The sequence below is a fragment of the Sorangium sp. So ce381 genome, from assembly GCF_051473845.1.
GTDB lineage: Bacteria > Myxococcota_A > Polyangia > Polyangiales > Polyangiaceae > Sorangium > Sorangium atrum.
Window position 1 is genome coordinate 2,187,670 of sequence record NZ_CP150336.1, and the last position, 230,686, is coordinate 2,418,355.

Here is a 230,686-nt window from a genome sequence, read left to right on the forward strand (position 1 = left end):
AGCTGGGGCTCGAACCCGACGAGGCCGAGAGCCGCCGGTACACGATGGAGGCCGAGCACGCCATTCACCACCGGCAGGTTCCTGCTTGCGACAGAACATTCTTCTATGCGAGCCGGCCCTCCTGAAAAAGCGGGCACGTCGTTCCGGAGATCTCCGCGGTACCGATGGCGGTCATGGCGTCGCTGCCGCGGTGGCAGTGTCGGTGCGTGCCTCTACGCCTGGCAGCAGAACGTCGACGGCTCGGCCGGCAACAGCTCGCCGGTGGGCTCGCCGCCGCTCGGGGCGCAGCCGCCGGGATCGACGTCGACGACCTCCGCCGACTTGCTGCCGAGGCCGATGCCGGGCGGCGTGACCCCGCAGAACGGCGCCCTGGAGCTGACGAGGGTCGACGCGACCTGCTCCGCGCACGCCCCGTCGCTGTAGACCGAGGCCATGATGGTGCACGACGCGCCCTCCGGCTCCCCGCAGCCGCACTCGGAGCAGCCGCGCGTGTCGTCGGCGCCGCCGTAGAAGACGTGCCTGTCCAGGTACGGCGCCTCGCACGTCACGTCGCCCTCGTGGAAGATGCACGTCAGGAAGCTGCCGGGGGGCGGGACTCCGGGCTGGTCCGGCGAGGGCATGCAGGTGCTCCGGTCGCCGGGGCACTCGGTGTAGGCGCCGGGCAGGCAGGCGAGCGCCCGGGTCTGCCAGGGATCGAGGCGAGCCGGCGGCGGCGGCTCGTCCACCCTGGGCGTGCATGCGGCGGCGGCGGTGACCAGCACGACCGGCGCGTCGATCGAGATCGACTGCACGCACGGCCGCCCGCCGCAGTCCTGGCCCGCGGGGATCGCGGTCGAGGCGGTGCAGGCGCCGTCCCAGCCGTCGGGCGCTGCGAAGGCGGTCGCAACGCTGTCGGGGGCGTCGTCAGCACACGTCGTCGCCGTGTGCGCCGACCAGCCCAGCGGGAGCTGGCACGAGGCTGCGGCCGCGTCAGGCGGGTCGCACAGGCAGGCCGCGCAGGCGAGCGGCGCGGGCGCCAGGTCGGCAAACCCCTCGTAGCCGACATTGGGCGCGGCTGCGGGGCAGTCCGGCGCCTGGTCCCGCGGGCCGTACCAGAGGAGCGCCGGGCCGAACCAGCCGAGCGGGGCGGGTGGGATGCAGTCGCCGGCGCAGGCGGTCTCGCCGCCGCCGCTGCCGCCGGCCCCGCCTTCACCGCCTTCACCGCCGGCGCCGTCTTCACCTCCGGCCCCGCCGCCACCTTCCTCGGGCCAGGGGCAGCCTGGGTTGCCGTATTCCTGGGGCTGACAAGGACCGATGACGGTCGGATCTCCGGAGCAGGCTGGCAGCAAGAGGATTCCGACGACAATGGACAGGGCGATTCGCATGTCGAGCAGAGTACTTAGAGAGGCCTTGCGCTGACAACGGGCAGCTCTCGCGAGACAGTCGATCACGTCGAGCATTGTGGATTCCCTTTGATAATTCCCATGTCTCTTTGACTTTCGGCGAGAAGGACACGATGTGGCTCCGCCAGTTCAGAATGCTGCACTGATCCCGAACCCGAGCGCCGTTGCGAGCGGAGGTGACGACCATGTGATGGCTCCAGGGACGTTGCGTGGATCGCTTTGGCGCCGGAGCACCGCGTCCACCACGACCACCGTGGCCTCGACGTATCCGTGCGCGGACCACCGGTCCGAGAGGGGCCAGGCGCCGCCGATCCGTGCCCCGCAACCGAGTAGCGCACCGTTGCGCAAGGTCAGGTCCCACGGGTTCCGAGCGGCGAAGCGGACGACGCCGGCAGTTGCGACCCCGCAGCCGAACAGGTGATGGCCGTGAAGGCAGCCCACACCAGCTGCCGTGAAGGCCCTCGTGCTGATGGTCATGTCTTTCACCTCCTGCGCGAGAGACGCCAGCACACGCCCCTCCGCCGTGAGCGACCAGTTGGTCCGGCGAACGCCGAAGGACAGCGTCGTGCCAGCTGCGGCCCCCGGCGTGATCCCCAGGCCAAGCGTCGCCCCGAGCCCCGCCTCTAGCCGCAGGCGCTCTGCCGGCATTGACGTTGCTTTCAGCAGCGGTGGCGCCTTCGGCTGCTCGGCCCGGCGCAACGGCTCCGGCGCGGCCCGGCGCGCCTGCGGCGGTGAGGCTTCGGGCGGTGCTGAGGGCTCGGGCGGCAGTGAGGCCTCGAAGGGCGGTGGCGCCCGCTCCGGCATGTTCAGGATCTGCGCCACGATCGCGAGGGCCGCGCCGGAGAGCAGCGCCTCGCAGCCGTTCCGGGTGCCGAACCCCTCGGCCCAGATGGTATCGCCCGCGCTCTCGCTCTCGCGCAGGGCCATCGAGGCCGTGAGCTCCGGCCCTGCCTGCGCAATGGTGACCGTGAGCACCCGCGGCGCGTCGTCCTGGAAGGGGTCGGCGCCGAGCCCGCGCGCCACCTCCGCGCGAAGGAACGCCTCGTCGGCGCAGGCTTCGGCGCCGGGGCCCCGCACGACCTCGAGCCGCATCGCAGCCGGTCGCAGCTCCGGCGCGGCGCGGGCTGCCGCGACGCAGAGCAGGACCGTGGTGGCCATGGCCGCCGCCACGGCGACGCGCGCCGGGCGCCCGGCGCCCCGGGTCGATCCGGCAGCGCACCGGGCGTGGCGCGCGCCGAGCCCGTGTCTGGGCCTGGTGCAGCTCATCGCGACGGCGCTCCTCCCGGCGCCCTCTGCTCGGGAGGAGCGAGGCGTGCCCGGCCGACGGTGCGGAGCCGCTCCCGCACGCCTGTCAGCCGGCCTGCGGGGAATCGCGGAGTCGGACGCCAGCGGGAACAGGAGCCAGCAGGCGCGCAGCGCCTGTCGCTGCTCCGGGCAGAGCCGCGCGACGGCGGCGCGGTAGTCCTCGCGGGCGAGGCGCAGCCGGTTGCAGGCGGTGTTGTAGTTGATGCCGAGCATGCGCGCGATCTCCACGACCGGCACGTCGAACGCCTCGTGCAGGACGAGGAGGATCCGCCGCTCGGGCGCGATCGTGCCGAGCACCGCGATCGCGAGCTCCAGCCGCTCTCGGTCCGCGACGCGCTGCTCGCTGCTCGGCGCGGGATCGACGGCCTGCTCGTGCGGCGCGGGGTGCAAGCCCGTCGGCACCTCGCGGCGGCGGTAAGCGCGGTCCAGGTAGCGGCTGACCTTCCGCCAGGCGATCCCGAACACCCACCGGGCTTCCGCGCTGCCTTGCTGGCGCCTGCCATCCCGCGGCGGCGAATCGCCGGCGGGGTCGGCCTCCTCCAGCGGCGCCGAGGTGGAGGCGGGGAAGGCGGGATCGAACCGATCCAGGCTCTCGTACGCCGCGAGCAAGATCTCCTGGAACAGGTCGTCGATATCGGGCTCGGAGACCCCCAGGAGCCGGAGCACGCTGGGGAGGGTGTCCACTGCGGCAGCGTGAACGGAATTCCATGTCGCGTTGCGGGAGGTGTCGTCGGCGGGCGAAAGGAGGGTGCTCATATCCAGAATTGCGGCGGGATTTCCGGTTCCGTTTGAGAAAATGCACGGCTCGGTGCGTGGCGTGGGGCGGCGGCGCGCCCGGCCGTCGCGCTTGCGGCCGAATGCGGCCGGAGGCGACCCGCTGAGCGCCCTCCGGGACACGGGAAGCAGCGTGGCCGGGCAGCTGCGCATGCCCCGGCAACCGGGGATGGTTGCGGCCGGAAAGCCGACCAGGCTTCCGGCAACCGGATCCGGTTACGGGCAGGCAGCTGGGCACCCTCGAGAAACCGGATCCGGTTACGGGCAGGCAGCTGGGCAGCCCCGGGAAACCGGATCCGGTTACGGGCAGGCAGCTGAGCAGCCCTCGGGAAACCGGATCCGGTTACGGGCAGGCAGCTGGGCAGCCCTGGGAAACCGGAGCCGGTTACAGGCGGGCAGCTGAGCAGCCCTCGGGGAACCGGATCCGGTTATGGGCAGGCAGCCGAGCAGCCCTCGCGCAACCGGACTGCCCGAGCCTGTAACTTTCCACCATCCAGGTCTCGTACACCGCCCGTCCCGCGGGACGCCAGGCGCGCGAGACGACGATAGGGCAGCCCCCCTTCGACTCGCAGGCATGGATGCCCTTGAGCAAGATTACGACGTTGATGGGCACGCGCTCTGAAAATCATCCGGCTGATGAATTGACACGAAAGCGGGCATGATTACCCCTGCCGGAACGTCCGGCGTGCGCTGGGCGTTCACATCACATCCAGCGTGGGGGGTAGGGGGCATGGCATATCCATTCTTTCGCCGCTCCGCGACGGACATCAACGAGAGGTAATCCCCTCATGGCCAGACCGTTCTCGAACAAGAAAAAGGCAGCTCCCAAGAAGCCCGCGACCCCGCTCCAGGCGGCGAAGGCGTTCGACAACGCCCTCCGCGAGATCGAGGCGCTGAGCGCGGATCGGCTCATCACCATCAACCTCGATATCCCGCGCGTCGTCTCCCAGGTGCTTGGCGTGCTGCCCGGCCTCCTCGCGCTGCGACCCGCCGTCGCCGAGCACCTCCACAAGCATGATGTCGCGCTGCTCGACAGGCTCGAGACCTACGCGCTCGCCGCGTGGTACGCGCACCTCCTGTGGCTGTCCAGCGAAGGCGCGGAGAACGCGCTGAAGCCGCTCCTCGAAGAGGCCGTCCCGCTCCGCGAGAACCTGCTGAGCGACGCCGAGGCGCTGGCCCGCCGCGGCCTGCTCGACGCGGAGACGGTCGCGGAGATCCGCGCAGGGCAGGGGCACATCGATACGGCCAACGATCTCGTGGCGCTCTCGGCGCTGTTCAGCGGGAGCTGGCCGGAGATCGCCGGAAAGACGGCGGCGACCGAGGAGGAGGTGCGCCGCGCCGGAGAGATCGGGCCGCAGCTCCTCGCCGCCCTCGGCGTGAGGGAGCACGGCAAGGGGCCTGGGCCCACCGAGGCGGCGGACAAGCGAGCGCGCGCGTTTTCGCTGCTCGTGCACGCCTACGATCAGACACGCAGGGCCGTCGCCTATCTCCGCTGGAACGAGGGTGACGCCGACACGATCGCGCCGTCGCTGTACAAGGGCCGCGGCGGTCGCTCCGCGTCCTCGAGCGATACCGCCGCAGCCCCGGAGGACGCCGCCACGGCTGGTCCGACGGCGCCGGCATCGCCGGGCGCCGCGCCTCCGGTGGTGCCGCGAAGCCCGGCTGCACCGGCGGCGCCCGGCGCGGCGGCGCCCGGCGCGGCGGCGCCCGGCCCAGCACCCAACGGCGTGCCGCCCCTCCTCGCCTAGCTCTGCGGTCGAGCCCAGCCAGAGCGCCGCGAACCCGCGCCGATATGCGCACGGGCGCAGGAGCCGCGCTGTGGTCCGCAGCCATGGCCCGCAGGTGAACGAAGCCGCTGTGGCCCGCGTGATAGCAGGCCACAGCGGCGAGCGCGAGCGTCACCGCGCGGTCGCCAGGTCCGGCAGTCGGGGCTTGACGGTTCCGAAGCGTTTGGATTTTCTCCCACGGCACCGCCGCCCTCATGTACAGCTCCGGAGCAGCGAAGGAGGCCGCCGTCGCGGCGGGCGGCAAGAAGCTGGAGCGCGGATGAGCACGCCGGGGCCAACGAAGACGAACCATTCAAACGAACGGAGAGATCCATGATCGGCTATGTCACGCTGGGCACGAACCATCTGGAGCGTGCCGCCCGTTTCTACGACGCCCTGCTGGGCGAGCTGGGCGCGACGCGGCTCATGCAATCCGAGCGGATGATCATCTGGGCGGTGAAGCCGAACGCGCCCGCGCTCGGCGTCGCCCTGCCCTTTGACGGCCAGCCGGCCACGGTCGGCAACGGCGTGATGATCGCGCTCGCCGTCGATAGCCCAGCCAAGGTGGACGCGCTCCACAAGAAGGCCGTGGAGCTGGGCGGCAAGGACGAGGGCGCGCCGGGGCCGCGCGGACAGGGCTTCTACGGAGGGTATTTCCGCGACCTGGACGGTAACAAGCTCAACTTCTTCACCATGATGCGCTGAGCTCCGAGGCGCCGCGCCAGTTGACGACCCCGAACCGGAAGGTGAGGGCTTGCCCAACCTCAGTTAAGCCGAGCTCGCAAGAGGCGAGGCACTCGTCCTCCTTGAGAAGCTGTTCGATGCGCCGTTGCAACGGGTTGTTAGCCACGTCGCGCGCCATGGTCGAGGCCCTTGAGCCAGTAACGCACTGTAGCAGTTTGCACGCGATCGACCATGTCGCAACGATCGATTTCGTCGAGGCTTTTGACGATCGCCTTCGAACCGAAGACGTCGGCAAGGTACCAGGGGAGCTGCTCGATTCGTTCATGATCGCGACGGCCCACGGTTCACCCCTCCCGCGACGTTCGAAGACCTCAACGGAATTGAAGCGGTCCTTGCACCGGGAGCCACGTGGTCCGCGGGGTGTCTCTCCTCCATGCAGCCTGGCCCAGCCGGCACGCCAGCGCGGGGCGCGCTCGTCCGAGGCTCTCGATCACCGAGCGAGCCAGGCGCTGACAGGGGCGATGACGCGCTCGCTGAACGCCTCCTTGTCCAGCGCAGCGCCCAGATCGACGCGGAGGTAGCGGTAGGTGCACGGGCGCCCGCCGGCGTCGATCTCGTGATCGTTTCCGTCGTAGATGGTGTCCTCCTGTCCGCTCAAGGACGACCAGATCTGGTTCCACGGCAGGTTCCGAACGGAGGAGCGCATCAGGTTGATCTGCAGCTCGGAGCCCGCCGCGCCCGCGCCGCCGAAGCGCGTCGGATCCGGCTCATCACTCCCGCTGCGCGTGAAGCCCGTGTCTGACACCACCTCGAGGACCACGCTCCGCGAGGTGCTGTCCGATGACTGCCAGACGAGCTGGAGGCGATACGCAGGCAGGAAATCCCAGGCCCAGTACTTGCGGCGAAAGAACTCCGAGGTCGATTTCGGGTGACGCGAGAACAGGGACGGGTCCCAGCGCTCGAACGCGAGCCCGATGCCCGCGAGCGCGTCGGACAGCTCGGACAGCCGATCGAAGACGCTGCGCTGATACTGGTAGACGAGCCGATAGCCCTGCCTCACAAGCGCCATGTCCATGCCGCCGTCCCCCGCGGTCGTCTCGAAACTTCGAGGCGTCGCGGCGGCGGCGGGCGGGGCGGGCGCCGCCTCGGCGAGGAGCGCGCGGTGTGCGACCCGGGTGACGGGGGAGAGCATCACCTCGTCGGCGAGGAACGCGAGGGGCCCGGCGGGGGCGGGTGACGGGGCGGCCGCCACCTCGAGGCGCGCGGTGGGCCGAGGGGCGCCCGCCGCGAGCGGCGGCGGCGTGGTGGGCTCCCGGTTCCCGGCGGAACCGAGGGCGTGGACGAGCGCCACCAGGGGATCACCGAACTCCTCGAACGTCAGGAACTCGATGCAGCTCAGGTCCCTCAGGCGCCGCTGGGTGTCGCGCAGCTCGCGCGCCCGAACGAGCATGTAGTGCGGCCCTGCGGCGCCGCCGAAGGCCTCCTGGACCCACGCGATCTGGTTGCCGAACATCGCGTCATCGAGGCTGAAGCCGACGAACAGGAACGTGCGCGCCGCAAGCAGGTGGCGCAGCGCCTGCAGCGCGGCGCGGTAGCGCACCTCGTCCTCCTGGCTCGGGTACAGCTCGCGGTAGCCGTCCGGCGTCAGGATCAGCCGCTGCGGCTGCTGGATGAAGCCGTGCAGGTGCCAGACGGTCGGGCGATCGATCTCGTCGCGCAGCATGGCGGACAGCTCGGCCGTCGCATCGACGCTGATCTGCACCAGATCGTTCGGATCATCGAGGGCGTAGCGGAGTATCTGATCGTAGTTGGTCGTGATCACCAACCTGCTCGGCAGCTGCCAGACGGCGCGCGCGAGCGACAGAGATCCGGTGTCGATGCGATTGCCCGGCGGATCCAGCACCTGGCGGAGGTAGCGGTACCAGCCCGGCCCCATGCCCTCGCGCGCGTGCCGGGCCGCCTCGAAGTAGTCGGGCATCCGCTTCTCCAGCAGCCCTTCCACGACGTTGGCCTCGGGCCTCTTGCCGTCCTCGCGGAGGCGCGCGGCTGCCCCGAGGAGCAGGTCTCCCCAGCTGGGGAACATCCGCTTCCCGTTCCGGTCCAGCGCGGCCATGGACACGCCGGCGCCGACGAAGGGCACGATGAACCGGTCGCGCAGCGCGTCCTCGAGGGTCTTGGGAATCGCGATCACGGCGCGCGATGTTGCCGGTTCCGGCCCCGCGCGACAAGCTCGTGGGCGCGCGCGGCCGCTGCTGCGCGCAGCCGCCGCTCAGCTCATCTCCAGGAACAGCCGATCCGGATCCTCCAGATACCCGATGATCTCGTAAGCGAACGCCGCCCCCACGTGACCATCGATGATCCGGTGGTCGAACGACAGCGACACCAGCATCACCTCGCCGATCACGATCTGCCCGTCGCGCACCACCGGCTTCTGCTTCATCTGGTGGATACCCAGGATCGCGACCTCGGGGAAGTTCAGTATCGGCGTCGCGAACAGCCCCCCTTGCTGGCCGAGCGACGTGATCGTGAACGTCGAGCCGCCGAGATCCTCCGGCTTCACCCGCCCCGACTTCGTGTCCTCGCCGAGCCGCGAGATCTCCTGCGCGATCTCCAGCACGCTCCGCCGATCCGCGTCGCGCACCACCGGCACGATGAGCCCGGCTTCGGTCGCGGACGCGATGCCGATATGATAGCTCTTCTTTACGACGATCTCCTGCGTCGCCTCGTCGAACGCGCTGTTCAACGTCGGGTGCTTCTTGAGCGCCGCGACCACGGCCTTCACGAAGAAGGGCAAGAAGGTCAGCTTGACGCCCGCCTTCTCGGCCAGCGGGCGCAGGCGCGCGCGGCGCTCCTTCAGCGCGGAGACGTCGCACTCCTCGACGAAGGTGAAGTGCGCCGCCGTGTGCTTCGACCGCGACATCGCATCGAAGATCCGCTTGCGCACGCCCCGCAGCGGGATGCGCTCGTCGCCCGGCGCCGAGGGCAACCCCCGGCCGCGCTCCGCCTCGGGCCGGGCCGCCCCGCGCCCCTGCTCCTCGTCCAGCCGGCCGAGCGCCGCCGCCGCGCGCTCCGCCGCGTCTGCCGCCCGCCTCGGCGCCGCTTCGGGCAGCGCCGGGGCCGCCGCGGTCTCCGCCTCGGGCGCCTCCAGCGCCCGCACGTCGTCCTTCGTCACGCGGCCCGCCGGGCCGGTCGGCGGCACGCGCCGCAGGTCGACCCCGAGGTCGCGCGCCAGCTTGCGCGTCGCGGGCGTCGCGAGCGGCTTCTCGTTGAAGTAAGCCGCCCCGCGCGCGCCCGCGCCGACGCTACCGTTCGCCCACGCGGACCGCGCCGGCGCCACCAGGTTCATCCCCGGGAGGTCCTCCCGGATGTCGCCGACCGCCGTCGCCGCGGGCTCCGCAGCCCCGGCCTTCGCGCCACCCTGGCGCACCTCCGCCCCCGACGCGGGCGGCGCCGCCGCAGGCCGGTCGTCGAGGTCGAACACGACGAGCACCGAGTGGACGGGGACGACCCCGCCCACCTTGCCCCGCGTCTCCACGATCCGGCCCGTGCGCGGCGACGTGATCGTCACCGTCGCCTTGTCGGTCATCACCTCGACCATCGGCTGGTCCTCGGCGACCATGTCGCCCGGCGACACCAGCCAGGTCACGATCTCGCCCTCGGTGACGCCCTCGCCGATGTCCGGAAGCCTGAACTCGTACTTGCCCATGCGTCAGTACCTCGCCGTCTCGAGGATCGCCGGAAGGATACGATGGGACAGGGGCAGATACTCGTTCTCGAGGGTGTACGGGAACGGGGTGTCGAAGCCCGTGACCCGGAGCGGCGGCGCCTCCAGGTGGAGGAACGCCTTCTCGTTGACCAGCGAGACGAGCTCCGCCCCGAGGCCGCAGCTCTTCGGCGCCTCGTGCACCACGATGAACCGGCCCGTCCGCTTCACCGACTCGATCACCGTGTCGATGTCGAGCGGCCACAGCGTGCGCAGGTCGATCACCTCGCACTCGACGCCCTGCGCGGCCGCCTGGTTCGCCGCGTCGAGCGCCTCGTAGAGCATCGCGCCCCAGACCACGAGCGTCACGTGCCAGCCCGGCCGGACCACCTTCGCCTGCCCGAGCGGGACCGTGTACTCGCCCTCGGGGACGTCGCCCTTCGCGGCGCGGTAGATGCGCTTCGGCTCGAAGAACAGCACCGGATCCGGGTCCCGGATCGACGAGAGCAGGAGCCCCTTCGCGTCGGCCGGGTTCGACGGGCACACGACCTTCAGGCCCGCCACGTGGACGAACTGCGCCTCGGGCGACTGCGAGTGGTAGTGCCCGCCGCGGATGCCGCCGCCGAACGGCGTCCGGATGACCAGCTTGGACGGGTACTCGCCCCCCGACCGGTAGCGGTACTTCGCCAGCTCGGACACGATCTGGTCGTACGCGGGATAGATGAAGTCGGCGAACTGGATCTCCGGGATCGGCACGAGCCCGTAGAGCGCCATCCCGATGGCCGTCCCCACGATCCCGTTCTCCGAGAGCGGCGTGTCGATCACCCGGTCGTCCCCGAACTCGTCGAACAGGCCCTGCGTCACGCGGAACACGCCGCCGACCTTGCCGACATCCTCGCCGAGCACGACGACCCGCGAGTCCCGCCGCATCTCGTGGCGTAGCGCGTCGTTGATCGCCTGGACCATGTTCATCTGAGGCATGCTCTTCGTCTCCGTCTCTCGGCCAACAGGTGGGGGTACAACCTCACCGGCGCCCCGGCCCCCCGGGGGTCCTCGCCGATCGCGGGCAGCGGCGCCACCCCCGCCGCGCCGCCGCGCCGCCGTCCGGCGAGCCGCCACGCCGACGCCGCCGTCCGCGCTGCCTAGTGGCCGCCGTGACCCTTGGGCCTCGGGCCCGCCTTGAGCTGCTCCCGCTGCTCCACGAGGTGCCAGGGCGGCTCCGCATAGACGTCCTCGAACATCGAGTCGAGCGACGGCGGCGGGACCTTCTCCGAGACAGCGATGCAGGCCTTGACCTCGGCGTCGACCGCCGCCTCGATCTCGCGATCCTGCGCGTCCGTCCAGCCCTGGGTGCGCTCGACGTGCCGACGGAGCCGCGCGATCGGATCGAGCCGGCGCCACGGATCGAGCCACGCGTCGGGGCGGTACGCCTTGGGATCGTCGCTCGTCGAATGGCCCGACAGGCGGTACGTCATCGCCTCGATGAGCGTCGCGCCCTCGCCGCGCGAGGCGCGCGCGATCGCGTCGCGCGTCACCTTCACGACGGCGAACACGTCGTTGCCGTCGACCCGCACCCCGGGGACGCCGTACGCGACGCCCTTGCTCGCAAACGTGTTGCTCGACGTCTGGCGCTCGGTCGGCACGCTGATCGCCCAGCCGTTGTTCCGGCAGAGGAAGAGGACCGGCACCTTGAACACGCCGGCGAAGTTCAGGGCGCTGTGGAAATCCGACGAGCTCGTCGCGCCGTCGCCGAAGTAGGCCAGCGTGACGAGCTCGTCGCGCTTCAGCTTCGCGGCCCACGCGAAGCCGACGGCCTGGGTGATCTGCGTGCCGATGGGCGAGCTCACCGAGCCGAAGTGGCCCTCGCGGTAGGTGTAGTGGTCCGGCATCTGCCGCCCCTTCACCGTGTCGTTCGCGTTGCCGAACATGTTGTCGATGTACCGCTGGAGCGGCAGCCCTCGCCAGAGCGCCGCCCCGAACTCGCGGTAGCAGGGGAACACCCAGTCCTGGGGCCGCGTCGCGGACACGCTGCCGAGGACCGTGGCCTCCTCGCCGAGCGAGCCGATGTGGAACCCGATGCGCCCCTGGCGCTGCAGCGCCACGAGCCGCTCGTCGAGCAGGCGCGTGCGCACCATGGCCTTGTAGAGGGCGATGACCTCCGATGGCTCGAGCTTCGGATCGTGCGCGGGGTCGAGCGAGCCGTCGTCGCGCAGGACCTTGATCACGTCGTCGGCACACGTATCGAGCGGGTGCCGCGCGACGGCAGCCTGCGGCTCGAGGCTTGCCCCTGAGACGTTCGGCGGGCGGTCGGTGGAGTACGTCGCGGTGCTCATCGGTTCGCGGGACACTAACCAAAGGCGCTGCCCGAGACCAGTGCCCAGACGCGGCGCACGCTCATTCGCTTTACGCGTGACGTTGATGTGACGTTGACTCGTCGCAGCGATCTCGCCCGGGGTTTGACTCGCCGCGGCGAGCTCGAACCCGCGCGCGCCCTGATGCGCGTCTCCCGCCGTACGCGGCGGCGCTGATGTCCACGCTAGACGTTCACGGGCTCGGCTGCCTGCGCGAGGGCCTCGTCGACGGCGGCCGCGTCGAGCTTGAACCCGCGCGCGAGCAGCTCGAGCACGCCGTGCTCCTGCGCGCTCACGCCGCCGGAGGCGTGCGCCATGGAGGCCGCCACGCGGAGCACCTCGCGCTGGTGCTCGGTCCGCGCGATCGTGCGGGCGACCATGCTGATGCGCTTCTCCAGCCCGTCCTCGGCCAGCATCTCGCCGAGATCGGCGAGGAGCGCCTCGATCTGCTTCTCGTGGACGAGGTTCTGGCAGGCGCCGGAGACGATCGCCTGGAAGCGCCCGCGCTCGTCGTCGTCGAAGTGGCCGTCGGCGTTCGCGACGAGGAACGCGGCCTCGATGATCGTCTCGAAGAGCGCCACCGCGGCCGGATCGAAGCCGGTGGGCATCGTGATGTCTTCGATCGGAGGGCGCGCGCTGTAGGCCCTCGCTGCCTGGGCCAGGATCGACGCCACGCGCACGCGGGGCGACTCCGAGCCGAGGCGCGAGGCGCCGGGAGCGATGCCGCCGAGGCGCCTGTTGATGGGAGCGGACATCGTGGTGTTGGACCCTCCTGCCGAGCAATACGCTCGGCCAAACGCCAAGGAGCGTCAAGGCGCTTGCGCCTGTCAGCCCCGGGGCTGCGCTCACCGCGGTGAATGCGTTCAGTCTCGCATCCAACCCGCCATGCCCGTCCCAGAGCGGCGCTCACCCGCACAGGAGACGGGTCCAGATCGGCGTTTTCGGCGCACAGGCGCACTCCAGTGCGCCGAGCACCGAAAACGTCGAGATGGGCCCGTATCCGAAGCGGGTGGGTGCCGCTCTAGCGGCGGATTAGGGAGGCCGCCGGGACGAGGCGCGCGGTGCCGGCCGACGCCGTCGCTGGGCCGTCGGGCGGACGGGGCTCGTCGGGGTCGAGCTCTGCGGTGAGGCGGGCGGCCTCGCGGCGCGCCACGGCGAGGCGCTCCTCGAGGAGCGCCTCGACGGCCGGGGCGCCGCCCGGGGAGGCGCCGGCGGGGAGCGGCGCGCCGCCTCGGTCCATCAGGCTGCGGACGAAGACCTCGGCCGCCTTGTAGCTCGAGCGAACGAGCGGCGCGCTGGCGGCGTAGAGGAAGCCCATCTCGAGCGCCGCGCGCTCGAACGCGGCGAAGGTCTCGGGCTCGACGAAGCGCTGCACGGGCGCGTGCTTCGAGGAGGGGCGGAGGTACTGGCCGATCGTCACGATGTCGACCCCGGCCGCGCGCAGGTCGCGGAGCGCCTCCAGCACCTCGTCGTCGGTCTCGCCGATGCCGACCATGACCGAGCTCTTGGTGAGCCGCCGCGGCGGGGGGGCGCTGCCGCCCGCGGCCTCGGCCGCGTCGGCGGCGAGGCGCCGCTGGCGCTCCTTCGCGCGCCGGAGCACGGCGAGCGACTGGTCGTAGCTCGACCGGACGTCGCGGATGACGCGCGTGATGCGGCGGACGACCTCCACGTTGTGGGCGAAGACGTCGGGCCCGGCGTCGACCACCATGTCGACGGCGCTCATGTGGCCCTGGAAGTCGCCGACCAGCGTCTCGATGAGCAGGTCGGGCCGGAGCGCGTGCAGGCGGCTCACCGTGCGGGCGACGTGCTCGGCGCCGCCGTCGAGCAGGTCGTCGCGGTTGACCATCGTCATCACGACGTACTGGAGCGAGAGCCGGGCGATGGCGCGGGCCACGTGCTCCGGCTCCCGCACGTCGACCGCGCCGCGCGGATCGCCCGTCGTGACAGCGCAGAAGCGGCAGCCGCGCGTGCACACGTCGCCGAGGAGCATCACCGTCGCGGTCCCCTCACGCCAGCACTCGCCGACGTTCGGGCAGCGCGCCTCCTCGCAGACCGTGTGGAGATCGAGCTTGCGGAACGTCTCCTTGAGGTGGTGGTACGTGTCCCCCCCGGGAGCGCGGACCTTGAGCCATTCAGGTTTGGGCGAGAACTGCGCCATCAGGGGTGTCCTTAGCCCATGCGGCGGGGGAGCGCGAGGGGGAGGGCGCGCGCCGGCTCCGCCGCCCTCTGGCGCGCGGTACTGGAGCCGGCCGGCGCTAGCCGGCCGGCGGCGCCGGCGGCACGGAGCGGCTGATCTCGCGCGTCGTCAGCTTGCCGCGCTCGGTGAAGACGGCCGTGACGAGCTCCGCGGGGGTGACGTCGAAGGCCGGGTGCCGGACGGGCACGCCGGGCGGGACGACGCGGCGACCGCCGACGACGGCGAGCTCGTCGCGGCTCCGCTCCTCGATCGGGATCGACGCGCCGCTGTCGGTGGCGAGGTCGATCGTGCTCCACGGGGCGGCCACGTAGAACGGGATGCCGTGGTGGCGCGCGAGGCAGGCGAGGCCGTAGGTCCCGATCTTGTTCGCGACGTCGCCGTTCCGCGCGATGCGGTCGGCCCCGACGACGACGGCGCCGACCTCGCCCTTCTGCATGAACCACGCGGCCATCGAGTCGGAGATCACCTCGACCGGGATGCCGTCCCGCTGGAGCTCCCAGGCGGTGAGGCGGGCGCCCTGGAGGTACGGGCGGGTCTCGCACGCGAGCACGCGGAGCGCCTTGCCCTCCTCGATGGCGGCGCGGATCACGCCGAGCGCCGTGCCGTAGCCGCCGGTCGCGAGCGCGCCCGCGTTGCAGTGGGTGAGGACCGTGCCCGACTCCGGCAGGCGCGCCGCGCCGGCGCGGCCCATCTGGTGGCAGGCGGCGACGTCTTCCCGGTGGATCTCGCGGGCGAGCTCGGCGAGCTCCCGCGCGCGCTCCTCGCCGCGGCGCCCGGCGTTCTGCAGGGCCGCGGCGATCGCGCGCCGCACAGCCCACCCGAGGTTCACGGCGGTGGGCCGCGCGGAGGCGAGGTGCTCCCCGGCCGCCCGCATGGCGGCGACGTAGCTGGAGGCGCCCTCGTCGCGGGCGGCGCGCGCGGCGAGCGCCATCCCGTACGCCGCGGCGATGCCGATGGCCGGGGCGCCGCGGACCACCATGGTCCGGATCGCCTCGGCGACGCCGGCGGAGTCGGTCACGGTGAGGTAGCGCTCGCGCTCGGGCAGCTCGCGCTGCTCGAGGAGGAACACGCGGTCGTCGCCCTGCGCAAGCTCGACGGCCGAGTAGTCGGCGCCGGAGAGGGCCGCGGCCGGCTCCCAGGGCGGCGTCGGCCGCGCGCCGTCGCCTGGCTTCGGTGTCTGCTCTGCTTCGAAGCTCGTGACCATTCAGCCCCTCCCGTTCGAGCGTGACGGCTCCCCTGGCGATCCGTCGTCCGGCCCCTGCGCCTCGGCGCTCGCGGCGAGCCGGCCGCGGATCTCCTCCGCGACGGTCGAGAAGTCCTCCGCCGCGTCGGCCTTGCGGCCCGCAAGGTAAGCGCGGAGCGCGTCGGCGGCGAGCAGCGCGAGGCTCGCGTTGATCCCGCGCGCCGTGAGCGCCTCGATCACGTCGCCGTTCTTGAGCAGCGTCTCCAGATCGTCGAAGACCGCGGCGAGCTCTGGCCAGGGATCGATGCCGCCGCCGGCGGCGGGGCGCGTCTTCTTGTCGTCCTCGCGGGTCACGGATCGCGCCTCATGATTTGGTGGCCGTCGCCTTGGGGATCGCGGTGAAGGGGAAGTGCGGCGGCTCCACGCCGGGCACGCACTGGTACTTCGAGAAGTCGGTGACGCCCTCCTCGCGGAGCAGGACCTCGTCGATCCACGCCTTGCCGCGCCGGGCGGACGGCTCGCGCGAGAGCAGCGCGAGCGTCGCGTCGGCGAGGATATCCGCCTTGCGCCAGAGCTCCGGGCCGCCGAGGCCGAAGTTGATCGTGGCGAAGCTCTCGATCGCGGTCGCGGGCCAGAGGGCGTGGGCCGTGATGTTGTGCTCCGCGTACTCGCCGGCGATGGCGTCGGCGATCATCGTCATGCCGAATTTGGAGACCGCATAGGCCCCGTGGTGGGCGCAGGCCTCGGCGTCGACGGGGGGCGACATCATGATGATGTGGCCGTATTTTTGCGCGATCATCTGGGGGAGGACGGCCTGCGAGAGGGCGAACGACGCGCGCACGTTGATGCCCATGATGAGGTCGAACTTCTTCATGGGTGTGTCCACGACGTCGGCCCACCAGAGCGCACCCGCGTTGTTGATGAGCGCGTCGATGCGCCCGAGGCGCTCGACGGCGGTGGCGACGGCGCTCCTGCAGGCCTCGTCGTCGCGGACATCGAGCTTGATGGGCAGCGCGCGGCGGCCGAGCTGCTCGACCTCGCGGGCGACGTCGTGGATCGTGCCCGGGAGGCGCGGGTTCTCGGCGACCTCCGTCTTCGCGGCGACGACGATATCGGCGCCTTCTCGCGCGCAGGCGAGGGCGACGGCCCGGCCGATCCCGCGGGAAGCTCCTGTGATGAAGACAACGCGGTCCTTGAGGCGCATGGTTGGCGGTCATAGCACAGGAGCCGCCGCGGGTGCTGCCTCGCGGTTCGCTGTCGAGCGGCCGTGCTGCGGGGTCGCCGCGCCGGCGTTGTAAGGGCGTCAGGTCGTCAGGCCGTCGGGGCGCCTTTCCACGAGCGCGACGGCCGCCGCGCCGCGCGGGGGAGGCGGCGCGCGCGTGCGGCGGGAGGCCACATCCACCACCCCGCGTGTGACGCAGGGACGAGCTCTGCCGCGGCCGTCAGCGGGCGAGGGCCCTCAGGCGAGCTGCGCGGCGTGGCGGTGTGGCGAGGAGCGGGGGAGTCGCGCGGAATGTCATGGGCGTTCGATTGACATGCTGCTGACATGCGGCCGCCGCTCCCCGGGGAGCACATCGATGCACGAGCCCGGCCGTTCGAGGCTCGCATGACGCTGCCGCTCAGCCGCGCTGTCGATCGCGGTCCGCCGTCGGAGCACGGACACCCACCCTTCGGACCAAGGCAGATGGTGTGTTCTGCTGGGTCCATGTCTCACACCGCCTTTGCTTGAAGAAATCCTGTGTCGCCGAGCGTCGCGGAGATCGTTTTCACGGGCCTTGAAAAGATCCAGTGATTCAGCGGCAAATCATGCGCGCCGGCGTGTTTCGTATCTGGACATGCCAGCGGCCAGGTGACACCGTGGTGTGAGCGAATCGAAGGGAGGCGCTGCGCTGCGTGGGATCGCGCTGTGCGCTACTCCGCCCCCTGAACAACGCTGTACTGGGGTGGCCCACCTGGGTGTCGTGTGCCCCGGCGTACATGCCGGCGCGCGCCGCGACGCAGGGATGGGTCGAGCTCAGACGGGCTTAGAGAATCAAGGAGCATGCACATGAGCGCTTTGCACAGGACGCTTGTCCTCGCCTTCATCGCTGGCTGTTCTGCCGTCGGCTGCCTCGCCTCGTCCGAGGTCGGCGAGGAGCCGTCGGCGGAGCTGTCGGACGACCAGTCCGCGCCGCTCGCGGGGGCGGTCTGCGATACCGCGTCGGAGGGCGCGGACGTCGAGCTCTCCTGTCCTGCCGGCGAGGTCATCACGGCGATCCAGTTCGCGAGTTACGGCAGGCCGCGCGGGGTCTGCGGCGGCTACGCGGCCACCGCGTGCAACGCGCCGACCTCGAAGGCCGTCGTGGAGCGCGCGTGTCTCGGAAAGGCGAGCTGTACCGTGCGGGCGAGCAACGCGACCTTCTCTGGCGATCCGTGCAGGAGGACCGCGAAGCGGCTTTACGTGCAGGCGGCGTGTGGCCCCTCGACGCCGGGCAGCGGCGCGGGCGGCTCGACGAGCGGCGCGGGAGGCGCGGGCGGTACGGGAGGCTCGACGACCGGTACGGGGGGCACGGGTGGCTCGACGAGCGGCACGGGAGGCGCGGGCGGCTCGACGAGCGGCGCGGGCGGGGCGGGCGGCTCGACGAGCGGTGAGGTCTGCGGCAATGGGGTTTGCGGCGCGGGCGAGGACTGCTCGATCTGCTCGAGCGACTGCGGCGCCTGCCAGATGTGCAGCGGCGCCGGGCCCAGCACGACTCCGCTCGACACCGAGGAGCAGGCGTTCCTCACCATCATCAACGAGTATCGCGCGCAGAACGGCCTTGGCGCGCTCTCGGCCTGCACCTCGATGAGCCGCGCTGCTCAGGGGCACAGCGAGGACATGCGCGATCAGAACTATTTCTCGCACACGAGCCTCGACGGCCGGACGCCCTGGACCCGCATGTGCAACGCCTGCTACGAGCTCGGTTGCGGGGGAACCGCCATGGCCGAGAACATCGCCGCTGGCAACTCGGCGGCGCAGGCGACGTTCACTCAGTGGAAGAACTCGGACGGCCACAACAAGAACATGCTCGGCTCCGCTTACAAGGTCATCGGCATCGGGCGGGCGACCGGGGGCGGGACCTACGGGTCCTACTGGACCACGGTGTTCGGCGGCGCCTCCGAGGCGAGCTGCAATTAGGCCAGGCACCCGCGGCGGCGCCCGCCTGCTCGCAGCAGCGTGTCACGCGTGAGGCGTTCTGCCATGGCGGCGCGGCGCGACCCGGAGCCGAGATGGCCCGGGCCGCGCCGCGCTCCGCAGCCGGAGAGCGCCAGGCGAGTGGCGGCCTGGTGATTGCTTTACACCGGGACGGTGGAACAGCAGACCTCCGCGAAAACACATGTCATCTATCTTCTCGGTCCGTACCGAATTCCCGGCTTCCACGGGGAGCGCAACGTGCGTGTCTACATGCCCGACGAGGGGGCGCGTGACCGGCGGCCATCGCCTGTGCTCTTCCTGTTCGATGGGCAGAACGTCTTTCACGACGACCCCTCCTACAGCGGAGGGTGGCACCTTCACGAGGCCGTCCATGATCTTGCAAATCGAGGTCTCGAAGCGCCGGTCCTGGTGGGGATCGATCACGGCGGGCCAGAGCGGTTGACGGAGCTGTCGCCGTTCCCGGGCGACGGCAGCGAAGGGAAGCTCGACGATTTTCTTGGCTGGCTCACCTCCGAGATCGTGCCGGCCGTACAGGAGCGCTTCGCGGTGAGGCGCGACCCGGCCAGCACGGCCATTGGCGGCTCATCCATGGGGGGCCTCGCGGCGCTCTATGCCCATTGGCGTTGCCCCGACGTGTTCGGGGCGGCGCTCTGCATGTCGCCATCGCTCTGGTTCGCCGAGCGGAAGATCTTCGACATCCTCGCGTCGTTGGCTGTCCCGGCAAGCTCGCGGCTGTACGTCGACGCCGGCGCTCAGGAGGACGGCGGCTCGGTGCTGCGCGACGCCGCGCGGCTGGTCGAGCAACTTCGCCAGCAGGGCTACAGGGAGGACAACCTGCTGTTCTGCCTGGATGAGGACGGGACCCACTCCGAGGACGCGTGGCGCCGGCGCGCGCCGGGGGCGCTGCAGTTCCTGTTCACCGAGGCCGCCCGGGAGCAGCAGGGCGGCGTCGGAGCGCTGGAGGGGTCGCAGGAGGCCGCCTGATCTGCTGCGTTTCGGCGCTCTTCGCACCGGCGGCCCAGGCCCTGTCGTCCCCTACCGCCGCCCCTTGCTCCGCTTGCGCGTCCCCTGGACGATGCGCGCCGCGTAGCGCGGCGTCGGGGCGGTCGCGCCGAGCGCCGCCGACAGGCGGTCGACCTCCGCATCCGAGAAGGACGTCTTCCGGAGCGCCGCGATCGCGTCCGCCACGACGTCGCGCGACTCGGGGCGCTCCGCCCGCGTCTTCTCCTCGAGCCAGCGCACGACCTCGGGGAAGCGGCCGGCGAGGGCCGCGATCTGCGCGGGCATCCCCTGCCGGAGCAGGCGCAGGCCTTGCAGCCGCTCGTCCGCGCGCGGGGAGCGATCCGAGAGCACGAACGCCTCCTCGAGGCGCTCGACCACCTCCGCGCCCGCCGAGAGCCGGGCGAGCAGCGTGCGCTCGGCGAGCGCCTCGAGCGCGACGTACGCCTGCAGGTAGCCGTCGGTCCAGGACGAGAGCTCGCCGACCACCGCGTCGCCGCGCGCCGCGATGACGGCGCGGAGCGCCGCCACCACCCCGTCGCGCACGACGCGCCGCGGGTCCTCGGCCAGCTCCTCGAGCGCCTCGAGCGGATCCAGCCCGCCCTTCCCGCGGCGCGCGCCGCCCGCGCGCGGCGCCTGCCCCGCTCCGCTCGCCCGCGCCGCGCCCTGCACCGCGAGCGACGCGAGAGCCTGCGCCGCCACGATGAGCGCGTACTCCTCGGCGGTCGAGCAGAGCGCCCGCACGAGCCGCTCGGCCGGCGCGCCGCGGTCCGCGATCGCCGCGCCGACCGCCCGCGCGAGGTCCAGGTTCACGCGCGGCAAGGGGGCGTTCGGCCCGAGGTCGGGGCCGGGCGCGCGCACCCCGCCGCGCCGGGCGGGCAGCCCGGAGCTGCGATCGAGCAGCGCGAGCAGCTCGGCCGGATCGCCGAGCTGCACGGCGCGCTCGATCGCCGCATCGATCTTCGGGTTGCGCAGCGCGCCAGGGGGAGTCGCCCCGCGGCGCAGATCCGACGTGTCAGCCATTCAGAACCCCAGGGAAAGACCGACCTCCGGGGAGAGGACGGTGGTCACGGCAGGAAAGGTGAGGCTCGCGCGGAGCGCGAGGTTCAGTGAGAGGGCCTCGATCGGCGCATAGGCAACGCCCGCGCCGACCGACGCGAACCCCTGGCCCGCTTGCCGGGTCGCGAGGAGCGTCTGTCGCCGGGCCTCGACCCTCCCGCTCGCCCCCGGCCTCGTGCAGGGGCTCGTCCTGTCGGAAGGGTCGGCCCCGCAAGCGGTCGCGTCCTCGAGGACCTCCACGTCGACCTCGGTGTCGACCTGCGCGACCCCGGCCGCGGCGAGCACGAACGGCCGCGCGCCGAGCCGCTCGAACGGCCGCGCGCCGAGGAAGTACTGCGCGCGCGCCTCGAGGTGGAGCGGCAGGAACGAGGCGCCGCCCCCCGTCGTGCCGCCGGCCGCGAAGCCGACGCGGCCGCCGACCGTGAGGTTGTCGAGGACCAGACGATCGTAGGCGATCGTCACCCGCGACGTCGCGAGCGCGAAGCCGAGGTTCACGTCGTTCGCGACGTCCGGCGTCGGCGTGCCGTCGTACCGGGTCCCGTCGCCGCGCAGGCACACGAAATGGTCGCTCCGCTGCGACGCGACGGTGCACACGTCCCGCCCCGAGAGCAGCGCGACGTCGGGGGAGAAGGTGACGGCGACCCAGCTCCTCCGGACGTCCGGCGCAGCCTCCGCTGCGGGTCGCGCGACGCACGCGCCGCCGGCACAGGCGAGCCCGCGGCTGCACTGCCGGTCGTCGAGGCATTGCCGCGGGCGCTCCTGCTCCGGGGCCGCGCACTCCGCCGGCGGAGCGTGACCGGGCCAGCGGGGCGGCGCCGAGGTGATGCTCTCCCGGATCTGCGTGACCAGCGGGGCGTCGCGCGCGCCCGCGCTCGCGAGGATCGCGCCGTCCTCGTCGACGGCCGCGATGTGGTAGCGGAGCGTCCCCTTCTTTCCCACCGCGGCGCAGGGCACGTTGATGCCGAACCCCTGGCCCCGCAGCTTCTTCATGACGAGGGAGCGGACCTCGCGCTCGCCGGGCGCCAGGTACCAGACGGTCACCTGCTTCACGCTGGGCAGCAGCTCGGCGGGGACCTCGACATAGAGCGGAACGGGCGTGCGGACGCGCTGCTCGGGCAGCGGCGCGATCTGGAGCTGCCCCTCCGCCGCCTCGCCCTCCGCGGGCGACCCGGCCGTTCCAGGCGCCGCGGGCGACCCGGCCGCCCCGGCGCCGGTGGCCGCGCGCGCCTGCTCGAACGCGGACGAGGCCTCCGGGTTCGCCAGATCCGGGTCCAGCTTCGCCGAGGGATCGATGCGGAGGGCGTCGGCGAAGGCGCCGCGCGCGTCCTCCAGCCCCTTCCTGCCCTGAGCGAGCACGGTGCCCAGCGCGACCAGCAGCCTCGCCTCGACCGCAGGCGAGCAGCCTGACTCGCCGCAGGCGTCGAGCGCGGCCCGGAGCTTGCGCTCCGCCTGGGCGAACCGCGTCTCGAGGTAGTCGGTCCCCATCGCCTCCTTCAGGGCCGCCTCCGCCTGCGCATTCCGCGGCGGAGCCTGCGCGGCCGCGGCGCCCGCGGCGAGCCACCCGGCGACGCCCCCCGCGATCGCGAGGAGCGCGCGCGGCGCGCGGGAAACAGGGCCGTTGCGTGCGGACATCGGCCCGCAACGTAGCCCACCGGTGTGTCCGCGAGCGGTAGAAAAGCTCGGGCGCTGGAGCCCCGCTCACCCGATCCTGGAACACGCCACGCGCAGGAGGGACAAATAATCCACAGGTTGTTCCCAGGTTGTGGAAACCCCGTGGGACCCTGACACCTCCGCGGAGCTGCCGGGTCCTGCGCCGATCGCGGGGCGGCGACCCCTCCAAGCGCCGGCGCCAGCCGAAGCCAGCCCGGGCATGGACGCGCCGCCCACACCGATGCAATTGATTTTTCTGCGATTTCTGGCGCTCCGTTGCCCGGCGCGCCTCCCGACTTCCGGGCGCTAAACTCCCTCCTTCGGAACCAATCTGCAACCCAAAAATCACGTTCCCGAGCCCGGTTTGACAGTCCACATGCTTGTCCACAGATTGGCCACCTGATGGCCCCAGACGACGCGCAGGTTTCGTGTCGGACAGGGGGGCGCCGGGCGAGTTCTCGCTTGTCTTTCGGGTGGCGATCGACATGCGATTGACAAGCGCGGCGTCGCTGGGCCGCGCGGCGCCGCGCGCGGCGTGCTAGCGGGTGCGCATGCGCGTTCCGGAGATCCCCGAAGAGATGGCGTCGCCCCCGCGCGCCGGCGACCCGCCGGCGCAGGTCGCGGGGCGCCCGCTGATCCGGAGGAGCGCGCGCGTCCCACGTCGGCGCGCGCAGCTCGCCGACCACGACGCGGCCTCGCTCGCGGAGCTGCTCTGCCGGGCCGGCGGCACCGCGTCGGCGGCGCGCTCGGTCGCCGGCAAGGTGGTGCGCCACGCCTTCGGCGCCGAGCCGGGCGCGCCGGTGCCTGCGCCGGCCTGGGACGCCCGCGCGCTCGCCGCCCTGGGCGTCGGGGCCTGGGCGCACGAGGCGTTGCTCGAGCTCGATCCGGCGCCGTCGCTCGAGATCGCCGAGCGGGCGCCGGCGCAGGACGACACGCTCCGGCTCGTCCTCCGCGCGCGCGACGGCGCGCTCATCGAGTCGGTGCTCATCCCGGGGCCCGCCCGCACCACGCTCTGCGTCTCGAGCCAGGTCGGCTGCGCCCGGGCCTGCTCGTTCTGCGAGACGGGGCGGCTCGGGCTCGAGCGCCAGCTCGCCGCCGGCGAGATCGTCGATCAGGTCCGGATCGCGCGGGCGCTCGCGGCCGAGCGCGGCGGCGCGCCCCTCCGGAACCTCGTCTTCATGGGGATGGGGGAGCCGTTCGATAACCTCGGCGAGGTGCTGAAGGCCATCCGGCTGCTCACCGATCCGCGGGCCTTCCGGTTCGCGCCGTCGCACGTCACCGTGAGCACCGTCGGGGTGGCGGACAAGATCGAGCCGTTCTTCCGCGAGGCGCGGGCGGAGCTCGCCGTCAGCCTCAACGCCCCGGACGACGCCCGCAGGCAGGCGATCATGCCCGTGAACGCGCGCTTCTCGATGGCGGCGCTGAAGGAGGCGATCGCGCGTGCGCTGCCGCAGGGGCGGCGCGTGCTCTTCGAGTACGTGCTCTTCGATCGCTTCAACGACGCCCCGGAGGACGCGGATCTTCTCGCGGCGTACGTCGCCGGGCTCCGGTGCAGGGTGAACGTCATCCCCTGCAACCCCGGCCCGGATCCGGCGCTGCGCCCGCCGTCCGCCGCGCGGCTCGACGCCTTCGTTGCGCGGCTGTCCGGCCTTGGCGTGACGACGCTCGTGCGGCGGCCGCGGGGGCGCGACGTGGGCGGCGCCTGCGGTCAGCTCGCGGGGATGGCCCGCGTCAGGCAGCCAGGGCCAGCGTGAGGGCGGCGCCGCGGACGAGCGGCGCCCCGACGCGGAGCGCTCCATGGCCCGCCGCGAACGTACGGGCGATCTTCCCCGAACGCTGGTTCATCCGGGCGAGCACCGCGCGCTTGCCCGCCTCGCCCGTGTGCCCGAGCGTCGCGAGCAAGGAGAGCAGGTCGGTCCAGACCCGGTCGCGCCAGCACTTGAGCAGGTACATCACGACGCTCGAGACGGCGCGCTCCACGTCCCGGCTGAAGGTCGCGACGCGGGCGAGCGGGCAACCATAACGAACGCGCAGGATCGCGAAGATCTCCGGCATCGCCGCCGCGAGAATTTCATTCACAAGGTCGTGGTCGTGACGGTAGCGCCCGAGAAGCCGGGCGTCCTGCGCCGCGCCGTGCTGGACGATGTTCCGGTAGAGCCCGAGGGCCAGGTCGTAGTTGATGTGCGCGTTGATGCCGAGCAGCCCGTGCACCGCCGCCGCCGCCCCGCCCGCGCCGGCGCACCGGAACGCGACGTCCCACGCCTCGACGCCCGTCGACCGCCCTTCCAGCGAGGCCGCGAGGGCCGTCAGGTAGTACTCGCAGAAGATCCCCGCCAGGCGCGAGATCCACGCCGGCTCGAGGAACCGGCTGTCCGAGCCGCCGACGACCGCCTCTTCCACGCGGCGCGTGATCACGGCGTAGACGTCGGGGAACACCGCCCGCGGGTCGTTCCTCTCGCGCAGCCGCGCGGCGACCGTCTCGAGCGCGACCAGCGCCTCGGACACGTTCGCCGGCGCCATCGTCACGCCCTGCAGGACGGGATGACGCGCGGCGGACGCCGCGGGATGGGACGCAGCCAATGACCGCGTCTGCTTGCTCCTCATCGCCAGGGGTTGATCCGAAGTAAGGGTCTTCATGGCTGCGCTGAGCGAGCGAATTCAAGGATCGTGCCCGTATGTCCGGTCCGCAGTCGTACACAGCCACAGGATGTACGAGCGCACGCAGAACAGCGCTCGAGCGCGCGCGACAGGCGCGTGCACGCTCGTTCGCCTGGTCTCCCTTCATGTCGGATTTCCCGCGAATGCAGCGGAGGACGCTCGCCCGTCGGCCCGGACGAACGGGCGAGGTCTGGGTGACGCCCCGTGGCTGCCAGCGGCGGGACCGTCGAGCGGTGACGCGTCAGCGTCGCGCTCAGACGCGGTGACAGCGCAGGCCGGCGCACCAAAGTGCCCCATGGGGCAGATTGTGACGCGCGGACGGATCCCCTCCACGCAAAACAAGGGATCCCCCTACGCTGCGCGCACCCTGGTGGCCCCGGTGCGGCGGTGTGTGCAGGATCGCGCGGGCGTTTTCGGGTTTCGGCCGGCCGGGGGATGCGCCGTATCCTTGGGCGGAGCGCTCCGCGCCTGCGCGCAGCCATCAGCCATCGATCGTCGATGCCGCCCGGCGGCCGCGAGGGCGGTTGCGCTCCTCCGCGGCTGCCCCTGCCGAGCACCATGAGCTTCCTCAAGATCGTCTGTTCCGAGCCCAGAAACGACCTCGCCTCCTTCCTCCAGTCGCTGCCGATCGAGCCCGCGGAGCGGGCCATCGCGCTCGTGATGAGCACCGCGGATCTCGCCTATCCGCTCGTGGCCGCGCGGACCTTCCTCGCGTCGGCGAGGGAGGTGGGCGCGTCGCACCTCCTCTGGGTGGCGCCGTACTTCCCTCCCTCGAGCCAAGTGGGGCAGCAGATCCGCGACGCCGAGGCGTCCGTGCGCGCCTCCGGCCAGCCGGTGACCACGGTCTGGCACGGACCTCTGCTGAGCGCGCTCAGCCTCTGGCGCGAGGACATCCGGCTCCGCCGCACGCTGCCGCTGCCGCTCGGCGGCGGCGCGTTGCCCTGGGTGGCGCCCGCGGACGTGGCCCGCAGGGCGATCCGCGCGCTCGAGCAGCCCGGCGCGCCGGCGCCCGTCGTCTGCGGCCCCGCCGCGTGCTCGGGCGCCGAGGTGGCGGCCGCGCTCTCCCGCGGCCTCCGCGCCGGCCTGACGAGCGAGCGCTTCGCGTGGCGCCGGTTCGAGGAGATCGATCGCGACCACAACCGCAAGCTCAGCGAGGACGAGCTCCTACCGTACCTCACCGGCCTCGGGATGCACGCCGACGAGGCGAAGGCGCTGCTCCTGGCCGCGGACACGACCGGGGACGGGACCGTCGACTTCGAGGAGTTCACCGCCGGGCTGCGGGGGCGGCTCGACAACCTGGTCCAGCAGCTGCTTCGCGAGGACTCGTTCGAGCTCCGGTACGTGGACACGCCGGCCGATCAGGCCGTGGCGGCGCTGGTCCAGGCGGGCCTGCGGAAGGCGGCGGCCGAGGCCCTGATCGAGGGCTGGGCGAGCCTGGCCAGGGAGGGGATCCCCGCCGACGTCCGCGGGTCCGACGAGGCCTGGCTCGAGCTGCCGCCCGCGGGCGTCGACGCCTGGGCCGAGCGGCACGCGCTCGATTTCGTCAACGTCCACCTCCTGCCCGGGCAGGGGCTGCTCTCCCGGCGCGAGGGGGTCGTCGAGAGCAGCGCCGCGATGGGCGCGCTGGCCGGCAAGGAGGCCGCGATCTCGAAGATCGTGGACGGCGGCGGCCGCATCCTGTCGCTCTCCCGCGCGCTCGACGGGAGCGGCGTGTCGGCGCGGTGGCTCGACGCGCCCACGGAGAGCCTCCGGTGGGTGCCGTGCGGGGATCGCGACAAGCGCCGCGCGCTGCTCGTGTCGAGCGGGCAGCTCACGGGGCTGCACGTCGAGGGCGAATGGCAGGACCTCCCCTCGGCGATGCGGCTGCTCATGGCGCGCGGCCCGCTGCCCGGCTGGCAGCTCACGACGTTCCGGGAGCTCGGCGAGCTGAAGATCGATCAGCCCGCGGCGCTGTTCGAGCCGAACGAGGTCGTGTGCAACTGCGCCGGGGTCAAGCGCGGGCAGATCACGAGCCTCATCGAGGCCGGGTGTGCGACGCCCGCCGAGCTGTCGGAGCGGACGCGGGCGGGCCAGATCTGCGGCGGCTGCGCCCCGGCGGTCGCCGAGATGTTCGGCGGATCGAGCCTCCAGCAGGCCGAGGTGAAGGCCGCGCGGGAGCTCTCCCCCGGGATCTTCCAGATCACGCTCTCGCCTGTCGGCGGCGCGCCTGCGGCGTCAGCGCCCGGGCAGCACGTGCTCGTGCAGGGCTACCTCGATCGGCGCTGGGTGGCGCGCGCGTACACGCTCTCGGCGCCGGCGCGCGCCGGCGGCGACTACGAGATCACGGTGAAGCGCGAGGAGCTCGGGGTGTTCTCGCGGTGGCTGTGCGAGCGCGCCGCGGCCTCGCTGCTGCGCGCGTCGGCCCCGAAGGGCAGCTTCGTCCTTCCGGCGCCGCCCGTGGAGCGGGTGGTGTTCCTCGCGGGCGGGATCGGCGTCACGCCGGCGATGGCGATGCTGCGGGCGCTCGACGGGGGGGCCGGCCGCCCCGACGCGCGGGCCTTCCTCCTCGACTGGTCGGCGTCGCGCGCCGCGGATTTCGCCTATTTCGAGGAGGATCTGCGCGCGATCGCCGGCCGCACGCCCGGCGTCGCGTTCCGCTTGCGGGCGACGAAGGCGGAGGGGCGGCTGTCCAGGGAGCAGGTGGCCGAGCTGTATCCTTATCGGCCGGGATCGCGGGCGCTCGTGTGTGGTCCCGATGCCTTCATGCGCGACGCGCAGGAGCACCTGCGCGCGGTGGGCTGGCCGCCGGACGCCATCCAGCAGGAGCTGTTCAGCTCGAACGTCGACACGGCCGGCGAGGTCCGCCCGACGCCGCTCCGGCGCGCCGGCGCGGCGCGGGCGGCTGGCGGCGTGTGTCCGGTCGAGCACGGGTCGTTCCACGTGACCCCCACCGCGCCCGAGGCGGTGCCGACCGAGGCCGAGGCGTTCCTGCGCCAGTGCTACGCGGAGCTCGGGGTGCCCTCGGCGGTGGAAGAGCGCTGGCAGGAGGTGCGGGCGAGCCTGGAGAAGCACGGGACGTACACGCACCTGCCCGACGAGCTCGCCTATGGCGCCCGGCTCGCGTGGCGCAACAGCTCGCGCTGCATCGGGCGCTTCTTCTGGTCGACGCTCCACGTGCGCGATCTGCGCCACGTGAAGACGGAGGAGGAGATCTTCCAGGCGCTGGTGGAGCACCTCGATCTGGCGACCAACGGGGGCGACATCCGGGCGACCATGACGGTGTTCAGGCCGGGTGAGCCGCGGATCCGCATCTGGAACGGTCAGCTGGTCCGCTATGCGGGCTACCGGCTCCCGGAGGGCGGCATCCTCGGCGATCCTGGGAACGTGGAGCTGACGGACCAGGCGCTCGCGCTGGGCTGGCCGGGCGGGGAGCGGACGCGCTTCGATCTGCTGCCGCTGATCATCCAGATCGGCGACGGCCGGCCGAAGTGGTTCGAGCTGCCGCGGGAGAAGGTGCTCGAGGTGCCGATCGAGCACCCGCGGTATGCGTGGTTCGCCGAGCTCGGGCTGAAGTGGCACGCGCTGCCGGCGGTCTCCAACCTGGCCCTCGATCTCGGCGGGATCCAGTACACGGCGGCGCCGTTCAACGGCTTTTACATGGGCACCGAGATCGGCGCGCGCAACCTGAGCGACGTGACGCGGTACGATCAGCTGCCGCTCATCGCGGATCGCCTCGGGCTGGACCGGACGCGCAGCGACACGCTGTGGCAGGACGCGGCGCTGGTCGAGCTGAACGTCGCGGTGCTGCACTCGTTCCGGCAGGCCAAGGTGCGGATGATGGACCACCACACGCTGTCGGAGTACTTCAAGAGGTTCGAGCAGCAGGAGCGGCAGTGCGAGCGCCCGGTCTATGCGGACTGGACGTGGATCGTCCCGCCGATGTCGGCGTCGACCATGGCGGTGTTCCACACCAACATGGAGAACAAGATCCTGAAGCCGAACTATCTGTATCAGGACGATCCGTGGAAGGAGCGGAAGGGGTAGCGGCGGAGGCGCATCCACGAGCGGACGCCGGAAGCTGGTAACGCGTCGCCTGACGGAGTTCCTCCCTGGCTGAGGGAGAGAGAGGTGTTGCCGAGACGCCCGGCCCCCGGAGGGTGTGCTCGTCGCGCGGGCGCGGGGTGGGGCCCCGCCGAACTCGGTCGCTGGATGTGGCGCAACGGATCGAGTGAGCCGCGAGGGGGTGGCGCTCGGTACGAACGAGTACATGGCGCCCGAGCAGGCGACGGGATGGTTCGCGAGATCGACGGCCGGACCGACGTCTTCGGCCTGGGCGCCACGATGTTTCGGGTGCTCTCCGGTCGAGCGATCCACGGCGACGTGGCCGATGCGCACCTGCTCATCGCCGCGGCGACGGAGCGGGCGTCGTCGCTCGCGCTGTGGGCGCCGGACGTGCCCTCGGAGGTGTGCGACGTGCGCGACGTCGTGGATCGCGCCCTCGCGTTCCACAAGGTCGAGCGTTACCCCGACGCGGCGACGATACGCGGCGACGTCCGCGCGGTGCGTGCGGGCCGCCTGCCGCCGTACGTCGTGGCCGTCGAGGAAGGGCCGATCCCGGCGGGGGCCCCGCTTCCTCGTCGCTGAGGGAGCCCACCTCGCGAAGGGCGCCCTGCGCGGCCGCGGCGCGCGTCAGCGGCCGCGGGCGCAGCGGAGCCGGCCGTTGTCGTTCGCGATATCTCCTCTGCACCTCCTGAAGTCGTCCAGGCGCGTCCTGTTGAAGTGTCCCCGCCGGTCCTCGCACCTGGCGAACAACGTGCCTCGCTCCGTCCGGATGTCCCTGCACGTCCTGCTGTAGGAGCCGCGTGGTGGCCGATCGCGCTCCTGAGCTTGCGCCGCATCGCTGCTGGACAGCACGGCAGACAGCGAGAGCGCGCCGAGGACCAGCGCGCCGAGCAACTTCTTCATGGTTCCCCCCTTTGGCGCACCGCCCTGCGGAGCGGTGCTGCTGACGATCTCCTGGGGCGGGCGCTCCGGATGCGCAATCCTGCTGGAACTGGGGCCCTGGTCCCGAGCGTGGACCATCGAGCCGCAGAGACGCGGCAGGCGCGGAGAGGCGTGGAGACCGGAGCGCTGGTCTTCTGCGCTCTGAAGCCGTGATTCTCCGTGCCTCCGTGGAACGAGCCCTCTGCATCTTCCAGAGCGCGTCGGCCTGTTCGTGCTCTGATACGTGGGCGGCGCGTCCATCGTGCCGGGATGTGATACGTGGAGATGGCTAGAGCATCGAACACGTTGAAGCTCCGAAGAAATCAACGGAAGGGAAGGCAAACCGCAAGGGGCGCAAGGGGAAGACAAAGACTATCTCGTCTCTGGTCATTTGCGCCCCTCGCGCTGTTGCGGTTTGTCTCTTTCTCGCATTCCTGGCCCTTGGCGCTGGACGGGAGCCCGACGGACGTGGGCTGCATCCACGCGGTCTGCACGCACCCTGCCGGCGCACCGCCGGCAGGGACATTTCGCGTCCGCCACGCGGGCGGCGCTCGCTCTTTGTGATGAGCGGTATCCAGCGGCGCTGCTCTGAACGGCGCAGCCGGAGATCTACGAGCCGTTCGGCTCTCGGGCCGTCGACGAGCACAAGGTCGTCGATGGGGCCGCGCCGCGGCTCGACCGGCGGCCGGTGCGGCGCTTCGAGCTCTTCGCCTGCCCGGACGCGCTCGGCATGGCGGCGACGGCGGAGCCGCACGTCTTCGTGGACCGCGACGATGCCATCGGCGGCGCAGGCGCTGTGCGGCTCATGGTGCGAGGGCCCTTTCCGGGAGGGCCGCTCATGCTGCCGCGGCCGTTCCGGTGCCGAGGTGCGCCGGCGGCGGCGCTCAGCGCAGGGCCTGCTCTGCGCTGGACGCCGCGAGCGCCTGACCGAGCCACCGCTCCAGCGTCGCGAGGTCGGTGCACGTCTCGATGCGCGCCGCATCCTCCGGGGTGAGCCCGAGCTGCCGGTGTGCAAGCACGCGGCGCAGGGCCGCGCGCGCCTCGTCGAGGCGACCCTCGAGGCGGCCTTCATGGCGACCTTCGTCGACCAGACGCTGCTTCATCTTGGGATTGGCCGTGAGCAGGACCTCAAGGATGCGGTCCTGGCGCGCGTCGATCTCGGGATCGCCGGTCCTGGCGAACCGCCACAGGAGCTCCTCACGGGCCATCGTCGACATGGGCAGGTACTGTAGCATGGACAGCACCCATTCAAGCGGCCGGCGCGGCGCCACCCAGCGGGCGAACTCGTCGAGCGGCTGCCCGTTCGAAGCATGATGAAAGGTGCAATTGTCGGACTGAAGCGGAGCTGTTTCCGTAATGCGCCTGGTGCGTGCGTCGCTGCCAGTATCTAGCCTTCAATGGCCTCGCGGACCGGCTGAGAGCATGTTATGCACGAGGGCGTGCGAGTCTTCTTCACGATCGCGATGTCCGTCACGTCGGCTGCCGTCGGCTTGAGCAGCGCCGGTTGCGCGGACGATCACGTCCCCGCCTCAGGAAGCCAATCCGGCGGCGGCGGGGGTCTCGGCGGCAACGGCCCCGGCGGCGGGGGTCTCGGCGGTGACGGCCCCGGCGGCGGCGCGGAGGCGTCGTCCGCATCGAGCAGCGCAGAGACGTCCAGCTCGACCGGCGCCGGGGGAGGGGAGGAGGGACAGCTCGACAGGTTCGGGATAGCGATGCTGCGGCCCACGCTGCCTTCGGGCAAAGCGTGGTTCTCGACCTGGGACAACGGCGTCGCGCGCAGCTTTTCGGGGATCGACCCGGCCGATGCATGGTTCGACGCCGACCACGGCGATGCGTCCTATGACACCGACGGCCAGGGCATTCTCAAGATCAGCGGCCGCGTCCCGCGGATGTACGTGCACGACCCTGCGCTCGCCGATTCATGGCGCGACGTCGAGGTGACGATGTATTTCCTGCGGGCCGCCGACGACGGGACACCTTATGGCGGCCTCGTCGCCATGACGCGCACCAACCACGGCACGATCGGGGACGAGGACGTCAACCGATGCGACACGCGCGGGATCGCCGCCCGCATGCGGTATGACGGCAAGATCGATTTCGAAAAGGAGACGAATCACCCCGCGTCGACGGCCATTCTCAGCAAGACGTACTGGGAAGGCGGCATGCCGGAGCAGGTATGGATCGGGTACAAGCAGCTCGTCTACGACCTGCCGAACGGCGATGTGAAGCAGGAGCTCTGGATCGACGAGACCGACGGCGCGAGCGGAGGCACCTGGGTGAAGATCCACGAGCACGTCGACCAGGGGACCGACTTCGGCGTGGGAGGCGAGCCCTGCCGGCCGGGCGTCGATCCCGCAATGCGGCTCACGCGGGAGCCGACACGGGAGGGCTCGGAGACCGGTAAGCCCAACATCAGCGTCTATTTCCGGAGCGACGGGGTGGGCTCCGACGGGCTCCTCTACAAGAAGGGCAGCGTCCGCGAGATCGTGCCCTGACGGCGCCCGCGCACGAACGCATGAGCGCACGATGGAGAGCGCGAGCGACCGGTTCCTGGGGGAGCGCCGGGGTGGCTAGGGTATGCTCGGCGGCGGATGCCCAGCTTGTCGCCGAATTCCTCCGGAGCCCCGCTCGGGCAGGGCGCCCGCCTCGGCCCCTTCCGGCTCGTCCGGCAGCTGGGCAGCGGCGGGTTCGCGCCGGTCTGGCTGGCCGAGGAGGTCTACGAAGGCAGGAAGCTCCGCGACGTCGCCATCAAGCTCTTCTTCGTACCAGAGCAGCTCGCGGGCTCCTCCGACGCGACGGCCGCGTGGCGAGACACGATTCTCGACGAGGCGCAGGCGCTCTGCCGGGTCGAGCACCCGAACGTCGTGCGGTTCTATTCGTTCCAGCGCGACGACGCCCTCGGCGTGGTCGGCCTCGTGATGGAGTATGTGGCCGGCACGAGCCTCGATGAGCTCTCTCGCGAGGCAGGCCGGCTCCCCGAGCGCGTCGTCCTCGAAGCGGCGTCCGCCGTCGCCTGGGCGCTCTCCGCTGTGCACACCGCCGGGCTCGTCCATCGGGACGTCAAGCCGGCCAACGTCGTCCGGGGGTCGGGCGTCTACAAGCTGATCGATTTCGGGATCTCCGGGGGAAACGCGCGGAGCTGGGTCGATGGGGGGCGCACCGCCCCCGCGGGGCCGCCGCCGACCGTGGCGGTCGACGGTTACTCCGGCACGGTGCTGGCCGAGGAGCCGGCCGGCGCGACCATGACCCTGAGCGTGCCCGTGGTCGCCGGCGGCGTCCGGGAGCTGGGCTCCGTGCTCGCGGGCACGCCCGGCTACATCGCCCCAGAGTGCGCCGTCGGCCAGTCCGCCACGCCTGCCAGCGATCTCTACGCGCTCGGCGTCCTGATCTTCCGCCTGAGGACCGGCAGCCTCCCCGCCGAGATCGAGCGGCGCAACGGGGAGGCAGCGCACTGGCTCCTCGTGCCGCGGCGACCGGCTCCCCCGCTCGAGGCGCTCGTGCCCGACCCGACGGCGGCGACCGGGCTCCTCTCTCGCCTCACCGCGACGCTGATCGCCCTGGATCCTCAGAGCCGCCCCCGGCACGCCGATCAGGTCGCGCGCGAGCTGGATCGCATCCTCGCCGCGCTCGATCCCGAGCTCGCCCCGCCAGGGAGCAAGGAAGGGTCGCAGCCGCCAGTTCGCGGGTCCGAGCGATCCGCGCGGCCGCTATCCGAGGACCGCCCCGCGCGGTCGCCGCCCGAGGACCGCCCCGCGCGGCCGCTATCCGAGGACCGCCCCGCGCGGTCGCCGCCCGAGGACCGCCCCGCGCGGCCGCCGCTCGATGATCGTCCCGCGCGGCCGCCGCTCCTCGGGCGGCGGGCCGAGCTCGACGCGATCGCGCGCGCTGCGCAGGCCGCGCAGGAGGGCCGCGTGCGCGGGATCGTGGTGGGCGGCCATCAGGGGATCGGGCGCAGCCGGCTGCTCGACGCCGCGGTCGAGCGCACCGGCTGGGACCTGCGCCACGTCGTCCGGCTCCGGTGCCTGCCGGAGCGACGCAGCCCGTTCTATCCGCTGCGCCGCGCCGCCGAGGAGCTCGTCGAGAGCGACGTCCCCGAGCTCCGCGCGCTCCCCGCGGCGCTGGAGCGGGCGCTGTCTCCGGCGCTCCTCCCCTCCGCGGACGAGGTCGCGCACACGGTCGAGGCCATCGAGGACGCGCTGCTGCGGGCGAGCGCCCGCGAGCCGCTGCTGCTGCTCGTCGACGATCTGCAATGGGCCGACGCGGCGACGCTGGAGCTGATCAAGCTGCTCCTGCGGCGCGCCGCCGCGGAAGGGCAGGGCCGGCTGCTCGTGGTGGCGGCCGCGCGCAGCGAGCCGAGCCGGCCGGCCCCCCTGCGCGCCCTGCTGGGCGAGGTGCGCGCGCGGGTGTGCCCCGGGGTGGCCTACCTCGGCCTCGCGCCGCTCGATCTCGAGGCCGCCGCCGAGCTCGCGCAGGCGGTGGGCCGAGGCCTGCACCTGGAGGGCACGCTGGGGGGGGCCGCGGCGCCCGCTGCCCCGCTCGCGCCCGCGCTGGAGCGGGCCGTTGTCGCGACGTCCGGAGGCGTGCCCTTCTACATCGTGCACGCGCTCATGGCGTGGCATGAGAGCGGCGCGCTGGCGCTCCGCGACGGGAGCCTCTGCGCCGCAGACGACCGGGCCCTGCGGGGGGAGGTCCCCGGCGTGGCCGATCTGCTCGAGGCCCGGGTGGCCTCGTTCGCGGCCGACAGCGCCGCCGAGCGCAGCGCCCTGCGGACCCTCGCCGCGGTGGCGCTCTGCGGCGGCGGGCTCGGCGTCGACGTGCTCCTCCGCGTCGTGGGGGACGACGAGCGCGCCGAGGCGGCGCTCGAGGCGCTCGTCGGCGCGGGCGTGCTGACGGCCTCCGGCGACGCGCAGGAGTACAGCTTCCCGCAGGAGATGCTGCGGCAGGCGGCGCTCCACCTGACGCAGCGGCGGCCGTGGTTCCAGCGGCTGCACAGGGCGCTGCTCGACGCGCTCGCGGAGGGCGCGCAGGGGCGCGTGGACGCGGGGCTCCTCGGCGCGGGCTACGAGCGGCTCGGCGCCGTGGCCGAGGCGCGCCGCTGGCTCGGCCGCGCGATGGCCGAGGCGGCCGCCGCAGGGCTCTTCGAGGAGGCGGCGGCGCTCGCGGATCGGCTGGCCGCGCTCGCGGCGGATCCCGAGGCGCGCGCCGGCCTCGAGATCGATGCGGTCCGGGCGCTCATCCAGGGACGGAAGCTCGAGGAGGCGAGCCGGCGGCTCGCGCGCCTCTCGGAGCACGCCGTCGTGGCGCGCGGCGGGCCGCTCGACGTGCGCCGGCGCATCCACCGGCTCGAGGTGGCGCGCGGGCTCAGCGAGGCGGGGGCCGACGATCCCGGGCTGCTCGCCGACGCGGACGCGCTCGGCGAGGCCGCGCTCCGCTGCGAGGCGCGGATGGCGCTCGCAGGGGTGGCCGCCGGGGATCGCGCGATGGAGCTCGCGGGCGAGGCGGTGGAGCTCGCGGCGGGCGCGGGCCCCGCGGCCGAGCTCGCGGCCCGCGTGCTCCGGTGCGAGCTGAACTACGCGCAGAACCGCCGCGATCACGAGCTGCTGGAGCGCGACCTCCAGCGCGCGCTCGCCATCGCGGCGCCGCTGGCCTCGGCGTGGCACAGGGTCCACATCGGGGGCGATCTCGCGGTGCTCGAGGCCGAGCTGGGGCGGACCGGCGTGGCGATCGACCGGCTGCGCAGGCTCGTCGCCGAGGCCGAGCAGCAGGGGATGCGGGGCCAGCTCCGGCTGCTCCTGCAGAACCTCTCGGCCTTCCTGATGCGCGAGGGGCGCGCCGCCGAGGCGGCGGAGGTCGCGCAGCGGACCGCGGAGCTCGCGGCGCAGGACGGGGATCCCGCGCTCCGCGCGGCGGCGCTCTCGCTCCTGGCGGCGGCGCTCACGCGGGCGGGCCGGCCCGCCGCCGCGCTGGAGAGCGCGGATCAGGCCGAGCAGCTCCAGCGGGCGCGGGGGGACCGGTACCACGCGCTGACGCTGCTCCGGCGCGCCGAGATTCACTGGGAGCTGGAGCGGGTGGGGGACGCCCTGGAGGACGCGGTCGAGGCCCGGCGCGTGGCCGAGGAGCACGGCGACGACAGCATCGCCGCCGGCGCGCGCCTCTGGGCGGCGCTGCGCCGCGCGCAGCTCGGCAAGATCGAGGCGGAGCGGCGGCGGCTCGTCGGGGAGGTGCGCGCGTCGAGCCCGCGCGTCATCGGCCTCCTGCGGGGACTCCTGCCGGAGATGGCGGCGTGGCTCGACGAGGGGTGATCGCAACGTCGGCTTGGGCGCCACGGCCGGCTTGAAAGGGCGTGTGATGACGCAAAGGCGGACGAGAAAGCGCCGGAGCGCGAGCACACCAGGGCGCCAAAGCAGACGGAGAACGAAGCTCCGGTGCCCGCGCGGGCGGTCACCGCGGGGGAAGGCGCGGAGATCCAGGTCTGGCAGAGCTATTGCGGGCGGGAGGAAGCTACTTCCCCGCCAGAGAGCGGTCGATGGCGGTGCGCAGCACGCCGATGGGCTGCGCACCCATGACGCGGTGGCCATTCACGAACAGCGTGGGCGTGCCCTCGATCGCGAGCCGGTCGCCCTCCTCGAAGTCGGCGGCCACCTGGGCCTCCAGCCCGGGGGACCGCATGTCCCGCGCGAACCGCGCCACGTCCAGCCCGAGATCCGCCGCGCGCTCCTCCAGGCCCGCCTGGTCGAGCGCGCCCTGCGCCTTGTCGAACAGCGCCGCCTGGTACTCCCAGAACTTGCCCTGCGCGTGCGCCGCCAGGGACGCCCGCGCCGCGACGCGCGCCTGCTTGTGGATGGGCAGGGGACGGTGCTTGAAGGCGAGGCGGAGCTTGCCGGGGTACTCCTGCTCGATCTGGTCGAGCACGCCCGCGAACTTGCTGGAAAATGGGCACTGGAAATCGGAGAAGACCACAAGCGTCACCGGCGCATTGGCTGGGCCGCGGGTCGGCGCATTGCGGATGTCGACGTGCTCGACCTCCTCGCCGATCATGTGCTCCGGCCCGTGATTCCCGGCCCCGTCGCACGAGCCGCAGTCGCCGCCCGGCTCGGGATCGCAGGCCCGCCCGGGCCCGTGGATCGCGGGCACCTCCGCCGCATTTGCGGCCGCGGGCTTCTGTGCTGCCGCCTTCTTGGCCTCGGGCTTCTTGGCCTCGGGCTTCTGGGCTACAGCGCGGAGCGCGGCGGCCGTCGGCGCGACCTCCTCGATCGGGGTCGTGTCGTCCGGCGCATTGCTGCACGCGGCGGTGAGCACGAGGGCGAGTGCTGTGGCGGCAGCGCGGAGAGGGAAGGCGAGCGGGGAGCGGGTCGAAGTGCGCATGGTCTGTTCCTCCTCGGCCCGCGGCGCGCGGGATTCGCGTCGCCATTGCGGCGTCGCCATTTCGTCGGGCCTCACTCCCCCTTTGGCCGCTACGGCTCGGGAGTTACACACGACATATCAGCGCACGCCATTTCGTCGTCGCAGGCCTCCCCGGCGCTCGGGCTATCACCGCCCGGGTGCTCGGACGGATCGACGTCGTGCCCCCCGGGCGTGTCATCGCAGACCTCCCCGCAGGCCGCGCCGTGCTCTTCCTCGAAGACGATCTCCGGCGGGGCAGGCGGCGCGCTCGGGGCGATGCTCGGCGCGGCCACGCGCGGCTCTGGCGCGAGCGGCGTCGCGGCGTCGCGCGGCAGCCCGAGCAGCGCGGCCCCGAGCGCCAGCGCGACGGCGGCCGCGGCGCGCGGGAGCCACCTCTTCAGGGTGCTCGGCGCGCTCATGGCGTGCGCTCGGCTGCCCCGCCTCCCCGAGGACCCCGCCGCGCGCCGGCGCGCTGGCGCCGGGGCTGCTGCGGGGTCGACCGTCGGCGCGGCCGCGCGCGCGGGCGCGGCCTCCTCGGCGCGCGCCTCGCACCCCTCGTCGAGCGCGCGCATCAGGATGGATTCGAAGGGCGGCGGCTCCGGGATCTCCGCCCCGCGGGCCGCGAACAGGGCCTGCTCGCGGCGCACCCACGCGAGCTCCTCGGCGCACGCGCTGCAGCCGGCGAGGTGCGCCTCCACCTCGGCCGCCTCCGCCGCCGAAAGCTCGCCGAGCGCGTACGCCTCCACCACCTCGGGACGGCACCCGCTCATCGCCCACCTCCGTCGTACCGCACGAGCTCCGCGCGCAGCTCCTGCCGCGCGCGGTGGATCTCCACCTTCACCTTGGGCAGGCTCCACTCCATGAGCCGCGCGATCTCCTCGTAGCTGAGGCCGTGATCCAGCCGGAGCAAGAGCGCCGCGCGCCGGTCCTCGCCGAGCTGATCCAGCGCCCCGGCCAGCACCGTGAGCGCCTCGCGCCCCATCAGCTCGTCCTCCGGCGTGCGCGGCGCCCCCGGCGCCCGCGCCGCGCACGCGGCCGGGCGCTCCTCCCAGGCGTCGAGCGGCCCGTCGTCGAGCACCTGCCGCCGCCGCCGCCGCGCCCTCCGGTGCTCCAGCGACACGTGCCGGGCGATGCCGAACAGCCACGGCGCGGGCCGCTCTGGCGTCTCCAGCGTGTGCAGCCGGTGCATGGCCCGCACGAACGTCTCCTGCGTCGCGTCGGCCGCCGCCGCCGTGTCCCCGAGCAGATCGCAGAGGAAGCGGTGGATGGCCCGCGCGTGCGCCGCGTACAGCGCCTCCAGCGCGCGCCTCTGCGCGGCGGGCTCCGCCCCCTCCACCGGCGTGCTCACCGGCTCCTCCCCCTCCTGGACCGCGAGCGCCGGGGCCGCCATCCAGACCTCCGAGAGCGATGCCACGAGCCCCATGTGGCCGGACCCGCCCCGGAGTTACAGAAAAAATCGGAAGGCCTCCCCGGCTGCCGTCTGGCGGTGAGTGTTCGCCGGAGCTGGAATCTCCTGCTGGCACGCAGCAGCGGCGCTCGCCGCGTGACGCGCCGATGCTACTTACGGATGCCACGGATCTTCTCTCACGAAATCGACACCCACCGGCTGGAAGCCCTGGTAGCCTCCAGCGCGCTGCTCGTCCTGCAGCGACGTCGAGGCGCTCGCGCAGCGAAGGTCGTCGCTCGGGCGCGGCTTTCCTCTTGACCCTGTATGGGCTCCTCGCGCGCGCACGCGCGTGCCACAGGTCGCCCCGCCGGGCCAAGAAAGCGGACGACGTCCACGAGCCGGCGCTGATAGCCTCTCGGCCATGCCGATCGAGCCTCCGGATCCCGGTTTCGTGAGTCACTTCCTGAAGTACTTCCTGGCCGTGTTCAGCCTCGGGGGCGTCCTGTTCCCGACAGCGGTGCGGCGATGGCCATCCCCCCGCAAGCGCAGGTAGCAGGCGCCTCCGCGGCGACCCCACACGTCGGGGGCTCCCTCTTCCGAGCCTCGCTTTTTTGGCCGATCCACGAGCGCTGCATACCGTCGGCGCGTGCCGCTCACCTCACCTGACGATGCGCCGAGAGGGGCGCCATGATCCCGGCGCTTTACGCGCTGTCGGCCCTCGCGACCGCGCTCGCCTGCGTCGTCGCGCGGCATCGCCCCGAGCACCGTCCGATCGCGCTGCTCCTCGGGTATGGGTTCGCATCCGACGTTGTGAGACGGGTGATCCGGCTGGGCGTCCTCGCGCCCGCGCGCGCCGAGGTCGCCGGCGCGCCGTTCACCGGCTGGGTTCGCTTCGCCTTCCACATCGAGAGCGCCCTCTTCGTCGGCTGGATGGCCGGGGTGGCGGCACTCGCGGTGTTCATCTTCAGCCGGCGGCGACCGTGGGGCGTGCTCGCGGTCTACGTCGTGGTGGTCGCGGTCCTCGCCGCCGGATACCCCACCTTCCGCGGGGAGCTGCTCGGCAAGGCCTACCTCGCCCTCGAGCTCGCCGCGCTCTGCACGTCCGTCGGCTGCCTGCTCCTGTGGTTCCTGGGAGGTGAGCGGGGCAAGACACAGCACCTCGCCGCCGGGTTCATCGTCATTGCCGAGACACTCATGCTGGTGGGCCCGTTCCGTATGGGCATCTTCAGCGCCTGGGACCTCGCGCGGTCTATTCTGATCGCGCTCTACATCTCGCTCGTGCCAGTCGAGGGAGTGGCCATATGGCGCCGGACCTTGTAGTCCTGACGTTCGGGCAGCTCATCGCGTTTGCTGCCATCTTCATCATCCGCAACCGGCGCTTCGCGCCAAGGCGCCTCACGTCTGCCGAGCTCGTCGCGCAAGCAGGCGTCGTCAGCGCCCTCGTCGCGCGCTACCTCCGAGGTCGCCGGGCGACACGCGAGGACGTCAAAGACCTCGCGCAAGACGTGCTCCTCGCCGCGTGGGAGGCCAGCGAAGAGGACCGCTACCGCCCCGACCCGGACGTGCAGCCCGCAGAAGCGCTTCGTGTCTGGATACGGGCGCTGGCCTATCACCGCGTCCGCCATCACCTCGAAAGTGCCCGGGTGCAGCGCGAGGAGATCGTCGCGACCCCGCCGAGCGCCGAGCACGAGGCACCGACTCCGGACCAGGCCCTCGAGCGCGAGGAGCGGCGCCTCGCCTTCCTCGAGGCGCTGCACCAGCTCCCCGTGCACGAGGGCGACGTGATCATTGGCCACGACATCTTCGAGATGTCGATGGAGGACGTGGCCGAGCAGCAAGACGCGCCGGTCAGCACGGCTTACAGGTGGCGCTCCCGCGGGATCGATGCGCTGATCAGGGCGCTGCGGCCGCGGCGAGGGTGAGCGACGGGCGGACCTGAACGCCTTGCCCCGCCGTCTGCCCACGGGCAGGCTGCCGTCATGGGTCAGCCCGCCGAGAATCAGCGCCGCGCCACGTACGCCGACCTCGAGGCCGTCCCGCCGCACAAGGTGGCGGAGCTCATCCGGGGCGTGCTCCACGTCATGCCCCGGCCGGCGCCGCGACATGCGAACGCCGCGTCCTCGCTGGGGGCCGACCTGCACGGCGCCTTCCAGCGCGGGCGAGGGGGCCCCGGCGGCTGGTGGATCCTGGACGAGCCCGAACTGCACTTCCCCGACCCGCACGCGCCTGGTGAGATCGACGCGCTCGTGCCGGACATCGCCGGCTGGCGCCGCGAGCGCATGCCCGAGCTGCCCGAGACGGCGTACTTCGCGCTCGCCCCGGACTGGGTCTGCGAGGTCCTGAGCGCCTCCACCGAGGACGTCGACCGCGACGAGAAGATGCCGATCTACGCGCGCGAGGGCGTGCGGCACGCGTGGCTGGTCGACCCCATCCAGCGGACGCTGGAGGTGTACGTGCTCGGCGCGGATCGCCGCTGGGGACCTGCGGTCGTCCACCGCGACGCCGCCCGCGTCCGCGTCGAGCCATTCGACGCCGTCGAGCTCGATCTCTCGGTGCTCTGGGCGAGGTGACCTTGCAGCCGCGCTGACGCGGGTGCTTCGGCCGCAGCGACCGCTGGCTTCCTGCCCCAGGACCCCCGCGCGACCCTCCGAGTGCTCCACGGGGGCGCGTTCTGGAGGGGGTCGCGCGGCGGTTCTTCGCGCGGGAGGCGTAGGGGAGGGCGCGCGTCAGTCGCCCGACTCGATCCAGCAGCCGTTCGCCTGCCCTCCCCACGCGCCCGAGAGGTGGAACCTGTCCGGCGGGTAGATGCCACCCGGGGGGCGCCCCGCGACGGTGATGCGGCGTTCGTGGTCATAACAATACGAGCCGCTCAAATAAAGATAGCGATCCTTGCCGCCGTTGATCGTCGTATTGAGCGTGACCTGCGTTCCACTCACGGTCTGCCAGCTTCCGCCGACGCGCCTTTCCATCTTCACCGTCAGGTCGTCGTTGCCGTCGCCCTGGCTGACGAAGCACGCCCCCGCGACGATGCGCGAGTATTTGCCCAGGTAGCCGCTCGCCGTCCAGCTCGGCAACGACGTGGTCATGTTCGAGAGGTGCTCGGAATCGTCCACGCCGCCGAACGAGAGCGCCTCATTGTCGAAATAGCTCTGCCACTGCGCCGCTGCGCAGTTCCCGGCGGTCACCTCCGGCCCCGCGTCGTAGACGACGGAGAGCATCCGTGTCCCGCCGGCGATCGAGACGTGCTGTTCGAAGAGCCGCGGCGTGACGTCGGCCGAGGCGTCGGCGCTCAGCAGGTACTCGAGCGGCGTGATATCGGTCCCGTCCTCGTGGACGAGCGGCATGAGCTTGTCGTCCTCGGGCGAAGAGACGACCAGGACGCCGATCTGGGGCGCCGCGCTGCTCGGATCCTCGTCGATCAGCGATACCGTCCCGACACGCGGCACCACGAATCGATTCAGCACCTTGCCCTCGATCCTCTCGATGGCCCGAGCGGGGTGGTTGCCGGCGCTCTCCTCGGGCGTTTCCCGCCCGAAACCGTGCGAGGCCTGGCTCGCGGACGCCTCCTCCGAGACCTGCCCCGTATCGCCCGCCTCGACCGCGCAGCCTGCCGCGAGAAGCGTAGCTGCGACGAAAACACCCGGAACGCGCCTATCGTTCAACATACTCGCCTCCATTTCTGGTGAGGTCCCCTGCGCATTCCGAGCAGTGCATTGGCCGTACCTGTGCGCGCACGGCGCGGATCGCCCGGATTTCAGCCCATCAGGAGCGAGCAACGTGGAACGGCGTCGTGACGCTGTCACGCAGGCGCGACGCCGGGTGTCATGCCCGTGCGACAGGGGCCCGCCTGCGGCGCTCGCCGCCGTCGCGGTCTACGAGGACGGCGCGGACCTCCGGCTCGACGTCGTGAGGTTGCTCTTCGTGTCCGGCGCCGATCCGGCGGCCTTGAAGGAGCTCGCCGCGTTCGGTGAAGAGCGCGGGGGCCCGGAGGGCCGGTGCTCCAGGTTCGACGCGAGCCCCGTGGTGTCGTCTCGCAGCGGCGCGCCGCCGCCCCGGCGGGGAGCTCCGCGAGCGCCTTCGCGGAGGCGCTCTGCTCGGCGCGGATCATCGCGGCCACCTCCGCCGGCGGGGGAGGGAGCGGCGACGAGGCGGCCGGTGAGGGGGATCCGCGTGGCCACCGTCGGCCTCGGGAGCGCAAGCGCTGCGGCGATCTCGAGCGTCGTCGTCCGGTGCGGAGCTCGCACGATCTCGCGTTGGCCTCCTTGACAAGGCGGGGCAACCGTCAGGTACGCTACCTTTCCACGATGCGTGGGGGCGGCACGACGGGGCGGGGTCGGGGCTCAAGGCGCTCCACGCTGAGGCGGCGGTCCGCGTCCGGCATCGTGCACGGTCCTTTGCACGGCCGATTCGTGCAGGTGGTAGAGGACCTGTCGGCCAGTCGCTGGATCGGTGCAAGGGCGAGAGGCGGGGAAGAGGTATCGCCAGGCGAGGCTGGTGGCTGCTCTTCGCATTTTCCCTCGGAGAGCGTGGGGCAGGTCGACCTCGCCGCGACCAGCCGCGAGCTCCTTCTCGTGCCGCCGCGCCACGGTCGACCGGGCTCTGGTCGCCCGGGGTACCCGGCCGTCGGCGCGAATCTTGCGCGACGACACGCCGTCGCCGTCCGAGATCTAGCAACGGGAATACGTAGTTACGCAGCGGCGGCCGATCTGCGGGATGACGGGGATAGGCCGCGGAAGGTCACCGCCTATCTGCGGGATCATGGAGATAGGCCATGACGAGCCGCGACGTATCCTCGGGAATATGGAGATAGGGTGCCATGGTTGGCGGCCTACATGGGGAAATGCGTAGATATGTCGCGCATCACAGCTGATTGCGACGTTGGGCGGAGCAAGCAGGAAGGACCCCATGTCTAATTCCGTCGACGATCCCGATGACTCCGACAAGGGACTACGCTCCTTCGTGGTGCAGGGAGGGACGCTGCCCGCACCAGACGGAGAGGACGACCGCTCAGCTGCTCTTTGGTACATCAAAATCCGCTCGTGCCTGCAGCGTGAGCGATCCATATGGAAAACACAGGCGGCATACCCGTATCTCAGCGTCGATGCGCTTGTACTCAATACAGCCTATCGAGAGGACAGACGTGTCGTCCTAGTGACAAACAACTTCCTCCTGCAGAACGTTACCCGAAGTGATGCGGGGCGCATCATGGCAGCCCGACTCGTGGGTGGCGGCGTCGACGCTGGAATCTCCCAGTCTTCTGATCTCTTCCCCGAAGGCGCAGTAAATCTAAACGCGTACTGCATCGTAGCCTTCGAGCCTGTGCTGTTCGTCGGTGGAATGCCGTTTCTGGCAGCTGCTCCCTGGCTCGTTATTATCGACCAAGGCGTGCCGTTCCAATACACGATTGCTGAACTCCGCTCAGACGGACAGCACTCCTACCCGCACTCCGCCGAACTTGACTTCACGCCATACAAGGACATTGTCGCGAGATATCGGGAAACGTACCTACAGAACGCCGGGGATCTGAATGCCCAGGGCCTCTCAGAGCTTGACGCGCTCTTGGACGAGCTTTTTGCTATCAACAACAATATTCACCGCGAAGCTTCTCTCTATCACCTCCGTCGAAAGCGGTTACCGGCTCGGTACGTTCATCACGCCCCTACGTTGACGGCGTACGGTCGACTTGTACACGGCGCGGGCAACGAGCCTCAAATTGAACACAATTTGGCTCTTCTGCACTACAGAAAATCCCTCGAGGAGTTCCATCACGCGAAGCTCGCCGACTCCGGCGGCGACGTGGATCGAGCAGTGCTTCACGGGGCCTATTGCATGATTGCGCTGGCAACGTTCATTGAAGCTGTCGCAAACAGAGTGCATTTTACGGCAAGGGGAGAATATCCGGACTTGAAGGACTCCAGAACGGCTGAGGACAAGCTTTTGGAAGAGGCGGAGCGAATCACCAAGAACCGAGCAGATCGCAAGGCACGATCGTTCACCCGCCTCAAGCAGACGTCTGCGGAGTACGGTGCCCTCGTCCAGGTACGAAAGATTCGCAATCACTTGGTCCACGCTATCGAGAAGGCGTTTCCGGTCGATCCCGGGACCAGACTATCTGAGCTATTCGCCATGATCACGGTTGGTAACTGTAGGCGTCTTCTGAGCCTCGTACGGCAGGGACTTCTTGCCGTCCTCGATCAGGTTCCGGAGGTCGGAGTTCTGGTTCGTCTTGATAGAGGGGTAATCTGGCTGGGCGACATGGAGGTACCATGATCGACCCGCCCAACTCACGCTTGCACGCCGACGAGCAACTCCGTGGCGCCTACGGCGCCCCTCCGTTGCTCGCGGGTGAAGCGCACGTCGTTGGGCTGCAGCGGCGGCCCGCACCCGCCGACCTCAGGGGCCGGCGCCACGCGCGGGAACGGGAAGACGGACAGCGGAGCCATCGACGCCCGCCCAGGCTGGCGTGCGCTGGCGTTGCCGGCCCTTCGGGTGCAGGATACGCCCATGGGCAAGCCCGCGCTCGACCTCTCCAAGCTCACCGCGGACGAGAAGCTGGATCTGATCGATGACCTCTGGCGAAGCCTTTCCTCGGACGACCTGCCTCTGAGCTCCGAGCTCCGCGCTGAGCTTGATCGCCGCCTTGATCGCCTCGATATCGAAGGCCCCATCGGTGTCTCCTGGGAGGACGTCCGTGCCGAGATGACCACCGACGAGCCGTGAGCCGCGTTGTCTTCCTCGCCGAAGCTCGCGCCGAAGCCCTCGAGACCTTCCGCTGGTACTACGAGGAGCAGCGGTCCGGGCTTGGCGCCGTCTTCCGGCGAGAGCTGGACGACGCCATCAAGCGCATTCGGAGCGCACCGCTCGCGTACCCGCCGCTGTACCGAGACGTCCGGCGCGTACTCGTCGAGCGTTTCCCGTACGCGGTCTTCTACCGGATCCTGCCCGCCGCCATCGTGGTTGTTGGAGTGATTCACCGCCGCCGACATCCTCGCGAGTGGAAGCGCCGAGCGTGAGCGAATTTCGGAATGGCAGCCACGCATCCAACGAAATAGCGCCGGCGCGCTCACCACGAGAAGCGCAACGTGACCTCATCCGCGTCTGGCTTGTCGAACGACCAGCCAGTCTGGGTCGCGTCGACCTGCTTGCCGGTCACCTGCTCCAGCGCACGGCCGGCGAAACCGAGGCTCAGCGGTCCGAGGTGCTCGAACCCTGCGACCCCGGTCACGAGCAGCGTCACCTCGTTCCGCTCGAGCTGCGAGGAGTCCACCCGCAGCGTCCCGCCGACCATATCCTGCGCCCAGAAGTCGGGGAACTTCCGGAGGAAGAGCCGAGCGTTCATCCCCCTGAGAAGCAGCTTCATCAAGGTGTTCGCTTCCTTCTCGAAGACCGTCCGGCCGCACCTCACGACGTCCAGGTAGCTCTGCGATGGCTCGTTGTGGACCTGGACGATGCCGCGCAGAACCTCGACGTAGTAGGCGCGAGGGTACCACGCCGCGCTCGACATGGTGGCCAGCGCCCTCCTGAGCTCCTGAGAGAGCCCGTGACGAACCCGGCGGACCCCAGCCTCGTCACACAGCACGTCCGAGTAGGCTGCTGCATTGAGAATCAGAGAGCCCCGGGTCATCGGTTCTTGCATACATGCACTCTCATGGAAGAGCTCGCTGACACAGCGGAAGAAGAGATCAAAGGGTCGCCTCCGTCAAGGCGGCTTGAGCGCGTAGGTCAAGGAAGCCGGATCGCAGCGCGAGAAAGTGTGGTGCGGCACACCGAGGTGGCGGGCCTCGCCGAGCGCGGAGAGGAAGCGGACGATGCTGCGTGGCTCGGTCACCATGGCGACGAGCTTCATCCTGCCCTCGCAGGCTGGGCGCTCGAGGACATCGAGCGCGAACATCGGCGCAGCAACTCGGCCCACGGCCGATAGTCGCTGCGCTCGCGCTTGGGAGCGGTGTCATCGTCGCCTCCGCAGGCTCCTCTGGCTTCGCAGGGCGCGGGCCGATGCGCTTATTCGCCAACTGGGCTCCTCGCCTCAAACGCCCGTCGCAAACGAGTGCACCCGGTCCCCGAGCCAGGTGAGCGCCGGGGGCCTGGCTGTCCTGTCGTGCCGCTCGCGAAGGTGGACGGGGCCGGGCCAAGGGGTATGGGAGGCAGCCAGTAGTTCTTGCTGCCTGACGTGTGTCCAGCCGGTCCGGTCGTGGTATCGCGCTCTGGTGCTGCGAGCCGCCTCTCGTCGTACACGAAGCCGAGGTGCCGAGGAGAATGCGTCATCTCGGGCGCCCCCCTGTCACTCATCCCGTCTTGTGCGCACGCATGGTCGATCCCGACAAGGATCAGTCTGCCTCGATCCTCCAAGCTCGTGGCGCGATATGAAGACGAGCCCGAGCCCTCATCCGACATGCCGCACCCAGCGCTGGTCTCCCTCTGACATCGCCGTCGCGCATTCGCTCCAGCCGCCCACCGAGCAGGAGTGGCGCGATTGTACGATAGGACACGAATTGGGGTGCACAGGAGGGCGGCGGGGCGGCAGAGGAGCCACAGAATTGTACGATAGGACACTAGATTGGGTGCACAGGAGGGCCGCAGGGGCCGCGCAGGAGGGCGCCGTGGCCGCGCAGGAGGGCCGCCGTGGCCGCGCAGGAGGGCCGCAGGGGCCGCGCAGGAGGGCGCCGGAGCTGCGTAGGAGGGCCGCCGTGGCCGCGCAGGAGGGCCGCAGGGGCCGCGCAGGAGGGCGCCGGAGCTGCGTAGGAGGGCCGCCGTGGCCGCGCAGGAGGGCCGCAGGGGCCGCGCAGGAGGGCGCCGGAGCTGCGTAGGAGGGCCGCCGTGGCCGCGTAGGAGGGCCGCGGGGGCCGCGCAGTTGTACGAGCGGAGCCCCGGTAACAGTTCTGACCGGGAGCTGCGGTGACACTTCCTTAGAGCCACGGACCCGTGCTCCGGGAGGACTGGAAACAGGGACCGGATCCTCGTCGACGCGACACGCTCGCCGCACTTTCTCGGACCGCCAGGATCTAACCACGAACCGCTCCCCGTGGTCGCGGAACACACGAGCCTCTCCTCATGATCCGGCGTGAGTTCGCGGAGGTCACCGCGCCCTGGCCAGCTTCAGCTCCTTGTTCTTGAGGGTGACCTGCGCGAGCAGAACCGGGCCGTAGTACAGCTCCCAGACGTCATCGGCGCTCGGAATCAGCCCCACGAGCTCGTGGGGGAGGTGCGCGCGTCGAGCCCGCGCGTCATCGGCCTGTTGCGCGGCCTCTCGCCGGAGATGGCGGCGCGGCTCGACGAGGGATGATCACTTCGCCGGCTTGGTGGCCGTCGCGCCCGGAGTGTAGTGCACGATGATGCCGCGGTCCTTGTTGCACTTCTGGACCTTCTCGTCCCACACGCAGCCCTCCGGACAGGGCTGCACGCCGGGATCTCCCGTGGGGCAGATCTCGGCCTCGCCCTCCTTCGCGGCGGGCTGCTCGGGCGCCTGCGCGCCTCCGCAGGCAGAGAGCATCCAGGCCAGGACGGGGAGCACCAGAACGATCGCCGATCGACGCATGCAGACCTCCACGAGCCCGCGATGGGTGGGCTCCAGCGTCGACGTCTACCAATTCCCAGGCCTGCGGGGCCAGCGCTTCCGCGCGACAAGGACGAGCGCCGCGGCGAGCGCGGCGAGCGCGGGGGGAGCGCTCGGGCCGCCCTCGCCGGCCGCGCAGGCGCACCCGCGCGGGCTCGTCGCCACGCGCGGGAAGGTCGGCGCGACCTGCCTGCCGTCGAGCGCGGCGCCCTCGCCCGAGGTGATGAAGCCGGCCCACGCGTGCGGGTGCGGGCGGTCACGCCGGATCTCGAGCTGCGCCGACCGCAGCGCCTCGCTGCGCCCTCCGCCGCGCGCGAGCGCCGCGTAGTACGACGTCATGAGATCCCGCGTCGCCATGTCGCCGACCTTCCACAGGCTCATCACCTGCGTCTCCGCCCCGGCGAGGAGCAGCGCGCGGCGGAGCCCGTAGACCCCGTCGCCGCGGGGGACCTCGCCGAGGCCGGTCTCGCAGGCCGAGAGCACGACGAGCTGGGTCCCGTGGAGGTCCAGCGAGGAGATCTCGAGCGCGGTCAGGATGCCGTCGTCCTCGTCCGAGCTGCTCCGCCGCGCGTTGGCGCCGGCCAGCGCCAGGCCCGAGCGCAGGAGCGGGTTCTCGCTCCAGGCGGGGCTCTCGATCCCGGCGCCGCGGGTGCTCGCCGGATCGGCGGGGGAGCCCTGGTCCGGGAGGAAGAAGCCGTGCGTCGCGATGTGCAGCACGCGCGGCCGCTGCGCCCGCTTGAGGGCCTCCTCGGTGGCCGACGGGCCGGTCAGGACCGTCGCGCTGGCCAGCGCGCTCCGCACCGCCTCCGCCTCGCGCTCCGTGCCCGGCAGGGGCGGGAAGCGCGCCCCGGCCAGCTCGGCGGAGCGCAGGCCGCGCGTGGCGCCGTCGTCCGGCGCGAGCTCCGAGAGGCTGCCGAACGCGGGATCGGCGATGACCAGCACGCCTCCACGCGGCGCCGCGGCCTGTGGCGCCGCGGCGCCCGCGGTGCGCAGCAGATCGCGCCCGCTGGTCAAATAGGTGAACGAGGCGCGCTCGATGAGATAGTTGCCCTCGTCGTCCACGAGCGCGGCGAACGGCACGAGGTTCAGCGCGCCGTCCGGGCTGAGGAGGATCCAGCGCGCCGCGCCGAGGGCGGCCCGGATCGGCTGCATCACGAGCGCATCGAGGTGACGCGCGCGCTCCCGGGGGTCTCGCTCCGGGTTCGAGAGGTCCCGCGAGAGCTCCGCGGCGGCCGCGTCGATGGCGGCGGCGTCGCCGAGATCCACCCCCGTGACGTCCCCGCGCCGCCCGACGACATAGGCCGCGTAGCGAGGCTTGCCCCACGTCGGCCTCACCGGCGGCCCGAACGGGTCGTAAGGCCGGTACTGGACGATCTCGACGAGCGCCGCCCCGTCGGGGATCGCCGCCTGCACGCCCTCGACGGTGATCGGCGGCTCCTTCGCGTCCGCCGGGCGCGCGGCGCGCGTCCGCGCGGCCAGCTGGAACTCGAGCCGCTGGCGCTCGGCCTCGAGCTGCTGCACCTCGCGCTGGTGCTCCTCGGCGGGGAGGTCGATCGGGCCGCGCGTGATCGCGGTGGACAGCTTCGCGTCGAGCTGCGTGAGGGCGCCGAGGAGCGCCCGGCCCTCGGCGTCGAGATCGCGACGCAGCGACGCGAAGCTCTCGGCGATGGCGTCGAGCGCGAGCCCCTTGCGCCGGAGGATCGACCGCAGGGCGAGCCGCGCGGCGGCCTGGTCGCGCGGGGCACCCTGGAGGTGCAGCGAGAGGGTCGCGTCGGTGTCGCGCTGGACGAGGCCCATGACCAGGCGCTTCTGCCGCTCGGAGCCCCTCGCCAGGTTGGCCCGGGCGCTCCGGTCCTGGAGGCCGGCGGCCCGCTCGCGCGTCCGCACGGCCATGGCGGTCCGGCCCTGCGCAACGTACAGGTTCGCGAGGTGCCCCAGCGCGCGGACGATGGCCGGGTGATCCGGCGCGAAGAGCCGCTCGCGGATCACGAGCGCCTGGAGGAGCAGCGCCTCCGCCGCGGGATCGCCCTTGCGGGTGAAGAGCACGCCGAGCTCCTCCAGCAGATCGGCGCGCACAGCGCTCTGCGCCGGGAGCGCGGGCTCGAGCCGCGGGCGCAGGTCGAGGAGGCGCCGCTCGGCCTCCTCGACCTGCCCGCGCCGCAAGCAGAGCTGCGCGGCGCGCAGATCCGGGATCGCGTAGGCCCATCCCGAGCCGCCGGTGGCCTCTTTGAGGATCACGCGCATCCTGTCGAGCGCCTCCGCGAAGGAGCGAAGCGCGCGTCGCTCCAGGTACAGCCGCGCGAGCGAGTCGACGGCGTAGAACTCGCCCCAGCCCTGGAGGAGCGGCTGGGCTCGCTTCAGGAGCTCCTCGGCGCTCTGGAGGTCCCCTAGGTCGATGTAGACGTTGGCGAGCCGGGCATAGAGCATCCCTTCGTCGTTGAAGGAGGGCTGCTCGCGCGTCAGCCCCCGCACCAGCAGCGCCTCGGCGCGCGCGTAGTCGCCATAGCCGAGGTAGAAATGCGCGAGCTCGCTGTCGAGCTCGGAGGTGCCCTCCAGCAGCGCAAAGTACCTGTCGGCGAGGGCGGCGCTCTCGGCCAGATCGTCCCTCTCCACGGCCGCTCTCCAGCGCTGGCGGGCCGCGGAGAGGTCCTCGCTCGCCTGCTCGGCGGGGGTCGGCTGCGCCGCGAGCGGCGCGGGCCGGGCCGCCGAGACGAGCGCCGCCACCGCGAGCGAGAGGAGCCGCGCGCGGCGGCGGAGGCCGCGCGCGGGGCGGAGGGGCGGCATCGCGGAGCAGGGGAACGCTTTGCTGCGCATCAGCTGATCGAGCAGCCCCGCCGCGGGGCGCGGCGAGCCGCTGGGACGCCGTCGCGGCCGCCTCGAGCGGCCGCGGCGCGCCTCACTTCGCTTCGACCTTCACGTTGGCGTTCGCCTTGAAGCTCGCCTTCGCGCCCGCTCCTCCGCCGCCGCCGTCGTCGCCCGCGGGCGCGGTCGCCTTCAGATCGAACGACGGCGGGGTGTTGGGATCGCACTCCGGCGGCGGCCCGAACCCGTCGGCGTTGAACTTCCACGACAGCGACCCCGAGGCCGACGGATCCTTCCGGATCGCCTTGATCTCCACCTCGTGCTCCCCAGCGCGCGCCGGCGTGCAGTACGAGAGGAGGTAGAAGCGCTTCATGTGCGCCTCGATCTTCGCCGCGATCTTGTCGAACGACTCCTTGACCTTCGCCTGGTCCGCCGCGAGCTCGGTCCCGTCGCGCCCGATCTCGTCGAGCCGCGCCTTCTCGATCTCGGCGCCGACGCCGACGACGAAGATCTGGTAGTTCTCGTACTCTTCTTTCTTGAGCTCGTTCAGCATGTCCTCGCGGCTCACGCGGTTCGCGCGATCGGTGCCGTCCGAGAAGATGACGAGCGTGCCGAACTTGAGAGGGCGCCGGTCCTTGTCGAGCTGCTTCTTGAGCTCCCGGATGCCCTCCACCACGCCGCCGTGGAGGTTCGTCGACGTGTCCTTCGGCTTGTAGCTCCGGAGCCCCTCGAGCCCGCCCTGGACCGAGCCCTGCGCCTCGGTGAACGGCACCACCGAGTGGATTTTTACCTCGCCGTCGAACGCATAGACGCCGACCTTCTGGCTCTTGCCGACCCGGTCGCTGAACGACTGCGCGGCGTCGACGAGGGCGTCGGCCTGACCCGACTCGGTGATGCTGCCGCTCATGTCGACGAGCAGCATCGTGTACATGACCGCCGCGACCTCGGGGTTCTGGATGGTCTGCTTGCTCTCGAACTTCGAGACGAGCTCTTCGTCCTCGTAGATCTCGAAGTCCTCGGCCGTGAGGCCGCCGACCGGCTCGTCCTCGCCGGCATCGACGCTGAAGAACACCCAGACGTTGTTCGGCTTCTTCTGGGCGGAGTTGATCCGGGTCACCCGCAGCCCGCCGCCGCACGCCACGCTCGACAGGGCGAACAGGGCGGCGAGCAGGATCCGGAACGCTGGAGAACAAAGGAGGATTTTCACGCGCGCGATTAGCGCGCATCGGACGCCGCGATGTCAATTCGCTGCCGCAGGTGGCCCCTCCCCCGCGGCCGCCTCGCCGGGCGGGCACGGCCGCACGGCCGCGCCGGCGGAGGCGGCCCCACACCCCCGAGGCGCTGGCGGCGCGGCGCTGGGCGGCCCCGCCCCGCCGCGCCGCCCGCGCGGCCTCGCCAGACGCGCCGCCCGCGCGGCCGCCTCGCCGATCGTGCAGGGAGGCGCTCGCGCTGGTTTACTCCGGGAGGGAGACCGCCGTACATAGGCCCGCGCGCCTCGAAGACCGCGCGCGTCGCCTCCGGGCGCTCAGCGAGTTGGTCTCCCCGGGCCGATTTCCGTTACCCTGTCGCCGCATGGCACGCATCCTGATCGTCGAGGACTCGCCGGCAATGCGAGCGTACATCCGCTCGACGCTGGAGGACCGCGTGCTGGGGCTCGCGGGCGACGTCGACATCGTGGAGGCCGTGAACGGCTTCGACGCGCTCCGGCTCCTGCCGCGCGGCGCGTTCGACCTCGTGATCACCGACATCAACATGCCCGACATCAACGGGCTCGAGGTGATCCGCTTCGTCCGGCAGAGCGACCGCTACCGGCAGGTCGCGATCCTCATCATCTCCACGCAGGCGACCGAGCGAGACATCCAGCGCGGGCTCCGCCTCGGCGCCGACCGCTTCCTCCCGAAGCCGTTCACGCCCGAGGCCCTGCGCGACGCCGTGGTCGCGAGCCTCGACGCGCGGGCCGAGGCGCCGCAGGCCGGCGCCTCGCCGTCCGACGGCGCCGCCGGCGTCGACGAGCGCGCGGCCGCGCCCTCTCCGCGCGCAGATGCCCCCCACGCGGAGGAGCCCGCGGCCCGCACCAAGCAGCCCGGCTCCGGCGAGGGAGGCGGCGGCTGATGGTCGACAGCGGCGATCGGGCGCGCGAAGAGTTCTTCTCGGAAGCGCAGGAGATCGTCGAGGGGCTCGGGCGCGACCTCCTCGCGCTCGACGAGGCGGTGCGGACCAACAAGGTCGACCCCGACGTCATCAACGACGTCTTCCGCGCCGTGCACACCCTGAAGGGGCTCGCCGGGCTCTTCGGCGCGACCCGGATGGCCACCCTCTCGCACGAGCTCGAGGAGCTGCTCGACAACCTCCGCCTCGGGCGCATCGAGATCAACGCGTCGGTCCTCGACCTCCTGTTCCGCAGCGTCGAGCTCTACGGGCGCATCCTCCAGAACGAGAAGGACGGGCGCGACGCGCCGATGCCCGAGGTCGACGACCTCCTGCGCCAGCTGCACCAGGACGCGGGCCCGAGCGCGGCCGGCCTCCCCGACGACAACTACGACCTCGATCCGGGGCTGCTCTCCGTGCTCACCGAGTACGAGGAGCACCGGCTGCGCACGAACATCGCGAGCGGGATGACCCTGTTCCGGCTCCGCGTGCAGTTCCACCTCGCCACGATCGATCAGGCCCTCGACGACCTGAAGATCACAGCGAAGCCGTACGGCGAGATCATCACCTACCTGCCGACCGGCGCCGGCGCGGACCAGGACTCGATCGAGCTCGACATCCTGATGGCCTCGCGCGCGCCGCTCGAGGAGCTCCAGCGCGCGCTGCACCAGGCCGGCGCCGCCGTCGAGGAGATCCCGCGGCGCAACAACAACGGCCACGGCCGGGTCGCCCCGCCGGGCATGCCGTCGATGTCCGCGGCGCTCCGGGGCGGCGCGCCGACCGGCGTGTCGCGGGCCGTCGACCTGACCGGCTCGATGTCGGCGGCGAGCCCGCCGTCGAGCGCGCGCGGCAACCGCAAGGGGGAGCTCAGCTCCATCCGCTCCGTCGCGCAGACGGTGCGGGTCGACATCCACAAGCTCGACCGGCTGATGAACATCGTCGGCGAGCTCGCCCTCGTCCGCTCCGCGCTCGGCCGCCTCGTCGAGCGGCTCCGCGCGGCGCCCACCGAGCGCGAGCTCTCGCTCGACCTCCACAGGCTCCAGCGGACGTTCGACCGGCACCTCGCCCAGATGCAGGCGGGCATCCTCGAGGTCCGGATGGTCCCGCTCGGGCAGGTCTTCGACAAGCTCGCGCGCGTCGTCCGCCAGATCAGCCGCGACGCCGACAAGCTCGTGAACCTCGTCATCACGGGCGCCGAGACCGAGGTCGACAAGCTCATCGTCGAGGAGCTCAGCGACCCGCTCATGCACATGATGCGCAACGCCATCGACCACGGCATCGAGTCGAAGAGCATGCGCGAGGCGGTGGGCAAGCCGGCGGTCGGCACGATCGCGCTGAACGCCTTCCAGAAGGGCAACCACGTCGTCATCGAGATCGAGGACGACGGCAAGGGCATCGACGTCGACAAGCTGCTCGACGCCGCCCTGCGCCGCGGCGTCATGACGCCGGAGGACGCGCGGACCACGAGCTACCGCGAGGTGCTGAACCTCATCTTCCAGCCGGGCATCTCGACCAAGACCGACGTCAGCGAGCTCTCGGGGCGCGGCGTCGGGATGGACGTCGTGAAGACGAACATCAGCAAGCTCGGCGGCGTCATCGACGTGCACAGCGAGCCCGGCATCGGCACCAAGATGACGGTCACGCTGCCGATCACGCTCGCGATCATCAGCGCGCTCATCGTCCGGGTCGCCGACAGGCTGTTCGCGATCCCGCTGACCAACGTGCAGGAGGCGGTCGCGCTCGACGAGGCCACGGTGCGCCAGATCGACGGCCGCGAGATGATCACGCTGCGCAACAGCACGCTCCAGCTCTGCTACCTGGCGCGGCTCTTCGGCCTGAACGAGGAGGAGGAGCTCAGCGCGCGCATCGCCGGCCTGCTCGGCGGCGCGCGCGGCGGCTCGGCGGCGCGGGCCGCGGTGGGCGGCGGGCGCCGGGGCGACGGCGGCCGCGCGACGCTCGGGCTCCAGGGGGGCAACAAGCGCAAGTACATCGTCGTGGCGTCGGTCGGCGCGCGCAGGCTGGGCCTCGTCGTGAGCACGCTCATCGGGCAGCAGGACGTCGTGATCAAGGCGCTCGGCCCGTCGCTCTCCTCGGTGCGCGGCTTCTCCGGCGCCACCGAGCTCGGCGATCAGCGCATCGCGCTCGTCCTCGACGCCCCGGCGCTCATCGAGGAGATCCTCCACGGCGGGGACCGGCAGCGCAACGATCCGCGGAGCACCCATGGCTAACCTCACCCGAAGGCCCGCCCGGATACCGGTCTCGAAGCGGAACTCGCGCGCGCAGGCGAGCGGCCCGCGGACCGAGTACCTCGCGTTCACGCTCGCGGGCGACACCTACGCCGCGCCCGTCTCGCTCGTGCGCGAGATCCTGAAGCCGCCCCCGCTCACCCCGGTGCCGCGCGCGCCGGACTCGACGATGGGCATCGTCAGCGTGCGCGGGCAGCTCGTCACCGTCATCGATCTGCGGCGGCGGATGCGGCTGCACGAGAGCGCCGCGCAGCGGCGGGCGCGCATCCTGCTCGTCGACGCGGCGAACGGCGAGACGCTCGGCCTCTTCGTCGACGAGGTCCAGCAGGTCTACCGGCTCGCCGACGCCGAGATCGAGCACGCCGCGACGGCGCTCGGGGGAGACGTGGCGGGCTACATCGCCGGCATCGCCCGGCCCATGCACGGGGCGAGCGCGTCGGATGGCACCCAGGGCGAGGCGCAGCCGCGCGTCATCATCCTGCTCGACCTGCAGGCCATACTCGCGTCCTAAGGGACGATTCGTCCGCGCCCGGGCGGCTCGTAGAGCCCGGGCGCTCGGAGGCTCAGATGCCGTTGACTGGAGAGCGCAGCCGTCCCGACCCACTGAAGAGCCTCGTCGGCTTTGTGGTCGGCGACGTCCACTACGCGATCGACATCACGCGGGTCCGCGAAATCGTGAACCCGCTCGAGGTGACCACGCTGCCGCACACGCCCCCCGAGGTCGCCGGCGTCGCGAACCACCGCGGCGAGGTGGTGCCGGTCATCGAGCTCCGCGTGCGCTTCGGGCTGCCCCCGGTCGATCCGACCCGCAGCACCAAGTGGATCCTCGTCGACGTGGGGACGCACACGGTGGGGCTCGTCGTCGACGCGGTGACGGAGGTCTTCGGGACGAGCGGCGATTACCGGCCGACGCCGCCGGTGGGCGGCAGCAGCGATCTGCGCGGCATCACGGGGGTGACGACCCACGACGAGCGGATGATCTTCGTGCTCGACGTGGGGCGCTTCATCGAGCTCGCGCTCGCGCTCGCCGCGTCGGGCGCCCTCCTGGAGGCCCCGTGAGCCGCGCGTTCGACGATCTCGGCCCGTTCGAGGGCCCGCGCGCGGGCGACGCGGGCTCCTGGCCGGCCGAGCCCGAGTCCATCTCGCCCAGCGCGCGGAGCACGCCGATGCCGATCGCGGCCATCGCCGCGGCGCTCTCCGCGGACGACGCCGAGGAGCGCCGCCAGGCGGCCGCGCGGCTCGGCAGGGCCGACGTCGTCGAGGCGTTGCCGCTCCTGCTCCGCGCGCTCGGGGATCCCGACTGGCGCGTCCGCAAGGAGGCGACCTACGCCTGCCACCGGCTGATCCAGGCCGCGCCGACCTCCGCGCCGGCGCAGGCCGCCGAGGGGGAGCGGCCGGCCTCGCCCGGCGCCGGCGCCGAGGGGGAGCGGCCGTCCGCCCCGCAGCTCCTCGTCGCGGCGCTCCTCGACGCGCTCCAGAAGAGCGAGGACGTCGGCCTCAGGAACGCGGCCATCGAGGTGCTCGGCTACTGCGGGCGCGACGCCACGCCGGCGCTCGTCGACGCGCTCGGCGCGCTCGCGGGGGACGAGCGCAAGCTCGTCGTCGACGCGCTCGGCCGCACGCGCGACCCGGCGGCGCTCGACCCGCTCTACGCGGCGCTCGCCGAGCAGGACGACAACCTGCGCCAGAGCGCGATCGAGGCGATCGCCGGGATGGGGCTCATCGCGCGCGAGCGGGTGACGGACATCCTGTACGAGCGGCTCGCCGATCGGGATCGCTTCGTGCGGCTGACCGCGCTGAACGGGCTGAACGGGCTCGAGGCGCCCGTGCCGTGGCGGGTGCTCTCGTCGCTCATCGACGACCCGATCCTCCGGCCGGCGGCGCTGGTCGCCGCGGCGCTCGCGGAGAGCCCGGAGGCGCCGCGGGCGCTCTGCGGGGCGCTCGCGACGGCGCGGGGCGGCGCGTTCGCGCAGCTCGTCCGGGCGCTCGCGCGGCTCGCCGAGGGGCCGCTCGCGCCGCACGCGGTGGACGCGCTCCGGGCGGCGCCGCCCGAGGTGGGCGCCCGCCTCGTGCAGGCCGCCGGCGCCGCGCCGGGCTCGGGCGGCGCGGAGCCCCCGTCGTGGCGCGGCCTCGGCGCGGATCCGGTGAGCGGGCGCGCCCAGGCGCTCTTGCTCGCGGCGATGGCGCGCGCCCCGGGCGCGGCCGACGCCGCGGTGCAGGCCATGATCGAGCCCGCCCTCGTCGAGACGGCGCAGCGCGCGCTGGGGCTGCTCGGCGCGGAGGCGCTGCCCTCGGTGCTGTCCTACCTCGAGCGCCACATCGATCCCGACCCGGATCTCTGGGAGGGCGTCGACGACGCGACGGCCGCGCTCCTCGACGGCGCCGTGGCGATCGCGGAGCAGGGCGCGCGCGAGGGCGCGCTTTCGGGCGAGCAGCCCGCCGTCGAGGCGACGCTCGCCGAGCTGCTCGGCGCGGTGCGGCGGTCGGTCCGGAGCCCCTCGACGCTCGTGGCGACCAGCGCGCTCTACGGGCTCGCGAAGATCGGGGCCGCCGTCGACTTCCCGCTCGTCGTCTCGCAGACGCGCGCGATCTCGCTGCCGGTGGCGCGCGCGGCGGAGAGCGCGCTCGCGGGGCTCACGGAGCGCTACCCCGAGACGGCGCGCGAGCTCGCGCGCGGGCTCGCGCTGGCGGAGGACACCCACCTCGCGGCGGCGATCGTGATCGAGGCGCTCGGCGACGCGGAGCCGGAGGAGATCGCGTTCCTCACGAGCGTCGCGTCGGTGGGGGACGTGCGCGCGCGCCGGGCGGCCGTGACCGCGATCGCGGCGGCGGCGGGCGTCTCTGCGCTCGACGTGCTGAGCCTCTCCCTGGCCGACGAGGAGCGCGAGGTCCGGCTCGCCGCGGCGCGCGCGCTGGGCCGCCTGTACGCGTCGCTCCCGGACCGCGCGAGCGACGAGCGGACGCGGGCGCGCGAGCTGCTCGGGCTGGTGCGCGCGTCGGGGGAGCCCGATCTCGTCGCGGCCGCGGCGCAGGGGGGCGCGCCGTTCCGCTCGGATCCTCCCTGGGGCGACGCCGCGGAGCGGCTGAGCGCGCCCGTGGCCGTCGACGGCGGTGAGGGCGCGGCGTCCCCCTCGGGGACGGCCGGCGGGCCGCCGTCGGGGAAGGTGCTGTGAACCGGCGGCGGGACGACGAGATCCGCCTCTTGCCTGACGAGTTCCAGAGGCTGCGCGACCTGTTCAACAAGCACTGCGGGCTCCAGTTCGGGCCCGAGGCGCGCACGTCGATGGAGCGCCGGCTCCGCGAGCGGGTCGTCGAGCTCGGGCTCTCGTCGTTCGCGCAGTACCACGAGTACCTGCGCTTCCACAGCCGCGGGCGCGCCGAGCTCGACGAGGCGCTCGAGCTCATCACGGTCAACGAGACGTATTTCTTCCGCGAGGACTACCAGCTGCGCGCGCTCATGAGCGAGCTCGTTCCCATGATCGTCAAGGCGGGGGGCGCCAGGGGCCGGCTGTCCATCTGGAGCGCGGGCTGCTCGACGGGCGAGGAGGTCTACTCGATCGCGATCGCCGCGCGGGAGTCGGGCGCCGCGGAGCGCCGCGAGGTCCGCATCTTCGGCAGCGACATCTCCCGCCGCTGCGTGATCGCGGCGCGCAGGGGGGTGTACGGCGCCTCGTCGTTCCGCGCGACGCCGCCTGAGCTCAAGCGGCGCTACTTCGTGGAGCGCCCGGACGGGTTCCACGTGGCGGACGAGCTCCGGTCGCTCTGCCAGTTCGGCCACCTGAACCTGCTCGACTCGTCGCGCGCGGCGGTGGTCGGGCGCGTGGACGTCATCTTTTGCCGCAACGTCCTCATCTATCTGGACGAGGATTCGCGGCGCCGCGTGATCGACATCTTCTACGAGCGCCTCTCGTCCGGCGGCTTCCTCCTGCTGGGCCACTCCGAGTCGCTCCTCAACGTCACGACCGCGTTCGAGCTCGTGCACCTTCGGGAGGATCTCGTGTATCGCAAGCCGGCGGCCACGCTGCGTCTGGGGATCCCGGAGTTCTCGCCCGATCGGGGCGGCCCGGACCGGGGCGGCGGGGAGGAGGGCGGATGAGGTGCCGACGAAGTCGAGGCTGCGCAGGCGACGGTTGGTCCCATGGCGCTCCGGGTGGGGTAGAATGAACCTCCGGCGGAAGGTTTTGCGCTCATGACATTCGCTCCCCTGCGCGTGCTCGTCGTCGACGACTCCGCGTACAACCGGCGCAACATCGCCGAGATCTTGAGCGGAAGCGACGAGATCGAGGTCGTGGGCAAGGCCGGTGACGGCGACGACGCGCTCCGTCAGGCGGCGCAGCTCCGGCCGGACGCGATCACGCTGGATCTCGAGATGCCGCGCATGGACGGCTTCACCTTCCTCCGCATCCTGATGGCGAGGCAGCCGACGCCCGTCATCATCGTCTCGAGCTACAGCCACAAGGAGAACGTCTTCAAGGCGCTCGAGCTGGGCGCCGTCGACTTCGTGGCGAAGCCGGACCGGCAGTTCACGGCGGACGCGCAGATCCGGCGGGAGATCATCCAGAAGGTCCTGCTGGTGCGCTACCTCCGCCCCCGTTCGCCGATGCCGGCTGCGCCGGCCCCGGCGCGGGCGGCGCTGCCCGCGTCGCCGCGCGCGGTGCAGGAGTCGTCGCGGCTCGGCGTCTCGCTGCGTCACCTCGTGGCGGTCGGCTCGTCGACGGGCGGGCCCACGGCGCTCCTCGAGATCTTCAACCGGATCCCGGATCGCTTCCCCGGCGCGATCTTCATCGCGCAGCACATGCCGGACAAGTTCACCCGCACGTTCGCGGAGCGGCTCGATCGGAAGGGCGGCCTCCGGGTGGTCGAGGCGCAGAACGGCGAGCAGGTGGTGGCCCGCAAGGCCTATGTGTGCCCGGGTAGGATGTGCATGGAGATCGCGGTGACGCCGGGCAGCGGGGTCGGGTTGAGCGGCGACATCCGGATCCGGGTGGGGGCGCCGGCGCCCGGGGATCGGTACGTTCCGAGCGCGGACCGGCTGTTCCGGAGCGTGGCGCAGGTGGGCGGCAGCCGCGCGGTGGGCATCATCCTGACGGGGATGGGCGATGACGGGGTGAACGGCGCGCGGGCGGTCCGCGCGGCCGGGGGCACGGTGGTGGCCGAGAGCGAGGACTCCGCGGTGGTCTACGGCATGCCCGGGGCCGCGGTGCGGGCCGGGGTCGTGAACGAGAGCCTCCCCTTCACGGCGATCGGCGATTTCATCGCGCTGCTCTCCTGAGGTGAGCTGGGTCTCAGCGGGCAGCCAAAGTTGACCCCTCGGGCGCATCGTGAGACAGGTCGGTCCCTGACATGCGGATCCGACGCGCCGCACGCAGGCTTGTATGTCTTGGCTGGTTGGCCGCCCTCTCGGGCGTCGCTTTCGACGGCCTTGCGGCGCCTCCTTCGGAGGTAGCGGCGCCTGCGGCCGGTGCGAAAGCGGAGCCCGCGAAGGCGGAGCCCGCGAAGGCCGACGCGAAGAAGGCGGAGCCGGCGAAGGCCGACGCGGCGAAAGCTGAGCCCGCGAAGGCGGAGCCGGCGAAAGCTGAGCCCGCGAAGGCGGAGCCGGCGAAGGCCGACGCGAAGAAGGATGGGTCGGCCGAGGGCAAGGCGGAGCCGGCGAAGGCCGACGCGAAGAAGGATGGATCGGCCGAGGGCAAGGCGGAGAAGCCTGCGCCGGTCAGGGTGGCGGCGGTGTCTGGCGGGAAGGGCGGCGCGAAGAGCGCGGCCAAGGCGCCGGCGAAGGCCGCTGGGAAATCGAAGCCGTCCAAGAAGGGCGCGGCGAAGATCACGCGCAAGCCGGGGGAGCCCGGCGTGCCGGACGAGGCGGCGCGGCGGGTCATCGCGGGCACCGCGACGCCGGCGGGGACGAGCACCGGCGAGTCGCCCGAGCTCCGCACGCTGCGCGCGATCGACCTGGCGCTGTTCCCCGGCGCGGCCCCGAGCGCCGGGCCCGCGTGGCCGGTCGACGGCACGCTCCTGCTCGGCGCGGGCGAGCCGCGCCTCGAGGTCTCCGGCCTGCCGCCTGCAGGCCTGCCCGCCCCGCCGGCGGAGGCGGCGGAGACCCGCGACATCTCCTGGCTGCGTCAGCTCGAGCTGCCCGAGATCCCGGTCCGCTGGGATGGCCGGGTGGTGCGTTACCTCGAGTACTACAAGGACGACCCGCGCGGCCGCTCCGCCGTGGTCACGTGGATCAAGAAGAGCGGCCGCTACGGCGCCGCCATCCGCCGCATCCTCCGCGAGCAGGGGCTTCCGGAGGATCTCCTCTGGCTCTCGCTCGTCGAGAGCGGCTTCGACCCGACCATCCAGTCCCCGGCCGGCGCGGCCGGCCTCTGGCAGTTCATGCCGGAGGGGGCGCGCATCTATGGCCTCACCGTCGACCGCTGGGTCGACGAGCGCCTAGATCCAGAACGATCCACCCTGGCGGCGGCGCGGTACCTCACGGATCTCCGGCGGCGTTTCGGCGGCTGGGAGCTCGCGTTCGCGGCGTACAACATGGGGTACGGCGGGCTGCTCGCGTCGATCCGGAAGTACAACACGAACGACTTCTGGGAGCTGTCGCGGCTCGAGGCGGGGATGCCGCTCGAGACGGCGCTCTATGTGCCGAAGATCCTCGCGATCGCGATCGTGGCGCGGAACCCGTCGGTGTTCGGCTGCGACGACGTGGAGCTCGATCCGGCGGTGACGTTCGACAAGATCTCGCTCGGCTCCGGGGTGTCGCTGCAGGCGGTGGCGGCGGCGTCGGGCGCGGGGGCGCCGGAGATCGAGGCGCTCAACCCGCAGCTCGTGGCGAAGCGCACGCCGCCGTCGCCGGTGGACGCGAAGGAGCAGGCGCGCTGGGAGGTCCGGGTGCCTGCGGGGGCGGGGGCGCGCGCGGCGAAGTCGATGCCGAAGCTCCTGGAGCGCGAGCCGAAGCTGGAGCGCTACCTCGTCCGCTGGGGCGAGTCGCTCGACGACATCGCGACGTTCCGGCGGACGACGCGGTGGACGCTGCAGACGCTGAACGGCCTGCGGCCTGGCGAGCCGGTGCGCCCCGGGGCGCTGCTGTTCGTCCCGGCGGCGGAGGGCGTCGGGGCGGCGGCGGCCGAGCACCTGCTCGCGAGCGGCGCGCCACTGTCGTCGGAGGGGAAGCCGGTCGTGGTGGTCCCGGCGCAGCGTTTCTCCTACGAGGGGCGCCGGCGGGTGTTCTACCGGGTGGTCGCGGGCGACGCGCTGCGGGATCTGGCGGCGGTGCTCTCGGTGACGCCCGACGAGATCTGCCGCTGGAACACGCTGGCGCCCGGGGCGTCGCTCCATGAGGGGATGACGCTCCAGCTGTTCGTCCCGAGGTCGCAGCGCAACGACGGCGTGTTCTTGCTCGACGAGGGCGACGCGCGCGTCATGGAGGTCGGCTCGGAGGAGTTCTTCGCGCACTTCGAGGGGCTGAAGGGGCGGAAGCGCATCGAGATCGCGGTGCGGGAGGGGGATTCGTTCAGCAAGCTGGCGAGCCGGTACGGCCTCAGCGTCGGCAGCCTGGAGCGGATCAACCAGCGCTCGAGGCGGAGCCCGCTGATGCCCGGAGATCGGCTGGTGGTGTACGTGCCGACCTCGCATCCGGACGACCCGGCGCCGGTCGAGCCGCGCGAGGAGGAGGTCCGCGTGGCGTCGGCGCCGGCCGCGGGCGCGGTGGACGACGGCGACAAGGCGGCGGCCGAGCCGGTGAAGCCGGCGGTGCTCGTGACGCCCGTCGAGGCGGGCGCGGGCGAGAAGAAGCCGGCGGCGGGCGGAGCGGACGACAAGAAGCCCGCGGGGCGTGCCGCCGCGGAGCAGCCGGCGGGGCGCGCCAGGGGAGCGCAGGACAAGGAGAAGCCCGCGGCTGGCGCTGGCACCGCGCTGTGAGGGCCGGGTGAGCTAGAGCGACAAACGGGTTGAAACCACGAGAAAGAGCAGGAATTTCACAGGGAGGCGGGGAGGCGGGGAGCGAGAGACGACAAGAGGGAGAAATTCTTTTTTTTCTTCCTCCCCGCCTCCCCGCCTCCCTGTGAAAATTCTCCGGGTTTCAACGTGATCGCTGTTCTAGGGCTTCCAGGGGGTGAGACCCCTGCGTCGCGCTCTCAGGTCTTGCCAGAGGGCGTCGCCCCGGTCTCGTCTCGCCCGTGGACGCCGGCGGGCGGGCTCGTCGCCTCCACGGCGGTGAACGGTTCGATGATCTTGTAGGAGTGCGACGCCCCTCTGGGGACCGTCCAGGAGTCGCCCGGCTCGAGGCGCACCATTTGCCCCTCGATGAGCAGCTCGGCCCGTCCAGCGATGACGAACCCTACGGTCTCGTAATCCCGCGCGGTCGGCTGTTTGGCGTCGCCTGGCGGCTCGTGTTCCCAGAGCCGCATCGAGACCTGGATCCCGGAGGCCAGGTATTTTTGTCCCATCTGGCCTCTCGGAGAGCGGCCGGAGGAGACCTTCATGATGGTTGTGTCGCTCATGTGCGCCTCGCTTTCCTCCACGAGTGATTCCCCGGGTTTGGCGACGAGCGTGGGTCCGCGCCTGGCTGGAGCGAATCGGGCCTCTCCCTCTTTCCTCGTCGGTGTTCTTCGTGCGTTCGTCTTCGCAGGGAACGTATCGCGCCAGGGAGAACTGCTGTAGGATGCCCCGCTCAGGAGGCTGTCCCGTGGACCTGGGGACCGGATGTCACGTCGCACGGGCGCGGGTGGATGACGGATCGCGCGGCGCGAGCGCTGGGCGGTGGGGGCGTCGTGGGGGCGCCGGTGCTCGCCTCGCTCTGCTGGTCGCGGCCGTCCGTGCGCGCTCCGTGATGGGGGGGCGTGCCGCGCTTCCGGAAAGCCGATGATGCCCTCGCCGAAGAGCTCGACATTGCTCGCGTCCGGTGTGCTGATCGACAAGAAGTACCGGCTCCTGCGCCAGATCGGCGAGGGGGCGATGGGCGTCGTCTGGGCGGCGGTGAACGTGGCGACCGCCCGCGAGGTGGCGCTGAAGCTGATCCACCGGCCGGAGACCGAGTTCCGGCTGCGGCTGCAGCGCGAGGCGCGCAACAGCGGGGCGCTGCGGCACCGGAACGTCATCGACATCTACGACATGGGGGAGACCGAGGCCGGGGAGCCGTTCCTGGTGATGCAGCTGCTCACGGGGGAGACCGTGGCCGAGCTGCTCGCGCGGCGGCGTCGGCTCGACCCGCCCGTGGCGGCGTCGATCGGGCGAGACGTGGCGAGGGGGCTCGCGGCGGCGCACGCGATGCACATCATCCACCGCGATCTGAAGCCGGCGAACATCTTCCTGCACCGCGAGCCGGACATGGACGAGCCGGTGGTGAAGGTGCTCGATTTCGGGGTCGCCAAGAACCTCTCGGTCAACGACGGCCTGCACACGGTGCAGGGCGGCGCGGTGGGGTCGCCCCTCTACATGAGCCCGGAGCAGGTGAGGGCCGAGCCGAACGTCGATCACCGGGCCGACATCTGGGCGCTCGGCGTGGTGTTGTTCGAGATGCTGACGGGCATGCGCCCGTTCCAGGGGGACGCGCAGGCGGTGTTCATGGGGATCTTGACCGGCGAGATCCCCACCGTGTCCAAGTACCTGAGGCGGGTGGACCAGGGGCTCGTCGACCTGATCGCCCGCTGCATGCGCAGGGATCGCGCGGAGCGGATCGGCTCTGCGGCGGAGGTCGCGGCGCTGCTCGATCGGTACGCGGAGCGCGGCGTGGGCTCGGGCAGGGACGCGGCGCTGCGGCAGGCGTCGCCGGAGGGGAGGGAGGCGCCCCCGGACGAGGACGTGGACGCCGGCTGGCAGGAGTCGCAAGGCGGCACGGTGGCGCTCGCGGCGCAACCCGGGTCGGCGCTCGCGGCGCAGCCTGCGTCGATGGCGCAACCCGGGTCGGTGGCGCAACCGGGCTCGGCGCTCGCGGCGCAGCCTGCGTCGATGGCGCAACCCGGGTCGGTCGTGAACCGGCAGGGGAGCGTCGAGGTGGGCGCGGGAGCGCTGCCGCTGGCGCTGCTCGGTGGGGGGCCGCGGGCCCCGCTCCCGGTGCAGGAGTCGCCTGAGGCGCACAGGTCGCCGTCGCTGGGGCCGGGGCAGGTGGCTGCGGGGCCAGCGTCGGGCATGAGCCGCGTGCCGGATGGGGGGCCGGCGTCGGGAGCCGGCCATGCGGCGGGCGCGGTTCCTCGGCGTCCGGGCAGCTCGGGCCAGCACCTGGCCGCGGCGTCCGTGGTGCGCGCCTCGCGGGAAGAGGACGTGGCGACCTTGCCCCTCACGCGGCAGAACGCGGATGCGGCTGGGCCCGCGGGGCCGCGCCCTGGGTCGGGGGCGTATCCGGCGGCGGGGCCTGCCGCCGCTGCGCCGCGGACGTCGTCGTCGGTGGCGGCGTTTGCAGCGCCGGAGCCGTCCCAGGCGAGCGCGGCGCAAGCCGCTCCGGCGCAGCCTGCGCCCGTGGCGGCGCCGCAGCAGGGCTCCTGGGCGATGACGGTGCGCATGAACGCGCCGCCGATGCCCGAGGGAGGGGCGTTGCCGGGCGGCCTCGGCCCTGCTGGCGCGCTGCCGCCGGGAGGCATCGCCGCGCAGCCGAGCTGGAGCTCGGCGCCGGCCGCGAGGCTCGGCCCGGAAGCGGGCGCGAGCGCCTCGGACTCCAGGCCGGGCGCGGCCACGGCAACGGGCGCGCCGCGGCAAGCGGGAAGCTCGTCGACGACCCCGCTCGTCTCGAACCACCCGTCGGTCCACCAGGTCGGGGTGCACCAGGCCCAGGACGCTCACGAGCGGGCCCCGCACGGTGAGGAACCGAGGCGCAAGCGTACGGCCGCGACGCTCGCGATCGTGGCTGCCGCGCTGTCGCTGATCGTCGTGGGGATGCTCATCTCGCTGAGGTCGCCGGAGACATCGTCGGCCGCGCCGGAAGTGTCCGGGAGCGCGATGCCGTCGTTGGACCGCGCCGGAGACACGGTCGCCGCGCCGGAGCGCGGGGAAGCGCCGCCGCGGAACGCAGAGCCGTCGGCGCAGGAGCCCTCGGCGCCATCCGCGGAGGCGCCGCCGGGCTCCTCGGCGTTGGCGCCGCCCGTGCCGTCGGCGCCGAGCGCCCTTCCGGCGAGCAGCGCAGCCCCTGCGGCGGCGCCAGGCGGCGGAGTGGGCGCGGCGCAGGGGACGGCGAGCGGCGCGAAGCCGGGCAGCTCGACGCTCGGGGCGCTTCCCGTGACATCGCAGCCTGCGACATCGCAGCCCGCGACATCGCAACCCGCGAAGGCTGCGCCGTCCCCGTCCCCGGCCTCGTGCGCTCATCTCAGGTTCTTGGCGAAGAAGCAGTGCGAGGCGAAGCTCAAGAAATAGACTCGACCTCTCCGCGGCGCGGGCCGCCCCTCCCGAGGTGGCGCCACGGTCGCGCCGCGATTCCCGGGCAGCGGCGAGGCGGCGACGATCACGCGCGCTGAGCGCGCGTCCACAGCGGAGGCGTCGGAGCGGTTTGGCGCTCTGCGAGCCCGGCCAGCGGCTTTTCTTGACGGTGCGCTGCCTCACCTGCGACACTTCTTCCCAGGCACCGTCGACCTGCTGCCACGTCCGTCCTCCAGCGAGACCACCCCATGCAGTCCCCTTCGGTTCCTGCCGCGCCGCCGCCAGGTGCGCTCATTTGCGGCAAGTACCGCCTTCTCCGGCGGATCGGCGAAGGGGCGATGGGCGTCGTCTGGGCAGCGCACAACGAGGCTACCTCTCGCGAGGTCGCGCTCAAGCTGCTGGTGCGGCCCGACCCGGAGCTCCGCGTCCGGCTGCTGCGGGAGGCGCGCGCCTGCGGCGCCGTGAGCCACCGCAACATCGTCGATATCTACGATGCTGCCGAGACGGAGAACGGCGACCCGTTCCTCGTCATGCCCCTGCTCTCCGGAGAGACGCTCTCGTCCTTGCTCAAGCGCAAGCGCAAGCTGGAGATCCACGATGCCTCGCGCATCGCTCGGGACATCGCGCGCGGCCTCTCCGCCGCGCACGAGCGGGGCATCATCCACCGCGATCTGAAGCCGTCCAACATCTTTCTCCACACCGAGCCTGGCGACAGCGATGCCACCGTCAAGATACTCGACTTCGGCGTGAGCAAGTTCCTCGCGGGTCCTCAACAGGCGAGGACCGCGACAGGCATCCTCATCGGCTCGCCGGCGTACATGAGCCCGGAGCAGGTGCGGGCGCAGAGCGATATCGACACGCGCGCGGACCTCTGGGCGCTCGGCGTCGTGATGTTCGAGATGCTCACGAGCAGGCGGCCGATCCAGGGCAAGGCGCATGAGCTCCTGAGAAACGTGCTGTATGGCGACATCCCGACGGTGTCGCAGTCCGTCTGGCAGATCGATCCCGGCCTCGATGCCCTGGTGACGCAGTGTCTCCAGCGCGATCGCGAGAAGAGACCGCGCTCGGCGGCCGAGGTCGCGGCGGCGCTCGAGCCGTTCGTCACGCCGCCGGCGCCGCAGCGCGTGCCCTCGAGGCCGGGGTCGTCGCCGGACCTGCGGCACGAGATCCCGCAGCAGCTCGGGCGAGGGTCGTGGGGTGGGGCTGCTCCTGGGCGCTCGCCGACGCCGGCGACCGGGACGCCGCTCCCGGCGTCCATGGCGCATCTGCAGGCCCTGCAGGGACACCCGAACACGCCGGTGTCGGGGCCTCGAGGGGCGATCGCGGCGCCGGCGCAGCCGGCGGTGGTCCCGTGGCCGGCGCGGCCGGCGGCGGGCGCGTGGCCGGAGCAGCCGGCGGCGGGCGGGGGCATGGCGACACCGGGGCAACCGGGGCATCGGGAGCGGATGCCGAGCAATCCTCTGCTGGGGGACCGCGGGACGCTCAAGATGTCACCGGAGCAGGCGGCCGCCTATCGATCCGCGGCCAGCGCGTCAGCGGCTAGCGCGTCGCTGGCGCGTCCGGGCGCTCCCCTCGAGCAGGCGCTGTCGCTCGGCGGCACGGTGCCGCTCGATCCGCTCCGCGAGCTGAAGAGGCCGCCTCCTGTGCCCGCCCGCTCGCCTGTCGTGTGGATCGCGATGGCCGTGGTCGCGGCGGCGATCCTCCTGGGGATCGGCATGGCCGCGGGATATCTCTTGCGGCGCGGTGAGGTGGAGCTCCCGAGGGACCCCGGCGGAGAGCGTGCTACCTTCCGCGCCGCCCTCTCGTTTGCGATAGGTAAAGCGACCTCGCCCATCGCGGCGATACGCCTCGACCCACCCTGCTGAGCTCGATGTCCACCTCCTTCACGCAGATCGCTGCCGGCCTGGTGATTGCCGAGAAGTACAAGCTGGTGCGGCGGCTGGGAGAGGGATCCATGGGCGTCGTGTGGGCGGCGCTCAACCTGTCCACCTCGCGTGAGGTGGCGTTGAAGCTGATTCACCGCCCGGATCCCGAGCTCCGGAGGCGCCTGCAGCGCGAAGGGCGCAATGGCGGGGCGCTGCGGCACCGCAATGTCATCGACATGTATGACATGGGGGAGACCGAGTTCGGCGAGCCCTTCCTGGTGATGCAGCTGCTCACCGGAGAGACGCTCGCGGACCTGCTCGTGCGCAGGCGGCGGCTCGACGCGGACGTGGCGGCGTCGATCGGGCGAGACGTGGCGAGGGGGCTCGCGGCGGTGCACGCGCTGCACATCGTCCACCGCGATCTGAAGCCGGCGAACATCTTCCTGCACCGCGAGGCCGACGCGGACGAGCCGGTGGTGAAGGTGCTCGATTTCGGGGTCGCGAAGAACCTCGCCGTGAATGACGGCATCCGCACGGCGACGGGCGGCGCGGTGGGATCGCCGCTCTACATGAGCCCGGAGCAGGTGAGGGCCGAGCCGAACGTCGATCACCGGGCCGATATCTGGTCGCTCGGCGTGGTGATGTTCGAGATGCTGACGGGCATGCGGCCGTTCCAGGGGGACGCGAGGGCGGTCTTCACCGGCATCCTGACGGGGGAGGTGCCCAAGGTCTCCCGGTACGTGCGGCGGGTGGACCCGGGGCTCGTGGAGCTCGTGGCGCGGTGCATGGCGCGCCACCGGGACGAGCGGATCGGATCGGCGGCGGAGGTGGCGGACCTCCTCGAGGGGTACACGGCTGCGGGCGCGAGGGCGGGATTTGCCGTCGGGGGCGGGGGTGGGGGGCAGATGGCGGCCATGGAGGCGCACGCATTTCCCGGCGCGGCGGCGTCAGGGGCGCCGGTGTCACCGATGGCGAGCGGGGTGCCGCCGGCGGGGGTGCCGGTGCCGCCGATGGCGAGCGGAGCGCCGGTGTCTCCGATGGCAAGCGGGGCGCCGGTGTCGCCGATGGCGAGCGGGGCGCCGGTGTCGTCGATGGCGAGCGGGGCGGCGGTGTCGCCGATGGCGAGCGGGCCGCCGGAGCGGGAGTGGAACGCCGAGCTGACCCAGAGGCTCGAGCCGGAGGCCATGGCGAGCGCCGAGGCAGCGCTGGGCGCGTCGCCCGCGTGGGGCCGCGGCGAGCCGGGGAAATCGACGACCGCGCCGCTCGTGTCCGGCCCTCAGGCAGGCCGAGGCGCGCAGCCGTCGCCCTGGGCAGCGCGCGCCACGCCGGTGCCTCTGCAGGCGCCGCGGACGCCGCCGCGGCGGCAGGGAGGCTGGAAGCGCCTTCCTGGCCCGGCCATCGCGGCGCTCGCCGCCGGCGCGGCTGGTCTGGTCGGCGCAGCGCTCTTCGTCGTGTTGCGCTCGCCAGCGCCGCCCGAGAACGCAGCCGGGATCGAGACGATGCCGGAGGCCGGGCTCGAGAGCGCCGCGAGCGCGGAAAGGCCGCCGGACCCGCCGCCTCCGCCGGCGACCGCTGCGCCGCAGGCTTCGGCGGCGGCTGAGCCGCCCAGCGTGGATGAGCCGGTGGATGCCGGTGGGGCGAACAGCGCGCCGGACGCGGGGCCGGAGGGCGTGGAGCCGGCGTCTGTGGAGCGGAGTCAGCCGGCGGTGGAGGCGCCGAATCCGCCGGCGGCGGTGTCGGCGGTCGCGGCGTCGCCGCCTGCTGCGGCGCCTGCGCCGGCGCGGTCGGTCGTCGCGGCGCAGCCCCGGATTCAGCCTCCGGCGCAGCCTGCGCCTGCAGCGTCGCGGCCTGCACAGCCACCGGCGGTCCGGCGGCAACCCGCGGATCCGTGTGCGGGCAAGACAGGGTTCATGCGGGCGAACTGCCTGCGGGACCAGGCGAAGAAGAAGGATCCCTACGCTCCCTGAGCGGGGGAGCCAGGCTGGACGTCCATGGTGCCCAGAAGGGCACGGAGGTGCATCGCCTGCGGCCGGAGGCCGCGCCGATCAAGCAGATCCGCGAGCGCCGTCACCACCTCGCGAAAGGTGCTCGCGCGGCGCGCCGGTTCATCCGCGGCCGTGCCCGCGTCGATGGCCCTGCGCCATGCCTGAATTGCGTCGGCTTCGGCGCCGCGGTGCTGATGGCATAGGCCCTCCATCCGCAGCGCCTCGATGCGGAGCTGGACGATCTCCCCGCGCTCGGCCAGCAAGGCTGCCTCGGCGTACGCGCGGGCCGCGCGCACGAAGTCGCTCGCCATCCATCCCACGCCCGCCTCGCCGAGCTTGGCCTGGCACGCCACGCTCCACAGCTGCTCCTGCGCGGCGAGCAACGCCGCCTGGCCGTAGGTAGCCTGCGCCATGGGGCGGGCGCCTGCAGCCAGGTAGGCGCCGCCGAGAGCGAACGTCGCCCCGGCCTCCTGGGCCGCGAGGCCCTCGCCGTGGCACAGGTCGCGAGCGCGGCGATAGGCCTCGGCCGCCGCCTTGAAGTCGTTCTTTGCGGCGGCGCGCGCGCCCTCCAGGAAGCACGCCTGGAGGGCGGCAGCCGTCTCGGCCACAGGCATCTTACGGCCGGTCGCCTGCTCGAAGTCCGCGCGCTGCTGCGGGCTCAGGGCTGGCCCGGGGGCGACCAAGGGGCCTTCCGACTTCCGGTCCGACTGCTGTTCGACGAAATCGAAGAGCTCATCGAGATCGAACGAGAATCGCGCGCCCTCCGGCCCGAGCACGCTCGAGAGCGGGCCCCCTTCGGGGTCGAGCACGGCGATGCGCAAGGAGGGCGGCCTCGCTACCCGAGACAATCGCTCGATCGACCCGCGCCATGCAGATGTGTTGGCGATCGATCTCGGGAGCAGGGCGACGAGCGCTCCGTCCAGGCGTGACGACAGTCGCTCGGATGCAGCGGTGAGCACAGCGATCGCGTGAGCTTCGGGCGAGAGCGCGAGGACGCGGGCGGGCGGCGAGAGGCGCGGGAGCGTGACGCCCTCGTCGGCGACACCTCTGCGGACGAGCTCGTAGTCGGTCGAGATGCGATCGCACAGCCCCGCGAAGTAGGGCTCGGTGGCTTCGAACGGGGCGTCGTACACGAAGAGAGGTCTCCGGTTGGACGGGTCGTACTCGCCGAGGCGCATCGCCTTGACCACGTGGCCCCGGTCGCCGGAGCTGGCGACGAGCCTCGCGATGCGGTCCGGGCGTTGCTTCCAGAGGCGAGCGAGGTCGCGCAGGAAGCGTCTCGTCGCGACGGTGATCGGGTCCATGGCTCGCCTCAGTTCAGCTTGATGACGCCGCCGGTGACATCGACGCTGCCGCCGGAAATCTTGACCGCTGCGCCCGAGATCTCCACGCCCGCGCCGCTCAGCTTGATGGAGGCGCCGCCACCCGAGATGACCACCTCGCCCGTGGCGGTGACGTAGACAACTGGCGCGCTGAGGGCCGCCTGCGCGCCGCCGGCGAGGGTGAGGTTGACGCCGGCGCTCACGGTCGCGTTGACGCCCACGTTCTCGTCCATCGTCAGCGCGCCGACCCGCGACACCGGTCCGGTCACGGTGTGGCTCATTGGGCCGGTGACCGTGAGGGAGAGGGGCCCCGTCACCGTTTCGACGCTGGGACCGACGATGTTGACCGTCTTCGCGCCGATGACGTTTTCCTCCACGGTGCCCATCACCGTGTCGCTCCGATGGCCGGTGACGTGAATGGACTGGTTGGCGCCGACGGTCAGCGAGTCGCTGACGCCGACCGTCACGGAGCGTGCCACCCCGATGCTCTCGGTCTGCGCGATGCCCACATTGACCATCTGGCTCACGCCCACCGAGAGGCTCTGATGGACGCCCACCCCGATCGTCTGGAGCGTGCCCACGGAGACGTTCTGGATCTGGCCGATGGAGACGCTCTCCGTGACCCCGACGGTCTCCGTGTTGTTCAGCCCGACGGAGCTCGTACGATTGCTGCCGGTGGACTCGGCGCGGTCGACGCCGACGCTCGACGTGCTGTTGTTGGTGATAGACTCGCTCCGATCGTGGCCGACCTCGGCATTGTAGTCCTTGCCGGCGTGCAGCTTGACCTGCTCATGCCCGGCCGCGTCGTCGAACGAGAGCTCGTTGTGAACGCCGCCGCCCGGGCTGGACGTCGACTTGAAGGTGCTGACGGTGGGCGCGCCGTTGCCTGACGCGGGCGGCCGGTTCTTGCCGTTGTACACGCGCCCGGTCACCATGGGCCGATCGGGGTCGCCGTCGAGGAACTCGACGACCACCTCGGTCCCGACGCGGGGGTGCCATACGCCGCCCTCGCCGGCGCCGGCGAACATCTGGCTGACGCGCAGCCAGCACGACGAGGGCTCCTTGGCGTGGCGCTCGGCCTCGAGGTCCCAGTGGAACTTGACGCGCACGCAGCCGATCTCGGCGCCAGGGGGGCCGCCGACGTGGATCTCGGCCCCCTTCGTGGACGGCTCTGCGGTGACGAACGCCGTTTGCGAGCCGGCGATGCGCGGCTTGGGCGTGGCGCGCGCCGGCCGGAAGCCTGATTCCGCGGGGGAGCCGCTCTTGCCGCGGCGCGCGCACTCGATCCGGGCGGAGTACGGGACACCCGAGAGCGCCACCGGCGAGCCTGGCGGCAGCTCCCCGAGCGACTCGCCGCGGACGTCGACCGAGGTGGCGAGGTACTCGCCGTCATAGCGGTTCTCGGGGTGCTCCACGCCGAGCACGGCGCCCGCGGAAAGCACGCGGCTCGTGGACGAGAGCAGCGCATACCGCGCCTCGCTCTGCAATCGGCCGAGGCGAGCGCCGGCGAGCGGCTTCCCCTGGTCCGGCGCGTCCGGATAGAGGCCGGGGTAGGTCGACTCAAAGAGGTCGCTCCCGGCGCCTTTCGATGGGACGTCGACCGCCATGCTGAGGACCGGCTTCTTCCAGTTGTAATCGGTGTGCGACACCTTGGACGCGCGCAGGCGGCGTCCGAGCTGGATGGAGGTGAGCGCGCGGCCGAGCAGGTCGGGGCCGAGCCGCAGAGGTGGGGTTGGTCGCAGGGCGCCGCCGTCGGTATCGGAGAGGACGAGCAGGCAGGTCGACTCGCTGTTCTCGAAGTGGTAGCGGAGGCCCTCTTCTTCGAGCAGGCGAGACAGGAACGCCAGGTCGCTCTCGTTGTACTGGACGCAGTAAGGTCGGGTCGAGACATCCGTGATGCGGCGGAGGTCGCGGACGCGGAGGGCGAACTGCTCCGCCGCGGGGGCGAAGGGGGCGTCGAGGGAGTCGCCCGGCTGGAACGGGGTGTCGCCCGCGGACATCAGGGGTTCGCCGAGGAGGACGGCTTCGAGGATCTGTCGCGTCGTCTTCTCGAGGAAGATGCGGCTGCGCGTCCGGTGCGCCATGCGGACGAGCGGTGGCTCCAGCGTGACCTGGTAGAGCATGCCGTACGGCACCGGGCCGATCTCCTCCGCCTCGGTGATCACGCCGTGCACGTACCGGACGAGCGGCTCTGTGTGGGTGAGGATCCGGAGGGTGGCGCGCTGGCCGACGATGTCGTCGGGATCCACCGGCTCGGAGGGCTCGCGGGCGTAGAGGACGAGCGTGTAGCGATAGAGCGCCGAGATCGCCTCGCGGCCGGAGAAGGCCACCACGCGGAGGTGGGAGAAGGGTCCGGTGGCTGATTCGAAGGCAAAGGCGAAGTCGGTGGTCATGGTATCTTCAAATTTGCTGGTGTTACAGGTATGTAAAGGATTATTGTGGATTCTTTTTTTCTAGTCGCGTGAGGGCGGTCTGTTGGACAAAGTTCACGCTATCGAGCGTCAGTTTTTTAAGGATAGATGCCGGAACCCTTCGGTGCGCGGCTACGAAGGCTCTTACCGATGCATCGTCAAGGCTAGGTCCGGAGTGCGCAGCTATCACGCGCTGGAATTCTGCGGTGTCTGCTTGATCCAGAGATAGGCGCAGGAGTGCGAAGTATGCATGCTTTCGCGCGGAGTCTGAATTGGATTTCTGTAGGGTTATTAGTGTTTCGGGTGTTGCGATGCCAGATGTGGCTATAGTGTCCAGAACGCTGGCGTCATCGGTTGAATGGATGATGTGATCGTGGACGGCGCCACGGGCAGATTCTTGTACTGCGATGAGATGGAGAAGGTCTATCCAGTGCTTGTATCCGCGGTGCTTTTCTACGATATTTATGATCTGCTCGCTTGTGAGCTGCTTGCTTATTTGCAGGACGGGTCGACCATGCTTTCTTTGCTGGATGTGTGCCTTCTCAGCTTCTCTTGGTTCGGTGTCAGTATCGATGGTGAAAAGTAATCGTTTATTGGCATGCTTCATTTGCATCCTGTCGTGAAAACTTTTTCTGCAATCTCGGCGAGCTTCTTCAGCCGGCCGCGTAGTGCCCTTTTCATGTTCTTTGTGAGAGCGCCGTCGCCTGGATAAACTTGGCCAAAATTTCCTTTTAGGCGGCCCGAATCTATCCAGTCCTCCATGAGGACACGGGTCTCGTAGTTGCCTTCGTATAAATGGATATGCAGCGGTGCGTGCTCGTTGCCGCCTGCGAGGGGCCCCGGATATGCGTGAATTTTTACATTTCCGATTCTGTCTATTTCAATCAATCCAAGCGGATCGATCGATGTGTTGGGACAGTGTACGTATGCGTATGGTGCTAGGTTCCATATTCGTCGAATCGGATCTTGGCTGAGAAATCTTCCTGTTTTGTTATCGTAGTATCGGTGTCGATTGTAGTAAAGTCCCGTCTCTTCGTCTTCGTACTGCCCTGGCCACCTCCATGGGCACGTCGTGCGCATTACGTCGAATTGTGTTGCTCCGTGTATGTCAAGTTGTGCGCTCCATGTAATATCGCCTGTCTCATTGAGCATCGCGAGGGGCGTGCCGAGGTGATCCGTGACGATACTGTAGCGGATGCCGTGCTCAATTTTTGCGACGGGCGCGAACGTCTCCGGTTCAAACTCCCACGCAATCACACCCGAGCCTGCTCGCACCTCATGGACAATGTCGCTCCCGTCCCACACGTACGTGGTCGTCTGCCCGCCAGATACCTTACGCACCCGCCGTCCGAGCGCGTCGTATGCGAAGGACACGAACTCCTTACCGGACCGGGCGACCTCACGAAGCTGGCCAGCGCCGTCCCACTGGTACTTCCATATGTGTCCATCCGGCATGATCCTCTCCGTCATGTTTCCGTCGGCATCATGGACGTAGTGTACGCCGTCAGCTTTTCTGAGCACGCCGCCGCGGCCGTAGACGCGATCAGAGTAATCCGGCGTCCGGTAGAGATTGCCCGCCGGATCCGGCGTCCGGTACTGGGTCGTTCGATCAGGTCGGTGGGCTGCGACCAGATACGAGCGTCGGTCGTATTCGTACCGAGTGACGCCTCTCTGCTGGTCCGCAATGGCGGCGATCTGCTCGTCGGAGCGCCACGTGTACTCGCGATAAAAGACCGGCGTGTCCCCGTGCGCGACTCTCTGCATCGCAGGTCGGCCTGAGCGATCGTACTCCCACCGTGCCACGACACTCCCTGGGAACCTTCGCGCGGTCTCGACGCCGGTTGCGTCTCGGGTAAGGCGCATCGACCAAGGCGCACGCTCGGGCCGGACGCCAGCATGCAAGGCCACCGGATCGAAATCCAACCACGCCTCATCAGGCAAGATCGCGAGCCCGCGGAAGAGCCCGTTGCGGTCGAAATCGTAGCCCGTGACATGACCGGCGCTCGTGCGTCGCAGCACGCGCCTCCCCGCCGCGTCGTACCGGCTCTCGATAGCCATGTCGCCGACTCGCTCCAGGACGACGCGACCGAGCGCGTCGCGCTCGAAAAGCACATCGGCGTCGCTGTTCCTCGCCCGCACGAGGTCGCCGCGCGCATCATAGACGAACAGCACCTCCTCGAGCGGCGGCAGCGGGCGCTCCGGCGTAGGCCGGCCTGGCAGGAGCTGGTGGGTGATGCGGCCCAGCGCGTCACGCTCCAGCCTGGTGGTCTTCTGCTGGCCATTCATCATCTCGACGCATCGGCCCGCGCGGTCGTACCGGAACACCAGCGTCCGGCCGTCGAAGCCCACCTCGCGTACCACGCGACCGGCCAGATCGACGTCGATGCGGTACGTCTCACCGAGCTCGTTGGTGAGGCCGACGAGGTTCTCCTCCACGTCGTAATGGTAGCGGACCGAGTGCCCCTCGGGATCGATCTGCTCGACCAGCTTGTTGAATCCGGCGTACCGGTAGCGGGTGGTGTTGCCGAGCGTGTCGGTCCGCTCGATGAGATTGCCCTCCGGATCGTACGCTCGCCGTTCGACGCCACCGTCCGGGAAGCGGACCTCGACCAGCCGACCGCACGCATCCCACGACAGCGCGGTTCTCCTGCCGAGAGGATCGGTGTACGCCATGAGTCGGCCGAATCCGTCCCACGCATGGCGGGCGCGTCCGCCCTCGCGATCCTTGGTCTCCAGCAGATCGCCTCGATCATCGTACAAGAGCTCGAACACCTCTCCGAGAGCGTTCTCGCTCTTCCTCAGCTGGCCACGATGGTCGTGGTGGTAGCGGCACGTATGGCCCAGAGGGTCGGTGAGCTTGATGGGCTTTCCCCGGTCGTCGTAGCCGATGGTCCAGCGGCTCCCAGCCGCGTCGACGATCGCCTCTGGAAGGCCGAACGCATTGAATGACCGCTTCGTCTCCTGTCCAAGCGCGTTCCTCTCCACGATCGTGTTGCCGTGCTCGTCGTACACCCACTCGGTTCGATGGCCCAGACCGTCGACCTCCGCCACCTTGCGGCAATGGTGGTCCCATTCGTAGCGCCTCTCGACGCCTGTCGGGTCGAGCTCGCGCTCCACAAGGCCCGCGGCGTTGCCGAAATAGTGCGTGCGGCCGCCGCGCCCATCGTCCACGATCGTCGTGTGGCGCGCCTTGTCGTAGGTGATGCGCCGATCGTAGATGCCACCGTCGCCCCAGGTGCGTAGGCACCAACCCTCGGGATGTTCCCAGTCGTACTCGAAGTAAAAGGAGAGCCCGTTCTTGTTGGTCTCACGGACGAGCACGCCGCCCCGGTAGCTGTACCGCAACGAGTGGCCAAGCGCGTCGGTCGCGCCGACCAAGCAGGACCCATCGTACGCGTAACGCACGAGCGGTACGCCGTCGCAGGAGATCCGCGACAGGCGTCCATCCCGGGTGTGCTCGACCTCGATCCTGCGGCCGGCGCTGTCCATGATCTGCCGCAGGAGGCCCCGCTCGTAGTAGAGCTGGATCGCGTTGTCGCAGCGGTCCGATATGCGCACGAGCAGGAAGGTGCGATCGCCAGCCGCCCCGAGAGGAGCGCCGCCGGGCACGGCACGGAAGTCATGCGCGATCCCATCCCACGTGGTCAGGCGATAGCCGTCGTCATGGCGGGTGAGGGTGTACCGATCCAGGTCGTCCCACCGCGATTGTCCGGGCAGCAGGCGGTCGTGGGCGCGCTCGCGGCCGTCCGCGAGGCGCACCCGGACCTCGATGCCGTCCTCGGTCACGTGCGCGTCGAGGGGATGGTGCCAGCCCTGGCCGAGCGAGCCGCAATACCGATCACGGCTGTAGTAGTTGCGCTCGAACCTCAGCGGCAGCGGACCAGGCAGCTCGAAATCCACGGCATCCGTCAGTACCTCGCCTGTCATGACGTCGACAGGGTGGCCGGTAAGGAAGCAGATGAGCTTGCTCAACCTGGAGTTCGGGGCGGCGTTCAGTGCCTTATGGAGCGCGCCGGAGAACCACTTGGTGCGGATCCCGCGCGTCACCGCCGCGAACCAGTCCACGGCCTCGGGGCCCCCGACGTCCACGGGGGCACCCAGCGGGATGGCGAGGCACAGGGATGTCGGCAAGTTGAGAGGGAAGTTGCAGCTCGCGACCATCGAGCCCATCCGCCCCTGGGACGAGCCCTCGAAGGTGACGGTCTTCGCGCCCGTGACGAGGGTCCCCTCGTTGTCGGGAACATCCGTCGGGTGGAACGAGACTCCTGGCGGCATCGGAAAGTGCGGGATTGCGATGCAGTCCGTGCCGGTGTTCCCGATCCGGACGCTGTTCACGAAGACGGGCCCGCCGCCGCCGAAGACGGCGGTCATTCCGGCCGAGATCAACAGCCCGATCGGGTCGAACACGATCCCGATGAACGGGTGAGGCAGCGGCACCGGAGCCGGCGAGGGCGGCACGATGACGAGGTGGATGTCAATGCCGAGGACGGGATCGAAGAACTTGGCGGCCTGGGACATGGTACCTTCCGCAGCTGCTCAGGACGTGGTTGTTGCCAGGCTCGCCGCTCCTTCACGGAGCGCTGCGACGGCCTGGATCATCTCGATCGACAGCTTCGGATCGCGCGCCAGCCTCGCGGTCCATTGCCGGACGATGGGCAGGTGAGCCGCCTCGGGCATCTCGAGATCGTGGAGCGTCTCGACCACCTGACGTCGGCCGCCGGCAGCAAGGATCCGCGCGTACTCCGGCACCGAGAGCGGTCGCTCCCGGAGGCGCTCCAGCGCGCCCACATACGCGCCGTCGTGCTTGAACCGCAGCGAGAAGCCGGCGCTCGCCGCCTCGGCCTCGAGGGCGGCCTTCCAATGCCGCTCGACGGCGATGAAGTCGCGCTCTGTCAGCTGGTGGGCTCCGAGCACCTCGGCCCGAGAGCGATGCGCCTTGTCGATCTCGGCCGAGATCTCGGCCCATCGCTCGATCGCGAACACCTCCGGCTCGGCGTCGACCCCGGCCGGCTCTGCGACGTCGCCCGGCGCTGGCGCCTGCTCGTCGGCGAGCGCGATCGCCGCCAGCATCGCCGGCGGAGGTGGGCGTTCCGTCGGTGCGTCGCTCTCGGACGCAGGTTCTTGCTTGGGCGCCGTATCGATCGGACCCTCCATGGCCGGTTCAGGCGCCGCGGCCGTCCACGCCGGCGATGTCGCTCCCTGACCGCCGGTCCACCCGAAAGGCAACTCCCCGGTTCTGACGAAGAGCGGCGCCAGCACGGTGCCTGTTGGGTCAGCTTCGGCCGCACGGTGTTCGCGATGTTCGACCGATGAGGCGATCCCCGCCAGCGCCCCAGGAGCGGCAGGCGCGAAGGGGAGGGGCGACGCCCCCATCGAGGCGGCACTGCCGATCGCGGTCGTCTCGACCGCGGCTTCCGGCACGCCGCCAGGGAAAGCGCGCTCGTCGCGATCCGGGGCTGCAGTGAGGTCTCTCTTGCCGAGAAAGACCGTGCTCTCCGCGGCGGAAGGGCCGAGGCGGCCGCCGTCGGCGGTGACGTGGATCTCCGCTCCCCGAGCGACCTCGTACGGGACCGAGACGCGCCACGTGGCGCAGCAGACCCCGCGGTCCGTGTCGATCCACAGCGTATCGCAGCGGAGATCCAGCCATCGTTCGGGTTGCTGCGGCCGCCGGAGGACGACGCGCGGGACGACCCCGTCGAGCCGCGTGACGAGGCGCGGGTGCTCGGGGTGGAGGTTCTCCAGCGCGATGCGCTCGTCCGGCGCGAGCCTGTCCAGCTGCTGGTCGGGCGGCGCGCTGTTGAAGTAGGCCGCGTCGATGTCGTCCGGCAGCGGGTGAGCGTGCCAGTTGCGATGATCCCACAGGGCCGCGGAGCGACCGAGCCGCTCCGATCGGTCAGGCCACCCAGGAGCGATGGGGCCCATCCCCGAGGGAGGGATGGGAACGTGCGCGCTCGCGACGTAGATCCCGGGCTGCTGGAAGTTGGGCGCCCATCCCGGACCGCCGGCGGGCCCGAACGGAGCGGGCGCGATGCCCGCAGGGTTGCTCGTGCCGCGGCCACCCGCGGCGCGCTCCCAGCAGAGCGGTAACCGTGTGAACTCGGCGGGCTGGGAGAGCTCCCCGCTCGGCAGCACGCTGCGCTCACCGTAGACGGCGATGGCCTTGTTCACCGTGCCTGCGGAGAGGCGCGCGATCAGCGAGCGGACAGGTTGTCCGTGCGGTGCATAGACATGCCCGGTGACCAGGACGTCCGCGCGACGCTTGAAGGGGACCAGATCGCTGGGAGCTCGCAGGCTGTTCCGCTCGTCGCCTTCCCAGGGGACATCCTCGGCGCAGATCTCGTCCTGATCTTGCGCGAGGGGCGACAGCCCCGGGGACAGCTCGTAAGTCGCTTTGCAGATGAAGGTCAGCGAACGGCGTCCGTCGACTGTCTGCCACACGAAGGAGGCCACCTGTAAGGGGCAATGCGAGGTGACCGGTAGGGCTTCAATAGAGCCTTGTCGCATAGGAGTCATTGCGTGGGGGCGGGATTGTCGGACGGTCTACGAGCGAGGAGCGGCGGCTGCGGATCCGAAGTTGTTGTTCAAGTGCGAGATCCGGCCAGCGCGCTCGAGACAGCAGAGCCGCTGCCGAGGAAGGGCCTCGGTTCGATGGAATGGAGGGCGCGACCGTGGCCTCGACTTTCGTGGCGGCATCCTCGGGCGATCATTCAGCGCGGAACCCCGCGAGGAGCGACGCCCTTCGACTTGTTTCCGCGTCATCGGTCGGAACCACCCTCGTTTCCCCTCGTGACCTCGAACGATACACCGCGTGCGACGGTGAATGGAAGCTGGTTCACCAGACGACTCGGGCTCGGACGGTAGGGAACGATTTTTGCGTGCAGCGCCTGTGGAGCGTTCGGGGTGGCGGATCTCTCGGGCGGCTCCGCCGCCGTCGTGCTGCTGCGGCGGGACGCCGAGGGGGCGGGGAACGCCCGGTGCGAACCGGTCGAGAAGCGGTCGAAGACTTCGAGAAACGGGTCGTAGGCTTCGGAGAAGCGGTCGAAGGCTTCGAGAAAGGGGTCGTAGGCTTCGAAGAAGCCGTCGAAGGCTTCGGACGACCGGTGCGAACGTTCGAAAACCGGTGGAAGGCCTCGGAAATCGGTCGGAGGCTTCGAACGACCGGTGCGAGGCATCCAACCATCGCGGTCCCGCAGCCAGGAATTGAGGCGGGATAGCGGGCGGAAGCTATCTATGGCGTATCTCTGGAACGAGGTCGGGTTTCGGTCGAACGATGTGAGATGTTCCTGCGAGGGCCGTCGAACGTCTGTCGGAGCAGACCGAGGCGGAGATGCCGCGGGGGCATCACGGCCCCGGAGCAGGCGGTGAAGCCCCGAAATCCAGGAGCGGGAGCGCTAGCCCCGCGTCGCCGTCGTGCGCGAAGTCGCTGCCTTCGCCGCCGGCGCCGGCCGCGCCGAACTCGATTGTGGTGCCGTCGAGCGATGGGATGGTGTCCGGCGTGCCCAGGAAGGCGATTCCGAGGGAATGGCCGCCCAGACCGCCGCCGCCCTTGCCGCCGCTGCCGCCGCTGCCTCCCCGCCCGCCCGCACAGGCATCACGAACGAAATTGTCGGGACCAAAATTCTGGCCCTCTCCACCCCACCCGCCGTTCCCACCCAGCCCGCCGATCTGGCCGGTGTTGCCGTGGCCGCCCCTACCGCCATCGCCGGCGATCAGGCGGACGTCCTGGAACGTGAGTTTTGAGTCGAGGCTCACCAGAGCGATGCTCGACCCCCCTGGAGCGCCACCCTTGCCGCCTGCACCGCCGCAGCCGCCTGCACCGCCGTTGCCGCCGCTGGCGCCGCCGTTGCCGCCGTTACCAGCGATCCTCGAGCATTCGGTACTCCCGCGGGAGCCTCCGCCGCCCCCGCCGCCCTGGGCCGTCTTCCCGCGTTGGCCATCACCGCCGGGTTCACCGGCGTAGCCGGTGCTGGAGAGCTGGCCGATGCCGTGTGCCCCTGCGCCAGCGATGCCAAGGTCGCCGTCGCTACCCTTCTTGCCCGCGCTGCACGTCGTGGTTGAACTATTGTATCCCCCGGCGTTGTCGTTGTTTTTCTCGTCTGGATAGCCTAGTTCACCGGAGGTCCCGCGGTTATCGAAACCATTTCCTCCCCGACCGCCGCGCGAGTCGTCGGTGGTATCCAGGGGGGTGCCGCAATCATTCGTCTCCGGCGGTACTGTTGCCACCGCAGCTGCCGAGCAAGCGGGATTGCCGGCGATGCCGTCGGGCGCCTGGTCGCGCGGAGAGGGAGGTGCGGCCCCCGAGGTCCCGGGCGCCGCATCCCCTGCCTCGAGCACACACCGGACCAGGTCGACCTTGGAGTGATCGGCGATCGCTGCGATGGCGGAGGTCCCTGCGTCCTCCTCGGCGATCGGCGGAGCGATGATATGGAGATCCTCCAGGTGCACCGCCCCACCGACGACGCGCATCGTCAGCGGGACGGATCCGGGCGTCGCGCTCAGCGTGGTCTTCGGTTGATCCCCCCACCGCCAGTTCGCGGTGCAATCGAGCGCGCCAAAGACGGTCACGCTCGAAGTCAACGTGAGCGTTTCCTCGAACTCCTCGGCGCACGCGTACACGCGCCGCGCGCTCTCGTTTTCGATCTGCGCGGCGAGCGCGATGGCCTCGGCGAGCGTCTTCACCGGTGCCTCGGGCGTCCCGTTCCCGCCGTCGCTCGCCGTGGCCGACACGAACACGCCGCAGCGCGCGTCGGCGATCCAGCCCTGGTCGCTGGGAACGCACCCTACGAGCGTCGGACCGCCCCCGGCACCCCCGGTCCCTGCAGCACCTCCGCTTCCTGCTGCGCCGACGACCCCCGCGCCGCCGGAACCTGCCGCACCGCCGGTTCCTGCGCCGTCTGCCTCTCCACCCACCCCGCGCCCGCCACCGCATTGATGCAGCTCGCTGCAGTCGGGTCCGAGGCAGCTCGCCGCCGGGAGCGCTGCTGCCATCGAGGCCAGGGCCAGCGTCGAGGCTCCGCGCGCGCCAAGCCGTATCGCCCTCTGTGTCCGTCGGTTCATGGGTTCCTCGGCTCAGAACACGCCGCCGGCCACGAGTCCGCCGCCGCCGGGCATCACGAGCGGAAAGAGATGCACCTGCTGCTCAGGCTTGCTCGGCGCTGCAGCGAGCCAGGTGTAGCCGAGCGTCCCCACCGCGCTCGCGCCTGCACCGATGAAGCTCCAGAGCGCCAGGTTGCTGAAAAGATACTGGTCGTCGACCAGCGAGCGCAGCTTGCTGCACTGCTGCGTCTGTTCGCTGCCAGCGGGATTCGCGCAGTTGACGGTGACGGGTCCGCCCTCCATGGCGTCGATCACGCTCTTCTGCCGCCTCGCGTCGCTCGCTTTGCTGTTGGCGACGAGCGTGAACACGACGCCCGCAAGCGCTCCAGCGCCAGTCGCGACCCCGCCGCCAATGAGCGCGGATATGTTCACGTCGCTCCTGGCGGCGTGGATCGCATTGTCCGAGGGGGGCGCCGATCCCGTCCCCGGTGCGGGGGCAGGCGCCAAAACGATGGAGAGGCGCTCTTTCACGCCTTCGCTCAACTGGATCGTCCTCGTCACCGGAGCCTGCCCAGACATGGTCGCGACGACCGTGTGCTCGCCGGGGTCGCGTTCCACCGGCACGGTCTGAACGACCCGCTCGCCGTCCAGCGTCAGCTCCACTGCGCTCGGCGCCGCGCCCGTGACCGCGATCTCGAGGGTCGGAATGCGTGACGCGACCGCGGCGAGCTCGACCCGGGCGTCCGCCTGGGCCTGCTGGAACTCCTGTGGAGCGCTGTCGGCGAGCGGCTCGTCCACGACGCGCTGGTAGAGCGAGCGCGCCTCGAGCAGGCGGCCGAGCCGCTCGCAGGAGCGCGCGGCGAAGAGCAGGAACGGCGGCGCGTGGACCTGCGCGTCCGCGTCGCGGAAGGCTGCGAGCGCCTCCTCGTAGCGGCCGGCCTTGAAGAGCTCCCAGGCCTTGTCGGCGAGGGCTCGGGCCGCCGCCTTGGTCTGCGCGGTCGGCGGGGCCGGCTGGGACATCGCGGTGGCCGGCATGGCCGGGAGCGCGAGCACGAGGAGCAGACCCAGGGGGAGTCGTCGGCGGGATCTCGTGGCCGAGAGGTGCATGGGAGCCGTGAGCGGTCGAGTTGAATTTCAGCGTGTTAAAGAGCGCCGTCGGACCTCTGCGCAGGCGATGGGCAGACCGTGGCGGAGATGCCGGCGGGACATCACGGCCCTGGCGCACGCGGTGAAGCCCCGAAATCTAGCAGCGGGAGCGCTAGCCCCGCGTCGCCGTCGTGCGCTACGTCGCTGCCTTCGCCGCCGGCGCCGGCCGCGCCGAAATCAATTGTGGCGCCGTCGAGCGACGGGATGGTGTCCGACGTGCCCAGGAAGGCGATGCCGAGGGAATGGCCGCCCAGACCGCCGCCGCCGTTGCCGCCGTTGCCGCCGTTGCCCCCACGCCCGCCCATGCATCCATCACGAACGGAATTGCTGGGGCCAAAAACCATGCCCTCCCCGCCCTCCCCGCCGTTCCCACCCAACCCGCCGGTCTGGCCGGTGTTGCCGTTGCCGCCTCGACCGCCATCGCCGGCGATCAGGCGGACCTCATGGAACGTGAGTTTTGCGTTGAGGCTCACCAGGGCAATGCTCGACCCCCCTGGAGCGCCGCCCTTGCCGCCTGCACCACCGCAGCCGCCTGCGCCGCCATTGCCGCCGCTGGCGCCGCCATCGTTGGTTCCAGGGCATTCGGTACTCCCGCGGGAGCCTCCGCCACCCCCGCCGCCCTGGGCGGTCTTCCCGCGTTGGCCATCACCGCCGGGTGCGCCGGCGTAGCCGGTGCTGGAGAGCTGGCCGACTCCGCGCGCCCCTGCGCCAGCTATGCCAAGGTCACCGTCGCTACCCCTCCTGCCTGCGCTGCACCTCGCGTTTGAACTATCGTATCCCCCGGCGTTGTCGTTGTTCTTCTCGTCTGGATAACCTATGCCGCCGGAGGTCCCGCGGTCATTCAGACCATTGCCGCCCAGGCCGCCGCGCGAGTCGTCGGTGGTATCCATGGTTGTGCCGCAATCATTCGTCTCCGCCGGTGCTGCTTCCACCCCAATCTTCGAGCAAGCGGGATTGCCGTCGATGCCGCCAGGGGCCTGGTCGCGCGGAGGGGGAGGTGCGGCCCCCGAGGCCCCGGGGGCAGCATCCCCTGCCTCGAGCACACACCGGATCAGGTCGACCTTGGAGTGATCGGCGATCGCTGCGATGGCGGAGGTCCCTGCGCCCTCCTCGGCGGTCGGCGGAGCGATGATATGGAGATCCTCCAGATGTACCGTGCCGTCGACGACGCGCATCGTCAGCGGCACGGCTCCGGGCGTCGCCCTTAGCGTGGTCTTCCGTTGATCCCCCCACTGCCAGTTCGCGGTGCAATCGAGAGCGCCAAAGACGATCACGTTCGAAGTCACTGTGAGCGTTTCTTCGAACTCTTCGGCGCATGCATATACGCGTCGCGCGCTCTCGTCCTCGATCTGCGCGGCGAGCGCGATGGCCTCGGCGAGCGTCTTCGCCGGTTCCTCGGGCGTCCCGTTCCCGCCGTCGCTCGCCGTGGCCGACACGAACACGCCGCAGCGCGCGTCGGCGGTCCAGCCCGGGTCGCTGGGCACGCACACCAGGGGTGGCGGCCCTCCCCCAGCACCTCCGCTCCCGCCGGCGCCCCCGCTCCCGCCGGCGCCCCCACTCCCCACGGCGCCCCCGGTCCCGCCGGCGCCGACGCTTCCCGCTCCCCCTGCGTCACCCCCGCTCTCGTCGCAGAACATGGGCTTGTGCTTGCAATCGTCGTGGTTCGAGTATGGGAAGCAGCCAGCCAGATCGAGGCCGGCAACCGTCGTTCCGAGGACGAGCAGCGCGGCGGTATGGGCAGTCCGAGGCATCAGCCATTCTCCATCGTCTTGAGTTCAGATCCCCGCCGTCAGAACACCCCGCCCACGGAGAGCCCCACGTCGTTGATTCCCACCCTGGCAGTCACCTGCACGCGCGCCTCGGGGCCGCTCACGAGGGCATAGAGCAGCGTCCCGAGGCCGACCGTCCCGGCCCCCGCGAAGCTCCAGAACGCCACGTTGCTGTAGAGCACCTTCTCGTCGAACACCTCGCCCTGTCGAACGCAATCCTGCGATCGGGACGGGGACGTGAGCGAGCACTCGCTCGGCCGCTGGGAGAGCTTGGTCTTCAGCGACTCGGCCTCTCCGGCCCGGTTGTTGGCCAGCACCGTGAAGAGCACGCCCGCCGCGGCGCCAACGCCGGTCGCGACCCCACCCGTGACGAGCACCGCCGTCCTCCCGCCGCCCCGCGGCACCTCGGGAGCCGGCAAGCCGCTCTGTTCCGCGCCGGAGCGCGTCACGTCGGGCGCCGGGGGGCGCTGCAGCTCGAGGACCACCGCATCCGTCCCACCCGCCGTCGCCTCGACCGGCTGCGCCTGCGACACATACCCGTCGAGCTTCGCTCCGACCTCATGCCGTCCCGGATCGAGGAACACGGGGTCCGCGAGCGGCGCTCGCCCGACGATCGCCCCGTCGACCGTCACCTCGGCGCCGCCCGGCGCGACCTCCACGGTGACGGCCGCGACCTGCGCTCGCGCCTCCTGCAGCGACGCCTCCGCGCGCTGCCGCTCCTGGACCTTCGTCGCGGGGGCCTCGCGGAGGTAGCGCGTGAGGTACTCGGCCGCGTCGCGGGGCTTGCCCACCCGGAGGCAGGCCACGCCCAGGTTCGAGGCGATCTGGTAGTGCGGCTTGAGGCCCCAGGCCGCGAGGAACGCCGCGTGCGCATCGGCCCACTTCCCCGCGTTGGCCGCTTTCACCCCGTCCGCGAAGAGCTGGCGCGCCCTGTCCGTCAGCGCGTCGCTCTCCTGCGCCTCGGCCCGAGGGGGCGCCGGCTGCGCCTCGGCGGCGGGCGCCAGCAAGGCGATGACTACGCTCATGGTCCACGGCAGCGGGCGGTTCCTCGTCATGGTAAGTCCAGCGTTGCTTCAGGGAGCTGCGTCGGGAGCAAGGGAAGGGTACAGCAGCACCTTGCCTACCCTGGAGCTCGAACCGTACCCCTTCTGCGCGCTCACGGAAGCATTTGATGCTCCTGTTTCATACAGGACGCGATGGTGCAGCAGCTTCGCAGCGTCCCGCGGCCGTTCCTGCGTCGCAGGGAGCGTTGACGCGCGGCTTCATGCATGGACAGGCACGCGCCCGGAGCATCGGCGGCAGCTGCTTCCGTCCGTGAGCTCGTCCTCAGATCCCCCACCTTGGCTTCGCTTCCTTCGAGGGCTGCGGCGGTGGTCGCTGAGGGGCAGGGTTGTCGGCCGTCGGGCGGCTCCGAGGTTGCTTGCCGGTCTCTGCTGGAGGCGGGCTGGGCTCGGCCGTCGGCGTGCTTGTAGGACGGGCAGCCGGGGCGCCGGCGCCGTCGGGGGCTGGCGCGTGGGGCTCGGCAGCTGGCGCGCTGGGTGGCGTGGAGGGCTGCGCGGAGGGCTTTGCTGTGGGGTCCGGGCCAGCGTCCATCACCGGCGCGGATGGCTCGACGAGAGGCGCAGCGGTCGACGGCAGCGCGGGACGCATCGCGGGGTTGTCGGACGGCGTTTCGCCGGTAGCCTGCGCCAGGCCGGAGGCCGCGAGCTCCACGGTCGCCGGGGCACCTGCGGAGGAGGGAGGCTCACCTTGCTGGCCAAAGCGCGCTCCCAGGGTCACGCCGATCCCACTGATGGCGGCCGCTGCTCCCGCGGCGAGGATCCATGTCGTCCACGCGACCGAGCGCCGTCCACCGGACGGCTTGGCGGGATCGATCGTGCCAGTCAGCGTGCCCGCCGAGACAGCCGCCGTCAGCGGTGCCGGTGACGGCGCGAGCGGCCCGGCGGGCGTCGTGCCACCCGGCCCCGGGGGCATCCCAGGCAGGGGCGTCCCCGTGCCCGGAACGAAGCCGGTGAGGGACGGGTGGAACGGTCCGTGCGCGTCGGACACGGAGGACGCGAAACGTGGCGCGCCCGCGATGCGCGCGAACTCGTCGACCAGCTCGCGGACGGTCTGGAACCGGTGGGCCCGATCGCGCGCCAGCGCCCGGTGGAAGAAGGCGTCGATGGCCGGGGGCAGGCCGGGGGCGAGCTGGGTCGCGGAGGGGATCGGGTCGACGAGGATCCTGGTCATGACCTGCGCGAGCACGTCGCCGGGGAAGGGGAGGTATCCCGTGACCATGCGGAACAGGATGACCCCGAGCGCCCAGAGGTCGCTGCGCGCGTCGACGTCGCGCTCGGCGCGGAGCTGCTCCGGGCTCATGTAGTGGGGCGAGCCCATGACCTCGCCGGTCGTGGAGGCGTCCGCGACGAGCTTCGAGGTGGTCTCCTTGGCGATGCCGAAGTCGAGGAGCTTCACCATGTCCTCGTCCTCGCCGTCGACGCGCGCGAGGAAGAGGTTGGCGGGCTTGAGGTCGCGATGGACGAGGCCGGCGTCGTGCGCACTGCGCAGGGCCTTGCCGGTCTGGGCGAGGATGCGGTGCGCCTCCAGCAGCGGGAAGCGGCCGCGCCGCAGGAGGCGCGCGTTGAGGTCCTCGCCCTGGAGGAGCTCCATGACGAGGTAGGGGACGCCTTCGTGAATGCCGAAGTCCTGCACCTTCACGACGTGCGGGGTCCTGAGCTGGGCGGCCGCGCGCGCCTCGCGCTCGAAGCGGGTGCGGAACGCGGGCGAGTTGGCGTAGGCCGGGTCCATGAACTTGACGGCGACCGGCGTGCCGAGCTGGAGGTGGTGCGCGACCCAGACCGAGCCCATGCCGCCGCGAGAGAGCGGGCGCTCGAGGCGGTACTTGCCGATGAGGACGGAGCCGGCGCCAAGGTGCATGGGCGGGAGTTCGGGAGGAGGGAAGATGCTAGCGGATCCGGGCGTGGGGGAGGAAGAGGATGAAGGCGAGCGGGGGGTGGATCGGGGGGCGGCGGCTGGCGGAGGGAGGCGCGGGGCAGGCGGCGATGCGGTGGCGACCGGGATTCTCCCGATGCGGGCATGGCGGACGGAAGCTCCGGCGCGCGGCTGATGTTGAGGTCAGGGGTGCTGACGGCGTGTCTGCGCTCCTCTCGGTGGAGCGGTGATACCTCGGGAAGCGGGCCGCGCCGAGCGACGACGCTGGCGGGATCGCGGGGTCATTGGGGGAGCGCGAGACGCACGAGGGGCCATCGATGGGGACATGGCGTCACGGGGACGTGAAATCGATCGTAGGCTCCTTGGCTCCGGGGGTGCCGTTGCCATTGCTCCCATTTCCCACGCCGGCGAGGCCGGGCTCGCCGAGATCGATGCGGAAGTCGCTCGCGTCCATGGGCTGCGGTGTGCCGCGAAAGGCTTTGCCGATGGAGTGACCGCCGCGGCCGCCGCCGTCTTGCGCCGTCGCTGGCGAGGCGCAAAGTGCGCTGAGAAGTAGGCACACTCCTGTCGAGCGACATCTCATCGCATTCTCCAGCTTAGGAAGCACTATTGTGAATGGTGAAGTCGTGTGCCTGTACGCTCCAGGCTTGATGCTAATGCGTCATATAAAGGCAGACAGCGCAGTGGATATCTGGCCATGGACATCAGCGCGCTCGGAGTACCACGATGGCGATGTTTGCGGGACTACGCCGCGGCCGCCAAATTCCATCGTCTCGGTGACTCTCCTGCCGACTGCGTTTCATCATTGCAGGCGAGCGATCGAAGCACCACCACACGCCCTGCCTGGTTCAAAGGTCAACGTGGCCCGTGGATTCTAATCGTCTGATCGAGAGGTGGTCGAGCAAGGCGTATTTTTAGCAAAATCCCAGCACTCTTGGACGAGGCCGTTCGCACCTGATGCACCGTTGTTCGGAGCAGCGCCCGCCCCTGGACCGCCCGCACCTGCATCGCCGGGGGTGAATGAGCCCGGGCTGATTACCCGCAACTCTTTCCCGCGGAAGGCGATGCCAAGCGAGTGACCGCCGTGGCCACCGCCACCCGGGCCGCCATTGCCGCCCGGCCCGCCGCGCCCGCCCTTGCAGCTCTCCTTGGCATCACCCGCCCGGGCCCCAAAGGCGCCACCTAAACTCCCGTTTCCACCTAGCTGACCTTCTCCTCCGGGCCCGCCATTCCCAGCATCACCAGCAACAAGGCTCACTCTGTCGAGAGAGACCGTCGCATCGACAACGACAAATGCGATGCTGGAGCCTCCGGGATGCCCCCCGTCGCCCCCTTGACCCCCACAGCCCCCGCTGCCCCCTGCGCCGCCGCTGGCGCCGGGCAGCAAGACCTTGACGCTACCCGAACACGCCGCAGCGGTCCCCCTGGCGCCGCCTCCGCCGCCCCCGCCTTGACCAGGTTTGCCCGTGCCACCTTGCTGTGCGAGAACCCCGGTGTAGCCATTCACATCGACGGTGCCCGTGCCTTCGGAAGGACCGGCTGGCTTACCGGGATCACCGGCGGCGCCATTCTCACCATCAGTGCACGACTGGTCAGCCGTTTCTTTGGTTCCGCCTGCTCCTTCGGCCGGCTCGGATGTGGCCGGCTTACCGGACGTGCCGTCGCCGGCGTCGGAGCGCTCGGGACTCGTGGTGGTACCCGTCACGGTACCGCCATCGCCCCCTTTCCCTCCTTCGGATTCCCCACCCGCACACCGTGTGATTGGACCCGCTGGTCCACCGTGCGTAGCTCCTGGGCTGCATACCGCCAGGCCCGGATCGCCATTGATGCCGTCAAGCGTCGAATCGCGCGGGATGGCGCGCGCCTGCGCTCCACCCTTGGCATTGCCGGCCTCGAGCCTGACGTTGACGATGTCGATCGTCCCGCCGTTCGTCAGCAGCGCGGTCGACGACTTCCCCGGAGAGTCGGCGTCCGCGGCGACGACGTCGACGTTTTCCAGCCGATTGTTGCCGCCGTTCAGCGTGAGGGCAATGACGTCAGCCCCTCCCTGGAGCGTCGCCCGCGCCTCGGGTGACCAGGTCCAGGCTCCGTCGCAGGCCGTGAAGCCACCGTAGATCTTCACTCCACCGTTGAAGGTCACGCCGGTGGCCTCGGAATACGTCTCTCCCATCTCGCCGCACGCATAGACCCGCTTCGGGTTCTTCGCGGCGGCCTGGGTGAAGCTCTTGAACGGCTGTTCCTTGCTACCGTCCCCACTGGCGGCCGCGCTCGACCGCACGAAGACCCCACAGGACCCGTCCGGAGGTAAGCTCTTGTCGGTGAGGTCGCAGTTCTTCGCCGGGTCGGGCTGGCCACCTGCACCACCGCCCGCGGTGCAAGCTGGGCCTTCGCAGCCCTCGGCTGGATCATAGCGGACCACGCATCCGACCGCCTCGGCGCCGATGGCTGCTATCCCCAGAAAGAGCACAGCAGCGAGACGGGCACGATGACGCATTCTGAATCTCCTCTGTTCCACGTACCCCAGTTCAGAACGTTCCGCTGACCAGGAGCCCGGAAGCCCCCATTCCCACGAGCGGCACCACCTGCACGGCCGGACGCGATTCGGTCGGCTTCATCGTCACGAGCCCATAAACAAGCGTCCCAACCCCGATAGTTCCGCCCGCCACAAAGCTCCAGAACGCTGAGTTTGTGAGATCCACCTTGGTGAATACGGTGTCCTTCAGCTTCGCGCATTTTGACGAGTTGATGTCAGGGCACAATGCGAACCCGTCGCCTTCCGTGACCAACTCCTGCCTGAGCTTCTCTGCATCCCCCGCCTGCCCGTTGGCCAGAACCGTGAGCACCACGCCCGCCGCCACGCTGGCGCCGGCCGCGATCCCGCCGCCCACGAGCACCGCCGTCCGGACGTCATCGCGCGGCGTTGTCGGTGCCGAAGAGAGCGATTGGGCAGCGCGAACACTCACGCCTGGGGATGGCGTGCGTTCGGCTGCCGGCCGCTCAACGGTCGGCAGTGCATCGATCGCGGCCTGATCGAGCTCGACGCGTTCCTTCGCTCCCTCACCCATCCCGATGACCTTCGTCAGGGGACGGTGCCCGGGCACGAGAACGACCAAGGTATGATTGCCGGGATCCCGCTGCACAGGGACCGAAAGATCGATGGGCAGGCCATCGAGGGTCAACTTCAGCGTCTCAGGCAGCGTGCCCGCTTCCACGATCTCAACTGTTGGGATGCGCATTTGCATAGCGGCCAGCTCTTTTCTCGCGTCAGCTTGCGCCGCGACGAATTCAGGCGGCGCGCCGGGCGCGAGCTTCTCGTCCACGATGTGCTGGTACACGGCGCGTGCTTCTAGGAGACGGCCCATCTGGACGTAGCAACGCGCCACCATCAGCAAGAACGTGGGCGCATGTATTCTTTGCTCTGCTTCACGAAAGGCGTTGATTGCCTCGGCGTATCGTCCTGCCTTGTAGTGCGCCCAGCCTTGATCGGCGAGCGCGATGGCGGCGGCTTTCTCCGGCGCCGATGTCGGCTGTTCTTGCGCCGTCACAACGGACGGCCAAGACGTGCCAAGGAGGAGGAGCAGGCAGGCCGCTACGGAACAGTATTTCATCTCAATTCGTTGCCCCAAGAATGATCCTTGTGGGAGCAGACGTCGTACACCTTGCGAGATAAGTGGTTCGAACGAGCTGGGCCATCAATCGATGCCCGTCATGGCGTTTTGAACCACCGCCGCTATCGATGCAGTTAAGGTCGCGGTCGGCGGGATCTTTTCTTCGTGTCTTGACCAGGCGCCAATGAAGATGCGAGGTTTGCTCAGTTATTAAAACAGCAACAATCGTTGAAATCGCTGGATGCCTGATCCCGAGGACCAGGCTCACGCTGAGCCAGGCAGGAGTCCATGGCAGCGGGCCACGGTGGTCTATTGCTGAAATCGAAGCGTTTCGTCCGCTTTCCCGTCGGCGGTCGCGCCGTCGCCGCCTGCGCCGCCGCGACCGGGGCGGCCGGGGGTGACGGTGGCGCCCTCGATCTCGCCGCTGGCCGGTAGATCGGTGCCGCGGAAAGCGATGCCGAGCGAGTGTCCGCCCTGCCCGCCGGCTCCTCGACCACCGGTGCCGCCGGTGCCGCCCCGGCCCCCGGGGCAGGCGGCATCGAGTCCGGTGCTGCCCGTCGGAACCATCCCACCCGGCCCTCCCGTGCCTCCGGTGCCGCCGTCCTGACCGAAGCCGCCGTTGCCGCCGTTGCCGCCGTTGCCGGCGCGCAGGGTCACGTCTTCGAAGGACACGGGCGCGTTGATGCTGATGAGGGCGATGCTGGAGCCGCCCGGCCTGCCACCCCGTCCGCCCTTGCCGCCGCAGCCGCCGGCCCCGCCGGAGCCGCCGCTCGCGCCGGCGCGGTCTTGATTGCTGACGCCTGGACACTTTCGGGAGGCGACGCTTGCCTGTACGCCGCGTGCGCCGCCGCCGCCGCCGCCGCCCCGTCCGGTGGCACCCGGATTACCGTCGGGGCCGGGGGTGCCTGTGTAGCCGTCCGACGAGATGGCCCCGCTGGACGTTGGGTTCTCGCCGGGGTCGCCGGTGGTTGCGGTGCCGCCCGGGCCGCCTTCCGCGCAGTTCACGCCGTCCGTGTCCTCGCCTATGCCGCCGTTGAACACGTTATTGACCGGAGATTTGGGAGATCCCTGGTCCCCGACGCCCCCGCTCTCTGTGTCACCGATGCCGCCCCTGCCGCTCGTTGAATCGTCGCCTGGGTCGTCAGGCGTGCCGCAATCGTTAGTTACTTTCGCTCCGCCGAACACGGCAGAGTCGGCGGAGCACGCGTCGACGCCCGGCAAGCCATCATTCCCCGTCGCGGCGTTCCGCTCATTGCCCGGACTGCCATCGAACGCCACCCCGTTCGCCCCGCCCGCCGCATCTCCGGCCTCGAGCACGCATCGTGCGAGCTGCACGGTCATCCCATCGACGATCGCTGCGATCGACGACAGGCCGTCGCCCTTTCGCTCGCCCTTCGGAACTTGCGCATCGGTGGACGCCGCGACGACGTGCAGATCCTCGAGGTGCACTGTCCCCGATGTCCCGCGCATCGTCAGCGGGATCTCCCCTTCACCCGCTGTCAACTTCGTCTTCGTCTCGCCCCACTTCCAGCCGTCGGCGCAATTGAGACCGCCGTAGATCGTCACGCTGTCCGGCACAACCACCTGTTCGATGAACGTCTGGTCGTCGCCGGCGCATGCGTAGACGCGCCTCGTCCGAGGCTCCGCGAGGGCGAGATCGATCGCTTTCTCGAACGTCTTGACCGGCTCGCTCGGTGTTCCAGGGTTGCTGTCTTTCCCCTGGACCGACACGAACACGCCACACGTCTCGCTCGCCTCCCAGGCCTGGCCGTCGCCCGGCACGCATTGCGGCGGCGGTGGCGGCTGTCCTCCGGCTCCGCCTTCTCCCTCGCTCTTGTGGCAGGCAAGGATGTCCGCGCAGCCGGTGTCGTCGTCTCCTTGGGAGCCCGCTTCGTCGGCCTCCTGAGGACGAGAGAACGGCCAGTCGACTGCGCCGCACCCGGCCTCGCCGGCGGCCAGGGCCATCGTCGCTAGAACGAGCACAGAAGCGACATGAGCGCGACGGCGCATTTGCAAACTCCTCCTCTCCAAAATGCGAGCTCAGAGCTGTCCGCTGAGCGAGAGTCCGGCAACGCGCGGCCCAAGGAGCGGCGCTATCCGCACGCTCGGCGCCGCCTCCACAGGCTTGCTCGTCACGAGCCCATACACAAGCGTGCCAGCCCCGATCGCCCCGCCAGCCACGAAGCTCCAGAACGCGGCGTTGCTGAGATCGACCTTGGCATATACCGTATCCCTGAGATCCTTGCAGCCGGGCATGGTCATGCCACGACAGGAAGACTCGCTGTATCCTTGATCGAACAGCGTCTTCTCCTTCTCCTCGGCCTCGCTCGCCTGCGCGTTGGCCATCACCGTGAGGAGCACCCCCGCCGCCACGCCGACACCGGCCGCAATGCCCCCTCCTACCAGCAGCGCCTTCCGCGTGCCGCTCCCCGGGTGCCCTGTACCGGGCGCTGGCGGAAGTTCCTTCGGCCCAGACTGCACCACCATGTTGGCAGCCGACATGCGCTTCAGCTCGAGAACCGCTGTCAGCTTCTCCCCCGCCGCCGCCACGATTGACCGCGCCTCCGGCGCATGCCCATCGAGCTTCGCGCCGATCTCATGCTTCCCTGGATCGAGAAACACCGGATCCGCCAGCGGCGCCTTGCCCACGGGCGCCCCGTCGACGGTCACCTCCGCCCCTGCCGGCGCCACCCGCACCGTGACGGACGCGATCTTCGCGAGCGCCTCCTTCAGCGACGCCTCCGCGCTCTGTCGCTCCTTCACCTTTGTGGCAGGCGCCTCGCGGAGGTACCGCGTCAGGTACTCCGCGGCTTCGCGGTTCCTGCCCAGCTTCACGCAGGCCACCCCCAGGTTCGAGGCGATCTGATAATGCGGCTTGATGGCCCACGCCGCGAGGAACGACGCACGCGCATCGGCCCATTTCCCTGCCGCTGCAGCCTGTCTCCCCTCTTCATAGAGCTGCCGCGCCTTGTCCGTCAGCGCGTCTGTCTCCTCAGCGACGGCCGGGGTGGCCGGCTGTTGCGCGCCGGCCACCTGCGCCGTCAACGCCACGGCCATGCTCCAACTCCATAGCAGCGGACGCTTCTTCATCGTCGGAGTCATCAGAACTCTGGCTTCCCTTCGGGGAGAGGCGGCTCGGAGGTGCGCGACGGCGGCACCTTACCCGCTCTCGGCTTCGGGTCAATGCGCCCCGTCGCGGCCCCACCTACCTTGGTGTTCCTTGTCCGCCCCGACGACTGCGTCTTCGGCTGGGGCTCATCCTGCTGCGGCTGCTCCTGCCCCGCCTGCGGCTTCGCGGTCGCCTCCGGCCGCGCCGTCGCGGAGAGCGAGCCTGTCGTCGCCGCCGCGCCGGCCTCGGCGCTCGGCCCCGGCGCCGCCGCGCTCCCCGCAGGCAGCGCCACGCCCGGCCCCGTCGCTTCCGGCGCTGCAGTCCCTCCTCCGGGCGCCCCTTGCGATACCAGCACCGCGACCATGCCCGCCACGGCCACGAAGCCGAGCCCCGCGACGGCCCAGATCCACGTCCGCGACGACGCCGGCTTCTCCACGATGACCGGGATCTCGTCGCGCTCCTCCCCGCCGACGCTCGGCAGCGGCGCCGCCGCCGGCGCGCTCCACGCCCCGCCGCTCGCCGCCCGCCCCGCAACGCCGCCTGCCGCCCGCGCCGGGACGGCATTCCCAGCCGCCGCCTGTCCCATCCGCACAGGCCCCGTGCCTCCGGCCTCGACCCCCGCCGTCAGCGCCGCGCTCCCCAGCAGCTTCTCCGAATCGATGACCAGCGTCCCCTTCGGCCCGACCTGCTGCGACGCCGGCCCCGCCCCGACGCCTTTCTGCGACGGCGGCATCGACCCCGGCGCCCGCCGCTCCTGCAGCGCCACCCCCGGCATCGCGCCCGCCACGCCAAGCGGCGCCGTCCCGCCCTGCTGCGCCGCCAACCGCTCGCGCCATCCGCCGCCGAACTGCGGCTTCTCCTCCACCTCGCCCTGCGGCCGCGCCCCGAACATCCCCCGAGCGATCTCCGCCTCGTCCTCCGCGACCTCCTCGATCCGGATCAGCACCCCGTGCCGATCCTCCATCGTGACGTCACGCTCCCGCACGAACCGCACCGAGACCCCGCCCGGGATATCCGCCTCCCGCCCGCTCGTGATCGACGTCCACTTGATGTTCGACCGGTAAAGCACCGTCGCGATCTTCGCCGCCGCGAGCGCGATCGACCCGAAGGGCTCATCCGGCTTGTGGACGATCACCACCCGCTTCGGCTGCGCCCCCTCGTCGGCCACCCAGTCCCACGTCGCGCCGCTCCGCCGGAGATACGGCAGATCGCCGAACTCCTCGACATACCGCTCCAGCACGTGCGCCACCCGCTCCGGCGCCTCCCGCACCGCACTCACGTACTCGCGGTAGAACATGCCCGCCGACGAGTTGACCTCCGTCGCGTTCATCACGTGCCGGTAAAACGTCGCCGCTGCCTCGAGCAGCGTCGTGTACCCGAGGTCCCGATCCACCGCGACGATCCCGTGCGCGAACGGCGGATTCCCCCGCCCGGCGTGGTCGACCGCCCCGCCGATCCGGAACCCGAAGATGAGCCCCATCGCCCCGTGGCCAGGCTCGTGCTGCGTGTCATCCCTCGACAGATTGCCGATCGCGAACGCGTGCGTCGCCCCCGTCGCAGGCTCGATGTACTTCATCAGCCGCGCAAGGTGGCTGAACTGCGTCGTCGTGAGGGGCCCTTGCGGCACCTCCGGGCAGTACATGAAGTCGATCTGGTGCCCCGGGATGTTCCCGTGCAGCACGTGATACCACGCCGCGTCCGCCGGCGCGCGGTACCGCGGGATCACATACCCCGAAGCGCCCTCGCTACCGTACATTGGGCCTGACCTGCTGCGGCACCGGCGGGGCAGGGAGCGCCGCGGTCCGCGACAACGCCGAATGCCCGCTGATGTCCTGCTTCATCCGCTGCAGGAGCTGCGGATCATACGCGTTCTTCGGGAGGATCTTCTCCACGAAGTGCGAGAACAGGTGATGTGTGCTGTGCCCGTAGCTCGCCGACCCGACGAGCACGCGAATATCGATGTTGTTCTTGTACCGCTCCAGGCTGTCGATGAGCGACTTGTAATAGCCGCGCGCCTCCCGCTCCACCTCGGCCGGCGTCCCGGAGAGGACATCGGACTTGTTGATGAAGAGCACGACCGCCTTGCACGAGGCCAGCGTCTTCGGGCTGAAGAAGAACTGCAGCGACTGCGGCTGAAACTCCCGGAGCTGCTCCTGGATCCTCGCCGGCTCGATCTTCTGACCGTCCTTGCCCGCCAGATCCACGACCATCAGGAGCCCATGGATCTCCTCCATGATGAGCTCCTGCTGCGCGTCCACGATGTGCTCGCCGCCCCAGTCGCCGATCTCGAACACGTGCTCCGTCAGCACCTCTTTCGTGAGGACGTGACTGACGGTCCGCTCGTAACGCTCGATCTTCGTGCCCTGCAGCGTGCCCAAATCCACGAGGGGATTCGCCCACTTGAGCGTGAGCGACGTCTTGCCGGTCCACTTGATGCCGAGCGTCAGGATCTTGTACCGCTTCTGCGTGATCTTCGGCCGGCTCTCGAGCTCGCTCTTGTACCAGTCGATCTCCTTCTGCTGGGCATCGAGCCAGTCGACCTTCTGGCGATCGTCGTTCCTCGCGAGCTCGAGCGCCTGCTGGAGCTGCCCGTACTGCGCCCTCATCTGATCGAGCTGGCCCTTGGCCTGCCGGAGCGCCTCGATGTGCTGGTTCGCGTCCTGGAGCTGCCGCTTCAGCTGCGTGGCCTGCATCAGCAGGAACACGGCGCCTGCGCCGCACGCCACCGCAATCAACCCGAGCACTATCGGTAGAACAACCTGCATGGCTTACAATCCTCGCGCCCCGCCGGGCGGGCTATCCCACCCTTGTCCTGTCCCGCGCGGCCGGAAGAACGGCGAGCGCGGGCCGGCCTGGATCCTGAGAACGCATCAGACCACGGCTCGCCGCAGCGTACAAGTCCGAGGTAATCCCCAGCACGAGCCATTACTTCATCGTCCGCCATCGTCCGCCATCGGACGTCATGTCCCCACGCACACAGGACCCGCGCCCTCGCGCCGCTCCCGCTACCGGGCTGTCCCGATCACCTCGCGCCACCGCCCTTGCGGGTCACCCGCGGCAGCGCCGTCCTCGTCTCGGGCGCGAGATCCAGCGTGTCCCGCTCCCCGGCCGCGAGCCGCAGCGCGCCCGCATACGCGATCATCGCCCCGTTGTCCGTGCAGCTCGCGAACGGCGGCACGAACAGCGCGAGGCCCCGCCGCTCGCACGCCGCGGCCATCTTCGCGCGGAGCCCCTGGTTCGCCGCGACCCCACCGCCGAGGACCACCCGCCCGATCCCCTCGGCCCGGGCGGCCCGCACGGTCTTCTGCACGAGCGCGTCGACCACCGCCCCCTGGAACGCCGCGCACAGGTCGCGGAGCGCCTGCCCCTCCGGCCGCCCCCGCTTCGCCACGTGCCGCGCGACCGCGCTCTTGATGCCCGAGAAGCTGAACTCCAGCGACTCCTTGCGCGCCATCAGCGCCGGCACCGCGTCCGCCGCGGCCGCCGCGTCGCCCCCGGCCGCGAGCCGATCGACCACCGGCCCGCCCGGATACCCGAGGCCGAGCAGCTTCGCCACCTTGTCGAACGCCTCGCCCGCCGCGTCGTCGCGCGTCGCGCCGAGCTCCCGGATCGCGCCGATCGCAGGGCCGTCCACCCGGTAGATCGCCGTGTGCCCGCCCGAGGCGAGCAGCGCCACGTACGGGAACGACGGCCGCTCATGCTCGTCGACGAGAGGCGCGCCGCCCCGCCGCAGGAACACCGCGAGCAGGTGCCCCACGAGGTGATCGACGCCCACGAGCGGCTTGCCCGCGGCCCACGCGAGCCCCTTCGCGGCCTGCAGGCCGACGAGCAGCGCCCCGGCGAGCCCCGGCCGCGACGTCACCGCCACGCCGTCGAGATCCGCCGCCGAGACGCCCGCGCGCGAGAGCGCCTCGCGCACCACCGGGACCACCGCGCGCGCGTGATCGCGCGCCGCGACCTCGGGCACGACGCCCCCGTAAGGCGCGTGCAGCGCCACCTGGCTGCGCACGACGTCGGAGAGGACGTCGCCTCCCTCGGTGACCACCGCCGCCGCCGTCTCATCACACGATGTCTCGATCCCTAGAACCCGCATGTCCCTGTCCGCCGCGTCAGCCTGAAATTGCCAAACACTTGCCGCTGCCCCGCCGCCTCCGCCTCGCTCGACGCGAGCGGCGCTCGGCCCGGCCGGAGCAGGCGCACCTCGACCGACTCGTCCGTGCGCAGCGATAGCACCGCGAGCAGCGGCTCCGCCTCCGGCTCCGACGCGTCGACCGCGTAGATCGCGTTGCGCTCCCGGCCCTCCCCGAACTCCAGCCGCGACAGCGGATCGTGGGCGAGCGCGGCGATCGGCCGCAGCGGCGCGCCGTCGAGGAGGCGCCGCTCGGCCGTGGCCCCGTCGGGCGCCTCGTAGGTCCACAGCGCGCCCGGCGGCTCCGGCCCGTCGAGCGCGTCCGCGTCGAGCGTGAGCCGCATCTGCACCCGAGGGCTCAGGCCGGCGCGGAACGCGCCGCCCAGCGTGATCGCGCCGCAGTACGCCTCCCCGTCGGCCGTCGAGAACCGGCTCAGGTCGTCGCAGCCGGCCGCCCCGCCGGCGCTCATCGCGCCGGCGAGGGCGAGCGGCGCGAGCCGCAGCGCGACGCGCCGCGGCCCGGGCGGAGCGGCGCGGCTCAAGGCGCGGCGCTCCGCATCAGCTCGGCCGCGGTCTGGCGGACGCGCGGCTCGGGATCGCTCGCCGCGAGCTGCCGGAGCACCGGCGCCGCCGCCGCGCGGTCCGCGGAGGCCAGGGCGCGGGCCGCCGCCTCGCGCACGAGGGCATACGCGTCGGCGCGGGCGGCCTCGCCGAGCGTCTCCGCGACCTGGCTCGGCCTGCCGCCGCCCGCGCCCCCGCCCGGCGCGCCGAGCCGACCCAGCGCCTCCGCCGCGCGCACGCGCAGCGGCCAGCTCGACGAGGACCGCAGGAGCTCCGAGACGGCCGCGATCGTCGGCCCGTGCCGGACCGCGCCGAGCGCCGAGAGCGCCGCGCGCCGCACGCTCTCCTCGGGATCGCCGAGCGCGTCGACCACCGCGGCCTGCGCCTCCGGCTCGGGCCGGGTCGCGAGCAGCTCGACCGCGCGCGTGCGCACCTCGATCGCCGGGTGCCGCACGAGCGCCACGAACCCGCTCACCACCGCCGCGGCGATCCCCTCCACGGCGGCCTCCACCTGCCGCCTCGGCTCCGGGGAGAGCGCCGCGCGCCCGTCCGTGAAGGGCGCGAGCCCGAGCGCCGCGCCGCCCACGCCGGCGCCGCGATCGCCGCCCGACACCGCCGCGCCGCGCGACAGGATCGCGTCCGCGACGACCAGGGCCCGCTCGGGCGACGTCGCGACCGCGGCGACCGCAGCCTTCTGCAGCGCCGGGCCGAGCGCAACGAGCGCCGCGGCGCGATCCTCCGGGCCCGGCGGATCGGGGTCGAGCCCCGCGAGCGCGTCCTTCACCGTCAGCGCGCCGTCCGGCACCGGCAGCGGCTCACGCGTGCGCGGGTACGCGCGCCGCGTGAGCGCGACCGCCGCCGACACCGCGGCGGCGCGCAGCCCCTCGTCGGACGAGAACGCGCCGGCCGCGATCGCCTGCGCGGACCCGCTCGCGGCGACCGCCTCGGCCTCGCCGGCGCCGCCGCCGCCGGGTCCCGCGCTGCCGCCGCCGAGCCGCGCGAGCGTGATCAGCGCCGCGCGGCGGAGCTCCGGCTCGCTCGAGTCGGCGAGCGACATGAACAGCGCGGGCCCCTCGCCGCCGCCCCCGAGCTCGCCCAGCGCGCGGACCGCGGCCGCGCGCGGCACGGAGCCGGCCTCGGGCGCCCTCGCGACCGCGGACAGCGCCGCCGCGTGCTTCCGGTCGTGCGTCAGCCCGAGGCCGAGCGCCGCGAGCGCCCGCACCTCCGGCGCCGGCGACGAGAGGAGCCGCGCGAGCAGCGCCTCCGCCTTCGCCGCCGGCCGCCCGCCGCCCGCCGCGAGCCGCGCCACGCCCCAGGTCGCGGCGACCGCGACCGCGTCGTTCGGCAGCACGCTCGCGGCCGCGTCGCGCGGCGCGAGCATCTGCTCGTAGCGCTCCAGCATGGCCGGGTCGCGCAGCGCGCCGCACGCGATCATCGCGCGGGCGCGCAGGCCCTTGTCCGCCTGGCCGATCGCGAAGTTGTAGAGCGCCGGCCCGGCGCCCTTGTTCTCGACGTAGGCCAGCACCTCGATCGCGACCTTCTGCTGCGACTCCTTCTCGTCCGCGAGCGCGTCGAGCAGCGGCTTCACGGCGCGGGCGCCGATCTTCGCGAGCTCCGCGCGCGCCGCCGCGCCCCCTGCGCGGCCCTCGCCGCGGACCTTCTGCATCAGCGGGAAGGTCATCGCGCCGTAGAGCTCCACGAGCAGCCGCCGGTAGAGCGGCTTCTGCGGGTTGCCGACCGCGACCGGCAGGAGCTCGCGCTCGAGCACCTCGAGCGAGCCCCGGCCGAGGTTCACCTGCATCGACATCCGCGCCGCGCGCGCGACGAGCTCCTCGTCGTTCGACGCCCGCACCACGCGGCGGAAGAGCCTGTCGGCCTCCTCGGCCTGCCCCGCGGTGAGCAGCAGCTCGGCGAGGTCGAAGTACACGGGGAACAGGCGGTCGTTCTTCGCGAGCGCCTGCCGGTACTCGGCGATCGCGCGCGGGAAGTCCTGCCGCCGGCGGTACATGTCGCCGAGCTTCTGGTGGCCGCTCGCGTCCTCGGGCGACAGCTCGACGGCCCGCGCGGCGTACCGGATCGCGTCGTCGTCGCGGTACAGCTCCGCGGCGTACTGCGCCATGCGCTGGTAGAACTCGCGGGCCCGCTTCGGGTTCACCTCGACGAGCTTGCCCAGCACGTCGATCGCGCCGAGGAGGTTCTGCTGGAGCACGAGCACGCGCTCCAGCGCGAGGAGCGAGTCCTCGTCCCCCGGCGCGGCCTGGACGAGTCTCCGGAGCGTGGCCTCGGCGTCGGGCAGCCGGTGCAGCTTGCGCTGCACCTCCGCGAGCAGCCGCCCCGCCTCCAGGTCGGGCGGGGTCGCGTTGAAGCGCGCGCCGAGCGGCGCGACGCGGCTCGGCAGCTCGTGGGTGAGCGACCAGAGGCTGACGATGTGGGTGCGCGCCTCGCGCGCGAGCAGCTTGTCGTTGCCCGCCCCGGCGAGCAGCTGCTCCCAGAGCTCGCGCGCCTCCGTGTAGCGCGGCCCCGCGTTGCCGAGCGCGCTCGCGGTGCGCTCCAGCGCGATCGCGAGCGCCTTCTTGTAGCGGCTGTTCGCGGGCTCGAGCTGCGCGGCCTCCCGGAGCGCGGCGAGCGCCTCCGCCACCATGTCGTGGTCGAGGTACACCTCGCCGAGCGTGGCCGCGGCGCGCGCCCGGCTCGGCACGACCTGCTTGATGCGCGCCCACGTCTCCAGCGCCTTCTTCTTGTCGCCGGCCTGGAAGTACCGGTCGCCCAGGTCGACGAGGTGGCTCGGATCGCCGCCCGCGGCCCCGGCGAGCCGCTGGAGCACCTTGAGGGCCCGGTCCTTCTCCTCCACCCGCTCGTAGAAATCGGCGACGGCCGCGAGCGTCTCGGCCTCGTCCGCGACGCGCCCCTCGAGCTGCGTGAGCAGCGCGAGCGCCTTGGGCCGGTCGCCCCGCTGGATGAGCGTCTCGCACAGCTCGAAGACGAAGTCCGCGTTGCCCGGGGCCGCCTTGATCAGGAGCTCGTACTCGCGGATGGCGGCGTCGAGCTCGCCGGCGGTCTGGAGCAGGTGGACGAGCCGGAGCCGCGTGTCGATGTGCTTGCCGTCGAGCGCGAGGGCCTTCCTGTAGATCCCGATCGCCTTGTCGACGTCGCCTGTCTCCTCGTACAGGGCGCCCAGGGTCGCGAGCCGCTGGAAGTCCTGCCCCTTCTCGGCCTCGAGGATCGCGATGAGCTCCGCGAGCTTGCCCTCGGCGCGGAACGCGTCGGTCATGATGAGCAGGATCTCGGCCCGCACCCCGGCGGCGCTGCCGGCGATGGCGAGCGCCCGCTTCAGCACGGCGAGCGCCTCGTCCATCTTCTTCTGCCTGGCGAGCGACTGCCCGAGATCGCGCAGCGCCGGCGCGAGCGCCCGGTTGTCGCCGGCCGCGGCCTTCACGAGCTCGCGGAACTCGGCCTCGGCGCGCGCGTGGTGCCCGCGCGCGGAGAGCTCGCGCCCGAGCTCGGCCTTCACGAAGAGCGAGCCCTGCGCGTTCTTCACGAGCGCGTCGTGCTGCGCCTTGGCCGCGTCGAAGTCGGAGAGGTCGAGGCAGAGCGCGAGCAGCGTGCGCCGGGTCTGCTCGACGTCCGCGGGGACCTTGAGCAGCGGCAGCGCCTTCTCGTAGTGCGCGCGCGCGCGGGCCTTGTCGCCGCGATCCGCCTCGAGCTGGGCGAGCGCCATCATGGCCGCCGGGTCTCCGGGCCGGTCCGCGATGGCGGCCTCGTACGTCTTGATGGCGTCGTCGTAGCGCCCGTCCTGCTTGTAGACGCCGGCGAGCACGACCTTGGAGGCCCAGGCGTCGGCCCCGGGCTGCGCGGCGCGGCGCTCGAACTCCTCGACGAGCTTCTTCAGGTTCCCGTCGCGCTCGCGGTAGAGCTGGGCGAGGCGCTGGAGCGGGAAGGGCGCGCTCGGCTGGCTCATGACGATGGCCGTGTAGCGCGCGATCAGCGCGTCGCTCGACGGGCCGCCCCGCTTCCCGTCGCCGGTCTCGGCCGGCTCCGGCTTCGCCTGCGGCGGCTTCGCGGGCTGCGGCCGCGCGGCGGGGCCGGGCTTGCCACCGCCGCCGGGCTTGCCGCCGCCGGGCTTGGGGGTCTTCGGCCTGGGCCGCTTGCCGCGGCCGGACGGATCGAAATCCGCGGCCTCGGCGTGCGGGATCGCGAGCGTCGCGGCCGCGGGGATCAGGACCGCGAGGCAGCCGGCCAGAACGTGGGATCGCACCTGGGTAGGGTAGATCGACGGTGCGCCGCGGGCCACGCGGAGCAGCGGCGGCGCCGGAACGGGCGCGATCGGGGCGGCGCGGATGCGGGACCTGCGAGGCCGCTGAGCTCAGCAGACGTCTTTCCAATTCCGGCCGAGCGCTTGACGCGCCGGGGGCGGCCGGGGAAAGACCCTCTCTTACGAGACCACGAGGGAGGGATCCGCAGCGGGCTCCAGGGCCTCTATGCGAAGCACCGCTATCTCCTCGATGAGGGAGCGCTCGGACCTCACGAGCGGTGATGTCCTATCAGGACCCCGCCGGCCGGGAGCCCGAGAAGCTCTATCACGGTAAGGCTGGTCGACGAGGCCCTCTCCGGCGCCAAGGACGGACCCTCGCAGGGCTGATCGACTCGGGCAGACGTCGGGCACATCGTTGTTCGTTGTGGTGAGGCGCACAACCTTGGATCCGCCCTCGCCGCGCGCTCATCGCGCTGCGGTCCCTGAGGTTGCCTTGCTTACAGCACAATTTGCTGACGGGGAGCGCCGCCGTTCTGGATATCCTCGGTCACTGCGATGGGCTCGTCCGAAGCACCCCACAGGCGAGCGCTGCGGCTCTCTGGGTCGTCTCGGGGGTACCGCTGATGCGCGCTGGTGACATCGTCGCCGACCGCTTCGAGATCGAAGGTCACGCGACCTCCGGCGGCATGGCGCAGATCTTCCGCGCCCGCGATCGGCTCACGGGCGAGCCGGTCGCGCTGAAGCTCCTCCAGCGCACGGGCCCGCAGGAGTCGCACCGCTTCCGCCGGGAGGCTCACGCGCTCGCCGCGCTCCGTCACCCCGGGGTCGTCGGGTACGTCGCCCACGGGACGACCGAGGGCGGCGATCTCTACCTCGCGATGCAGTGGCTCTCGGGCGAGACCCTCGCCGAGCGCTTGCTCCGCGAGCCGCTCACCGTCCCCGAGAGCCTCTCGCTCGGCGTGCGCGTCGCCTCCACGCTCGGCGCCCTCCACCGGCTCGGCGTCGTCCACCGCGACCTCAAGCCGAGCAACCTCCTGCTCGTCGGCGGCTCCGTCGACGAGGTCACCCTGCTCGACTTCGGCGTCGTGCGCGTCGCGGACGCCGGCCAGGAGCTCACCATGCCCGGCGTGATGCTCGGCACCCCCGGCTACATGGCCCCCGAGCAGGCGCGCGGCGAGGTCGCCATCGACGCCCGCGCCGACGTCTTCGCCCTCGGCTGCATCCTCTACCGCTGCCTCACCGGCCGGCCCCCGTTCGTCGGCAACGACGGCCTCTCGGTGCTCGTGAAGGTCCTCCTCGAGGATCCGCCGCGGCTCCGGGAGCTCCGCGGCGAGGTCCCGGGCGCGCTCGACGACCTCGTGACGCGCATGCTCGCCAAGGCCCCGCGCGACCGCCCCCGCGACGGCGCGGCCGTGGCCGCCGAGCTCGGGGCGCTCGGCGATCTCGCGCCTGGCTCGCGGCGCGGCGTCCCCCTGTCCATCGGCGGCCCCACGCCCGAGCTGACGACCGGCGAGCGCCGGATGATCTGCCTCCTCGTCGCCCGCGACGGCGCGCTCGACAGCGACGTCACCCGGTCCGAGGGCGAGGACGCGCTCCGGGTGCGCGCGCTCAGCGCCCTGGCCGAGCGCCACCAGGGCCGCCTCGAGATCATCGAGGCGCGCTCTCCCGTCGTCGTGCTGTCCGGCCTCGTCGCGCCGACCGACCTCGCCGCCCGGGGGGCGCGGTGCGCGCTCGCGATGCAGGTGCTGCTCGGCGGCGCGCCCGTCGCGCTCGTCTCGGGGCGCGCCGAGATCACCGCCCGCTCTCCGATCGGCAAGCTCATCGACCAGGCCGCCGCGCTGCTCGCCGGCGACGAGGCGCGGCTCGGCGTCGTCCGCATCGACGAGGTCACGGCCAGCCTGCTCGGCGCGCGGTTCGATCTCGGGTCGGATCACGCGGGCCACCTCCTGCGCGGCGAGTGCGACGACCTCGAGGCGGTGCCGCGCCTCCTGGGCAAGCCGACGCCGTGCGTGGGCCGTGACCGCGAGCTGTCGCTCCTGGAGGCGACCTTCGTCCAGTGCATCGAGGAGCAGACCCCGTCCGCGGTGCTGGTGACGGCCCCCGCCGGCATGGGCAAGTCGCGCTTGCGCGTCGAGCTGCTCCGGCGCCTCCGGGCGCGGGACGAGCCGATGGCGGTCTGGATCGCGCGCGGCGACCCCATGAGCGCCGGCTCCGCCTTCGGCCTCCTGGCGCAGGTGCTCCGCCGCGCGCTCGGCGTCGCCGACGGGGAGCCGGCCGCGGCGGTGCATCGCAAGATCCGCGAGCGCGTCGGTCGCCACGGCGAGCGCGTCGCCCACGTCGCGCCCTTCCTCGGCGAGCTCGTGGGAACGCCCTTCCCGGACGAGGCCAGCGAGGCGCTCCGGGCGGCGCGGCGGAGCTCCGTGCTGATGGGCGATCAGCTGCACCTCGCGTGGGAGGAGTTCCTGCGCGCCGAGTGCGCGGCGCAGCCGGTGCTGCTCGTCCTCGAGGACATGCACTGGGGCGACCTGCCCACGGTGGGCATGATCAACAGCGCCCTCCGCAACCTGCGCGACGCGCCGTTCATGGTGCTGGCGCTCGGCAGGCCCGAGGTGCGCGAGATGTTCCCGAAGCTGTGGGCCGGCCGCGGCCTGCAGGAGATCGAGCTCGCGGGGCTCTCGCGCCGCGCCAGCGAGCGGCTCGCGCGCCAGGCGCTCGGCGGCGCCGTCACCGACGAGATGATCGGCACGCTGGTCGAGCGGGCCGACGGCAACGCCTTCTTCCTGGAAGAGCAGATCCGTGCTGCCGCCGAGGGGCGAGGGGCCGCGCTGCCGGAGACGGTGCTGGCGATGGTGCAGGCGCGGCTCGAGGCGCTCGCCCCCGAGGCGCGGCGTGTCCTCCGGGCGGCGAGCGTCTTCGGCCAGAGCTTCCGGCCCGCCGGCGTCGCCGCGCTGCTCGGCGGCGCCGACGCCGAGGTGGCAGACTGGCTCGCCGAGCTCGTCGAGCGCGAGGTGATCGTCCAGAGGCGGCAGCCTGGCCGTGGCGGCGCGCACGGCGAGGGCTTCTCCTCCACGCCGTCCGCGCGCGGGGGGCCCGAGCGCGACGCCTCGCCGGCGCGCCGGGCCGCGGCGCTCGATCCCGGCCCTCCGATCGAGGCGCGCGCGGACGATCCCGAGTACAGCTTCCGGCACGGCCTTGTGCGGGAGGCGGCGTACGGGGCGCTGACGGAGTACGACCGGCGGCTCGGCCACCGGCTGGTGGCCGAGTGGCTCGAAGGGGAGGGGAAGGGCGACGCGGCGGAGCTCGCGGAGCACTTCGAGCGCGGCGCCGAGCCGGGGCGCGCGGCGGCATGGTACCGGCGCGCGGCGGAGCAGGCGCTGCGCGGCAACGATCTCCTCGCCGCGATTCGCCACGCCGAGCGCGGCCTCGCGTGCGGCGCGACCGGGGCAGAGGCGGGCGGGCTGCTCCTCGTCGACGCGGAGGCCCGCGTGTGGCGTGGCGATTTCGCCGTGGCCGAGCAGCGCGCGCTCGAGGCCGTCGCGCTGTTCGAGCCGGGCTCGCCGTCCTGGTACTCCGCCGTGACCTGGGTGGTCATGGCCGCTGGCAAGCAGGGGGCCTTCGATCGCGTGGAGTCCTGGGTGGCGACGGCGCGGGGCGCGTCGCCCCGCGAGGGCGCGCTGACCGGGAGGGACGTCTGCCTCGTCGAGGGGGCCAACTGGCTCGCCTTCGGCGGCCGCTACGCTGTGGCGGACGGGATCATCGAGGCCCTCGAGCGCAGCGGGGAGGAGGAGCGGCCGCTCGACGTCGAGGTGCTCGCCAGGCTCTACGAGGCGCGCGCCATCCGCACCATGACCTCCGGCGATCTCGGCGCCTGCCTCGACGGCATCGAGGCGGCGCTCGCGGTGTTCGAGCGGAGCGGCGATCGCCGCAACGCGTGCTCGCTGCGGGTGAACCTCGGCGCCATCACCATGGAGCTCGGCGACTACGAGGGGGCCGAGGCCGCGCTGCGCGCAGCGCTCCGCGCGGCGGAGCAGATGGAGCTCACGGATCTGGCCGCGTTCGCCCGCAGCAACCTGGGCAACGTGATGATCGCCCGCGGCAACCTCGACGAGGCCCGGCGGGTCGAGGAGGAGGCGATCGCGACGTTCCAGCGGCTGGGCGATCCGAGGGCCGAGGGGATCGCCCGCGCGTACCTCGGGAAGGCGGCGCTGCTCGCCGGCGATCTTGGCGCAGCCGAGGCCGAGGCCCGCGCGGCCGCGGAGCTCCTGCAGAACGCGCCGCCGCTGCGCGCGGCGGCGTGGGCCCTCTCCGCGCGGGTCCTGCTCCGGAAGGGCTGTCCCGAGGAGGCGCTCGCGCTCTCCGGCGACGCGCTCTCCCTCCTGGAGTCGCTCGGCGCGGTCGAGGAGGGCGAATCGCTGATCCGGCTCGTGCGGGCCGAGGCGCTCTTCGCGAGCGGCCGGCAGGACGAGGCGCTCGCCGCGATCGCTCAGGCGCGCCACAGCGTGATGTCCCGTGCCGGGCAGATCTCGAATCCTCGCTACCGGGAACAGTTTCTGTCTGCGCTCGACAACGGCGAGACGCTCGCGCTCGCGGCGCAATGGCTCGGCGATTGAGACGCTCCATGAGCTCGCGCTTCGCCGTACGTGGGACTTCCTGCTCGCAGCTCTTCCAGGAGCCGCGCGCTGCCCACGAGCGCGCCTGAACGGCCGTTTCCTCGCCGTTCTCACGACGTCGCGGCACGTGTGGAATTTTAGGGTTCCTCCGGAAAAGTCGTTGAGGAAATTCCTGATGCGTGTTTCATTTGTGTGGAGGGGGCTATGCCGTACCGTTTCAGACTCGCAATCTTGTTCCTGGTCCTGAGCGCCAACCATCTGCTGGCCTGTGTCGGCGAGGCGGACCCCCTGGAGGGAGACGGGGGCACGGCGGAGCAAGAGGTGGTGACGCGGAACGCGTTCACGAAGACAGCGCTCGTGGAGAGTGCGTTCGCGACAGACACCCTCGCCACGGAAGCGCTCACGGGCAACCCGCTGACGAGCGACGCGCTCGCGAGCAGCAGCGATGTCATGAGCGCGCTGCGGGATCCTCTGGCTCGCGAGTTCTTGACGTACGTGGCGGGCTGCGCGCTCCCGGAGGGGCAATCCGTGCAGGTCTCTCTGGACGGCGAGACGTATACCTTCGGAGGGAGTATCGGTCTCGCGCTCGAGTGGGGCCGAGCACACGGGAAGTGCAACGCTCACTGTCAAGGCTGGGTCTCGGCCTGCATGCTGGCCAGGATCAACCACCTCGGCGAGAGCGTGCCTATCTCGATGCGTGGCAAGCACAAGGCCCTCGACTCGGATCAAGCGGAGCGAGAGGCCTTTCCGAACCGAGAGGCGGCCTATTTCGGCGACCTCTTCGCGCCGGAGCAGCGCCGGTTCGCGTGCAAGTCGCCCGGCTCGACGCTCATCAGCCGCGTGTGCGGCGGGACGGGCGTCGACACGCAGGGCTGCATCGTCGACGTCCTCGGCGGCTGCGACGACATCTGCGGCGCTCCGACGTCGGACGGCAGCTTCCCGAACTGCGTTGGCGGTGGCCATACGACCCCGACGACGGTGACCGTCTTCCGGGAGTAGCGGGTCCTGGTTTCCGCCGCGTGGCCTCGTCGGTGGCCAGCGCGACTGTCACGGGCTCCTCTCGGGTGCGTTCGCCAACGCGTGATTTTCCGGCAGCAGCAGCCGAGCCGGCCCCTAGATTGCGCCACCGCACGGTTCGCCGCCCGCGCCTTGCCACGGGCTGACGCGCTGCGGCCGCCTCCCCGCGACGGCTCGCCGCTTTCGTACTATGGTCGCGCCGCCATGAAACGAAGGCTGCCTGCCCCGCTCGCCTGCCTGCTGCTCGCCGCCTGCGCCTCCTCGGAACCCCGACCGAAGGAGCCGCTCGGTCAGATCCCGGAGGCGACGACCACGGCGAAGCCAGAGTGGCTTCCCTTCCGCGTCCGTGCCGGCAAGAGCGTCGCCGCCGATCCGCGCGAGAAGCACTTCGCCGAGCTCCGCCAGCTCACCTTCGGCGGCGAGAACGCCGAGGCCTACTGGTCGCCCGACGGCAGGAAGGTCGTGTTCCAGTCGACCCGCGACGGGAACAGCTGCGACCAGCAGTACATCATGGATCTGGAGAGCGGCGAGGTGCGCCGGGTCTCGAACGGCCAGGGCAAGACCACCTGCGGCTACTTCCTCTTCCCTGCGCCCGCCGCCCCTGCCCAGGCGCGCGTCCTCTTCGCGTCCACGCACGCCGCCGGCGAGGCGTGCCCGCCGAAGCCCGACCACTCGCAGGGGTACGTGTGGCCGCTCGACGAGTTCGACATCTACACAGCGAACGCCGACGGCTCGGATCTCCGCCCCCTCATCCAGGGCAAGGGCTACGACGCCGAGGCGACCGTCGCGTTCGACGGCTCGCGCCTCGTGTTCACGAGCACGCGCGACGGGGACATCGACCTCTACACAGCGAAGCTCGACGGCTCGGACGTCAAGCGCATCACGAGCACGCCCGGCTACGACGGCGGCGCCTTCTTCTCCCCCGACGCGACCAAGCTGGTCTGGCGGGCGAGCCGCCCCACCGGAGCGGCGCTCGACGACTACCGCGCGTTGCTCGCCAAGGGGCTCGTGCGCCCCAGCGCGCTCGAGATCTTCGTCGCGAGCGCCGACGGGCAGAACCCGCGCCCGGTGACGAGGAACGGCCGCGCCAACTTCGCGCCCTACTTCCTCCCGGACTCGCGGCGGATCCTCTTCGCCTCGGATTTCAGCACCCCGGTGGGCGCCCGGGGCATGCCCAACTTCGACCTCTACCTCGTCGACTCCGACGCGCCCCCGACGGCCGACGGCGTGCCGCCCGTCGAGCGCGTGACCTTCTACGAGGGCTTCGACAGCTTCCCGATGTTCTCGCCGACCGGCGAGCACGTCGTCTTCGCCTCGAACCGGTACGGCGCGAAGCCTGGCGAGACCAACCTGTTCGTCGCCCGCTGGGTCGAATGACCGCGTCGCCGTCGCGGACCCGCGCGCCGATCGCGCTCGCGTCGGCGTGCGCGCTCGCGGGCTGCTCGGGCGTCCCGGCGCAGCCGCACCGCCCTGCCGCGGCCGCCCTCCCGTCGACGGACGCCGCGGGCGCGGCCTACACCTCGCCCGCGCGCTGGAGCTACCACCCGGCGGCGCCCGACGCCGCGGTCGCGTGGGCGCCGTTCGCCGGTGCCGGCTGCGTCGTGGTCGCCCAGGGAGGGCAGCGATGGACGGTGACGCCCGATCCTCGGACGTCCGCGCCGCCGCCGAGCGCCGCCGGGCCCGCTGCGCAGGCCGAGCGCTGCGCCGGCCAGGGCAGGACGAGCGCCTCGCCCGCGCCCGAGGAGCTCACCGCGATCGTGCGGCGCTCGCCGGCCTCCTGGATGTTCGTCGGCGCGAGCGGCGCGATCTACGAGGCCTCCTCGCCGCTCGGCCAGCTCACGCGGGCGCTCTCTCCGCCCGAGCCGCTCCTGCAGGTCGCGGGCGCCGGCGGATCGCTGATCGGGGTGACCCGGGGCGGCGGGCTGCTCCGGTGGCGCGAGGAGCTCGGCTGGAAGCCGGTCCTGCTCGACGGCGCCGCGGGGCAGGGCGGGGCTCAGCCGCGCGCCTTCGGCGTCGCCATGGCCGACGGCGGCCGCGCGCTCGTGCTCGCGCTGCCGGAGGCGCTGTTCGCCAGCGAGGACGGCGGGGGCACCTGGGCGCGCGCGCCGCTCCCGACGATGGGCCTCTCGCGGGTCGGCTCCCTCGGGGGCGAGCTCCTCGCCGAGGGGCTCCTCGCGTCGGCGACCTGGGACCCACGGCGCACGCCCGCGTTCTCCCGCAGCGCGGCGACGCTCCCGCGGACGGACGTCGAGCTCGACGTGACGATCCCGCGCGCCCCGTCCGCGTCCGCTGTGTCGCTCGGGCGGGCGGCGGTGAGCGGCGATCGCTACGTCGAGGCGGTCCGCCCGGAAGACGCCGGCGCGCCGTGGCTCTTCGCGAGCGGCCCCATCGAGGGGCCGCTCAAGGAAGCGGCCCTACCGGGCACGGGCGACTGCGGCAGCATCAAGCTCGGCGCGAACGGCCGGCGCGTCGTCGCCGTGTGCGCCGAGCCGGACGGCGATCGCGTCGCGGCGCGGGTGCTCCGCAGCGACGATGGCGGCGGCGCGTGGTCGCCGGTCGCCACGCTGGAGACGCCCGACATCGACCAGGTCGGCGTCGCCGTGGCGCCCGAGGGCGCGGCGCTCCTGACCGGCGTCTGCAAGACGAGCGACGGCGCGGACAGCTGCAAGCCGACCGCGCCGCTCCTCCTGACCCACGACGGCGCCCACGAGGAGGATCGCGCCGCGGTCGTCCTCGCGGCGGCCCCCACGCTCAGCGCCCCCGCCGCGCTGCCCGCGTTCTCGGCGGATGGGCGCTCCGCGTATTTCCTCGGCTACCGCGGCAAGGACGAGCGCCTCGCGCTGTTCGTCTCGCACGACGGCGGCGAGACCTTCGCGCCGCGGCCGCTCGACGCCACCGCCGCGCCGCCGGCGCCGCGGGGCGACAGCGACGAGGGCGAGGACGAGGACGCCGAGGGCGGGCCGGGTGACGGTCGATCGCCGGAGGGGTTCGAGATCGTCGAGGAGAGCGCGCTGCGCGCGGCGGAAGACGGCGCCGTCGGCCTGCTGCTCTCGGAGCGCGGCTCGCTCACGTACCTGACCGCCGACGAGGACGGCCGGGTGCTCACGGCGACGACCCCGCCGGCGGAGAGCGCGGCGCTCGCCGGCTTCGGGCGGCGCGTGCTCGCGCTCGCGTCGCGCGCGAGAGAGGGCGGCGACGACGTCGCGGCGCTCTGGGAGTCGCTCGACGGCGGCGTGAGCTGGGCGGAGCTCCCGGAGATGCCGGCCCTGTCGCGTGAGCTCTCCCAGGCCCAGCTCGCGATCGCGTGCGGCGCCAGCGGCTGCCTCTTCGGCGACGCGGCGACCCGCGTCGGCTGGGGCGGCCAGGCCGACGGCGCGCTGCCGCGCGCGCCGGAGCCGGCGCCGCGCGCGCAGCCTTCCGCGCGCACGCCCATCGTCTGCGAGACGCTGCCGTCCTCGAAGTGGACGCGCGTCGACCATGTCGACTCGAGCGGCCTCGGCCTGCCCGACGGCGACGAGCTCTTGCGCGGCCGGTCCGTGTGGTCGTTGCTCACGCGCGCCCCGAGCGGCGCCGTCGACGTCGTCTCCGCGATGCTCCCCGAGTCCGGCGCCGGGGAGGCGCGGGTCGTCACGCGATCGCTGCTGCCCGCGGTGCCGGCGGGGCTCGGGCGAGCGCGGGTCGCGACCAACGTCACCTCCCAGATGGAGGGCTACGCCGTGGCGCGCCTGCGGATCCCAGGCGGCGCGGCGATGCCGGGGGCCCCGATGCGCAACGTCGAGGTCGCCTGGGAGAACTTCCTGGATGGCACCTCGGGCCGCGGCACGATCCCCGACGCCGGCCCGTTCGAGCTCGGCGACGTGAAGGTCATCCCCGACGCCGCGCGAAAGCCGCGCGCGGGCGCCCGGCCGCAGGCGGGCCCGGCAGGCGCCGCATCGCGCCGCGCGCCGCCCCCCGACGACTTCTTCGATCCCGCGCTCCTGTCGGTCTCGATGCGCGGGCTCTTCGTGAGGCCGCACTCCGCCAGCGCTCACTCGGCGCTCACGTTCTTCTACGAGCCGCCGGGGAAGCTCCAGCGCTTCGACTTCCCGTCCTGGCCCGCGTCGGGCCTCCACGGCAGCCTCGACGTGCGCGCCGACGCGGTCCTGGCGGACGGCCAGCCCGTCGGCGTGGGGATGGTCCGGCAGGCGTCGAACGGCCCGATGATCGGGATGCTGCTCGCCCACCGCCCGGCGCCTCCCGCCGGCGCGCCCGCCGCGCCGGGCCCGGGCGCCGAGTGGGCGGTCGACGCCGTCTCGGTCGCTCCGCCGGCGGACCGCGATCGGATCGTGCACACCGACTGGACCTACGCTGGACGGTCGATCGGCGTGACGACGCTGGTCGCCGATCCCGGGCACGCGGTCGCGTGGTCGATCTTCCAGGCGTTCCGAGCGGATGGCACGCTCGGCCCCGCGCAGCCGCTGCCGACGCCGTTCGACCTCGGAGACGCGCCGCGCCCCTGCTCCGCCGCCGAACGCGCGGCGAGCGCGCGCCAGGAGGCGCCGTTCTTCCTCGGCAGCACGGCCTTGTTCCCGGGCACACGCCACCCGGTGCTCGTCGTCGACGCCGCTGGTCCCTCGGGCCCGCCCGAGGTCACGGTGCTCCTGACCTCCACCATGGTGCTCCACGGCACGCCTGCCGCGCCGTGCGTCGCGGGCTGGGACGCGCGAGCGATCGGGCGGGCTCCGCGGTCCGCGATCATCCCAGGCGATCTCGCCCAGTCGTGGTTGTTCCGGGCGGCGGCGGGCTCGGCTGCCGCTGCGGGCGGAGCGAGCGGCCCGGCCGTCGAGCTCCGCCCGATGGTGTGCCGCTTCGATCCCGGCGCGGAGGTCCCGGAGGCGGTATGGAGTGAGCCGGGCATGGCGCGGCTCGCGCGTTGAGCGACGGCGGAAAAACGACCGATGAAACGAAGTCGACGGTGAGATGAAACGATCCCGGATCCTGGCTCGCGGTAACCTTCTAGCGACTCGCGTGTGCGCTTCGGCGCTTGCGTTCGCGGTCCCTGCGGCGATAGCCTGGCCTGCCTAAACGGGAGGCGGCATGATCCGGAAGCGACGGCGGTTCGAGCTCAGGAAGACGCTGTTCCTGCTTCCGAACCTGATCACGCTCTCATCGATCTTCTGTGGCTTCGACTCGATCCGGCGCTCCGCGACCGCGCAGTCGGAAGATGATTTCTACCGCGCCGCGCTGCTGATCGTCTTCGCGATGTTCTTCGACACCCTCGACGGGCGTGTCGCGCGGATGACGAAGACCCAGAGCGCCTTCGGCCTGCAGATCGACTCGCTGGCCGATATCGTCTCGTTCGGCGTGGCGCCGTCGATGCTCGTGTATCAGTGGACGCTGCACCGCTTCGATCTCGCGGGGCTGCTCGTGTCGTTCTTCTTCACCGCGTGCGGCGCGGTCCGGCTGGCGCGCTTCAACGTCCTCTCCATGGGCGAGGCGGGCAAGCCCACGAAGCCTTCGAAGTACATCGTCGGCCTCCCGATCCCGGGCGCGGCGGGCATCCTGGTCTCGATCGTGGTCGCGAACCACGCGGCCGCCGGCGAGATCGGCGGCGAGCGCTACGCGTCGGCGATCCTCGCCACCACGACGATCCTGTCGCTGCTGATGGTCTCGACCATCCGGTTCCGCTCTTTCAAGGACCTCCGGCTCAACGTCCGGACGGTGCTCTTCGTGGCGTTCGCTGTCGGGTCGAGCGCGGTGATCTCGACGCAGCTGCAGCCGGCGTTCGTGCTCGTGTGGTTGCTCGGCTTCTACGTGCTGCTCGGGATCTTCGAGTCGCTCTGGCACCTGCCTGCGCGCCTCCGCGGCCTGCGGCGGGACTCGGTGCCTCCGCCCGGGGTACCCCCTGCGGCCTGAGGCGCCTGCGGCCTGAAGCGCCTGCGGCCTGAGGCGCCTGCGGCCTGAAGCGCCTGCGGCCTGAGACGCCTGCGGCCTGATGCGCGTCGGCCCGGGCACACCCCTGGCCGCCGGCATCGCGGCCCAACCGCTCCGGCTCATTTTTGAGTAGACTGCGGGAGATGAAGAACCGCGTGTTCTTTCCGCAGGCCGCGCTCGACGACTGGATCGCGAGCGACCGCGTCGATCTGAACAACGACGAGCTTCTGATCAAGACCGAGGGCCGCCGCTACAAGATCATCGAGGCGATCCGCGTGCTCCGCGAGGTGACAGGCTCCGCGGACATCCACGAGGTCCTCGGAAGGGTCAAGACGCGCGCGTTCCTGCGGGAGCTCGGGGCGGAGATCCTCGAGGGGTCCATGATCATCGGCGACAACGCCTACGACGTGATCCCGGGGTTCATCGGCGCCCCGGTGGGCACGTTCGCCGAGCACCGCAAGGCCGCGCCGGCGGGGACCGCGACCAGCAGCAGCCCGACGAGCGACGAAGAGCTCCTGGCCGCGTTCCTCACCAGCAACCTGTAGCGGCGGCCCCGCCCGGTTGCTTCGGCGCCTTCGCCGGCGCTCCGCGCCCGCCTCTCCCGGCGCTCCCGTGCTGTCGGGCCTCGGCCTACGAGAGTACGCTCCCGCCGCTGCGGCCGGCGGGCCATCCCCGGTGAGGCAGGCTATAACGGGGGCCATGCCCGAGGTCATCTCCGGGATCAGCTTCGCGCTCGCCCTGCTGTTCTACAGCGCTGCCAGCGCGCTCTTCTTCCTCGACGTCGCCCGCAGCCGCGCGCGGCTCCCCTCCGCGGGCGACCTCGCGGGCCTCTTCGGCGCCGGGGGCCGCGTCCACGAGCCAGGCGCTCGGCCGAGCGCTGCCCTTGCCGCCCCCACCTCCCGGCACGCGCCCCTGCTGCTCGGCCTGGGCGCCCTCGGGCACGCGACCTACGTCACGCTCGCCAGCTTCGTCGCGCGGGTCTGCCCGGTCCACTCGGTTCATTTCATGCTCTCGGTCGCGTCCCTCCTCGCGATCGGCGTTTACCTCGTCGCCCGCCGTCGCTTCCGCGTCGACGCGCTCGGGCTCCTCATCGGGCCGCTCGGGCTCGCCTTCCTGCTCGGCACGTTCTTCCTCGGCAAGCCGCACCCCGAGCCGAAGTTCAGCCCGCTGTTCATCGCGGCCCACATCATGGCCAACCTTCTCGGGATCGCCCTCTTTCTGCTCGCCGGCGCCTCTGCCGCGCTCTACCTCGTCCAGGAGAAGCGGCTCAAGCAGAAGCGGCACGTGGAGCGCATGGGCAACCTCCCGCCGCTCGACACGCTCGACCGCGCGGTCCACCTCTTCCTGAGCGCCGGCTTCCCCTTGCTGACGCTCGGCATCGTCACGGGGACGTACTGGGCGCACCGGCTCGAGATGGGCAACACCGAGGAGGTGATGCGCGCCATCTTCGGCTACGCCACGTGGCTCCTCATCGCGCTCGTGCTGCTCTTGCGCGCCGCCGCTGGCTGGCGCGGCCGTCGCGCGGCGTACGGCACCATCGCGGGGCTCGCCTGCGCCGGGGCGGTGCTCGTCATCTATCTCGTCCGTCCCGCCGCGGGGCTCGGAGGCTAGCGCAGGTGATCTTCGTCGGGCTCTCCCACAAGACCGCGCCCATCGAGGTCCGCGAGCGGCTCGCGATCGGCCGGGATCGGCTGCCCGAGGTGCTCGCGCGCCTCACGGCTCACCCCGCCATCGGCGAGGCGCTCGTCCTCTCCACCTGCAACCGCGTCGAGATCTACGCCTCTCCCCGCCAGCAAGCGCTCGCGCCGTCCCGCCCCGGGAGCGTTCCGCCGCCTTCGGACGAGGAGCTCTCGCGCCACAACGAGGCGCTGCGCGCCGCCGTCGCGACGCTCGTCGGCCTCGGCGGAGACGCCGTCCGCGGCCACCTCGCGGGCCGCGTCGGGAGCGACGCTGTCCTCCACCTCTTCCGCGTCGCCGCGTCGCTCGACTCGATGGTCGTCGGCGAGCCGCAGATCCTCGGACAGATGAAGGAGGCCATCGAGGCGGCCCGCGGGGCGAAGACCCTCGGCGTCCGGCTCGGCCGCGCGGCCCACCGCGCCATCAAGGTCGGCAAGCGCGTGCGCACGGAGACGGCGATCGGCGCCGGGCAGGTCTCGGTCTCCAGCGTCGCCATCGATCTCGCCCGCCAGATCTTCGCCGATCTGGCCGGTCACACGGCGCTGCTCATCGGCGCCGGCGACATGGCCGAGGCTGCCTCGAAGCTCCTCGTCCGCGCCGGCGCCCGCCTCATCGTGGTCAACCGCAGCCCGGACCGCGCCGCCGCGCTCGCCCGCGAGGTCGGCGGCGAGCCTCGCCCCTGGGCCGACCTCGAGCGCTCCGTCATCGACGCCGACATCGTGATCTCGTCGACCTCGAGCCCCAATTACGTGGTCACGCCCGACCTCGTCCGCCGGGCCCGCAAGGCCAGGAAGGGCAGGAGCCTGTTTCTCATCGACATCGCCGTCCCGCGTGACATCGACCCCGCCGTCAACAAGCTCGACAGCGTGTACCTCTACGACGTCGACGACCTCTCGCAGATCGTGGCGCAGTCCGTCGAGGGGCGCGCCGCCGAGGCGGCGCGGGCCGAGGCGATCGTCGCGGACGAGGCGCAGGCCTTCGAGGCGTGGACGCTCGAGCGCGCCCTGACGCCCACGATCGTGGGCTTGCGGGCCCGCACGCGATCCATCCTCGCGGCCGAGGTCGAGCGCAGCCTCTCTGGCAAGCTCCGGCACCTCGGCGCGGCCGAGCGCCAGGCCCTCGCGATGATGATCGACGCCGCCACGAACAAGCTGCTCCACGTGCCCACCACCCGGCTCCGCGCGATGGCCAGCGATCCCCGCGTCGCCGAGCACGTCGACTCGCTCCGGGAGCTGTTCGACATCGACGGCGCGCCGGCCGAAAATGCCGTCGCCCCGGCGCTCGCCGAGGGGGAGCTGCGCGGCGTGGTGGATGGGCCTCCCACGCCTCGGTCCGCGCGCGGGGCAGCGCCTCCCGCCTCCGGCGCGCGGGGCGGCGCCTCGCCCCGGCACGCCGATCCGCGCCCCCAGGCTGCAGAGGACAACGGCGTCTACGCGCGGCAGCCCAGCGGGCGCCCCCAGCCCGCCGAGGCGGGCGTCATGGCCGTCGCGAATCCAGCCGCGGCCGTGAGCGCAGCTGGGCTAAAGGGAGCGTGATGCCCACGGAGCTCACCCTCGCAACGCGCCGCTCGGCGCTCGCCCTCGCCCAGTCCCGCGCCTTCGCTCGTTCCCTCGAAGCGGCGGTGCCCGATCTCTCCCTGCGCGAGCTCGAGGTGGTGACCTCTGGCGACAGGACGCAGGATCGCTCGCTCCAGGACATCGGCGGCAAGGGGCTGTTCATCAAGGAGCTCGAGGAGGCGCTCCTCGACCGGCGCGCCGACTTCGCGGTCCACTCGATCAAGGATGTCCCCGCCGAGATCGCCCCGGCGCTGTGCCTCGCCTGCATCCCCGCGCGGGAGGACCCGCGCGACGCGCTCGTCACCCGGAGCGGCGCCTTGCTCGCGGAGCTGCCGGCGGGCGCCCGGGTCGGGACCTCGAGCCTCCGCCGGGCGGTCGCGCTGCGCGAGGCGCGCCCGGATCTCGTGATCGAGCCGGTCCGTGGCAACGTCGACACCCGGCTCCGCAAGGTGTTCGACGGCGTGTTCGACGCGGTGGTGCTGGCGCTCGCCGGCCTGAAGCGGCTCGGCCTCGAAGGCCGCGCCACGGAGGTGCTGTCGCCCGAGGTGTCGTTGCCCGCGATCGGACAGGGCGCGCTCGGCATCGAGTGCCGCACGGCGGACGCCAGCGTGCGCGACGTCCTGTCGACGCTCGCGCACGCCGAGACCACGACCTGCGTCTCCGCCGAGCGAGCGGTGATGGCCGCGGTGGAGGGCAGTTGCCGGACGCCGGTGGCCGCTTATGCGGTGCGGGACGGCGACGCGCTGTGGCTGCGGGCGCTCCTTGCCGAGCCCGACGGCTCCCGGTTGCGAAGGGCAGAAAGGCGCCTGTCTTGGCCCGGAAACACGCACGAAGCCGAGCGCCTCGGAGCGGACCTCGGGGCGGAGCTCAAGAAGGGTTGAGGCGCGTAACTCGATTGGATGGCTGCCGCGTCCAGAACAATTCTAGAATGGAATCGATAAGGGATCTCCGTACCACGCCGGGATGAACGGTCACCTGGCGAGGTGATCGCCAGCGCTCGGCGCGCCGGCGCCTCGAGGCGGAGCCCGTCGGCCCGCGCCTTGCGCGCCGCCCATGACGGGAGCGCCTTCGCCGCACGCTTCCCGCGCGGGCGTGACCGTGCGAGACCACAGCCCGCCGGCGGTTTCCCGCCCCCGAGCGCTCCATGCCGGGCTACGTCGCCCTCGTCCTCCACGCTCACCTGCCGTACGTGCGTCACCCGGAGCACGTCCGCTCTCTGGAGGAGCGCTGGCTCTTCGAGGCGCTCTGGGAGTGTTATCTCCCACTGCTCGGGGTCCTCGATCGCCTCGCCGCCGATCGCGTCGTCGCCCCGCTGACCCTCTCCGTCTCGCCGTCGCTCCTCGCGATGCTGCGCGACGAGCTGCTCCTTCGCCGGTTCGAGGACCACCTCCGCCGGCTCACCGCGCTTGCGGCCCGGGTCGAGGCCCGCTTCGCCGGGAGCGGCTTCGCCGAGGCCGCCGCGTTCTACCGCGCGCGGCTCGCGGGCGCGGCGAGCTCCTGGGAGGCGCTGGGCGGCGATGTCCCGGGCGCCCTGGTGCGCCACGCCGGGGCGGGCCGCATCGAGCTCCTCACCACGGCCGCGACGCACGCGTACCTGCCCGGGCTGCTCGCCACGCCGGCGTCGATCCGGGCGCAGCTCCGGCTCGGCCGCCGCGCCTTCGCGGCCTTCACCGGCGCGCCCGAGCCTCGCGGCCTCTGGCTGCCCGAGTGCGCTTACGCCCCCCGCCTCGACGCCGATCTCGCCGCGGCGGGCGTCCGCTTCACCGTGCTCGACGCCCACGCGCTCACGCTCGCCGCGCCGCCTGCGTCCGCCGGCGCCTCCGTCCCGGTGCTCTCGCCCGCCGGCCTCGCGTGCTTCGGGCGCGATCGCGACAGCGCGCGCGAGGTCTGGTCGCGCGACGCCGGCTATCCGGGCCACCCCGTCTACCGCGAGTTCTACCGCGACGTCGGGCTCGACCTGCCCGAGCGCGAGCTCGCAGGCGAGGTCGGTCCCGACGGCGCCCGGCTCATGACCGGCCTCAAGCTCCATCGCGTGACCGGGCCCGGCCTCGACAAGGCCCCGTACGACCCGGTCCGCGCCTCCGCGCAGGCGCGCGCGCACGCCGCGGACTTCGTGGCCCGCCGCGAGGCCGCGCTCGCGTCGATCCGCGGCGTGAACGCCCCGCCGCCCATCTTGGTGGCCCCGTACGACGCCGAGCTCTTCGGCCACTGGTGGCTCGAAGGGCCCGAGTTCCTCGAGCACGCCCTGCGCCGCCTCGCGGCCTCGGATCGCGCCGTCCCGATCGCGCTCGGCGCGTACCTGGAGCGCCATCCGCCCGTCGAGGTCGTGGAGCCTGCTCCCTCGACGTGGGGCGAAGGCGGGTTCGGCGCATTCTGGACGGGCCCGAGCGCGGCGTCCCTGTGGCGCCACGTGCACCACGCCGAGCGCGCCGTGCTGGGGGCGCTCTCGCGTTGCCGCCACGCGGGCGGACTGCCCGGCCGCGCGCTGGACCAGGCGATCCGCGAGCTCCTCCTCCTTCAATCGAGCGACTGGGCCTTCATGATGTCGGCCGGGGAGATGGCTCCCTATGCCGAGGCGCGCGTCCACACCCACGCGACCCGCGCCCGCCGGCTCGCGTGCCTGGCCCAGCAGCCCACGGCCTCGCCCTCCGACGTGGCATGGCTCGATGCGCTTTGCGCGCTCGACCCTTTCCTCGCCGAGCTCTCGGGCCCTGCGCTCCGAGGCGTCTTTGACCCGTGGCGCTGAGCCGGCGTTTCTCCGCGCCGCTCGCCTCCGGCTCTCCCGCGCTCCACGAGCAGAAGATTTCTTTCCGCCAATATAGAATCTGCTTACGTTAAAATATTCTGTGACGGTATTTCACATGATCGCCGACCCTCCGCGCCGCGGCGGTCGACTCGATGGGAGGGCGTGTGCGCTGCGCGGCGGTGCCCTCGGCGCCTCTTTTCGGGAGGGTGACCCGCGATTCACCCGTCTGTTTCATGGCCGGCCGCCGGCCGCGCGACCCGGCGCACATCCCCCAGCACGTTTTTCGCGGCCATGGCGGCATGAAGTGCGAGAGGGACGGAGACCTTGTCCGGAACACCCCCTTGATGACCGGCCGGTCAGCACCCTAGTGTGTTGCCCGCCAGCTTTGCTCCTGGACCGCACCGGCAGGCGCTGGCAAAGAACCGGGCGGACTCCCCATGACACATCCTCCTTGCGGACCCGAGCGCCATATCGCTCGATGGGCTCTCGGCGCTCGTAGCGCCGCATCGAATCACTCCCGCGCCGCCCTCGTCGCGGCGCTGCTCGCTGCGCTCGCGGTGCCTACGTTGACCGCCTGTAAGCGCCCCGAGGCGGACGCGCAGCCGTCGCCGGCGCGCGACACCGCCGCGCCACGCCAGAAGCCCGCGGTGCACTTCGGGAAGGTGACCGCGCGCCCGCTCGCGCAGACGCTCGACATCAGCGGCACCCTGGTCGCCGACGAGACGAGCGAGGCGGCGACGCAGGTCGGCGGCCTGGTCGTGAGCGTCGCGATCGACGTGGGCTCCCGGGTCAAGAAGGGCGATCCGCTCGTCGTGCTCGACGCGCGCAACGTCGCCCTCCAGTCGCAGGCCGCGTCCGCGGCCGTCGCGCAGGCGCGGGCCAAGCTCGCGCTGCAGGACGGCGCATCGCCGAAGGGGATCGATCCCGACCAGGTCCCCGAGGTCCGGGCCGCGAAGCAGAGCATGGAGCTCGCGAAGTCCGAGGCCGAGCGCGTGAAGCAGCTCTACGACCAGGGCGCCGTCCCCCAGTCGACCTGGGACGCGGCGCGCACGCAGGCGCAGAACGCGACCGCGCAGTACGAGGCCGCTGTCAACGGCATCCGCGCGACCGTCGCGTCGCTCACGTCCGCGCAGGCGCAGGCGGGGCTCGCCTCGAAGGCGGTCTCCGACACGACGGTGCGGGCGCCCTTCGACGGCGCCGTCGCCGAGAAGCGGATCAGCGTCGGCGAGTACGCGAGCCCGGGCCGCGTCGTGGCGGTCGTGGTCCGCGACAACCCGCTGCGGCTGCGGATCGACGTGCCCGAGGCGGACATCGCGAACATCGAGGTGGGCAAGCCGGTCAGCGTCTCGGTCGCCTCCTTCCCCGGTCGCCTGTTCCCGGGCGTCGTCAAGCGGATCGGCGCGAGCCTGAAGGCCTCGTCGCGCACCCTGCCCGTGGAGGCCGAGTTCGACAACAGCGAGGGCAAGCTCCGCCCCGGCCTCTTCGCGCAGGGGGAGCTGACGCTGACCGGCGAGTCAAGAACGGCGATCCTCGTCCCCGAGTCGGCGGTCGGCACCTCCGGGACGAGCGCGCGCGTGTTCGTGAAGTCGGGCGATCGCGTGACGGAGCGGCTCGTCAAGCCCGGCCGCAAGATCGACGGCCTCGTCGAGGTCGTCGGTCCGCTCTCCGAGGGGGAGGAAGTCGCGATCGACAAGGTGAACGAGCTGGCGGACGGCATCGAGGTCGCGGCGGCGCAGTGAGCCGAGCGCACGCGCGCCTCATTACTGAAGAAAGGTAGCGACCATGCAATGGCTCGCGGCAATCTGCATCCGTAGGCCGGTTTTCGCCTCGGTGATCGTCCTGCTCCTGACGGTGCTCGGGGCGTTCTCCTACTTCGGCCTCGGCGTGGACCGGTTCCCCAAGGTGGAGTTCCCGTTCATCGTCGTGACGACCGTCCTCCCCGGCGCCGCGCCCGAGGAGGTGGAGACGGAGATCTCCGACAAGATCGAGTCGGCGGTCAACACGATCAGCGGCATCGACGAGCTGCGCTCCGCGTCGGTCGAGGGGCTCAGCCAGGTCATGATCTCCTTCCAGCTCGAGAAGGACGTCGACGTCGCCGCGCAGGAGGTGCGCGACAAGGTCGAAGGCATCCTCGCGGATCTGCCGGAGGGGATCGATCCGCCGGTGGTCGGCAAGCTGGATCCGGACGCCGCGCCGATCCTCACGCTCGCCGTCTCGTCTCCGAAGGCGGACGTCCGCGCGGTGACGGAGTTCGCCGACAAGACGCTCCGGCGCGAGCTGGAGTCGCTCGCCGGGGTCGGACAGGTGCTGCTCATCGGCGGCCGGAGCCGGCAGATCAACATCTGGATCAACCCGGAGAAGCTCGAGAAGTACTCCCTGACCGGCGGCGTGGTGGCCCAGGCGCTGGCGAGCCAGAACGTCGAGATCCCGGCCGGCCGGATCGAGCAAGGGGGCAGGGCGCTCACCCTGCGGACGCGCGGCCGCGTGCAGTCGGTCCAGCAGATGGCGGACATCGTGCTCGCGAACCGCGACGGCTACTCCGTCCGGCTCGGCGACGTCGCGGAGGTCCAGGACGGCATGGCGGAGCCGGAGTCCGCGGGCTTCCGCGGCCTCGACCCTGCCGTGCTCCTCAGCATCCGCAAGCAGAGCGGGACGAACACCGTCGAGGTCATCGACGGGCTGAAGGCGCGGATCAGCGAGGTGGAGAAGCGCCTCCCCGAGGGGTACCACATCGCCGTCGCCCGCGATCAGTCGGAGTTCATCAAGAACTCGGTCCACGCCGTCAAGGAGCACCTCGTGCTCGGCGCGCTGCTCGCCGCGATCATCGTCGCGATCTTCCTCGCGAACGCCCGGAGCACGCTCATCTCGGCGATCGCCATCCCGACGAGCATCATCTCCACGTTCGCCCTGATGAAGGTGGCGGGCTTCACGCTCAACGGGATCACGCTCCTCGCGCTGACGCTGGCGGTCGGCATCGTGATCGACGACGCGATCGTCGTCCTCGAGAACTGCTACCGCTGGATCGAGGAGAAGGGCGTGAGCCCGTGGGAGGCGGCGCTCCAGGGCACGAAGGAGATCGGGCCCGCGGTGCTCGCGACGACGCTCTCGCTGGTCGCCGTGTTCCTCCCGGTCGCGTTCATGAGCGGCATCGTCGGCCGCTTCCTGAACTCGTTCGGCCTCACCATGGCGTTCTCGATCCTGGTCTCGCTGATCGTGAGCTTCACGCTGACGCCCATGCTGTCGGCGCGATGGCTGAAGAAGCCGGCGAAGCACGACGCCGGCAGCTCCAAGGAGTCGCGCTTCTACGGGCCGATCGAGCGCGGCTACATGGCGATCCTCCGCTGGTCGATGGCGCACCGCTGGGTGATCGTGCTCGCCTCGCTCCTGGCGCTCGTCTCGATCCCGGTGCTGGGGAAGATGGCGAAGTTCAACTTCCTCCCGGTCGAGGACGAGTCGCAGTTCCAGGTCAGCATGCGCGCGCCCGAGGGCGTGAGCCTCGACGGGACCCGCGTCATCGCCACGCGGATCGCGTCGGACATCGAGAAGCTCCCCGGCGTGCTCTACACGCTGACGACGATCGGCGACGACCCGCAGAAGACGCCGAACCTCGCCACCATCTACGTGAAGCTCAAGCCGGCGGATCAGCGCGCGCTGTCGCAGCAGGATCTCATCGATCGCGCCCGGCGAGAGCTCAAGCCGCAGTTCGACGCGGAGAAGCTGCGGGCGAACATCGGCGTCGTGCCCGCCTTCTCCGGCGGTCAGAGCACCCAGATCGCCTACCAGGTCCAGGGCCCCGACCTCCAGAAGATCGGCCACTACTCCGACGCGCTGCTGCAGAAGCTCAAGGCGATCCCGGGCGTCGTCGATCCGGACACCTCGCTGCTCGTGGGCAAGCCGGAGATCCGCGTGGTCATCGACCGCAAGAAGGCCGCCGATCTCGGCGTTCAGGTCGGCGACGTGGCCAGCACGCTGCGGCTCCTGGTCGGCGGGTACAAGGTGTCGACCTACAACGAAGGCGGGGAGCAGTACGAGGTGCGCGCGCGCGCGCTGCCGAGCTTCCGCTCCGACAAGGAGGGCCTCGCGAAGATCACGGTGCCGTCGACCAAGCTCGGCGCCGTGACGCTCGACAACGTGGTGTCGTTCTCCGAGGGGACGGGCCCGTCGCGCATCGAGCGGTACAACCGTCAGCGGCAGGTCATGCTGACCGCCAACCTCGAGGCGGGGTACTCGCAGCAGACGGTCATCCAGGAGCTCGACAAGGCCGTGTCGCAGATGAACCTCGCGTCCGGCTACTCCGCTGGCCCCGTCGGCGCGTCGAAGGAGCTCGTCAAGATGATGAAGAGCTTCCTCGTCGCCCTCCTCCTGTCGCTGGTCTTCATGTACCTCGTGCTCGCGGCGCAGTTCGAGTCGTGGCTGCACCCGATCACGATCCTCCTGTCGCTGCCGCTGACGGTGCCGTTCGCGTTCATCGCGGTCATCATCTTCCGGCAGTCGCTCAACATCTTCTCGCTGCTCGGCATCGTCGTGCTGTTCGGCGTCGTGAAGAAGAACTCGATCCTCCAGATCGATCACACGATCAAGCTGCGCGAGCACGGCCTGCCGCGGGCGCAGGCCATCCTGGAGGCGAACCGCGACAGGCTCCGGCCGATCCTGATGACCACGCTCGCGTTCGTCGCCGGCATGATCCCGCTCGTCGTCTCGAGCGGCGCGGGCTCGGGCACGAACCGCGCGACCGGCTTCGTGATCATCGGCGGGCAGACGCTGGCGCTCCTCCTGACGCTGCTCGCGACCCCGGTCGCCTACTCGCTGTTCGACGACGTCTCGTCGTGGCTCATGCGGATCCTGCCCTTCATGCGGGGCAGCGACGACCAGGGAGCGCCGCGCGGGACGGGGGAGGACGGCGCCGCTCCGGTGGGGGATGGCGTCGTCGCGGCCGGCCATCGCGGCGCCGCGGTGCGCGCCGCCGTCGGGCACGATGCGGGCCGGCCGGCGCCGGCGCAGCTCGACTAGCGGTACCCCGGCCGCCCTCCGGGGCCGCGGCGCGTCGCGCCCGGCCCCCTTCGCTACCGCGGCGAGGCGCCGCTCACTGCGCCTCGCCGTGGACCTTTCGCAGGATCACCTCGAGCAGCCCGTCGAACGCGTCGCGCATCGCCCAGGCCTGGGCGGCCTCGTCGTCGAGCCCGGCCGCCTTGCGCCGGCCCTCGACGAGCGCGTTCCTGGGGCCCCTGCACGCGGGGCCGAGCCGGCGCTCCATGTCGAGCGAGGCGCCCGCGTAGACGTGATAGCAAGACGCGAAATCCCCCTGGTTGTAGAGGGGCGAACCGACCTGGATCGCGCCGTCCATCGTCCGCGCCAGCACGAGCAGATCCCCCTCGGTGCAGCCGCGGAGGATCGCGAGCGCGTGGTGAGGCACCGATCGCTTGACCGCCGGCAGCCCTCGCTCCTCGTCGGCCGTCTCGGCCGCGAACGTCGAGAGCGGGACGGGATCGGGGCGCACGAGCAGCAGCTTGAGGTAGTCGGCGGGCACGCCGAAGTTGAGGTTCTGCCCCTGCGTCGAGACCGCCGCGGCGACGCCGATCACCTCGCCGTGATCGTTGAACAGCGGGCCGCCCGAGGAGCCCGGCGCGATCGGCGCGGAGATCTGCAGCAGCGTCAGCTCCGGATCCACGACGCGCACCGCGCTCACGAGGCCGTTCGACACGGTGTCCGCGAGGCCGAGCGGATGGCCGATCGCGACGACCGGATCGCCGGGGCGGACCGCGCCGCTGTTGCCGAGGGAGAGCAGCGGGAGCCTCCGCGGCGCGTGGATCCGGACGATCGCGAGATCCCGGGCCTCGTCGAACGCGAGCACCTCGAGCACCGGGTGCTCGCTCTGATCCGCGAGGACCACCTTGAGGTCCGGCATCCCGGCGACGACGTGGAAATTCGTCGCGATCCAGCCGTCCTCGCGGACGAGGAAGCCCGCCCCGAGCGAGCCGTCGCCGCGGATCGTGACGACCGCCGGCATGGCGCGCGCGGCGATCTGCGCTGGCGTCATCGCGGCGGGCTGTGAAGCCGAGAGCGCCGGCTGGTCGGCCGAGGTCGCGGCGCAGCCGAGCGCCGCGAGCGCCGCCGCGGCGAGGAGCGCCGAGGCGCGCGGCCAGACGGGCCGCCGCGGGGGCTGGAGGCGCGATGGAGGAGCCGCGCAGGAGCGCTGGTCGTCGTCATGGAGCTCGCCTGGCAGGCCGCGGTGGTTCATGTCGCTCCCCGAGGCCGCCGCGTGAGCGACCTCCCTCCAGCAAGCGTAACGAAGACCCGACGGATCGTCTCGCGCGCCCGGAGAAAATCCGGTCGTGGCCGCATATGCTGTCGCGGTGAGCCAAGACCACGACGCGCGCGATCCGATCTTCGCCCTCAGCGACGAGTTCGTCGAAGCCTTCGCTGCCCGCTGTCCTGCCCATGCCACCCTCGCGGGCATCCCCTGCGACGAAGGCGCCTGGAACGACTGGAGCCCGAGCGGCGCCGCGTCGTGGGCCTCCACGGTCGCGTCCTTCCAGGAGCGGCTCCGCTCGCTGCCGCCGCCGCGCCCCGGGGCGGAGGCGCGGTGGTGTCGCCTCGCACGCCGTGTCATGGCGGATCACCTGGACGAGCGGCTCGACGATTTCCGTCACGGCGAGCACCTGCGCGATCTCAACAACATCGAGTCGGCGTTCCAGCACCTCCGGATGGTCTTCGACCTGATGGATGTCCGCAGCGCCGCCGGCTGGGAGGCCATCGCGTCGCGCCTGGAGGGCCTGCCGCGCGCGTGCGACAGCTACCGCGCGTCGCTCGAGGAGGGGCGCCGGACGGGCCAGGTCGTCGCGCGTCGCCAGGTGTGCGCCGTGATCGAGCAGGCGCGTTACCAGGCGGGCGACGCGTCGTTCTTCCTCACCCTGCCGGCCGCCTACGAGGCGTCGGGTTGCGGCGCGGACGCAGGTCGCGCGCGCATCGCCGCCGGCCGCGCGCGCGTCGCCGACGGCGTCGAGCGGGCGCGCGCCGCGTTCGGCGCGCTCGCCGGCTACCTGGAGCAGACGTACCTGCCGAGCGCGCGCGCCGCGGACGCCGTGGGAGAGGAGCGCTACCTGCGCCTCTCGCGCCGCTTCCTCGGCGCGAGCATCGACCCGATCGAGACCTATGCCTGGGGGTGGTCCGAGGTGCACGCCATCGAGGCCCAGATGGCGCGCCTCGCCGGCGAGATCCTCCCCGGCGCGTCGCTGCCCGAGGTGATCGATCTGCTCATGACCGACCCCGCCCGGTGCGCGCCGAGCGCCGACGAGTTCCTCCGCATCATGTCCGAGCGCCAGCGAAAGGCGCTCGCCGAGCTCGACGGCGTCCATTTCGACATCCCGGCGCCCATCCGCCACATCGAGGTGAAGCTCGCTCCGCCGGGCGGCGCGCTCGGCGCCTACTACGTGCCCCCGAGCGACGGCTTCAAGCGGCCCGGCACCGTCTGGTACGCGCCCGGCACGAAGCAGGCGTTCCCGCTCTACGAGGAGATCACCACGGCGTACCACGAGGGCTTTCCCGGCCATCACCTGCAGTGCGCGCTCCAGGTGCACCTCGATGACCGGCTGAGCCGACTCCACCGCTTCCTGGTGACGAACTCCGGCCACGCCGAGGGGTGGGCCCTCTACGCCGAGCAGCTCATGTACGAGCTCGGCTATTTCGAGCGCCCCGATTACGTGCTCGGAATGCTCTCGGGCAAGCTGACGCGCGCCTACCGCGTCGTCCTCGACATCGGCATGCACCTGGAGCTGCCGATCCCCCGGGACGCGCCGCTCCACGCCGGGGAGCCCTGGCGCTACGAGATCGCCGTCGAGTACCTCCACCGCCGGGCCTTCCTCCCGCTGGATCACGCGCACAGCGAGGCGACGCGCTACCTGGGCTGGCCGGGGCAGGCGATCTCCTACAAGGTCGGCGAGCGGGTCGTCCTCGAGCTGCGCGACGCGCTGAAGCGCCGCCAGGGCGAGGCGTTCGATCTGAAGGCGTTTCACGCCAGGGTGATCGGCTCCGGGTCGGTCGGGCTCGACCACCTGCGCGAGATCGTGCTCGACGACGCCGCGCCCTGAGCGCTCGTCCGACACGCGCGCTTCGCCCGACCGCTTCGCGCCTCGACGCGCGGCCACGCGCGTGCCAATCGACGCGGGTGAGCTCTCCCCCAGCGAACGAGGCCCCCGAGGCGCGGCCGGACGGCTCGGACCTCTGCACCGCGTGCGGCCTCTGCTGCACGGGGCTGCTCTTCGACGTCGCGCCGCTCGAGGAGCACGAGCTCCCGCGGGCCGAGAAGCTGCGCCTGCCGCTCGCTTGCAATCGGTACCACGACGCCTTCAGCCTGCCGTGCCCCTGCCATCTCGATCGGAAGTGCACCGTCTACGAGATGCGCTTCTCCGTGTGCAGCAGCTACGAGTGCGGCCTGCTCCGGCGCTGCAAGGCGGGCGAGGTGCCGCTCGGCGAGGCGCTGTCCCGCGTCGAGCGCGTGCTGCGCCTGACGGACGCCGTGCGCGCGCGGGTGCCGCCGCTCGTGCCGCCGCGTCCGCTCTGGGACGAGGCCCGCGAGCACCTCCGCCGGCGTGACGCCGAGGACCCGTCGCCGGCATGGCAGAGCGAGCGGGAGTCGCTCGTCGCCGCGCTCGGTGAGCTCCGGGTCGCGTGCAGGGAAGGGCTCGATCCATAGCGCCGGCGCCCCGCGAGGGCTGCGACGCCACGGCCCGTGGGAAATGGTCTTTCCCATGCCCGGGCTCCAATCTGCGGGCCGCACCAACGTGCTTTGGAGATCTCCCTCTCTCTATCCCGCAACGATCTCCAGGGCCCGCAGGACACCGACGAACGCGGAGACTCCCATGCTTCGTCCAGGCCGAGCGTGATCCGCCCTCGGCTGCGCGCGCGGCGCCCTCGTCAACCTGCTTGTCTCGGCCTCCCGGCGGCCGGCTCCAGGCCGTATATACGACCCATGGAACCGACGATCCGCCGGCTGACCAACAAGTATTCTGCCATCACTGCAGTGATCAGCTTCGTCACTCAGCCCATTCCCGGCGCAGATGAGTTGATCGTGGTTCCCATTCATTACTCCTTCTCCGTGTCGCTGACCCGGCGCCGGGGCGTGCCGCTCCGCAGGGCTCCGTGGCTGCAGGTGAGCAAGATCATCTGGGGTGGAGCGGCCGTGCGGCTCTTCGCCAACTTCACGCTCGGCCTCGTCCCGGTCGCCGGTCTCTTCTCCAATGCGGTCACCGCCGTCGCCTTGACGGAGTTCCTGGCCCGCTACCTCGACGCCGCGCTGAGCAGCGAGGCGCCGCCTCCCGCGGTCTCCCTCGGGGCCATCCGGGCTGCCCTGCGGACCCCCAGGCGAGCGCGGAGAGCTCAGCGGCTCTGGTCCAAGGTCCGCCGCGCCGTCCGGGAATCCGTCCCCGCGCCGACTCCTGCTTGATGCGTCTTGTCGCGCTGGCCGGGAAGAGCGGAGCTCGCGCAAGCCCCGAGGCTTCCGGCGGTCGTGACGCGGCCCGGAGAGGGCGAGGAATCCGCGGCGCCGGGTCATCCGCCGCACGCTCTCCGCCCGCGCGCCGCGTTGAAGAGCGCCTCGCCGGCGCGCCCGATGTGGACCCGGTGTGGACCCGACGTGGACCCGCCTCGGTCCGCCCGCGCGCGGCGCTCTCGCCTGGCGTCTCTCCTGGCGATCGCCGCCCAGATCGAATAGATCCCCCGCCATGCTCTCCGAGACCCGCGAGAAAGTCCTGGACATCAAAAGGCGCTTTGAGGCGCTAAGGGGGCATCTTTGACGTCCCCAAGCTCGAACGGATGCTCCAGGACCTGACCCAGACGACGCTGTCGTCGGGGTTCTGGAACGATCAGGAAAAAGCCCAAGCCGTCCTCCGCAAGCGCGCCCAGGTCGAGTCGAAGCTCGAGGTGGCGCAGCGGCTCGGCCGCGAGATCGAGGATCTCGCGGAGTACCTCGAGCTCGGCGCTGCCGAGAACGACGAGGGCGTCATCGCCGACGCCGACGCGCAGGCCGACGCCATCGCCGGGCGCCTGCGCAAGGTCGAGCTCGATCGCATGCTGTCCGGCCCCGCCGACCGCGGCAACGCCATCGTCAGCATCCACCCGGGCGCCGGCGGCACCGACGCGAAGGACTGGGCGTCCATGCTCCTCCGCATGTACCTGCGCTTCTGCGAGCGCCGCGGGTACAAGACGGAGATCATCGACTACCAGGACGGCGACGAGGCCGGCATCGACGCCGTCACCTTCACGGTGAGCGGCGACGCCGCCTACGGCTACCTGCGATCCGAGGGCGGGGTCCACCGCCTGGTCCGGATGAGCCCGTTCAACGCCGATCACACGCGCCAGACCGCGTTCGCCGCCGTCGAGGTCACCCCGGACAGCGACGACGAGATCAACATCCAGGTCAACGAGAAGGACATCGAGATCACGACGATGCGCGCCGGCGGCAAGGGCGGGCAGAACGTGAACAAGGTCGAGACCGCCGTTCGCCTGCGGCACCTCCCGACCGGCCTCAACATCGTGTGCCGCGCCGAGCGCAGCCAGCACCAGAACCGCGCGATGGCGATGAAGGTCCTCAAGGCGAAGCTGTACGAGATGGAGCTCCAGAAGCGGGACGCCGAGGTCCAGGCCTACAACGCCGCGAAGAGCGCCATCAACTTCGGCAGCCAGATCAGGAACTACGTCCTCGCGCCCTACCGGCTCGTCAAGGACGTGCGCACCTCCACCGAGGCCACCGACGTGGACGCCGTCCTCGACGGCGATCTCGAGGGCTTCATCGAGGCCTACTTGCTCGCCGCGGCCGGCGGTTCGCTCAGGAAGGGCGGCTCCGTCGCGGAGGACGACGCTCCGTGAGCCAGCAAAAAGACAGACCGAACGACAAGAAGACCGAGCGGCTCGTGAAGGAGGCCGCCGAGGCCGCGCGCGCCGAGGAGACGCTGATCGCCACCCGCAAGGCGAAGGCGGCGCGCCTCCGCGCCCGCGGCGACAACCCGTTCGCCAACGACGTCACGGAGGGCGAGCCGCTCGTCGAGCTCGCGGCCGTCCGCGCCCGCTTCGACGGGGCGCGGGCCGCGGCCGAGCCCAGGCCCGAGGGCGCGGCGCCCGAGCGATCCGCCTCTTCCGCGGCGGATCGCTACGATCCTGCGCGCGTCGAGCCGGTCCCGTTCCGCGTCGCGGGCCGGGTCCTCTTCGTGCGCTCGTTCGGCGGCGTCACCTTCGTCCGGCTGCGCGACCGCACCGGCGAGCTCCAGCTCTACTGCGAGCAGGGGAGCCTCGCCGATTTCGAGCGGCTGGAGGACATCGACCTCGGCGATTTCGTCGAGGCCCGCGGCGTCGCGATGGCGACGCAGAAGGGCGAGCTCTCGATCCGCGCCGAGCGCCTCCGGCTGCTCACGAAGGCCTACCGCCCGCTGCCGACCAAGACGAGCTTCAAGGACGTCGAGTCGCGCTACCGCATGCGGTACGTCGATCTCGTGGCCAACCCGCACGTCGCGGGGGTCTTCCGCGCCCGCACCGCGATCGTCGCCGCGCTGCGCGGGTTCCTCGACGCGCGCGGCTTCCTCGAGGTCGAGACCCCGACGATGCACACGCTCGTCGGCGGCGCGGCCGCGAAGCCGTTCAAGACCCACCACAACGCGCTCGACCTCGGGCTCTTCATGCGCATCGCGCCGGAGCTCTTCCTGAAGCGGCTCGTCGTCGGCGGCTTCGAGCGCGTCTACGAGATCGCCCGCTGCTACCGGAACGAGGGGCTGTCGACGCGGCACAACCCCGAGTTCACGATGCTCGAGTACTACCAGGCGTACGCGACGTACGAGACGCTGATGGACGCGACCGAGGCGATGCTCCGCCACGTCGACGCCCGCCTCGCCGAGCGGCTCCCGGCCGAGCACGCGGCCTGGGCCGCGCAGCGCACGTACTCGCTCGAGCGCTTCGAGCGCGTTCCCATGGCCGAGGGGATCGCCCGCGCCCTGGCGAAGTCGGGCCTGCCGGCCGACGTCCCGCAGCGCGTCGCCGCGGACGACGCTCCGATCAAGGAGTGGGCGAAGGCGGCGAAGGCGAGCGGGCGCGAGATCGACTGGACGAACTTCCGCGCGGGCGCGAAGAAGTGCGAGTCGCCCGGTGAGCTCGTCTTCTGCGCGTACGAGTACGTGGTCGAGCCGTTCCTCACGAGGGACTACCGCACGGAGGCCGGCGACAAGAGCGTCCCTGTCTTCATCATCGACTATCCCTTCGAGGTCTCGCCGCTCGCGCGCAAGAAGGACAGCGATCCTTCGCTGGTCGACCGCTTCGAGCTCTTCATCGACGGCCGCGAGCTCTGCAACGCCTTCAGCGAGCTCAACGACCCCGAGGACCAGGACGCGCGCTTCCGCGCGCAGGTCGAGAAGAAGTCGCGGGGCGAGGAGGAGACGATGGATTACGACGCCGACTACGTCCGCGCCCTGGAGCACGGCCTCCCGCCGACGGCGGGCTTCGGCATGGGGGTCGATCGCCTGACGATGCTCCTCACCGGCGCGACCTCCATCCGCGACGTCATCCTGTTCCCGCTCCTCCGTCCCGAGACCGACGCGTGATCGAGCTCTCCAGGTCGTTGCAGGCCGCGCTCCTCGCCGCCGTCGCTCTGGGCATCGTCCTGCTCGCCTGGCGGGGCTACACCCGCTTCGACAAGAAGGGCGAACTGGAGCCGCGGCGCCCCGGCGTCGTGCGCGGCGGGGTCGTGGTCGCGCTCACGGGCGCCAGCCTGCTCGCGCTCACGCTCATCGCGTCCAGCGGGCGCGCGAAGGGCCTCGCGCTCGTCGGCACCTTCTTCTCCAGCAATACCGAGCTGATCGCCCAGCTCGTCGCCGCGCTGATCGTGGGCGGGGGTCTTCGGCTGTTCCGGGCCAGGACGACCGCGGACAAGGCCCGGTGGCTCTCCGGCAGGTGGGGCTCCAGGGCCCGCGCGGGGCTCCGGGTGCTCGGCGCGATGTCCCTGCTCGCCGCGCTCGCGATCGTCGTCCTCTGGGTCGCGGTCCTGCCCATCCAGCCGACCTTCCGGTGGATCCTTGGAGGCGTCCTGTTCGGCGCGGGCACGGGCTATCTGGTCGCCGGGAGCCGCCCTGTCCGCAAGGGGCTCTATCGCGCGCTCGGCTGGTGGTGGGGCGCGCTCGTGGGCGTGGCGTTCGGTGCCACCGCGACGCTCACGGCCAGGATGCCCGTCGGGAAGGGCGCGTCGTTCAACGCCACGGATCAGATCATCCGCTTCACCGCGCTCGTCTCGAGCGTCGCCTTCCTGTTCTTCGTGCTGTCGGCGCTCCTGCCGATCGCCCTCGACGCGCTCGAGCGCCGGAGCTTCGTGCCCCACGTGGCCGCGCGCCACGTGCGCGCCTCGAAGAGCGGCTTTCTCACGGTCATCTCGGTCCTGTCGATGGCCGGCGTCGCCGTCAGCTCGTGCGCCCTGTGCTCGGTGACGAGCATCATGGGCGGCTTCGGCGCCGACCTGAAGCGCAAGATCCTCGGCAACAACGCGCACATGGTCGTCGACGCCTCCCGCCCCGGCGGCTTCGGCAACTGGGACGACAAGCTCACCCAGGTGCGCGTCGCGCTCGCGCCATACGGAGGCGCCGCGACCCCGGTCGCCGCCGGCGAGGCGATGGGCTCCAGCGCCTCGAACACCGCGGGCGCCCTCGTCCGCGGCATCGATCCGGACACCATCGGGCAGGTCATCGACCTCCCCAAGAACATCGAGGTCGGCAGCTTCGACTACCTGCGCGATCCCGAGAAGCTGACGAGCCTGCCTCCCGAGGAGATCATCGGCCGAGGTCCGGGCGGGGAGCCGTACTTCAAGGGGCCGGACTTCCGCCAGCCGACGGACGTCGACCCGTCGGTGCGCGACTACCTGAAGCAGCAGACGCGCATCTACCCGGGCGTCATCATCGGCCGCGAGCTCGCGAAATCGCTCCACGTGCTCGTCGGGGACGAGGTGACCCTCCTGTCGCCGATGGGCGAGCTCGGCCCCACCGGCGTGATGCCGCGCTCCCGCAAGTTCCGTGTCGCGGCGATCTTCTATAGCGGCATGTACGAGTACGACGTCACGCACGCGTACGTCTTGATGGAAGAGGCGCAGAAGTTCTTCAGCCTCGACGATAAGATCACCCACATCGACATCCGGGTCCCGGATCCCGAGCGGGTGCAGGAGGTCCGCCCGGCCGTGGAGGCGGCCGTCGCCGCGAGCGCCGCGCTCGACGAGGCGCCGGAGGGAGGCAAGCCGCCGCCGCAGCTCCGCGTCCGCGACTGGATGGAGATGAACAAGAACCTCTTCAGCGCGCTCAAGCTGGAGAAGATCGCGACGTTCATCATCCTGTCCATCGCCATCGCGGTCGCCAGCTTCTGCATCGTCTGCACGCTGCTCCTCATGGTGACCGAGAAGGGCAAGGAGATCGCCGTCCTGAAGGCGCTGGGCGCCTCGGACAACGCGGTGATGCGCGTGTTCATGCTCGAGGGCGTGATCATCGGCGCCATCGGCACGATCTACGGTGTCGGCACCGCGCTCGCGGTCTGCACGGGCCTGTACTGGTTCGGTGTCCGGCTCGATCCGGACGTCTATTACATCGACCGGTTGCCCGTGAACGTGAACCTCTCCGACTACGCGATGGTCGCGGTCGCGTCGATGCTCATCTGCACCATCGCCACCATCTACCCGGCCCGCGCTGCCTCGAGGCTCTCTCCGGTCGACGGGCTCCGCTACGAGTAATCACTCCATGTCCACTCCGCTCGTCGTCGTCGAAGACCTCCGCAAGACGTTCGTTCACATGGGCCGCGAGCTCCACGTGCTCTGCGGCATCGACATCGTCATCAACCAGGGCGAGGTCGTGGCGTTCGTGGGCCCCTCCGGCGCCGGCAAGAGCACGTTCCTCCACTGCATCGGCACGCTGGACCTCCCGACGAGCGGCCGCATCCGCCTCGGTAACGACGAGCTCACCGGCCTGCCGGGCTCGCGGCTCGCGGCGATCCGGAACCGGACGATCGGCTTCGTCTTTCAGTTCCACCACCTGCTGCCCGAGTTCAACGCGGTCGAGAACGTGATGATGCCGGGCCTCATCCAGGGGAAGACCCGCCGCGAGATGGAGCCGCTCGCGCGCTCGCTGCTCGCCGAGGTCGGGCTCGCGGCGCGCGCCACGCACCGGCCGGGGGAGCTGTCGGGCGGCGAGCAGCAGCGCGTCGCCCTGGCGCGGGCGCTCGTCCTGTCGCCGAAGCTCCTCCTCGCCGACGAGCCGACCGGCAACCTCGACACCGCGACGAGCGACTCGATCCACCAGCTGTTCTTCGAGATGAACCGCAAGCACGGCACCACGATCGTGGTGGTGACGCACAACCTCAGCTTCGCCGAGTCGATGCCGCGCGTGGTGACCATGCGCGACGGGACGATCGAGAGCGATCGCATCGGCAGCGAGCGCGCCGCGGCCCTCGGGTACCGCGACGGCTCAGCCGGATAGCCGCTCGCTCAGGAGCTCGGCCGCGCGCAGCGACATGGCCATGATGGTCATCTGCGGGTTCACGCCGAGCGACGAGGGGATCGCGCTTCCATCGCACACGTAGAGCCCGGCGACGTCGTGCGCCTGGTGGTCCGGGCCGAGGCACGACGACCGCGGGTCCACCCCGATACGGCACGTCCCGAGCGGGTGGAACGCCGCCACGTCGAGGTCGCCCGCCTGGATCTGCCGCGCCTTGAGCCGCTCCAGGTCCGCGGGGCCGTTCACCTCGTCGCAGCCGGCGACGAGCGGCAGCACGCGCCGGGCCCCCGCGGCCAGGAACACCTCGCAGAGCAGCTCGACCCCGCGCTGCATCTTGGCGACGTCCTCCCGGTTCATCGTGTAGAGCACGAGCGGCGTGCCGCCGATCCCGGGCCTCACCTCGCCGCGGCTCGTGTCCTTGATCATGAACCCGAACGTCGCGAGGTGCGGGTACCGCTCCATCAGCTCCGTGTAGCGGTGCCCCGTCCAGGGCACGGCCAGCGCTGCGACGTCGAACGGGAGCGAGCCTCCCTCGAACATCAGCCCTTCATCGGCGAAGTGGTCGATCTGGTAGCCCTGCGGGATGCCTTGCCACTGATCGATCCGCTCATCGAAGAGCGCCATCACCTTCGAGGCCGGGTGGATCGAGAGGTTCTTTCCCAGCGCGCCGCTCGACAGGCACGCTCCGCTCCGGCGCAGGAGCAGCGGCGTCATCAGCGCGCCGCCGGCCACGACGACGGCCTCCGCCCTGACCACGAGCCGCGGCCGCCGCCCTGCGCCGCTCGCCGCGCGGTCGCCGTTGCCTCGGGCCCTCGTGTCGCCGCCGAGCACTGCAGTCGCGCCCCGCGCGCGGCCCGCCACGAGCTCGATCGTCCTGACCCGCGCCGCCGTGATGAGCTGTGCGCCCCGCTTCAGCGCCTCGGGCACGTAGCTCACGTCGGTCGAGCGCTTGGCCCCCGTGGGGCAGCCGAAGCAGCAGATCCCCTGTCCATCGCAGTCCGGCGCGTTGCGCTGGAGCGGCCCGTGCCGCAGGCCGAGCCGCTCCGCCCCGCGCCGGACGATCGGCCCGATCGCCCCGAGGTGGAGCGGATCCGCGGGGGCGACCTGGAGCATGCGCTCGACGCGCTCGTAATAGGGAGCGAGCCCGCTGGACGAGAACTCCGCCGGGAGCCCCATGCCGTCTCGCCACGACGCAAAGGTGCTCTCCGGAGCCCGGTAGCAAGTACCGGAGTTGATCACGGTGCTCCCTCCGACGGCGCGCCCCGCGAACACGGGGATATTCACGTTGCCGAGCGTCATATCGAGCCCGTGGTCGCGGTACATCTCCCGGTACGCGCGCGCGGGCCGTCCGGTGAAGCTCGAGCGGCGGTGAAAGTCGCCCTCCTCGAGCATGAGCACCGCGTGACCGCGCGACGCGAGCTCGTAGGCCGCGGCCGCTCCGCCGGCGCCGGTGCCGATCACGAGGACCTCGCACTCGAGCTCCAGGTCCTCCTCGACCTCGCGCCCGTCCGTCACCTGCGCGAGCCAGCGCGGCGCCTCGTCGCGCACCGTGGGCAGCTCGTAGCGGCAGCCGACGTGCTTGAACATCTCGGGCCGGTCGTAGTGGACGAACCTGAGCGGCGTGAGCGCGGCGCGGAGCAGCGAGCGCAGCGTCCGCGCCCGGCTCTGCTCGAAGCCGCGGAGCACCTCCATCCGCTCCTCGAGCGGCAGCGCCGACAGCGGTCTGAGCCGGAAGGGCAGGGGGGCGAGCTCGATCGCCCACAGCGCCGCGCGCACTCCCTGCGCCAGGTGCGGCGGGATCGAGCCGAGCCAGGCCGCGAGCCGGCTGGCGGTCGCGGCGCCTGCGCCGTCGAGGAAGCGCCCGGGCGGCATCGCCGCCTCGGCGAGCGCGGCCGCGATACGCATCTCCCGCCCGGAGAGCCTGGGCTCCGCGCCCCCCTTTGCCGCGGGGGCCCTCTCCGCGCCGGCATCCTCCCTCGGCGTCTCGGGCCAGCGTTCCCTCCGCTCCAGCGCGGGCAAGCGCCCGAAATCGAGGTCCAATCCAAGGGTCATGGTCCTCCGAACCGCTCGTGAAAACTTCTGTTAATTCTGTAGCAACAGAATCGTTGCAGTGCAAGGCGGCCTGATCCGTTGGTGAACCTGGCGCGCAGGCGGCCTGGTCCGTTGGCCTCGCGCCTCGCGCGTGCTGGACGTGGCGCGCAGGCGGCCTGGTCCGCTGATCTCGCGCGTGCTGGACGTGGCCGCAGGCGCCCTGTCACGGCATGGGAAGGACCCAGATCGGCGAGCGAGGCTGAAGATCGAGGTGCTTCCAGGCGTCCTCGGCGATCGCCATGCCGAGCTCTCCCTCATCGCGGAGGCTCGCGGAGACCGCGCGAAAATAAGGGGCGTCCGGGCGCTCGATCGCGAGAATGCCCTTCGGATCCGACGGGCTCGGGGTGAACGGGCGGCCCGCCTTCGCCCGGCGCGTATCGCTCACGAGCGAGATTTCGTCCATGCGGGCGGTGAAGTGCGGCCCCCCGTCGAACGGATCGACCCTGTGGGCGTAACGGAAGCCGACGCGGCGGAGCAGCTTCTCCACCCCCCGGGTCTGCGATCCGACCTTGCCGATCACGCGCTGCGCGTCCTCGCGGAGCAGCGAGGCGTAGATGGTCCCCTCAGGGAAGAGCCCCTTGATGAACTCCTTGTTCTTCTTGGAGAGGAGATCCGCGTCGGCATAGCTCATGTCGGTGAACTTGCGCCCGAGCGCTTCCCAGAGGTGGCTTGTCCCATCCGGCTCGAGCGGGGGCATCAGCTCCGCGAGGATCTCCTCCTGGAACAGCGCGGATCGCGCGGCCATGTAGAGGAAGCGAACATAGGAGATCATCGTGCCGAGCCGCTCGGGCCCCTGCCGGTACTCCGGCATGAGCACGAGCCCGCCGATCTCCGTGGGGCCGTTGTACGAGTAGCCGATGCGCAGCACCGTATGATGGAAGTGCTTGTCGATCGTGGCCGAGTACTTCTCCTCGTCGAGCACGTCGAAGAAGATGTAGGGGACGCCGCGCCGGCCGAGCTGCGCGATGATCATCGACGTCCCGACGATCATGCCCTTCTCGCCCTTCGTCAGGTCGACGAGGACGAAGACGTATTGGCGGAGGCGGGGATCCTGGATCGTCCCGTTGAAGCTCTTGTGGCTCTCGGCGACGATCTCGTGGATTGCGTCACGGTTGTTCGGCAGGTTGACCGAGTTCAGGTGGCGCGCGACATAGAGGAGCTGTTCCTCGTCGCCGGTCACGGCTGCGCGTATCTCGAACGAGACCATCGCCGGAAGCCTACGCGTGGCGCCCGTCCTTGGCCATTGCTCCGGAGGTTGTGCGCACGGCGCAGAGCGGCGGTCATCGCGCGCCCTGACCGGCCGGACAGCGCGAGCCTGGCGCGGGACGTCGCGCGCGTCAGCCGAGCTGAGCGCGCAGCGCTTCGTCCATGGCGCCGAACGACGGCTCCACGCGTCAGCCGAGCTGAGCGCGCAGCGCTTCGTCCATGGCATCGAGCGGCGGCTCCCGCCCGGTGTACAGCCGGAACTGCTCTGCAGCCTGGTGGAGGAGCATCCTCCCGCCGTGAACGGCGGTCGCGCCGCGCCGCCGCGCCGCCGCCACGAGCTCCGTGATCATCGGCTTGTACACGATGTCCATCACCAGGAGACCTTCCCGCAAAACCTCCTCCGGGACAGGGCTTCGCGGATCGACCTCGGCCATGCCGAGCGACGTGGTGTTCACAAGGACGCCGTGGTCGTGCGCGAGCGCCGCTGCGTCGTCGAGCGGCGCGGCCGCCCCGCCGACCGCCGCCGCGAGCTGCCGCGCCTTCTCGAGATCGCGGTTCGCCACAGTGACGTGGGCGCCGCGCTCCGCGAGCCCGAACGCGACCGCGCGCGCCGCGCCGCCGGCGCCGAGGAGCAGCACCCGCGCGCCCCTGAGCTGCGTCACCTCCTCGAGCGCCCGCACCGCGCCGATCCAGTCGGTATTGTGGCCCCTGAGGCGCCCGTCATCGTTCACGATCGTGTTGACCGCCCCGATCCGCTCGGCGACGGGATCGAGCTCGTCGAGCAACGGAATTACCGCCTGCTTGTAGGGCATCGACACGCCGAGGCCGCGGATCCCGAGCGCGCGCATCCCGCGCGTCGCGCCTTCAACATCGGTCACCGCAAAAGGGATATAGGTAAAATCGAGTCCCAGCGCGCGGTAGCCGGCGAGGTGCATGGCGGCCCCTGTCGTTACCGGATGACGCGACATTGATCCGCAGAGTGTGAGGCGGCCCAGAGCTTGGGAGAGTGGTGCAGTCGATGAAGTGCAGCCGTGCATGCAGCGAAGCTGGCTTGTCTCGAGCGCGGATGCTAGCCCCGCCTGAGATGAGCGAGCCCAGCGTTCCCCAGCCGGCGGTGGAGGCCGCGGCCGTGTGCCTCCAGCCCGACAAGGCCGGACTTTTCATGCTTCGATCCGAGCGGGCGTTCGCGCGGCGCGCCTACCAGAGGGTCGCGCCGTTCGGGCGGAGCCTCCTCAAGGTCCTCGCGGCGCTCGCGATCCTCACGCTGGGTCGCTCGACGCTCGCGGACCAGTACCACGTGCCCACCGGCTCGATGTGGCCGACGATCGCCCCGGGTGATCGCATCCTCGTCGACAAGGTCGCCTACGGGCTCCGCGTCCCGCTCACGGATCGTTACCTGTTCGAGCGCAGCGGGCCGAGCGCCGGCGACGTGGTGCTCTTCGCGGATCCGCGCGGCGGCCCCACCCTCCTCGTCAAGCGGGTGATCGCGCTCCCCGGTCAGACGGTGATGCTCCGGCGAGGCGTGCTGTACGTCGACGGCGCGGCGCAGGCGCTCGAGCAGCGCGGGGACGGCACGAGGGTGGAGCACCTCGGCCAGGTCACGCACGCGGCCGGCGAGACCGACTTCGACGCGTTCGGTCCGGTCGTCGTCCCGCCGGACCACCTCTTCGTGATGGGCGACAACCGCGCCGCGTCGCTCGACAGCCGAGCGATGGGCGCGGTGCCGAGAGAGCTCCTGCGCGGCCGTGTGCTCCGCGTCGTCTATCACTACGACGCCGCGGGCTTCGATCTGTCACGCGCTCTGCGGAGCGTGGACTGAGCGCCTCCTCTACGTTTCCCTCCTCGCCACCATCTCCCTGAGCTCATCGCCGCTCAGGGTCTCGACCTCGTAGAGCCGGGCGGCGACGCGCTCGAGCGTCGGCCGGTGCCCCTGGATCAACGCGCGCGCCCGCGCCTCCGCGTCCGCGAGGATGCGCGCGACCTCCGCGTCGATCGCGCGCGCGGTCGCGTCGCTGCACTCGCGCGGCCCTGCGCCGGACGGCATCGCGCCCTGCGCTTCGCCGAGGAACGACAGCGGCCGGCGCGGCTCGAGCGCCGAGAGGCCGACCCCCTGGCCCATCCCGAGCTCGCGGACCATGCGACGCGCGAGCTCGGTCGCGTTGAGCAGATCGTCCTGCGCGCCGGTCGACAGGTCTCCGACGGCCTCCTCCTCGGCGACGCGCCCGCCCAGCAGCACGACCAGCCGATCGAGGATCTCCTGCCGGCTCCACAGGTAACGATCCTCGCGCGGCTGCTGGATCGTGTACCCGAGCGCGCCCGGCCCCCGCGGCACGATGGACACCTTGCGCACAGGATCCTGCGTCGGCAGCAGCGAGGCCGTCAGCGCGTGCCCCACCTCGTGGTAGGCGACGACGAGCTTCTCGCGCGCTCCGAGCCGCCTGCCACGGCGCTCGAGCCCCGCGAGCCCGCGCTCGATCGCCGCCTCCAGGTCGCCGTGTCCCACCGCCGCCGCGCCGCGCCGCGCCGCGAGCAGCGCCGCCTCGTTGACGATGTTCGCGAGGTCGGCGCCGACGAGCCCCGCGGTCTGCGCGGCCACGGCGTCGAGATCCGCGCCGGGATCGAGCGCCACCTTCTTCGCGTGCACCGCGAGGATCTCCTTGCGTTCGGCGAGGTCGGGCCGGTCGATGTGCACCCGGCGGTCGAACCGCCCTGGCCTCAGCAGCGCCGGATCGAGGATCTCGGCGCGGTTCGTCGCGGCGATCACGACCATGGCCGTGTGCGCGTCGAACCCATCCATCTCGGTCAGGAGCTGGTTGAGCGTCTGCTCCCGCTCGTCGTGTCCGCCGACGGAGCCGCCGAGGCCGCGCACCTTGCCGACCGCATCGAGCTCGTCGATGAACACGAGGCAGTGCCCCTTCTCGCGCGCCTGGGAGAAGAGGTCGCGCACGCGCGCGGCGCCGACGCCGACGAACATCTCGACGAACTCCGACCCGCTCGCGCTGAAGAAGGGGACGCTCGCCTCTCCCGCGATCGCTCGAGCGAGCAACGTCTTGCCCGTGCCGGGCGGCCCCACGAGGAGCACCCCTCTGGGCATCCGCCCGCCGAGCTTCTCGTAGCGCTCGGGCGCTTTGAGGAAGTCGACGATCTCGCCGAGCTCCGTCTTGGCCTCGGCGTTGCCGGCGACATCGCGGAACGTCGCGATCGCGCCCCGCTCCTCGTAGAGCCGCGCCTTGTGCTTGCCGAAGGCGGTCGCGGCGCCCGAGATGGTCCCTGCCGTCGCCGCGCGGCGCGACGCGAGGTGGCCCATCGCGACCAGACCGGCGAGCGGCAGCAGCAGCCAGAGGTACGGCGGCAACCCCAGCTCGTCCGCGACGCGCGTGTACGGGATCCCTCGCCGGTCGAGATCGGCGAGCAGATCCTTCTCGGTCTGCTCGATGCGCCCGGTGCGGTAAGTCTGCGGCGCGCGCGCGCTCAGGCCGGGCACCGCGCGCCCGATGTACACGTCGTCCCGGATCTCGATCTCGGCGAGCTCTCCGCTCTCCGCGAGCGAGCGGAAGCGCGCGTACGGGATCCGGCCGTCGGACGCCGCCATCACCTGAAGCAGCAACGCCGAGCCGAGCACCAGGACGAGAACAATCCAGAGCGACCGCATGCTCCCGCCTCCGCACGGACAGGCGACATGGTCGGTGAGGCCGACCTGTCGTCACGGTGCGCCCTGCACGGAGCTTGCCAAGGCGGCCCGTGCACCCTCGCGGCGAGCGCGGCAGGCCGAGGGGTCGCTCGATCCGCCGCGCAGCGCCGAGCGCGCCCGGCGCGGCATGGACGCCCGGCGCGAGCCGATCAACCCTCGTTGCATGGGGAGAGCTCTTTTCTTGATCATGGTCACGGGTCTGCTGTCGACGTCGCTGCTCGGGTGCGGAGGGGCCTCGCCGCCTCTGATCGAGCAGCCCGAGCCCGCGCGGCCGGAGGAGCCGTCGCCGACGGCCGAGCCCACGAACGATGCCGCCCAGGGCGCCGCGGCGCGGGAGGCAGACCCGGCGCCCGACGCGCCGGCGCCGGCGCCGCCGCGTCGCGACGACTCGGTGCCCGACGACTATGCGCTGATGCATGGCGACTGCGTGGAGCTCGGCAAGCGGCTCACGGTGCTCACGCGCTCGGATCAGGTCGCGGCGCTCAGCGCCAAGCTCACGGCGGAGCAGCGGGGCGAGACCGAGAAGAAGATCGACGCCGTCGCGGCCACGCTGGGGGAGCAGTACGCGCGGTCGTGCGAGCAGAACGTCGGCAAGAGCGTGGATCCGAGGTCGCTCAAGTGCGCGTTCGACGCGCGGACCGTCAGGGCGTTCGAGGCCTGCCTCAACGCCTCGCCGCCGGCCCAATGACGCCTCGGCGACGCGGCGAGCGGCGGATGACGGCGCGCTCTGTGGAGATATAATGGCCGTCACCCATGGACGCTTCGCTCCTCGATGACCCCTGGATCGCCGCTCAGGTCGACGCCGCCGTGGCGCCCTACGTGGGGCGCCTGCCCGCGCACGAGATCGCGTGGATGCGCGAGCAGCTCGCGGAGGTGCTCCTGCACGACGACGAGGCGAGCCGCCTCCTGAGGCGCGCACATCCGCGCGAGGTCGACGAGAGCGGCGAGCGGGCGTTCGGGGTGCTCGGCGCAGCGGGGCGCGCCAAGGCGGGATAGCGGTGCGCACTCCGGAAGACCGGCTGCTCGCCGAGGGGCTCGACCTGCTTCAGCTGGTCGCGAAGCGCATCGCGCGCCGTCTGGGCCGCCGCATCCCGGTGGAGGACCTCGTCGCGCTGGGGCACCCGGCGCTGCTCGAGATCGTGCGGACCCACGATCCGAGCCGATCCACCTTCGAGGCCTACGCCAAGAGGAAGCTCCGGTGGGCCATCTTCGACGGCGTCCGGAGGGAGACGCGCTGGCGTTCCGCGGCCGCGCGGGCCAGCGCGCTCGCTGCGTCGGCGCGCTTCGCCGAGGGGCGCGGGGCGGAGGACGACGCCGAAGCGCCTGCCACGCAGGAGGCCTACGCCGCGCGGCTCGGTGATCTGCTCGCCGGGCACGCGGCCGCGATGGCGCTCGGCCTGCTCTCGAGCCACGGGGACGTCGCAGCAGTCCCCGACGCCGCGGACGACCCGGAGGAGCGCGCCTCTCGCGCCGAACTCGCGCAGGCCGTGCGTCACGCCGTGAGCGAGCTCCCGGAGCGCGAGCGCGCCCTCGTGGAGCGCCACTATTTCGACGACGAGCGCTTCGACCAGATCGCGCAGGATCTCGGGATCAGCAAGAGCTGGGCGAGCCGGCTGCACAGCCAGGCCATCGAGCGCCTGGGCGAGCTGCTCCGCACAGCGCGCTGAGGCGCGGGCGCTCGCCGCCCGCCGGCGGATGCCGGTCAGCGCTGCCGGCTCTGGAACGAGCGGAGATACGGGGCCCGCTCCTCGTCGCTGACCGGCTCGTTGCTGATCACGCGGTGGTCGCGCGGCAGGAAATACACGAGCCGGACCGTCATGTGGTCCTTCGCGACGGTCAGCTTCCCCCTGCGACGGAGCTCCGCGGCCTCCTCGAAGCTCTGCGCCTTCGGATCGTAGGCGATCATGTGCAGATCTGACCCGAACGGCGCGGGCAGCTCTTCCACCTCGACGATCTTGTAGATGCGGAGCCCTCCGCTCTGCTCGGCGGCTGCGACCACGGCGCCGATCACCAGATCCTTGCCCGTCGGATCGGAGGTCTCGGGCACCGGGGGGGTGCGGTCACATGCAGGCGCGAGCGTCAGGATGCCGGCGCACACGGCGGCGAGCGCGATCGACCTCATGGGCGCTGAATAACATCGATGCCACCCGGCGCAAGCGGCGGTTGCTCGGGTTGCCCGCGTCACGCGGGCCCTGCACGCCGGGCGGGGGTCGCGGGCGTTGGTTGCGCGTCGCGACGTCGTCCGCCGCCTCGCGGCTGTGTCGTGGTAGACGGCGCGCTCGACACGGTGATCGGGAGCGATCCCTGGAGGAGTGCGATCATGCGACTCGAGGACACGAAGTTCGTCGTCACAGGTGCTGCCCAGGGGCTGGGTCGCCACTATGCGCTGCGGCTCGCGGAGCTCGGGGGCCAGGTCGCCGCCGGCGACATGAACGAGGAGGGGCTCGCGTCGCTCGTCGAGGCGGGCAAGGGGCTCGCCGGCAAGATCCACGCGCGGGCGGTCAACGTGGCGGTGGAGGCGGAGGTGGAGGCGTTCGTCCGCTCCGCGCACGAGGCGATGGGCGGCCTGAACGGCCTCGTGAACAACGCGGGCATCCTGCGGGACGGCCTGCTGGTCAAGAAGGACCGGCAGACGGGCGCGGTCGTCAAGCTGAGCGCGGCGCAGTGGCAGGCCGTCATCGATGTCAACCTGACGGGGGCCACGCTCATGGTCCGCGAGGTCGTCGCGAAGATGATCGAGACCGAGCAGAAGGGCGTCATCGTCAACATCAGCTCCATCGCGCGCCACGGCAACCGCGGCCAGTCGAGCTACACCGCCGCGAAGAGCGCGCTCGCGGCGAACACGAAGACCTGGGCGCTCGAGTTCGCGCCGTTCGGCATCCGCGTCGGCGCCGTCGCGCCCGGCATGATCGAGACGCCCATGACGCAGGGCATGCACCAGAAGGCGCGCGACGCCCTGGTCGCCATGATCCCTGTGGGCCGCATCGGCGTGCCCGAGGATATCTGGCAGGCCGTGCGCTTCGTGATCGAGTGCGAGTACTTCAACGGTCGCTGCATCGACGTCGACGGCGGCCTCACGATGTGACGCCTTCGCGCGGCCGACCGCTCCGCGGTGGGCGAGCGTTCGCGCCTCGCCTCCTCGCCCGCCAGCCCGCGCTCGCGCGGCGTCATCTTCCGCCGGTCTGACCGGCTGCATCCCTGCCCGATCCCTCTTCCCCCGGTGCTCCTGGGCGCTCGACTCACCGAGCGCTGCTCGGCGCGCTCGCGCGCTCGACCGACCGAGCGCTGCTCGGCGCGCTGATCGAGCGCTTCTGGCTCGATCCAAGGCGATTTCGGACCACGTGCCGACTCGACAATCCGCCCAGGCGACGTTCCCCTTGACGCTTCGATATTGAAAGCTATGTTCAATATCAATCCCACCAGTTCCGTAGCCGGGGTTCTGCATGTACGTCTGCCTCTGCATGGGCGTCTGTGATCGAGAGATTCGCGAAGCGATGAGTGAGGGCGCCTGCTCTGTTTCGCAGGTGATGGAGTGCACGGGCGCCGGTACGCGCTGTGGCTCCTGTCGGTCGACGATCGCCGAGCTTGTCGGCGAGCGCGACGGCGCCTCGACGCCGCGCCGCCTGGTGATGGCGCCGGTCTCCAGCGCAGCTTGATTCTCCGGACTGGCCGGCGACACGCTGAACGCCTTGGTTTCCGTCGGGAGCGACGGCATCGCCGCCTGTTTCCTTAGAAACTTCTTGCGCACCTCCACGGACCTTGCGCATTTGTGCGGGGCGCTGGCGCTCCAGTCAGCGTCCCCCCGCCCAACAGGGGCGGGGCCAGCACGACAGGCATGAGCGCGAGCATGAGCGCGAGAGGGGTTCGATGAAGGGTGCAAAAGACGTCGTTGATGCGTTGAACGAGGTGCTTGCAGCAGAGCTCGTCGCGATCAACCAGTATTTTCTGCACGCGAAGATGTGCTCGCACTGGGGCTTCGTCACGCTCGCTGCGCGCGGGCGCGCCGAGTCGATCGACGAGATGAAGCACGCCGATGCGATCATCGAGCGCATCCTCTTCCTGGACGGGCTGCCCAACCTGCAGCGCCTGGACACCCTGCACATCGGGCAGAGCGTGCCGGAGCAGCTCAAGAGCGACCTCGATCTCGAGTACAACGCGGTCAAGCGGCTCAACTCCGCGATCGCGCTCTGCCGCGACAGGGGCGATCGCACCAGCGAGGAGCTCCTGGCCAGGATCCTCGAGTCCGAGGAGGAGCACATCGACTGGCTCGAGACGCAAATCGGGCTGATCGAGAAGCTCGGCGAGACAGCCTACCTCGCCCAGCAGATCCGCGAGTAGGGGAGGGTGGGGGACGCCCCTCGCGCAGAGGGCATCCCTCGTGCACCCTTCTGGCGGCGGAGGTCGTGCTTGACGTACGATGCTATGGACGCATGTCCAAGGCGCCGCGGACGACCGTGCTCGCGCGCTTACGCGCCAGCGCGGTACGTCGGTCGTGATCGTCGCGCTGCGCTCGTCCCCCGGAGGAGGATGAGCGCGGCGGGGGAAATCCATGTCGAAGATTCTTGTCGTCGATGACCAGCGGAACATGCGGACCACGCTCGCGATGATGCTGCGTGGCGCCGGGTACGAGGTCGATGAAGCGGCGGACGGCAGCCAGGGCGCCGATCTGGGCGCCAAGGGGGCGTACGACGTCGTGCTCACCGACCTCCGGATGGGCGGCTTCGACGGGATCGGCGTCCTGCGCGCGGTGAAGGAGTCGAACGCGAACACGGAGGTCATCGTGATGACCGCGTACGGCACCATCGAGAGCGCGGTGGAGGCGATGCGGCTCGGCGCGTTCGACTACATCCAGAAGCCCTTCTCGGAGCAGGAGCTGCTCGTGAAGGCCGAGCGCGCGATCCAGAACCGCAAGCTCACCGGAGAGGTGCAGCTGCTCGCCAGCGAGTTCAAGGAGCGCTACCGGTTCGAGAACATCGTGGGCCGCTCGCAGGCGGTCCGAGAGGTGCTCGGCCGGATCGTCAAGGTCGCGCCGACCGACGCGACGGTGCTCATCACCGGCGAGAGCGGCACCGGCAAGGAGCTCGTCGCCAAGGCCATCCACGCCAACAGCAAGCGCGCCGACCGCCCGTTCGTGCCGGTGAACTGCGCCGCCATCAGCGAGACGCTCCTCGAGAGCGAGCTGTTCGGCCACGCGCGAGGCTCGTTCACGGGCGCGATCTCGGCGAGGAAAGGGCTGTTCGAGGAGGCCGACGGGGGCACGTTCTTCTTCGACGAGATCGCCGAGACCCCGCTCACCTTCCAGGCGAAGCTGCTCCGCGCGATCCAGGAGAACGAGATCCGCAGGGTAGGCGAGAACAAACCCATCAACGTCGACGTGCGCATCATCGCCGCGACGAACCAGGAGCTCCTGACCGCGGTGTCGGAGAAGCGGTTCCGCCAGGACCTCTACTACCGGCTGAACGTCGCGCGCTTCGTGCTCCCGCCGCTCCGCTCGCGTCGCGAGGACATCCCGATCCTCTGGGAGTTCTTCCTGGAGAAGTACAACCGCAAGATGAGCTGCCGCGCCCGCGCCGCCGATGGCGTCGTCGAGGCGCTGACGCAGTACGACTTCCCCGGCAACATCCGCGAGCTCGAGAACATGGTCGAGCAAGCGGTGGCCCTCTCGGGCGGCGGCGTCATCAGCGTCGACGACGTGCTGCCCGCCGCGGTGCAGCCGAAGCGCGCGCCGGAAGCCGGCGGCAGGCTGCTCGCCGACGTCGTCGACTGCGCCGAGCGCCAGGCGATCGAGGCCGCGCTGCGGGAGTGCGACGGCAGCCGGGAACGCGCCGCCGAGGTGCTCGGGATCAGCGCGACCACGCTGTGGCGCAAGATGACCCGCCTGACGATCACGTATCCCCCGGGCTGAAACGGCGCCGATCCGCCGAGCGCCTTCCATCGCCTGCCAGCCGGGCTCAGCAGCCCGCTCCCACGGCACACAGCGACCTCAGGCGGACCGCGCTCGACGGGTCGTGCTCCCCCGGCACCGCGACCTGCTGCCCGTCGAGCTCAGCCTGCATTCCTCCGTTCGGGTGGTAAGGAAGCGGCCTCTCGATCGGAGCAAACCACCTGACTCAGCAGCAAATCGGGGGAGCTAGCCTACGCGAGATTGCATCTTTGCAATGATGCAGCGTCGGGATTTGCCTTAGTGCAATGAGGCGCCTGATGTAGACTGTGCTCTTCTGTTTCACTTTAGCGTCGGCAACCGCAACGCGTCGATTCGGGAACTTGGCCCGATGATTGCTAGACAGATAGGCGTATTGAATGGCGGCGATCGCCGCAGGAGGACGCTTAATGGCCCGCATGCTGATCGTGGACGGTGAGAATTCCCAGCGTCGCGCTCTTTCGGCAGGGCTAAGCGTCGAGGGGTTCGAGGTCGTGTTCGCCGCCTCGTTCCAGGATGCGCTGTTCACCCTCGGCTCGTCTCCGGTCGACGTGGCGATGATCGACCTGATGATGCCGGACCTGAACGGCCTCGAGCTGGCGCGGCACATCCGGCATGCGTTCCCGAGGGTGCGGGTCGTGCTCTCCAGCGCCTATCACCTCTCCGCGCGCCAGGTCGAGCGCGCCGACTGCGGCGCGGTGGCCTTCGTCCCCAAGCCGTATCAGGTGGGCGAGATCTGTCGCTTCCTCCGCGCCAAGACGAACGTGCTCACGCCCGCGTCGTGCTAGTAGCGCGGCGTGCGCTGCGAGCTGCTCGACTACGAACTCCCTGAAGCGCTGATCGCTTCGCGGCCCCCCGAGGAGCGCGACGGAGCGAGGCTCCTCCTCATCGATCGCGGCCGCGGAGCGGGCGAGGTCGAGCACGCGGCGATCCGCGATCTCGACCGGTACATCGAGCGCGGCGCGCTCGTCATCGTCAACGACACGAAGGTCGTCCCCGCTCGTCTGTTCGGGAGGAAGCGCGGCACAGGCGGGCAGATCGAGCTCTTCCTGCTGCACCGGCTGGACGGGGCCCCGGCCGGCGCGGAGGACCTCGGCGGAGGGCCGCAGGAGAGCGCGCCGCGGTCCGAGCGCTGGCGAGCGATGGGGCGCGCCTCCAAGCCGATACGCCCGGGATCGGTGCTCGATCTCGAGCGCGACGGCGCGCTGGTCGCGGAGGTGCTGGAGCGCGCCGAGGACGGCGTGCTCACGGTGCAGCTCTCCTCGCCCGCGGGGCTGTCCGTCGCCGCTGCGATCGACGCGTACGGGCACGTCCCGCTCCCGCCCTACCTCGGGCGCGGCGACGACGCGTCCGATCGCGAGCGGTACCAGACCATCTTCGCCCGGGTCCCAGGGGCGGTCGCCGCGCCCACGGCGGGCCTCCACCTCTCGCCCGGCCTCGTCGAGCGGCTGCGCGCGAACGGGGTCGAGATCGCGAGCGTCACGCTGCACGTCGGCCTCGGTACGTTCCAGCCGGTCACGGTCGACGATCTCGACCTGCACCCGATGCACGCGGAGGTCTACTCGATCCCGGACGCGACCGCGGGCGCGATCGCGGCGGCGCGCGATCGCGGCGCGCCGGTGATCGCGATCGGCACCACCGTGGTGCGCGCGCTCGAGTCGGCCGCCGATCCGGCCCGCGCAGGCCTCGTGCGGGCGCAGTCCGGGGAGACGCGCCTCCTCATCCAGCCGGGCTATCGGTTCCGCGTCGTCGACGCCCTGCTGACCAACTTCCACCTGCCGCGCTCGACGCTGCTCGCGCTGGTGTTCGCCTTCGCCGGCCGCGAGCGCACGCTCCTCGCGTACCGCGCGGCGATCGACGCCGGCTACCGCTTCTACTCGTATGGTGACGCCATGCTGATCCGCGGGGTGGACGCGCCATGAGCCGGACGCCTGGTTTCTCCTTCTCCGAGCTCGCGAGGGACGGGCATGCCCGGACGGGCGTGCTCTCCACGCCGCACGGCGACGTGCTGACCCCGACGTTCATGCCGGTCGGCACCCAGGGCAGCGTGAAGACGTTGACGCCCGCCGAGGTGGCCGCGACCGGCGCGAGGATCGTCCTCGGCAACACGTACCACCTGTGGCTCCGCCCTGGCCCCGAGCTCGTCGCGCAGCTCGGCGGTCTGCACGCGTTCACCCGCTGGCCGCACGCGATGCTCACGGACTCCGGGGGCTTCCAGGCCTTCTCGCTCGCCGAGCGGCGCACCCTCATCGAGGACGGCTTCGTGTTCCGATCGCACCTCGACGGCGCCCGCAAGACGCTCACGCCCGAGGTCGCGATGGAGGTGCAGGGGCTGCTCGGGGCCGACATCGCGATGCAGCTCGACGTGTGCCCGCCGGGCGGCGCGCCGCGCGCAGAGGTCGAGGAGGCGTGTCGCCTGACGACGCGCTGGGGGAAGCGCTGCCTCGCCGCGAAGCGCCCGAGCCAGGCGCTCTTCGGCATCGTGCAGGGCGGCACCTCGGTCGCGCTGCGCACGGCGCACGCCGATGAGCTCGGCGCGTTGCCGTTCGACGGGCTCGCCCTGGGCGGCTTCTCCGTGGGCGAGCCGATCGCGATGATGCACGAGGTGGTCGCGCAGATCGCGCCGCACCTCGACCCGACGCGCCCCCGCTACCTCATGGGCGTGGGGACGCCGCTCGACCTCGTGCACGCCATCGGCGCCGGGGTCGACATGTTCGACTGCGTGCTCCCCACCCGGAACGCGCGGAACGGGCAGGCGCTCACGCAGCACGGCAAGATCGTCATCAAGCAGGCCCGCTACAAAGAGGATCGTTCGCCGCTCGATCCGACCTGCGCTTGCCCGACCTGCGCCGGCGGATACAGCCGCGCGTACCTGAGGCACCTCTACATGGCCGGCGAGATCCTGGTGCTGCGCCTGCTGACGGAGCACAACCTCCACCTCTATGGCCGCCTGATGCGAGAGGCGCGCGCGGCGATCGCCGAGGGGAGGTACGCGGCGTTCGCGCGCGCGTGGATCGGCGCGAGCGACGCCGGCAAGGCGAACGGCGCGAACGATACAGCGGACACGACCGAGTCGACCGAGTGACCCTACATCGTCGCCATGACCGCTTCGATGCGTTCACGGAGCGGGCGCAGAGGGCGCCGTCGCGCCGCGGGCGCATCGCCTGCGCTGCCGGGAGGGTTCCGGAGTAACATGGGCGGATGGTGAGCTCTCGCCTCTGGCGCCGGGACGCGCGCTCGGATCCGCGCGCATCGGGCGGCGTTCTGGCCGCGCTCGACCCGGCCGTATGCCCGAGCCGCCGGCGCACGGGCCCGAGCCGGTCGTGTCGGTCGGACGGCCGCCCTCGCGCGCGGGTCGCGTGCTTGCCCGCGCATTCCTCGTCCATTAGCCTTCGAACTCGGCCCGCGGAATGACGCAAGACGCCAACAAGAAGCCGCTCGGACGCATCCTCCTGCAGCAGAGGGCGGTCACCCAGCCCCAGCTCGAACAGGCGCTCCTCGAGGCGCGCGCGAAGGGGGTGCCCCTCGCCACGAACCTCATCGAGAGCGGCACCGTCTCCGAGGTCGCTGCGCTGAAGGCCCTCTCCGAGCAGAGCGGCGTTCCTGGCATCGATCTCAACCAGGTCTGCATCAAGCTGAGCGACCTCTCCATCCTCCCCCGCGAGATCGCCGCCAAGCACAAGCTCCTTCCCGTGCTCGTGCGCGAGGATCGCATCCTCGTGGCCATGGCCGCGCCCGCCGACAAGAAGGTCATCGACGAGCTCGAGTTCGTGACCGGCAAGCGCGTCTTCCCGTACATCGCGCTCGCGGGGCCCCTCGTGCGGACCATCGCGGCCGCCTACGACATGAAGGAGCAGGGCGAGCCGTTCTACGTGGGCGCCAAGTGCCCGCCCGAGGTGCTGAAGCGGGCCGGGCTCGGCTCCACCACGTCGTCCGCCTCCGAGGCGCCGCCCGCGCCCCCTCCCGCCCCTGCACAGCCTTCGCAGCCTGCGCCGCGCCGGCCTGCGTCCGCCGTGCCCCCGGCGTCGGCGGCCCAGGCCCCGGCGGCCCAGGCCCCTGCGGCGCCTGCTCCCAGCGCCGCCCCGCCGCCGCCGCGGCCCGCGCCGGAGCGCCCGCGTGACGACGCGGAGATCTCGTTCGCCGATCTCACCGACGAGCCGAGCCCGCCTGCTGCACCGTCGCCGGCCCGCCTCTCCTCGGCAGGTCCGCCGCTCGTCGTCGACGACGCCATGCGGAGGGCGGCGGCGGCCGACGAGCTCACGGACACGGATTTCGGCACCGCAGACCGCGATCTGTCCGTCGTCGAGTCGCTCCCGGGCGCAGGCAAGGCGCCGCAGGGCGATCAGACGACGATCCTGGTCGTCGACGACGAGCCGGAGATCCGGAAGCTGCTCCGTCGCATCTTCGAGGAGCGCGGGTACCGCGTGGAGGAGGCCGATCGCGGGCTCCTCGCGCTGCGCATGGTCAAGGAGAATCCGCCCGACGTGATGATCCTCGACGCCATGCTGCCGGAGGTGCACGGCTTCGACATCGCCCGCCGCATGAAGGGCACCCAGCGCTACGGCCACATCCCGATCATCATGATCTCGGCCGTCTACCGCGGGTGGCGGTTCGCGGAGGACCTGAAGTCGAGCTACGGCGTGGAGGCCTACATCGAGAAGCCCTTCCGGGTCGCCGATGTCGTCGCCGCCGTCGAGAACGCGCTCCAGGCGCGCTCGATCCGCGGCGATCAGGACCGGATCTCGGCCGAGGCGGAGCGCCTCCTCGCCGCGGGGATCGCGGCGTATCGCGCGGGCGATTTCGACAAGGCCGTGCGGCACCTGCGCGAGGGCACGGCGATCGACCCGCTCGCGTACCGGCTGCACTTCCACCTCGGCCTGCTCTACGGCAAGCAGGGGCAGCTCTACGACGCCATCCAGGAGCTGGAGACGGCGCTGCACATCAACGGCAAGCACTTCCCCGCGCTGAAGAACCTCGCCGTGCTCTATCAGAAGGCCGGGTTCCGCAACAAAGCCATCGAGACCTGGGAGCGCGCGCTGGGCGTCGCCCCCGATGACCCGACGCGGCAATCGATCAAGGAGCACTTGCTCGGGCTTCTCTGACCGCCTACCCCATGTCGTCTGGGGCCAAGCTGTCGTAGACTGCGCCATTCCACCGGCAGGCGCGTCCCTGGATGAAATTCATCTGCGATAACTGCAAGGCCAAGTACCAGATCGGTGACGAGAAGGTCGCCGGCAAGATGGTGCGGATGCAGTGCCGGCGTTGCGGGCACCTCATTCAGGTCAGCGCGAGCGTCACCGAGAGCTCCGTCGCGCGTGCTCTCCCTGTCGAGCCGCCGCGCGAGGCGGGCGACGAGGCGCACGTCGCCCCTCCGAGCGACGAGGCGCCGGCGGCGGACGCGGGGGCAGCGAGCCCGTTGAAGCCGCCGCCGGCTTCTTCGCTGGGCCAGGGCGCCGCGCCGGCGCCGCCCCGGCCGACATCCCAGGCCCTGCCGCGCCCGGCGGGCGCTCCTCGACCTCCGGTCGCGCCGCGCGCCGTCCCCGGACCGGCGTCGAGCCCGCGTCCGGCGACCGCGCCGCAGGCGGCCCCTGCGGCCCGGGCCGTGCAGCCGGCGCCCGCAGCGCCGGCGCGTTCCCCTGCGCCTGCCGCCAGGGCGGCGGAGCCCGCGCCCCCGGCGGGGGCCGCCGGCGCGTTCACGCGCGCGATGTCCAATGACCGCCCGCTCGGGAAGGCGCCGGCCGTGCGCGCCACGGCGAGCGAGGACTGGTACGTCGGGGTCGGCGGCGTCCCGCTCGGTCCGGTGCGCCTCTCGGTCATTCGCGACAAGGCGCTTGCCGGCGCGGTGGACGGCGAGTCGCTCGTCTGGCGCGAGGGCTTCGATGAGTGGCTGCCCCTCAAGAACTTCCCGGAGCTGCTCGAGATCGTCACGCAGGCTCAGTCCACCCGCCTGTCTCCGCCCGCGCGCCGCATCAGCACCACGGGCTCCTCTGTCGGTCAGCCGCAGGCGTCTCCGTCGGCGAAGGCGCCCTCCTCGTCGAGGATCCCTGCGCTCGCAGGGGCCGCGCCCGCGCGCCCGGCGACACGCGAGCCGGAGCCTCCTGGCCTGAACGAGCAGGCCCCGGCCGTCGCCGCCTTCACCGCCGCGGGGACGCCCGGTGCATCGACCCCGCTGCCCGCGCCGGTCGCGTCAGCTACGTCCGTTGCGTCCGTCGCGCGCGTCACGCCGGGGGTGGTGCCAGCAGCGAGCGCGCCGGCCGCATGGCCAGGCGCGCCGGCAGGCGCCGTGCGGACCCACGCCGCGGGCGCTGCGCCGGTGGAGGTGCTCGCCGATCCCTTCGCGGCCGATCGAACGGCCCCCGTCGCGTTCGCGCCCGGACCCGAGCTGCCCGCGTCCGCCTCGACCGAGCTCGCTCGTGGGGCCGGCGGCCTGGCCGCCGGTGGGGCGCCCTCTGCGGCGGCGCCCGCGGGCGGCCTGGCCGCTGGGGTAGCGCGCTCTGCGACGGCGCCCGCAGGCGGAAGGCTGACCGCCGGGGCCTCGTCCGCCGCGCCGGCAGGGGCCCTCTCTGCGGCGGAGCCCGCACCTCTGGTGGCCACGCCTGGCAGCCTGGTGGAGACGGTCGCGCCAAGGCGGCGGTCGGGCATGAGCCCGCTCGCTTACGCCTTCATCGCCATGGCAGCGGCGTTCGGTGGCGTCTCCGCGTTCGTCCTCCTCTCCCCGAAGCCGCAGCCCGTGCAGGTCGTGACCGCCCCCCCGCCGCAGAGCCAGCCGGCGGATTTGCCCACGGCGGCCCCGCCGCCACCGCCGAGCGTCGAGCCGGACGCGCCTGCGCCAGCCGAGACGGCCTCCGCCCGTCCAGAGGTCGCTTCGACGGGCAAGGCGGGCGGCGTCGCGAGCCAGCGCCCTCCTCCGGACAAGCCAGCCGCTCCGCCGGCCTCTGCCTCTGCCCAGTTCGACCGGTCCGGGTTCGGCGCTGGGGTCCCCGGCCCCTCGTCAGGACCGGGCAGCCAGGGGGTCGGCGCCGGCTTGACCCCGCTTTCCCAGGGGGAGATCTCCGGCGTGGTCGAGTCGAACCGCCCCAGCGTCCGGCGCCACTGCTGGCAGCCCGCCCTCGACGCGCGCGCCAGCAACGCGGCCAGCACCGCCAGGGTCTCCGCTTCGGTGGTCATCGCCGCCTCGGGCGCCGTCCAGTCCGTCTCGGCCGGCGGGTCGGAGAAGGATTACCCCGGCCTGTCGAGCTGTATCGCCTCCCGGATCAAGTCCTGGCGGTTCCCTCCTTCCTCGGGTTCCACCCCCGTGACCATTCCGTTCGTCTTCGCCGCGCAGTAGCGCCCCCTGCTCAGCAGGGACACACCCGCGGAGCGAAGGCCGCTCGAGCGGGCGCTTGGCTTTACGTCTGCCCAGGCAGACGGTAATCGACGCGCTCATGGCAGAGCGCAAAGTCCGAATCCTCGTGGCGAAGCCCGGCCTGGACGGCCACGACCGCGGCGCCAAGGTGGTCGCCAGGGCACTCCGCGATGCGGGGTTCGAGGTGGTCTACACGGGCCTGCACCAGACCCCCGACATGATCGCCTCCGCCGCCGTGCAGGAGGACGTCGACGCCGTGGGCCTGTCGATCATGTCCGGAGCGCACAACACCCTCTTCCCCGCGGTTATCGAAGCGCTCCGCAACCACGGGGCCGAGGACATCGTGGTGTTCGGTGGGGGCATCATCCCGGATGAGGACATCGCGCGGCTCCAGCACGCCGGCGTGAAGGGCGTCTTCACCCCCGGGACCACCCTCAAGAGCATCGTGGAGTGGGTCCAGACCAACGTGACCCCCCACAGCTGACCGCCGCCGCGTCGATCCTCCCCACTCTCCCCCACCGCGCTCCTCCCGCCGGGCCATCACGGTCGGGCCACCGCGCCCCTCCTCACCAGGTCACCGCGCTCCTCCCCACCGGGCTTCCCCCCGGCAAAGGGCTCGCTGAGCCCGTCCGGTAACCCGGATACGCACCCGTTCGTCCGGCTGCGAATCGACGTGCCCAACGGCGGCGATCCGCCTTGCCTGCTTTCCGTCTTGCCAGCGTCCGCCGGACGCGTTCCAGCCCACCTCCCAGCGGCTCCCCACTTCCTCCCACGGACCTGCCCGGGGACCATTTGTCGATAAATCACGCTGTTTTGTTGGGTGCCACCTTGAGGGTGCATGTCCTACATAGGTGGTGGATGAGGTCCAGAAATCTCCCAAACTGTTGACACTCGGCACCTCACTCCGTAGCGTGGCGGAGCTTCGTGGGAAGAAGTGGCAGAGAATGTCACGACGCGGCGTGCGCCCGGTGGAGCAACGCGTCGCCAACCCCTCGGCGGGACGGACCAGCCGGAGCTGGGGTCGATGAGCACGATGTTTCGCGGTCACTTCGAGCACGCGATCGACGCGAAGGGGCGCACGAGCCTTCCTTCGCGCTTTCGCGATGTGCTCGCGGCCGCGAACGACCTGCGGATGGTCATCACCCCGGCCCTCTTCGACCCCTGCCTGCACGCGTATCCGATGAAGGCCTGGGAAGAGCTGGAGGCGAAAATTGCAGCACTTCCGCAATTTGATTCGAACGTTGTCGCATTCCGGCGCCGTTACCTGTCCGCGGCCGTCGAGTGTGACCTTGACAAGCAGGGCCGGATCCTCATCCCGCCGTCCCTCCGCGAGCACGCGGACCTCACGAAGGACGTGCTGTGGGCGGGCATGGGCCAGACGATCGAGCTCTGGTCGCAGGAACGGTGGAAGGCCGCTCAGCAGATGAGCGAGGTCGAGCTTCAGAGCTTCAAGAACGCAATCGCGGAGCAGTTCCGCCTATGAACGTCGTCAATGTAGTCCCCATGCACCTGCCTCCTCCGCCGCCGCGCCCGCGCGGCGAGCAGCACGTCTCCGTCCTCGGCCGCGAGGTGCTCGCGGCGCTCTCGCCGGTCAGCGAGGGCGTCTACGTCGACGCCACCCTCGGCGCCGGCGGCCACACCGCGACGATCCTCGAGACGCCGGGCGCCCGGGTCATCGGGATCGATCGCGACGAGCGCGCCCTCGCCATCGCGCGCGCCCGGCTCGCCCGCGCGGGGGAGCGGGTGACCTACGTTCACGGCGAGTTCTCCGAGATCGAGCGGCACCTCGCGGCCCTCGGCGTCCCGCAGGTGGACGGCCTCTTGGCCGACATCGGCGTGAGCTCCATGCAGCTCGACGACCCGGCCCGCGGCATGAGCTTCCGCGCGGAGGGGCCGCTCGACATGCGGATGGACCCGAGCCGCGGCGAGACGGCGCTCGAGCTCATCGAGCGGCTCAGCGACGAGGAGCTCGCGGATCTCATCTACCGCTACGGCGAGGAGCGCCGCAGCCGGAGGGTCGCGCGTTGCATCAAGCAGGCGGCCGACAGCGGCGAGCTCGCGACGACGCTCGATCTGCGGCGCGCCGTGGTGCGCGCCGTCGGGCCGGCGCGCATCGGCGGCGTCGATCCGGCGACGCGCACGTTCCAGGCGCTGCGCATCGCGGTGAACGGTGAGCTCGACCAGCTCGAGGCGCTGCTCGAGGCGGCGCCCAGGATCATCGCGCCGGGCGGCGTGCTCGCGGTGATCTCGTTCCACTCGCTGGAGGACCGCATCGTCAAGCGCGCGCTGCGTGAGCCGGAGGTCTGGGAGCCGCTGACGAAGAAGCCGGTGACCGCGGGCGACGACGAGGTCGAAGGCAACCCGAGGGCCCGCAGCGCGAAGCTCCGCGCCGCGAGGCGCGTGGGCGGGGCGGAGGCGCTCGCGTGACGCAGCAGCGTCCGTTCCTGATCTTGTGGACGCTCGCGGTGGCCGCGACGGTGGCGGCCTTCGTCGTGCACCTCGCGCTGCGAGGGCGCACGGTGGACCTGGGCTACAAGCTCGGGCGAGCGCGCGCCGAGCAGGCGCGGCTGCGCGAGGTCAAGCGGGTGCTCTCGCTCGAGGCGGCCAGCTACGAGACGCCGCAGCGCGTGGAGATGGTCGCCCGCTCGCTGCTCGGCATGACGCCGCCCCCGCCCGAGCGCGTGATCCCGGTGCGGGGCTACTCGGCGCCGCCCGGCGAGCGCGAGCCCGACGGCGACGAGTCCGGCAGCGCGCCGCCGAGCGGAGGGCAGCCGTGAAGAACCTCGATCCCCGGCGCGCGCGGTGGATCCGCATCCGCATGGGGCTGCTCTGCGGCCTCATGGCGCTCGGCCTGGGCGGCGTCGTGTCCGGCGCCTACCGCATCGAGGTCGAGGACGGGGACGCGTGGTACGACCTCGCCGAGCGGCAGCGCCAGCGGCGGCTCCACATCACGCCGAAGCGCGGCACCATCTACGACAGGAACGGCGCGCCGCTCGCGGAGAGCGTCGAGGTGCCCAGCGTCTCCGTGGACGCGGTCGAGATGCTCCGCGGCATCGAGGAGAAGTACGTCCCGATGCGGATCCAGCAGTACGCCGAGCGCATCGCGCAGGCGCTCTCGCTGCCGCTCGAGGAGGTCGTGGAGAAGCTCAGCCGGCGGCGCCGCTTCGCGTGGCTCAAGCGCCGCATCTCCGAGCAGGAGGTCGAGAACGTCCGCGCGCTCGGGGACAGGACGCAGCGCTACCCGGTGCGCGGGCTCGTGATCGAGGGCGAGGGGCGCCGCTTCTACCCGAACCGCGAGCTCGCCGGCCCGCTGCTCGGCTTCGTCGCCACCGACGGCGAGGGCAAGGAGGGGATCGAGCTCAGCCTGGAGCACGAGCTCCGCGGCAACGCGTCGGAGGTGCGCGGGCTCCGCGATCGCTCGGGCCGGCTCATCTTCTCGGAGGGGATCGAGGACGAGCAGGCGCTCGCCGGGCACAACGTCCACCTGACGATCGACAAGGGTATCCAGTTCACCGCCGAGCGCGAGCTCGAGGCGGCGATGAAGACCTACGAGGCGCTCGGCGGGTCGATCGTGGTCGTCGATCCGGAGAGCGGCGAGATCCTCGCCATGGCGAGCGCGCCGGGCTTCAACCCGAACGACTACTCGCAGAGCGATCCGGGGTCCCGGCGCAACCGCTGCGTCGTCGATCGCTTCGAGCCCGGCTCCACGATGAAGGTGTTCGCCATCGCGAGCGCGATCGCGGCGAAGAGCGTCTCCCCCAGCGCGACCATCTACTGCGAGGAGGGGAACATGGCGATCGACAACGTCGTGATCCACGACACGCACGTGCACAAGTGGCTGACGCTGCCGCAGATCCTCGCCCAGTCGTCCAACATCGGGACGGCGAAGATCGCGCTCGGGCTCGGCGAGCAGCGGCTTTACGAGGGCTTCCGTCGGTTCGGCTTCGGAGACCTGACGGGCGTGCCGCTGCCGGGCGAGTCCGTGGGCGTGCTGCGGCCGCGCGGCCGCCCCTGGGTCCAGGTCGAGACGGCGGCGGCCGCGTTCGGGCAGGGGATCAGCGTGACCACGCTCCAGCTCGCGATGGCCATGGCGTCGGTCGCCAACCACGGGCGGCTGCTCGAGCCGATCCTGATCAAGCGGGTCACCGACGGCACTGGCGTCACGCTGTCGGAGGCGTCGCCGCGCGTGCGCCGCGACGCGGTGCCGGCGCCGATCGCGCGGATGATGTCGGAGATGCTCGTCGCGGTGACGGAGGGGGACGGGACCGGCGTCGAGGCCGCGATCCCTGGGTTCCGCGTCGCGGGGAAGACGGCCACCGCGCAGAAGATCGATCCCGCGACGGGCAAGTACACGGACACCCACTACGTGGCGTCGTTCGTCGGGTTCGTCCCGGCCGAGCGGCCTCGGCTCGCCATCGCGGTGGTGCTCGATGAGCCGATGGGCGGCACGTACGCCGGCGGCTCGGTCGCGGCGCCCGTCTTCCGTCGGGTCGGTGAGATGGCGCTGCGCTACATGGGCGTTACCCCGCGCGGGAGCGTGCCGATGAAGCTGTCGGAGATCAGCGAGCAGTCGGGGGAGGACCTCGCGGCGAGCACCTACCAGGTGCTGAGCGAGGCGCGCGCCGCGGCGGCGCCGATCTCGACGGGGGTGGTCACGCCGTCCGCGCCGCTCAAGGCGGGGGAGCTGCGCGTGCCGGATCTGACGGGGCTGCCGCAGCGCGAGGCCGTGAAGAGCGCCGCTGCGCTCGGGCTCGATCCGAGCGTCGAGGGCACGGGCCGGCTCGCGCGCCAGGAGCCCCCGCCCGGGACCGTGCTGCCGAAGGGATCGCCCCTGAAGCTCATCTTCGAGCCCCCCACATGACGGAGCGCGATCACAAGGAAGCCAGCCTGGGCGAGGTCGAGCTCGCGCTCCGCCTCGGCGACGTGCTGCGCGAGATCCCGGGCGCCGCGCTCTCTCCGGCGGGCGCCGCGGACATGGTCGTGACGGGCGTGCACCTCGACTCGCGCAAGGTGGGGCAGGGGGACATCTTCGTCGCGCGCGCGGGCGCGCGCGCTCACGGCGAGCGCTTCATCCCCGAGGCCGTGGCGCGCGGCGCGCGCGCGGTGATCGTCGCCCGCGGGAGCGCCGCCGACACGCTCGGCGCCGCGCGCGTCGAGGTCCCCGACGTGCCGCTCGCGCTCGCGCAGGCCGCCGCCGTGGTCTACGGACACCCGACCTTCACGCTCGAGGTCGTCGGCATCACCGGCACGAACGGCAAGACGACGACGGCCCACCTCGTCCAGGCCTGCATCGATCGGTGCGGTGGCCAGGCCGGGATCGTCGGGACGCTCGGCTACCGCTTCGGCGATCTCGATGTCCACGCCTCGCACACGAGCCCCGAGGCGGACGAGCTCGCCCGCGTCGCCGCCGCGATGGTCGCCCGCGGCGCGACGCACCTCGTGATGGAGGTGTCCTCGATCGCGCTCGCGGCGAAGCGCGTCGACGCGGTCCGGTTCCGGATCGCCGTCTTCACGAACCTCACGCAGGATCACCTCGACTACCACGGCACGATGGAGGCGTACGCGGCGGCGAAGGCGCGCCTGTTCGTGGATCTCGGCCCCGGCGCCGCGGTCATCAACGTCGACGATCCCTTCGGGCGGCAGCTCGTCGAGATGCTCGCCCCGGGCGGGCTCTCGCGCCCGACCGCGGCGACGCTCGCGCGCTACTCGGCGGAGGTGGGCGCGCGCCCGGACGCGGCGGAGATCGCGCCCGTAGAGCTCGCGCACAGCGCGAGCGGCACGTTCATCCGCGCCCGCACGCCCGCCGGCGAGGTCACCATCCGCTCCCACCTGCTCGGCGCGCACAACGCGTCGAACCTGCTCGCCGCCCTCGCCGTCGCCTACCTGCTCGGGTTCGACGTCGGTGACGCCGCCGCGGCGCTCTCGTCTCCGATCCAGGTCGCGGGTCGCCTGGAGCGCTGCGATACCCCGGGCTCCGACGATGTGATCGTGCTCGTCGACTACGCGCACACGCCGGACGCGCTGGCCCGCGTGCTCGCGAGCGTCCGCGCCCTCGGCGGCCGGCGCACCCTCTGCGTCTTCGGGTGCGGCGGCGACCGCGATCCGCTGAAGCGGCCGCAGATGGGCGAGGCGGTCGGCCGCGCCGCCGACGTCGCCGTCGTCACCAACGACAACCCGCGGAGCGAGGACCCGCGCGCGATCGCCGACGCTATCCTGCCGGGGCTCGCCGCGGGGCGCGCGCGCGTCGTCGTCGAGCTCGATCGAGCGCGCGCGATCGAGCTCGCGGTGCTCGACGCCGAGCCGGGGGACGTGGTCCTCATCGCCGGCAAGGGCCACGAGCCGTACCAGATCATCGGCGGCGTCACGCTGCCGTTCGACGATCGCGACGAGGCGCGGCGCGCGCTCGCGGCGCGCCGCGCGCGGGCCCTCGGCGACCAGCCGCCGCACGGAGGTGCGGGGTGATCTACGAGCTCTTCTACCCGCTCAAGTTCCACTACGGCTGGCTGAGCTGGCTCAACGTCCTCCGCTACATCCCGTTCCGCACGATCATGGCGACGATCACCGCCATGGTGCTGACGTTCGTGCTCGCGCCGTGGTTCATCCGCGAGCTCCGGCGCAAGCAGATCGGGCAGGTGGTCCGCGCCGAGGGGCCGGAGACGCACAAGATCAAGGCGGGCACGCCGACGATGGGCGGCGCGCTCATCCTGCTCTCCCTGCTGCTCCCCACCGTGCTGTGGGCCGACCTCAGGAACCCCTTCGTCCTCGCGACGACGGCCGTCACCGCGGGCTACGGCGTCATCGGCTACCTGGACGACTTCCTCAAGATCAAGCGGCGGAACAGCGGCGGCCTGCCCGGGCGCTACAAGCTCATCGGCCAGGTGCTGATCGGCGGCGCGGCCGTGGCCTACACGTTCCTGCTCGCGTCCAAGCTCCCGCCGGACTGGGCGGAGATCAGGACGCGGCTCGCGATCCCGTTCGTCGCGTTCTCGAAGTACCCGATCGAGCTGCCGCTCTACGTCTACATCCCGTTCGCCGTCTTCGTCGTGGTCGCCACGTCGAACGCGGTGAACCTCACCGACGGCCTCGACGGCCTCGCGATCGGCCCGGTGATCATCAACGCGGGGACCTACCTCATCCTCGCGTACATCGTCGGCGCCTCCATCGCGAGCTTCTCGCTCGCGACCTACCTCGACATCCCTGCGATCGCGTCGGCCGGCGAGCTGTCGGTGTACTGCGGCTCGGTCATCGGCGCGGGGATCGGCTTCCTTTGGTACAACACGTACCCCGCCCAGGTCTTCATGGGGGACGTCGGGTCGCTCGCCCTCGGAGGCGGGCTCGGGATGCTCGCCGTCTTCACCAAGAACGAGCTCCTGTCGATCATCCTCGGGGGGATCTTCTTCATCGAGACGGTCAGCGTCATCACGCAGGTCCTCTCGTTCAAGCTCACAGGCAAGCGCGTCTTCTTGATGGCGCCGATCCACCACCACTACGAGAAGAAGGGGTGGGCGGAGCCCAAGATCATCGTCCGCTTCTGGATCATCTCCATCCTCCTGGCGCTGGTCTCCCTGGCGTCGATGAAGCTGCGGTGAGGGCATGATGGACGTCCGCGGGCGAACAGTGATCGTCGTGGGGCTCGGCCGGAGCGGCGTCGCGGCCGCGCGCCTCCTGAACGCGCGCGGCGCGCGCGTGATCGCGAACGACGGCGCGCCGCGCGAGCGGCTCTCCGCCGCGGCCGCGGCCCTTGAGGGCGAGGGCGTCGCCCTCGCGCCGGGAGGGCACGACCCGGCGCTGTTCGACGGCGCCGACCTCGTGGTCGTCTCGCCGGGCGTGCCGTCGTTCCCCGCGCTCGACGCCGTCGCTCGCTCCGGGCGCGAGGTCATCGGCGAGCTCGAGCTCGCGTCGCGCTTCGTCTCGGCGCCCGTCGTGCTCGTCGGCGGGACCAACGGCAAGAGCACGACGACGGCGCTCACGGGCGTGATGCTCGAGCGGGCCGGCCTGCGCACGTTCGTCGGCGGCAACTTCGGGACTCCCCTCGCCGAGGTCGTCGACCAGACGTGGGACGTCCTCGTCCTCGAGATCTCGAGCTTCCAGGCGGAGCGCGTCCCGACGCTGCACGCCCGCGCCCACGCGCTGCTGAACATCACGGACGATCACCTCGACCGCTACCCGAGCTTCGCGGCGTACGCCGACGCGAAGGGCAACCCGTTCGAGCGCATGACGCCCGACGACGTCGCGGTCGTCCCCCTCGGCGACGAGCTCGTCGCCCGCCAGGCGGCGCGCGGGCGCGCCCGCGTCGTGACGTTCAGCGCGCGCGACGCCCGCGCGGACGTGAGCGCCGCGGGGGACGCGATCGTCGACCGCGTCGCCGGCGCGAGCTACCCGCTGGATCGCGTGCGGCTCACGGGCGCGCACAACCTCGCGAACGCCTGCGCCTCCGTCGCGCTCGCCGCCGCGCTCGGCGCCCCCGCGGCGGCTATCGGCGACGCGCTCTCGAGCTTCGAGGGGCTCGCGCACCGGACCGCGCTCGTCGCGGACGTCGACGGTGTCCGCTATTACGACGACTCGAAGGGGACCAACGTCGGCGCCTCCGTCGCCGCGCTCTCTGGCCTGCGCGAGGCGAAGGCCGTCCTGATCGCGGGCGGGCGCGACAAGCTCGGCGACTACGCCCCGCTCGTCTCGGCGCTGCGCGAGCGGGGGCGCGCCCTCGTCGTCCTCGGCGAGGCCGCGGACCGCATCGCCGCTGCGGCCGCCGGCGCCCTGCCGATCGCGCGGGCGGGCTCGATGGAGGAGGCGGTCCTGGCGGCGCGCTCCCTCGCGCGGCCGGGCGACGCGGTGCTGCTCAGCCCCGCGTGCTCCAGCTTCGATATGTTCCGCGACTACAAGGATCGCGGCGACGCCTTCGTCCGCGCGGTCCGCGAGCTCCAGGGAGCTGCCGGCGTTGCCGCCGGGGAGGTGGCGTCGTGATGTCGTGGAGCGGCGCGTTCGGCGCGCGCGGCGATGCGCCCAAGAACCGGCACGTCGGTCCCACGGACCAGGAGAAGGCGGCGCCGGGCGGGATCGCGGCGGCCGCCGAGGCCTTCTGGAAGGTGCGATCGAGCCCGTCGGGGCCGGTCGACGCCCTGCTCGCGGCGGTCGTCACGGCCCTCATCGGCTTCGGCGTGGTGATGGTCTACAGCGCGAGCGCCGTCGAGGCGACGGTGCGCTACAAGGACGCCCAGTTCTTCCTCAAGCGTCAGGCGGTCTACGCGGTCCTCTCGGTCGCCGCGATGTGGATCACGAGCCGCATCGATCACCGCCGGCTCAAGGTCCTCACGTACCCGGTGCTCATCACCGTCACGGCGATGCTCGTCGCCTGCGTGGCGGGGCTCGGCCACAAGGCCGGCAACGCCTACCGATGGATCTCGCTCGGCCCGGTCCACGTGCAGCCGGCCGAGGTGGCCAAGCTCGGCATCGTGCTCTGGCTCGCCTACTCGCTGTCGAAGAAGGCCGAGCGCATCAAGTCGTTCTCCGTCGGCTTCCTCCCGCACCTCCTCGTCGTCGGGCTCTTGATGCTCCTCTGCCTCAAGCAGCCCGACTTCGGCAGCGCTGTCGTGCTGCTCTTCCTGACCTTCACGCTGCTGTTCGTGGCGGGCGCGCGCGTCCCGTACATCGCCGCTTTCTCCATGCTGCTGGCGCTCGCCGGCGCCGCGCTCGTTCGCTTCAGCGGCTACCGCTACGCGCGCTACCTCGCGTGGATCGACATGGACAACAACCGCGCGGACCTCGCCTACCAGCCGTTCCAGTCGGTCATGAGCTTCGGCTCGGGCGGGCTCTTCGGCCTCGGCCTCGGGCGAGGGCTGCAGGTGCTCTACCTGCCGGAGGCGCACACCGATTTCGTGTCCGCGATCGTCGGCGAAGAGCTCGGCTTCGTCGGCATCGTCGGCCTGTGCGCGGCCTACCTCGTCATCGTCTCGCGGGGCGTGAAGATCGCCCTCGAGGCGGCCGACGACTACGGCAGCTTCATGGCGTTCGGCATCGCGACGCTCTTCGGGGTGCAGGCGATGACGAACCTCGCCGTCGCGATGGCGATCCTCCCCACGAAGGGGCTCACGCTGCCGTTCCTCAGCTATGGCGGCTCCTCGTTGCTCGTGAACGCCGTGGCCGCAGGCATCCTGCTCAGCATCAGCCGGTCGCGGACCGTCGTGGCGCCCGAGAAGCGCGGCGAGGCGGGTGCTGCGCCGATCCCGCACGCGCCGAGCGCGTCGGCCGTGGTCGCCGCGTCGGCCGAGGAGGGCGGCACATGGTGACCGTGCTCATCGCCGGAGGCGGCACCGGTGGCCACGTCTTCCCGATGATCGCCGTGGGCGACGCCGTCCGCGCCGCGGCGCCCGACGCGCGCGTCGTCTACGTCGGCACCGCGCGCGGCATCGAGGTGCGCGTGATGGGCGAGCGCGGCGACGACCTCGAGCTGCTCCACGTCCTGCCGCTCCGCGGGGGCGGCCTCGCCGGCTTCGTGCGCGGCGCTGCCCGCGCGAGCAGCGTCCTGCCGGAGGCGAGGCGGCTCGTCGAGCGGCTCGACGCCCGCGTGGCGCTCTCGCTCGGCGGGTACGCCGGCGGACCGGTCTCCCTCGCGGCCCGCTCGCTCGGCGTGCCGGTCGCGATCCTGGAGCCGAACAGCGTCCTCGGGCTCTCGAACCGGCTGCTCTCGCCCATCGTCGATCGCGCGTACGTCGCCTTCCCGGAGACGGCGCGCGCGCTGCGCCCGAGCACCGTGCGCCTCTTCGGCGTCCCCCTCCGGCGCGCCTTCGCCCGCGCCCCGTACGCGCCGCGCGAGGGCGCGCTCCGCCTGCTGGTGCTCGGCGGCAGCCAGGGCGCGCTGGCGCTGAACGACGTCGTCCCTCGCGCGATCGCGCGAGGCCGCGAGCGCGGCGTCGAGCTCGAGGTGGTGCACCAGACGGGCAGGGATCGCGAGGCGGCGGTCCGGTCGCTCTACGCCGAGCTCGGCCTCGCGGGGCGCGCGCGCGTCGTCCCGTTCATCGACGGCGTGGCGGAGGCGCTCGCCGCGGCCGACGTCGTGATCGCCCGCGCGGGCGCGTCGACGCTCGCCGAGCTCTGCGCCGTCGGGCGCCCTTCAATCCTGATTCCCTACCCGTTCGCGGCCGACAATCACCAGCTGAGGAACGCGCAATCCCTCGAGCGGGCCTCCGCCGCGGTCGCCATCGCGCAGGCCGACGCCACCGAGACGCGCCTCGCCGACGAGATCATCCGGCTCGCGGCGGCCCCGGCGCTCCGCGCCCGCATGGCGGACGCCGCGGCGGCCTTCGGCACGCCGGACGCCGCGGCGCGCGTCGCCGCCGATCTGCTCGAGCTCGCGCGGGCTCCGCGCCACCGCGCGCTGCGCTTCCCCACCCTGGGCGCTCGCGGCGAGCGCGTCGACGAGGCGCAGCGCGGCGTCGTGACGAACCAGGCCGCGCCGCTCGGCGCTGGCCTCGGCTGGGAGGAGGCAGGTTGATGTTCCGCGGTCGCGTTCGCCACGTCCATTTCGTCGGCATCGGGGGCGTCGGGATGAGCGGCCTCGCCGAGATCCTGCGCTCGCTCGAGTTCGAGGTCTCCGGCTCGGATCTCAAGGAGAGCTCGACGACGCGGCGGCTCACGTCGCTCGGCGTCCGGATCGACATCGGCCACCGCGCCGAGAACGTCCGCGGCGTCGATGTCGTCGTGTACTCGAGCGCCATCCGCCCCGAGAACCCCGAGCTCACCGAGGCGCGCGCGCTCGGCACCCCGGTGATCGGGCGCGCGGAGATGCTCGCCGAGCTGATGCGCGTGAAGTACGGCGTCGCGATCGCGGGCTCGCACGGCAAGACCACGACGACCTCCCTGGTCGCCACCGTCCTGCGCGCCGCCGGCCTCGATCCCACCGTCGTCGTCGGCGGCAAGATGGCGGCGCTCGGCACGAACGCGCGGCTCGGCGCCGGTGACCTGCTCGTCGCCGAGGCCGACGAGAGCGACGGATCGTTCCTGCGGCTCACCCCGACGATCGCGGTGGTCACCAACATCGACCCCGAGCACCTCGATCACTACGGCACGCACGAGCGCATCAAGGACGCCTTCGTCGAGTTCGCCGCGCGCGTCCCGTTCTACGGGCTCGCCGTGCTCTGCCTCGACCACCCGCACGTCCAGGATCTGCTCCCGCGCATCCCGCGCCGCCACGTCACGTACGGCGTCTCGCCGCAGTCGGACTACTCGGCGCGCGGCATCCAGTTCCGCGGCCTCGAGACGAGCTTCAACGCGTACCGCCGGGGGGAGCCGCTCGGCGGCTTCACGGTGAAGATGCCGGGCGCGCACAACGTCCTCAACTGCCTCGCCACCATCGCGGTCGCGGACGAGCTCGAGGTGCCGCTCGACGTCACCAAGCAGGCGCTGGCCACGTTCGGCGGCGTCGCTCGCCGCTTCACGGTCGTCGGATCGATCGGCGGCGTCACGATGATCGACGACTACGGCCACCACCCGGCCGAGATCCGCGCCACCATCGACGCGGCCCGCCGGGCGTTCCCCGGCGAGGATCACCGCGTCGTCGTGGCCTTCCAGCCGCACCGGCACACCCGCACGCGCGATCTCTTCGACGAGTTCACGCGCGCCTTCAACCAGGCCGACGTCCTGCTCGTCACGGACATCTACGCCGCGGGCGAGCCGCCGATCCCCGGCGTCACCGCGGACCGCCTCGTCCAGTCGATCCGGGAGCACGGCCACCATGACGCGCGCTTCATCGCCGACAAGGCCGACCTCCCGGAGGCCCTCGAGAAGATCGTCCGGCCCGGCGACGTGGTCATCGCGCTCGGCGCGGGCGACGTGAACGCGTGCGTGCGGGGGCTCAAGGCGCGGCTCGAGGCGAAGTCGCCGCCGCAGGAGGGCAGCTCATGACCGAGCGTCCCAGCGCGCCCCCGCCGAACCGCCGCCGCACGCTGCCCTCGGTGCCCGCGGCGCCGCCGGTCCGGGCGGCCTCCGCGCGCGGCTCGAAGCCCGAGCCCGTCGCGGCGGTGCCGCCGAAGAACGAGCGCGTGCGCGCGTCGACCCCGTCGTCGCACGAGTCGCCGGCCCCGCCGGCGACGAGCGTCTCCGTGCGCCCGCCGCGCCCGCCGGCGAAGGACGGCGCGCCCCCCGCGGCGCGCCCTCGGCGGCCGATCGCGCGCCACCTCCGCGCGCTGCAGCTGCTCGCGGGCGCCGCCGTCGTGCTCGTCGCCTCGACCGCCGTCGCGTGGGGCGCGCGCCGCTACATCGTGTCGAGCCCTCGCTTCGCCGTGCGCACGGTGCTCGTCGACGGCGTCCAGCGCCGGACCGCTGAGCAGGTGGCCAGCTCCGGCGGCATCGAGGTGGGCAAGAACATCTTCACGCTCGATCTCGAGCTCGCCGGCGCCTCGATCGCCACCGACCCCTGGATCGAGAAGGCGACGGTCACGCGCAGGCTCCCCTCGACGATCCACGTCGACGTCGTCGAGCGCGAGGCGCAGGCCATGGTCGCGATCGGCGGCGATCTCTACCTCGCGACGCGCGACGGCGAGCTCTTCAAGGAGCTCGCCGAGGACGACCCTGTCGACCTCCCCATCGTCACGGGGATCACCGGCGAACAGGTGGCGCGGGATCGCCCCGGCGTCGTCATCGCGGTCCGGAGCCTGCTCGACGTGGTCGAGGACCTGGAGCGCGCCGGCGTCGCGCGCCGCTATCCGACCCAGGAGCTCCACGTCGAGCGGGACGGGTCGATCGTCGCCACCATCGGGAAGGAGGCGATCTCGCTCCACCTCGGGCAGCCGCCCTACCGGGACAAGGTCGCCCAGGCGTCGCGGGTGCTCACCGAGCTCGCCCAGCGAAAGGCGAGCGCGTCGGTGATCTTCCTCGACAACGACGCGCACCCCGAGCGCGTCGTGGTGAGGATGAGATGAGCGCCGTCGTGCCCGCTCTCCGCGCCGGCGATCGCCGAGCAAAACTTGGCCGGTGCTGCTGGCTCATGGCAGCGTCGTGCCCGCCTTACACGCGCATGGGGCTCGTCCCCGCATGAGGTGGTGCACGCAATGAAGAGCCGGATGGAGACTACTGAGATCGTCGTCGGACTCGACATCGGGACGACCAAGGTCTCGGCGGTCGTTGGCGAGATCGACGCTGATGGGATCACCATCCTCGGGGTGGGCAACGTCCCGTGCCGCGGCCTGCGGAAGGGCGTGGTGAGCAACATCGACTGGACGGTGCGCTCGATCGCCGAGGCGATCGAGGCCGCCCAGACGATGGCGGGCGTCGAGATCCGCACCGTGTATGCCGGCGTCGCGGGCAGCCACATCCGCTGCCAGCAGTCCGACGGCGTCGCCGCGGTCTCCGGCGGCGAGGTCACGCGGCTGGACGTCGAGCGCGTCCTCGAGGGCGCGCGGGCCATCCCGGTCGACGCCGATCGTCAGATCCTGCACGTCCTGCCGCGCGAGTTCACGGTCGACAACCAGGACGGCATCCGCGACCCGGTCGGGATGAGCGGCGTCCGGCTCGGGGTGAAGGTGAACCTGATCACCGCCGCGACCTCGTGCGTGCAGAACGTCGTCCGCTGCGCGGAGCGCTGCGGCCTCACCGTGGCCGACGTGGTGCTGGAGCCGCTCGCGAGCGCCGAGGCGGTCCTCTCCGAGGACGAGAAGGAGATCGGCGTCGCCATCATCGACATCGGCGGCGGTACGACCGACCTGCTCCTCTACGTGGACGGCGGAATCGCGCACGCCAGCGTCATCCCGGCGGGCGGCAACAACGTGACGGCCGACATCGCCGCCGGGCTGCGCACGCCGATGGGCGAGGCCGAGCGCCTGAAGCGCAACGCCGGCTGCGCCCTGGGCCGAATGGTGGGCGACGAGGAGGAGATCGAGGTCCCCGGCGTCGGCGGGCACATGCCGCGCAAGGCGGCGCGCCGCGTCCTGTCGGACATCATCGAGCCTCGCGTCGAGGAGATCTTCGCGGTCATCCGCAAGCGGATCGAGGACACGGGGATGCTCGAGCAGCTCTCGGCCGGCGCGGTGGTCACCGGCGGCGGCGTCCTCATGGAAGGGATGACGGAGTTCGCCGAGGAGATCCTCGGGATGCCCGTGCGCCTCGGCGTGCCGGTCGGCGTGCGAGGCATCACGCAGCTCGTGGCCGGCCCGCAGTACGCGACCGGCGTGGGCCTCGTTCAGTACGGCGCCAACGCACTCGCGCAGGCGCGCGCGCTCACGCCGGTGACGCTCGACGCCGGCCACGCAGGACGCGCGGAGATCCGTCGCGAGAAGCTCCGCGAGCGCGAGCTGCGTCGAGATGTCGTCGAAGAAATGCCGATTGAAAAGAGGTCGAGCGGGAGGTTCTGGAACTGGCTTCGAGCAGCATTCTAGGCATGACGTGGCAAGAGAAAGTTGTTAGAGAATTGGGTTTGAGAGGGTCCGATAGCGCACCGGCGATCGCTCTTGAGCGCGACGTCAAGAGAGTTTGAAGCGCGGTGTTCGAAGGGGAAGAGGCGCCCCTCCGAAGACCGTCCGGAGCGAGGACGTCCTCGCGCACTGAGGGTTCCGAGCCGCTCGACCTCCGCAGGGGTCGGCGCCGGGCCGAGCGGCTAGCTGTACTTCCCCGGGAGGAGTTCATGAGTTTCTCCATCGAGTTTGCCGACGAGCACACCGGGTACGACGCCCGGATCAAGGTCATCGGTTGTGGCGGTTCTGGTGGCAATGCAGTCAACACGATGATCAACTTCGGCCTCGAGGGCGTGGAGTTCATCGTCGTCAACACCGACGCCCAGGCGCTCGGATCGAGCCTCGCCCCGACCAAGCTCCACATCGGGGCGAGCGTCACGCGCGGTCTCGGCGCCGGCGCCGATCCCGAGAAGGGCCGCAAGGCGGCGCTCGAGGACGTGACGCGGGTGAAGGAGTGCCTCCAGGGCGCGGACATGGTGTTCGTCACCGCGGGGATGGGCGGCGGCACGGGCACGGGCGCCGCGCCGGTCATCGCGCAGCTCGCGCGCGAGGAGGGCTGCCTCACCGTCGGCGTCGTGACGAAGCCGTTCTTCTTCGAGGGCAAGCAGCGCTCGCGCCGCGCCGAGCTCGGCCTTGCGATGCTCGCGGAGCACGTCGACACGCTCATCACGATCCCGAACCAGAAGCTCCTCTCGCTGGGCGACGAGGACCTCTCGTTCGTCGAGGCGTTCCGCAAGGCGGACGAGGTGCTCTATCAGGCGATCAAGGGCATCAGCGATCTCATCACGCAGAACGGGATCGTGAACGTCGACTTCGCGGACGTGAAGACGGTGATGTCGAACATGGGCCGCGCGCTCATGGGCACCGGCTGCGCGAAGGGGCAGGGCCGCGCTCGCCTCGCCGCCGAGATGGCCGTCAGCTCGCCGCTGCTCGACGACATCTCGGTCGAGGGCGCGACCGGCGTGCTCATCAACATCGTCGGCGGCCCCGACATGCGGATGCGCGAGATCGAGGAGGCCGCGACGCTCGTGCAGGAGCAGGCGCACGAGGACGCGAACATCATCTTCGGCGCGACGATCGACGAGAACATGGGCGAGATGATCAAGGTCACGGTCATCGCGACCGGCTTCGATCACCTCGTCGCCGAGGTCCCGCAGCAGCTCGCGAGCGCCACGCAGCCGCGCGCCACCGCGCACTCGATCGGAGCGTCGCTGGCCGCGGCGGCAGGGCCGATGTCGGGCCGCTCCGCCCCGAGCGTTCCTCCCATGCCCATGACGCAGCGCCAGCCGCACCGGCACGAAGAGGTCGCGTATCCGACCACCCGCCGGCCCGCGCCGCAGGTGCAGGCGGCAGGCGGCGGCCCGCGCGACCGCGCGAGCTTCGTCCCTCCGCTCGACTCCGACTGGGACACGCCCGCGTTCCAGCGCCGGGGCCAGTAGCAGCGCCGCAGCCCGCACGGAAGAACTCCCGGTGCGCAGCCACCGCGGGCGTTCACGCTGTATTACGCGTTGACAGGCGCGCACGACGACTTATGGTCAGCCGGCGCCTGTGCCCGCTGTCGGGCAGGATCGACGCGGCGGTCCACGATTCATGAGTGAAAAGCGCGACTTCTACGAAGTTCTTGGCCTCGCGCGGGACGCGACGCCTGACGACATTCGCAAGGCCTATCGTCAGGCTGCGTTGAAGAACCATCCGGACCGGAACCCCGGCGATGCGTCGGCGGAGGCCCGCTTCAAGGAGGCCACGGAGGCGTACCAGGTCCTCTCCGATGAGGAGAAGCGCAGGCGGTACGACCAGTTCGGGCACGCCGGTCTCGAGGGGATCGGCGGCGCGGCCGACGGCGACATCTTCTCTCACTTCCAGGACATCTTCTCGGAGTTCTTCGGCGGCTTCGGCGGCGGGCAGCGCCGGCGGCGCGGGCCCGCGCGCGGCCAGGACATCCGGGTTCAGCAGCGGCTCTCGCTGCGGGACGCGTTGCTCGGCTGCAAGCGGGAGGTCGTCCTGCGCACGCCGGTGGCGTGCGACGACTGCTCCGGCTCGGGGGCGAAGCCGGGGACCAAGCGCAAGCCGTGCGGTACGTGCGGCGGCGCCGGGCAGGTCTCGACCTCGCGCGGCTTCGTGATGTTCACGCAGACGTGCCCCGAATGCTCGGGCGAGGGGTCTGTCATCAAGACGCCTTGCGCCACCTGCAAGGGGTTCGGCGCGGTCGAGAAGACGCGGAAGGTCGTCGTCAATTTCCCGGCCGGCATCGACGGCGGCCAGCGGCTCAGGGTACCGGGGCAGGGCATGCCGGGCGCCCAGGGCGCGCCGCCCGGCGATCTGTACGTCGACGTCGATCTCGCCGCGGACGAGCGCTTCGAGCGCGACGGGCTCGACCTCATCACGCGCGCGCCCATCTCCTTCGCCGACGCGGCGCTCGGCAGCACGGTCAAGATCGACCTGCCCGACGACACGGCGGTCGACGTCGAGGTCCCGGCGGGCGTGCAGCCCGGCGAGGTGATCTCGGTCAAGGGCAAGGGCGCGCCCCGGATCGACGGTCGCGGCCGCGGAGCGCTCCAGGTGATCATCCAGGTCGAGGTGCCGCGGAACCTGTCGCCTGCGGCGCAGGAGCTGCTCCGCAGGTTCCAGGACGAGGTAGCCAAGCACCAGCCGGCGGCGAAGGCGGCGACCGCGTAGCGCTGCTGGTCGACGAGCTGCGGCCAGCGCTGCGGCGTGGGGCGGCGCTGCGCGGAGACGAAGTCGGGGACGCGCGGGCGCGGCGCCGACGACCGGCGAGCTGGCAGGATTTCCGGCGCCAGGCGTGAGCCTGCGGCGCGTTCAGCGCGTCGTGCCGATCCAGGCGCCTGCGCAAGCGAGGCTGAAAGCGATGGGGGCGAGCGCGGCCGCGAACACGACCGCGACGGGCGCCGCGAGGCCGAGCAGCACGAGAGAACCGAGGATGGCGAGCGCCGCCGAGGCGGCCGGCTCCAGGATGCTGCCCGTCGACGAGGCCCGGGCGACGAGATAGCCAGCCACGGGAAAGGCTGCGATCGCCCCTGCGACGAGCAAGAGGAGCGGCGCCGCCGCGGCGGTCGAGGCGTCGCCCCGGTCCACCGCCGCGAAGTCGACGCCGAAGCGGTGGCCGAGCGCGACAGCGGCCGCGAGCGCGGTCGTCATCACCCCGACCGTGACGAGCGCGCCGAAGGCGATCCACGTGAGCGTCACCGGTCGTTCGGTGCGTCTGAGCGCCTCACGCAACGTTCCGAGCGACGGCGGAGCGATTCGCGGAAGGAAGCGGCGCTCCCTGCGCTGCGAGCTGTGCGGCGACGCGCCTCGGCGGAGCAGGTCGCGGGCCGCGAGGAAGGTCACGAGGCCGGTGCCGAGGAGCACCGGCGCCGCGATGAAGAGCGCGACCGGGCGGCACGCAAAGACGATGTAGTCGTAGGCGCCGTTGAGCAGCATCGCGCCGAGCCACATGGCGTTGAAGCGGCGGCCGCCCAGCGGCCGGGTGCGCTCGCGGCCCAGCGCGTAGCCCCAGAGCGAGGCGAAGAAGAGGTGCGCCGGCACGGCGAGGAGGGCCCGCGCGATGTCGAGCGGGTCCAGCGGCCGGCCCCACAGGTACACGGCGTTGCGGGCCGACACGAACCCGAGCGCCGCGGCGGCCGCGTAGACGAGCCCATCGAACGGCTCCTCCACCGCGCGCAGCCGCGCGAACGGCGCGACCGCCGCCACCTTGAGCCCCTGCTCCAGCGGCGCCGTGACCACGAAGATGTAGACGAGCGTGACGGCGTCGAGCGTGCTGGCGGACTTGTCGAGGCCTTGCCAGCGCTGGAGGAAGGTCTCGATGAGCAGCGCCGGCACGAACGCGAGCGCGCCGAGCAACGCGGTCCCCACCGCGAACCGGCGCCTGCCATAGAGGCGCTGCGACCAGACGAGGAGCGCGGCCAGCCCTCCGAGCGGCGCGGCGACGGTGGCGAGCCAGAGGAGCGCGGCGGCGGCGTTCATGGGCGCGAGAAGTGGGGCGGCGGAGCTGGCTTCGCTGCGGCTAGAAGTGGAGCCCGGCGACCGCGGTCAGGGCGAGCGCCGAGCCCACGCTGGACCCCTCGGCCGCGAGCAGATCGGCCTTGGCCTGCTGAGGCGCGGCGGCTCCGCCCTTGATCCGATCGATCGCGGCCGAGGAGAGCCCCGGCCTGGTCAGCGCTAGGAGCTCCCAGCTCGCGTTCGCGCCGATCGAAAAGACCGGCGACAGGTAGAGGTCGAGCCCGCCGGAGACCCTTCCGTAGAAGCCGCGGATCGCGATGGCGTCGGCCGCGCCGCTCACCGCGCTCTTGACGCTGCCGAGGCCGGCGTAGCCGAAGCCCAGATCGACGTGCGGGTCGAGCCTGCCGAGCGGCAGGTGCATGCCGAGCTCGCCGCCGAGGGTGAAGAGCTGCCAGTCGCTGAAGAACCCGACCCGTCCGCGGGCGCCCAGCGTGAAGTACAGGAGCCGGACGCCGACCCCGGCGCCGACGACGCCCCCGTTCGCCGCGCTCGAAACGAACCCGGCCGTGAAGTCGTCCTCGTCGATGTTGAACGTCTGGAGACCGACGTTCTCGTAGCCCCCCTCGACGTTCAGCCAGACGATCTCGAGGCCGCGCCCCGAGTCCCGCTCCTTGGCCTCGTCGAGGCGGTGCTCCGTGCCATCGGGGGCGGTGGGCTCTGGCTCGGGCGTGGTCATCGGAGGGGGCGGCGCCAGGCCTCCGGCCTGCATCGATGGATCGTACGGGTTCGGCTGCGCGGCCGCGGCGCCGGTGGGCGAGGCAGCGCCGACGCTCGTCGAGGTCCCCGGGAGCGGCTGCCCCTGCTGTGCCAGGGCCGCGGAGGTCATGGATGCCGACGTGAGAACGGTGAGCAAGCAAAGCGCGCGACGAGCGATCATTCGTCCTCTTCCTGGATGTTCCCGTCGAGTCCGTCGGTTCGTCCCTTCGATTCCAGGGTCTCGGCGTCCCCTGTCGATGAGACGGGCGGGCCAGGCACCCGGTAGCCACCGTCGAGCCAGCGGCCGAGGTCCACCAGCTTGCACTGAGGCGAGCAGAACGGAAAGACCGGGTTCTCGGGCCTGAGCCCCGCCGACTTGCGGCAAATCGGGCACCTCGCGCCTGCCAAAGCTCCCATCCGGCGTAACGTAGCAGCGTCCATTGCGGGCATGTAGCCCGCGCTCGGTGAGCAGCTGGCCCGCGCTCGGTGAGTGTGTCGCCCGCGCTCGGCGCGCTGGACCGAGCTCGCAGCCGCGACGCCCGCTCAGCGCGCCGGGACCGCGAGGTAGCGGGGCGCGCCGTGGCGCCGTACCCGCAACAGGAGATCCTGGTGTGCCGCCGCGCCCAGGCGCGCGGTCAGGTCGGCGCCGCCACGCACCGGCGCGCCGTTCAGGTCGAGCACCACGTCGCCCACCTCGAGGCGGCCAGCCGCGGGGCTCCGAGGCGCGATCGACTCGATGCGCGCTCCTTCCAGCGCGTCGCTCGCCAGCACGCCGAACGGCGGCTGTTCGGCGTCCCTCGGCGCGCGATCGTCCGGCGCGCGCCAGCTCGGCGACGGCTCGTGGGGGGCCGACGGATCGAGCTTCATCGTCGCGCGCCGGTCCGCGCCGTCGCGCTTGTAGATGAGCTCCACCTCGTCTCCCGGCTTGGCTCGCCGGAGGATGCGCGCGAGCTCGCGCGCGTGCTCGACGCGGCGCCCCTCGACCGAGGTGATCACATCGCCCGGCCTGAAGCCCAGCCGCGATCCGGGGCCCTCCGGCTCGACCTCCGTGATCAGCGCGCCCATCCGCCCTGGCAGCCGGAGCACCCGCGCGAGCTGCGAGGTCACCTCCTGGAAGCTGATCCCGATGCGCCCCCGGTCCACGCGGCCCGTCTCTCGCAGCTCGGGCAGGATCTCGAGGACCTCGTCGATCGGCAGGGCGAAGCTGATGCCGCGGCCATCGGCGTGGATCGCCGTCGCGATGCCGATCACCTGCCCCGTCGCGTCGAAGAGCGGCCCGCCGCTGTTTCCCGGGTTGATGGCGGCGTCGGTCTGGAGGAAGCCGTCGAGGCTCCCCGTGCCCATGGGCCTCGACGTCGCGCTGATGATGCCCCGGGTCACCGTCGGTCCGAGCCCGAACGGGCTCCCGATCACGATGACGCCGTCGCCGGGCCGGACCGGCGCGCTCGATCCGAGGGACGCGACCCTCAGCGATCCCGCTCCGAGCAGCTTCAACAGCGCCACGTCGAGCGTCGGATCGCGACCGACCACGGTCGCCTCGAAGGCGCGCTCGTCCGAGAGCTGCACCTCGATGCCGAACGCGTCGCCGATCACGTGATCGCTCGTCAGCACGAGCCCTTCTTCGGTGATCACGAACCCGGATCCGATCGCCCGCTCCACCCGCTGCCCACGGCCCTCGAAAGGGAGCGCCGGGCTCGCGCGCCCCTCTGGAAACGAAGGCGCGCGCAGGGTGATGATGGTCACCACCACCGGCCGCACCTGCTCGACCAGCGCAGGCAGGGTCATCGTGCTGCGGGCCGCCGGCGGCTCGGGCGGCGATTCCGCGCGCAGGACCGAGCACGGCGCGCTCACCGCGCCGCGGGGCGATGGAGGGGGCGAGAGCGCGGCTGCCCGGTCGTTGCAGGCAGCGAGCGGTGCGGTCCCGAGGAACCCGACACACGCCCATGCGGCAGCGCGGAGCCGTCCCACGCGCCCGACGTAGAGCCTCGAGGCGGGACCGCAAGCGCGCAAGGACCGCCCGCTGGAAAGCGCTCCGCGCCGCGGCCGAGCTGCCCCGTGGGCCGGACGAGGCGGCACGCGCGGCGCGCCGGCCGCTCAGCCAGGAGGCGCGCCTCGCGCGACCTCCGTGCGCACCACCTGGACGACGACCTCCACCAGGCGACCGCCGGGCTGGACGAACGACGCCTTGCCGCGCCCTCCTTCGAAGCGCCACGCCAGATCGGCAGGAGCGCCCGTCTCTCCTGCGCCTTCGCCGACGCGGACGACGGCGCTCACCTCCAGCGTCTGTTTTCCCGCCGTCACGGCGCCCCGGGCCACGGCGAACGTCCCGGCGCCGAGCAGCGCGATCGTCCGCTTCGCCAGGTTGCTCAGGTGTCGCGCGGGCTCTTCCCCTCCCGGCTCCGGACGCCACGTCGCGATGTGCCCCGCGTCATCGATGTCGATCACGAAGCGCGCTTTCCCCGCGCTTCCGGGCGGGAGCGTCGCCCAGATCGGATCCGCCTGGCACGCGGGCGGGATGGCCCTCGTGAAGGCGCGCCCGAGGTTGCGTACAGCGCTGACGCCGGCCGCCCCGAAGTCGCCCTCGCCGTCCTCTCCGGCGCCGGCGCTCGTCCGCGGGGCGGCGGAGCGCGCCGGTGCGCCGGCTTCCCCGCTCGTCGCGGGCTCCCGGCGTCGCTCTGCGGGCCGAGGCGTCGCTTTGGGCCGGGGCGTCGCCGTCGGCCGAGGCGCTGCCTGGCCGCGCGGCGCGGCCGTCATGGGCGGCGCCGGCTCGCCGCCGGCCTCTGCATGGCGCTCTGCGGGCGCCGTGGGCCGGCTGGCATCGGCCGGAGCGGGCGCCGTTGGCATGCTCGTCGGCTCGTCGCGCCCGGCGGCCTCGTCGCGCCCGCTGCGAGCGTCGCTCGGGCGCGCGGCGCCGCCGCTGCCCGGCAGCGCGGCCGTGAGCCCGGTCCAGAGATCGATCGGCTCGCGCTCTGCCGCCGGCGCGGCGGGATCGCGGGCGGGCACCTCCGGCGACAGCCTCGCCGAGCTCCACGCGCCCAGATGGACGAGCGTCGAAACGAGGAGCGCCGGCAGCATCGCTCGTTGATCGCGCATCGGCTCGCACCCCGCCCTTCGACCCCGTCGGACGGGCAGCGGCCCCAGCGCATCGCTGAAGCTCGTTGCCCTTGGCCCGAGGTTCTGCCAGACAGCATCGCGGCTGCAACGTTCCCGAGCGCGCCTTGAAGCTCCTCGCCCTCTCGACCTCGACCCCGCGCGGCAGCGCCGCCCTCTTCGAAGCAGCGGACGTGGACCTGCACGCCGAGGCGGCGGCCCTGCGCGGCGGCGCCCCCTCCATCGCCGCGGCGCCGGCGCCGGGCGCGCGGCTGCTCGCGGCGACGAGCTACGCCGACGTGCACGGGCACGCGGAGCGCATCTTCGGAGCCGTCGACGAGGTGCTCGCTGCGGCAGGCATACCGGCCGCGGCGGTGCAGGCGCTCGGCTGCGACGTGGGGCCCGGCTCGTTCACCGGGGTCCGGGTGGCTGTCGCGGCGGCCAAGGGCGTCGCCCTCGCGCTCGACGTCCCGGTCGCCGGCGTCACCTCGCTCGAGGCGATGGCCGCCGCCGCCTTCGCCGCTGGCGCGGCGAGCCCCGGCGATCTGCTGGTCCCGCTGATCGACGCCAAGAAGGGTGAGGTCTTCCTGGCCGCCTTCGACGCGCCCTCGGCGGCGCCTTCGCTCCCGCCGCGACACCTGCCGCGCGACGCGGCGTTCGATGTCGTGGCCGAGCTCGCCGCGGGGCGCCGCATCGTCGTCGTCGGCGCCGTCGCCGAGGAGATCGAGGCGCTCCGGCCGCTCGCCGCGCGGGGCGACGCCCTGGATTTCCCCGACGCAACGTGGATCGGACGCCTCGCGATCGACCGGCTCCGGGCGGCCGCCGCGGGCGGCGAGCGCGGGTCAGCGGAGGCCCCGCACGATCCGGCGCTCCTGGAGCCGCTCTATGTGCGCGCGCCGGACGCGAAGCCGGCCGAGCTGGGATACACTCCGCCCCGATGATCAGCTCGCCTGAAGGGGACGGCGTCGTACCCGACGCGGAGCGCGAGGCCTCGAGCCCCAGCGACGCGGAGCGCGCTCCGCCGCCCGCCGCGGCAGCGGAGCCAGCTCGTTCTCCCTCCGTTCCCGCCGCGTCGCGCGACGAGCCTGCCGCGGCCTCCGCCCGCGTGGAGCCGGCCGAGTCGGGGCCTGATCCCGAGCGGCTCCGCGCCCGGTTCGGCCGCCCGTTCGAGGCCGGCGACGTCATCTTCCGCGAGGGCGAGCCCGGGACCGAGTCGTACCTCCTCGAGGAAGGGCGGGTCCGGCTCATCAAGAAGGTCCGCGGCGCCGAGCGCAGCCTGATGGTCCTGAAGCCCGGCGATCTGTTCGGCGAATCCGCCCTCCTCGGCGGCGCGGCGCGCTCGTCGACGGCGATCGCGCTGTCCCGCGGGGTCGCGCTCGCGCTCGATCAGGGCACGCTGCAGAACCTCGTCGAGCGCAACCCGGCCGTCGCGATGCGCATCATCAAGCAGCTCGTCGGTCGGCTCCGCGACGCGGAGGACCAGATCGAGATCATGATGCTCAACGACACGCAGTCGAAGGTCGTGAACGCGCTCCTCAAGCTCGCGCAGCAGTCGCGCGCCACCGGCGGCGCCGCCTCGAACGGGGCCTCGTTCGCGATCTCGCCGATGGAGCTGTCCACCCGCGTCGGCCTCGACGTCGACACGGTGAAGCGCGCCGTCCAGCAGCTCCGGGAGGGACAGTACCTGCGCGTCGCCGACGAGCGCCTCGAGATCCCCGATATCGAAGCGCTGCGGAGGTTGTTCGGCCTGCTGGGTCTCAAGGACGAGATCCGTGGCGAACAGTGATGAGCAGGAACCGCCTGCGCCTCCATCCTACGCCGACCTGACGACTGCTGGAAGCCGAATCGGGATCCTGAGGACGCGCTGCGTCTTCCGGGGAGATTCGCGGGTTGACGTGACAAGCGGCCTGGTTTACTCAGGGTTCCCCGCAGGGCAGGCGAAGTCCCGTCCTGACAATGTGCCGCGCCGCGGCATCGTTCGGCAGCGGATTCAAGATCGCACATGACCTCGCAGCGACACAGGACAGCAGCGACCCGCGCGGGGTGCATCCGCGGCGCGGCAGCTGTCGTGTCGATGGGGTCGCTGCTGTCGTTTACGTCGTTTGCGCCGCTCGCGCTCGCGTCGTGCGGCGGCGCGCAGCCCTCGGCGCAGACGAGCGACGCGCGGTCGCTCGCGGAGTATGATCTCGCGCGCGACTCGTTCCAGCGCGGTCGCCTGCGCGAGGCGCTGGCGCACGTCGAGGAGGCGCTCTCGCACGACGAGGACAACGCCGAGGCGTCCTACCTCGGCGCGTTGATCCTGCTCGGCTTCTGCGCGGGCGATGCTCAGTCCAGCGACTGTCGCTTCGACAGCGCCGAGAAGATGGCGCGGCGTGCCCTCGAGGCGAACCCGGAGATGCGGGACGCGAAGAACGCGCTGGGCGTCATCCTCGTGCATCAGCGGCGCTACGACGAGGCGATCGCGGTGCTCAAGCCGCTGACCGAGGACATCCTGTACGCCTCGCCGGAGAAGTCGTGGGGCAACCTGGGCTGGGCGTACCTGCTCAAGGGCAGGAACGACGAGGCGATCGACGCGCTACGCCGCGCGGTCGCCGCGCAGCCGCTCTTCTGCGTCGGGCAGTACCGGCTCGGCCTGGCCTACGAGAAGCGAGGCGAGCTCGATCTGGCGCGCGAGGCGCTGACGAGGGCGGTCGAGACCGACCAGCCGGAGTGCACGCGGCTGCAGGACGCGTTCGACGCGCGCGCCCGCATCGCCGAGAAGAGGGGGCTCGTGGACGACGCGCGCGCCGATCTCGAGCGGTGCCGGGAGATCGACGCGACGACGCCGGTAGGGCAGCGCTGCGCTGCACAGTTACAGACGTTGCAATAGGACCTCGGCGCGCCGCTTTCCGAGAAGTAACGCGGGGCGCGCTAGGGGGTTGAGCAACGGTTCTCAGGGTGAGTAGAGTGACGACCGAATGACGATGGGTGGAATGGGATGGAGTCGATCGGACGCTACCTGAGACGCACGCGTGAGGCTCGAGCCATGAGCGTGGAGGAAGTCGCCCGCGCCACGCGCATCCCGGTGATCTCCATCGAGCGAATCGAGGCAGATCATTTCGACGACCTGCCTGGCGAGGTGTTCGTTCGCGGGTTCTTGAAGGCGTACGCTCGCGCGGTCTCGCTCCCGATGGAGGAGGTGTTGGCCCGATACACGGCGAGCCGCCGGATCGCGCTGGTGACACCGCTGCCCATCGCGGCGCCCGCGCGCCGCACCCAGAGCAGGCGCTTCGGGGTCGCGATCGCGTTCGTGTTGTTGCTCATCCTCTTCACGCTGGCGCTCAGCATCGTGCTCAGGCCCCGCGGCCACGACATGCCGCCGGAGCTGTCGGAGGGTACCCGCGCGAGGGCGAGTACCTCCCTCTCGGTCTGAGGGCCAAATTTTCGCCGCGCGCTCGCGCGCGGTTCACGTCGTAACCCGCCGGTATCTGCCATGCCTCGATCGGTTCGCCCGCGGACGGAGCGCCTCCGGACCGGGGCGCTTCTGGTCCGGCGTGTACCTTTCGGTGAAGCCGATCTCCTGGTCGGGCTCTTCACCGAGCAGGGGGGGCTCATCTCTGCCACGGCGCGCGGCGCGCGCCGCTCGGCCAAGCGCTTCCCGGCGCTCGAGCCGATGCACCTGCTCCGCGTGACCCTGGAGATCCGTCCTGGCGCGGAGCTCGCCCAGCTCACGGAAGCGGCGATCGAGCGCCCGCGTCTGCGCCTCGCGGGGGATCTCGGGCGCCTCGAGGTGGCCGGGCGCGCGCTGCGCTGGGTGCGGGAGATCGCGCCGGCGCACACCGCCGAGCAGGCGGCGTGGCGCGAGCTGAACCAGCTGCTCGACCGCCTCGACGAGGTGTCCACGCCTCCTCCCCAGGCGCTGCTGGCGGAGACCGGCCTGCGCCTGCTCGTCGCTTTCGGCTGGGGCCTCGAGCTCACGCAGTGTGTCCGCTGCGGGCGCGCCTGCGACGCGACGCAGTCGGCCTGTGCCGACCCGGCGCGCGGCGGCCTCGTCTGCCGGGCCTGTGGCGGCGGCCCTGTCGTGTTGCGGCCGGAGCCGAGGGAGCGGCTGCTGGCAGCGATGCTCGGCGGCGCGCCGATCCCGGAAGAGGACGTCCCGCTCGCGCTCGACTTAGTAGAGGGCGCGCTCACGGCGCACGCGAGCGGCAGCTGAGCGGCGGCCGCCTCCTGTGCGGGTGGCAGCCGCTCGGCGGCGCTCTAGCGGTTCGGAGTCACGCCACGGCTCGCCAGAAGCGGGTCGCCGCGCGGGGGGCTTCGGGCGATCCCTCGATCTCCACGTAGGGCCGGCCGGGCGCGGCGCGTGGGAACGAGAAGCTGCCGGTGTTCGCGTAACCGTCGCCGAGCGCCTCGCGGTGCGTGTGGCCGAAGACGACCAGCTTCGCGCCTGTCGTCCTCGCGACGCGGCTGGCGCTCTCGGCCAGGCGCTCGGCGACCGTGCCGGCGTAGCGGTTGTGCCCGCTCGCCCAGCTCGCGCCCATCAGCAGCGCGCCGAGCCCGAGCGCCGCGGCGCCGGTCCCCCGCGCGCCGAGCCCGAGCGCTGCGATCCCGGCGCCCATCGACAAGGTTGCGATCACGCGATCGAAGTACAGCCGCGTGAACGTGCGCGCCGCGCTCTCCAGGGTCGGCGTGGCCCCGAGCCCGACGAGCGCGTCTGCCATCGCGCGCGGCACCCCGAGCTCGTGCGCGAAGCGCTCCATGGCCGCTTCCCCCACCGCGGCCTCGCCTTCCGCGCGGTAGAGCGGGCCGCTCTTCAACATCGCGCCGATCGCCGCGTGGAAGTAGCGGTAGATGACGTAGGGCGCGCGAGGGCCGTACCAGGTGAACGCCGACAGGAACAAGCTGAGCGGCGTCTGATCGTTCGCCTGCAGATAACGGTGCGCGCCGGTCGGCGCGATGAACTCCTCGACGAAGTGAACGCCGAGGCTGCGCTCGCCGACCACGAGCGGGTGAGCCGGGGCGTTGTCCGGATCGTAGAGGTGGCCGTGCTCGAAGTGGATTGCCCCCTCGCGGAAGAACCAGGGCGTCGTCCGGATCCGCGACCGGGCCTCGCCGGTCACCTCGAGCGCCTCCGCCAGCGCCACGGGGAAGTCGGGCGCCCCGACCTCGGCGTCGTGATTGCCACCCGCCAGCCAGAGCTCGCCGCCCCGGTCGAGGTGCTCGGCGAGCGCCGCCCGCGCGGTCGGGTGCGCGCGCAGCGCCTCGCGCAGCGCGCGCGGCCGGGGCATCCAGGGCGACTCGGAGGAGAGATCGAACAGATCGCCAGCGACCACGATGCGTGCCCCCCGGTGGGCCTCCACGAACCGGGCAAGATCGGCGGTCACGTCGCGCGGCGTCTGGCGCACGAGATGGAGATCGGCGAGCACGACCGTGCGGCGCTGCGTCATAACCTTCCTTATTCATCACGTCCGCCCGGGCGCTGCAACTCGCCGCCGGCCGCGCGATCTCGGCTGGTGGCCCTGTGGAGGAGGGCTGCCCACCGAGCTCAGCGCTGGTCTGTCGCATCCGTCACCGCTGCCGGGATGCAGCCCTCCGTCACCGTCGCCGCGCAGCCCTGGCACGGGCTCGACGCCTGCGCCGCTGCGTCCCATGCAAGCGTGCATGGAAGGCTCGGCGCGGACGCGACCCTCGGCCCAGCGGGTGAACGGTGGACTGCTCGCAGAGATCACCCGTGCCCTGGGGGACAAGGACATCGAGGCCCTCTCCCGGATCTACGCGGAAGACGCCGTGATCGAGGAGGTGAGCAGCCGCGATCCGCCGGCCCACCCCAGCGTCACCCGCGGGAGGCAAGCGATCATGGAGCGGCTCAAGAGCGACCTCTTCCGCGATCCGGTCTCGGACTGGGAGCGCCAGCTCGATTCGACGGAGATCCTGGATGGAATCGAGACCGATGAGGGGCTGGCGTACATGGAGGTGCGCGTCTATGCCGCCGGTGATCGGGTCGTCGCGCAGCACCTGGCCCGCAAGAAAAACGGCCTCATCGGCCACGATCGCGTCCTCGTCGCCTGGGACGCGGACTGAGCCAGCGCCGGCGAGCGGCGGTGCCGCCCCACGCGCCGTCGAGGGCCGCGTTGCTTGCGCGGCGAGGGCTGCGCTGCTCCCGCGGCGGCGATGTAGAGTGGCGCCGTGACCACCGCCGTCCTCCTCAGCTGCCACGGCACCGTCGAGCGGCTCGACGATCTGCCCGCATTCGTCACCAACATCCGCCGCGGCAGGCCGGCCCCGCCAGAGGTGATCGACGAGGTCCGCCGCCGCTTCGAGGCGATCGGCGGCTCGCCGCTCATGCGCATCACGCAAGCCCAGGCGGACGCGCTCGCCGCGAGGCTCGGTCTCCCGGTCGCCATCGCCGGGCGCCTCTGGCACCCGTATCCGGCCGAGGTGCTCGGCGCGCTCCACCGCAGCGGCGTGAGGCGCGTCGTCTCGCTGCCGCTCGCGCCGCAGTCCGTCGACGTCTACCACGCCGTCGTCCGCGACGCGGCCGCCGAGCAGGGCGGCATGGAGGTCCGGTGCGTGCCCGCGTGGGGGCTCGAGCCGGCGCTGATCGACGCCTTCGTCGAGGTGATCGACGAGGCGCTCGCGCGCGTCCCCGAGGAGAGCCGGGCGAAGGCGGCGGTGATCCTCTCGGCCCACAGCCTCCCGCAGCGGATCATCGCCGCCGGAGATCCGTACGAGCGCCAGTTCCGCGCGATGGCCGCCGAGGTGGAGCGCCGCATCGCCCCTCGCGGGAACCCGGTGCTCGTCGCCTTCCAGAGCCAGGGCATGACCGGCGACGCCTGGCTCGGTCCGGATCTGCGGTCGACGTTCGCCGGCCTCGCCGCGCGCGGCGTGCGGGAGGCGCTGATCGCGCCGATCGGCTTCGTCGCGGATCACGTCGAGACCCTCTACGATCTCGACGTGGAGGCGCAGGTATTCGCCCGTGAGGCGGGCCTCGCGCGGCTCTCCCGGGCGCCGGCCGTGAACACACGGCCGCGCTTCATCGACGCCCTGGAGGCGCTCGTCCGACGCGAGCTCGCGCGGGCCGCGCCGTAGGCGGCGCCGCGCCGGCTCAGCGCTCGCTGACGCGGCGCTTGCGCGGGAGCCTCGACACGGTCGCGCGGAGGAGCCCCGGGGCGTGCCTCGAGAGCGACACCCCGAGCTTGCCGTGGGCGGTGACGACCACCTCGGCGCGCCGCGCGACGATGCCGTCCATGATCTGTCGCGCCGCCGTCTGCGCCGGCATGACGAGCCAGCGCGGCACGGGATCCTGGGCGCCCTCGTGCAGGTTGCCCGCGTTGTCGATCAGGCGGATCTCGCTCGCCACGTACCCCGGCGCGACGTGCGTGACCGCGACGCCCTCGGCGCGGAGCTCCGCGCGCAGCGTCTCGGCGAGGGCGCGCACCGCGAACTTGCTCATCGTGTAGGCGCCCACCCCGGGGACCGCGAGGTAGCCGAGGACGCTGCCGACGAGCGCGACGCCGCCGCGCGATCGCTTGAGCTCCGGCAGCGCGGCCTTCACGGTGCGCAGCGCGCCGAAGACGTTGGTCTCGAGCTGCCGGCGGAAATCGTCGAGCGCGAGATCCTCGACGCGTCCCGCCACGCTGAACCCTGCGTTCGCGATGGCGATGTCGATCCCCCCGAACGCCTCGCTCGCCTGCGCGACGGCGCGCTCCACGTCGCCGTCGCGCGTGACGTCGCACGGGGTCGCGAGCGCCTCGCCGCCGGATCGCCGGATCTCCGTCGCGAGCGCCTCGATCCGCTCGGCCCGCCGCGCCGCGAGGACGACCCGGCCGCCGCGCCGGGCGACCTCCCGGGCGAGGGCCTCGCCGATGCCCGACGACGCGCCCGTGATGAGAACGACCCGACCGGCGAGCTCGCTTGCCATGGACGCCCGCATACCACGATCGCGGGAGCGCGCGCTCTGGCGCGCCCTCGCGCGCTCGCGCATGCTCGGCCTCTCGCCGCTCGGTCGCGCCGGCGGTGTCGGTTACGATGGCCTCTCCCGGCTCGACCGGGCGCCGAGTCTCAGCGTAGGTTTGCGTTCGTTTTGCGTAGGTCTGCGTTCGTCTGCGTTCGTCTGCGTTCGTTTGCGTGCGGTTGTGCACGATGACGAACGGTCGCGCATCGTTGCGCACGGGGTGACATGCGAAGCCACTCGATCCGCCGCTCTCTTGCCGCTCTCCTCGTCGCCGCCGCCTGCGCGGCCCCCGCTCCCGCCTCCGGCGAGCCGCCCCCCTCGCTTTCGCGCGTGCAGGCGCTCCTCGCGCAGGGCGACTACGCGGAGGCCGAGAAGGTCGTCCTCGGCCTCCAGGGCGGGAAGGAGCGCGCCGCGGCGCTGCTCGCGAAGGCGCGGATCGAGCTGCTCACGGGCCGCTACGACGACGCGGCGAAGACGGCGAAGGCCGCCGCCGCGCTCGGCAAGGAGGCGCGGATCGCCGCCGCGCCGCTCCGGGCCGAGGCGCTCGCGCGCCGCGGGAAGATGGCCGAGGCGATCGCGGCGGTGCGCGAGGTGGAGCGGGAGGACGACGCCCGCCGCGCGCGGCTCATGCTCGGCGAGCTCCTGATCGAGTCGGGCAAGCGGGGCGAGGCGCGCGCGCCGCTGATGACGATCATCGACGACTACAACGACGACAAGATCACCGCGAGCGACGCGGAGGGGCTGTCGCTTGTCGGGCGCGCGGCGCACCTGCTCCGGAGCGCGCGTGACGCGAACGACGCGTTCAACGCGGCCGAGAAGGTGGGCGGCAAGCAGCGCGTCGAGACGTTGCTCTGGCGGGCCGAGCTGTTCCTCGACAAATACGACCCCGGCCACGCCGGGCAGGTCGTGAAGGAGGCGCTCAAGCTCGCCCCGAAGGATCCGTTTGCCCGCGTCGCCATGGCGCGCGTCAAGCTCGAGAGCGCGATGGACTTCGGCGGCGCCGACAGCGAGGTCGCGCAGGCGCTCTCCGTGAACCCGAACCTCGCCGAGGCGTATTTCGTCCGCGCCGGGCTCGCGCTCCGCGACATGGACATCGACGCCGCGGACGCTGCAGCCGACCGCGGGCTCAAGGTGAACCCGAACGATCTCGAGCTGCTCTCGATCAAGGCGGCGGGCCGCTTCCTCGCCGACGACGCGGCCGGCTTCGAGGCCATCAAGGCGAAGGTGCTCGGCCTGAACCCGGGGTTCTCGCGGTTCTTCCAGATCGTCGGGGAGTTCGCGGAGTGGGAGCACCGCTACGACGACATCGTCAAGATGATGGGGGAGGCGACGCAGGTCGATCCGGACGACGCGAAGGCGCACGCCACGCTCGGCCTGAACCTGATCCGCGCCGGCGACGAGAAGAGCGGCGTGCTCTCGCTGCAGAAGGCGTGGGACAAGGACCGCTTCAACGTGCGGGTCTTCAACACGCTGAACCTCTACGAGAAGGACATCGCGACGCAGTACGTGACCGTGGAGGGGCAGACGTTCCGCGTCCGCTACCACAAGCAGGAGCGGGCGATCCTCGAGCGGTACGTGCCGCGCATGCTCGAGGAGGCGTGGGGCTCGATGGTGAAGCGGTACGGCTTCACGCCGAAGGTCCCGGTCTCGATCGAGCTCTATGCGTCGACGGAGAACTTCAGCGTCAGGACGAGCGGCCTGCCCAACGTGGGCATCCAGGGCGTCTGCTTCGGCCAGACGCTCGCGGCGCTGAGCCCGGCGGCGGGGGAGTTCAACTGGGGGAACGTGCTGTGGCACGAGCTCGGGCACGTCTTCGCGATCCAGCTCTCGAAGAACCACGTCCCGCGCTGGTTCACCGAGGGGCTCAGCGAGTACGAGACGATCGTGCGGCGGCCCGAGTGGCACCGCGAGGAAGATCCGGCGCTGTTCGCCGCCCTGAAGGGCGGGAGGATCCCGGCGGTCGACGGGTTCAACCGGGCGTTCACGCACGTCGACAACATCGAGGACGTGACGATGGCCTACTTTGCGGCGAGCCAGATCGTGGTCTTCATGGCGGGCGAGTTCGGCTTCCCGAAGGTGGTCTCGATGCTGCCCCGGTGGGCCGCGGGCAAGCGGACGCAGGAGGTGGTGAAGGAGTCGCTCGGGATCAGCGCGGAGGAGCTCGATCGGCGCTTCCGCGCGTGGCTGAAGCCCCGGCTCGAGCGCTACGAGAAGCAGTACGTCCCGGATCTGCACGCGCCGCCGCTCGACGAGGCGCGCAAGGCGGCGGCGCGCGCTCCGAAGGACGCGAAGCGGCTCGTCGAGCTCGCGCTCGCGCTGTTCGAGGACGGGCAGCGCCAGGAGGGCGAGGCGGTGCTCGCCGAGGCGCTGCGGGTCGATCCGAAGCAGCCTGACGCGACCTACCTGAAGGTGCGGGCGGCCTTCGCCGAGAAGAAGCCCGACGAGGCGGCGAGGCTCTTGAGCAAGATGATCGCCGACGGGAACGACGGCTACGTCGTGCGGATGAAGCTCGCCGATCTCGCCGAGCTGAAGAAGGACGCGGCGAAGATGAAGGCGAACCTCGAGGCGGCGTCGCGCCAGGATCCCACGCAGGCCGAGCCGCTCCAGGGGCTCTGCGACCTCGCGCGCCGGCAGAAGGACGCTGCGGGCGAGCTCTCGGCGCTGCGCCGGCTCGCGCTCCTCGATCAGCACGATCGCCGTGTCTGGCGGCGGCTGCTCCGGCTGCTCGTGGAGCGCGGCGCGTGGGAGGAGGCGCGCAAGGTCGGCGAGGGCGCGATCTTCGTCGACGTGGCGAACCCGGAGATCCACCGGCTCTATGCGCGGGCGCTGGCGCGCACGGGGCGGCACGTGTCGGCGATCTACGAGCTGAACAGCGCGCTCCTGTCCGGGTCGAAGCCGGGGGATGCGGCGGAGATCTACGGGGAGCTCGCCAAGGCGTACGCGAAGATGAAGCGAGACGACTACGCGAAGCAGGCGCTCGAGTACCAGAAGGCGATGAAGGGCGCGTCGCCGCCTGCGCCGCGGGCGATGCCGGATTGAGGCTCGGGGCTCGGAACGGCGACGAGGGGAGGGCGGAAATGCCGACTGCACGCGCCGGAGGGGGTCTCCGCGCGGCAGGGCGCGGGTGGGCGCTCGGCCATCCGCCGAGGCGGGAGCGCGGAGCTTGCGCATGGACCACCACCCGGCATGTCTCCCTTCGGGCCTTGCCACCTGGGACGTTTCGTCGCGCGCCACACAAGGCGCGCCTGAAACGTGGAGCCCTCCGGGACCTTATGGCACCTCGGTCGGTGCTCGCCGCGCCCACCCGCGCCCTGCCGCGCGGAGACCCCCTCCGGCGCTCGCGTGGTGCCAGGTCAAAATCGCTGCGCGCTCGGTGAAGATGCGCAGTTCCGCCCGCCAGCGAAGCGGAAACGGTTCGGGGGGAGGCAGCTGGGAGCCCTCGGCGAACCGGAAATGGTTACGGGGAGGCAGCTGGGAGCCCTCGGCGAACCGGAAATGGTTACGGGGAGGCAGCTGGGAGCCCTCGGCGAACCGGAAATGGTTACGGGGAGGCAGCTGGGAGCCCTCGGCGAACCGGAAATGGTTACGGGGAGGCAGCTGGGAGCCCTCGGCGAACCGGAAATGGTTACGGGGAGGCAGCTGGGAGCCTTCGGCGAACCGGAAACGGTCCGGGGGAGGCAGCCGGGAGCCTTTGAGAACCGGAAGCGGTCGCCAGTACCTCCTTACTTGATGGCACCGCGCCTTCTGAGAAGCCTGGCCGGCGATTTATGCGACAGGCTCTGGTGTGACGTCTGCCGGTCGGGGGCAGACGCTGCTGGGCGAACATTTCTCCACGGCCAATTTCCGCGGCGCGGCAGCGGTCATGCGCCCGACGCTTCCTCTTGCGCGGAGCGCGGGGCACCGTCGCTTGCCGTCGGCTCGGCGGTCGCTTGCTCCCGCTGCTTCAGCACCGCGCGCGCGATAAGGGGCGCCTTGCGGGCGAGGATCTCGAGGGGAAGCCCGTCCTCGCAGTACATCCGGTACCACTCCTGCCGGAAGGAGACGACGCTCTCGCCATGGCCGAGCTTGAGCCGCTTCAGCATGGTCTGGGCGCGCTCGCGGAGCTCTGGCGGACAGCGATCGGTCAGCACCATCTGACACGAGGGGAGGAGCACCTCGAACCAGCCGTCCCCGACCTCGAATGGATCCAACACTTGGTCGGAGCGGAGCGCGCTCTTGCTGCTGTTGATCCATGCAGCCGCGTAGCGGAAGTTGGTCCATTCGTACGCGAGACTGGGATCTTCGTCTCGCGAGACGAAATGGTCGACGGTCCCCGGCGCCGACAGCCACATCGCCGTGTAGCCGCACAGGTCTTTGAAGGCCGCCCGGAGGTCGCGCGCAGCGCGCCGCCAGTAGCCCGGCGTGCTCCTGGCGTCGCCCTTGGCGAGCCATCGCTGGCCGGGCTGTCGAACGTTGGCATCGAAGTCCGCGGGCTCAGGCGCGCGCTCGAACGGGATCATGCGCCCGCCCGCTCCCGGCGCACGATCCAACGCGGCCAGAAGCGATCCTGATCCGGCAGGAGGCGCACGAGCTCCCGATGGATCTCCTCCTCGGTCCTGAGCCCCTCCGGCAGCGCGTTGGTCTCGCCGCGCATGAGCGCCTCTGCAGCCTCGATGGCCCGCTCCGCCTCGATCGAGCGCCCCTGCTCCAGGCCGAACACCGGCGACGTCAGCCAGCCGATTGCATCGCCGCGCTTCGCCCAGGGGAGCTCGCGCACGGTCACGTCGGCGCCGTCGAGCTCGAACACGAACAGCTTGTCCCTGGCCGGCTTGAAGTGCGGCTCCATCGACGCGAGCACGAGGGGCGAGTGCGTCGTCAGCAGCACTTGCGCACGCATCGAAGGGGCGAGCCCGCTCAGAGCGCCGAGGAGCGCGGGGACGATGTGGCGTTGCCACCTGGGGTGCAGGTGCGTCTCGGGCTCCTCGATCAGCACGACGATGCGGTCCGAGGGTTTCCAGCTGATCAGGCGTGACGCCTGCACGTGCTCCGACCACGACCACGCGATGAGGTAGGAGAGCTCGAGGATCCGCTTCATCCCGGCGGACGCGTGGACGATGGGGATCGTGCCGTACGGCAGCTCGATAGTCGGGAACTTGCGCACGTCGTCGAGGTAGAGCCGCACCGGTTTGCCGGGCGTCATCTTCTCCTCGGGGTGGGAGAGCTGGTCGAGCACGCGGCAGAGGAGATGGAACGGGTGGTTCTCGTCGCCGCCCGCCGCCTCGAGCTGCCAGGTTACCCAGTCCTGGACGAGCCCGTTGCAGAACGGCTTCTCGTCGCGCCTGAGGCCATTCCATATCTGGTTCTCCTCGAAGAGATAAGGGATGGGATTCAGCGGGAATCTCACGAGCGGGTAAAACTTGGGGCTGTTCGTTGGCAAGTTCTGTCGATGCGGATCCCAGAGCGAGTACGCGCCATTCGTTCGGATGTAGAGCACGGGAGCCGTGTCCTGCACCCACGAAGGGACATCGATGCCGGCGGGGGTCGAGACCAAGCCGACGCTCATGTCGCGATCAAACCTGTCGCGCCACTGCTGAGCAACGCGTTCGTACTTGCTCTCGAACTGGCCCGAGCTGGTGCCCGGCTCGGCTTCTCCCGAGATGCGCGCGCTCTCTTCCTTGCCCGGCTGCGGCAGCACCGGCCGATCCGTCCACGTTCCGGTGAGCGCCCACCATGCGACCTCGAGCACGAAGCTCTTGCCGAGCCCGTTGTCGCCGGTGAGCACGTTGAGCCGCTCGCCGAGCTCCAGGTCGAGCCGGTCGGCCGGCCCCACGCCTTCCAGGTGCAGCGATCGCAGCATCGTGGTTCCGCGTACCACACCCTCCGCGGTCCAGGCCATGCGTCGCGCTGCCGGTGCGCCCGTCCTTCGACGCCCGTAGCGCCGAGGGGAGGGTCTGCGCGGCGGCCGCGGGGGGGCGCGGCGAGCACCGACCGAGGTGCCATAAGGTCCCAGCAGGCTCCACGTCTCAGGCGCGCCTTGTGTGGCGCGCGACGAAACGTCCCAGGTGGCAAGGCCCGAAGGGAGACATGCCGGGCGGTGGTCCATGCGCAAGCTCCACGCTCCCGCCTCGGCGGATGGCCGAGCGCCCACCCGCGGCCGCCGCGCAGACCCTCCCCTCGGCGCGGCCCCCCGGCAGGGCCGCCTCCCTTGGCGGCCTACTCGTCCTCCGCCTCCCCCTTGTCCCCCCGCAGCCCGAGCGCCTTGAACTTCTTGTACAGGTGGCTCCGCTCGAGCCCGAGCCCGCGGGCCGTCGCGGCCATCTGCCCTCCATGATGGCCGAGCGCCTCCTCCAGGATGGTCCGCTCCGCCTCCTCCGCGAGCACACGGAACGGCACCCCCGGCCGGAAGAGCCCGCCCTTCATCGCGGCCTGCTGCCCTCCGAGGCAGACCTTCACGTCGCCCTCGTCGATCGTCTCGTCCGGCGTCAGGATCACCAGCCGCTCGATGATGTTGCGCAGCTCCCGCACGTTCCCCGGGAAGCTGTAGGCGACCAGCATGCTCATCCCGCCGTCCGTGAACGCCATCCCGGGCCGATCGTTCGCCTGCGTCGCGAGCGCGAGGAAATGCCGCGCGAGCAGCGGCACGTCCTCGCGCCGCGCGCGGAGCGGCGGCAGCGACAGCGGCAGCACGTTCAGCCGATCGTAGAGATCCGGCCGGAACTGCCCCTCCCGGCACGCCGCCTCGATGTCGCGGTTCGTCGCCGCCACCACGCGCACGTCGACCTTGATCGTCTCGTGCCCGCCCACGCGCTCGATCTCCCGCTCCTGGAGCACCCTGAGCAGCTTCGCCTGCATCGCGAGCGGCATGTCCCCGACCTCGTCGAGGAACAGCGTCCCGCCGCTCGCGCGCTCGAACTTCCCTCGCCGCTGCTTCGTGGCGCCCGTGAACGCGCCGGCCTCGTGCCCGAACATCTCGCTCTCGATGAGCTCGCTCGGGACCGCGGCGCAGTTCATCTTCTCGAGCGGCCCGCGCGCCCGCTTCGACGCGCCGTGGATCGCGCGCGCGACGAGCTCCTTGCCGGTGCCGCGCTCGCCCGTCACGAAGACCGTCGCGGTCGCCTTCGCCGCGCGCGCGATCTGCTCGCGCAGGTCGAGCATCGCCCGGCTCTCTCCGATGAGCTCGCCGACCTGGCCGGTCTGCGTCCGCAGCGCCTTCGCCTCGGCCTCGGCGCGGACGAGGCGCAGGGTGTTCTCGAGCACGAGCAGCAGCCGATCGGTCGAGAGCGGCTTCTCCAGGAAGTCGATCGCCCCGAGCCGTGTCGCGCGGACGGCGGCGTCGACCGTCGCGTGGCCGCTCATCATCACGACGGGCAGCTCCGAGCCGGCGACGCGTATCCGCTGGAGCAGCTCCACGCCGTCACCGTCGGGCAGCGATACGTCGAAGAGCGCGATGTCGTAGCTCCGCTTCGCGAGCTTCTCCTCGGCCACCCCGACGCCGCCGGCGACGTCGACCGTGTAGCCCTCGAGCGACAGGGCCTTCTGGAGGGTCGTCAAGATCGCCCGCTCGTCGTCGAGCACCAGCACATGTCCGCGCGGCATGTTTGCCACCGTAGCGCGGAACCGCCGCGGCCGATGCCCGCCGGCTGCGCGCCGACGCTGGAGCGCGGAGCACCCTGCCGGAGCGCGGGCGTACTCCGCCGGAACCAGTGCATGGAACGGGCGTGGAGAGTGCGTCGAGCACGCGTCGGCGGCGGCAAGAATCCATGGCCGCGACCCGACGCGTGAGGCGGCGTGAGGCGGCGTGAACACCGCGCGCTCCGGGACCAGCGACGCAAGGCCCGCTTCCGCGCCGCTGCGCGTGGAGAAAGGGGGATCCGGCTTGCGCGCGCTATGGTAGCTTGGCCCAGGATGTCTCCCGACGGTCTCGCGACGGCGGAAGGAGATCTGGAGCGGACGCCGTTCGCTCATCTTTTCGTCTATGCCGTCGAGCATCGGCTGACCGGCGCGCTCATCCTGGTGGAGCCCACGGGCGCCGAGCACACGCTGCGGATCGTCCGGGGGAACCCCGTGAAGATCCGTCCGAGCGACGGGTACGCCCGGCTCGGGGAGATCCTGCTCGAGGAGGGAGTGATCACCGCCGAGATCCTGGCGGAGGCGCTCGCGACAAGGGGCCTCCTGGGGGACGTGCTGCTGCTGTCGGGGTGCGTCGATGCCGCGACCATCGACTGGCTTGCCCAGGTCCAGTTCGTGCGGCGGATGATGCGCCTGTTCGATCTGCCTCCGGAGACGAAGTACCGCTACTTCGACGGCCTCGACGCGCTGGCCGAGTGGGGGGGAGATCCCGCGAAGGTCGATCCCCTCGCGCTGCTCTGGACGGGGCTGCGCGAGCACGGCGAGCGCTCGACGCGCCTCCAGCGGACCCTGGAGCGGATCGGGGCCGTGCCCCTCCGCCTGCACCCCGCCCTCGAGCCCGGCCGTTTCGGTTTCCGCGAGGGCGAGCTCGCCGTGATCGAGGCGCTGGAGAGCTCCACTCCCACGCTCGCCGCGCTCCTCCGATCCGGGGTCGCGCCGGAGCCCATCGTACGCAAGCTCATCTACGCCCTGGCGATCACCCGCTATCTCGATTTCGGGACAGGCGGGCCCGTGGGCGCGGAGCTCTCGTCGAGCGTGCCGCCCGCGAGCGCGGCGAGCCTGTCGCTCGGACGCGTGCAGCTGCGCGCGACCGTCCATCGTGTGGGCGCGGCGGCGCCGGATCCGGCCGGCGACGGGGAGCGCGCGCCGGTGCTCGCTCGAGGTCGCCGCCGGGATCGTTCTTCCTCGGAGCCGTCGCCCGTGTCGACCGTGTCGAGCGTCACCGGCGCGTCCCCGCTCAGCGGAGGCTCGCTCTCCGCGGCCGTGGCCGCCGAGCTCGCCAGCGCCGCCGGCCTCGACGTCGGCCGCGCGGCGGGCGAGCCGTCCGAGACCGACAGGGATCGCGAGCCGTGGGGATCGCTCGCTCCGGCCGACGAGGGCGCCGCCGGCGGTCGGTCGCGTCCCGAGGACCCCTGAGGCGAGCCACCCGCTATATAGGCCGCCGCGATGCCTGCGCCCGCGCGACGCCTGCTCCCCGCTCAGGTCCACCTCCCCTCCGGCGGCGTGGCGCGCCTGTCGGACGCCGCCGCGCGCGCTCGCGCTTCCTCCGTCTTCGGCGCTCCCGCACGCCGCGGCGTCGAGCGCGCGGTCATCGGCAGGTGCGCGCTCGACGTGCAGGTCCTCGCGGGCCCGTCGGTCCTGGCCGACGCGCGCGGCGTGCCGCTGGATCCTCTTGGCCTCCCGCTCACCGATGCCCATGTCCTGCGCGCGCTCCTCGCTGCGGCCGGCATCGTGCCCGAGGAGCCAGGCGCCTACACCTGCGAGAACTGCAGCGCCCCGTTCGAGGTCGCTCCGTCGAGCCTGCTGGAGATCGGGCCGTTCACCGACGGCGAGCTCGACGATCCAGAGCTCGATCGCCCGTTCGACTTCGGCGTCTCGCGCCCGATCCCGGCGCTGCGCGTGGGTCGCGCCGTCTGCCGCGCCGTACGCCTCGTGGAGCGCACGGTCGAGGAAGCGATGCCGCTCCTCCGCCTGCCCGCCGATGGCGTCCTCCGCATCACGCCGTCGCTGGTGGTGGCCATGGGGATCGCGGCGCTCGGCCGCGAGCGCCGCGCGCCGGTGATCGCCGACGCGCTCGCCAGCGCTCCCGACGAGGCGTGGGGGGCGATCGTCGACCTCTACCACGAGGCGCGCTACCCCGCGCGGCTCCTCGCCGTCTACCGCTGCCAGGGCTGCGGCGCCCGCAACGATCTCGACGTGCCGCTCGAGCGGGAGCTCGCGCGCGCCCCGCTGCGCGCTGCTGGAGTGGACGGAGCGGACGCGGACGAGCTCGGGGAGCCCCGCTCGACGCGGGCAGGGACGAGGGCTCGGGCGAGCGCCTCGAGCGCCTTTCCGGATCTCGACGGCTTCGAGGAGCGCGTCCGCGCTGCGGCCGGACGCATCTACGAGGCCCGCGGCGTGCGGAACATCGATCTCTTCATCGACGCAGGGGTGCCGACCTGCGACGACGGAGGCGAGCCGCTGCTCGGATGCTACACGCCCGGGACACCCGCGGATGCGCTCGGGATCGCCCATCCTCCGGAGATCCGGATCTTCTATCGGACGTTCAGGTCGGAAGCCCGCGAGGATCCCGGCTTCGACATCGACGCGGAGATCGAGGAGACGATCGACCATGAGGTGACACATCACCTGCACCATCTGGCCGGCAGCGATCCGCTCGACGACGAGGAGCACGAGCAGATCGCGCGCGAGCAGGTGCGCCGGGTGGGCCACGCCGAGGCTGTGCGGCGCGCGCGGCGCGGCGCCCTGTCGGACGTCGCCGGCTTCGTGCGCGCGACGTGGCCGGCCTGGCTGATCGCCGCCGTCGGAACGGCCCTCGCGTGGTGCGCAGGCGGGCGCTGACGTCCAGCGCCGCGCGGGGCGAGCGTGACCGTGCGCCCGCCGCTTTCTTCGAAGCAGGAGGATGAGCTGTCTATACTGCTGGGACAGCAAGAAGATGTGCCGGGGAATACCGGCTCCTCGAGCGCCGCTGTGCTCTTGCCGAGGATCGTGAAGACGAAGAGCTCACCGGCCGGCACGGCCGGGTCCACCAAAGCGCCACGTCCAGCCAAGCGGGGTGGCGGTGCGCAGAACCGCCGGGGAAGTCCGGATGCGGTCGAGAAGCGCCGGGCCGCGCGCCGGTTCAACGAGCTGCTCCTGGGCGGCGGCGGCCGCGCCGGAGACGGCCGTACCGAGCGCCGGCGCCGGCGCCTGCTCGCCGAGCTGGCCGAGGGGGTCGCGCGGCGAGGCAAGCGTGCGCTCAAGCCGATCGACGTGCTGTCGCGCGTCGAGGAGCTCCTGGAGCTGGGCGAGCCGCTCGCCTCGATCCGCGAGGCGTACCCGCCACCGCCCCCGGTCGAGGTGACCGCCGAGCTCGTGGAAGGCCTGAAGCACCTCCACCGCGCCTACGGTTTCTCTGCGGACGTGTACCGGTTCGTCGGGCTCGACGCCCACGCGCTGCGGAAGGCCGGGGTTCTGCGGGGCGGGGAGCGCGGAGGCGAGCGCGGCGTGTCCGCCGAGGGAGCGCCGCGGGGCGGCTTGACCTTGCCTGCCGGCGCGGGGATAACCCGCTCCGATGCGCGCGAGAACGCTGAAGCTCCCTCTCGGCGCGGCCGCCATGGCGGTCGTGTGCGCGGCGTCGACCGGCCTGTCGCTCCGCGCTGAGGCCCAGCCAGCGGCCGCGGCGGACGTCCCGGTGGCGCGCGTCGGCGACGCGGCGATCACGGCGTCGGAGGTCGAGCGCAGGCTCGCGCAGGTCCCGCCGTTCCAGCTCCAGACCTTCGGGCGCACCCCGGACGAGATCCGGAAGAACTTCGTCAGCCAGGTCCTCGTGCGCGAGCTGCTCCTCGCCCAGGGGGCCGCCGCGCAGAAGCTCACGGAGCGCGCCGACGTGCAGGATCGCGTGCGCGGCGTCCTGCGCTCCGCGCTGCTGCAGCGGATCCAGGCGGAGGCGGCGGCGAGCTCTCCGGTGACGGACGAGGAGGTCCGTGTCTATTACGAGGCGAACCGCGACAGGTTCAGCTCCCCGGCGATGGTGGCGCTCTGGCGCATCCTCGTCGCGACGCGCGGGGAGGCCGAGGCGATCCTGGCCGAGCTGAAGAAGGACCCGTCCCCTCAGCGTTTCAAGGAGATCGCGCGCGAGAAATCGCTCGACAAGGCGACGAACATGCGCGGCGGCGATCTCGGCTTCGTGGCGTCCGATGGCACCACGGCCGAGCCGGGGCTGAAGGTCGACCCGGGGCTCCTCTCGGCCGCCGCCGGGGTGAAGGACGCGGAGCTCGTGCCCGAGCCCGTGCCCGAGGGCGATGGCTTTGCCGTGCTGTGGCGGCGCCAGAGCAAGAAACCCGTGAGCCGCTCGCTCGAGCAGGAGGCGCCGTCGATCCGTCAGATCCTCGCGCACGGCAAGGCGGAGGCGCAGGTGAAGCAGCTCCTCGATCGCCTGCGAGCGCAGGACGTATCCGGTCACGCCCCCGAGCTCGTGGACCTCATCGACATCACGTCGACGGGCGATCTGCAGCCGAAGAAGCGCCCGGGCACCCTCGCGAGCGGCCGGCGTCCAGGCGCGCCTCCGCCCTCGCCCGCGCCGCGCCAGGACATGCGCTGAGGCGGCCGACCCGCACGGACGTGCGCTCGCCATCCTCGGCGGCGCCGCCCCCCGAGGGCGACTCCGTCAGCGGCGCCGCCCCCCGAGGGCGACTCCGTCAACGGCGCCGCCGCCTCCGAGGGCGCTGAACGGCGTGTCAGCTGAAGGCGATGGCGAGCGCGATGGCGGCGAAGCCGGAGGCAATGGTGAGCGCGAGCGCGGCGATGCTTCCGGCGCGTCGAGCGCGCTCCGCCGCGTCGGGGTGGAGCGCGTAGACGCCCAGGAGCAGCGCCATCGAGGCCTTGCCCGGTACCCGGAGCGAGGCCGAGAGGACCTGCTCGGCTCCCTTGGTGCCGCCCGTGATGAGCATGGCCAGCGCGCCGAGCGGGCCAGCCATGAGATCCCAGCCGCATGCGTAGAGCCCGAAGCGGAGCGCGCGCCGGCGCTCTGGCCGCGCGCCTTGACGCCGCGCCCCGAGGTCGAGCGCGGCGCCGTGCAAGGTGTGCGCGAGCACCATCCACACGGTGACCCCCGGAACGCCGATAGCGAGCCACTGGAGGGCGCTCGCGCGTGCGGCCGGGTTGCGAGCTAGCTCCAGCGTCAGGCCCGGCAGCGCCAGCGCGACGAGGGGCAGGAGCGCGGCGATCATCGACAGGATCGCGAGCGTCTCCGCCAACAGGGCGAAGCGCATCGCCGCGGGGAGCGCGCCGTCGGGTATCGTCGCGAAGAACGTCTCGGCTCCCAGCGTGGTCGCCCTCGAGGTGGCCCAGAGCCGCGACCAGACCCCGCCGACCGGGCGCTCCCACGGGACTATCGCGACGACCCCCGAGCCCTCGTCGCTCGCCGCGGAGCACCCGGCGCAGTCGGGCTGTCCGCAGCACGCGCAGAGCACCGCCGCGGGGACATCGAACGTCTCGTCGTCCCGCGCGAGCTCACGGCGTACGCTGGCAGATCTCTTGGCCATTGCGCACCTTCGAGCAGCGGACAAGGGCCACTCCCATCAAGGTTACGTCGCACGAGCGGGCCTGTCGACCCGAGATGTCACCGGCCACACGCTGCTCAGTGCAGCACCTCGTCGCCCCGTCGCCGCTGCCCCGTGGGGAGGTCGTCGATCCTTCCTCCGAAGAACGCCGCGGTGAACAGCGCGAGCAGCGCGATCGCACCGGTCGCATAGAGCCCGTAGCCCCATGTGAAGCGGACGGGACGGAGCAGCGTGCTGCCCGGCGTGAACAGCAGGCGCATCGCGACGGTGACGAGGGCGACCGCGGCGAGGAATGCGACGGCCACGCGGGCGCCGCGCATCTTGTGGATCGACCTCCGGGTCAGCGCGAGCGGGATCATCACGAAGAACGCGACCGCGGGGGCCCACATCCAGCCGAGCCTTCGCGCGAGCCCGAAGCCGCTGAGGTCGCGGAGCTCGGGGGCCGTCTCGTGGATCCACGGCGCGAAGAACGCCGCGAGCCCGAGGAGCGCGAGCGCGAGCAGGGCGCCCCGGCCGCGCCCGGCGTAGGTCCACGGGAGCGGTTCCATGTGCGGCGGGAGCGGCTCGTCAGGCTCATCTTGGAGCGCGTCGTACGAGGGGGGGAGCTTCGCGAGCGCCTCCAGCCGGAGGCCGCAGGCAGGGCACGTGGACGCCTCTTTCGCCTCGAACATCTCCCGGCAGAAGGGGCAGGCGTGAAGCCCGGTCATCGAGGCGGGAGGATAGCGCACGGCGAGCGGCGCGCGCGGCGGACGCCGCGCGGGGCGGGGACCGCATTCCGGGGTTCCACCGGGGCAGGGCTTAGCCCATAGTTGCGTCCCATGGGCAAGCGTGATCGGCTCTCGGACGATGAGATCGCCGGGTTCGTCGCTGCTCACCCGGGCTGGGTGCGAGCGGGCGAGCGGATCGAACGGAGCTACTCGTTTCCGGACTACGGGACCGGCGTGGGCTTCGTGATGCAGATCGCTCTGCTGGCCGAGCGGCGTGATCATCACCCGGACATCGCGCTGTCGTGGGGCAAGGTGCGGGTCGCGTGGTCCACGCATGACGCTGGCGGCCTGACAGCGCTCGACCTGGAGCTGGCCGAGCTGACCGACCGCTTGAGCGCGGGCTGACGCTGCGCGTGGGCAAGGTGCTGGGGATGCTCCCGAGCGAGCTGCTGCAACGCCTGGATCTGGGGTTGGAGGGGGACCTGCCGCACCTCGAGGAGGCGTTGACGCACCCGAGCTTCTCGAACGAGCAGCGAGGCGGCCGGCGCGTGGACAACCAGCGCCTCGAGTTCCTGGGGGACGCCGTGCTCGGCCTGTGCGTGACGGAGCTCCTCATGGAGCGCTTTCCGGGGGCCAGGGAGGGGGAGCTCTCGATGATGCGCTCGGCCCTGGTCAACACGGACGCGCTGGCGGCGTGGGCGCGGGGGATCGAGCTCGGCGCTGCGCTCAGGGTCGGCCGCGGCGCGGAGGTCGCCGGGGAGCGCGACCAGACGAACGTGCTCGCCGACGCCACCGAGGCGCTCGTCGCGGCCCTGTACCTCGATCGCGGCTTCGAGAGCGCGCGGGCGCTGAGCCGGAAGATCGCCGCGAGCCCGCTCGCGCAGCTCGCGAGCGGCAGCATGCTCGGGCGCGACGCCAAGAGCGAGCTGCAGGAGCGCGTGCAGGCGCGCGGCGCGGCGTCGCCGCGCTACCGCCTGATGGGCACCGAGGGGCCCGACCACGACCGCGCGTTTCTCGTCGCCGTCGAGGTCGACGGCCAGGTCATCGGCACCGGCCGGGGCCGGTCGAAGAAGCTTGCGGAGCAGGCGGCCGCGCGCGCCGCGCTCCTTTCGTGCGCCGCGCCGGAGCCCGCGGCCGCCGCATCCGATGGACGGGCAGCCGCCGAGGCCCTGCAAGGTGCGCCCGAGGGAAGGGGGGGCCCGCCGTCCGGCGGGGTGTCCTCCGAGCAAACCGTGAACGACCGAGGACCCAGTCGATGATGCGTCACCTGATGCTTGCTTTCAGCTTTGCGCTCTGCTCGCTCTTCGTCGCGCTGCCGGCCTGGGCCGGGAGCTACCTGGACAGGGCGAGCCTGCTGCTCGACGAGGCGCGCAGGGAGGGCGACATGCTCCTGCCGCGGACCCATGACAAGGAGCTCGTCATGGTGGTGCATGCGCTCGCGGAAGCGCGCGCGCGGGTGGCGAGCAAGATGGAGTGCCCTGGCTCCGTCGCCAAGGCGCACCCGCACCTCCTGCTCGTGCTCGAGAACAGCGAGCGCGCCGCCGACGCGGCGGCTCAGGGCAACTTCAAGAAGTTCATGGAGCACCTCACCGTGGCGCGGAACGAGGACCGCGCATTCCGTGCGCTCCTCGCCGAGCTCGGCTACGCGCTGCCCGATCTGAGCTCGAAGCGCTGAGGCCGCGCGCGCCTCGAGCGAGCCGCGTCCGCTCGAAGCAGGTCTGCGCCGGGGCCCCGTGGCGAGCGTCCCCGGCGCAGCGCGCCTCAGAACATCGCGCCGAGATCGATCCCGAGGGTCCACTGCGACCCGAGCCCGGCGAACTTGTTCTCGCCGTCGATCTCGTTCGCCGCGCCCTGGTTCGCGTCCTCGGGGCTCACGATGTCGGTGATGAAGTGCGCGCCGAGCTTGACCATCTGGAACCGCAGCTGCGCGCCGAAATGCAGCCGGTGGCGGTTCATGCGCACGGCGTCGAACACCACGGTGTTGTTGAAGTCGGCCTGGGAGCCGCCGTCGCACACCGGCTGGCCGTCGTGGGGGAGCGGCTTGCCGTCCTGCCCCTGCACGGGGTTGGCGGGCGAGTTCACCCCTCGGAAGTTGCAGAAGTTCACGGCGTCGGTGTTCGGGGTGAGATCGATGAGCCCCGAGTCTCCGAAGATCCGGAGCCACTGGTAGCCGACGTAGGGGGTGATCACGACGGTGCCGGCGATCGGCAGGGGCTTCGAGATCTCTGCGTCGGCGCCGGCCACGGTCAGCTGGAACTCCTCGGTCCCGGTGATGGTCCGGACGCTGCCGCCGACGGCGAGCTCCGGGAGGATCGCGGGGAGCCCTCGGCGGAACCCCTCGAACAGCGACCAGCGCACGTCGGCGCCCGCGCTGACGAGGCTGGTGTTGGCGAGGAACCCGACGGCGCCGGTGAGCTCGAACCCGAACGGAAAGCCCTTGCGGACCTTGAGGCCGTAGTGCTGCAGGAAGGAGTCCGGGCTCCGGTTCTCGATGGAGAAGTTCTTGCTCGTCGGATCCTGAGGTCCCTGCGTGCCCTGCTTCCAGTAGTCGGCGTCGCTGTCAATCTTCGTGTAGTTGGCCTCGATGCCGATCTCGAACCCGCCGTAGCCCGTGGTCCGCGCCGAGTGCATCGCCGACGGCGCCACCGCGAAGCCGTACTGCGCGATGAGCTTGGCGAACGCAGCGTCGTCGGTCAGACAGCGCTGATAACGGGAGGCGGGGTTGTAGTAGAGGCCATTCTTCGGCCCTGTGATGCGGCAGGGCACGGCTCCGCCGACGCTCGGCTCCGGGTCGCGCACGAGCCGCGCGAGCGCCGGATCCATGGCGTCGGCGGCCGCGAGCGAGGACGACGCCACTCCTGCGAGGGCAATAGCCGAAGCGATCCAGCACGATGCGCGCATTCCGTGTCTCCGAGGCGGGAGGCTACGTGTCCGCTCGTACAGCCGTCAAGCGAACAGAGGGGCCTCCGTCCGTTCGGTTCGCGTTTTCCGCGCGACCGCGTGGGCCGGCTATCCGTCGAGGCGGCGCTGGCGAGCCAGGCCACGCGCGCGAGCCCTCGCTCGGGGGTTGCGGCGCGCGGTCGTGTCGCGGAAAGAGAGGGCGTGCTCAACGATGGTCGCCCCCGGCTCCGTGCGGCGCCGCTCGATCCGCCGTTCCGGATCGTGCTGGTGGAGCCGGAGATCCCCCAGAACACAGGCAACATCGCGCGGCTCGCCGCTGCGACGCAGAGCCCCTTGCATTTGCTCGGGAGGTTGGGGTTCCGCATCGACGAGCGGAGCGTCCGCCGCGCGGGGCTTGACTACTGGCACCTGGTCACGCTCGAGCAGCAGCTCGACATCGCCCACTTTCGCCACCATCACCCGAACGCTCGGCTGCGCCTCTTCAGCGCGGTGGCTTCGCGGAGCTACCTCGACGCGGACTTCCGGCCAGGCGACGCGCTGGTCTTTGGCAAGGAGAGCGTCGGCCTCGACCCGGAGCTCCTCGCCCGGATGCCGGACGATGTCTTCGGTATTCCCACGCTGGGTCCCGTGCGCTCCCTCAACCTCGCCAACGCGGTGTCCATCGTCCTGTACGAAGCGCTCCGCCAGGTGGGCGCGCTCGCAGGTGCCGCGCCGGGGTGACGCCGCGGCACCGGCGAGGAACAGCGCCATCCGCTGCGCCGTCACCCCGGACCCGGCGGCTACGCGCCGTGGACGTCGGCGACGCGTCGTTCTAAGGAGAGGGCGGCATGGTCATGCACCGGCAACCCGCGCGACATGACGCCCGACGGCCGGCCGCGCGCCTCGTCCGGGCCGGCATGGCGGTCGCGCTCTCGGTCGCGGCGCTCGCCTCCGCGGGATGCAGCAGGCGGCCTCCGAGCGGCACGCCCGACGGCGCCGTCCGGGAGCTGGTCGCTCGTCTGCGCCAGCTGCACGGCGATCCGGCTGACGCCAAGGCCGCCTTCGAGCTCCTGTCGCGCCGCGCTCGGGACAACCTCGCGTCGCGCGCGCAGCGCTACAGCGCCGCGACCGGCAAGGCGATCGCGCCCGAGGCGATGATCACGCCGTCCCGCTTCCTCTTGCGCTTCGAGCCGCAGCGCTACACCGCCCAGATCGCCGGCGCCCACGCCCTCGTGGACGTCGCCGGCCTGCTCCCGGGAGAGCGCGTCCAGGTGCCCTGCGTCTACGAGGATGCGGGGTGGCGCGTCGATGTGGCGCTGCCCCCGCTCCCTCCCGTGCAGAAGCGACCGGGCAGCGATCTCTGAACGCGCTCGAGCCGATGCTGCGTGGAATTTCCTGTCCACAAAAGCCCGGAGGCCGGCAGTGCCGGCCTCCATCGGCAGCGGCCGCAGGGCCGCTAACCATGAGGTAACGCCTTAGTTGGCGAGAAAGATCGCCTCGATCTCGGTCTTCACCTGCTCTTCCGTCTGACCTCGGGCGATCGCGATCTCCTTCACGATCAGCGTCCGGGCGGTGTCGAGCATGCGGCGCTCACCGAACGAGAGCTGCTTGTCCGTCTTCAAGCGATAGAGGTCGCGGAGCACCTCGGCGACGTCGTAGATAGAACCCGTCTTGATCTTGTCCATGAAGCCGCGGTACCGACGGTTCCAGGTCTGGTTGTCGAACGCGATGGTACGCTCGCGGAGGATGTCGAAAATTTCCCGGATTTCCTGTTCAGAGATGACCTGGCGAAGGCCGACCGCGCTCGCGTTGCTGACTGGAACCATGATCTTTCGATCCGTGTCCAAGATGCGGAGAACATAGAATCGCTGACGGTTGCCAGCGATGTCCTTCTCCTCGATGTTGACCACCTCGGCCACGCCTTGGGCCGGGTAGACGGCTTTGTCGCCCACCTTGAACTGGATCTCCGAACGAGCCTGCATATCGTCTCCTTTGCCTTCCACCCCGCCGTCCTTTTAGTTTTTCGTCTGCCTCCCGAAATCCCTTCGAGGGGCGTACGTTGCACATGCGGTTGAACCTGGACCCGCAGAACCGACACACACCGTCACGCATTCCGAGAAAAATTCCGAGAAAAGAACCATGAGCCGCTGCTCGAGACCGCTGTGCGAGAAGCAGGAACGCGAGCACCCGCCATGACCCGCGAGAGTTCGGTGCTCTGGCGTGCACGGCGGAATCTTGAGAAGCGGCGGTTGAAGCGGACGGTTGCGGGCGGAAGGGATTGAAGTTGGGGGAACGGCCCTCTTGGAAAAGGGCCGGTTTGCGCCAGGCGCGCGCACTCTAGTGAGCCGGCCGAGATACGTCAACGAAATTCCCCGTGGTTGAGCCATCGTGGCGTGATCACTCTGGTTTTTCCTCGGGGTCGGGCGGGGTTACAGTGTGTACCGATGGAGGCATCGGCGTGGGTGCGCGCCGGCTCACCCGCCTAGTTTAGGGCAGAGCGGGCCTCTCCGGGAGAGGTGGCGGACCGGACCTGGGTGGGATGACTCGAAAATGTGACGGACGCGACGGACCTCGCGCATTTCGTCCGTCCGGCCTTCAAACGAGCCGGCGTGCTCAGACGGGGCTGAGCCGTTCGGCGAGCCCCCAGCGGACGCCGCGATCCGAAGCGACGAGATCGACAGGTGCTCCGGCGAGCCTCGAGGCCCACGCGAGGATCTCCTCGATGAGCACGCTGCCCGCCACGATGACGTCCGCGCGCGCTGGATCCAGGGCGGGCAGCTGCCGGCGCGCGGCGAGCGGCAGGGAAGCGAGGCGGGACGTGGCGCCCACGATCTCTGCCCCGGATACCCGCGCGCCATGCACGCGCGCGCCGTCGTAGGGGGCCACGTCGCGCACGAGCGCGGCGAGGGTCGTCACCGTGCCCGCGACGCCGACCAGGGTGGGCGCGGCGAGCAGGGGCACGGCTGGAACCGTCGCCAGCGCCGCACGAGCGTCGGCGCGGACGGCCTCGAGATCCGCGGCGGCCGGCGGGTCCGTGCGGACGTGACGCTCGGTCAGGCGGACGCTCCCCACGTCGAGGCTCACCGCCTGCTCCACCGCGCCGCCGGCGCTGCCGACGATGATCTCCGTGCTGCCGCCGCCCACGTCGAACACGATCGTCGGACCACGGGCCGGCAGGTCGAGCCCCGTCAGCGCGCCGGCGTAGGTGAGCTCCGCCTCCTCCGGCCCGGAGATCACGCGCGGCGCGACGCCGATGAGCTCGCGGGCGCGGGCGATGAACGCCTCGCCGCCGGCGGCGTCGCGCATCGCGCTGGTCCCGACGGCGTCCACGCGCTCGACCCCCCGGGACCGGAGCTCCTCCCCGTAGCGGGCGAGGCAGGCGAGCGTGCGTTCCACGGCCTCGGGGGCGAGCGCGCGCGCCGCGTCGACCCCCTGGCCGAGCCGGGTGATGGTCGCGCGCTCGACGAGCGCGACGAGCTCACCCCCGCGGCGCTCGGCGATGAGCAGGAGGACCGAGTTCGTGCCGATGTCGATGGCCGCGACGCTCATGCCCCGAGCCTTACTGGGTGAGCGTCTTCAGGTCGAGCATCTCCTCGACGTTCGGCAGCACCACGAGCTCGCAGCGCCGGTTGGCCTGCTTGTTCTCCGGGGTGTCGTTGGGCTTCACCGGATCGGTGTCGCCGTAGCCGGAGGCGCTCCACCGCTCGGGCTTGAGGCCGCCGCCGCCCTTGTCCTCGGGCTGGAGCAGGAACGCCAGCACCTCGCGGGCGCGCATCACGCTGAGCCCCCAGTTGTCCTTGAAGCGGCCGCCGGCCAGCGGCGCGTTGTCCGTGTGCCCGGCGACCTGGAACGAGCGCGCCGACAGGCCGGAGTCGTTGCGGATGACCTCGGCCACCTTGATGAGGATCTCCTGCCCCTCCTTCTTGAGCGTCTCCCGTCCCGAGTCGAAGAGGACATCGCCGGGTAGCTGGATGACCATCCGGTTGTTGCGGACGGTCACGCTGAGCCCCAGCTTCGTGAGGGCCTGGAGCTTGTCCCGCAGGACCTCGAAGCGCTTCTTGATGTCCTCGAGCTGCTGGGCACGGCGGCGGAAGTCCTCGAGCGCGCGCGCCTGCTGCTCGAGGTTCGCGTTCAGGTTGGAGATGTCCACGCCTGCCGTCTTGAGCTGGGACTTGAGCTGCTCGATGCGGGCGGCCGCCTCGTCGAGCTCGCTCTTGGCCTTCTTGTTCTGCGCCTGCTCGGCGCTCAGCTGGGTCTTCAGGCCCTCGATCTCGCGGACCTTCGCCTGCATCTCCTCCTCCGAGTAGCCGCACCCGAGCGCCCCCGAGCCCGCAAGGAGCGTTGCGCCAAGCAACAACCACGACGTCGAGCGACGAACCAACATACCTTTCCTCCTAGAGCAGCCTAGAGCAGCGCGGCGCTCGGCCATGAGGGGCGCCGCGCAGGCGGCGCGACCGTAGCGAGGCGAATGGCGCCGCACAAGGCTCTCTAGAGCCTGCGCAACGCTGGTGCTCCGTGCGACCATGAGCGCTCCGGCGCCGTTTGCCGCGCCGTGCAGGCGCACGATCGCCGTGGAGGAGCGCAAAGCGCCAATACAGACATCCCATCAACTGTCAACAAAAATCAGTCATACGGTTCGGTCTGGTTGCTTCACCATGGCCTGCTCCGACGTTTACCCTCGCAACGCTTGCGGACCAGTTTGCCTGGAACACACGGGATACATCGGTTTAGGGCCTGCAAGATTTTCCTTGACCATCACCATGCGTGGCAATATACGTCGTGCAACATCTGTTGCCTCGGTAAGGAAACTGTAGCGGAGAGGACGTTTGGCGATGTCCGCCGTGCCGTGCCGGGGCGAATGCAGGAGGATTTCCAATGGCTGCTAAGAAGACCGCGAAGAAGCCTGCGAAGAAGGTGACGAAGTCGGCCAAGAAGCCGGCCGCCGCGAAGGCCGGGAAGGTCGCGAAGAAGCCGGCGCGGAAGGCAGCGAAGAAGGCCGCCCCGAAGCGCGCCGCCGCCAAGAAGACCCCGAAGCGCGCCGCCGCCAAGAAGCCGGCCGCGAAGAAGGCCGCTCCGAAGCGCAAGGCGAAGGCCGCCGGCAAGCGGGCGGCTGCGCCGAAGAAGGCGGCCGCTCCTCGAGGACGCGCCGCCGCCAAGCGCGCGCCGGCCAAGGGCGCGAGCACCCGCGGCGCGCGCAAGAGCACGCCGGCTCCGGCTCCGGCGAGCACCGGCCCGTCCGACGAGTCGGAATAAGGCGACACGGGAGCGCCTCGGGTCTTCCAACAAACCGAGGCGCAGCGAGCCCGCCCGCCGGTTGTGACGAGATAATCCGTCTTACAAGACGTTCGGGGGGCGAGGACGCCGCGGATCCAGACACGCGGGTCCAGGCCGGAGGCGCGCGCGGGTGGACGACATCCTCGCGGCGGCGCCGCCGCCTGCGGCCGCGGTGGCCGGCATCGACGCGCGGCGCGCCGCCCCTCTTCGCCGGGGTGCCGGAGCAGCGCGTGATGCGCGGTTGTCCCGCTCGGTGACGGCGGACTTCGGGGGGCTTCCAGGAGCTGCGAGCGGCGCTCGTGCCCTCGGTGCGCCGAGGATGCGGCGGCGCGGCCCGCGAGGGGCTCTCAGGTGCGCTCGCCGAGGTAGAGCCGGAGAGCGCGCGCGGCGCCCTTGCGATCGAACGGGACGCCGGCGAGGTCCTCGCGCTTCGAGATCTGCTCGAACAGCTTCATCAGGAACTCGAAGAACGCCTCGCACTCGCGGATGGCGGCGTCGAGCCGCTGCGGATCGAGGAGGTCGCTCTCCTCGAGCGCCGTCATCGCGGAGACGAACGCGTCGACGTGGGGATAGTCGCCCACCCGGAGCAGCGGGTAGCCCATCGCCCGGAAATACGAGAGGAACTCGCGCACGAACGCGAAGCTCGCGATGCCGGTCCACCGATCGGGCGCCGGGCCGGTGGTGCGCGCCTTGCTCGCGAACGCACGGGCGATCTGGGCGAACATCCACACGTCGCGTCGGAGGCGATCGCTCGTCGCGCGTCGCGCGGCCTGATCGTCGAAGACGCGGCCCTCCTCCAGCTTCGCGCCGAGCGACCTGCCGAGGAACAGGATCGCGTTCTGCAGGGCCGGGCGGAGGCCGTGCGAGACGGCGCGGAGGCGGACCCGGTACTCGGACTCGCTCACCAGCGCGTCCGCGGGCGGGAGGTCGTGCTCGAAGGCGCGGCGCATCTCGAGCCGCAGGTTCGCGGCGAGCCCGGTCAGCGCGGCCTTCGTGGAGAGCAGGCGGTGCCCCTCGGCGGCGAGCTCGTCGTGGCGCGCGACGATGTCGCTCGCGGGCACGCGCAGGAGATCGCGCTCGAAGCTGTCCGCGAGCAGCGCGCCCGCCCGGCGCCGGAGGTAGTTCGAGAGCGCGCGGGCGTCGCTGCGCAGGACCGCGAGCACGAGGTACCCGCGCCCCGCCACGCGGTGATCCGAGTGGTCGAGCGCGATGGCGTCGAGCAGGCGGAGGTACCTGAGCATCCTGAACAGCGCGAGGAACGTGAGCGCCACGAGCCGGTGCGCCTGCTCGCCGGGCACGCGGTGGATCAGCTCGAGCACCTGCGTCGACGGGATGCGATCGAACTCCGGGCGAAACTCGAGCGCGTGGAGCGGGTTGAAGAACGTGCTCTGGGCGATCTCGCGCATCGCCGTCGCGAGGTGGGCGTAGAAGAGCCTGAAGTTGACCCTCGGCAGCCGGAGCAGCCCGCCCGCGACCTCGATGAGGTTCGTGAAGCCGTGCCGGAGCACGAAGAGGCTCGACTCCGGCGACTCCTGCGCCATCGTCGCGTGGAGCAGGCGCGTGCGCGCCGTGTCCTCCGGGAGCACCGTCTCCAGGTAGCGCTGGAAGACGAACGCGCGATCGCGATCGCCGAGCATGGTGCGCGTCAGCTGGACCACGCGCGCCATGCCGTCGCGGGCGTGCTGGAGGTGCTCGCGGAAATCGTGGCTGACGATCGTCTGGCGCCGCGCGGCGCCCGGGTGGTTCCGCGGGTTCGCGAAGCAGGCGACGCCCTTCAGGAGGATCTCGAGCTCGAAGAGCGTCTCGTCCTTCTTGTCGGCCGCGAGGCGCGCGAACCACGCCTCGCGCGCTTGCTGCTGCTCGCGCCTCAGGCCGCGCGTGTCGCGGAGCAGCTCGGCGTAGGCGTTGCGGCCGGGGTGGCCCGAGCCGCGCAGGATCCCCGAAGCGTCGCTCGACACTGACGTGCTCCTCGCCGGCGGCGCGCTGCTAGTAGTTGCGCCGCTTGAAGTCGAATGGGTAGGTCAGCACGGTCTCCTTGCCGCTCGGCGAGCGCGCCCAGGTGATCGACTTCGCGAGCTCCTCCATGCAGGACTCGACCTGCGGCGCGGTCACGTCGCTCTTGTCGCGCACGATGCTCGCCTCCTCGAAGGTCCCGTCGGGCTTCAGCTTGAGCTGCCACGTGATCCTGCCCTGCGCGCCCTGGTGCTTGCGGGCGTACAGATCGAAGCAGCAGCGGAAGCCGTCGCGCCTCGCCTTGATCGCGTCGACGAGCGGTTGCAGGCGATCGCTCGATCCCGCGTCCGCGGAGGTCGTGGCGTTGTTCATCACGACCCCGCCGTCCGGCGGCTCGTTCGTGATCTCGGAGGCGATGACCTTGCAGTCCTCGACGGTCTCAGGGGCCTTCTTGCGGCTCGCAGGCCGGTCCGGCTGCGCGGGCGCGGTGGCGCCCGGGTCCGCGGCGCCAGGGGCCGTGGCGCCCGGGTCCGCGGCGCCAGGGGACGTCGGCGGCGAGGCAGGCGGCGGCGAAGGCGAAGCGTTGAGCGACGCGCTGTCAGGCGGTGAAGGCGGCGGCGCGGTGCCGCTCGAGCAGGCCGCGAACAGGGCCGCGGCGAGGAGGACTCCGGTGAACACGGCGCTGGCAGTGGCGCAGGGACGCATGGCGCGCATACTAAACGGTTCGGCCGAGCGGAGGCGAGGCGCCTTGCGTTTTTCTCGCCTCGCGCCTGCAATCTGAGCTCTCCTCGACGGCCGTCTTGAAGATCCCGCTGTGCTTCATCGGGGCCGCCGCCGTCGCCGTCCTCGCCCCGGCAGGCTGCGATCCCGTCGCGGAGCCGCGGCTGTGCGGCCAGATCCCTCAGGGAGGGTGCCCGGTCGGCCGGGGGGGCACCTGCGGCGATGCCGCGTGTCGTGCGCTCTACGACTGCCTCGAGGGGGCCTGGACGGAGGTCGCGCGCTGCGATTCCCCCGAGGCGCCCGCCGAGGACGGGGATGCGGGCGTGGGTGGCGGCCCCGGCGCGTGCGAGGTCGTGACGCTCGATCGCAGCGGCGAGGCCGCGGGCTGCACGCCCGCCCTGCAGCAGCCGGACTGCCCGGCGGCAGCCGCGGAGACCTGCGTGGATACCGCGTGCTGGACCGGCTGCATCGACTTCTTCCTCTGCACCGAGGAGGGGTGGCGAGCGATCGCCTACTGCGACCAGCAGGGGCGAGTGACCGTGGCGCCGTGAACGATCAGCCGGTCGGCGCCCGGGGCTGCTCGGAGGTGAACGATCGACTCGTCTGCGCTTGCCTTCGGCGCCGAGGAGAGACCGACGGGGGAACCGTCAGCCAGCCCTGAGGAAGGGGCTCCACTCGTCGAACGAATGCGGCAAGCCGATCAGGATCTGCATCGTCGCCGACCACCGCGGCGGCAGAGGCTGGCGGATGAGCCGCATGCTCGCCTCGTCCGGCGTGCGCCAGCCCTTGCGGAGGTTGCACGTGCGGCACGCGGTCACGAGGTTCTCCCAGGTGTCCTCGCCGCCGCGCGACCGGGGGAGCACGTGGTCGATGTTGAGATCGCGGACGGGCGGGCGGCGCGCACAGTACTGGCACTGGTGCGTGTCGCGGAGCATCACGTTCTTCCGCGTCAGCCGGATCGTCGGGCGCCGCATGCGGTCGTACCGGCGGAGGTGGAGGACGCGCGGCACGCGGAGCGAGCCGCCGACCACGGGGAGGCCGTCGTCCTTGTCGCGCACCGGCAAGCTTCGCCACGCCGAGAAATCGTGGAGATCGCCGACCTCATCGACGGCGAGGGCGGCCCCGCCGAAGAGCAGCAGGAACGCGCGACGCGCCGTCGTGATCTGCACAGGTTGGAAGAAGCGGTTCACCACGAGGACCGGGAGATCGAGCGGCTCGGTCGTCCTACGCTCGTAGCGGAACCCCGAAAACCCGTCGCCGAGATCGAGCTCCTCGTGAGGAGAGCCCCCCGGGACTGTAGCTACCCCGTCCGGCACGCTGGGCAGTGTAGCAACGAAAGCTCCGGTGAACATCCAGTGCTGCACGGCAGCGTTTCTGCTGGATCTCTGCCGTTGCCGCGCGGCGAGGCCCCTGCGCCGTCAGGGCGTCGCCTCGAACCCCCCCGCGCCCGCCCCGTCGACGCTCGGGCTGCGCGAGGCCATGACGCCGGAGCCCGGACGTCACGGGCCGGGGGTGCTGCGCTCGACGCTCCGCGCGGATCGCTTTCGATCGGGCGCCGTATTCGCTAAGACGCGTCCATGTCGAGGGACGGTCGTCTCCTGGGTCGAGCCGCCGTGGTGGGGAAGCAGGTCGGATGACGGAGCAGCGCGAAGGGGTGGGGCCCGAGCGGGCGACCGGCGCGGAGCCCCCTGCCGGCTCGCCCTGGGATGATCCGATCGAGAGCGCGCCGCTCGTGTTCCTCGATCTCGAGATGACGGGCCTCCGCCCCGAGAGCGATCGCGTGATCGAGGTCTGCGCCGAGCGGACGCGGGGGGACGCGTGCGAGGACGCGATCACGTCGCTCGTGCGGCCCGAGCCGGGCGTGTTCGGCAACGCGCACGTGCACGGCATCGATCCGCGGGAGCTCGCGGGCGCGCCCACGTTCGCCGAGCTCTGCGATCGCATCGACCAGGTCACGGAGGGCGCGGTGCTCATCGCGCACGCGGCCGCATGGGACGTGGCGTTCCTCGAGGCCGAGCTCGCGCGGGCGGGCAGGGCGAGGCGCCTCCCGTACTACCTCGACACGCTCGTCCTCTCCCGCCGGGCCTTCGCCCTGCCGAGCCACAGCCTCGCCTCCCTCTGCAGGGAGCTCGGCGTGCACCGCGAGCGCGCTCACCGCGCCGAAGACGACGTCCATGCCCTGCGCTCCGTGTTCCGCAAGGTCGTGGAGGTCCTCGCGCCGCGGACGCCGCGCGACCTGTGGCACGTCCGGATCGGCGAGCGCCACGCTCGCCCGGCGCTGGTGGCAGCGGCGGTGCGCGCGGCCGAGCATGCCGCCACCGTGCGCGTGCGGTACCGTCCGGCGCGCCGGGGGCCGGAGGAGCTCGTCGTACGCGTAACGGGGGTGCGAACGGACCTCGACCCACCCCGGGTTCTCGGCTATCTGCTCCCATCGCGCAGCCGTCGCGAGCTACGGGCCGATCGCATCCTGGCGATCGAGCCGATTTCGCCGGGAGAGCTCGGGCCGGACGGTGTGCCGCAAAGGGCCTGAGATCCACGTGCGAATCCATTCGAACCGAAACCCGCCGACGAGAAGCTCCCTCGCTGTCCGCCTCGGCGGCCTCCTGACCGCGACCTTCCTCGCCTCGTGCTCGAGCATGATCGGCCCGGAGTCCGCCCGCCCGCCGGCGGCCGAGAAATGGCTCGCCCGCGCTCGACAGGAGTTCCAGTCCGCCGACGTCGAGAACGCGCGCGATGCGGTCTCGAGGGCGCTGACGATCGTCCCGACCGACACCGAGGCCCGGCTGCTCGCGGGGCGCATCGCGCTGGCCCGGCTCGACTACGCCGAGGCGCTGCGCCTCCTCAAGGGCGTCGCCGGCTCCGAGGCCGCGGGGCTCCGCGGGCGCGCGCTCTGGTACAAGGGCGATCTCGACGCCGCCGCCGACGAGCTCGAGGCGATGCTCGACGATCCCGATGTCGTCGATGAGTGGGCGAAGTCGATCGCCAAGCTGGCGAGGCGCGGCGCGGGGCGCGCGCCGTTCACCGTCTCGGGTGCGCTCCTCGCGGCGATCGAGATGCAGCACGTCAGCGCCGCGGCCCCGTTCTTCGTCGTCCCGCTCGAGATCGACGGCGAGTCGGCGCTCGCGATGGTGTCGACCGGCACGGGTGAGGTGGTCCTCGACAGCAGCACGCGCAAGGAGCCGAGCTGGGTCTCCCTCCGCTTCGGCAAGAAGCTCGAGATCAACGACGTGCCCGCCCTCACGCAGGACCTCTCGGGCGTCTCGAAGCAGATCGGCGCGCCGGTCAAGGCGCTGCTCGGGGTGAACCTGCTCCGGCGCCTCAACGCGACCATCGATTACAGCGGCTGGCAGTTCGTCGTGCGCAGCTTCTCTCCGCCGGCGCCGCCCGACGCGACGCGCGTCGACGTCGCGTTCATCAAGGGCGGCGGCATGGTGCTGCGGAGCAGCCTCGGCCCCGACAAGTCGGTGCAGGGGCCGCTGCTCATCGACACGTCGATGACGTTCCCGATCGCGCTCGACAAGGAGGGCTGGAAGAAGGCCGGCTTCGAGGCCGATGGGTTGAAGCGGGTCGAGCAGGATCCGGAGCAGAAGCTGAAGCAGGGCGTCGTGCCGATGCTGCGGCTGGGCGCGCTGGAGATCCCCAAGGTCCCGGGCGTGTACGGGGCGCCGCTCCAGGCGGTCGAGAAGCAGCTCCAGCTCGATCTGGATGGGGTGATCGGCGCGGGGCTGCTCGCCTACTTCCGTGTCACCTTCGGCGACGGCGGTCGGCTCATGTGGATCGAGGACGACACCGCCGTGAACAAGGTGCTCCGGGGCAGCGCGCCGGCGCCCGTCAACGAAGGGCAGGCTCCCGCCGCGCCGCCAGCAGAGGGCGCCGGTCCAGCAGGCGCGCCCGGCTCACCTGCGCTTCAGGAGCCGGCGCTCCAGGCGCCGCTGGCCCCCCCCACGGCCCCCCCCACGACCGCTCCGAAGTCGACTCCGCCTGCGGCCGCTCCGAAGTCGGCGCCGCCAGCGGGCGCTCCCAAGCGGACGCCGGACCAGTGAGCATCATGTCCAAGGATCTGTTGGCTGTTTACGCGGGGAGCTTCGATCCGATCACGTTCGGTCACCTCGACCTGATCCAGCGAGCGTCGAAGCTGTTCGGCGAGGTGATCATCGCCGTCGGCAGGCATCCGACGAAGCACCCGCTGTTCACGTACTCGGAGCGGCTGGAGCTGCTGCGCCAGACCACGAGCGAGGTGACGAACGCGCGGATCGATTCGTTCGAGGGGCTCCTCATCCAGTACTGCCAGCGCGTCGGCGCGCGGGTGATCGTCCGCGGCCTGCGCGCGGCGACCGACTTCGAGTACGAGCTGCAGATCGCCCACGCGAACGCGGACATGCTCCCCGGCGTCGATACCGTCTTCTTGCCGACGCGCACCCACTACGGCTTCGTCTCCGCGTCGCTCGTGCGCGAGATCGCGAGCCACGGCGGCGACGTCAGCCACTACGCGCCCGCGGCCGTCTGCGACGCGCTCCGGTCGAAGTTCGGCGCCGCGAAGACCTGAGGCTCGCGCGCTCAGTAAGTGCCGAACGGGGTCGGCATCAGCAGGAGCACGAACAAGAGCAGCGTCACCACCGCGATCGCCTTGCGCGCCGGCGACAGCTCGCCGGGCTCCGTGGGAGGGTGCTCCCGCCCGCCGACGCGCAGCATCAGGTAGACGACGCCGAACCACGTGAGCCACGGCATCCCGTTCGCGACCGCGGAGCTGAGCGCGTCGGACAGCCCCTCCGCGAGGAAGCGCCGGGTGAAATAGGCGACGTTGCCGACGAAGAGCGCGAGCATCAGGAAGTGCGCGGCGCGGCTGTAGCGGTCCTGCTGCTTGCCGAACAACGCGTAGGCGACGTGCCCTCCGTCGAGCTGACCGACGGGAAAGAGGTTGAACGCCGTGATCAGCAGCCCGGCCCACCCCGCCATCGCCGTGGGGCCGAGGAAGACGTCATGGGTCTCCGGGATGGGGCCGACCGCGAGCCGCCTCAGCAGGAGATAGAGGAGGCTGCGCCCCTCCTGCAGCGCAGGTCCGGAGCTCGCGTGCACGTCCGAGCGCATGAGGCCCACGAAGAGGACGGGGAGCGCCACCGCGAGGCCGGCCAGCGGGCCGGAGGCGCCGATGTCGAGCAGCGCGTTCCGCGACTTGATCCTGCCCTTCATCGAGATCACCGCGCCCATCGTGCCGAGCGGGCTCACCACGGGGAGCGGGATGAAGTAGGGGAGCGACGCCTCGACCCCGTGCGCGCGCGCCGCGAAGTAGTGCCCGAACTCGTGCGCCAGCAGGATCGACAGGAACGGCACCGCGAACGGCCACGTCTGCGGCAGCGCCTTCACGAACGAGAGCGCGCTGTCGTCGTCCGGCGTGATCGGAGCCCAGAGGGTGCCGGCGACGAACACCGAGATGACCGTCACGCAGAAGAGCGCGAGGTTCTTCTTCCATCGCAGCGGGGGCGGGGGCGAAGCGGCTGCTGCGCTCGGCTCTGCGGAGCTCGGCGCCGCGGGGGCCAGCTCGGCGTCGAGGTCGAGCGTGCTCGGGGTGGAGGATCGACGGTCGTCGGTCATGCGCCGCCTAGCGTGGCCGCCTCCTCGTCGCCGCTCAAGCGATCCACGCGCGCCTGCGTTCAGGGCGGGCAGCTCGCAGCGCTCTCGGAGCGCACGCCGCGCTGCTGGCCGGCGGCGCGGCCCTGCCGTGGCGGCGTGATGCTCGCCTGGCCCCGGGACCCTCGACCACGCCCGCGCAGCCACGACGAGGTCTGCGCGCACACCGATGACTTTGCGCGTCATCCCCCTGCGCCACGGTCTTCCCGTGGCGCCGGCCCGGTCGCTGGAAGCGGTCGCGGCCGGAGCTTCGTGCTGCCGCGGAGCGCGCGACGCGGCCGCCCGACGGTACGGGCGCGAACCTCTCCTGGCTGCGCGCGGGCTGGCCAGCGCTGTCTTCTGCGCCGCCGTCGCGTCCGTGTGCCCTCCGTGCCCTTCGGCAGGCGCGACTGCGCTACGATCGATCTCATGCCTCCCGCTCGCGTCGCCGCTGAAGCGCTCGTGGGCAAGCTCGTCTGCGACAAGTACCGCGTCGTGCAGCTGCTCGGCAGCGGCGGGGTCGGGCACGTCTACCTCGCGGAGCGCGTCGACAGGCCGCGTGAGGCCGCGACGTCGCGCGTCGCGCTCAAGGTCCTCCGGGCAGAGCTCCGCGACGATCCGCTGCTCGTCGCGCGGTTCGAGCGAGAGGCCGGCGCGGCGTCGCGGGTCCGTCATCCCAACGTCCTCTGTGTCGATGCGCTCGAGCGCGCCGGCGACGCGCCGTGCTTCGCGATGGAGCTGCTCGTCGGGCTCGATCTCGCCGACACGCTGACGTTCACCCGAGCGCTCGTCCCGTCTCGCGCGGTCCGGATCGCCGCCGACCTCGCCTCGGGCGTCGATGCCGTGCACCGCGCCGGGGTGATTCACCGCGACGTGAAGCCGGAGAACGTGTTCCTCGTGCACGCGGCCGACGGGCGCGAGATCGTCAAGCTGCTCGACTTCGGCTTCTCGTGCATCCAGAGCCAGGGCGCCGAAGGCGCGCCGCTCCCCCGGGTCGTGGGGACGCCGGAGTACATGGCGCCCGAGCAGGCGCAGGGCGCGCCGGCGGCGCCTGCCGCCGACGTCTACTCCCTGGGCATCGTGCTCTACGAGATGCTCGCGGGCCGCGTCCCCTTTCAGGGCCCGTACCCGGCCATCGCAGAGAAGCACGGGCGCGAGCCGCCGCCGCCGCTGCACCGGGTCCACCCCGGGCTGCTCATCTCGCGCGAGCTCGACGCCGTCGTGCGGAAGGCGCTCGTGAAGGATCCCCGCGGCCGGTTCGCCTCGATGGCGGAGCTACGGCAGGCGCTGCTCGCGACGCCCGAGGCCCGCGTCGGGGCGTCCTCCGCGGTTCCGCCCGACGCCGGCGCGCCGCCGCCCCCCGGCGTCGGGCACTGGGGCACCAAACCGTGAAGCCCGCTCGCTCCGGAGGCTTCCGTCGCCCTCCCTGCGCCTCGGCTTTGCTCTCACGGCGAAGCCCTGCTAGACGGCCGTTACCATCTCTTGTTCCGGGCGACAGCCGGATCCGCTCGTCAGGCCGACGCTGGCCACGGCGAGCGACCCGGCTCGGTTCGGAGGTCCGCGGGCGCGGGCCTCATCTGCGCGGGTCGGTTCTCCAGCGAGTACTGGGATCCCAGAATCGCGCGCCAGTCGTCCTCCACTCCCTCCAGGCTCTGCCTGGCGCTTTCTCGGTTGCTGACTATGGGTCGCGCGACCCCATCACCTGATAACGGTACAGCGGCGTTCCAAGACGCCGAACTCCCGATGTACGAGAGCCGCAGCGCCTCCGGGCCACGCGCTGGGCCCGAGGGCGACCTCATGCCGACGGACACAGGCGCCCTCGACGAAGATCCGTTCCGCGTCGAGTTCGTCGACGAGGACATCCCCACCCCGCGCCGCTACCAGGTCGTCTTCGACGAGGCGCGGATCGATCCGGATGTCCAGAAAGTCGTGCGACGCCTCGTACGCCACGGCTTTCAAGCCTACCTGGTAGGCGGCTGTGTGCGGGATTTGCTGCTCGATCGGCGCCCGAAGGACTTCGACGTCGCCACCAGCGCGCGGCCGGAGGAGGTCCGCGAGCTGTTCCGCAACTCGCGCATCATCGGCCGGCGGTTTCGCCTTGTGCACGTCCTCTTCCAGGGCGGGAAGGTCATCGAGGTGGCGACCTTCCGCCGCAACCCGAAAGAAGACTCCGACGACGGGAGCGAGCTGCTCATCCGCAGCGACAACGCGTTCGGCGTCGCGCACGAGGACGCGCTCCGCCGCGACTTCCGGATCAACGCGCTCTTCTACGACGTCGAGGCGCGGCAGATCCTCGACTGGGTCGGCGGCATGGAGGACGTGCGCCGCCAGGTGGTCCACACGATCGGCGATCCGGAGACGCGCTTCCGCGAGGATCCGATCCGCATCCTGCGCGCGCTCAAGTTCGCTGGTCGGCTGGGCTTCGGGATCACCCCCGACGTCTACGATGCGGTCGTCTACTGCCGGGACGCGCTCGCGCTCGCGGCGCGCCCGCGCCTCTCGGAGGAGATCCTGCGCCTGCTGCGCGGCGGCCAGGCGCGCCGCACCATCTACCTCGCGTGGGAGACCGGGGTGCTCGACGTCCTCCTGCCGGAGGTCTCCGCGCTGCTCTACGACGATCGCGGCGATGACGGCCCCGGGCAGCGCCTCTGGCGCGTGCTCGACTACGTCGACCGGCGCACCGCGGCGGATCGGCCGCTCGACGACACGGTCCTCTGGACGCTCTTGCTCCTCGAGCCGATGAAGGAGGCCTGCGACGGCGTCCGCGACCGCGCGGCGGCGGTCGCCGATTTCCTCGAGCCTCTCATCGATCGGCTGGCCATCTCCCGCCGTTACGCCGACGGCATGCGGCGCATCGTCGCCGTCCTGCCGAGGCTCGCGGGCGGTCGCGCTGGCCGCTTCGCGCGGACGGACATCTTCCAGCCTGCCCTCGACGTGCTGGCCGCCGAGCTCACCGCGCGCGGAGAGTCGACGGAAGCGATCGACAGGCTGCGCTCCGCCCCGCACCCGCGGCGCCAGCACGCCGACGCCGCGCAGTTCCGGCGCTGACCGGTGATAAACGTCGCCGACGTCGGCGACGCGATCGGAGGCGGCCGTCGGGCAAGTAGCTGACGGTAGCTGACGGCGACCGACCCGCCGCCGTGGAACATCACCGGGGTTTCTGGTTTCATAAGGGGCCCCTGATGTCCTCTCCGGTCGCACGCCTGCGCTCTGCTGCTCCGCCGGCTGTCCCCGTGTCCAGGCGCCGGTTCGGCGGCTCGGCGCGCGGCCTGCTCGTGTTCGCGCTCGCCTGCGCCGTATCGCGGCTCGCCGACGCGCAGGCGTCGCTCCTGCACGAGTTCATCGCGCCGGATCCCGCGGAGGACGTCTCGCTCGCCACGACGACGCTCGACGGCGGGCTCCCCGCGGCGATCCAGACGCCGAGCGGCCTGGCCACGGCGCCCGATCCGCAGCGCCCGCCGTCGAACCAGCAGCAGGTCTACAGCAACGTCGGCTCCGACGCCGGCCCCGACGCGTCCTACGAGCCGGATCGGGATACCCGCCGGCCGAACGTCGAGCGCTACGACGATCCGTTCTCTCCAGCGACCGCGCCGTTCAAGCGGCTGCAAGCGTATGACGCCGTGAGGGCGGACTACTCGCTCGTCGTCCGAGATCGGAGCCTGAAGACCGTCAAGGCGGACGGCTCCGTCTCGGCGGGCGACGAGGCGTTCTACGGGGACATCGCGGTCGATCTCGTGCCCAACGAGCCCGTCCGGATCCCGACGGTGGGACCGGACACGCGCCTCGTGCGGATGCACGTGAACCCCGATACCCCGGTCGTGGTCCTGCGTGACGGCGCCGACAACTGGTTCGTGCGCAGCGCGAAGAGCGCGCGCGTCCGGCTCATCGTGCAGCTCGCCATCGCCCGCGCGACCTTCGGCAGCGAGTTCGCCGACGTCAGCTGGAGCAAGCTCGAGCCCTTCCGCGCGGCCCCGGAGGCCTCCCACGAGGCGGCGTTCAGGCAGGTCGCGCAGGCGATCGGCATCTCGGCTGCGATGCGGCCGCGCGACGTCGTACAGAAGATGGTCGAGTACTTCCGGTCGTTCGCCCCGTCGGACGACCCGCCCAAGGGGAACGGCGACATCTACCTGGATCTCGCGCTCTCGCGAAAAGGCGTCTGCCGTCACCGGGCCTTCGCGTTCCTCGTCACCGCCCTGCACATCGGGATCCCCGCGCGGATGGTCGTCAACGAGGCGCACGCCTGGGTCGAGGTCTTCGATGGCTCCCTCTGGCACCGCATCGACCTCGGGGGGGCCGCCCTCAACATGGACCAGGAGGTCGATCCGAGCCGCCCGCCCCATGTGCCGCCGCCGGATCCCTACAGCTGGCCGGAGCAGCGCGACTCGGGCCAGGATCTCGCCGACCGCACGCGCGCCGAGCAGGCGCAGCAGGGGCCCGCTGGCCCGGGGGCCGGGAGCAGCGGCGCCGCCGTGCCGCCGCCTCCTGCGCCCACGCCGACGAGCGACGCGGCCGGGCGCGCGGCAGAGAGCACCGACGTCGTCGTGACCGCGCTGGACAAGGACATCCGCCGTGGCTTTCCCCTCCACCTCCAGGGACAGGTCAGCAGCGCCGGGGCGCCGTGCGGGCACGTCCGCGTCGACGTGGTCCTGACGGGGACCGCGGCGCCGCAGGGCGTGACGGTCGGCTCGCTGTCGACCGACGACCGCGGCCGATACGACGGGGCCGTCGTCATCCCTGGCGATTTCGCGCTCGGCGAGTACGACCTCGCGGTCGCGACGCCGGGCGACGTCCGCTGCAAGGCCGGCCGCACGGAAGCTGCCGCCCCGTGAGCGACGCGCCGGCATGCGCCCTCTCGCCCCCGCGCGTCGCGGTGGGCGCCGTCGTCGTCGATCGCCGGCCCGATGCGCCTGACGCGCCGCGCGTGCTCGTCGTCAAGCGCGCTCGTCCTCCCCTCGCGGGCTCCTGGTCGCTCCCGGGTGGGCGCGTGGAGCCCGGAGAGCGGCTCGCGGACGCCGTTGCCCGCGAGATCCGCGAAGAGACGGGCCTCGACGTCCGCGTCGGCCCCCTCGTGGAGGTCGTGGAGATCGTGGCGACTCCCTATCATTATGTGATCCTCGATTATCTGTGCGAGTCGATCGGAGGCGCCCTCTCTCCAGGAGACGACGCCTCCGAGGCGGCCCTCGTGCCCGTCGCCGAGCTTCCCGCCTACGGCCTCACCGACGTCGCGCTCCGCGTGATCCACAAGGCCCTGGCGATGGCGGCCGCCGGCTGAACAGCGCGATCCAGGGAGCGCCCGACTTGGCGCGGCCGTGGCGGAGGTGGGATGTCGCAGAAAGAGCGACTCTCCACGTCGAACTTCCAGTGTTGGACAGCGGCGACGTTATTTTGCTGCCCTGTCGCTCACGACAATCGCCGGTGGCAGCGCTACGTTAGATGTGGGTGTCGCGGTGAGCGCTGGTTCGGCGATCATGAGGGGATTGGTGGTCGCCACGGTGGCGACCGTGGTCTGTTCTCCTCTCTGCTTCGCGCTGCCCTGCAATGATGGCGCTGGCCTGTTCGCGCTGCCTGCGCCGCGCGTCTCGCGCGTCTCGCGCGCCGCCGCGCCTCCCGCCGTACCCGATGGCTCGGGATGGCTCCCGGCGCGGGTCGCGCGCGCCTTCTCAAGGACCGTCGCTCGGGTGGCGCGTTCGGGCATCGCCCCGATGTTCCTTGGCCTGCGCGGGTTCGGTGTGACCGTGTCCGGCGAAATGTGATGAATGCAGCTACCGCGGCTGCAACATGCGTTTTGCTGCTCTGCTGAGTGAGCGCGCCGATCGCGACGAGCGCTGGTCGCGCCCGTCGGCTCGAATTCGCGCTGTGGTGACCGCTGAGTCTGGATTGCGGCGCTTCTGGAGACATCGTAGACCGGGGAGTCTATGAGCTCGACGCGGAGGGCGAGGAAGGAGGAGCAGAAGGAGGAGCGGCGGCGGTTCATCATCGACGCAGCCTGGCGGCTGTTCCAGGAGACCGCCTATTCCGAGGTCACCATGGCTCAGGTCGCCGAGCGCACCAGCCTCGCAAAGGGCACGCTCTACCTCTACTTCACCACGAAAGAAGAGCTCTTTCTCGCGGTCGTCGATCAAGAGCTCGCGAAGTGGTTCCACGATGTGGATATCCATCTGACGCATTTCTGCGCCTCCCGCGGCGATGCGAGCCCGGCGCGCCCTCGGCCCTCGCGGGCCCGCCGCGGCGCGCCCGGGGCGCCTGCCGAGGACGCCTCGGCGAGCGTCGCCTCGATCCTGTCGACGACCCTCGCCGCGCGCGACGCGATGACACGCTTGCTCGGCATCCTCCACAGCGTGCTCGAGCAGAACGTCAGCTACGAGGCCGCGCTCCGCTTCAAGCTCTCTCTCCTGGGTCACGTCGAGCGCACCGGGGTGCTGCTCGAGCGGTGCCTGCCGTCCCTCGCTCCCGGCCATGGCGGCCCGACCCTCATCCGGATGTACGCCCTGCTCATCGGGATGCGCCAGGTCTGCGATCCCAGCGACGTGATCCGCGATATCCGCAGCCGCCCCGATATGGGCCTCTTCCGGATCAACTTCGGCGAGGAGATCCGGGCGTCGTTCGCGCTCCTCCTGAGCGGCGCGAGCGCGCCGCCGCTCGCGTCCGGGCGGCTCGGCGCCCCGGCCCTCCCCGGGTTGAGCTCAGCGGAGCGGCGCCGTCCGGAGGGGTGAGGGGCGCGCGTTCACCACGGATCCCGCGCCGACATGGGCGGCAGGTGATCGGCGAACGGCTGGTTGAGGATGCGGGCGATGACAGACTTCCACGTGGTCGCGTCGTTCTCGAAGTCCTCGTGCCGCCGCGCCTCGGAGCCGTGGGGAGGAGGCCTCGTGTTGGGTCCCTTGATCCACTCCGCCCTCGGAAACACGACGGGCCGATCGTCCTTGGTCTCCGTGAGCAGCGAGAGGACGTCGGCGTTCTCCGGATCGAGGAGCCCCGCCTCCATGCCGAGCAGCGAGACGCCGCTCGTGCCGGGCACCCGCGGGCGCCGCTCGAGGGCGTTCGACACCAGGTAGAGGAGCGACCTGCCGTACACCTCGCAGTGGTCCTGGAGCTCTGCTTCGTCCGTGAGCGTGAACAGGGCGAACCGGCGCACCATGCCGCTCTTGATAGGCGGCATGTACGTGTCGCGGAACGCGTCCAGGGCGCTCGCCGGCGCGAGCAGGGAGAGCGACTCGATGGGGAGCCCGAGCCCGAGCTGACCTCGCATCGGGCCGCCCTCGATCTTCTTGCCCTTCTCCGAGGTGACCAGCTGGACCAGCGGCGCGAGCAGGAACGTGCCGCTCGAATGGGCGACCAGGTGGAGCTCGATCTTCGGATCGCTGTCCATCAGCGACGCGAGGCGGCCGATCATCTCGCGCAGGCCGCCGTGGTCGGCGTCCATCGTCGCATCGCCCGCGGCCAGCTTCATGCGGTCCCACTCGGCCTTGCCGCCCATGCGGCGGACGAGCGGCTCGAGGGCGTCGTCGCGCCGATCGATCATGAACCCGAACGCCCTGGGATCGTAGCCGTCGTGGCGGCGCCCCTCCGTGGCGCGATGGAGGATCTCGAGGAGGCGCGGGTAGTGGTCGGTCTCCCAGAGGAGCTCGATGGGGTAGATCTCGTGCCCGAGCAGCTTCGGCCGGAGGCGCGACATCCGGTTGATCGCGTCGATCTGCCGGCGCAGCCCGCCGCCCGCGATCAGGACGAGCCGGCGGCGCTTCCATGTCGCGGTCGCGCTCAGGAAATCTTCTTCCATGATGATGCGGACGTCCTCCGACGACGTGCCGTAGGCTCCGCGCTGCTGGAGCTGGCCGTGCATGTCGACGCTGATGAGGTGCGGCCGCAGGCTGGCGAACGTCCGGCTGGTGGACGTGAGCGGGCGGAGCGAGCGCGCCTGGTTCAGGCGGATCGGGACGCCGAGCCGCCCGACCCACGCGTCGAAGCCGTATTGGAGCCAGTCGTCGTAACAGAGTCGACCGAAGCCGCCCTTGCCCCAGCCGACACCCCACGAGTTCTGGAGCCAGAAGCCCTCCGCGTCATACCCGATGATCGCGAACGCGTGACCTCCCCACGGGGCGATGAAGGGATTCGTCCTGTCGACCGTCGGGATGATGCCGTTCCTCTGGGTCCCATAATACCAGCCGTTGAACGGGATCAGCGCAGAGGCCGCGATGATCCCGACCTCGGCGAGGGCGCTGTGCATCGCCGGGAGATCCCTGTGGTTCACCCGTTGATACAGGCCGAGCGGCCGGAGCATCGCGTCCACCGCGCGCTCCGGCGTGAGCGTGCCGTGGAGATCGTTCGCGTCCCACGGCCAGTGCTCATAGGAGCAAATACCGTGTTTGTGCCAGCCCTTCATGGCGCCCCTCAGGCTGGATCCCCTCGCGTCGTCCTCGCCGGGGTACTCGTCGTAGCGGCGCGCCATCGTGTACACCATGTTCTGGCTCACGAGGCAGCGGTCCGGCGAGATCTTGCGCCTGCGCAGCAGGTAGTGCGCCACGGTGGCGACCGTGAACCCGGTGCAGCCGTTGTTCTTGCCCTGGTCGAGCACGGGCACGCCGTGCTCGACGAAGCGCTCCGGGGGCATGATCGGAGGCACTTCCACCATCGTGGGGCGATAGAGGGTGTCGCGGAAATCGAGGACGTCAGCGCGCGCGTCGGTCGTGATGTCCCCGTGACGCCCAGCGAAACGCTCGGAATCGATCATGGTCTCTGATCTCGTGAAGTCGCTGAGTGTCGCACGGGCGGCGCGCGGGGCAAAGTCGGCGGCGCCCGCCCCCTCGGACGAGGCTGCTCGTGCTAGCGTCGCCCGAGTCGGCGCCGCCAGCGCCGTCCGGAGGTGGGATGAGCGAGGACAGCCGCGCAGGGGGAGGCGAGGGCGCGCGAGGCGCCGTCGAGGCGGCGCTCGAGGCCGAGGTGCTGCGGCGGCTCGCGTCGTTCCGAGCCCGGCTGGGGAGCGAGCTCGGTGCGCTGTTCGATGAGCTCGCCGCGCGCCTCAGGCTGTTCGAGGGTGAGCCGGGCGACGGCTACTTCTCGCACCCGACGGCGCTCCCGGTGCTCGAGCTGCCGCTCTGGGTCGCGACGCGTCTTGGCGGGCCGGCGCTCGCGCGGGACGCTGGATCGCCGGCGCTTCCGCCGCTCGCCGCCGACCTCGCCGAGGCGGCAGCGGTCGGGTACCTGCACGTCCGGATCGAGGACGACCTGCTGGACGAAGGGGTCGGTGAGCCTGCAGCGACGGTGCTCCTGTCCGGGGCGTTGTTCGCTCGCCATCAGGCGTTGCTCGCCCGCGTGCTGCCCGGCGGAAGCGCGTTCTGGGGCCTCTTCGAAGAGGTCTGGCTCGGGTACGGCGAGGCGATGCTCCTCGAGCGGCGGCTCCACCGCGGCGCAGGCCCGCAGGACGGCGCCACGTTCCGGCGGGTGCTCGCCCGCTCGCGCCCGCTCTTGCTCCCGGCGGCGGCGGCCCTGTTCGCGCTGTCGCAGGCCGAGCACCTGGCCGCCCTCGAGGAGTTCGTTTCCGCCCTCGTGGCAGCGCATCAGCTGTTCGCGGACCTGCTGCACGCCGAGAAAGATCGTGATTTTGGTAACACAACGTATGTGCTCTCCAGAATCTGGGCGCTTGCTGCGGCGGATGCGGCGCCGCCGAGCGGGGCCGTCGTCTCTGGCAGCGGGCCTCGTCGCGATCAGGCGATGCGCAGCGCGACGGCGCTGCGCGCGCGGCTGTTTGCGCGCGGCGGCTTCGACGCCATCCTGGACGAGGCGCGTTGTGAGCTCGCTCGCGCCGAGGTCGCCGCCGGGGCCCTCGGGCTACCGGAGGCTGCGCGTTTCTGCAGGGAGCGCGAGCAGTACATGGTCGCGATCCAGCGGCGGGTATTCCTCGCGTTCTTCAGCGCGCTCGCTGGCGAGCCGCGATGAACCGGTATGCCGCGCGCGGACGCAACACCCCGCGAGGACGCGCAGACGCGCGGACGCGCCTGCTTGTACTTGCTAGCCGTTTGGAGGTCTCCTAGCCTCCCGGGCGAGAAAGCGAGGAGTCGTGACGTCGAAGAAATCAGAGGCAGAGCTCATCGGTCGTGCCGTCGTGGATTCGAGCTTCCGTCAGCAGCTCCTTGCCGATCCCGAGCGCACCATCCAGGCGGAGGGATACGACGTCGGGGCGGAGACGCTCCAGCGCATCCGGGATGCCGCGACCTCGACGCCCGAAGCGGTCGATGCGGCCATCGCGGCCGCGGCGCGTGAGGGCGGAGTCGGTATGTGACGTTGTCCCCTGATGGAGGGGTGACCGCCGCCTGGCCATGGCTCGACCCGGGTGACCGGGCAGCGTGCGAGCGCGCCTGGTCGGCGCTTCTACCGGGGGGGGCGCATCAGCGGGGTGAAGCGGCGTGGGGAGCGCTCGCGATCGAGCGCGGCGTGGGCGCACCGCCCGGGTACAGCATCCCGTGGGCCAGCTGGGCGCTGCGGCTTTGCGGGCGGGTGTCTGCGCCCGACGCAGCCGCCGACGCCGCCGTGGCGGTCGCCGCGGTGGCCGCCGGGGGCATCGAAGGCGCTCCGGACGCGCTCGTGCGGGGCGCGATCGCCGCGCGTCTCCTCGCGCAGCACGCGGACGACACGCGCGCGCACGGGTGGCTCCTGGGGCTGGCCGAGCTAGCAGAGGCTTCATGGCGCGAGAACCCGGTGATCGAGATCGACGGCTCCGGCGCCCTGGCGGCGTCCACCGCCGCCGGCGTGCGCGAGGCCGTGGCCCTCTGGACGGCGCCCGCGCTCGTCGCAGGCGACGATCTCGCGCCCGCCCGTCGCTTCGGCGAGGCCGTGGCCGAGCCGATCTGGCTGCTGGATGGGCTCGTGCGCCTCTGGATCGATCCGATCGCTCCTGACCTCGCAGCGCCGACGCTCACGCCGCTCCTCGCGCTCTGGCTGCGCGGCGCGGGGCTCGCTCCTCCGCTGCTCCGCGCGCTCTCGGGCGAGCGCGCGTCCCGCGTGCGCCGCGGCGAGATCCACAGCCTGCTCGCGACCCGCCCGTACCGCGCCGCGCTCGCCGCGCGCATGCAGGAGGCGCTCGCGTCGGCCCGTGAGGTCGTGGCCACCTCTCCTCGAACG

Annotated in this window: 182 protein-coding genes and 1 pseudogene (2 of these 183 running past the window's edge); 106 read left to right on the forward strand and 77 right to left on the reverse strand. The window is 71.7% G+C overall.

Going from position 1 to position 230,686, the window contains the following annotated elements; genetic code table 11:
- Positions 1–125: the 3' portion of a hypothetical protein gene (locus tag WMF29_RS08325; protein ID WP_437328329.1), read on the forward strand. The gene continues 79 nt to the left of window position 1, outside the view; 125 of the gene's 204 nt are visible here — the last part of the coding sequence; its start codon lies off the left edge, out of view; its stop codon occupies positions 123–125.
- A gap of 87 nt (positions 126–212) precedes the next feature.
- Here WMF29_RS08325 and WMF29_RS08330 read toward each other — a convergent pair whose 3' ends face one another.
- Together WMF29_RS08330 and WMF29_RS08335 are read right to left on the reverse strand one after the other, a co-directional pair.
- On the reverse strand, positions 213–1,364 hold the full coding sequence (locus WMF29_RS08330) for a hypothetical protein (protein WP_437328330.1): 1,152 nt from the start codon (positions 1,362–1,364) through the stop codon (positions 213–215).
- Positions 1,365–1,511: 147 nt separating this feature from the next.
- A complete protein-coding gene (locus WMF29_RS08335) occupies positions 1,512–3,371 on the reverse strand; it encodes an RNA polymerase sigma factor (RefSeq protein ID WP_437328331.1) in 1,860 nt (619 codons plus the stop codon).
- An 878-nt stretch (positions 3,372–4,249) separates the two neighbouring features.
- Between WMF29_RS08335 and WMF29_RS08340 the strand changes: the two genes are divergently transcribed.
- Entirely contained in the window at positions 4,250–5,209 is a 960-nt protein-coding gene (locus WMF29_RS08340; RefSeq protein ID WP_437328332.1) for a hypothetical protein, read from the forward strand.
- A gap of 351 nt (positions 5,210–5,560) precedes the next feature.
- Positions 5,561–5,932, forward strand: coding sequence for a VOC family protein (locus WMF29_RS08345; protein ID WP_437328333.1), 372 nt, complete (start codon positions 5,561–5,563; stop codon positions 5,930–5,932).
- Positions 5,933–6,069: 137 nt separating this feature from the next.
- On the opposite strand, the gene WMF29_RS08350 is transcribed toward WMF29_RS08345, so the two are convergent.
- The 10 genes from WMF29_RS08350 to WMF29_RS08395 all read right to left on the reverse strand — a co-directional run bounded on the left by WMF29_RS08350 (position 6,070) and on the right by WMF29_RS08395 (position 16,549).
- Positions 6,070–6,252 carry a hypothetical protein gene (locus tag WMF29_RS08350; RefSeq protein WP_437328334.1) on the reverse strand — a complete coding sequence of 61 codons (183 nt, stop codon included), beginning with the start codon at positions 6,250–6,252 and terminating at the stop codon, positions 6,070–6,072.
- Between the two features lie 149 nt (positions 6,253–6,401).
- Complete coding sequence (locus tag WMF29_RS08355) at positions 6,402–8,102, reverse strand: SIR2 family NAD-dependent protein deacylase (RefSeq protein ID WP_437328335.1); 1,701 nt, start codon at positions 8,100–8,102, stop codon at positions 6,402–6,404.
- A 78-nt stretch (positions 8,103–8,180) separates the two neighbouring features.
- Positions 8,181–9,617 (reverse strand): dihydrolipoamide acetyltransferase family protein, encoded by a 1,437-nt coding sequence (locus WMF29_RS08360; protein WP_437328336.1) that lies wholly within the window; start codon positions 9,615–9,617, stop codon positions 8,181–8,183.
- Positions 9,618–9,620: 3 nt separating this feature from the next.
- The gene (locus tag WMF29_RS08365; protein WP_272101248.1) at positions 9,621–10,595 is read right to left on the reverse strand and encodes an alpha-ketoacid dehydrogenase subunit beta; all 975 of its coding nucleotides are present in this window, start codon (positions 10,593–10,595) and stop codon (positions 9,621–9,623) included.
- Positions 10,596–10,756: 161 nt separating this feature from the next.
- Positions 10,757–11,947 (reverse strand): thiamine pyrophosphate-dependent dehydrogenase E1 component subunit alpha, encoded by a 1,191-nt coding sequence (locus WMF29_RS08370; protein WP_437328337.1) that lies wholly within the window; start codon positions 11,945–11,947, stop codon positions 10,757–10,759.
- 203 nt (positions 11,948–12,150) lie between these two features.
- Positions 12,151–12,720 (reverse strand): tellurite resistance TerB family protein, encoded by a 570-nt coding sequence (locus WMF29_RS08375; RefSeq protein WP_437328338.1) that lies wholly within the window; start codon positions 12,718–12,720, stop codon positions 12,151–12,153.
- A gap of 266 nt (positions 12,721–12,986) precedes the next feature.
- A complete protein-coding gene (gene lipA / locus WMF29_RS08380) occupies positions 12,987–14,123 on the reverse strand; it encodes a lipoyl synthase (protein ID WP_437328339.1) in 1,137 nt (378 codons plus the stop codon).
- Positions 14,124–14,220: 97 nt separating this feature from the next.
- Entirely contained in the window at positions 14,221–15,366 is a 1,146-nt protein-coding gene (mtnA, locus tag WMF29_RS08385; protein WP_437328340.1) for an S-methyl-5-thioribose-1-phosphate isomerase, read from the reverse strand.
- Positions 15,367–15,699, reverse strand: a complete 333-nt coding sequence (locus WMF29_RS08390) for a hypothetical protein (RefSeq protein WP_437328341.1) — start codon at positions 15,697–15,699, stop codon at positions 15,367–15,369.
- A gap of 10 nt (positions 15,700–15,709) precedes the next feature.
- Entirely contained in the window at positions 15,710–16,549 is an 840-nt protein-coding gene (locus WMF29_RS08395) for an SDR family oxidoreductase (RefSeq protein WP_437328342.1), read from the reverse strand.
- Positions 16,550–17,392: 843 nt separating this feature from the next.
- Here WMF29_RS08395 and WMF29_RS08400 point away from each other — a divergent pair.
- Positions 17,393–18,502: a CAP domain-containing protein gene (locus tag WMF29_RS08400; protein WP_437328343.1), complete on the forward strand. Its 1,110-nt coding sequence runs from the start codon at positions 17,393–17,395 to the stop codon at positions 18,500–18,502.
- 171 nt (positions 18,503–18,673) lie between these two features.
- Positions 18,674–19,504, forward strand: coding sequence for an alpha/beta hydrolase (locus WMF29_RS08405; RefSeq protein WP_437328344.1), 831 nt, complete (start codon positions 18,674–18,676; stop codon positions 19,502–19,504).
- A gap of 51 nt (positions 19,505–19,555) precedes the next feature.
- Here the strand turns inward: WMF29_RS08405 and WMF29_RS08410 are convergent, their stop codons facing one another.
- Positions 19,556–20,542, reverse strand: a complete 987-nt coding sequence (locus tag WMF29_RS08410; RefSeq protein WP_437328345.1) for a hypothetical protein — start codon at positions 20,540–20,542, stop codon at positions 19,556–19,558.
- Positions 20,543–22,210: a hypothetical protein gene (locus WMF29_RS08415; RefSeq protein ID WP_437328346.1), complete on the reverse strand. Its 1,668-nt coding sequence runs from the start codon at positions 22,208–22,210 to the stop codon at positions 20,543–20,545.
- 569 nt (positions 22,211–22,779) lie between these two features.
- Between WMF29_RS08415 and rlmN the strand changes: the two genes are divergently transcribed.
- Positions 22,780–23,982 carry a 23S rRNA (adenine(2503)-C(2))-methyltransferase RlmN gene (gene rlmN, locus WMF29_RS08420; protein WP_437328347.1) on the forward strand — a complete coding sequence of 401 codons (1,203 nt, stop codon included), beginning with the start codon at positions 22,780–22,782 and terminating at the stop codon, positions 23,980–23,982.
- Here rlmN and WMF29_RS08425 read toward each other — a convergent pair.
- Positions 23,960–24,748: a DUF5995 family protein gene (locus WMF29_RS08425; protein ID WP_437328348.1), complete on the reverse strand. Its 789-nt coding sequence runs from the start codon at positions 24,746–24,748 to the stop codon at positions 23,960–23,962. The genes rlmN and WMF29_RS08425 overlap by 23 nt on opposite strands.
- 696 nt (positions 24,749–25,444) lie before the next feature.
- Between WMF29_RS08425 and WMF29_RS08430 the strand changes: the two genes are divergently transcribed.
- Both WMF29_RS08430 and WMF29_RS08435 read left to right on the forward strand, forming a co-directional pair.
- The gene (locus WMF29_RS08430) at positions 25,445–28,909 is read left to right on the forward strand and encodes a nitric oxide synthase oxygenase (protein WP_437328349.1); all 3,465 of its coding nucleotides are present in this window, start codon (positions 25,445–25,447) and stop codon (positions 28,907–28,909) included.
- Between the two features lie 246 nt (positions 28,910–29,155).
- Positions 29,156–29,509: a hypothetical protein gene (locus tag WMF29_RS08435; RefSeq protein ID WP_437328350.1), complete on the forward strand. Its 354-nt coding sequence runs from the start codon at positions 29,156–29,158 to the stop codon at positions 29,507–29,509.
- A gap of 45 nt (positions 29,510–29,554) precedes the next feature.
- Here WMF29_RS08435 and WMF29_RS08440 read toward each other — a convergent pair whose 3' ends face one another.
- Both WMF29_RS08440 and WMF29_RS08445 read right to left on the reverse strand, forming a co-directional pair.
- A complete protein-coding gene (locus WMF29_RS08440; protein ID WP_437328351.1) occupies positions 29,555–29,830 on the reverse strand; it encodes a hypothetical protein in 276 nt (91 codons plus the stop codon).
- Between the two features lie 902 nt (positions 29,831–30,732).
- Positions 30,733–31,119 carry a hypothetical protein gene (locus WMF29_RS08445; protein WP_437328352.1) on the reverse strand — a complete coding sequence of 129 codons (387 nt, stop codon included), beginning with the start codon at positions 31,117–31,119 and terminating at the stop codon, positions 30,733–30,735.
- A gap of 168 nt (positions 31,120–31,287) precedes the next feature.
- On the opposite strand from WMF29_RS08445, the gene WMF29_RS08450 reads away from it, so the two are divergent.
- Both WMF29_RS08450 and WMF29_RS08455 read left to right on the forward strand, forming a co-directional pair.
- Entirely contained in the window at positions 31,288–32,343 is a 1,056-nt protein-coding gene (locus tag WMF29_RS08450) for a hypothetical protein (RefSeq protein ID WP_437328353.1), read from the forward strand.
- Positions 32,344–32,448: 105 nt separating this feature from the next.
- Positions 32,449–36,150, forward strand: coding sequence for a serine/threonine-protein kinase (locus WMF29_RS08455; RefSeq protein ID WP_437328354.1), 3,702 nt, complete (start codon positions 32,449–32,451; stop codon positions 36,148–36,150).
- A gap of 199 nt (positions 36,151–36,349) precedes the next feature.
- On the opposite strand, the gene WMF29_RS08460 is transcribed toward WMF29_RS08455, so the two are convergent.
- The 3 genes from WMF29_RS08460 to WMF29_RS08470 form a co-directional block, all read right to left on the reverse strand.
- A complete protein-coding gene (locus WMF29_RS08460; protein ID WP_437328355.1) occupies positions 36,350–37,213 on the reverse strand; it encodes a DsbA family protein in 864 nt (287 codons plus the stop codon).
- 89 nt (positions 37,214–37,302) lie between these two features.
- Positions 37,303–38,001 (reverse strand): zf-HC2 domain-containing protein, encoded by a 699-nt coding sequence (locus tag WMF29_RS08465; RefSeq protein WP_437328356.1) that lies wholly within the window; start codon positions 37,999–38,001, stop codon positions 37,303–37,305.
- On the reverse strand, positions 37,998–38,654 hold the full coding sequence (locus tag WMF29_RS08470; RefSeq protein WP_437328357.1) for an RNA polymerase sigma factor: 657 nt from the start codon (positions 38,652–38,654) through the stop codon (positions 37,998–38,000). The genes WMF29_RS08465 and WMF29_RS08470 overlap by 4 nt, the downstream gene beginning before the upstream one ends.
- A 385-nt stretch (positions 38,655–39,039) precedes the next feature.
- Between WMF29_RS08470 and WMF29_RS08475 the strand changes: the two genes are divergently transcribed.
- The 4 genes from WMF29_RS08475 to WMF29_RS08490 all read left to right on the forward strand — a co-directional run bounded on the left by WMF29_RS08475 (position 39,040) and on the right by WMF29_RS08490 (position 41,188).
- Complete coding sequence (locus WMF29_RS08475) at positions 39,040–39,171, forward strand: hypothetical protein (RefSeq protein ID WP_437328358.1); 132 nt, start codon at positions 39,040–39,042, stop codon at positions 39,169–39,171.
- Positions 39,172–39,305: 134 nt separating this feature from the next.
- On the forward strand, positions 39,306–39,938 hold the full coding sequence (locus WMF29_RS08480; RefSeq protein WP_437328359.1) for a hypothetical protein: 633 nt from the start codon (positions 39,306–39,308) through the stop codon (positions 39,936–39,938).
- Positions 39,920–40,540, forward strand: a complete 621-nt coding sequence (locus WMF29_RS08485) for an RNA polymerase sigma factor (protein WP_437328360.1) — start codon at positions 39,920–39,922, stop codon at positions 40,538–40,540. Before WMF29_RS08480 ends, WMF29_RS08485 begins: the two co-directional genes overlap by 19 nt.
- A gap of 57 nt (positions 40,541–40,597) precedes the next feature.
- A complete protein-coding gene (locus WMF29_RS08490) occupies positions 40,598–41,188 on the forward strand; it encodes a Uma2 family endonuclease (protein WP_437328361.1) in 591 nt (196 codons plus the stop codon).
- A gap of 156 nt (positions 41,189–41,344) precedes the next feature.
- Here WMF29_RS08490 and WMF29_RS08495 read toward each other — a convergent pair whose 3' ends face one another.
- Both WMF29_RS08495 and WMF29_RS08500 read right to left on the reverse strand, forming a co-directional pair.
- Entirely contained in the window at positions 41,345–42,283 is a 939-nt protein-coding gene (locus WMF29_RS08495; RefSeq protein WP_437328362.1) for a hypothetical protein, read from the reverse strand.
- A 207-nt stretch (positions 42,284–42,490) separates the two neighbouring features.
- Complete coding sequence (locus WMF29_RS08500) at positions 42,491–42,862, reverse strand: hypothetical protein (RefSeq protein ID WP_437328363.1); 372 nt, start codon at positions 42,860–42,862, stop codon at positions 42,491–42,493.
- A 661-nt stretch (positions 42,863–43,523) separates the two neighbouring features.
- On the opposite strand from WMF29_RS08500, the gene WMF29_RS08505 reads away from it, so the two are divergent.
- The 3 genes from WMF29_RS08505 (at position 43,524) to WMF29_RS08515 (ending at position 45,631) form a co-directional block, all read left to right on the forward strand.
- Complete coding sequence (locus WMF29_RS08505) at positions 43,524–44,888, forward strand: hypothetical protein (protein WP_437328364.1); 1,365 nt, start codon at positions 43,524–43,526, stop codon at positions 44,886–44,888.
- Between the two features lie 234 nt (positions 44,889–45,122).
- Entirely contained in the window at positions 45,123–45,338 is a 216-nt protein-coding gene (locus tag WMF29_RS08510) for an addiction module protein (RefSeq protein WP_437328365.1), read from the forward strand.
- The gene (locus tag WMF29_RS08515; protein ID WP_437328366.1) at positions 45,335–45,631 is read left to right on the forward strand and encodes a type II toxin-antitoxin system RelE/ParE family toxin; all 297 of its coding nucleotides are present in this window, start codon (positions 45,335–45,337) and stop codon (positions 45,629–45,631) included. Before WMF29_RS08510 ends, WMF29_RS08515 begins: the two co-directional genes overlap by 4 nt.
- Before the next feature lie 50 nt (positions 45,632–45,681).
- On the opposite strand, the gene WMF29_RS08520 is transcribed toward WMF29_RS08515, so the two are convergent.
- From WMF29_RS08520 to WMF29_RS08545, 6 genes and pseudogenes are all read right to left on the reverse strand, one after another.
- Positions 45,682–46,242 (reverse strand): hypothetical protein, encoded by a 561-nt coding sequence (locus tag WMF29_RS08520; protein WP_437328367.1) that lies wholly within the window; start codon positions 46,240–46,242, stop codon positions 45,682–45,684.
- 75 nt (positions 46,243–46,317) lie between these two features.
- Entirely contained in the window at positions 46,318–46,509 is a 192-nt protein-coding gene (locus WMF29_RS08525) for a hypothetical protein (RefSeq protein ID WP_437328368.1), read from the reverse strand.
- A 1,185-nt stretch (positions 46,510–47,694) separates the two neighbouring features.
- Positions 47,695–47,820 (reverse strand): annotated as a pseudogene (locus tag WMF29_RS08530) (IS481 family transposase); the annotation flags it as partial.
- Positions 47,821–47,901: 81 nt separating this feature from the next.
- Complete coding sequence (locus tag WMF29_RS08535) at positions 47,902–48,153, reverse strand: hypothetical protein (RefSeq protein ID WP_437328369.1); 252 nt, start codon at positions 48,151–48,153, stop codon at positions 47,902–47,904.
- 45 nt (positions 48,154–48,198) lie between these two features.
- Complete coding sequence (locus WMF29_RS08540) at positions 48,199–50,985, reverse strand: CHAT domain-containing protein (protein WP_437328370.1); 2,787 nt, start codon at positions 50,983–50,985, stop codon at positions 48,199–48,201.
- Positions 50,986–51,067: 82 nt separating this feature from the next.
- A complete protein-coding gene (locus tag WMF29_RS08545; RefSeq protein WP_437328371.1) occupies positions 51,068–52,180 on the reverse strand; it encodes a VWA domain-containing protein in 1,113 nt (370 codons plus the stop codon).
- Positions 52,181–52,545: 365 nt separating this feature from the next.
- Here WMF29_RS08545 and WMF29_RS08550 point away from each other — a divergent pair, with 365 nt between their 5' ends.
- The 8 genes from WMF29_RS08550 (at position 52,546) to WMF29_RS08585 (ending at position 63,275) form a co-directional block, all read left to right on the forward strand.
- Positions 52,546–53,085 carry a response regulator gene (locus WMF29_RS08550; protein WP_437328372.1) on the forward strand — a complete coding sequence of 180 codons (540 nt, stop codon included), beginning with the start codon at positions 52,546–52,548 and terminating at the stop codon, positions 53,083–53,085.
- Positions 53,085–55,349, forward strand: a complete 2,265-nt coding sequence (locus WMF29_RS08555) for a chemotaxis protein CheA (protein ID WP_272101285.1) — start codon at positions 53,085–53,087, stop codon at positions 55,347–55,349. Before WMF29_RS08550 ends, WMF29_RS08555 begins: the two co-directional genes overlap by 1 nt.
- Entirely contained in the window at positions 55,342–55,878 is a 537-nt protein-coding gene (locus tag WMF29_RS08560; RefSeq protein WP_012234230.1) for a chemotaxis protein CheW, read from the forward strand. Before WMF29_RS08555 ends, WMF29_RS08560 begins: the two co-directional genes overlap by 8 nt.
- Before the next feature lie 56 nt (positions 55,879–55,934).
- The gene (locus WMF29_RS08565; RefSeq protein ID WP_437328373.1) at positions 55,935–56,426 is read left to right on the forward strand and encodes a chemotaxis protein CheW; all 492 of its coding nucleotides are present in this window, start codon (positions 55,935–55,937) and stop codon (positions 56,424–56,426) included.
- Positions 56,423–58,540, forward strand: coding sequence for a HEAT repeat domain-containing protein (locus WMF29_RS08570; RefSeq protein ID WP_437328374.1), 2,118 nt, complete (start codon positions 56,423–56,425; stop codon positions 58,538–58,540). Before WMF29_RS08565 ends, WMF29_RS08570 begins: the two co-directional genes overlap by 4 nt.
- A complete protein-coding gene (locus WMF29_RS08575; RefSeq protein ID WP_437328375.1) occupies positions 58,537–59,463 on the forward strand; it encodes a CheR family methyltransferase in 927 nt (308 codons plus the stop codon). The genes WMF29_RS08570 and WMF29_RS08575 overlap by 4 nt, the downstream gene beginning before the upstream one ends.
- A 93-nt stretch (positions 59,464–59,556) precedes the next feature.
- Entirely contained in the window at positions 59,557–60,639 is a 1,083-nt protein-coding gene (cheB, locus tag WMF29_RS08580; RefSeq protein WP_437328376.1) for a chemotaxis-specific protein-glutamate methyltransferase CheB, read from the forward strand.
- Between the two features lie 116 nt (positions 60,640–60,755).
- Positions 60,756–63,275, forward strand: a complete 2,520-nt coding sequence (locus WMF29_RS08585) for a transglycosylase SLT domain-containing protein (protein WP_437328377.1) — start codon at positions 60,756–60,758, stop codon at positions 63,273–63,275.
- Between the two features lie 215 nt (positions 63,276–63,490).
- On the opposite strand, the gene WMF29_RS08590 is transcribed toward WMF29_RS08585, so the two are convergent.
- Positions 63,491–63,856: a cupin domain-containing protein gene (locus WMF29_RS08590; RefSeq protein WP_437328378.1), complete on the reverse strand. Its 366-nt coding sequence runs from the start codon at positions 63,854–63,856 to the stop codon at positions 63,491–63,493.
- A gap of 361 nt (positions 63,857–64,217) precedes the next feature.
- Here WMF29_RS08590 and WMF29_RS08595 point away from each other — a divergent pair, with 361 nt between their 5' ends.
- The 3 genes from WMF29_RS08595 (at position 64,218) to WMF29_RS08605 (ending at position 70,533) form a co-directional block, all read left to right on the forward strand.
- Positions 64,218–66,698 (forward strand): protein kinase domain-containing protein, encoded by a 2,481-nt coding sequence (locus WMF29_RS08595; protein WP_437328379.1) that lies wholly within the window; start codon positions 64,218–64,220, stop codon positions 66,696–66,698.
- Positions 66,699–66,949: 251 nt separating this feature from the next.
- A complete protein-coding gene (locus WMF29_RS08600; protein ID WP_437328380.1) occupies positions 66,950–68,566 on the forward strand; it encodes a protein kinase domain-containing protein in 1,617 nt (538 codons plus the stop codon).
- A 5-nt stretch (positions 68,567–68,571) separates the two neighbouring features.
- Positions 68,572–70,533 carry a protein kinase domain-containing protein gene (locus tag WMF29_RS08605; protein ID WP_437328381.1) on the forward strand — a complete coding sequence of 654 codons (1,962 nt, stop codon included), beginning with the start codon at positions 68,572–68,574 and terminating at the stop codon, positions 70,531–70,533.
- Here the strand turns inward: WMF29_RS08605 and WMF29_RS08610 are convergent.
- From WMF29_RS08610 to WMF29_RS08710, 21 genes are all read right to left on the reverse strand, one after another.
- Positions 70,521–71,855: a hypothetical protein gene (locus tag WMF29_RS08610; protein WP_437328382.1), complete on the reverse strand. Its 1,335-nt coding sequence runs from the start codon at positions 71,853–71,855 to the stop codon at positions 70,521–70,523. The two genes, WMF29_RS08605 and WMF29_RS08610, sit on opposite strands and share 13 nt — an antisense overlap.
- Positions 71,856–71,863: 8 nt before the next feature.
- Entirely contained in the window at positions 71,864–74,266 is a 2,403-nt protein-coding gene (locus tag WMF29_RS08615) for a type VI secretion system Vgr family protein (RefSeq protein WP_437328383.1), read from the reverse strand.
- Between the two features lie 40 nt (positions 74,267–74,306).
- Positions 74,307–74,891, reverse strand: a complete 585-nt coding sequence (locus WMF29_RS08620; protein WP_437328384.1) for a hypothetical protein — start codon at positions 74,889–74,891, stop codon at positions 74,307–74,309.
- A complete protein-coding gene (locus WMF29_RS08625; RefSeq protein ID WP_437328385.1) occupies positions 74,888–78,802 on the reverse strand; it encodes a DUF6531 domain-containing protein in 3,915 nt (1,304 codons plus the stop codon). The genes WMF29_RS08620 and WMF29_RS08625 overlap by 4 nt, the downstream gene beginning before the upstream one ends.
- Positions 78,803–78,820: 18 nt before the next feature.
- Positions 78,821–80,722, reverse strand: a complete 1,902-nt coding sequence (locus WMF29_RS08630; protein ID WP_437328386.1) for a DUF2169 domain-containing protein — start codon at positions 80,720–80,722, stop codon at positions 78,821–78,823.
- A gap of 317 nt (positions 80,723–81,039) precedes the next feature.
- Positions 81,040–81,456, reverse strand: coding sequence for a hypothetical protein (locus WMF29_RS08635; RefSeq protein ID WP_437328387.1), 417 nt, complete (start codon positions 81,454–81,456; stop codon positions 81,040–81,042).
- Between the two features lie 169 nt (positions 81,457–81,625).
- Positions 81,626–83,017 (reverse strand): hypothetical protein, encoded by a 1,392-nt coding sequence (locus tag WMF29_RS08640; protein ID WP_437328388.1) that lies wholly within the window; start codon positions 83,015–83,017, stop codon positions 81,626–81,628.
- A 336-nt stretch (positions 83,018–83,353) separates the two neighbouring features.
- A complete protein-coding gene (locus WMF29_RS08645; RefSeq protein ID WP_437328389.1) occupies positions 83,354–84,373 on the reverse strand; it encodes a tetratricopeptide repeat protein in 1,020 nt (339 codons plus the stop codon).
- Between the two features lie 155 nt (positions 84,374–84,528).
- A complete protein-coding gene (locus tag WMF29_RS08650; RefSeq protein ID WP_437328390.1) occupies positions 84,529–85,950 on the reverse strand; it encodes a hypothetical protein in 1,422 nt (473 codons plus the stop codon).
- A gap of 305 nt (positions 85,951–86,255) precedes the next feature.
- Positions 86,256–87,290, reverse strand: a complete 1,035-nt coding sequence (locus tag WMF29_RS08655) for a PEGA domain-containing protein (RefSeq protein WP_437328391.1) — start codon at positions 87,288–87,290, stop codon at positions 86,256–86,258.
- Positions 87,291–87,561: 271 nt separating this feature from the next.
- The gene (locus tag WMF29_RS08660) at positions 87,562–89,154 is read right to left on the reverse strand and encodes a protein kinase domain-containing protein (protein WP_437328392.1); all 1,593 of its coding nucleotides are present in this window, start codon (positions 89,152–89,154) and stop codon (positions 87,562–87,564) included.
- Between the two features lie 346 nt (positions 89,155–89,500).
- Positions 89,501–89,623 (reverse strand): hypothetical protein, encoded by a 123-nt coding sequence (locus WMF29_RS08665; protein ID WP_437328393.1) that lies wholly within the window; start codon positions 89,621–89,623, stop codon positions 89,501–89,503.
- Positions 89,624–90,043: 420 nt separating this feature from the next.
- Positions 90,044–91,684, reverse strand: a complete 1,641-nt coding sequence (locus tag WMF29_RS08670; protein WP_437328394.1) for a hypothetical protein — start codon at positions 91,682–91,684, stop codon at positions 90,044–90,046.
- Positions 91,685–91,694: 10 nt separating this feature from the next.
- The gene (locus WMF29_RS08675; RefSeq protein ID WP_437328395.1) at positions 91,695–92,795 is read right to left on the reverse strand and encodes a tetratricopeptide repeat protein; all 1,101 of its coding nucleotides are present in this window, start codon (positions 92,793–92,795) and stop codon (positions 91,695–91,697) included.
- A gap of 291 nt (positions 92,796–93,086) precedes the next feature.
- Complete coding sequence (locus WMF29_RS08680; protein WP_437328396.1) at positions 93,087–94,343, reverse strand: PGRS family protein; 1,257 nt, start codon at positions 94,341–94,343, stop codon at positions 93,087–93,089.
- Positions 94,344–94,817: 474 nt separating this feature from the next.
- Complete coding sequence (locus WMF29_RS08685) at positions 94,818–95,834, reverse strand: PEGA domain-containing protein (protein ID WP_437328397.1); 1,017 nt, start codon at positions 95,832–95,834, stop codon at positions 94,818–94,820.
- Positions 95,835–95,878: 44 nt separating this feature from the next.
- The gene (locus tag WMF29_RS08690) at positions 95,879–97,642 is read right to left on the reverse strand and encodes a hypothetical protein (RefSeq protein ID WP_437328398.1); all 1,764 of its coding nucleotides are present in this window, start codon (positions 97,640–97,642) and stop codon (positions 95,879–95,881) included.
- Positions 97,632–98,651, reverse strand: a complete 1,020-nt coding sequence (locus WMF29_RS08695) for a hypothetical protein (protein ID WP_437328399.1) — start codon at positions 98,649–98,651, stop codon at positions 97,632–97,634. The genes WMF29_RS08690 and WMF29_RS08695 overlap by 11 nt, the downstream gene beginning before the upstream one ends.
- 257 nt (positions 98,652–98,908) lie before the next feature.
- A complete protein-coding gene (gene tsaD / locus WMF29_RS08700) occupies positions 98,909–99,979 on the reverse strand; it encodes a tRNA (adenosine(37)-N6)-threonylcarbamoyltransferase complex transferase subunit TsaD (protein WP_437328400.1) in 1,071 nt (356 codons plus the stop codon).
- A complete protein-coding gene (locus WMF29_RS08705; protein WP_437328401.1) occupies positions 99,967–100,557 on the reverse strand; it encodes a hypothetical protein in 591 nt (196 codons plus the stop codon). The genes tsaD and WMF29_RS08705 overlap by 13 nt, the downstream gene beginning before the upstream one ends.
- A complete protein-coding gene (locus WMF29_RS08710) occupies positions 100,554–104,831 on the reverse strand; it encodes a HEAT repeat domain-containing protein (protein ID WP_437328402.1) in 4,278 nt (1,425 codons plus the stop codon). Before WMF29_RS08710 ends, WMF29_RS08705 begins: the two co-directional genes overlap by 4 nt.
- A 620-nt stretch (positions 104,832–105,451) precedes the next feature.
- On the opposite strand from WMF29_RS08710, the gene WMF29_RS08715 reads away from it, so the two are divergent.
- From WMF29_RS08715 to WMF29_RS08770, 12 genes are all read left to right on the forward strand, one after another.
- The gene (locus WMF29_RS08715) at positions 105,452–109,438 is read left to right on the forward strand and encodes a protein kinase domain-containing protein (RefSeq protein ID WP_437328403.1); all 3,987 of its coding nucleotides are present in this window, start codon (positions 105,452–105,454) and stop codon (positions 109,436–109,438) included.
- 231 nt (positions 109,439–109,669) lie between these two features.
- Entirely contained in the window at positions 109,670–110,437 is a 768-nt protein-coding gene (locus tag WMF29_RS08720; protein ID WP_437328404.1) for a hypothetical protein, read from the forward strand.
- A gap of 222 nt (positions 110,438–110,659) precedes the next feature.
- Positions 110,660–111,832, forward strand: coding sequence for a hypothetical protein (locus WMF29_RS08725; RefSeq protein WP_272101308.1), 1,173 nt, complete (start codon positions 110,660–110,662; stop codon positions 111,830–111,832).
- Positions 111,829–115,371 carry a hypothetical protein gene (locus WMF29_RS08730; RefSeq protein ID WP_437328405.1) on the forward strand — a complete coding sequence of 1,181 codons (3,543 nt, stop codon included), beginning with the start codon at positions 111,829–111,831 and terminating at the stop codon, positions 115,369–115,371. Before WMF29_RS08725 ends, WMF29_RS08730 begins: the two co-directional genes overlap by 4 nt.
- Positions 115,372–115,531: 160 nt before the next feature.
- Complete coding sequence (gene pssA / locus WMF29_RS08735) at positions 115,532–116,350, forward strand: CDP-diacylglycerol--serine O-phosphatidyltransferase (protein WP_437328406.1); 819 nt, start codon at positions 115,532–115,534, stop codon at positions 116,348–116,350.
- Positions 116,351–116,511: 161 nt separating this feature from the next.
- The gene (locus WMF29_RS08740; RefSeq protein ID WP_272101311.1) at positions 116,512–116,913 is read left to right on the forward strand and encodes a hypothetical protein; all 402 of its coding nucleotides are present in this window, start codon (positions 116,512–116,514) and stop codon (positions 116,911–116,913) included.
- 154 nt (positions 116,914–117,067) lie between these two features.
- Positions 117,068–117,979 (forward strand): cytochrome C assembly family protein, encoded by a 912-nt coding sequence (locus WMF29_RS08745; protein ID WP_437328407.1) that lies wholly within the window; start codon positions 117,068–117,070, stop codon positions 117,977–117,979.
- Between the two features lie 5 nt (positions 117,980–117,984).
- A complete protein-coding gene (hemA, locus tag WMF29_RS08750; protein WP_437328408.1) occupies positions 117,985–119,580 on the forward strand; it encodes a glutamyl-tRNA reductase in 1,596 nt (531 codons plus the stop codon).
- Positions 119,577–120,482: a hydroxymethylbilane synthase gene (gene hemC, locus WMF29_RS08755; protein ID WP_437328409.1), complete on the forward strand. Its 906-nt coding sequence runs from the start codon at positions 119,577–119,579 to the stop codon at positions 120,480–120,482. Before hemA ends, hemC begins: the two co-directional genes overlap by 4 nt.
- A 263-nt stretch (positions 120,483–120,745) precedes the next feature.
- The gene (locus WMF29_RS08760) at positions 120,746–122,347 is read left to right on the forward strand and encodes a glycoside hydrolase family 57 protein (RefSeq protein WP_437328410.1); all 1,602 of its coding nucleotides are present in this window, start codon (positions 120,746–120,748) and stop codon (positions 122,345–122,347) included.
- Between the two features lie 557 nt (positions 122,348–122,904).
- On the forward strand, positions 122,905–124,086 hold the full coding sequence (locus tag WMF29_RS08765; RefSeq protein ID WP_437328411.1) for an efflux RND transporter periplasmic adaptor subunit: 1,182 nt from the start codon (positions 122,905–122,907) through the stop codon (positions 124,084–124,086).
- A 43-nt stretch (positions 124,087–124,129) separates the two neighbouring features.
- A complete protein-coding gene (locus WMF29_RS08770; RefSeq protein WP_437328412.1) occupies positions 124,130–127,357 on the forward strand; it encodes an efflux RND transporter permease subunit in 3,228 nt (1,075 codons plus the stop codon).
- A gap of 73 nt (positions 127,358–127,430) precedes the next feature.
- Here the strand turns inward: WMF29_RS08770 and WMF29_RS08775 are convergent, their stop codons facing one another.
- A complete protein-coding gene (locus tag WMF29_RS08775) occupies positions 127,431–128,585 on the reverse strand; it encodes a S1C family serine protease (RefSeq protein ID WP_437328413.1) in 1,155 nt (384 codons plus the stop codon).
- A gap of 115 nt (positions 128,586–128,700) precedes the next feature.
- On the opposite strand from WMF29_RS08775, the gene WMF29_RS08780 reads away from it, so the two are divergent.
- The 7 genes from WMF29_RS08780 to WMF29_RS08810 all read left to right on the forward strand — a co-directional run bounded on the left by WMF29_RS08780 (position 128,701) and on the right by WMF29_RS08810 (position 137,829).
- A complete protein-coding gene (locus WMF29_RS08780; protein WP_437328414.1) occupies positions 128,701–130,434 on the forward strand; it encodes a DUF885 domain-containing protein in 1,734 nt (577 codons plus the stop codon).
- Between the two features lie 77 nt (positions 130,435–130,511).
- Positions 130,512–131,039: a hypothetical protein gene (locus tag WMF29_RS08785; protein ID WP_437328415.1), complete on the forward strand. Its 528-nt coding sequence runs from the start codon at positions 130,512–130,514 to the stop codon at positions 131,037–131,039.
- A 276-nt stretch (positions 131,040–131,315) separates the two neighbouring features.
- On the forward strand, positions 131,316–131,789 hold the full coding sequence (locus WMF29_RS08790) for a hypothetical protein (protein ID WP_437328416.1): 474 nt from the start codon (positions 131,316–131,318) through the stop codon (positions 131,787–131,789).
- A 277-nt stretch (positions 131,790–132,066) separates the two neighbouring features.
- Positions 132,067–133,210, forward strand: a protein-coding gene (gene prfB / locus WMF29_RS08795) for a peptide chain release factor 2 (protein ID WP_437328417.1) whose coding sequence is annotated in 2 segments (ribosomal slippage) — positions 132,067–132,135 and positions 132,137–133,210 — 1,143 coding nt in all. Because the reading frame shifts where the segments join, the coding sequence is not laid out codon by codon here.
- Positions 133,207–134,928, forward strand: coding sequence for a lysine--tRNA ligase (gene lysS, locus WMF29_RS08800; RefSeq protein ID WP_437328418.1), 1,722 nt, complete (start codon positions 133,207–133,209; stop codon positions 134,926–134,928). Before prfB ends, lysS begins: the two co-directional genes overlap by 4 nt.
- Complete coding sequence (locus tag WMF29_RS08805) at positions 134,925–137,087, forward strand: FtsX-like permease family protein (protein ID WP_437328419.1); 2,163 nt, start codon at positions 134,925–134,927, stop codon at positions 137,085–137,087. The genes lysS and WMF29_RS08805 overlap by 4 nt, the downstream gene beginning before the upstream one ends.
- A gap of 7 nt (positions 137,088–137,094) precedes the next feature.
- Positions 137,095–137,829 (forward strand): ABC transporter ATP-binding protein, encoded by a 735-nt coding sequence (locus WMF29_RS08810; RefSeq protein ID WP_272101325.1) that lies wholly within the window; start codon positions 137,095–137,097, stop codon positions 137,827–137,829.
- Here WMF29_RS08810 and WMF29_RS08815 read toward each other — a convergent pair.
- From WMF29_RS08815 to WMF29_RS08825, 3 genes are all read right to left on the reverse strand, one after another.
- On the reverse strand, positions 137,818–139,899 hold the full coding sequence (locus WMF29_RS08815) for an FAD-dependent oxidoreductase (protein WP_437328420.1): 2,082 nt from the start codon (positions 139,897–139,899) through the stop codon (positions 137,818–137,820). The genes WMF29_RS08810 and WMF29_RS08815 overlap by 12 nt on opposite strands.
- Positions 139,900–140,101: 202 nt before the next feature.
- On the reverse strand, positions 140,102–141,145 hold the full coding sequence (locus WMF29_RS08820) for an arginine N-succinyltransferase (RefSeq protein ID WP_437328421.1): 1,044 nt from the start codon (positions 141,143–141,145) through the stop codon (positions 140,102–140,104).
- 187 nt (positions 141,146–141,332) lie between these two features.
- Positions 141,333–142,181, reverse strand: a complete 849-nt coding sequence (locus WMF29_RS08825; protein ID WP_437328422.1) for a shikimate dehydrogenase — start codon at positions 142,179–142,181, stop codon at positions 141,333–141,335.
- A 47-nt stretch (positions 142,182–142,228) separates the two neighbouring features.
- Between WMF29_RS08825 and lepB the strand changes: the two genes are divergently transcribed.
- Positions 142,229–142,963 (forward strand): signal peptidase I, encoded by a 735-nt coding sequence (gene lepB, locus WMF29_RS08830; protein WP_437328423.1) that lies wholly within the window; start codon positions 142,229–142,231, stop codon positions 142,961–142,963.
- Positions 142,964–142,972: 9 nt separating this feature from the next.
- Here lepB and ftsH read toward each other — a convergent pair whose 3' ends face one another.
- Entirely contained in the window at positions 142,973–144,796 is a 1,824-nt protein-coding gene (gene ftsH / locus WMF29_RS08835; protein WP_437328424.1) for an ATP-dependent zinc metalloprotease FtsH, read from the reverse strand.
- 226 nt (positions 144,797–145,022) lie between these two features.
- On the opposite strand from ftsH, the gene WMF29_RS08840 reads away from it, so the two are divergent.
- The 3 genes from WMF29_RS08840 (at position 145,023) to WMF29_RS08850 (ending at position 146,502) form a co-directional block, all read left to right on the forward strand.
- Complete coding sequence (locus WMF29_RS08840) at positions 145,023–145,523, forward strand: hypothetical protein (RefSeq protein WP_437328425.1); 501 nt, start codon at positions 145,023–145,025, stop codon at positions 145,521–145,523.
- Positions 145,524–145,588: 65 nt separating this feature from the next.
- Positions 145,589–145,831, forward strand: coding sequence for a hypothetical protein (locus WMF29_RS08845; protein ID WP_437328426.1), 243 nt, complete (start codon positions 145,589–145,591; stop codon positions 145,829–145,831).
- Positions 145,832–145,833: 2 nt separating this feature from the next.
- The gene (locus WMF29_RS08850; RefSeq protein ID WP_437328427.1) at positions 145,834–146,502 is read left to right on the forward strand and encodes a sigma-70 family RNA polymerase sigma factor; all 669 of its coding nucleotides are present in this window, start codon (positions 145,834–145,836) and stop codon (positions 146,500–146,502) included.
- Positions 146,503–146,537: 35 nt separating this feature from the next.
- Here the strand turns inward: WMF29_RS08850 and WMF29_RS08855 are convergent, their stop codons facing one another.
- On the reverse strand, positions 146,538–146,957 hold the full coding sequence (locus WMF29_RS08855; protein WP_437328428.1) for a hypothetical protein: 420 nt from the start codon (positions 146,955–146,957) through the stop codon (positions 146,538–146,540).
- A 198-nt stretch (positions 146,958–147,155) separates the two neighbouring features.
- On the opposite strand from WMF29_RS08855, the gene WMF29_RS08860 reads away from it, so the two are divergent.
- The 24 genes from WMF29_RS08860 (at position 147,156) to dnaJ (ending at position 176,219) form a co-directional block, all read left to right on the forward strand.
- Positions 147,156–147,920 (forward strand): SDR family oxidoreductase, encoded by a 765-nt coding sequence (locus WMF29_RS08860; RefSeq protein ID WP_437328429.1) that lies wholly within the window; start codon positions 147,156–147,158, stop codon positions 147,918–147,920.
- A gap of 358 nt (positions 147,921–148,278) precedes the next feature.
- Positions 148,279–148,491, forward strand: coding sequence for a (2Fe-2S)-binding protein (locus WMF29_RS08865; RefSeq protein WP_437328430.1), 213 nt, complete (start codon positions 148,279–148,281; stop codon positions 148,489–148,491).
- 211 nt (positions 148,492–148,702) lie between these two features.
- Positions 148,703–149,173 carry a bacterioferritin gene (bfr, locus tag WMF29_RS08870; protein WP_437328431.1) on the forward strand — a complete coding sequence of 157 codons (471 nt, stop codon included), beginning with the start codon at positions 148,703–148,705 and terminating at the stop codon, positions 149,171–149,173.
- A 211-nt stretch (positions 149,174–149,384) separates the two neighbouring features.
- Complete coding sequence (locus WMF29_RS08875) at positions 149,385–150,740, forward strand: sigma-54-dependent transcriptional regulator (protein ID WP_437328432.1); 1,356 nt, start codon at positions 149,385–149,387, stop codon at positions 150,738–150,740.
- A gap of 395 nt (positions 150,741–151,135) precedes the next feature.
- The gene (locus WMF29_RS08880; protein ID WP_437328433.1) at positions 151,136–151,543 is read left to right on the forward strand and encodes a response regulator; all 408 of its coding nucleotides are present in this window, start codon (positions 151,136–151,138) and stop codon (positions 151,541–151,543) included.
- Between the two features lie 9 nt (positions 151,544–151,552).
- A complete protein-coding gene (gene queA, locus WMF29_RS08885) occupies positions 151,553–152,677 on the forward strand; it encodes a tRNA preQ1(34) S-adenosylmethionine ribosyltransferase-isomerase QueA (RefSeq protein WP_437328434.1) in 1,125 nt (374 codons plus the stop codon).
- Positions 152,674–153,840: a tRNA guanosine(34) transglycosylase Tgt gene (gene tgt, locus WMF29_RS08890; RefSeq protein ID WP_437328435.1), complete on the forward strand. Its 1,167-nt coding sequence runs from the start codon at positions 152,674–152,676 to the stop codon at positions 153,838–153,840. Before queA ends, tgt begins: the two co-directional genes overlap by 4 nt.
- A gap of 325 nt (positions 153,841–154,165) precedes the next feature.
- Complete coding sequence (locus WMF29_RS08895) at positions 154,166–155,857, forward strand: response regulator (RefSeq protein ID WP_437328436.1); 1,692 nt, start codon at positions 154,166–154,168, stop codon at positions 155,855–155,857.
- 71 nt (positions 155,858–155,928) lie between these two features.
- The gene (locus WMF29_RS08900) at positions 155,929–158,082 is read left to right on the forward strand and encodes a GYF domain-containing protein (RefSeq protein WP_437328437.1); all 2,154 of its coding nucleotides are present in this window, start codon (positions 155,929–155,931) and stop codon (positions 158,080–158,082) included.
- Between the two features lie 97 nt (positions 158,083–158,179).
- Positions 158,180–158,584 carry a cobalamin B12-binding domain-containing protein gene (locus tag WMF29_RS08905; protein WP_437328438.1) on the forward strand — a complete coding sequence of 135 codons (405 nt, stop codon included), beginning with the start codon at positions 158,180–158,182 and terminating at the stop codon, positions 158,582–158,584.
- Positions 158,585–159,034: 450 nt separating this feature from the next.
- Positions 159,035–159,583 (forward strand): division/cell wall cluster transcriptional repressor MraZ, encoded by a 549-nt coding sequence (gene mraZ, locus WMF29_RS08910; RefSeq protein ID WP_437328439.1) that lies wholly within the window; start codon positions 159,035–159,037, stop codon positions 159,581–159,583.
- A 20-nt stretch (positions 159,584–159,603) separates the two neighbouring features.
- Positions 159,604–160,527 (forward strand): 16S rRNA (cytosine(1402)-N(4))-methyltransferase RsmH, encoded by a 924-nt coding sequence (gene rsmH, locus WMF29_RS08915; protein ID WP_437331097.1) that lies wholly within the window; start codon positions 159,604–159,606, stop codon positions 160,525–160,527.
- Complete coding sequence (locus tag WMF29_RS08920; RefSeq protein ID WP_437328440.1) at positions 160,524–160,877, forward strand: hypothetical protein; 354 nt, start codon at positions 160,524–160,526, stop codon at positions 160,875–160,877. Before rsmH ends, WMF29_RS08920 begins: the two co-directional genes overlap by 4 nt.
- The gene (locus WMF29_RS08925; RefSeq protein ID WP_437328441.1) at positions 160,874–162,961 is read left to right on the forward strand and encodes a penicillin-binding protein; all 2,088 of its coding nucleotides are present in this window, start codon (positions 160,874–160,876) and stop codon (positions 162,959–162,961) included. Before WMF29_RS08920 ends, WMF29_RS08925 begins: the two co-directional genes overlap by 4 nt.
- Positions 162,958–164,562 (forward strand): UDP-N-acetylmuramoyl-L-alanyl-D-glutamate--2,6-diaminopimelate ligase, encoded by a 1,605-nt coding sequence (locus tag WMF29_RS08930; RefSeq protein ID WP_437328442.1) that lies wholly within the window; start codon positions 162,958–162,960, stop codon positions 164,560–164,562. Before WMF29_RS08925 ends, WMF29_RS08930 begins: the two co-directional genes overlap by 4 nt.
- Positions 164,559–165,689, forward strand: coding sequence for a phospho-N-acetylmuramoyl-pentapeptide-transferase (gene mraY, locus WMF29_RS08935; protein WP_012234296.1), 1,131 nt, complete (start codon positions 164,559–164,561; stop codon positions 165,687–165,689). The genes WMF29_RS08930 and mraY overlap by 4 nt, the downstream gene beginning before the upstream one ends.
- A gap of 4 nt (positions 165,690–165,693) precedes the next feature.
- Positions 165,694–167,064, forward strand: coding sequence for a UDP-N-acetylmuramoyl-L-alanine--D-glutamate ligase (gene murD, locus WMF29_RS08940; RefSeq protein WP_437328443.1), 1,371 nt, complete (start codon positions 165,694–165,696; stop codon positions 167,062–167,064).
- Entirely contained in the window at positions 167,064–168,386 is a 1,323-nt protein-coding gene (gene ftsW / locus WMF29_RS08945) for a putative lipid II flippase FtsW (protein ID WP_437331098.1), read from the forward strand. Before murD ends, ftsW begins: the two co-directional genes overlap by 1 nt.
- Complete coding sequence (gene murG / locus WMF29_RS08950) at positions 168,380–169,591, forward strand: undecaprenyldiphospho-muramoylpentapeptide beta-N-acetylglucosaminyltransferase (protein ID WP_437328444.1); 1,212 nt, start codon at positions 168,380–168,382, stop codon at positions 169,589–169,591. The genes ftsW and murG overlap by 7 nt, the downstream gene beginning before the upstream one ends.
- Complete coding sequence (gene murC / locus WMF29_RS08955; protein ID WP_272101351.1) at positions 169,591–171,000, forward strand: UDP-N-acetylmuramate--L-alanine ligase; 1,410 nt, start codon at positions 169,591–169,593, stop codon at positions 170,998–171,000. Before murG ends, murC begins: the two co-directional genes overlap by 1 nt.
- Positions 170,997–172,016 (forward strand): FtsQ-type POTRA domain-containing protein, encoded by a 1,020-nt coding sequence (locus tag WMF29_RS08960; RefSeq protein ID WP_437328445.1) that lies wholly within the window; start codon positions 170,997–170,999, stop codon positions 172,014–172,016. The genes murC and WMF29_RS08960 overlap by 4 nt, the downstream gene beginning before the upstream one ends.
- Positions 172,017–172,157: 141 nt before the next feature.
- Complete coding sequence (gene ftsA / locus WMF29_RS08965) at positions 172,158–173,468, forward strand: cell division protein FtsA (protein ID WP_437328446.1); 1,311 nt, start codon at positions 172,158–172,160, stop codon at positions 173,466–173,468.
- A gap of 245 nt (positions 173,469–173,713) precedes the next feature.
- A complete protein-coding gene (ftsZ, locus tag WMF29_RS08970) occupies positions 173,714–174,982 on the forward strand; it encodes a cell division protein FtsZ (RefSeq protein ID WP_437328447.1) in 1,269 nt (422 codons plus the stop codon).
- A gap of 151 nt (positions 174,983–175,133) precedes the next feature.
- Positions 175,134–176,219, forward strand: a complete 1,086-nt coding sequence (gene dnaJ / locus WMF29_RS08975) for a molecular chaperone DnaJ (RefSeq protein WP_437328448.1) — start codon at positions 175,134–175,136, stop codon at positions 176,217–176,219.
- A gap of 141 nt (positions 176,220–176,360) precedes the next feature.
- On the opposite strand, the gene WMF29_RS08980 is transcribed toward dnaJ, so the two are convergent.
- The 5 genes from WMF29_RS08980 to WMF29_RS09000 all read right to left on the reverse strand — a co-directional run bounded on the left by WMF29_RS08980 (position 176,361) and on the right by WMF29_RS09000 (position 181,352).
- Positions 176,361–177,527, reverse strand: a complete 1,167-nt coding sequence (locus WMF29_RS08980; protein ID WP_437328449.1) for a PrsW family intramembrane metalloprotease — start codon at positions 177,525–177,527, stop codon at positions 176,361–176,363.
- 40 nt (positions 177,528–177,567) lie between these two features.
- Positions 177,568–178,389 (reverse strand): hypothetical protein, encoded by an 822-nt coding sequence (locus tag WMF29_RS08985; protein ID WP_437328450.1) that lies wholly within the window; start codon positions 178,387–178,389, stop codon positions 177,568–177,570.
- A gap of 47 nt (positions 178,390–178,436) precedes the next feature.
- Positions 178,437–178,676, reverse strand: a complete 240-nt coding sequence (locus WMF29_RS08990; RefSeq protein ID WP_272101358.1) for a DNA gyrase inhibitor YacG — start codon at positions 178,674–178,676, stop codon at positions 178,437–178,439.
- 126 nt (positions 178,677–178,802) lie between these two features.
- Entirely contained in the window at positions 178,803–180,227 is a 1,425-nt protein-coding gene (locus WMF29_RS08995; protein ID WP_437328451.1) for a trypsin-like peptidase domain-containing protein, read from the reverse strand.
- Positions 180,228–180,353: 126 nt separating this feature from the next.
- Positions 180,354–181,352 (reverse strand): hypothetical protein, encoded by a 999-nt coding sequence (locus WMF29_RS09000; RefSeq protein WP_437328452.1) that lies wholly within the window; start codon positions 181,350–181,352, stop codon positions 180,354–180,356.
- 125 nt (positions 181,353–181,477) lie between these two features.
- Between WMF29_RS09000 and tsaB the strand changes: the two genes are divergently transcribed.
- From tsaB to recO, 5 genes are all read left to right on the forward strand, one after another.
- The gene (gene tsaB, locus WMF29_RS09005) at positions 181,478–182,290 is read left to right on the forward strand and encodes a tRNA (adenosine(37)-N6)-threonylcarbamoyltransferase complex dimerization subunit type 1 TsaB (protein ID WP_437328453.1); all 813 of its coding nucleotides are present in this window, start codon (positions 181,478–181,480) and stop codon (positions 182,288–182,290) included.
- Positions 182,287–183,135: a Crp/Fnr family transcriptional regulator gene (locus WMF29_RS09010; RefSeq protein ID WP_437328454.1), complete on the forward strand. Its 849-nt coding sequence runs from the start codon at positions 182,287–182,289 to the stop codon at positions 183,133–183,135. Before tsaB ends, WMF29_RS09010 begins: the two co-directional genes overlap by 4 nt.
- A 216-nt stretch (positions 183,136–183,351) precedes the next feature.
- Positions 183,352–184,218: a tetratricopeptide repeat protein gene (locus WMF29_RS09015; RefSeq protein ID WP_437328455.1), complete on the forward strand. Its 867-nt coding sequence runs from the start codon at positions 183,352–183,354 to the stop codon at positions 184,216–184,218.
- A gap of 108 nt (positions 184,219–184,326) precedes the next feature.
- Entirely contained in the window at positions 184,327–184,761 is a 435-nt protein-coding gene (locus WMF29_RS09020; protein ID WP_437328456.1) for a helix-turn-helix domain-containing protein, read from the forward strand.
- Between the two features lie 60 nt (positions 184,762–184,821).
- Entirely contained in the window at positions 184,822–185,541 is a 720-nt protein-coding gene (recO, locus tag WMF29_RS09025) for a DNA repair protein RecO (protein WP_437328457.1), read from the forward strand.
- A gap of 58 nt (positions 185,542–185,599) precedes the next feature.
- On the opposite strand, the gene WMF29_RS09030 is transcribed toward recO, so the two are convergent.
- Complete coding sequence (locus WMF29_RS09030) at positions 185,600–186,772, reverse strand: hypothetical protein (protein ID WP_437328458.1); 1,173 nt, start codon at positions 186,770–186,772, stop codon at positions 185,600–185,602.
- Positions 186,773–186,986: 214 nt separating this feature from the next.
- On the opposite strand from WMF29_RS09030, the gene WMF29_RS09035 reads away from it, so the two are divergent.
- Complete coding sequence (locus WMF29_RS09035; RefSeq protein ID WP_437328459.1) at positions 186,987–187,406, forward strand: hypothetical protein; 420 nt, start codon at positions 186,987–186,989, stop codon at positions 187,404–187,406.
- Between the two features lie 105 nt (positions 187,407–187,511).
- Complete coding sequence (gene hemH / locus WMF29_RS09040) at positions 187,512–188,414, forward strand: ferrochelatase (RefSeq protein ID WP_437328460.1); 903 nt, start codon at positions 187,512–187,514, stop codon at positions 188,412–188,414.
- Between the two features lie 16 nt (positions 188,415–188,430).
- On the opposite strand, the gene WMF29_RS09045 is transcribed toward hemH, so the two are convergent.
- The gene (locus tag WMF29_RS09045; protein WP_437328461.1) at positions 188,431–189,246 is read right to left on the reverse strand and encodes an SDR family oxidoreductase; all 816 of its coding nucleotides are present in this window, start codon (positions 189,244–189,246) and stop codon (positions 188,431–188,433) included.
- Positions 189,247–189,504: 258 nt separating this feature from the next.
- Here WMF29_RS09045 and WMF29_RS09050 point away from each other — a divergent pair, with 258 nt between their 5' ends.
- Positions 189,505–192,318: a tetratricopeptide repeat protein gene (locus WMF29_RS09050; protein WP_437328462.1), complete on the forward strand. Its 2,814-nt coding sequence runs from the start codon at positions 189,505–189,507 to the stop codon at positions 192,316–192,318.
- An 821-nt stretch (positions 192,319–193,139) separates the two neighbouring features.
- Here the strand turns inward: WMF29_RS09050 and WMF29_RS09055 are convergent.
- The 3 genes from WMF29_RS09055 to WMF29_RS09065 form a co-directional block, all read right to left on the reverse strand.
- Positions 193,140–193,778: a hypothetical protein gene (locus WMF29_RS09055; protein WP_437328463.1), complete on the reverse strand. Its 639-nt coding sequence runs from the start codon at positions 193,776–193,778 to the stop codon at positions 193,140–193,142.
- The gene (locus tag WMF29_RS09060; protein ID WP_437328464.1) at positions 193,775–195,115 is read right to left on the reverse strand and encodes an AAA family ATPase; all 1,341 of its coding nucleotides are present in this window, start codon (positions 195,113–195,115) and stop codon (positions 193,775–193,777) included. The genes WMF29_RS09055 and WMF29_RS09060 overlap by 4 nt, the downstream gene beginning before the upstream one ends.
- A 356-nt stretch (positions 195,116–195,471) precedes the next feature.
- Complete coding sequence (locus WMF29_RS09065) at positions 195,472–196,854, reverse strand: sigma-54-dependent transcriptional regulator (protein ID WP_272101373.1); 1,383 nt, start codon at positions 196,852–196,854, stop codon at positions 195,472–195,474.
- A gap of 309 nt (positions 196,855–197,163) precedes the next feature.
- On the opposite strand from WMF29_RS09065, the gene WMF29_RS09070 reads away from it, so the two are divergent.
- From WMF29_RS09070 to WMF29_RS09085, 4 genes are read left to right on the forward strand one after another with little or no spacing between them, the layout of a single operon-like run.
- Positions 197,164–198,303 (forward strand): hypothetical protein, encoded by a 1,140-nt coding sequence (locus WMF29_RS09070; protein ID WP_437328465.1) that lies wholly within the window; start codon positions 197,164–197,166, stop codon positions 198,301–198,303.
- Between the two features lie 30 nt (positions 198,304–198,333).
- Positions 198,334–199,728, forward strand: coding sequence for a metallopeptidase family protein (locus WMF29_RS09075; RefSeq protein ID WP_437328466.1), 1,395 nt, complete (start codon positions 198,334–198,336; stop codon positions 199,726–199,728).
- 24 nt (positions 199,729–199,752) lie between these two features.
- Entirely contained in the window at positions 199,753–200,529 is a 777-nt protein-coding gene (locus tag WMF29_RS09080; protein ID WP_437328467.1) for a hypothetical protein, read from the forward strand.
- On the forward strand, positions 200,441–201,469 hold the full coding sequence (locus WMF29_RS09085) for a peptidyl-prolyl cis-trans isomerase (RefSeq protein ID WP_437328468.1): 1,029 nt from the start codon (positions 200,441–200,443) through the stop codon (positions 201,467–201,469). Before WMF29_RS09080 ends, WMF29_RS09085 begins: the two co-directional genes overlap by 89 nt.
- 136 nt (positions 201,470–201,605) lie before the next feature.
- Here WMF29_RS09085 and WMF29_RS09090 read toward each other — a convergent pair whose 3' ends face one another.
- The gene (locus WMF29_RS09090; protein WP_437328469.1) at positions 201,606–202,412 is read right to left on the reverse strand and encodes a hypothetical protein; all 807 of its coding nucleotides are present in this window, start codon (positions 202,410–202,412) and stop codon (positions 201,606–201,608) included.
- A 95-nt stretch (positions 202,413–202,507) separates the two neighbouring features.
- Positions 202,508–203,137 (reverse strand): hypothetical protein, encoded by a 630-nt coding sequence (locus WMF29_RS09095; RefSeq protein ID WP_437328470.1) that lies wholly within the window; start codon positions 203,135–203,137, stop codon positions 202,508–202,510.
- Positions 203,138–203,248: 111 nt separating this feature from the next.
- Here WMF29_RS09095 and WMF29_RS09100 point away from each other — a divergent pair, with 111 nt between their 5' ends.
- The 3 genes from WMF29_RS09100 to WMF29_RS09110 are packed head-to-tail and all read left to right on the forward strand — an operon-like array spanning position 203,249 to position 204,812.
- Positions 203,249–203,542 (forward strand): 4a-hydroxytetrahydrobiopterin dehydratase, encoded by a 294-nt coding sequence (locus WMF29_RS09100; protein WP_272101380.1) that lies wholly within the window; start codon positions 203,249–203,251, stop codon positions 203,540–203,542.
- A gap of 26 nt (positions 203,543–203,568) precedes the next feature.
- Positions 203,569–204,396, forward strand: coding sequence for a ribonuclease III (gene rnc / locus WMF29_RS09105; protein WP_437328471.1), 828 nt, complete (start codon positions 203,569–203,571; stop codon positions 204,394–204,396).
- Complete coding sequence (locus WMF29_RS09110; RefSeq protein ID WP_437328472.1) at positions 204,393–204,812, forward strand: hypothetical protein; 420 nt, start codon at positions 204,393–204,395, stop codon at positions 204,810–204,812. Before rnc ends, WMF29_RS09110 begins: the two co-directional genes overlap by 4 nt.
- 86 nt (positions 204,813–204,898) lie before the next feature.
- Here the strand turns inward: WMF29_RS09110 and WMF29_RS09115 are convergent, their stop codons facing one another.
- A complete protein-coding gene (locus tag WMF29_RS09115; protein WP_272101383.1) occupies positions 204,899–205,993 on the reverse strand; it encodes a hypothetical protein in 1,095 nt (364 codons plus the stop codon).
- A gap of 246 nt (positions 205,994–206,239) precedes the next feature.
- Here WMF29_RS09115 and WMF29_RS09120 point away from each other — a divergent pair, with 246 nt between their 5' ends.
- Both WMF29_RS09120 and WMF29_RS09125 read left to right on the forward strand, forming a co-directional pair.
- Entirely contained in the window at positions 206,240–206,758 is a 519-nt protein-coding gene (locus WMF29_RS09120) for a tRNA (cytidine(34)-2'-O)-methyltransferase (protein ID WP_272101384.1), read from the forward strand.
- Positions 206,759–206,865: 107 nt separating this feature from the next.
- Positions 206,866–207,381 (forward strand): hypothetical protein, encoded by a 516-nt coding sequence (locus WMF29_RS09125; RefSeq protein WP_437328473.1) that lies wholly within the window; start codon positions 206,866–206,868, stop codon positions 207,379–207,381.
- Between the two features lie 111 nt (positions 207,382–207,492).
- Here the strand turns inward: WMF29_RS09125 and WMF29_RS09130 are convergent, their stop codons facing one another.
- From WMF29_RS09130 to WMF29_RS09140, 3 genes are all read right to left on the reverse strand, one after another.
- A complete protein-coding gene (locus tag WMF29_RS09130) occupies positions 207,493–207,999 on the reverse strand; it encodes a CarD family transcriptional regulator (protein WP_012234339.1) in 507 nt (168 codons plus the stop codon).
- 631 nt (positions 208,000–208,630) lie between these two features.
- Positions 208,631–209,566 carry a Ppx/GppA phosphatase family protein gene (locus WMF29_RS09135; RefSeq protein WP_272101386.1) on the reverse strand — a complete coding sequence of 312 codons (936 nt, stop codon included), beginning with the start codon at positions 209,564–209,566 and terminating at the stop codon, positions 208,631–208,633.
- Positions 209,567–209,576: 10 nt separating this feature from the next.
- Positions 209,577–210,401: an OmpA/MotB family protein gene (locus WMF29_RS09140; protein ID WP_272101387.1), complete on the reverse strand. Its 825-nt coding sequence runs from the start codon at positions 210,399–210,401 to the stop codon at positions 209,577–209,579.
- 491 nt (positions 210,402–210,892) lie between these two features.
- On the opposite strand from WMF29_RS09140, the gene WMF29_RS09145 reads away from it, so the two are divergent.
- Entirely contained in the window at positions 210,893–211,270 is a 378-nt protein-coding gene (locus WMF29_RS09145; RefSeq protein ID WP_012234342.1) for a hypothetical protein, read from the forward strand.
- A gap of 368 nt (positions 211,271–211,638) precedes the next feature.
- On the opposite strand, the gene WMF29_RS09150 is transcribed toward WMF29_RS09145, so the two are convergent.
- Positions 211,639–213,249 carry a hypothetical protein gene (locus WMF29_RS09150; RefSeq protein WP_437328474.1) on the reverse strand — a complete coding sequence of 537 codons (1,611 nt, stop codon included), beginning with the start codon at positions 213,247–213,249 and terminating at the stop codon, positions 211,639–211,641.
- 28 nt (positions 213,250–213,277) lie between these two features.
- Complete coding sequence (locus tag WMF29_RS09155) at positions 213,278–213,949, reverse strand: AgmX/PglI C-terminal domain-containing protein (protein WP_437328475.1); 672 nt, start codon at positions 213,947–213,949, stop codon at positions 213,278–213,280.
- Between the two features lie 95 nt (positions 213,950–214,044).
- Here WMF29_RS09155 and WMF29_RS09160 point away from each other — a divergent pair, with 95 nt between their 5' ends.
- Positions 214,045–214,515: a hypothetical protein gene (locus WMF29_RS09160; protein WP_437328476.1), complete on the forward strand. Its 471-nt coding sequence runs from the start codon at positions 214,045–214,047 to the stop codon at positions 214,513–214,515.
- Between the two features lie 96 nt (positions 214,516–214,611).
- Here WMF29_RS09160 and WMF29_RS09165 read toward each other — a convergent pair whose 3' ends face one another.
- Entirely contained in the window at positions 214,612–215,316 is a 705-nt protein-coding gene (locus WMF29_RS09165) for an HNH endonuclease (RefSeq protein WP_272101391.1), read from the reverse strand.
- A 281-nt stretch (positions 215,317–215,597) separates the two neighbouring features.
- Between WMF29_RS09165 and WMF29_RS09170 the strand changes: the two genes are divergently transcribed.
- The 3 genes from WMF29_RS09170 to coaD are packed head-to-tail and all read left to right on the forward strand — an operon-like array spanning position 215,598 to position 218,510.
- A complete protein-coding gene (locus tag WMF29_RS09170) occupies positions 215,598–216,494 on the forward strand; it encodes a 3'-5' exonuclease (RefSeq protein ID WP_437328477.1) in 897 nt (298 codons plus the stop codon).
- 7 nt (positions 216,495–216,501) lie between these two features.
- On the forward strand, positions 216,502–218,007 hold the full coding sequence (locus tag WMF29_RS09175; RefSeq protein WP_437328478.1) for a tetratricopeptide repeat protein: 1,506 nt from the start codon (positions 216,502–216,504) through the stop codon (positions 218,005–218,007).
- Positions 218,008–218,012: 5 nt separating this feature from the next.
- Entirely contained in the window at positions 218,013–218,510 is a 498-nt protein-coding gene (gene coaD, locus WMF29_RS09180; protein ID WP_272101394.1) for a pantetheine-phosphate adenylyltransferase, read from the forward strand.
- An 11-nt stretch (positions 218,511–218,521) separates the two neighbouring features.
- Here the strand turns inward: coaD and WMF29_RS09185 are convergent, their stop codons facing one another.
- The gene (locus tag WMF29_RS09185; RefSeq protein ID WP_437328479.1) at positions 218,522–219,556 is read right to left on the reverse strand and encodes a site-2 protease family protein; all 1,035 of its coding nucleotides are present in this window, start codon (positions 219,554–219,556) and stop codon (positions 218,522–218,524) included.
- Positions 219,557–220,000: 444 nt separating this feature from the next.
- On the opposite strand from WMF29_RS09185, the gene WMF29_RS09190 reads away from it, so the two are divergent.
- The 6 genes from WMF29_RS09190 (at position 220,001) to WMF29_RS09215 (ending at position 226,284) form a co-directional block, all read left to right on the forward strand.
- The gene (locus WMF29_RS09190) at positions 220,001–220,963 is read left to right on the forward strand and encodes a serine/threonine-protein kinase (protein WP_437328480.1); all 963 of its coding nucleotides are present in this window, start codon (positions 220,001–220,003) and stop codon (positions 220,961–220,963) included.
- Positions 220,964–221,368: 405 nt separating this feature from the next.
- Positions 221,369–222,619: a polynucleotide adenylyltransferase PcnB gene (gene pcnB, locus WMF29_RS09195; RefSeq protein WP_437328481.1), complete on the forward strand. Its 1,251-nt coding sequence runs from the start codon at positions 221,369–221,371 to the stop codon at positions 222,617–222,619.
- A 134-nt stretch (positions 222,620–222,753) separates the two neighbouring features.
- A complete protein-coding gene (locus tag WMF29_RS09200) occupies positions 222,754–224,400 on the forward strand; it encodes a transglutaminase-like domain-containing protein (RefSeq protein ID WP_437328482.1) in 1,647 nt (548 codons plus the stop codon).
- Positions 224,397–224,843 carry an NUDIX hydrolase gene (locus tag WMF29_RS09205; protein WP_437328483.1) on the forward strand — a complete coding sequence of 149 codons (447 nt, stop codon included), beginning with the start codon at positions 224,397–224,399 and terminating at the stop codon, positions 224,841–224,843. Before WMF29_RS09200 ends, WMF29_RS09205 begins: the two co-directional genes overlap by 4 nt.
- Positions 224,844–225,039: 196 nt before the next feature.
- Positions 225,040–225,324, forward strand: coding sequence for a hypothetical protein (locus WMF29_RS09210; RefSeq protein ID WP_437328484.1), 285 nt, complete (start codon positions 225,040–225,042; stop codon positions 225,322–225,324).
- A 162-nt stretch (positions 225,325–225,486) separates the two neighbouring features.
- On the forward strand, positions 225,487–226,284 hold the full coding sequence (locus tag WMF29_RS09215) for a TetR/AcrR family transcriptional regulator (protein ID WP_437328485.1): 798 nt from the start codon (positions 225,487–225,489) through the stop codon (positions 226,282–226,284).
- A gap of 11 nt (positions 226,285–226,295) precedes the next feature.
- Here the strand turns inward: WMF29_RS09215 and WMF29_RS09220 are convergent, their stop codons facing one another.
- Positions 226,296–228,299, reverse strand: coding sequence for a C1 family peptidase (locus tag WMF29_RS09220; protein ID WP_437328486.1), 2,004 nt, complete (start codon positions 228,297–228,299; stop codon positions 226,296–226,298).
- Between the two features lie 137 nt (positions 228,300–228,436).
- Here WMF29_RS09220 and WMF29_RS09225 point away from each other — a divergent pair, with 137 nt between their 5' ends.
- From WMF29_RS09225 to WMF29_RS09235, 3 genes are all read left to right on the forward strand, one after another.
- Entirely contained in the window at positions 228,437–229,504 is a 1,068-nt protein-coding gene (locus WMF29_RS09225) for a geranylgeranyl pyrophosphate synthase (RefSeq protein WP_437328487.1), read from the forward strand.
- Positions 229,505–229,625: 121 nt separating this feature from the next.
- Positions 229,626–229,847: a Franean1_4349 family RiPP gene (locus tag WMF29_RS09230; protein WP_272101405.1), complete on the forward strand. Its 222-nt coding sequence runs from the start codon at positions 229,626–229,628 to the stop codon at positions 229,845–229,847.
- Positions 229,848–229,999: 152 nt separating this feature from the next.
- Positions 230,000–230,686 carry the 5' end (the start) of a hypothetical protein gene (locus WMF29_RS09235; RefSeq protein ID WP_437328488.1) on the forward strand. The gene runs 1,164 nt beyond the window's last position, so the window shows 687 of its 1,851 coding nt (coding positions 1–687); the start codon lies at positions 230,000–230,002; its stop codon lies beyond the right edge, outside the window.

What these genes read in the sequence shown, in the direction of transcription:
- WMF29_RS08330 (WP_437328330.1), bottom strand. Translation starts at nt 1,364, where the DNA reads ATGCGAATCGCCCTGTCCATTGTCGTCGGAATCCTCTTGCTGCCAGCC.
- WMF29_RS08340 (WP_437328332.1), top strand. Translation starts at nt 4,250, where the DNA reads ATGGCCAGACCGTTCTCGAACAAGAAAAAGGCAGCTCCCAAGAAGCCC.
- WMF29_RS08345 (WP_437328333.1), top strand. Translation starts at nt 5,561, where the DNA reads ATGATCGGCTATGTCACGCTGGGCACGAACCATCTGGAGCGTGCCGCC.
- WMF29_RS08360 (WP_437328336.1), bottom strand. Translation starts at nt 9,617, where the DNA reads ATGGGCAAGTACGAGTTCAGGCTTCCGGACATCGGCGAGGGCGTCACC.
- WMF29_RS08365 (WP_272101248.1), bottom strand. Translation starts at nt 10,595, where the DNA reads ATGCCTCAGATGAACATGGTCCAGGCGATCAACGACGCGCTACGCCAC.
- WMF29_RS08370 (WP_437328337.1), bottom strand. Translation starts at nt 11,947, where the DNA reads ATGAGCACCGCGACGTACTCCACCGACCGCCCGCCGAACGTCTCAGGG.
- WMF29_RS08375 (WP_437328338.1), bottom strand. Translation starts at nt 12,720, where the DNA reads ATGTCCGCTCCCATCAACAGGCGCCTCGGCGGCATCGCTCCCGGCGCC.
- lipA (WP_437328339.1), bottom strand. Translation starts at nt 14,123, where the DNA reads ATGGCGCAGTTCTCGCCCAAACCTGAATGGCTCAAGGTCCGCGCTCCC.
- mtnA (WP_437328340.1), bottom strand. Translation starts at nt 15,366, where the DNA reads ATGGTCACGAGCTTCGAAGCAGAGCAGACACCGAAGCCAGGCGACGGC.
- WMF29_RS08395 (WP_437328342.1), bottom strand. Translation starts at nt 16,549, where the DNA reads ATGCGCCTCAAGGACCGCGTTGTCTTCATCACAGGAGCTTCCCGCGGG.
- WMF29_RS08400 (WP_437328343.1), top strand. Translation starts at nt 17,393, where the DNA reads ATGAGCGCTTTGCACAGGACGCTTGTCCTCGCCTTCATCGCTGGCTGT.
- WMF29_RS08410 (WP_437328345.1), bottom strand. Translation starts at nt 20,542, where the DNA reads ATGGCTGACACGTCGGATCTGCGCCGCGGGGCGACTCCCCCTGGCGCG.
- WMF29_RS08415 (WP_437328346.1), bottom strand. Translation starts at nt 22,210, where the DNA reads ATGTCCGCACGCAACGGCCCTGTTTCCCGCGCGCCGCGCGCGCTCCTC.
- rlmN (WP_437328347.1), top strand. Translation starts at nt 22,780, where the DNA reads ATGCGCGTTCCGGAGATCCCCGAAGAGATGGCGTCGCCCCCGCGCGCC.
- WMF29_RS08425 (WP_437328348.1), bottom strand. Translation starts at nt 24,748, where the DNA reads ATGGCGCCGGCGAACGTGTCCGAGGCGCTGGTCGCGCTCGAGACGGTC.
- WMF29_RS08430 (WP_437328349.1), top strand. Translation starts at nt 25,445, where the DNA reads ATGAGCTTCCTCAAGATCGTCTGTTCCGAGCCCAGAAACGACCTCGCC.
- WMF29_RS08435 (WP_437328350.1), top strand. Translation starts at nt 29,156, where the DNA reads ATGGTTCGCGAGATCGACGGCCGGACCGACGTCTTCGGCCTGGGCGCC.
- WMF29_RS08440 (WP_437328351.1), bottom strand. Translation starts at nt 29,830, where the DNA reads ATGAAGAAGTTGCTCGGCGCGCTGGTCCTCGGCGCGCTCTCGCTGTCT.
- WMF29_RS08460 (WP_437328355.1), bottom strand. Translation starts at nt 37,213, where the DNA reads ATGCGCACTTCGACCCGCTCCCCGCTCGCCTTCCCTCTCCGCGCTGCC.
- WMF29_RS08465 (WP_437328356.1), bottom strand. Translation starts at nt 38,001, where the DNA reads ATGAGCGGGTGCCGTCCCGAGGTGGTGGAGGCGTACGCGCTCGGCGAG.
- WMF29_RS08470 (WP_437328357.1), bottom strand. Translation starts at nt 38,654, where the DNA reads ATGGGGCTCGTGGCATCGCTCTCGGAGGTCTGGATGGCGGCCCCGGCG.
- WMF29_RS08475 (WP_437328358.1), top strand. Translation starts at nt 39,040, where the DNA reads ATGCCGATCGAGCCTCCGGATCCCGGTTTCGTGAGTCACTTCCTGAAG.
- WMF29_RS08480 (WP_437328359.1), top strand. Translation starts at nt 39,306, where the DNA reads ATGATCCCGGCGCTTTACGCGCTGTCGGCCCTCGCGACCGCGCTCGCC.
- WMF29_RS08485 (WP_437328360.1), top strand. Translation starts at nt 39,920, where the DNA reads ATGGCGCCGGACCTTGTAGTCCTGACGTTCGGGCAGCTCATCGCGTTT.
- WMF29_RS08490 (WP_437328361.1), top strand. Translation starts at nt 40,598, where the DNA reads ATGGGTCAGCCCGCCGAGAATCAGCGCCGCGCCACGTACGCCGACCTC.
- WMF29_RS08495 (WP_437328362.1), bottom strand. Translation starts at nt 42,283, where the DNA reads ATGTTGAACGATAGGCGCGTTCCGGGTGTTTTCGTCGCAGCTACGCTT.
- WMF29_RS08505 (WP_437328364.1), top strand. Translation starts at nt 43,524, where the DNA reads ATGTCTAATTCCGTCGACGATCCCGATGACTCCGACAAGGGACTACGC.
- WMF29_RS08510 (WP_437328365.1), top strand. Translation starts at nt 45,123, where the DNA reads ATGGGCAAGCCCGCGCTCGACCTCTCCAAGCTCACCGCGGACGAGAAG.
- WMF29_RS08520 (WP_437328367.1), bottom strand. Translation starts at nt 46,242, where the DNA reads ATGACCCGGGGCTCTCTGATTCTCAATGCAGCAGCCTACTCGGACGTG.
- WMF29_RS08525 (WP_437328368.1), bottom strand. Translation starts at nt 46,509, where the DNA reads ATGTTCGCGCTCGATGTCCTCGAGCGCCCAGCCTGCGAGGGCAGGATG.
- WMF29_RS08535 (WP_437328369.1), bottom strand. Translation starts at nt 48,153, where the DNA reads ATGCGTCGATCGGCGATCGTTCTGGTGCTCCCCGTCCTGGCCTGGATG.
- WMF29_RS08540 (WP_437328370.1), bottom strand. Translation starts at nt 50,985, where the DNA reads ATGCGCAGCAAAGCGTTCCCCTGCTCCGCGATGCCGCCCCTCCGCCCC.
- WMF29_RS08550 (WP_437328372.1), top strand. Translation starts at nt 52,546, where the DNA reads ATGGCACGCATCCTGATCGTCGAGGACTCGCCGGCAATGCGAGCGTAC.
- WMF29_RS08555 (WP_272101285.1), top strand. Translation starts at nt 53,085, where the DNA reads ATGGTCGACAGCGGCGATCGGGCGCGCGAAGAGTTCTTCTCGGAAGCG.
- WMF29_RS08560 (WP_012234230.1), top strand. Translation starts at nt 55,342, where the DNA reads ATGGCTAACCTCACCCGAAGGCCCGCCCGGATACCGGTCTCGAAGCGG.
- WMF29_RS08565 (WP_437328373.1), top strand. Translation starts at nt 55,935, where the DNA reads ATGCCGTTGACTGGAGAGCGCAGCCGTCCCGACCCACTGAAGAGCCTC.
- cheB (WP_437328376.1), top strand. Translation starts at nt 59,557, where the DNA reads ATGACATTCGCTCCCCTGCGCGTGCTCGTCGTCGACGACTCCGCGTAC.
- WMF29_RS08590 (WP_437328378.1), bottom strand. Translation starts at nt 63,856, where the DNA reads ATGAGCGACACAACCATCATGAAGGTCTCCTCCGGCCGCTCTCCGAGA.
- WMF29_RS08595 (WP_437328379.1), top strand. Translation starts at nt 64,218, where the DNA reads ATGATGCCCTCGCCGAAGAGCTCGACATTGCTCGCGTCCGGTGTGCTG.
- WMF29_RS08600 (WP_437328380.1), top strand. Translation starts at nt 66,950, where the DNA reads ATGCAGTCCCCTTCGGTTCCTGCCGCGCCGCCGCCAGGTGCGCTCATT.
- WMF29_RS08605 (WP_437328381.1), top strand. Translation starts at nt 68,572, where the DNA reads ATGTCCACCTCCTTCACGCAGATCGCTGCCGGCCTGGTGATTGCCGAG.
- WMF29_RS08610 (WP_437328382.1), bottom strand. Translation starts at nt 71,855, where the DNA reads ATGGACCCGATCACCGTCGCGACGAGACGCTTCCTGCGCGACCTCGCT.
- WMF29_RS08615 (WP_437328383.1), bottom strand. Translation starts at nt 74,266, where the DNA reads ATGACCACCGACTTCGCCTTTGCCTTCGAATCAGCCACCGGACCCTTC.
- WMF29_RS08620 (WP_437328384.1), bottom strand. Translation starts at nt 74,891, where the DNA reads ATGAAGCATGCCAATAAACGATTACTTTTCACCATCGATACTGACACC.
- WMF29_RS08625 (WP_437328385.1), bottom strand. Translation starts at nt 78,802, where the DNA reads ATGTCCCAGGCCGCCAAGTTCTTCGATCCCGTCCTCGGCATTGACATC.
- WMF29_RS08635 (WP_437328387.1), bottom strand. Translation starts at nt 81,456, where the DNA reads ATGCCTCGCACCGGTCGTTCGAAGCCTCCGACCGATTTCCGAGGCCTT.
- WMF29_RS08655 (WP_437328391.1), bottom strand. Translation starts at nt 87,290, where the DNA reads ATGACGAGGAACCGCCCGCTGCCGTGGACCATGAGCGTAGTCATCGCC.
- WMF29_RS08660 (WP_437328392.1), bottom strand. Translation starts at nt 89,154, where the DNA reads ATGCACCTTGGCGCCGGCTCCGTCCTCATCGGCAAGTACCGCCTCGAG.
- WMF29_RS08665 (WP_437328393.1), bottom strand. Translation starts at nt 89,623, where the DNA reads ATGGACGCGAGCGACTTCCGCATCGATCTCGGCGAGCCCGGCCTCGCC.
- WMF29_RS08685 (WP_437328397.1), bottom strand. Translation starts at nt 95,834, where the DNA reads ATGGCCGTGGCGTTGACGGCGCAGGTGGCCGGCGCGCAACAGCCGGCC.
- WMF29_RS08690 (WP_437328398.1), bottom strand. Translation starts at nt 97,642, where the DNA reads ATGTACGGTAGCGAGGGCGCTTCGGGGTATGTGATCCCGCGGTACCGC.
- WMF29_RS08695 (WP_437328399.1), bottom strand. Translation starts at nt 98,651, where the DNA reads ATGCAGGTTGTTCTACCGATAGTGCTCGGGTTGATTGCGGTGGCGTGC.
- tsaD (WP_437328400.1), bottom strand. Translation starts at nt 99,979, where the DNA reads ATGCGGGTTCTAGGGATCGAGACATCGTGTGATGAGACGGCGGCGGCG.
- WMF29_RS08715 (WP_437328403.1), top strand. Translation starts at nt 105,452, where the DNA reads ATGCGCGCTGGTGACATCGTCGCCGACCGCTTCGAGATCGAAGGTCAC.
- WMF29_RS08725 (WP_272101308.1), top strand. Translation starts at nt 110,660, where the DNA reads ATGAAACGAAGGCTGCCTGCCCCGCTCGCCTGCCTGCTGCTCGCCGCC.
- WMF29_RS08730 (WP_437328405.1), top strand. Translation starts at nt 111,829, where the DNA reads ATGACCGCGTCGCCGTCGCGGACCCGCGCGCCGATCGCGCTCGCGTCG.
- pssA (WP_437328406.1), top strand. Translation starts at nt 115,532, where the DNA reads ATGATCCGGAAGCGACGGCGGTTCGAGCTCAGGAAGACGCTGTTCCTG.
- WMF29_RS08740 (WP_272101311.1), top strand. Translation starts at nt 116,512, where the DNA reads ATGAAGAACCGCGTGTTCTTTCCGCAGGCCGCGCTCGACGACTGGATC.
- WMF29_RS08745 (WP_437328407.1), top strand. Translation starts at nt 117,068, where the DNA reads ATGCCCGAGGTCATCTCCGGGATCAGCTTCGCGCTCGCCCTGCTGTTC.
- WMF29_RS08760 (WP_437328410.1), top strand. Translation starts at nt 120,746, where the DNA reads ATGCCGGGCTACGTCGCCCTCGTCCTCCACGCTCACCTGCCGTACGTG.
- WMF29_RS08770 (WP_437328412.1), top strand. Translation starts at nt 124,130, where the DNA reads ATGCAATGGCTCGCGGCAATCTGCATCCGTAGGCCGGTTTTCGCCTCG.
- WMF29_RS08775 (WP_437328413.1), bottom strand. Translation starts at nt 128,585, where the DNA reads ATGAACCACCGCGGCCTGCCAGGCGAGCTCCATGACGACGACCAGCGC.
- WMF29_RS08790 (WP_437328416.1), top strand. Translation starts at nt 131,316, where the DNA reads ATGGAACCGACGATCCGCCGGCTGACCAACAAGTATTCTGCCATCACT.
- WMF29_RS08810 (WP_272101325.1), top strand. Translation starts at nt 137,095, where the DNA reads ATGTCCACTCCGCTCGTCGTCGTCGAAGACCTCCGCAAGACGTTCGTT.
- WMF29_RS08815 (WP_437328420.1), bottom strand. Translation starts at nt 139,899, where the DNA reads ATGACCCTTGGATTGGACCTCGATTTCGGGCGCTTGCCCGCGCTGGAG.
- WMF29_RS08820 (WP_437328421.1), bottom strand. Translation starts at nt 141,145, where the DNA reads ATGGTCTCGTTCGAGATACGCGCAGCCGTGACCGGCGACGAGGAACAG.
- WMF29_RS08825 (WP_437328422.1), bottom strand. Translation starts at nt 142,181, where the DNA reads ATGCACGGCTGCACTTCATCGACTGCACCACTCTCCCAAGCTCTGGGC.
- lepB (WP_437328423.1), top strand. Translation starts at nt 142,229, where the DNA reads ATGAGCGAGCCCAGCGTTCCCCAGCCGGCGGTGGAGGCCGCGGCCGTG.
- ftsH (WP_437328424.1), bottom strand. Translation starts at nt 144,796, where the DNA reads ATGCGGTCGCTCTGGATTGTTCTCGTCCTGGTGCTCGGCTCGGCGTTG.
- WMF29_RS08840 (WP_437328425.1), top strand. Translation starts at nt 145,023, where the DNA reads ATGGTCACGGGTCTGCTGTCGACGTCGCTGCTCGGGTGCGGAGGGGCC.
- WMF29_RS08845 (WP_437328426.1), top strand. Translation starts at nt 145,589, where the DNA reads ATGGACGCTTCGCTCCTCGATGACCCCTGGATCGCCGCTCAGGTCGAC.
- WMF29_RS08855 (WP_437328428.1), bottom strand. Translation starts at nt 146,957, where the DNA reads ATGAGGTCGATCGCGCTCGCCGCCGTGTGCGCCGGCATCCTGACGCTC.
- WMF29_RS08860 (WP_437328429.1), top strand. Translation starts at nt 147,156, where the DNA reads ATGCGACTCGAGGACACGAAGTTCGTCGTCACAGGTGCTGCCCAGGGG.
- WMF29_RS08865 (WP_437328430.1), top strand. Translation starts at nt 148,279, where the DNA reads ATGTACGTCTGCCTCTGCATGGGCGTCTGTGATCGAGAGATTCGCGAA.
- bfr (WP_437328431.1), top strand. Translation starts at nt 148,703, where the DNA reads ATGAAGGGTGCAAAAGACGTCGTTGATGCGTTGAACGAGGTGCTTGCA.
- WMF29_RS08875 (WP_437328432.1), top strand. Translation starts at nt 149,385, where the DNA reads ATGTCGAAGATTCTTGTCGTCGATGACCAGCGGAACATGCGGACCACG.
- WMF29_RS08880 (WP_437328433.1), top strand. Translation starts at nt 151,136, where the DNA reads ATGGCGGCGATCGCCGCAGGAGGACGCTTAATGGCCCGCATGCTGATC.
- tgt (WP_437328435.1), top strand. Translation starts at nt 152,674, where the DNA reads ATGAGCCGGACGCCTGGTTTCTCCTTCTCCGAGCTCGCGAGGGACGGG.
- WMF29_RS08895 (WP_437328436.1), top strand. Translation starts at nt 154,166, where the DNA reads ATGACGCAAGACGCCAACAAGAAGCCGCTCGGACGCATCCTCCTGCAG.
- WMF29_RS08900 (WP_437328437.1), top strand. Translation starts at nt 155,929, where the DNA reads ATGAAATTCATCTGCGATAACTGCAAGGCCAAGTACCAGATCGGTGAC.
- WMF29_RS08905 (WP_437328438.1), top strand. Translation starts at nt 158,180, where the DNA reads ATGGCAGAGCGCAAAGTCCGAATCCTCGTGGCGAAGCCCGGCCTGGAC.
- rsmH (WP_437331097.1), top strand. Translation starts at nt 159,604, where the DNA reads ATGCACCTGCCTCCTCCGCCGCCGCGCCCGCGCGGCGAGCAGCACGTC.
- WMF29_RS08930 (WP_437328442.1), top strand. Translation starts at nt 162,958, where the DNA reads ATGACGGAGCGCGATCACAAGGAAGCCAGCCTGGGCGAGGTCGAGCTC.
- murD (WP_437328443.1), top strand. Translation starts at nt 165,694, where the DNA reads ATGATGGACGTCCGCGGGCGAACAGTGATCGTCGTGGGGCTCGGCCGG.
- ftsW (WP_437331098.1), top strand. Translation starts at nt 167,064, where the DNA reads ATGTCGTGGAGCGGCGCGTTCGGCGCGCGCGGCGATGCGCCCAAGAAC.
- murG (WP_437328444.1), top strand. Translation starts at nt 168,380, where the DNA reads ATGGTGACCGTGCTCATCGCCGGAGGCGGCACCGGTGGCCACGTCTTC.
- murC (WP_272101351.1), top strand. Translation starts at nt 169,591, where the DNA reads ATGTTCCGCGGTCGCGTTCGCCACGTCCATTTCGTCGGCATCGGGGGC.
- WMF29_RS08960 (WP_437328445.1), top strand. Translation starts at nt 170,997, where the DNA reads ATGACCGAGCGTCCCAGCGCGCCCCCGCCGAACCGCCGCCGCACGCTG.
- ftsA (WP_437328446.1), top strand. Translation starts at nt 172,158, where the DNA reads ATGGAGACTACTGAGATCGTCGTCGGACTCGACATCGGGACGACCAAG.
- ftsZ (WP_437328447.1), top strand. Translation starts at nt 173,714, where the DNA reads ATGAGTTTCTCCATCGAGTTTGCCGACGAGCACACCGGGTACGACGCC.
- dnaJ (WP_437328448.1), top strand. Translation starts at nt 175,134, where the DNA reads ATGAGTGAAAAGCGCGACTTCTACGAAGTTCTTGGCCTCGCGCGGGAC.
- WMF29_RS08980 (WP_437328449.1), bottom strand. Translation starts at nt 177,527, where the DNA reads ATGAACGCCGCCGCCGCGCTCCTCTGGCTCGCCACCGTCGCCGCGCCG.
- WMF29_RS08985 (WP_437328450.1), bottom strand. Translation starts at nt 178,389, where the DNA reads ATGACCTCCGCGGCCCTGGCACAGCAGGGGCAGCCGCTCCCGGGGACC.
- WMF29_RS08990 (WP_272101358.1), bottom strand. Translation starts at nt 178,676, where the DNA reads ATGGGAGCTTTGGCAGGCGCGAGGTGCCCGATTTGCCGCAAGTCGGCG.
- WMF29_RS09000 (WP_437328452.1), bottom strand. Translation starts at nt 181,352, where the DNA reads ATGCGCGATCAACGAGCGATGCTGCCGGCGCTCCTCGTTTCGACGCTC.
- WMF29_RS09010 (WP_437328454.1), top strand. Translation starts at nt 182,287, where the DNA reads ATGATCAGCTCGCCTGAAGGGGACGGCGTCGTACCCGACGCGGAGCGC.
- WMF29_RS09015 (WP_437328455.1), top strand. Translation starts at nt 183,352, where the DNA reads ATGACCTCGCAGCGACACAGGACAGCAGCGACCCGCGCGGGGTGCATC.
- WMF29_RS09020 (WP_437328456.1), top strand. Translation starts at nt 184,327, where the DNA reads ATGGAGTCGATCGGACGCTACCTGAGACGCACGCGTGAGGCTCGAGCC.
- recO (WP_437328457.1), top strand. Translation starts at nt 184,822, where the DNA reads ATGCCTCGATCGGTTCGCCCGCGGACGGAGCGCCTCCGGACCGGGGCG.
- WMF29_RS09030 (WP_437328458.1), bottom strand. Translation starts at nt 186,772, where the DNA reads ATGACGCAGCGCCGCACGGTCGTGCTCGCCGATCTCCATCTCGTGCGC.
- WMF29_RS09035 (WP_437328459.1), top strand. Translation starts at nt 186,987, where the DNA reads ATGGAAGGCTCGGCGCGGACGCGACCCTCGGCCCAGCGGGTGAACGGT.
- WMF29_RS09045 (WP_437328461.1), bottom strand. Translation starts at nt 189,246, where the DNA reads ATGGCAAGCGAGCTCGCCGGTCGGGTCGTTCTCATCACGGGCGCGTCG.
- WMF29_RS09050 (WP_437328462.1), top strand. Translation starts at nt 189,505, where the DNA reads ATGCGAAGCCACTCGATCCGCCGCTCTCTTGCCGCTCTCCTCGTCGCC.
- WMF29_RS09055 (WP_437328463.1), bottom strand. Translation starts at nt 193,778, where the DNA reads ATGATCCCGTTCGAGCGCGCGCCTGAGCCCGCGGACTTCGATGCCAAC.
- WMF29_RS09060 (WP_437328464.1), bottom strand. Translation starts at nt 195,115, where the DNA reads ATGCTGCGATCGCTGCACCTGGAAGGCGTGGGGCCGGCCGACCGGCTC.
- WMF29_RS09065 (WP_272101373.1), bottom strand. Translation starts at nt 196,854, where the DNA reads ATGCCGCGCGGACATGTGCTGGTGCTCGACGACGAGCGGGCGATCTTG.
- WMF29_RS09070 (WP_437328465.1), top strand. Translation starts at nt 197,164, where the DNA reads ATGTCTCCCGACGGTCTCGCGACGGCGGAAGGAGATCTGGAGCGGACG.
- WMF29_RS09075 (WP_437328466.1), top strand. Translation starts at nt 198,334, where the DNA reads ATGCCTGCGCCCGCGCGACGCCTGCTCCCCGCTCAGGTCCACCTCCCC.
- WMF29_RS09085 (WP_437328468.1), top strand. Translation starts at nt 200,441, where the DNA reads ATGCGCGCGAGAACGCTGAAGCTCCCTCTCGGCGCGGCCGCCATGGCG.
- WMF29_RS09090 (WP_437328469.1), bottom strand. Translation starts at nt 202,412, where the DNA reads ATGGCCAAGAGATCTGCCAGCGTACGCCGTGAGCTCGCGCGGGACGAC.
- WMF29_RS09095 (WP_437328470.1), bottom strand. Translation starts at nt 203,137, where the DNA reads ATGACCGGGCTTCACGCCTGCCCCTTCTGCCGGGAGATGTTCGAGGCG.
- WMF29_RS09100 (WP_272101380.1), top strand. Translation starts at nt 203,249, where the DNA reads ATGGGCAAGCGTGATCGGCTCTCGGACGATGAGATCGCCGGGTTCGTC.
- rnc (WP_437328471.1), top strand. Translation starts at nt 203,569, where the DNA reads ATGCTCCCGAGCGAGCTGCTGCAACGCCTGGATCTGGGGTTGGAGGGG.
- WMF29_RS09110 (WP_437328472.1), top strand. Translation starts at nt 204,393, where the DNA reads ATGATGCGTCACCTGATGCTTGCTTTCAGCTTTGCGCTCTGCTCGCTC.
- WMF29_RS09125 (WP_437328473.1), top strand. Translation starts at nt 206,866, where the DNA reads ATGGTCATGCACCGGCAACCCGCGCGACATGACGCCCGACGGCCGGCC.
- WMF29_RS09130 (WP_012234339.1), bottom strand. Translation starts at nt 207,999, where the DNA reads ATGCAGGCTCGTTCGGAGATCCAGTTCAAGGTGGGCGACAAAGCCGTC.
- WMF29_RS09135 (WP_272101386.1), bottom strand. Translation starts at nt 209,566, where the DNA reads ATGAGCGTCGCGGCCATCGACATCGGCACGAACTCGGTCCTCCTGCTC.
- WMF29_RS09140 (WP_272101387.1), bottom strand. Translation starts at nt 210,401, where the DNA reads ATGTTGGTTCGTCGCTCGACGTCGTGGTTGTTGCTTGGCGCAACGCTC.
- WMF29_RS09145 (WP_012234342.1), top strand. Translation starts at nt 210,893, where the DNA reads ATGGCTGCTAAGAAGACCGCGAAGAAGCCTGCGAAGAAGGTGACGAAG.
- WMF29_RS09155 (WP_437328475.1), bottom strand. Translation starts at nt 213,949, where the DNA reads ATGCGTCCCTGCGCCACTGCCAGCGCCGTGTTCACCGGAGTCCTCCTC.
- WMF29_RS09165 (WP_272101391.1), bottom strand. Translation starts at nt 215,316, where the DNA reads ATGTTCACCGGAGCTTTCGTTGCTACACTGCCCAGCGTGCCGGACGGG.
- WMF29_RS09170 (WP_437328477.1), top strand. Translation starts at nt 215,598, where the DNA reads ATGACGGAGCAGCGCGAAGGGGTGGGGCCCGAGCGGGCGACCGGCGCG.
- coaD (WP_272101394.1), top strand. Translation starts at nt 218,013, where the DNA reads ATGTCCAAGGATCTGTTGGCTGTTTACGCGGGGAGCTTCGATCCGATC.
- WMF29_RS09185 (WP_437328479.1), bottom strand. Translation starts at nt 219,556, where the DNA reads ATGACCGACGACCGTCGATCCTCCACCCCGAGCACGCTCGACCTCGAC.
- WMF29_RS09190 (WP_437328480.1), top strand. Translation starts at nt 220,001, where the DNA reads ATGCCTCCCGCTCGCGTCGCCGCTGAAGCGCTCGTGGGCAAGCTCGTC.
- pcnB (WP_437328481.1), top strand. Translation starts at nt 221,369, where the DNA reads ATGCCGACGGACACAGGCGCCCTCGACGAAGATCCGTTCCGCGTCGAG.
- WMF29_RS09200 (WP_437328482.1), top strand. Translation starts at nt 222,754, where the DNA reads ATGTCCTCTCCGGTCGCACGCCTGCGCTCTGCTGCTCCGCCGGCTGTC.
- WMF29_RS09210 (WP_437328484.1), top strand. Translation starts at nt 225,040, where the DNA reads ATGAGGGGATTGGTGGTCGCCACGGTGGCGACCGTGGTCTGTTCTCCT.
- WMF29_RS09215 (WP_437328485.1), top strand. Translation starts at nt 225,487, where the DNA reads ATGAGCTCGACGCGGAGGGCGAGGAAGGAGGAGCAGAAGGAGGAGCGG.
- WMF29_RS09220 (WP_437328486.1), bottom strand. Translation starts at nt 228,299, where the DNA reads ATGATCGATTCCGAGCGTTTCGCTGGGCGTCACGGGGACATCACGACC.
- WMF29_RS09225 (WP_437328487.1), top strand. Translation starts at nt 228,437, where the DNA reads ATGAGCGAGGACAGCCGCGCAGGGGGAGGCGAGGGCGCGCGAGGCGCC.